Origin of the sequence: Mucilaginibacter sp. KACC 22773, assembly GCF_028736215.1 — a bacterium.
Lineage (GTDB): Bacteria > Bacteroidota > Bacteroidia > Sphingobacteriales > Sphingobacteriaceae > Mucilaginibacter.
In genome coordinates this window covers 3,402,621-3,633,306 of the sequence record NZ_CP117883.1, presented here as the reverse complement: position 1 = coordinate 3,633,306, position 230,686 = coordinate 3,402,621, and the positions used below count along the sequence as shown (strand labels likewise).

General features: G+C 43.8%; 167 protein-coding genes, 1 tRNA gene and 1 pseudogene (2 of these 169 only partly in view). 120 read left to right on the top strand and 49 right to left on the bottom strand.

From position 1 onward, the window contains the following. Positions 1-721 carry the final stretch of a glycoside hydrolase family 95 protein gene (locus PQ469_RS15070; protein ID WP_274213709.1) on the top strand. 1,553 nt of this gene lie to the left of the window's left edge, so the window shows 721 of its 2,274 coding nt (coding positions 1,554-2,274); its start codon lies off the left edge, out of view; the stop codon is at positions 719-721. Between the two features lie 302 nt (positions 722-1,023). Here the strand turns inward: PQ469_RS15070 and PQ469_RS15065 are convergent, their stop codons facing one another. Then, positions 1,024-2,025 carry a helix-turn-helix domain-containing protein gene (locus tag PQ469_RS15065; protein WP_274213708.1) on the bottom strand — a complete coding sequence of 334 codons (1,002 nt, stop codon included), beginning with the start codon at positions 2,023-2,025 and terminating at the stop codon, positions 1,024-1,026. A 219-nt stretch (positions 2,026-2,244) separates the two neighbouring features. On the opposite strand from PQ469_RS15065, the gene PQ469_RS15060 reads away from it, so the two are divergent. From PQ469_RS15060 to PQ469_RS15010, 11 genes are all read left to right on the top strand, one after another. Continuing rightward, positions 2,245-3,891: an alpha-L-fucosidase gene (locus PQ469_RS15060; RefSeq protein ID WP_274213707.1), complete on the top strand. Its 1,647-nt coding sequence runs from the start codon at positions 2,245-2,247 to the stop codon at positions 3,889-3,891. 5 nt (positions 3,892-3,896) lie between these two features. Beyond that, positions 3,897-5,852 (top strand): glycoside hydrolase family 97 protein, encoded by a 1,956-nt coding sequence (locus PQ469_RS15055; RefSeq protein WP_274213706.1) that lies wholly within the window; start codon positions 3,897-3,899, stop codon positions 5,850-5,852. Positions 5,853-5,896: 44 nt separating this feature from the next. After that, positions 5,897-7,165 (top strand): L-fucose:H+ symporter permease, encoded by a 1,269-nt coding sequence (gene fucP, locus PQ469_RS15050; RefSeq protein ID WP_274213705.1) that lies wholly within the window; start codon positions 5,897-5,899, stop codon positions 7,163-7,165. 16 nt (positions 7,166-7,181) lie between these two features. Further along, positions 7,182-8,198: an aldo/keto reductase gene (locus PQ469_RS15045; RefSeq protein WP_274213704.1), complete on the top strand. Its 1,017-nt coding sequence runs from the start codon at positions 7,182-7,184 to the stop codon at positions 8,196-8,198. A 14-nt stretch (positions 8,199-8,212) separates the two neighbouring features. Next, entirely contained in the window at positions 8,213-8,548 is a 336-nt protein-coding gene (locus PQ469_RS15040; RefSeq protein WP_274213703.1) for an L-rhamnose mutarotase, read from the top strand. 10 nt (positions 8,549-8,558) lie between these two features. After that, positions 8,559-9,572: a zinc-binding alcohol dehydrogenase family protein gene (locus PQ469_RS15035; protein ID WP_090652733.1), complete on the top strand. Its 1,014-nt coding sequence runs from the start codon at positions 8,559-8,561 to the stop codon at positions 9,570-9,572. Positions 9,573-9,876: 304 nt separating this feature from the next. Continuing rightward, positions 9,877-10,734: a universal stress protein gene (locus PQ469_RS15030; protein ID WP_274213702.1), complete on the top strand. Its 858-nt coding sequence runs from the start codon at positions 9,877-9,879 to the stop codon at positions 10,732-10,734. A 482-nt stretch (positions 10,735-11,216) separates the two neighbouring features. Beyond that, a complete protein-coding gene (gene ppsA / locus PQ469_RS15025) occupies positions 11,217-13,667 on the top strand; it encodes a phosphoenolpyruvate synthase (protein ID WP_274213701.1) in 2,451 nt (816 codons plus the stop codon). 250 nt (positions 13,668-13,917) lie between these two features. After that, positions 13,918-14,712, top strand: coding sequence for an MlaE family ABC transporter permease (locus tag PQ469_RS15020; protein WP_090652730.1), 795 nt, complete (start codon positions 13,918-13,920; stop codon positions 14,710-14,712). A gap of 5 nt (positions 14,713-14,717) precedes the next feature. Further along, entirely contained in the window at positions 14,718-15,494 is a 777-nt protein-coding gene (locus PQ469_RS15015; RefSeq protein ID WP_274213700.1) for an ABC transporter ATP-binding protein, read from the top strand. A gap of 6 nt (positions 15,495-15,500) precedes the next feature. Further along, complete coding sequence (locus tag PQ469_RS15010; RefSeq protein WP_274213699.1) at positions 15,501-16,484, top strand: MlaD family protein; 984 nt, start codon at positions 15,501-15,503, stop codon at positions 16,482-16,484. Between the two features lie 33 nt (positions 16,485-16,517). Here PQ469_RS15010 and PQ469_RS15005 read toward each other — a convergent pair whose 3' ends face one another. Beyond that, positions 16,518-17,726, bottom strand: a complete 1,209-nt coding sequence (locus PQ469_RS15005; protein ID WP_274213698.1) for a zinc-dependent alcohol dehydrogenase family protein — start codon at positions 17,724-17,726, stop codon at positions 16,518-16,520. 94 nt (positions 17,727-17,820) lie between these two features. Next, positions 17,821-18,252, bottom strand: coding sequence for an Hsp20/alpha crystallin family protein (locus PQ469_RS15000; protein ID WP_274213697.1), 432 nt, complete (start codon positions 18,250-18,252; stop codon positions 17,821-17,823). Positions 18,253-18,409: 157 nt separating this feature from the next. Between PQ469_RS15000 and PQ469_RS14995 the strand changes: the two genes are divergently transcribed. From PQ469_RS14995 to PQ469_RS14965, 7 genes are all read left to right on the top strand, one after another. Further along, on the top strand, positions 18,410-19,885 hold the full coding sequence (locus PQ469_RS14995; RefSeq protein ID WP_274213696.1) for an MBL fold metallo-hydrolase RNA specificity domain-containing protein: 1,476 nt from the start codon (positions 18,410-18,412) through the stop codon (positions 19,883-19,885). A 299-nt stretch (positions 19,886-20,184) separates the two neighbouring features. Beyond that, positions 20,185-22,734, top strand: a complete 2,550-nt coding sequence (gene mgtA / locus PQ469_RS14990) for a magnesium-translocating P-type ATPase (RefSeq protein ID WP_274213695.1) — start codon at positions 20,185-20,187, stop codon at positions 22,732-22,734. A gap of 557 nt (positions 22,735-23,291) precedes the next feature. After that, positions 23,292-24,404 (top strand): S1C family serine protease, encoded by a 1,113-nt coding sequence (locus PQ469_RS14985; protein ID WP_274213694.1) that lies wholly within the window; start codon positions 23,292-23,294, stop codon positions 24,402-24,404. A 314-nt stretch (positions 24,405-24,718) separates the two neighbouring features. Continuing rightward, positions 24,719-25,102, top strand: a complete 384-nt coding sequence (locus PQ469_RS14980) for a hypothetical protein (RefSeq protein WP_274213693.1) — start codon at positions 24,719-24,721, stop codon at positions 25,100-25,102. 301 nt (positions 25,103-25,403) lie between these two features. Beyond that, on the top strand, positions 25,404-26,489 hold the full coding sequence (locus PQ469_RS14975) for an efflux RND transporter periplasmic adaptor subunit (protein ID WP_274213692.1): 1,086 nt from the start codon (positions 25,404-25,406) through the stop codon (positions 26,487-26,489). Continuing rightward, the gene (locus PQ469_RS14970; RefSeq protein WP_274213691.1) at positions 26,490-27,749 is read left to right on the top strand and encodes an ABC transporter permease; all 1,260 of its coding nucleotides are present in this window, start codon (positions 26,490-26,492) and stop codon (positions 27,747-27,749) included. Beyond that, the gene (locus PQ469_RS14965) at positions 27,746-28,426 is read left to right on the top strand and encodes an ABC transporter ATP-binding protein (RefSeq protein WP_274213690.1); all 681 of its coding nucleotides are present in this window, start codon (positions 27,746-27,748) and stop codon (positions 28,424-28,426) included. The genes PQ469_RS14970 and PQ469_RS14965 overlap by 4 nt, the downstream gene beginning before the upstream one ends. Before the next feature lie 717 nt (positions 28,427-29,143). On the opposite strand, the gene PQ469_RS14960 is transcribed toward PQ469_RS14965, so the two are convergent. Next, on the bottom strand, positions 29,144-29,734 hold the full coding sequence (locus tag PQ469_RS14960; RefSeq protein ID WP_274213689.1) for a TetR/AcrR family transcriptional regulator: 591 nt from the start codon (positions 29,732-29,734) through the stop codon (positions 29,144-29,146). Positions 29,735-29,994: 260 nt separating this feature from the next. On the opposite strand from PQ469_RS14960, the gene PQ469_RS14955 reads away from it, so the two are divergent. From PQ469_RS14955 to PQ469_RS14910, 10 genes are all read left to right on the top strand, one after another. Next, positions 29,995-31,056 carry an efflux RND transporter periplasmic adaptor subunit gene (locus tag PQ469_RS14955; RefSeq protein WP_274213688.1) on the top strand — a complete coding sequence of 354 codons (1,062 nt, stop codon included), beginning with the start codon at positions 29,995-29,997 and terminating at the stop codon, positions 31,054-31,056. Positions 31,057-31,065: 9 nt separating this feature from the next. Continuing rightward, on the top strand, positions 31,066-34,173 hold the full coding sequence (locus PQ469_RS14950) for an efflux RND transporter permease subunit (RefSeq protein ID WP_274213687.1): 3,108 nt from the start codon (positions 31,066-31,068) through the stop codon (positions 34,171-34,173). A 10-nt stretch (positions 34,174-34,183) separates the two neighbouring features. Further along, positions 34,184-35,476, top strand: a complete 1,293-nt coding sequence (locus PQ469_RS14945) for a TolC family protein (protein ID WP_274213686.1) — start codon at positions 34,184-34,186, stop codon at positions 35,474-35,476. Positions 35,477-35,512: 36 nt separating this feature from the next. Beyond that, entirely contained in the window at positions 35,513-36,121 is a 609-nt protein-coding gene (locus tag PQ469_RS14940) for a TetR/AcrR family transcriptional regulator (RefSeq protein WP_274213685.1), read from the top strand. A 151-nt stretch (positions 36,122-36,272) separates the two neighbouring features. Then, a complete protein-coding gene (locus PQ469_RS14935; protein ID WP_274213684.1) occupies positions 36,273-36,863 on the top strand; it encodes a TetR/AcrR family transcriptional regulator in 591 nt (196 codons plus the stop codon). 214 nt (positions 36,864-37,077) lie between these two features. Further along, a complete protein-coding gene (locus PQ469_RS14930) occupies positions 37,078-38,175 on the top strand; it encodes an alkene reductase (RefSeq protein ID WP_274213683.1) in 1,098 nt (365 codons plus the stop codon). A 31-nt stretch (positions 38,176-38,206) separates the two neighbouring features. After that, positions 38,207-39,010, top strand: coding sequence for an SDR family NAD(P)-dependent oxidoreductase (locus tag PQ469_RS14925; protein WP_274213682.1), 804 nt, complete (start codon positions 38,207-38,209; stop codon positions 39,008-39,010). Between the two features lie 23 nt (positions 39,011-39,033). After that, entirely contained in the window at positions 39,034-39,801 is a 768-nt protein-coding gene (locus PQ469_RS14920) for an SDR family oxidoreductase (RefSeq protein ID WP_274213681.1), read from the top strand. Positions 39,802-39,822: 21 nt separating this feature from the next. Continuing rightward, positions 39,823-40,824, top strand: coding sequence for an NADP-dependent oxidoreductase (locus tag PQ469_RS14915; protein ID WP_274213680.1), 1,002 nt, complete (start codon positions 39,823-39,825; stop codon positions 40,822-40,824). A gap of 42 nt (positions 40,825-40,866) precedes the next feature. Then, positions 40,867-41,304: a DUF2147 domain-containing protein gene (locus PQ469_RS14910; protein ID WP_274213679.1), complete on the top strand. Its 438-nt coding sequence runs from the start codon at positions 40,867-40,869 to the stop codon at positions 41,302-41,304. 93 nt (positions 41,305-41,397) lie between these two features. On the opposite strand, the gene PQ469_RS14905 is transcribed toward PQ469_RS14910, so the two are convergent. Beyond that, the gene (locus tag PQ469_RS14905) at positions 41,398-42,168 is read right to left on the bottom strand and encodes an NUDIX hydrolase (protein ID WP_274213678.1); all 771 of its coding nucleotides are present in this window, start codon (positions 42,166-42,168) and stop codon (positions 41,398-41,400) included. A 311-nt stretch (positions 42,169-42,479) separates the two neighbouring features. Here PQ469_RS14905 and PQ469_RS14900 point away from each other — a divergent pair, with 311 nt between their 5' ends. Together PQ469_RS14900 and PQ469_RS14895 are read left to right on the top strand one after the other, a co-directional pair. Beyond that, on the top strand, positions 42,480-44,696 hold the full coding sequence (locus PQ469_RS14900; RefSeq protein ID WP_274213677.1) for a hypothetical protein: 2,217 nt from the start codon (positions 42,480-42,482) through the stop codon (positions 44,694-44,696). 239 nt (positions 44,697-44,935) lie between these two features. After that, entirely contained in the window at positions 44,936-46,456 is a 1,521-nt protein-coding gene (locus tag PQ469_RS14895) for a family 43 glycosylhydrolase (RefSeq protein ID WP_274213676.1), read from the top strand. Positions 46,457-46,625: 169 nt separating this feature from the next. Here PQ469_RS14895 and PQ469_RS14890 read toward each other — a convergent pair whose 3' ends face one another. Together PQ469_RS14890 and PQ469_RS14885 are read right to left on the bottom strand one after the other, a co-directional pair. Beyond that, on the bottom strand, positions 46,626-47,519 hold the full coding sequence (locus tag PQ469_RS14890; protein WP_274213675.1) for a helix-turn-helix domain-containing protein: 894 nt from the start codon (positions 47,517-47,519) through the stop codon (positions 46,626-46,628). Between the two features lie 57 nt (positions 47,520-47,576). Next, positions 47,577-48,395, bottom strand: a complete 819-nt coding sequence (locus tag PQ469_RS14885; protein WP_274213674.1) for an SDR family NAD(P)-dependent oxidoreductase — start codon at positions 48,393-48,395, stop codon at positions 47,577-47,579. 716 nt (positions 48,396-49,111) lie between these two features. Here PQ469_RS14885 and PQ469_RS14880 point away from each other — a divergent pair. From PQ469_RS14880 to PQ469_RS14835, 10 genes are all read left to right on the top strand, one after another. Continuing rightward, positions 49,112-49,702: an RNA polymerase sigma factor gene (locus PQ469_RS14880; RefSeq protein WP_274213673.1), complete on the top strand. Its 591-nt coding sequence runs from the start codon at positions 49,112-49,114 to the stop codon at positions 49,700-49,702. An 82-nt stretch (positions 49,703-49,784) separates the two neighbouring features. Then, positions 49,785-50,996 carry a FecR family protein gene (locus PQ469_RS14875; RefSeq protein ID WP_274213672.1) on the top strand — a complete coding sequence of 404 codons (1,212 nt, stop codon included), beginning with the start codon at positions 49,785-49,787 and terminating at the stop codon, positions 50,994-50,996. Positions 50,997-51,201: 205 nt separating this feature from the next. Next, complete coding sequence (locus PQ469_RS14870; RefSeq protein ID WP_274213671.1) at positions 51,202-54,723, top strand: SusC/RagA family TonB-linked outer membrane protein; 3,522 nt, start codon at positions 51,202-51,204, stop codon at positions 54,721-54,723. Positions 54,724-54,741: 18 nt separating this feature from the next. Next, complete coding sequence (locus PQ469_RS14865) at positions 54,742-56,112, top strand: RagB/SusD family nutrient uptake outer membrane protein (RefSeq protein WP_274213670.1); 1,371 nt, start codon at positions 54,742-54,744, stop codon at positions 56,110-56,112. Positions 56,113-56,193: 81 nt separating this feature from the next. Further along, a complete protein-coding gene (locus PQ469_RS14860) occupies positions 56,194-57,132 on the top strand; it encodes an ABC transporter ATP-binding protein (RefSeq protein WP_274213669.1) in 939 nt (312 codons plus the stop codon). Continuing rightward, positions 57,132-59,432, top strand: coding sequence for a Gldg family protein (locus tag PQ469_RS14855; protein WP_274213668.1), 2,301 nt, complete (start codon positions 57,132-57,134; stop codon positions 59,430-59,432). Before PQ469_RS14860 ends, PQ469_RS14855 begins: the two co-directional genes overlap by 1 nt. 2 nt (positions 59,433-59,434) lie before the next feature. Next, positions 59,435-60,787: a MutS-related protein gene (locus PQ469_RS14850; RefSeq protein WP_274213667.1), complete on the top strand. Its 1,353-nt coding sequence runs from the start codon at positions 59,435-59,437 to the stop codon at positions 60,785-60,787. Next, positions 60,784-62,109, top strand: a complete 1,326-nt coding sequence (locus tag PQ469_RS14845) for a MutS-related protein (RefSeq protein WP_274213666.1) — start codon at positions 60,784-60,786, stop codon at positions 62,107-62,109. The genes PQ469_RS14850 and PQ469_RS14845 overlap by 4 nt, the downstream gene beginning before the upstream one ends. Position 62,110: 1 nt before the next feature. Then, positions 62,111-63,325: an alpha/beta hydrolase gene (locus tag PQ469_RS14840; protein ID WP_274213665.1), complete on the top strand. Its 1,215-nt coding sequence runs from the start codon at positions 62,111-62,113 to the stop codon at positions 63,323-63,325. A gap of 92 nt (positions 63,326-63,417) precedes the next feature. After that, positions 63,418-66,261 (top strand): M16 family metallopeptidase, encoded by a 2,844-nt coding sequence (locus tag PQ469_RS14835; RefSeq protein ID WP_274213664.1) that lies wholly within the window; start codon positions 63,418-63,420, stop codon positions 66,259-66,261. A 796-nt stretch (positions 66,262-67,057) separates the two neighbouring features. Here the strand turns inward: PQ469_RS14835 and PQ469_RS14830 are convergent. The 8 genes from PQ469_RS14830 to PQ469_RS14795 form a co-directional block, all read right to left on the bottom strand. After that, positions 67,058-67,552, bottom strand: coding sequence for a phage integrase SAM-like domain-containing protein (locus tag PQ469_RS14830; RefSeq protein ID WP_274213663.1), 495 nt, complete (start codon positions 67,550-67,552; stop codon positions 67,058-67,060). An 81-nt stretch (positions 67,553-67,633) separates the two neighbouring features. Next, positions 67,634-67,774, bottom strand: a complete 141-nt coding sequence (locus PQ469_RS14825) for an Arm DNA-binding domain-containing protein (RefSeq protein ID WP_274213662.1) — start codon at positions 67,772-67,774, stop codon at positions 67,634-67,636. A gap of 237 nt (positions 67,775-68,011) precedes the next feature. Continuing rightward, positions 68,012-68,098, bottom strand: a tRNA-Ser gene (locus tag PQ469_RS14820). A 98-nt stretch (positions 68,099-68,196) separates the two neighbouring features. After that, positions 68,197-69,177 (bottom strand): YihY/virulence factor BrkB family protein, encoded by a 981-nt coding sequence (locus PQ469_RS14815; protein WP_274213661.1) that lies wholly within the window; start codon positions 69,175-69,177, stop codon positions 68,197-68,199. A gap of 10 nt (positions 69,178-69,187) precedes the next feature. Continuing rightward, entirely contained in the window at positions 69,188-69,595 is a 408-nt protein-coding gene (locus PQ469_RS14810; RefSeq protein WP_274213660.1) for an acyl-CoA thioesterase, read from the bottom strand. Continuing rightward, on the bottom strand, positions 69,595-70,647 hold the full coding sequence (mltG, locus tag PQ469_RS14805) for an endolytic transglycosylase MltG (protein WP_274213659.1): 1,053 nt from the start codon (positions 70,645-70,647) through the stop codon (positions 69,595-69,597). The genes PQ469_RS14810 and mltG overlap by 1 nt, the downstream gene beginning before the upstream one ends. A 185-nt stretch (positions 70,648-70,832) precedes the next feature. Further along, on the bottom strand, positions 70,833-71,141 hold the full coding sequence (locus PQ469_RS14800) for a rhodanese-like domain-containing protein (protein WP_274213658.1): 309 nt from the start codon (positions 71,139-71,141) through the stop codon (positions 70,833-70,835). Beyond that, complete coding sequence (locus tag PQ469_RS14795) at positions 71,122-71,913, bottom strand: PASTA domain-containing protein (protein ID WP_274213657.1); 792 nt, start codon at positions 71,911-71,913, stop codon at positions 71,122-71,124. Before PQ469_RS14795 ends, PQ469_RS14800 begins: the two co-directional genes overlap by 20 nt. 230 nt (positions 71,914-72,143) lie before the next feature. Here PQ469_RS14795 and PQ469_RS14790 point away from each other — a divergent pair, with 230 nt between their 5' ends. The 3 genes from PQ469_RS14790 (at position 72,144) to PQ469_RS14780 (ending at position 75,101) form a co-directional block, all read left to right on the top strand. After that, on the top strand, positions 72,144-73,121 hold the full coding sequence (locus PQ469_RS14790; RefSeq protein WP_274213656.1) for a D-alanine--D-alanine ligase: 978 nt from the start codon (positions 72,144-72,146) through the stop codon (positions 73,119-73,121). A 232-nt stretch (positions 73,122-73,353) separates the two neighbouring features. Continuing rightward, positions 73,354-73,992, top strand: coding sequence for an ABC transporter ATP-binding protein (locus PQ469_RS14785; protein ID WP_274213655.1), 639 nt, complete (start codon positions 73,354-73,356; stop codon positions 73,990-73,992). Then, positions 73,989-75,101 (top strand): hypothetical protein, encoded by a 1,113-nt coding sequence (locus tag PQ469_RS14780; protein ID WP_274213654.1) that lies wholly within the window; start codon positions 73,989-73,991, stop codon positions 75,099-75,101. Before PQ469_RS14785 ends, PQ469_RS14780 begins: the two co-directional genes overlap by 4 nt. A 367-nt stretch (positions 75,102-75,468) precedes the next feature. Here PQ469_RS14780 and prmC read toward each other — a convergent pair whose 3' ends face one another. Next, complete coding sequence (prmC, locus tag PQ469_RS14775; protein ID WP_274213653.1) at positions 75,469-76,398, bottom strand: peptide chain release factor N(5)-glutamine methyltransferase; 930 nt, start codon at positions 76,396-76,398, stop codon at positions 75,469-75,471. A 33-nt stretch (positions 76,399-76,431) separates the two neighbouring features. On the opposite strand from prmC, the gene ribD reads away from it, so the two are divergent. The 5 genes from ribD to bioB all read left to right on the top strand — a co-directional run bounded on the left by ribD (position 76,432) and on the right by bioB (position 81,733). After that, entirely contained in the window at positions 76,432-77,478 is a 1,047-nt protein-coding gene (gene ribD, locus PQ469_RS14770; protein ID WP_274213652.1) for a bifunctional diaminohydroxyphosphoribosylaminopyrimidine deaminase/5-amino-6-(5-phosphoribosylamino)uracil reductase RibD, read from the top strand. Positions 77,479-77,635: 157 nt separating this feature from the next. Then, positions 77,636-78,526, top strand: coding sequence for an EamA/RhaT family transporter (locus tag PQ469_RS14765; RefSeq protein WP_274213651.1), 891 nt, complete (start codon positions 77,636-77,638; stop codon positions 78,524-78,526). Positions 78,527-78,597: 71 nt separating this feature from the next. Further along, entirely contained in the window at positions 78,598-79,212 is a 615-nt protein-coding gene (locus PQ469_RS14760) for an IMPACT family protein (protein WP_274213650.1), read from the top strand. Positions 79,213-79,318: 106 nt separating this feature from the next. Further along, the gene (mgtE, locus tag PQ469_RS14755; protein WP_274213649.1) at positions 79,319-80,674 is read left to right on the top strand and encodes a magnesium transporter; all 1,356 of its coding nucleotides are present in this window, start codon (positions 79,319-79,321) and stop codon (positions 80,672-80,674) included. Between the two features lie 57 nt (positions 80,675-80,731). After that, complete coding sequence (gene bioB, locus PQ469_RS14750) at positions 80,732-81,733, top strand: biotin synthase BioB (RefSeq protein WP_090652680.1); 1,002 nt, start codon at positions 80,732-80,734, stop codon at positions 81,731-81,733. Positions 81,734-81,820: 87 nt separating this feature from the next. Here the strand turns inward: bioB and PQ469_RS14745 are convergent, their stop codons facing one another. From PQ469_RS14745 to PQ469_RS14730, 4 genes are all read right to left on the bottom strand, one after another. After that, positions 81,821-82,657, bottom strand: coding sequence for a KilA-N domain-containing protein (locus tag PQ469_RS14745; protein ID WP_274213648.1), 837 nt, complete (start codon positions 82,655-82,657; stop codon positions 81,821-81,823). Between the two features lie 19 nt (positions 82,658-82,676). Beyond that, complete coding sequence (locus PQ469_RS14740; RefSeq protein WP_274213647.1) at positions 82,677-83,168, bottom strand: YajQ family cyclic di-GMP-binding protein; 492 nt, start codon at positions 83,166-83,168, stop codon at positions 82,677-82,679. A gap of 431 nt (positions 83,169-83,599) precedes the next feature. Beyond that, positions 83,600-84,091 (bottom strand): hypothetical protein, encoded by a 492-nt coding sequence (locus tag PQ469_RS14735; RefSeq protein WP_274213646.1) that lies wholly within the window; start codon positions 84,089-84,091, stop codon positions 83,600-83,602. A 431-nt stretch (positions 84,092-84,522) separates the two neighbouring features. Further along, positions 84,523-84,870 carry a hypothetical protein gene (locus PQ469_RS14730; protein WP_274213645.1) on the bottom strand — a complete coding sequence of 116 codons (348 nt, stop codon included), beginning with the start codon at positions 84,868-84,870 and terminating at the stop codon, positions 84,523-84,525. 453 nt (positions 84,871-85,323) lie between these two features. Here PQ469_RS14730 and ppk1 point away from each other — a divergent pair, with 453 nt between their 5' ends. The 9 genes and pseudogenes from ppk1 to PQ469_RS14690 all read left to right on the top strand — a co-directional run bounded on the left by ppk1 (position 85,324) and on the right by PQ469_RS14690 (position 93,388). Further along, positions 85,324-87,369 carry a polyphosphate kinase 1 gene (gene ppk1, locus PQ469_RS14725; RefSeq protein ID WP_274213644.1) on the top strand — a complete coding sequence of 682 codons (2,046 nt, stop codon included), beginning with the start codon at positions 85,324-85,326 and terminating at the stop codon, positions 87,367-87,369. A 2-nt stretch (positions 87,370-87,371) separates the two neighbouring features. Then, positions 87,372-88,250, top strand: coding sequence for a Ppx/GppA phosphatase family protein (locus PQ469_RS14720; protein ID WP_274213643.1), 879 nt, complete (start codon positions 87,372-87,374; stop codon positions 88,248-88,250). A 169-nt stretch (positions 88,251-88,419) separates the two neighbouring features. Then, positions 88,420-88,983: a UbiX family flavin prenyltransferase gene (locus PQ469_RS14715; RefSeq protein ID WP_274213642.1), complete on the top strand. Its 564-nt coding sequence runs from the start codon at positions 88,420-88,422 to the stop codon at positions 88,981-88,983. Between the two features lie 174 nt (positions 88,984-89,157). Next, a pseudogene (locus PQ469_RS31400) lies at positions 89,158-89,244 on the top strand (NINE protein); the annotation flags it as partial. Between the two features lie 3 nt (positions 89,245-89,247). Next, positions 89,248-89,508, top strand: coding sequence for an SHOCT domain-containing protein (locus tag PQ469_RS14710; RefSeq protein WP_274213641.1), 261 nt, complete (start codon positions 89,248-89,250; stop codon positions 89,506-89,508). 129 nt (positions 89,509-89,637) lie between these two features. Next, a complete protein-coding gene (gene mtaB / locus PQ469_RS14705) occupies positions 89,638-90,957 on the top strand; it encodes a tRNA (N(6)-L-threonylcarbamoyladenosine(37)-C(2))-methylthiotransferase MtaB (RefSeq protein ID WP_274213640.1) in 1,320 nt (439 codons plus the stop codon). Positions 90,958-90,986: 29 nt separating this feature from the next. Further along, positions 90,987-92,153, top strand: coding sequence for a prolipoprotein diacylglyceryl transferase (locus tag PQ469_RS14700; protein ID WP_274213639.1), 1,167 nt, complete (start codon positions 90,987-90,989; stop codon positions 92,151-92,153). After that, the gene (locus tag PQ469_RS14695) at positions 92,146-92,631 is read left to right on the top strand and encodes a GtrA family protein (RefSeq protein WP_274213638.1); all 486 of its coding nucleotides are present in this window, start codon (positions 92,146-92,148) and stop codon (positions 92,629-92,631) included. The genes PQ469_RS14700 and PQ469_RS14695 overlap by 8 nt, the downstream gene beginning before the upstream one ends. After that, positions 92,597-93,388, top strand: coding sequence for an inositol monophosphatase family protein (locus PQ469_RS14690; protein ID WP_274213637.1), 792 nt, complete (start codon positions 92,597-92,599; stop codon positions 93,386-93,388). Before PQ469_RS14695 ends, PQ469_RS14690 begins: the two co-directional genes overlap by 35 nt. A gap of 223 nt (positions 93,389-93,611) precedes the next feature. Here the strand turns inward: PQ469_RS14690 and PQ469_RS14685 are convergent, their stop codons facing one another. Both PQ469_RS14685 and purB read right to left on the bottom strand, forming a co-directional pair. Then, on the bottom strand, positions 93,612-94,163 hold the full coding sequence (locus PQ469_RS14685; RefSeq protein WP_274213636.1) for a NifU family protein: 552 nt from the start codon (positions 94,161-94,163) through the stop codon (positions 93,612-93,614). A gap of 184 nt (positions 94,164-94,347) precedes the next feature. Continuing rightward, positions 94,348-95,694 carry an adenylosuccinate lyase gene (gene purB / locus PQ469_RS14680; protein ID WP_274213635.1) on the bottom strand — a complete coding sequence of 449 codons (1,347 nt, stop codon included), beginning with the start codon at positions 95,692-95,694 and terminating at the stop codon, positions 94,348-94,350. A gap of 324 nt (positions 95,695-96,018) precedes the next feature. On the opposite strand from purB, the gene PQ469_RS14675 reads away from it, so the two are divergent. From PQ469_RS14675 to PQ469_RS14655, 5 genes are all read left to right on the top strand, one after another. Beyond that, positions 96,019-96,630, top strand: a complete 612-nt coding sequence (locus tag PQ469_RS14675; protein ID WP_090652669.1) for a TetR/AcrR family transcriptional regulator — start codon at positions 96,019-96,021, stop codon at positions 96,628-96,630. Between the two features lie 87 nt (positions 96,631-96,717). Then, positions 96,718-98,067 carry a TolC family protein gene (locus PQ469_RS14670; protein WP_274213634.1) on the top strand — a complete coding sequence of 450 codons (1,350 nt, stop codon included), beginning with the start codon at positions 96,718-96,720 and terminating at the stop codon, positions 98,065-98,067. Positions 98,068-98,098: 31 nt separating this feature from the next. Then, positions 98,099-99,208, top strand: coding sequence for an efflux RND transporter periplasmic adaptor subunit (locus PQ469_RS14665; protein ID WP_274213633.1), 1,110 nt, complete (start codon positions 98,099-98,101; stop codon positions 99,206-99,208). A 26-nt stretch (positions 99,209-99,234) separates the two neighbouring features. After that, the gene (locus PQ469_RS14660) at positions 99,235-102,669 is read left to right on the top strand and encodes an efflux RND transporter permease subunit (protein ID WP_274213632.1); all 3,435 of its coding nucleotides are present in this window, start codon (positions 99,235-99,237) and stop codon (positions 102,667-102,669) included. Between the two features lie 179 nt (positions 102,670-102,848). Beyond that, positions 102,849-103,334, top strand: coding sequence for a DUF4126 family protein (locus PQ469_RS14655; RefSeq protein WP_274213631.1), 486 nt, complete (start codon positions 102,849-102,851; stop codon positions 103,332-103,334). Here PQ469_RS14655 and PQ469_RS14650 read toward each other — a convergent pair. Continuing rightward, entirely contained in the window at positions 103,331-104,449 is a 1,119-nt protein-coding gene (locus PQ469_RS14650; RefSeq protein ID WP_274213630.1) for a mechanosensitive ion channel family protein, read from the bottom strand. The two genes, PQ469_RS14655 and PQ469_RS14650, sit on opposite strands and share 4 nt — an antisense overlap. Positions 104,450-104,621: 172 nt before the next feature. On the opposite strand from PQ469_RS14650, the gene PQ469_RS14645 reads away from it, so the two are divergent. Beyond that, positions 104,622-105,242, top strand: coding sequence for a TetR/AcrR family transcriptional regulator (locus PQ469_RS14645; protein WP_090652663.1), 621 nt, complete (start codon positions 104,622-104,624; stop codon positions 105,240-105,242). Positions 105,243-105,645: 403 nt separating this feature from the next. Here the strand turns inward: PQ469_RS14645 and glgX are convergent, their stop codons facing one another. Continuing rightward, a complete protein-coding gene (gene glgX, locus PQ469_RS14640) occupies positions 105,646-107,793 on the bottom strand; it encodes a glycogen debranching protein GlgX (protein ID WP_274213629.1) in 2,148 nt (715 codons plus the stop codon). A 215-nt stretch (positions 107,794-108,008) separates the two neighbouring features. Here glgX and PQ469_RS14635 point away from each other — a divergent pair, with 215 nt between their 5' ends. Next, the gene (locus PQ469_RS14635; protein WP_090652661.1) at positions 108,009-108,374 is read left to right on the top strand and encodes a response regulator; all 366 of its coding nucleotides are present in this window, start codon (positions 108,009-108,011) and stop codon (positions 108,372-108,374) included. Between the two features lie 120 nt (positions 108,375-108,494). Here PQ469_RS14635 and PQ469_RS14630 read toward each other — a convergent pair whose 3' ends face one another. Next, a complete protein-coding gene (locus PQ469_RS14630; protein ID WP_274213628.1) occupies positions 108,495-109,103 on the bottom strand; it encodes a DUF2238 domain-containing protein in 609 nt (202 codons plus the stop codon). Positions 109,104-109,217: 114 nt separating this feature from the next. Between PQ469_RS14630 and PQ469_RS14625 the strand changes: the two genes are divergently transcribed. Beyond that, a complete protein-coding gene (locus PQ469_RS14625; protein ID WP_274213627.1) occupies positions 109,218-109,424 on the top strand; it encodes a helix-hairpin-helix domain-containing protein in 207 nt (68 codons plus the stop codon). A gap of 9 nt (positions 109,425-109,433) precedes the next feature. On the opposite strand, the gene PQ469_RS14620 is transcribed toward PQ469_RS14625, so the two are convergent. Together PQ469_RS14620 and PQ469_RS14615 are read right to left on the bottom strand one after the other, a co-directional pair. Beyond that, complete coding sequence (locus tag PQ469_RS14620) at positions 109,434-109,952, bottom strand: DUF2306 domain-containing protein (protein ID WP_274213626.1); 519 nt, start codon at positions 109,950-109,952, stop codon at positions 109,434-109,436. Between the two features lie 113 nt (positions 109,953-110,065). Continuing rightward, positions 110,066-110,779, bottom strand: coding sequence for an SGNH/GDSL hydrolase family protein (locus tag PQ469_RS14615; protein WP_274213625.1), 714 nt, complete (start codon positions 110,777-110,779; stop codon positions 110,066-110,068). Between the two features lie 193 nt (positions 110,780-110,972). Between PQ469_RS14615 and PQ469_RS14610 the strand changes: the two genes are divergently transcribed. Then, positions 110,973-111,284: a hypothetical protein gene (locus PQ469_RS14610; protein WP_274213624.1), complete on the top strand. Its 312-nt coding sequence runs from the start codon at positions 110,973-110,975 to the stop codon at positions 111,282-111,284. A 264-nt stretch (positions 111,285-111,548) separates the two neighbouring features. On the opposite strand, the gene PQ469_RS14605 is transcribed toward PQ469_RS14610, so the two are convergent. The 3 genes from PQ469_RS14605 to PQ469_RS14595 form a co-directional block, all read right to left on the bottom strand. Further along, positions 111,549-112,301 carry a glucose 1-dehydrogenase gene (locus PQ469_RS14605; protein WP_274213623.1) on the bottom strand — a complete coding sequence of 251 codons (753 nt, stop codon included), beginning with the start codon at positions 112,299-112,301 and terminating at the stop codon, positions 111,549-111,551. 66 nt (positions 112,302-112,367) lie between these two features. Beyond that, positions 112,368-113,108, bottom strand: coding sequence for an SDR family oxidoreductase (locus PQ469_RS14600; protein ID WP_274213622.1), 741 nt, complete (start codon positions 113,106-113,108; stop codon positions 112,368-112,370). 108 nt (positions 113,109-113,216) lie between these two features. Continuing rightward, positions 113,217-114,152: a helix-turn-helix domain-containing protein gene (locus tag PQ469_RS14595; RefSeq protein WP_274213621.1), complete on the bottom strand. Its 936-nt coding sequence runs from the start codon at positions 114,150-114,152 to the stop codon at positions 113,217-113,219. 169 nt (positions 114,153-114,321) lie between these two features. On the opposite strand from PQ469_RS14595, the gene PQ469_RS14590 reads away from it, so the two are divergent. The 10 genes from PQ469_RS14590 (at position 114,322) to PQ469_RS14545 (ending at position 131,742) form a co-directional block, all read left to right on the top strand. Then, positions 114,322-114,948, top strand: a complete 627-nt coding sequence (locus tag PQ469_RS14590; protein ID WP_274213620.1) for an RNA polymerase sigma factor — start codon at positions 114,322-114,324, stop codon at positions 114,946-114,948. 73 nt (positions 114,949-115,021) lie between these two features. Next, entirely contained in the window at positions 115,022-116,059 is a 1,038-nt protein-coding gene (locus PQ469_RS14585; protein ID WP_274213619.1) for a FecR family protein, read from the top strand. An 18-nt stretch (positions 116,060-116,077) separates the two neighbouring features. After that, positions 116,078-119,527: a SusC/RagA family TonB-linked outer membrane protein gene (locus PQ469_RS14580; protein ID WP_274213618.1), complete on the top strand. Its 3,450-nt coding sequence runs from the start codon at positions 116,078-116,080 to the stop codon at positions 119,525-119,527. An 18-nt stretch (positions 119,528-119,545) separates the two neighbouring features. Further along, entirely contained in the window at positions 119,546-121,075 is a 1,530-nt protein-coding gene (locus PQ469_RS14575) for a SusD/RagB family nutrient-binding outer membrane lipoprotein (protein ID WP_274213617.1), read from the top strand. A gap of 75 nt (positions 121,076-121,150) precedes the next feature. Then, on the top strand, positions 121,151-122,776 hold the full coding sequence (locus PQ469_RS14570; RefSeq protein WP_274213616.1) for an alpha-L-fucosidase: 1,626 nt from the start codon (positions 121,151-121,153) through the stop codon (positions 122,774-122,776). A gap of 111 nt (positions 122,777-122,887) precedes the next feature. Further along, entirely contained in the window at positions 122,888-124,861 is a 1,974-nt protein-coding gene (locus PQ469_RS14565; protein WP_274213615.1) for a sialate O-acetylesterase, read from the top strand. Between the two features lie 494 nt (positions 124,862-125,355). After that, complete coding sequence (locus PQ469_RS14560; protein WP_274213614.1) at positions 125,356-126,654, top strand: IS110 family RNA-guided transposase; 1,299 nt, start codon at positions 125,356-125,358, stop codon at positions 126,652-126,654. Between the two features lie 402 nt (positions 126,655-127,056). Beyond that, positions 127,057-127,446, top strand: a complete 390-nt coding sequence (locus PQ469_RS14555) for a BlaI/MecI/CopY family transcriptional regulator (RefSeq protein ID WP_147052007.1) — start codon at positions 127,057-127,059, stop codon at positions 127,444-127,446. Between the two features lie 3 nt (positions 127,447-127,449). Next, positions 127,450-129,174: a M56 family metallopeptidase gene (locus PQ469_RS14550; protein WP_274213613.1), complete on the top strand. Its 1,725-nt coding sequence runs from the start codon at positions 127,450-127,452 to the stop codon at positions 129,172-129,174. A 129-nt stretch (positions 129,175-129,303) separates the two neighbouring features. Then, on the top strand, positions 129,304-131,742 hold the full coding sequence (locus PQ469_RS14545; protein WP_274213612.1) for a TonB-dependent receptor: 2,439 nt from the start codon (positions 129,304-129,306) through the stop codon (positions 131,740-131,742). Positions 131,743-131,796: 54 nt separating this feature from the next. Here PQ469_RS14545 and PQ469_RS14540 read toward each other — a convergent pair whose 3' ends face one another. Further along, positions 131,797-132,258: a hypothetical protein gene (locus tag PQ469_RS14540; protein ID WP_274213611.1), complete on the bottom strand. Its 462-nt coding sequence runs from the start codon at positions 132,256-132,258 to the stop codon at positions 131,797-131,799. Between the two features lie 74 nt (positions 132,259-132,332). Then, positions 132,333-132,668, bottom strand: coding sequence for a hypothetical protein (locus tag PQ469_RS14535; RefSeq protein WP_274213610.1), 336 nt, complete (start codon positions 132,666-132,668; stop codon positions 132,333-132,335). A gap of 453 nt (positions 132,669-133,121) precedes the next feature. Between PQ469_RS14535 and PQ469_RS14530 the strand changes: the two genes are divergently transcribed. From PQ469_RS14530 to cls, 3 genes are all read left to right on the top strand, one after another. After that, entirely contained in the window at positions 133,122-134,183 is a 1,062-nt protein-coding gene (locus tag PQ469_RS14530) for an acyltransferase (RefSeq protein ID WP_274213609.1), read from the top strand. An 81-nt stretch (positions 134,184-134,264) separates the two neighbouring features. Further along, positions 134,265-135,308: a metal-dependent hydrolase gene (locus PQ469_RS14525; protein WP_274213608.1), complete on the top strand. Its 1,044-nt coding sequence runs from the start codon at positions 134,265-134,267 to the stop codon at positions 135,306-135,308. 2 nt (positions 135,309-135,310) lie between these two features. Next, on the top strand, positions 135,311-136,756 hold the full coding sequence (gene cls / locus PQ469_RS14520; RefSeq protein ID WP_274213607.1) for a cardiolipin synthase: 1,446 nt from the start codon (positions 135,311-135,313) through the stop codon (positions 136,754-136,756). On the opposite strand, the gene PQ469_RS14515 is transcribed toward cls, so the two are convergent. The 5 genes from PQ469_RS14515 to PQ469_RS14495 form a co-directional block, all read right to left on the bottom strand. Continuing rightward, on the bottom strand, positions 136,757-137,566 hold the full coding sequence (locus PQ469_RS14515) for a DUF4249 domain-containing protein (RefSeq protein WP_090650915.1): 810 nt from the start codon (positions 137,564-137,566) through the stop codon (positions 136,757-136,759). Next, positions 137,557-140,373, bottom strand: coding sequence for a TonB-dependent receptor (locus tag PQ469_RS14510; protein ID WP_274213606.1), 2,817 nt, complete (start codon positions 140,371-140,373; stop codon positions 137,557-137,559). The genes PQ469_RS14515 and PQ469_RS14510 overlap by 10 nt, the downstream gene beginning before the upstream one ends. Before the next feature lie 230 nt (positions 140,374-140,603). Beyond that, entirely contained in the window at positions 140,604-141,308 is a 705-nt protein-coding gene (locus tag PQ469_RS14505) for a LytR/AlgR family response regulator transcription factor (protein ID WP_225976395.1), read from the bottom strand. Continuing rightward, on the bottom strand, positions 141,305-142,336 hold the full coding sequence (locus PQ469_RS14500; RefSeq protein WP_274213605.1) for a sensor histidine kinase: 1,032 nt from the start codon (positions 142,334-142,336) through the stop codon (positions 141,305-141,307). Before PQ469_RS14500 ends, PQ469_RS14505 begins: the two co-directional genes overlap by 4 nt. Positions 142,337-143,087: 751 nt before the next feature. Then, entirely contained in the window at positions 143,088-146,651 is a 3,564-nt protein-coding gene (locus PQ469_RS14495) for a VCBS repeat-containing protein (protein WP_274213604.1), read from the bottom strand. A gap of 234 nt (positions 146,652-146,885) precedes the next feature. On the opposite strand from PQ469_RS14495, the gene PQ469_RS14490 reads away from it, so the two are divergent. Beyond that, positions 146,886-148,205, top strand: coding sequence for a vanadium-dependent haloperoxidase (locus tag PQ469_RS14490; protein ID WP_274213603.1), 1,320 nt, complete (start codon positions 146,886-146,888; stop codon positions 148,203-148,205). A 118-nt stretch (positions 148,206-148,323) separates the two neighbouring features. Here PQ469_RS14490 and PQ469_RS14485 read toward each other — a convergent pair whose 3' ends face one another. Beyond that, positions 148,324-152,322, bottom strand: a complete 3,999-nt coding sequence (locus tag PQ469_RS14485; protein ID WP_274213602.1) for a hybrid sensor histidine kinase/response regulator transcription factor — start codon at positions 152,320-152,322, stop codon at positions 148,324-148,326. Between the two features lie 194 nt (positions 152,323-152,516). On the opposite strand from PQ469_RS14485, the gene PQ469_RS14480 reads away from it, so the two are divergent. From PQ469_RS14480 to nagA, 9 genes are all read left to right on the top strand, one after another. Next, the gene (locus PQ469_RS14480; protein ID WP_177183846.1) at positions 152,517-155,714 is read left to right on the top strand and encodes a SusC/RagA family TonB-linked outer membrane protein; all 3,198 of its coding nucleotides are present in this window, start codon (positions 152,517-152,519) and stop codon (positions 155,712-155,714) included. Between the two features lie 23 nt (positions 155,715-155,737). After that, a complete protein-coding gene (locus tag PQ469_RS14475) occupies positions 155,738-157,636 on the top strand; it encodes a RagB/SusD family nutrient uptake outer membrane protein (protein WP_090650930.1) in 1,899 nt (632 codons plus the stop codon). Positions 157,637-157,655: 19 nt separating this feature from the next. Further along, positions 157,656-158,354 carry a DUF3823 domain-containing protein gene (locus PQ469_RS14470; RefSeq protein ID WP_274213601.1) on the top strand — a complete coding sequence of 233 codons (699 nt, stop codon included), beginning with the start codon at positions 157,656-157,658 and terminating at the stop codon, positions 158,352-158,354. Positions 158,355-158,571: 217 nt separating this feature from the next. Then, the gene (locus PQ469_RS14465; protein WP_274213600.1) at positions 158,572-160,413 is read left to right on the top strand and encodes a glycoside hydrolase family 2 protein; all 1,842 of its coding nucleotides are present in this window, start codon (positions 158,572-158,574) and stop codon (positions 160,411-160,413) included. A gap of 315 nt (positions 160,414-160,728) precedes the next feature. Continuing rightward, the gene (locus PQ469_RS14460) at positions 160,729-162,792 is read left to right on the top strand and encodes a beta-L-arabinofuranosidase domain-containing protein (protein ID WP_274213599.1); all 2,064 of its coding nucleotides are present in this window, start codon (positions 160,729-160,731) and stop codon (positions 162,790-162,792) included. Positions 162,793-163,035: 243 nt separating this feature from the next. Further along, a complete protein-coding gene (locus PQ469_RS14455; RefSeq protein WP_274213598.1) occupies positions 163,036-164,118 on the top strand; it encodes a sialidase family protein in 1,083 nt (360 codons plus the stop codon). 18 nt (positions 164,119-164,136) lie between these two features. After that, complete coding sequence (locus tag PQ469_RS14450) at positions 164,137-165,213, top strand: cellulase family glycosylhydrolase (protein WP_274213597.1); 1,077 nt, start codon at positions 164,137-164,139, stop codon at positions 165,211-165,213. Between the two features lie 159 nt (positions 165,214-165,372). Next, positions 165,373-167,478, top strand: a complete 2,106-nt coding sequence (locus PQ469_RS14445; RefSeq protein WP_274213596.1) for a CehA/McbA family metallohydrolase domain-containing protein — start codon at positions 165,373-165,375, stop codon at positions 167,476-167,478. 74 nt (positions 167,479-167,552) lie between these two features. Continuing rightward, positions 167,553-168,734, top strand: a complete 1,182-nt coding sequence (gene nagA, locus PQ469_RS14440) for an N-acetylglucosamine-6-phosphate deacetylase (RefSeq protein ID WP_274213595.1) — start codon at positions 167,553-167,555, stop codon at positions 168,732-168,734. Positions 168,735-169,207: 473 nt separating this feature from the next. Here nagA and PQ469_RS14435 read toward each other — a convergent pair whose 3' ends face one another. Further along, the gene (locus PQ469_RS14435; RefSeq protein WP_274213594.1) at positions 169,208-170,326 is read right to left on the bottom strand and encodes an NHL repeat-containing protein; all 1,119 of its coding nucleotides are present in this window, start codon (positions 170,324-170,326) and stop codon (positions 169,208-169,210) included. A gap of 692 nt (positions 170,327-171,018) precedes the next feature. Between PQ469_RS14435 and PQ469_RS14430 the strand changes: the two genes are divergently transcribed. Both PQ469_RS14430 and PQ469_RS14425 read left to right on the top strand, forming a co-directional pair. Then, positions 171,019-171,432, top strand: a complete 414-nt coding sequence (locus tag PQ469_RS14430) for a helix-turn-helix domain-containing protein (RefSeq protein ID WP_274213593.1) — start codon at positions 171,019-171,021, stop codon at positions 171,430-171,432. Between the two features lie 109 nt (positions 171,433-171,541). Next, the gene (locus PQ469_RS14425) at positions 171,542-172,762 is read left to right on the top strand and encodes a PAS domain-containing sensor histidine kinase (RefSeq protein WP_274213592.1); all 1,221 of its coding nucleotides are present in this window, start codon (positions 171,542-171,544) and stop codon (positions 172,760-172,762) included. A 275-nt stretch (positions 172,763-173,037) separates the two neighbouring features. Here PQ469_RS14425 and PQ469_RS14420 read toward each other — a convergent pair whose 3' ends face one another. Then, positions 173,038-174,078, bottom strand: coding sequence for a LacI family DNA-binding transcriptional regulator (locus PQ469_RS14420; RefSeq protein ID WP_274213591.1), 1,041 nt, complete (start codon positions 174,076-174,078; stop codon positions 173,038-173,040). 349 nt (positions 174,079-174,427) lie between these two features. Here PQ469_RS14420 and PQ469_RS14415 point away from each other — a divergent pair, with 349 nt between their 5' ends. The 3 genes from PQ469_RS14415 (at position 174,428) to PQ469_RS14405 (ending at position 178,044) form a co-directional block, all read left to right on the top strand. Next, complete coding sequence (locus tag PQ469_RS14415; RefSeq protein ID WP_274213590.1) at positions 174,428-176,119, top strand: sodium:solute symporter family transporter; 1,692 nt, start codon at positions 174,428-174,430, stop codon at positions 176,117-176,119. 661 nt (positions 176,120-176,780) lie between these two features. Continuing rightward, positions 176,781-177,068, top strand: a complete 288-nt coding sequence (locus PQ469_RS14410; protein WP_274210413.1) for an ISAon1 family transposase N-terminal region protein — start codon at positions 176,781-176,783, stop codon at positions 177,066-177,068. Next, positions 177,061-178,044, top strand: a complete 984-nt coding sequence (locus tag PQ469_RS14405; RefSeq protein WP_274210414.1) for an ISAon1 family transposase — start codon at positions 177,061-177,063, stop codon at positions 178,042-178,044. The genes PQ469_RS14410 and PQ469_RS14405 overlap by 8 nt, the downstream gene beginning before the upstream one ends. Before the next feature lie 157 nt (positions 178,045-178,201). Here PQ469_RS14405 and PQ469_RS14400 read toward each other — a convergent pair whose 3' ends face one another. Then, complete coding sequence (locus PQ469_RS14400; RefSeq protein WP_274213589.1) at positions 178,202-178,516, bottom strand: hypothetical protein; 315 nt, start codon at positions 178,514-178,516, stop codon at positions 178,202-178,204. 628 nt (positions 178,517-179,144) lie between these two features. On the opposite strand from PQ469_RS14400, the gene PQ469_RS14395 reads away from it, so the two are divergent. From PQ469_RS14395 to PQ469_RS14385, 3 genes are all read left to right on the top strand, one after another. Beyond that, positions 179,145-182,960, top strand: coding sequence for a PKD domain-containing protein (locus PQ469_RS14395; protein WP_274213588.1), 3,816 nt, complete (start codon positions 179,145-179,147; stop codon positions 182,958-182,960). Positions 182,961-183,024: 64 nt separating this feature from the next. Then, on the top strand, positions 183,025-186,720 hold the full coding sequence (locus PQ469_RS14390; protein WP_274213587.1) for a DUF6443 domain-containing protein: 3,696 nt from the start codon (positions 183,025-183,027) through the stop codon (positions 186,718-186,720). A gap of 16 nt (positions 186,721-186,736) precedes the next feature. Beyond that, a complete protein-coding gene (locus tag PQ469_RS14385; protein WP_274213586.1) occupies positions 186,737-187,444 on the top strand; it encodes a hypothetical protein in 708 nt (235 codons plus the stop codon). 322 nt (positions 187,445-187,766) lie between these two features. Here PQ469_RS14385 and PQ469_RS14380 read toward each other — a convergent pair whose 3' ends face one another. Further along, the gene (locus PQ469_RS14380) at positions 187,767-188,225 is read right to left on the bottom strand and encodes a YybH family protein (protein WP_274213585.1); all 459 of its coding nucleotides are present in this window, start codon (positions 188,223-188,225) and stop codon (positions 187,767-187,769) included. A gap of 78 nt (positions 188,226-188,303) precedes the next feature. Beyond that, a complete protein-coding gene (locus PQ469_RS14375; RefSeq protein WP_274213584.1) occupies positions 188,304-189,086 on the bottom strand; it encodes a helix-turn-helix domain-containing protein in 783 nt (260 codons plus the stop codon). A gap of 594 nt (positions 189,087-189,680) precedes the next feature. Between PQ469_RS14375 and PQ469_RS14370 the strand changes: the two genes are divergently transcribed. The 7 genes from PQ469_RS14370 (at position 189,681) to PQ469_RS14340 (ending at position 214,166) form a co-directional block, all read left to right on the top strand. Then, positions 189,681-192,113, top strand: coding sequence for a hypothetical protein (locus PQ469_RS14370; RefSeq protein WP_274213583.1), 2,433 nt, complete (start codon positions 189,681-189,683; stop codon positions 192,111-192,113). A 37-nt stretch (positions 192,114-192,150) separates the two neighbouring features. Further along, complete coding sequence (locus PQ469_RS14365) at positions 192,151-194,328, top strand: hypothetical protein (protein ID WP_274213582.1); 2,178 nt, start codon at positions 192,151-192,153, stop codon at positions 194,326-194,328. Beyond that, the gene (locus PQ469_RS14360; protein ID WP_274213581.1) at positions 194,328-197,621 is read left to right on the top strand and encodes a hypothetical protein; all 3,294 of its coding nucleotides are present in this window, start codon (positions 194,328-194,330) and stop codon (positions 197,619-197,621) included. Before PQ469_RS14365 ends, PQ469_RS14360 begins: the two co-directional genes overlap by 1 nt. 18 nt (positions 197,622-197,639) lie before the next feature. Further along, the gene (locus tag PQ469_RS14355; protein WP_274213580.1) at positions 197,640-198,131 is read left to right on the top strand and encodes an SMI1/KNR4 family protein; all 492 of its coding nucleotides are present in this window, start codon (positions 197,640-197,642) and stop codon (positions 198,129-198,131) included. Positions 198,132-198,295: 164 nt separating this feature from the next. Continuing rightward, positions 198,296-204,658: a hypothetical protein gene (locus tag PQ469_RS14350; protein WP_274213579.1), complete on the top strand. Its 6,363-nt coding sequence runs from the start codon at positions 198,296-198,298 to the stop codon at positions 204,656-204,658. A 53-nt stretch (positions 204,659-204,711) separates the two neighbouring features. Beyond that, entirely contained in the window at positions 204,712-209,595 is a 4,884-nt protein-coding gene (locus PQ469_RS14345) for a hypothetical protein (RefSeq protein ID WP_274213578.1), read from the top strand. Positions 209,596-209,630: 35 nt separating this feature from the next. Beyond that, positions 209,631-214,166, top strand: a complete 4,536-nt coding sequence (locus PQ469_RS14340; protein ID WP_274213577.1) for a fibronectin type III domain-containing protein — start codon at positions 209,631-209,633, stop codon at positions 214,164-214,166. A gap of 204 nt (positions 214,167-214,370) precedes the next feature. Here PQ469_RS14340 and PQ469_RS14335 read toward each other — a convergent pair whose 3' ends face one another. From PQ469_RS14335 to PQ469_RS14320, 4 genes are all read right to left on the bottom strand, one after another. After that, positions 214,371-214,628: a universal stress protein gene (locus PQ469_RS14335; RefSeq protein ID WP_274213576.1), complete on the bottom strand. Its 258-nt coding sequence runs from the start codon at positions 214,626-214,628 to the stop codon at positions 214,371-214,373. A 92-nt stretch (positions 214,629-214,720) separates the two neighbouring features. Further along, a complete protein-coding gene (locus PQ469_RS14330) occupies positions 214,721-215,053 on the bottom strand; it encodes a hypothetical protein (RefSeq protein WP_274213575.1) in 333 nt (110 codons plus the stop codon). Positions 215,054-215,063: 10 nt separating this feature from the next. Then, a complete protein-coding gene (locus tag PQ469_RS14325; RefSeq protein ID WP_274213574.1) occupies positions 215,064-216,386 on the bottom strand; it encodes a hypothetical protein in 1,323 nt (440 codons plus the stop codon). Between the two features lie 34 nt (positions 216,387-216,420). Beyond that, positions 216,421-217,020, bottom strand: coding sequence for a Crp/Fnr family transcriptional regulator (locus tag PQ469_RS14320; RefSeq protein WP_274213573.1), 600 nt, complete (start codon positions 217,018-217,020; stop codon positions 216,421-216,423). A 174-nt stretch (positions 217,021-217,194) separates the two neighbouring features. Here PQ469_RS14320 and PQ469_RS14315 point away from each other — a divergent pair, with 174 nt between their 5' ends. After that, positions 217,195-218,070 (top strand): RteC domain-containing protein, encoded by an 876-nt coding sequence (locus PQ469_RS14315; RefSeq protein ID WP_274213572.1) that lies wholly within the window; start codon positions 217,195-217,197, stop codon positions 218,068-218,070. A 6-nt stretch (positions 218,071-218,076) separates the two neighbouring features. Here PQ469_RS14315 and PQ469_RS14310 read toward each other — a convergent pair whose 3' ends face one another. Further along, complete coding sequence (locus PQ469_RS14310) at positions 218,077-218,748, bottom strand: class I SAM-dependent methyltransferase (protein ID WP_274213571.1); 672 nt, start codon at positions 218,746-218,748, stop codon at positions 218,077-218,079. A gap of 25 nt (positions 218,749-218,773) precedes the next feature. On the opposite strand from PQ469_RS14310, the gene PQ469_RS14305 reads away from it, so the two are divergent. The 14 genes from PQ469_RS14305 (at position 218,774) to PQ469_RS14240 (ending at position 229,209) form a co-directional block, all read left to right on the top strand. Continuing rightward, a complete protein-coding gene (locus tag PQ469_RS14305; RefSeq protein ID WP_274213570.1) occupies positions 218,774-219,256 on the top strand; it encodes an IclR family transcriptional regulator in 483 nt (160 codons plus the stop codon). Between the two features lie 268 nt (positions 219,257-219,524). Beyond that, complete coding sequence (locus tag PQ469_RS14300) at positions 219,525-220,034, top strand: hypothetical protein (protein WP_274213569.1); 510 nt, start codon at positions 219,525-219,527, stop codon at positions 220,032-220,034. Further along, positions 220,031-220,324 (top strand): DUF4134 domain-containing protein, encoded by a 294-nt coding sequence (locus PQ469_RS14295; RefSeq protein WP_274213568.1) that lies wholly within the window; start codon positions 220,031-220,033, stop codon positions 220,322-220,324. Before PQ469_RS14300 ends, PQ469_RS14295 begins: the two co-directional genes overlap by 4 nt. Beyond that, positions 220,321-220,629, top strand: coding sequence for a DUF4133 domain-containing protein (locus tag PQ469_RS14290; protein ID WP_274213567.1), 309 nt, complete (start codon positions 220,321-220,323; stop codon positions 220,627-220,629). The genes PQ469_RS14295 and PQ469_RS14290 overlap by 4 nt, the downstream gene beginning before the upstream one ends. Beyond that, positions 220,616-223,075, top strand: a complete 2,460-nt coding sequence (locus PQ469_RS14285) for a TraG family conjugative transposon ATPase (protein WP_274213566.1) — start codon at positions 220,616-220,618, stop codon at positions 223,073-223,075. The genes PQ469_RS14290 and PQ469_RS14285 overlap by 14 nt, the downstream gene beginning before the upstream one ends. Continuing rightward, positions 223,072-223,386: a hypothetical protein gene (locus PQ469_RS14280; protein ID WP_274213565.1), complete on the top strand. Its 315-nt coding sequence runs from the start codon at positions 223,072-223,074 to the stop codon at positions 223,384-223,386. Before PQ469_RS14285 ends, PQ469_RS14280 begins: the two co-directional genes overlap by 4 nt. Next, positions 223,383-224,051 carry a conjugal transfer protein TraI gene (locus PQ469_RS14275; RefSeq protein WP_274213564.1) on the top strand — a complete coding sequence of 223 codons (669 nt, stop codon included), beginning with the start codon at positions 223,383-223,385 and terminating at the stop codon, positions 224,049-224,051. Before PQ469_RS14280 ends, PQ469_RS14275 begins: the two co-directional genes overlap by 4 nt. Then, entirely contained in the window at positions 224,038-224,721 is a 684-nt protein-coding gene (locus PQ469_RS14270; RefSeq protein WP_274213563.1) for a hypothetical protein, read from the top strand. The genes PQ469_RS14275 and PQ469_RS14270 overlap by 14 nt, the downstream gene beginning before the upstream one ends. Continuing rightward, complete coding sequence (locus PQ469_RS14265; protein WP_274213562.1) at positions 224,708-225,352, top strand: TerB family tellurite resistance protein; 645 nt, start codon at positions 224,708-224,710, stop codon at positions 225,350-225,352. The genes PQ469_RS14270 and PQ469_RS14265 overlap by 14 nt, the downstream gene beginning before the upstream one ends. Before the next feature lie 10 nt (positions 225,353-225,362). Then, the gene (traJ, locus tag PQ469_RS14260; protein ID WP_274213561.1) at positions 225,363-226,556 is read left to right on the top strand and encodes a conjugative transposon protein TraJ; all 1,194 of its coding nucleotides are present in this window, start codon (positions 225,363-225,365) and stop codon (positions 226,554-226,556) included. A 5-nt stretch (positions 226,557-226,561) separates the two neighbouring features. Then, the gene (traK, locus tag PQ469_RS14255) at positions 226,562-227,179 is read left to right on the top strand and encodes a conjugative transposon protein TraK (RefSeq protein WP_274213560.1); all 618 of its coding nucleotides are present in this window, start codon (positions 226,562-226,564) and stop codon (positions 227,177-227,179) included. Then, positions 227,176-227,403 carry a hypothetical protein gene (locus PQ469_RS14250; RefSeq protein ID WP_274213559.1) on the top strand — a complete coding sequence of 76 codons (228 nt, stop codon included), beginning with the start codon at positions 227,176-227,178 and terminating at the stop codon, positions 227,401-227,403. The genes traK and PQ469_RS14250 overlap by 4 nt, the downstream gene beginning before the upstream one ends. Before the next feature lies 1 nt (position 227,404). Then, complete coding sequence (locus PQ469_RS14245; protein ID WP_274213558.1) at positions 227,405-228,430, top strand: conjugative transposon protein TraM; 1,026 nt, start codon at positions 227,405-227,407, stop codon at positions 228,428-228,430. Positions 228,431-228,444: 14 nt separating this feature from the next. After that, complete coding sequence (locus PQ469_RS14240) at positions 228,445-229,209, top strand: hypothetical protein (protein WP_274213557.1); 765 nt, start codon at positions 228,445-228,447, stop codon at positions 229,207-229,209. Between the two features lie 971 nt (positions 229,210-230,180). On the opposite strand, the gene PQ469_RS14235 is transcribed toward PQ469_RS14240, so the two are convergent. Next, positions 230,181-230,686, bottom strand: partial view of an alpha-L-arabinofuranosidase gene (locus PQ469_RS14235; RefSeq protein WP_274213556.1) — the end only. It continues 1,231 nt past the right edge of the window; 506 of the gene's 1,737 nt are visible here — the last part of the coding sequence; its start codon lies off the right edge, out of view; its stop codon occupies positions 230,181-230,183.

Below are 230,686 nucleotides of genomic sequence, written 5' to 3'. Positions count from 1 at the left end.
TATGCGGGAGCATTTGCTAAAACCTAAAATTGGCAAATGGGGCCAGTTACAGGAGTGGGAAACTGATCGTGATGATCCGAAAGATACACACCGTCACTCATCAAATTTGTTTGGCTTGCACCCAGGTAAACGCATAAGCACTATAAAAACGCCCGAATTGGCGCAGGCGGCCAAAGTAAGCCTATTGGCGCGTGGCGATGTATCAACAGGATGGTCAATGGCCTGGAAAATGAATTTTTGGGCACGCCTGCAGGATGGCGATCATGCTTACAAAATCCTGAGCAACTTCATAACCCTTGCAGGTGGTTCGGGTGTTGACTATAACAACGGTGGTGGTGTATACGCCAACCTGCTATGTGCGCATCCGCCATTCCAGATAGATGGTAATTTTGGTTATACAGCAGGTGTTACAGAAATGCTGCTGCAGAGCCAGACCGACGAAATTCAACTATTGCCCGCTTTGCCAAAAGCCTGGTTAAGCGGAAGTGTTCAAGGGCTTAAAGCCCGTGGCGATTTTGAGATTAAGGATATGGAGTGGAAAGATGGTAAAGTAATCAGTATTGCAATTAAGTCATTGGCAGGCGGAGTGTGTAATTTAAGATCGCCAAATAAATTGATGGTTGAAGGGATGAAAATTCCGGGAACGGTGGTTGATAACGAATTTAAATACCAGTTTGAATCCGTTGCGGGTAAAACGTATGTTTTTAAGGCAAATAATTAATAGCACATAGTTCGGGTTTCAGTATTTAATTTTTTTGTTAGCATTTGCAACTACTTATATTGGGTTTAACCTTATAATGCTGTGTAAAGTATGTGCACAATAGTTTGTCGTTGCTAAAGCTGAAACCTGAATTTGTTTTTTTTTTGCTTGAAGCCAATAAAGGCTGTAATATGAAGTATATTATAGAATCAGTTCTGATTCAAAAGTTTTAAAAGCAACCCGGGTTTCAATTTTTGAGCAAATTATGAGAAAATTATATTATGCCAAGTTATTGTAACTTTTAGTAAACAAGGCGTTAAACCTTAAAAATTGACCAAATCAATTTGCTTTTTGTAATGCCCTGGTGACATCCCTGTAATCTTTTTAAATATCTTAGAAAAGTAGAATATATTCTCAAAGCCGGTTTGCGTCGCAATTTCTGCGTAGGTCATCCCGGTTGTTACCATTAGGTATTGGGCCCGTTCAATCCTTTTCTCGTGGATGTATCTTAGAGGCCTTTCGCCAGTGTATTGTTGAAACAAACGCGAAAAGTAATCTGTATGCTGATTGGCCTTTTCTGCCAGGTAGGTTACCGATAGATCCTGGTGTAAATTTAGTTGGATATAGCTGATTGCGTTCAATATTTTAACTGGTATATGACTAATTTCCTTGTGTTTAAATATCTCCGGTGTCAAAAATCGTGACACCAATTGCAACAAAATACCATGTGTTTCAATAAATGTCGCCATGTTTTGGCGGTTATTAAGCTCTTGGTACTCTTTATAAAAAATGTTTTTTTCATATACCTTCGGATTATCGGAGCGGTTGATGCCCCTGCCCGGATTTATCTCCAGTAAACGGGTGAAATTCATAATATCAATTGCTGTTGCCTGTACTTTAAAGATTGAACGATTATTTGCGAACAGGGATATACCATCAGATGATTCCTCAAAAAACTGGATAAAAAACTGGCTGAGATGATTTTGGCAACGAAGGTTGCATAAAGTAAAACTGGGTATAATATATAGAAAACCAGGCTCAAGTTTAAGTGAAGTTGAGGGATCCGAGATTTCTCCAGTACCTGCATCAATATAGTATAGTCTGAAATAGGGGCTAATCACGTTTTTATAATTCCATTTCGGGCCAAGGGTTACATGATCTACATTTAATAATGTAAATGTGTGCTTTAGTACTCTCCTAATCATAATTATCAGTAAATAAGATACTTTTAAGTGAAATGGTTGCTTTAAAAAGGGCCTTGCTGGTCTTTTTTCTCCTGGAATCCATGTAATGTCTCTCACTTCCGCTAAAGCAATAATAAACAAAAAGTCTGTTTTGTATAAAAAAAAGTCCTATTAGGCCAACTATTTAACAATTATTTGCAGGTAGATTTGGTTTATCAATTACAAACGGCAATTGTAATAATTGCCGATAACCAATTATGATTGTGACCTAAAAGAATTTTTGACTTGTGACCCCGGGGGCAACTAACCTGTACAAACGGTTGTACCTGACTAATGTATAAAAACATCAAAATTTAATTCATGAAAAGAAGAACACTAATAAAAGGTCTGGCTACAGGGTTGTCCTCGTTATACCTGTCTAAACTTTATGCTAACAATCTATTGCCAGCCCATTCAAATCCGGGCATCGCTGCCGGCCCATTTCAGCCAACATGGGAATCACTGGCCCAATACCAGGTACCTGATTGGTTCCGCGACGCCAAATTTGGTATGTGGGCGCATTGGGGACCACAATGCCAACCAGAACACGGTGACTGGTATGCCCGTGGTATGTACCAGGAGGGCAGTGATCAGTATAAATACCATGTTCAAAAATATGGACATCCTTCAAAATTTGGTTTTAAGGATGTGATTAACGAATGGAAAGCTGAGAAATGGGACCCCAGCGAATTGGTGGGTTTATACAAAAGTGCAGGTGCCAAATACTTTATGGCATTGGCCAATCATCATGACAATTTTGACCTTTACGACAGCAAATACCAAAGTTGGAACTCTACCAAAATTGGCCCCAAAAAAGATCTGATTGGCGGCTGGGCCAGGGCTGCTAAAGAACAGGGCCTGCCTTTTGGCGTCAGTGTACATGCATCACACCCCTGGACCTGGTACGAGGTTGCCCAGCGTGCAGATAAAACCGGCCCATACGCAGGCATACCTTATGATGGTAAGCTAACCAAGGCGGATGGCGTAGACAAATGGTGGAATGGCTATGATCCGCAGGAACTATATGCACAAAATCACGCATTAAGCAAGGATAGCCTTGATGATAATAGCATGGGTAGCCACTGGGACTGGGGCAATGGTGCCAGTGTGCCCAACAAAGCTTATTGTGATAAATTTTTAAACCGCACTATTGAACTGATAGATAAATACGATCCTGAGCTGATTTATTTTGATGATACTGCTTTACCTCTTTGGCCGGTAAGTGATGCCGGCTTAAAAATTGCGGCACATATGTACAATACCAGCATAAAAAAACACGGTAAACTGCTGGCAGCACTGTTTGGCAAAGTACTGAATGAACAACAGCGTAAATGCATGATATGGGATATTGAACGCGGACAAAGCAATCAGATAGAACCGTTGCCCTGGCAAACGGATACCTGCATAGGTGGCTGGCACTATGACCGCCGCATATTTGATTATAAGGGCTATAAAAGTGCAAAAACCATAGTGCATACTCTTGTTGATATAGTAAGCAAAAATGGCAACCTGCTGTTAAATATCCCTGTACGTGGCGATGGCACCATTGACAGCGAAGAACGCGCCGTAGTTGAAAATATAGGGGCCTGGATGCAAGTTAACGGTGAAGCGATTTACGGCACACGCCCCTGGAAAGTATTTGGGGAAGGCCCGGCAATAGAATCGGCAGCGCCAATCAACGCACAGGGTTTTAACGAAGGCAAAGGGAAGCCGTTTGTGGCCGAAGATATCAGGTTTACTGTAAAAGGTAAAAGCCTTTACGCCACGATGTTTGGCTGGCCAACAGGGAATGAAGCCCTGATTAAAAAGTTAGCAACAGGTATTGAGGCGGGTAAGGTAAGCAGGGTAAGCCTGCTTGGAAACGGTACTTTGAGTTTTGAGCAAACGTCAGCCGGCCTTAAAGTAAAATTACCCGGGCAAGCTACCGGTAAAGACGCGTTTGTTTTAAAAATTGAAGGGGTTGTTTAATCCATATGATGAATCTGAAATTCTATTATCTTCTGGGTGCTGTCATTTCACTGGCAGCTCCTTCTTTCGCGCAAAGCTACAAGTTGTTATCGCCGGATAAAAAAACTGTTGTGGAGGTAAACAACAAAACCGGACTACAATACACTGTTACCAGTAACGGCCTAACCATTATCTATCCTTCATCACTTGGTTTCGAGTTGAAAGATGAACCGGCTATGGGCGCCGATATGAAGGTAACCAATCATGTGGAGCATTCTGTTAACCAAACCTGGATACCGGTAGTGAAAGCCAAACACGGGACAGTAGTCGATCATTATAATGAATTGGAGTTGTCGCTGGTAGAGAAATCCGGGCAGATGCGGAGGATGAATATTTATTTTAGGGTTTATGATAATGGTGTTGCTTTCCGTTACCAGTTATTTGGTACGGATAAAATTGGCGACCGGCAGATAGTGAGGGAACTTACCGGCTTTAACTTGCCTGCAAAGGCAAAAGCCTGGGTGGCAGATTATGGCAGCTACACCTCCTCGCAGGAAACCGAGTTTCGGCCGCGAACCCTTAATCACATCACTACAAAAACGATTGCCGGTTTGCCCTTTTTGGTTGAATTAGATGGAAGCCATTACGCTGCCATTACCGAAGCTAATATCGATAACTATCCGGGATTTTACATAGGAACGTTAAAAACAGACACCAACGCCACTGATAAAGTTGAGTTGGTTAGCAAATTATCGCCTTTGTCGGGCGAAGCGGAGGATGGGGTAAAGGCCCGTTTTACAAATAACCAATTTACACCGTGGCGGGTGGTTATGCTGGGCGATGCACCGGGAAAGCTAATCGAGTCGGAGCTGATACAAAACCTGAATCCTCCCTGCGCGCTAAAAGATGTAAGCTGGATTAAACCGGGCATGAGCGCCTGGGATAACTGGTGGAGCGGTGATGTAAAGGTAGATATGCCAACCATCAAAAAATATATTGATCTGGCATCGGCACAACACTGGCCATATATGCTTATCGACTGGCAATGGTATGGTGCGTTTAACAAGCCCGAGGCTGATATTACCAAGCCTGCATCGCAATTGAATATGCCTGAGATTTTAGCCTATGCTAAAGCAAAGAAGGTTAAGTGCTGGCTTTGGTTATACAGTTCGGATGTAAACCGGAACGACAATTTTGAAAAGGCATTTCCAATTTACGAGCGATGGGGCATTGCCGGCGTTAAAATTGATTTTATGGACCGGGACGACCAGCAAATGGTAAACTGGTACCGTCGTATTATTAAAACAGCTGCTAAATATCATTTAATGGTTGATTTCCATGGCGCTTTTAAACCGGATGGCATCATACGTACCTATCCTAACATGATTACACGGGAAGGGGTTTTAGGCGAAGAATATTCTAAGTTTTCAACCCGGATAACGGCCGGGCATAATACCACCTTACCCTTTACCCGTATGCTGGCCGGACAAATGGACTACACGCCCGGCGGATTTTTAAATGTAAAGAAGGAAGAGTTTAGACAAGGCAGCCCCACCCAGGTAATGAACAGCCGCTGTGCCGAACTGGCAAAATTTGTGATTTACGAAAGTCCGTTTACGGTTTACTGCGATGCGCCGGAGCATATTTTGGGCAAACCAGGCGCCGATTTTTTGAGCAATATACCTACCGTTTGGGATGATACCAAGGTGCTGAGCGGATATCCGGGCGAATACGTCATCATTGCCAAAAGAAGCGGAAAGAACTGGTACGTCGGCGCAATGACCAACGATGCTGAAAGGACTTTACAGTTGAAACTGGATTTTTTACCATCGGGTAAATATACATTGTCGTCCTGGGTTGATGTATTATCTTCTCCTCAAAGCTTAACCAAGTCTAATAGAGGCGTTTCAGCAAGTTCAGTTATCAATATTCATTTGGACACCGCGGGCGGATGGGTAGCGAAGATTATTGCCAACGACTAAGCATGATTTTTATCATAAAAGAAAATAAAGTATAATATCCGATCATGACAAAGAACAAAAGTCTTTTCCCCTTTATATTGATTACCAGTTTGTTTTTCTTATGGGGTTTTGCGCATAACCTTGATCCTATATTGATTCCGCACTTAAAAAAGTCATTTACCCTGACAACTGTTCAGGCCACTCTGGTAGACTCGGCTGTGTTCATAGCCTATTTTTTGATGGCTTTGCCGGCAGGCTTTATTATGAAAAAATATGGTTACAAAACAGGCATAATAACGGGGCTGCTCATTTTTGCGTTTGGTTCCTATTTGTTTATACCGGCCGCCAATACGCAACAGTACGTATTTTTCCTTGTAGCCTTGTTTATCATTGCCTGCGGATTAACTATTTTAGAAACAGCGGCCAACCCGTATGCTTCCTCATTGGGCGATCCGGCAACCTCCACGCAAAGGCTTAACTTCGCACAATCGTTTAATGGGCTTGCTACAACCCTGGCGCCTATAATTGGGGGGCGTGTTATACTTACCAAAGGTTATACACCGGCACAATTAAGCGTAATGACCGAGCAGGGTCGCAAACTGGCGCTTGCCGCCGAAGCCTCTTCCGTGAAGATGCCCTACTTTATACTGGGTAGCGTGCTGGTTATCATCGCTATCCTTTTTGCATTTACGCACCTGCCCAAAATTCAGCATCATGAGGGCCATACAGCCAGTAAAAACATTTTTCATGCCCTAAAACACCGCCATTTAGCCTGGGGTGTTGCCGCACAGTTTTTTTATGTGGGTGCACAGGTTTGTGTATTCAGTTTATTTATTCTATACGCTCCAAAAGCGGCCGGCATTACAGAAGTAAGGGCGACTTATTATTTGGGTTTATGCGGCTTTGCGTTCTTGATAGGCAGGTTTATTGGTACGTTTCTAATGCGATATTACAGTTCAGCAGTTTTGCTCGCTGCTTATGCGGGCGTCAATATCTTACTTTGCATTGTCGCCATTTTAGGTCATGGCATCTTAACGGTTTATACTGTCATTGGTATCTGCTTTTTTATGTCCATTATGTTCCCAACCATTTTTGCATTGGGCATAAAAGATTTAAAAGCTGATACAGAATTCGGCAGCAGCCTTATCATTATGTCAATCGTAGGTGGCGCCGTTTTGCCAAGGGTATTTGGTTACATCAGCGATGCGACAGGCAATATCCAATATGGCTACACAGTACCATTGATTTGTTTTATGGTTGTTGCACTTTTTGGATTTAAAGGCCATTGCGTAAAAGTAAAGCCGGAAAGTTTACCGGTTTCGGCGGTTCTTTAAAGTAACTAATTTTTATATGGAAAAGATTATATTCCCTAAAGTGATTTTCGGAACCAGCGGATTAGGAAATTTATATGTGCCGCTTTCGGATGAAGCTAAATTGGCAATCGTTGCACAGAGCATAAAATGTTCGCGGAAACCGGTTGTATTTGATTCTGCAGGTAAATATGGTGCCGGGTTGGCACTTGAATCACTGGGCAGATCTTTAAAGCAATTGAATGTCAGCCCGTCAGAGGTGTTTATAAGCAATAAGCTGGGCTGGTTACGTACTGAACTGAAAACAGCCGAACCTACATTCGAGCCCGGGGTTTGGCGTGACCTGAAACATGATGCAGTGCAAAAAATAAGCTATGAAGGCATCCTGGAATGTTATGAACAGGGCAATGAACTTCTTGGCGATTACCGTGCCGAACTGGTATCCGTACATGATCCGGATGAATACCTCGCCGCGGCGAAGAATGAGGCTGATCAAATGCAACGTTACCAGGATATACTGGAAGCTTACCGGGCTTTACATGAATTAAAACAACAAGGCAAAGTAAAAGCTATAGGTGTAGGATCAAAAGACTGGAGGATAATTAAAAGAATAACCCGTGATGTAGGGCTGGATTGGGTCATGATAGCCAATAGCATGACAATTCACAGCCATCCGGTTGAGTTAGTTGAGTTTATGCAGGAGCTTGAAAATCAGGAAATAGCGATTATAAACTCTGCGGTTTTTAACGGAGGTTTCTTAACCGGGTCGGCTTACTATAACTATCAGTTGAAAGACCCGGTAAAAGACAAAAGCTTGTATCACTGGCGGGCGCTGTTTTACCGGTTGTGCAAGGATTTTAACATTAACCCTGTTGATGCATGTATTGTTTTTGGATTAAAAGCACCGGGGGTTAAAAGCATTGCATTGAATACCACTAATGCAGATAGAGTTGCACTAAATGTTGCGATAGCTTCCCTAAAAATTCCAGGGGGATTCTGGAATGAGATGGGGGAGCGGGGATTGATTAACAAAGCATTTGCTTCCGCTTATTTATAAAGACGAGATAAACTATGAAGAGACATTGTTTAGCCCTTGACCTAAAGGATGATCCGCATTTGATAGCCGAATACGAATATTGGCACAAAGCAGAAAATGGCTGGCCCGAGGTGCGGAGAAGTATACTTGATGCTGAGATTATGGATATGCAGATTTATCGAACAGGAAATCGTTTATTTATGATCATGGAGACCAGCGAGAACTATTTTGCTGCAAAAAAAGCAGCCATGGACGCACTTAACCCTAAGGTGCAGGAATGGGAGCAACTGATGTGGAAATTTCAGCAGCCCTTGCCCTGGGCAAAAGAAGGGGAGAAGTGGGTAATGATGGATCAAATTTTTCAGCTTTAAAATAAATAATATGCAAATAATAGTTTGTGCAGAGCCTGGAAAAATGGCACTCGGGCAACGGGAAAAAACTGCTATAAAAGAAGGCTATGCCCAAATCAGGATCAGACGGATAGGTGTTTGCGGTACCGATTTACATGCTTTTGAGGGGACACAGCCATATTTCAATTACCCCCGCGTTCTGGGGCATGAGCTTTCGGGCGAGTTAGTTGAGCCGAACGGGGCACCCGGTTTTAAAAAAGGCGAGATTGTTACATTCATCCCATACTTTAACTGTGGTGTTTGTATTGCCTGCAGATCAGGAAAACCTAACTGTTGTGCTAAAATTAATGTCTGTGGCGTTCATGTAGACGGAGGAATGGCCGAATACCTTAATGTACCAATATATTCGCTGGTACATGGCGAGGGGCTAAGTTATGATGAACTGGCATTGGTAGAACCATTGGCCATAGGGGCTCACGGGATCAGGCGGGCTGGTGTAAAATCTGGCGAATATGTACTGGTGATGGGAGCCGGGCCAATAGGCCTTGGAATAATGGAGTTTGCCCGCATTGCGGGAGCAAAGGTAATCGCCATGGACCTCAATACAAAAAGACTTGAATTTTGCAGGGACAGACTGCATGTAGATCATATTGTTAACGTATCGACCGAAGATGTACCGGAGCGACTGGCTACAATAACAAACGGAGACATGCCTACAGTGGTGATAGATGCCACGGGCAGCTTAAAGGCAATTAATAACGGGTTTCAATATATGGCACATGGAGCCAGGTATGTTCTGGTTGGTTTGCAAAAAGGCGATATTAGTTTGAATCACCCGGAGTTTCACAAACGCGAGGCTACTTTAATGAGCAGTCGTAACGCTACGCGGGAAGATTTTGAACATGTTATTTCATGTATGAAAAAAGGCCTGGTGCAACCGTCTAATTACATTACCCATCGTGTACAATTTGATAAGGTACCGGATGAGTTTGAAAGCTGGCTTGATCCGGTCAATGGCGTAATTAAAGCAATGATAGAGATATAGCGGTATTAGCTGCGATTAAGGGGCGGCCTTTTTGAAAGCTGTTTGCGATTTCTGAAAAAGCTTACATTGAAATAATATTCTCCATCGCTATTGTGATTACGTGGTTAAACCGTATGATGATAAAGATTTGTTTCTGACTATCTAAAATATTCTGAAATCTACATTCTGCCCATTTCCAGAATGTGCGGTAAATCAAATTTCGAGCTGATTTGGATCATGGAATGCCGGTGTACGATTGGTCATATTTGTTATATCGCTTCGTTCAACGAGGACAAAAAAGGATTTAACATTTAATGACTTGATCATGAAAAAGATACTGGTGTTAACCGATTATACATATAATGCAAACCATGCAGCGGCGGCGGCTATTCCACTTGGTGCTAAGTTACACGCGAATATTTTATTGTTTAACACTTTCCTTAGCCATCCCGTTTTATCCGAGCTTGGCGGAATGCCTTATGATGCGGAGCAGGTGATCTGGGTAGACGAAAGCAAGGGGAAAATCACCGATCTTAAAAAGCGCCTGGAGAAACTTGTTGCGAAGGTACCAAATCGGGAGCACCGGCCCAGTGTCGATTGTCTGCGGGAAGAGGGGAGCCTGCAGTATCAGCTAAAGTTTCTGCTTGAAAGAAAGGATATCGAACTCATTATTATGGGAGCCCGCTCGGGCACAACCATAGAACATTTGTTGATTGGCAGTGACACCAGTACAGTGATCAATCAAACAAACCGGCCGGTTTTGATTATTCCCGAAAGCGCTAACCTTAAAAAGATAAAAAAAGTTACAGTTGCCTGCGACTTTGATGAAGGCGATCTGAATGCGGTACATTACCTCACCAAACTCGGCCGTCTTTTTGATTTTCAACTGGAAATTTTACATGTGTCGCTTTGGGGCGATAGCGATTCCCGTGAAATAGAAATGAAAACTAAATTTTCTAACCGGGTAAAAAGATACCGCTACCCTAAGATATCATACCACAACATTTTCGGCAAGGAATTGCCTGCTCGCCTGAATCGTTATTGTGAGGAGAACCAATCTGATTTACTTGTCCTGGTGCATGACCATCATAGTTTTTTAAGCAGGATATTTAAAGGAAGTAATGCCAATGCACAATTAACAAACCAGCAGATACCGGTAATGGTAATCCCCTCAGGTATGTAAAGCTGATAAACCGTTGCTACATCCAGGAAAGCCGCAAACAGACTTAACTCCCTGTAGATTTTTAACGGGTCAGGAGTTGCATTTTTTGAAAAGAAATTTGGTGAAAAAACCGGATTGTTTTATAAAAAATCCCAGCCTGGAAGCGGGGCTTATTACAAACAAGGGGTTACGCTTTATCCATTCTGCAGTAAACCTGTTGAATCCATGAAATCAAGAATGAGCATTTTTTCTTATCGGAAAAATGACGTTTAACTTTTTTGGATGTGTTGAAAAAATCAAACAGAGCCATCTCTGGAATAATGAATAAATGTCTTTGAAATTCCTGGTGTAAATCTTCTGCTTTGTGCAAGATCAGTTTTGGTTATGATGCCGGTCATTATTCCGGGAGAGTATTAAGCTGAAATTAGCTCCATATTAAACAAAAGGAAGTAGCTGCTAAGCAGGTAGATAAGATACTTTAAAATCAATAATGGAAAATCAATATGGAACCTTTCATCAAAAAATTCAGTGAAATCGGGCTGCTGGATATCGCCGAGGTTGGTGGTAAAAATGCTTCCATCGGAGAAATGTTTACCCATTTGGTGCCCATGGGCATACAAGTTCCGGATGGTTTTGCTGTTACCGCTGCAGCCTATCAATATTTTTTAAAAAAGAATGAACTGGAACAACCTTTGCAAAAAATACTTCAGAGTCTCGACAGGGATAATTTTACCAATCTTTCCCAGGTAGGTGCCAAAGCCAGAAAACTGATGACGGATGCACAAGTTCCCCAGGATCTCCAAATGGCCATTATTGACGCATATGATTATTTGTTTAGTTTTTCCGAACCGGCTGTAGCTGTTCGTAGCAGTGCTACTGCGGAGGATCTTCCGGATGCCAGTTTTGCTGGGCAGCATGAATCTTATTTAAATATTCAGGGACACGGGGCTGTAATTCACGCTGTACAACAATGCTTTGTATCGTTGTACACTGATCGTGCTATTAAATACCGGGAAGATAAGGGGTTTGATTACGCTAAAGTTTTTCTTTCTGTGGGTATTCAGCAAATGGTACGCTCTGACCTTGGCTGCTCGGGCGTAGGCTTCACCCTCGAACCGGAATCAGGGTTTCGCGATGTGGTGCACCTTGCCGGGGTTTGGGGGTTAGGCGAAAATATGGTGCAGGGTACGGTTATCCCGGATGAGTTTGTAGTATTTAAGCCCACCTTGAAAAAAAATAAGCAAGCGATTATACAGAAAAAATTGGGCAGTAAAAGCAAAATGCTGGTATATACCCAGGGCGGGAATGATAAGCATACAACTATCAATAAGGATACGGCCTGGGAATTGAGGGGCGAGTTTGTACTGAATGATATGGAAATTGAAAAACTGGCCCGCTGGGCCATGATCATCGAAGAACACTACCAAAAACCGATGGACTTTGAATGGGCGAAAGACGGACAGAACCATCAGCTTTACATCATCCAGGCAAGACCAGAAACCGTACACAGCCAACAAAAGAAGCTGCAGATCAAAACTTGTCGTATTTCAGAAAAGGGCGAAACGATAACAACAGGGGCTGCAGTGGGACACCATATCACCAGTGGTTTTGCACGCTTGCTAAGCTCTCCTGACGAAGCCGGCAAACTTAATGAGGGCGACATTCTCGTTACCGACACTACCAGCCCGGATTGGGATCCTATACTCAAAAAAGTAGCCGGTATTGTCACCAACAAAGGTGGCAGAACCAGTCATGCGGCCATCATTGCCAGGGAATTAGGTGCAGTTGCTATTGTAGGTACTGAAAATGGCACGGTTAAAATCAAAGACGGAGAAGAGATTACCCTGTGCTGTACAGAGGGTAAAACCGGAACCGTTTACCGTGGTAAAATGAATTGGAAAGAAACCCTTACTGATGTTAAAGCAATCCATTTGCCTGAACACCCGAAGGCACAGTTAATTGTGGGGGATCCTGATCAGGCATTTCAACTGGCTTTTTATCCTAACCATGGCGTTGGGCTTATGAGGCTGGAGTTTATCATTACCCATTCTGTTAAGGTGCACCCTATGGCGCTGGTCAATTTTGATCAGGTTATTAACGAAACAGACCGGCTGAAAATCGAGAACCTCACTCATAGGTATTTGCATAAAACCGATTATTTTATTGATCAGTTGGCGCAGGGTGTAGCCACCATTGCGGCAGCTTTTTACCCAAAAGAGGTCATCGTTAGGATGAGCGATTTTAAGAGTAATGAATATGCCGGCCTTATTGGCGGCAGGTACTTTGAACCGGAAGAAGAAAATCCTATGATAGGGTTCAGGGGGGCTTCCCGTTATACGCACGAACGTTACCGGGAAGGATTTCGTTTGGAGTGTGAGGCCATGAAAAGGGTAAGGGACGATATGGGCCTCACAAATGTTAAACTTATGGTTCCGTTCTGCCGAACAGTTGAGGAGGGTAAAAAGGTTATAGCTGAAATGCAAAAGCACGGATTAATAAAGGGGGATAACGAACTGGAGATTTTTGTTATGGCCGAAATTCCAAGTAACGTTTTGCTCGCTGAAGAATTTGCCGCTGTTTTTGATGGTTTTTCAATCGGTTCCAACGATCTGACCCAATTAACACTCGGTATTGACAGAGACTCTGCCCTGATTTCCGATTTATTTGACGAGCAGAATGCCGCCAGCAAGAAGTTGATTGTTTTGATGATTGAAAAGGCAAATAAATTGAAGCGAAAAGTAGGACTTTGCGGACAGGCACCAAGTGACTCCAAAGAGTTTACCAGGCTAATTGTTACCGCAGGTATCGACAGCATTTCGTTTAACCCGGATGCGCTCATCAATGGTATTAATAATATTAATGAAACGCTTTCGTCTCCAATCAAGTCTACAAAAACAGGCTATCCGCCGGTTGATGTTAAAAAAGCATCAAAACATGTAAAGGGTACAGCTTAACCGGAATGACTTAGATATAGTATCGTACGCCGGCGATCACTATAAAACTAATTATACTTGAGGAACGGAAAGTCTATCCTTATAGAAGGGTTTGTAATATGACGGACCACCGGTGGGTTGGGCAACTTGTTTGTTGGTACAGATATTTGCTATCCGCTTTCATGACATTGATCATTAACCTATATGATGTTCATCATTCTCCTTCGATAGTTAATACGGTACTTTTAATTAAAATTCAGACCCGTATAGCATGGATAGCTTAGATAAAGTTCATTGGGCTTTTACTGACCGATTACTGGAATTCTTTAAAGAAACCGGTCATGTAGCAAGATTTGCCGGCCATTTTTTTTCTATGGGCCTGAAACCTCGTTTTGAGGTAAAAGAACTTTTGGCACAGTGTTATTTAATTGGTTACAAGTCGCTGCCGCTGATTGGCTTGACCGGATTTATTATGGGCCTCGTATTAACTATGCAATTAAGACCTTCTCTGGTCAGTTACGGGGTCGAATCTGAGTTGCCTGTGATGGTGGGCATAGCTATTGTCCGCGAGATTGGCCCGGTGATCACCGCCCTGATATTTGCAGGTAAAATTGGCAGCAGTATTGGCGCCGAATTAGGCTCGATGAAAGTAACCGAGCAGATTGATGCCATGGAAGTAAGTGGTACTAATCCCTTTAAATATTTAGTAGCCACGCGGGTAGTAGCATCAACCTTAATGTTGCCTATACTTACCATCCTTAGTGATGCAATTTCTTTATTTGGAGCTTATATTGGTGTCAATATCCGTTCAGTCACCAGTATTCGCCTGTTTTACACCCAGGTGTTTGACAGTTTAAACTTTGGTGATCTTACTCCGGCAGTAATCAAAACATTCTTTTTTGGCTTTGCGGTAGGTATTGTAGGTTGTTATAAAGGCTATAATTCCAGTAAAGGTACGCGTGGCGTTGGCAGTTCGGCTAATACAGCCGTTGTGCTGGCTTCTGTATTGATATTCATCATTGACCTGCTGGCCGTTCAACTCACCGACGTTCTTGGACTAAATTAAATGTGATGGAAGCGCCAATCAGATCATCAATAACCGGCAAGGCAACAGGAGTACCTGAAACTGTAATTGAAATTGAACATCTCTGCAAAAGATTCGGGAAAAATGTGGTGCTTAATGATTTTAACCTAAAAGTGTACAAGACTGAAAACCTGGTGGTGCTCGGTAAGTCGGGATCAGGAAAATCTGTTTTGATCAAATGCGTCATCGGACTTTTAAAGCCCGATAGCGGCAAGATCATCGTGCTGGGAAAAAACATACCAGAATTAGATCACGAAAACCTGGATAAGATCAGGACAAAAATTGGTTTTCTTTTTCAGGGGAACGCTCTTTATGATTCGATGACTGTGAGAGAAAATCTTGAATTTTCTCTTCGAAGGCAATGGTTCAGGCTGCCACAAACTGAGGTGGACGATATGGTAAAGGAAGCGCTGGAAAATGTGGGGTTGCCGCATACTGTGGATATGATGCCGGCAGAGCTTTCCGGAGGTATGCTAAAAAGAGTGGCGCTGGCCCGTACACTGATCCTTAAACCAGAAATTATACTGTACGATGAACCAACCACTGGCCTGGACCCTGTAACCGCCAGGGAGATCGACAATCTCATTTTATCCCTGCAGAAAAAATATCATACCGCATCCATCATTATATCTCATGATATGAATTGCGTTAAAAATACAGCCGACCGGGTGGTTTTGCTGCTGGATGGAAAGTGTTATATGGAAGGCGGCTACCATGAACTTGAAGCTTCTGCGGATGAAAATATTAAACAATTTTTTGAATAACACATTATGGTAAACGAGGGAGAAAACAATACCAAATTAGGTGTATTTACATTGGCCGGATTACTGGCGCTGATATTTTCCTTTTATATGATTGGGAAAAACCACAACCTGTTTGGTGGTGGTATTGAAATAAAAGCACGTTTTTCCAATTTGAACGGATTAATAGCCGGGAACAATGTGTTGTATGCCGGAATTCAGGCCGGAACTGTTAAAGACATGCAGTTGCTTAACGATACCTTGATTGAAGTTATCTTGTTGATAGACCCCAAAGTAGGCGCATTTATACATAAAAATGCCATTGCCAGCATTGGAACGGAAGGCCTAATGGGGAATAAAGTTATTAATATTCAACCCGGAACGGGCGGGGACTTAGCGATAAACAAAGGCGATTACCTGCAAACCCGGAAAGCCGTAAATACTGATGCTATGCTACAAACCCTGGATAAGACCAATAATAATATCGCTCTTATTTCAGAAGAATTAAAAAGCACGGTGGGGCGCATTAACGAAAGCAAAATTTTTGAAGTGCTGAATGACAAAGATTTGGGCTCAGAACTTCGGTCTTCTTTAAGCAATGTTCATCAGGCCACAGCGTATGCAAGGGACATGGCTACAAACCTTGATATTATAGTAAAAGGAATCAAGAAGGGAAGGGGCGCTGCCGGACTGTTACTGACCGATACAGCGTTTGCGGGAAACTTAAATAACACAATGCAAAAGATCGGGTTGGTTAGTGACAATGCAAACCAGGCTACCATCCGGTTGAATACATTGATTGAAGGAGTTAAACAGGATCTATCGTCGAAAGATGGTTCCCTGTCCGTCTTGCTCCGTGATTCTGTGCTGGCCGGACAACTAAAACAAACGATGAAAAATATTCAGGATGGTACTGCCGGATTTAATCAGAATATGGAAGCCTTGAAACACAACTTTTTGCTGAGGGGCTATTTCAAAAACCTCGAAAAAAACAAGAAGAAAGACCAGTTTTGAAAGCGGAAATTTTTTTCGATAGAAAAAGCCCAATTAATCCATTGTCAAAACAGCCGCTCCGTTAATTTGGCCCTTTCTTAATTGTTCAATGGCTTCATTGGCTTGCGAAAGGCGAAATAAGGTTGTTTGTGTATGTACAGGGATTGCTTTCAATGCCTCGAAAAAGTCCAGACCATCCTGTCGCGTCAGGTTAGCTACTGACTTTATCGTTCTTTCACCCCAGATGAGGTCATACGAAAAAGCTGGAATCTCGCTCATGTGAATGCCGCCGCAAATGACCTGCCCGGCCTTTGCAACCTGTCCTAAAGCCATAGGAATCAACTCCCCAGCGGGCGCAAATATCATAGCCGCGTCAAGTAATTCCGGGGACGCTTCAGTGCTGTTACCGGCCCACGCGGCTCCTAATTGCCTGGCAAATTGCTGCGCAGCTTCATCGCCGGTGCGGGTAAAAGCAAAAATTCTTTTTCCCTGCGCCCGGGCAATCTGGATGATAATATGCGCCGCGGCGCCGAAACCGTAAATGCCAATATTGATTGCGGACGGGTCAATCATCCGGTACGAGCGATAGCCTATTAGCCCGGCACAGAGTAGGGGTGCAGATGAAGGGGCATTGTAATTTTTGTTGGCGAGTGGAAAACAGTAGCGTGCATCGGCTATGGCATATTCGGCAAAACCACCATCAATAGTATAACCGGTAAATAAGGCATGATCGCAAAGGTTTTCCTTACCTTGTTTGCAGTACCTGCAATGCCCGCAGGTATAACCTAACCAAGGGACCCCGACGATGGTTTTCAATGGCAAAGCATTCAGCCCATTTCCAAATCCGGCTACCTCTGCAATAATTTCATGGCCAGGTATCAGCGGAAGTTTAGGCTGGGCAAGTTCGCCGTCGATGATATGCAGGTCTGTTCTGCAGATACCACAGGCCAGGATCTTCAGCAGAACCTGGCCATCAGCCGGTTTGGGTACCGGCACCCGTTGAAGCGTAAGTGGCTGGCCTGCTTTTTCGAATACCATGGCCTGCATGAACCCGGGAGTTTCCATTTTAACGCAATTAGAGTTTATCTTAACAAACAACATTTGCCGTAGGGATGTTTTAAATTGCCGCTCAGCAACCGGGTGGATATAAACCAGTAATGGAATAGTGGTCGGGTACGGCGATGCCGGTAGCCGGATGAAATGATCATCCGGCAAACCCAGCAGAAAATCTATTTCAATTTTATGAAACTCCTGGTCGGCCAACCTGTATTTAATGTCAAGATATTGTTTGTGAGGTTAGGAACCATGATGTTATTAAGATTGAAACTTGTTTTGCTAAACATCCGAAAATTGCGGATCAGTCAATTTTTACCTCTTTTTTAGCCGTCAGGTCCTTGCCTGATTTTTTAAGATCAATGACCAATAAGCCATCTTTGTACGATGCTTTAATCTTTTCTTCCGTTACGTTTTCAGGCAGACTGAACATACGGGTGAAAGCCGTTTTTGAAAACTCCTTACGGGTGTAGTTTCCTTTTTCTTCTTTTTGCTCATTACTGGTTTCCGCGCTGATGGTTATCAAGCCATTTTCGGTTGAGATCTTAAAATCGTCCTTTTTAAAGCCGGGTGCTGCTACTTCCAGTTCAAAATTATCTTTTGTTTCCCGGATGTTAACTGCTGGTAATTGCTCGCCAGAAAAAAGGGATTTGTCGAAGAACCTGTCGGTGTTCCAAAAATCTTCCATCATTGACCTTAATGAGGGAAAGCCGTTAGTTTTTACTAAAGTTGACATAATAATTTATTTAATGTTTACCGTCCAAATTTCCCCTTATCTATGCAAATAACGATGACCCATATCAGTTCGCAACGTGATGCTCGTCAATAATTTGCTTTCATCGGTGCGCTAATTTTACCTGATAATACATATCAACTATTAAAACCAGTTAATCATGAACAACGAAAATGATGCTCTAAATAATGAGGTTGTTTCTTTACAGTCTTTTGGGGCCGCAGAAACCGTTACAGGATCAAAACACCTGTTGCAAACACCAGATTTGAACATTCTGGTAGATTGTGGCTTATTTCAGGGTATGAAGTCCCTTCGGGAGCGAAACTGGGAAATGCCGCCGGCCGAACTTTCTGCTGTCGATGTGATGATCCTTACCCATGCACATCTTGACCATTGTGGTTATATTCCCCTCTTTGTTAAAAACGGCTATCGGGGTAAAATTTATATGAGCCCACCCACCCGTGACCTGACCGAGCTGATACTGAGGGACAGCGCAAAATTACAGGAAGAGGATGCCGATAAAGCCAATAGACGTGGATATAGTAAACATCGGCCGGCCGAGCCATTGTACAACACAAAAGACGTAGAAACAGCCTTGCAGCATTTTGTAACACTGGAACCTGGACAAACTTTCGGCCTGAATGACCATATATGCTTTAGATTTTTCCCGGCGGGTCATATTTTGGGTGCTTGCTCTCTTGAAATCAATTGTTATGGGAAAACTATTGTGTTTTCCGGTGACCTTGGGCGTTATCATTCAGAATTACTCCCCCCGCCCGTTCATCCGGTTAAGGCTGATTTTGTGATAATGGAATCCACTTACGGAGATCGCCTGCACGGTGCAGATGATCCGGCGGAAGCATTTGCTTTGGCTATCAAGGATACAATTTTTCAGCGTGGTAACCTGCTGATCCCCTGTTTTGCTGTGGGGCGCGCACAGGATGTGATGCATATTTTATGGCGGCTAAAAAATGCCCAAATAATACCTCAAAGTATCCCGGTTTTTCTTGACAGCCCTATGGCAGCTTCAGCCGGTCGGTCTTTGTTGAAATATGCGGATTGGCTAACGCTTCCCCCGGGCGAAGCCGTCCGCATGTTTAGCGGGGTGACCATTAACCAGGATTACAGACTCACGGAAAAAACCATCCGCCAAAAAGGGAGTAAGATTGTGCTTGCTGCAAGTGGGATGCTCACCGGTGGCAGGGTTTTGGAGTACCTTAAACACTACCTCGTGGATGCAAGGAACACCGTCCTGATGATCGGATACCAGGCTGAAGGTACAAGGGGAAGAGCCCTGCTTAACCAGGTGCCGGAAATTAAGATACATGGACAATATTACCCGGTAAAAGCGCGGATTTTGGGGATTGGCGGTTTATCGGCACATGCCGATCAGACCGAATTACTAACCTGGATAAAAGGATTTGAACAAGCTCCAACCGAGGTTTTTCTGGTACATGGTGAGCCCTGCGCGCAAGAGGCATTTCGGGTTAAGCTAAAGGATGAACTTCGCGTTCCTGTAACTATCATGAAAGAAGGCAGACCAAAACTGTTGTTTCGGATAAATCGTAGTGAGTTAAAAGTGCTGCCCCTTTCTGAAATGGCAAAACAACCTCCTGTTAGCCCGGTTGAGGGCTGATGTGAAACAATTCTTTTGTACCACGATCATTTTAATTGACGGGGCATTAGTGCAAAATTTACAGTACAGGATATTCAACAGCAACCATTATGCAAACTATTAGCGCCCTCAATAACAATTCACTGGCAAACCTGGCGGAGCCCTATGCGCAGATGTAATCATGAACGGTAAGTATAATGACCTGATGGTTATGGGTAATCACCGTTTTTATTTTAAGGAAATTATCCGCAACTATATAGAGTATTCTCTCCCCGTTCATATTTCTACGCCATTGCTCATTTCTTCATACTAATCGATCCATGGAAAATAAAGCCGACACCAAAATGAAATTCTGGCAGTTTGATACGAAAATGGCTTATCAACAGTTATCTGCCAATCCCAAGGGCTTATCGGCTCGGGAAGCTGCTATCAGGATGCGGCAATATGGCCCCAACACAATCAGGAATAATTCAAAAACATCCCTTTTCCTATTATTTCTGACACAGTTTAAAAGCCCGGTCACACTGTTATTGATTGCAGCCGCTTTACTTTCTGCGGGTTTAGGTGATGTGACCGATACCTTAATTATTTTGGCCATTGTTCTTATTAGTGGTTTTTTAGGTTTTTGGCAGGAGAAAGGGGCGGCGGACGCTGTTAAGGAGTTATTAAAATTAGTGCAGTTGAGCTGTGATGTGCTGCGGGACGGTCAACTTAAAACCATTCCTGTGGAAGAAGTTGTCCCTGGTGATATAGTCACCTTAAACGCCGGAGATTTTATTCCAGGGGACAGTTTGCTGATAGAATCGCAGGACCTGTTTGTGGATGAAGCTGCATTTACAGGAGAAACCTTTCCGGTTGAAAAGCGTTGCGGCGCTGTTGCTGCCACCGCCCCTATGGCTAAAAGAAGTAACGCCTTGTTTATGGGATCTCACGTGATTAGCGGTAAGGCTAAAGCATTGGTCATCCAAACAGGCGTAACAACAGAATTCGGAAAAATATCCGCAGAACTAATGAGCAGAACGCCTGAAACCGATTTTGAAAAAGGGATAAGAAAATTCGGCTACATGTTAATGGAATTAACCCTGCTACTTGTTATTATCATATTCGCCGCCAACGTACTGCTTCATAAGCCTGTACTCGATTCTTTTTTATTTTCATTGGCATTGGCTGTAGGGCTTACGCCGCAATTGTTGCCAGCCATTATCAGTGTGAATTTAGCTGCCGGGGCAAGAAGAATGGCCCGACAGCAGGTAATAGTCAAACGCCTGTCTTCAATCGAGAATTTCGGAAGCATGAACATCTTATGCACCGATAAGACCGGGACTATTACAGAAGGAAAGGTAACCCTTGGAGACAGCCTCGATTACAATGGCAGGCATAGCGACAAGGTATTGCAGTATGCCTGGCTTAATGCGGTTATGCAGCAGGGTTTTCACAATCCCATTGACGAGGCAATCTGCACTGCAAATGCCGGAACGGTAAACAACTATAGCTTGCTGACGGAAATTCCGTATGATTTTATCAGAAAAAGACTGACGGTTCAGGTTGAAAATGACACCTGTAATATGGCAGTAACGAAAGGTGCTGTACAAGGTATTTTGGCCTTATGTGACCAGGTGGAGACGGACGACGGAAAACTGGCGGACATCCGGGAGATGGAAACGATACTTAATGAGCAATATGGCCGGTTAAGCGAAGCCGGTTTCAGGACGCTGGGTGTTGCCTACAAACCCGTTGACGGTACACATATTATTACAAAAGACGATGAGCGGGGCATGATCTTTTTAGGTTTTATTACGCTGTTTGATCCGCCCAAAGAGGGGATTTATGAAACAATTAGAAAGCTCGATACACTTGGAGTCAGGCTGAAAATGATTACCGGCGATAACGAGCTGATAGCGAAAAGCCTGGCGCTGCGGATTGGGATCGGGCAACCTAAAGTGCTCACGGGGGCTTCTATTCAAAGAATGAGCAATTTGGCGCTTGGCCACCATGCACCGCTAACAGATATATTTGCGGAAGTGGAGCCCAACCAGAAAGAAAGGATTATTATGGTTTTGAAGAGAGCCGGTCATGTAGTGGGCTTTATGGGAGATGGCATCAATGACGCCCCGGCGCTGCATGCTGCGGATGTAGGTATTTCTGTTAATACGGCCGTAGATGTGGCTAAAGAAGCCGCTGATATTGTATTGCTTAGCCGGGACCTGAACGTGTTGCTGGAAGGGGTACTGGAGGGGCGCAAAACGTTTGCCAATACAATGAAATACATTTTTATGGCCACCAGCGCCAATTTTGGCAATATGTTCAGTATGGCAGGCGCATCTTTGTTTTTGCCTTTTTTGCCGCTATTGCCAAAACAGGTACTGCTCACGAACCTGTTAACAGATTTTCCCGAGATGGCGATTGCGACTGATCGCGTAGACGACATCAATATCCAAACGCCGCAGCGATGGGATATGCAGTTTATACGGCGTTTCATGATCACTTTTGGCCTGTTAAGCTCGGTTTATGATTACCTGACCTTTGGTGTCTTATTACTCATCATCCATGCCAATGAAAAAACGTTTCAAACCGGTTGGTTCACCGAATCCGTGATTTCGGCGATTTTAATTGTACTGATTGTCCGCACACGCCTGCCGTTCTTTAAAAGCCTGCCCGGGAAGTATCTGGCAACAGCAACAATAGTTATCCTTGTGGTGATATTAACCTTGCCTTTAACGCCAATAGCTGCCTGGTTTGGCTTTGTTCAGTTGTCCTTCACATTTTATGGCTGGATGTTGTTGATTATCTTCTGCTATATGTTTAGCGCCGAACTCGCTAAATACTGGTTTTATAGGGGGACATTTCGTCTTTTGAAAAAAACGCTTTAACATAATATAACGGCGGACATAATTGTGATTACTATTATCCCCTATACTAACTGGTATCATGTTAGTTTTTATTAATCTATAGGTTATTTGAGCGAATATCTACATCTTTTATTTGTTACTCATCAAAAGTTAAAATTATGGAAATATACGCATCACCTAATCAAAACTGCTCTCTGTCCGATTGTTCCGCCGGGAGTTGTTTCGCACTCCTTGCATAAAATAGTATTCGCTATCGATTTCGAAAAGGAGAGTTGAAGGTTATCATCTGGCGAAGGTAAGTACCACCTATTGGGTTTTAGGACAGGTATCGCCCATCATAACGCCGGGGGCGGAAAGACCCAGATCATGGTCCCAGAAACGATATTTCAATCCAGATAACAGAATTGCAAAGCGCGTACGTTTTGTCAAATACTTAAGAGAACTCATCCGATAGAATACATCCTTGCTGTTCTTCTCTTTGTGACGTCGCCAACAAGGGTGATCTGAATCAGTTTCTACGCTGACGACCGACATTGGCTGACAGTATCCAATCATTTAGTTTTGACAAAAGCACGTTCATGAAAAAGTTTTTCCTGCTTCTGATGGGGATATTTCCCGCCGGTTTGTATGCGCAGACACCCGCGCCGATTGTTGATTTGAGTTATGCGGCCGCCAAAGCGCTGCCTGCAGTTGTACGTGTGCAGGCTTTCTTGTCTGATAGTTTATTAAGTATCCATCCAGACCTTATAAACAAAATGGGGATCAAGACTCCCCGGTCTGGCAGCGGTATACTGGCAAATGCTGCCTCGGGCGTGCTGGTTAGTACTGACGGTTATATTATGACCAACGCGCATGTGGTTGCAGGAGTGGACAGTATAACCGTTGTTTTGCCTGACCGCAGGGCTTACCATGCAGCGTTGATTGGTACAGACGATCTTGCTGACCTTGCGCTATTAAAGATTGCGGCAAACGATTTGCCGTTCCTGGAGTTAGGTGACCCGGGGCTGGTTCGGATTGGCGACCCAGTGCTGGCGGTGGGAAATCCGCTTGAACTGAGTTCTACGGTTACCGCAGGGATCCTGAGCGCCCGTTTTAGAAGCCTGGACAGTCAACCCGACGCATCTTTGGTGAATTCTTACCTGCAATCGGATGCGGCCAGTAATGAAGGCATGAGCGGAAGCGCTTTGGTAGACCGTAGTGCTAAGCTGATCGGCATCAATGCTGCTATCATTTCTCCGACCGGTGCTTTTGCGGGTTATGCATTTGCCATTCCGTCCGGGATTGTAAAAAAAGCCTGGAGAGATCTGGTTAGTTACGGCAAGGTACGTCACGCTTACCTGGATATCGCTTGTAGTGATATGGATGCGGAAAACGCCAGACGTCTGCGCACCAAAAATATAAGCGGTGTTTTAATAGACAGCGTGCAAAGGGGAGGAGCTGGGGAGCGTGCCGGATTGCGAAGAGATGATATCCTGCTCGGGATTGACAAGCAGCGGCTTAATAATACTGCCCAGCTAAGAGAACTGCTGGCACAGCGAACGCCTGGTGAACAAGCGTTAGTTGTTATAGAAAGAGATGGCGGCGAATTGCAATTGGCGGCAGTGCTCTCTCCTGGAAATGGCGGGCACACAGAGGTTCGCAGCCGCGTGCAAAAAGCATGGCCGGTGATACTGACGGTTCACAAGCATTAACTCATCATATGCAGCAGGTGACAGGAAACGTAGTATGGCCCATAAACGTTGACAAGGTGAATATCAAAATCCGGACAGTACTTTTCAAGCTCATCCTCAATTCTTCCCTTTTTCATGGCGACGGTTTTAATTGATTTTTGTGCGTAACTTATTCCACAAATTATGAAAACGGTCATTCCTGGTCGGTTTTTGTCTGATATATTTTCGCCGGATACAAACCACTGGATTTTCGATCAAACCAGGATATGACCAGCATCACTTTCCGGGCTGCTGCCGGTCATTCCGGGTTCGGGAAGTCCGCCGTATTCTTGTGTATGAAAAATCATGTTAATATCAAACATATCAAGAACCTGAATAACGACGGTTTGAGAGGTATCTCCTTTTATAAACAGGAGCTGGGTATCATGCAGGAAAGACTGCAAGAGATTGCTGCCGACAATACGGCGCGCGAAGTACAGGAAAACGTAGAACATTTTCAAAACCGGTTTCTGATTCATGGAAATTACCTGGATGAATTAAAGCATGACATCCATGGCAATGACCAGGACATCGAGGCCGAGTTGCTGCGTACGGGTACTACGGTTTCCGAAAGCGTTGCCACCGAACATACCCGGATCCATGAGCGTTATCTCAACGAGGAAAGAATGTTCAACGATCTGCGTCATGAATTTAACCGCCTGGCGGCAAAATGGATGTGAAAAATATTTAGGCAAAATTTACCGAAGTTTCATGATGGGCAAATGGATATTCGCTCATTACGAAACTTTTGGAAATTGGGTGGCCGTAGTGACCATGGCATTGAATACGTCGGATGTGATATAACCCTGCTCATTCAATTTATTGGTTTGCGAAATCCTTTGATGTATCGCACCGATTGCTGTCGTATCTCGGTTTGACGCCGGTCACATTCAAATATGAGCGATATCAGTAATCCGTTTGGGTATTTATTGTTACTTACAGTGGATTTTTAATAGCTCTTTGGACGCAAATTTACCATCAATGAAGCAGACTATTTACTATATACTTCTGTTTTTCCTAATCAGTTCATGCTCGGATCCGCAAGATCATACTAAAGCGGCGATCAGTGATATTACCGTGTCTTTATATGCTTCAGCAAACGTAAAAGCAAAAGATCAGTACACCGTGGTATCAACTGTACCGGGCATTATCGCCAAAGTTAACGTACAACCTGGCGACCTGGTTAAACAGGGCGATGTCTTGTTTATATTAGAAAATAAAGAGGCTACATTAAATGCCGAAAATGCACTCCAGCACTTAAACTTCGCATCATCAAATGATCAAAAAAATTCCGGGCAGTTGCAGGAGGCTTTGTATGCTGTACAAGCCGCTAAAGAAAAATATCAGCTCGATTCCACTTTTTATTATCGGCAGGAGAATTTGTGGAAGCAAAATATTGGCACCAGGGCAGAATTGGATCAGCGCGATTTGGCATTTCGTACCTCAAAAATAAATTATGCTTCAACGGTTAAAAGTTTGGAGCAATTGAAAAAGCAGCTAAAAAATGATTTGTACCTATCCAAAATAAATTATAACATCAGCCGAAAGCGCCAAACAGACTATTTAATTAAAAGTGAAATTGACGGAAAAATATTTGACGTAATTCAAAATAAAGGTGAGCTGATCACATCACAGACACCATTGGCTGTTTTGGGAAAACCAGATTTGTTTTACTTAGAAATGAATGTTGATGAGCATGACATCACGGGGGTAAAATTAGGTCAGCAGGTAGAAATTACTATGAATAGTTATAAAGGTCGTTTATTTCAGGGACGGGTTAGTAAAATTTATCCTATTATGGACCAGCGTTCACGAACTTTTAAGGTGGAAGCTTTGTTTTCAAATCCTCCCGGGAAGCTGTACCCCAATTTAACCGCAGAGGTGAATATTATTGTAAGGGTAGCAAAAAACGCAATTCTAATTCCCAGGAATTATTTAGATAAGAATAATAACGTATGGTTGTCGGGGCATACTAAGAAGAAAGTGGTTACCGGGGTGCAAGATGAAAAAAACATCGAGATACTACGGGGCCTGGATACCTTGCAAACAATTTATAAACCCAAATAAATGAAAACAGGTTTACTTCTGACTATTGCATTGGCATTGTTAAAAGCACGGTTAAAACAATCGGTTGTGGCTGCTGCCGGCGTTACCTTCGGCATTGCTATGTTTATAGCCCTTATTAGTTTTATGACCGGATTAAATAAAATGTTAGACAGTTTGGTTATTAACCGCACTCCGCACATCAGGCTATACAATGCAATTGCACCGTCAAAAATACAACCGGTTAATATGGCTGCCGAATTTGGGGCGTTCAGGAACTTTATTCAATCGGTAAAGCCGAAAGACGACGGAAAACAAATTTATAACGCGATGCGCATAATTAAAGCCATCCGTGCGGATGAGCGTGTTATTGATGTTGCACCTAAAATAAGTACTTCTGTTTTTTTTAACAGCGGGACTATTCAGATATCGGGTATTGTTGACGGGATAGATGCTGACCTGGAGCAGAAGCTATTTAATTTAAACGACAACGTTATCGAAGGTAATATCAGTGATCTTAGCGTTGTCAGCAACAGTATAATCATTGGAAAAGGGCTTGCAGACAAATTGATCTTGAACATAGGCGACATGGTAAGGGTTACAACTGCCGACGGTGAAATGTCGATGCTGAAAATAATAGGAGTAGTTCAGTTCGGAATAGCCGAAGTAGATGATGTGCAAAGTTTCACCTCGGTACAAACCGCTCAAAAACTGCAGGGTAAAGCAGCCGGCTACATTACCGATATACAAGTCAAATTAAAAAATATAGCATTTGCTCCAGCCGTTTCAAAAGAATACGCCAGGTTATTTGGCGTAAATGCTATTGATATACAAACAGCAAATGCCCAGTTTGAAACAGGTACCAGTGTACGGAACACCATCGCTTATAGCGTAAGCGTCGCTTTGTTAATTGTTGCCGGTTTTGGAATATATAATATTTTGAACATGCTGATCTATGAAAAAATGGATACCATCGCCATTTTAAAAGCCACCGGGTTTTCGGGAAAGGATGTTAAAGCAATTTTTATCCAATTATCAATGACACTTGGTGTTGTGGGCGGTGTTTTTGGTGTATTATTAGGTTATTGCATGTCGCTTATTATCAGTCATATTCCGTTCAAAACCACGGCTTTGCCTACCATCAAAACGTATCCTGTAAATTTTGAGCTTATATATTACGTTATTGGCGTAGGCTTTGCCCTTATTACCACTTACTTTGCCGGCTTGTTACCGGCCCGCAAAGCGGCAAAAATTGATCCTGTTGGCATAATAAGAGGAAAATGATAGAAACACCGGTTCTGCAGGCGATTGCTGTAAATAAATATTTTACAGACCCTGTTCGTTTTCGCGTTTTAAATGACGTCAGCTTTAGTATCGAAAAGGGAAGCTTTGTATCGGTTACGGGTAAATCTGGCTGTGGAAAATCAACTTTACTTTATATTCTTTCCACAATGGATACCGATTACGAGGGCGAGGTGTTGTTGGATAATGAGCCGCTGCACCAAAAAAATGCTACTGAATTGGCGAATGTCCGTAACCAAAAGATCGGATTTGTATTTCAATTTCATTACCTGATTGAAGAGTTTAATGTATTAAAAAATGTGATGTTGCCTGCTATGAAACTGGGTAAGTATGCTTATGAAGAGATAGAACAAAAGGCTATGCAGCATTTAAAAACATTAGGAATAGCAGATCAGGCGCTAAAAAAGGCCAATCAACTCAGTGGCGGACAGAAGCAACGTGTGGCCATTGCAAGGGCTCTTATCAACGATCCGTTAATTGTTATGGCTGATGAACCCACAGGAAACCTGGATAAAAAAAACACAGATATCGTTTTTGATATTTTTAAAGAAATTTGCATGACAAATAAACAAACCATCCTGGTGGTAACCCATGACCCTGACTTTGCTAACCGGGCTGATAGAATCATTCAGATGGAGGATGGGGAAATTGTGTCATAAAACAGAATGCGATAATACCTGTTTTATAAGAAAGGCACTACAATATTTTGAATAGATTATGTTTTTTTAATATTGGAAAGTAAGGCTGGATTTTGCAATGTGTTATTGCGGAGAGGGAGGGACTCAGCCTCCGGAACTCTTAACTGTACACCTAATTTTAAATCAGGCGTATTCGATCACTTTGACAGCTCTCAGTAGGTTATAAAAGCAAAAATCCCGCTTTAGCGGGACTGTTTTTATTCAGCGGAGAGCTAGGGATTTGTTTTTAACCCTAATTTTGTGCTCTTATTTGATGTCTTGAATGGTTTTCAATTTCGTACTCACCGAATCACTCACCACTTTTTTATTTATAAGTAAATAGCTGTAAATGTTATTTTCAAATATACGAAAAAGGGAAAAAACAATTCTTTTTTATTCATGGAAACGTCCGTTCGATTTCTTATGATTTAAGCTCCTCTAGCCGGAGGCAATCAATAATATATTAACTTCCGTCCTTAAATCAGTAAACTGTTTTTTAGAAACCATTAAAGTACCTAAAACCGGAGGAACGCAATAATAAATGTTAAACCCACCCCATATTCTGGATTTGATGTAAATTTCTCGAGAATTTAATGTTATCTCACATTCACCAATGATTTAATTTTAACTTCAGGATGTTTAATTGCATAATCGTCGACAGGTTTTTGGGTAAAAATCGCGCTGCTGGCAGTAACCAAATTACATTAGGCCTTTATGTATTATTTGAGCCAGCCAGGTTATTTTGCTTTCAAATTGCGGAAACCTGCCGAAAAGAATGATTTCCTGATCAAAGCTCTTGAAAACCGTTTGTAGGGTCTCTGCCAGAAACTGGCTGTCTTCCTCGTTTAGTTCAGCTATTTCCTTATTTTCCATAGCCCATTTGATCATGAGTTTCACGGCTAAAATCTCTTCTTCAGACATAATGCGGGACTGCATGATCAGCAGAGAGGGCTCCTGCCTCATGTCTTCTATAACCAACTTGTATTTTAAAACCAGTTCGCGCAGGCGTTTGATTTTTACCTCGTTAAATGATTCTAAATTAGCTGAAAAAGAACGCCGTTTGCTTATCGTGGCTTTACTTTCCTCCAGGCATTGGGAAAACATTTTGTGACATAGGGCGGCGAGCAATTCCGTTTTATTCTTAAAATAATGATAAAGCGTGCTTCGGCCTTTCTTGCATTCATTTGATATATCCTGCATAGATACCCTTACAAAGCCGTAACGCTGAAATACCGTATCGGCCGCCGCGATGATCTCTTCCCTTATGCTGTCGTTTTGATCTGCTTTCATGATTCGACAAAAATACAAATTTTGTTGGTGGCTTTTTTGTCATTAATAAGTTGCAGGATCATGCAAGATTAATAATATGACACAATTATTAAAAAATCACAAAAACAAATAATGTATAATTGTCGAAAATATTTAATCGGGGGTCAATGCGGCATATCGGGCTAAATTTTAACTTTTAAAGCCTGTGTAAGCTCTCTTTTAGATTAATAAACAGTGAAATAACAATCGACAAAAATACAAATAATGTTCAATTTAATTATATGAAAACCAAACTTACACTTGCGGGAGCAATGATAGCCGCTATCTGGATTTCCGGCTGCTCAGGCAAAAAAGAGCAAAAGAACGGCCCGGATACCTTAGCGGTAAACGTATTTAATCTAAGTGCAGATTCCCTCTCAACCAGTGACCGGATCGTTTACGATGGCACGCTTGAAGCCGAAAAGACAATTGATTTAAGCTTCCAGGTTTCAGGAACCATCCTGTCTTTCCCGGTACTAACCGGCGATTATGTAAAAAAAGGACAACTGGTAGGTGTAATAGATGAAACAGTATACCGTAACCAATATAACGCACAGCTGGCGCAGGCTAAACTTGCCGAAGAAAATTATACCCGCATCAACGATGTATTTAAAAAAGGCAGTGTTGCCGAAATAAAAATGCTGGAGGCCAAATCAAATTATGAACAGGCAACCTCTGCTGCCCGGGCAACTTACCAGAATATAGCCCACACCCATCTTTATGCACCGGCAAGCGGGTATATTGGTGAAAAAAAAGCCGAAGCAGGAGCTGTTGCTAACCCCGGGCAGCCTGTTTTGCAGCTGCTGGATACCCATTCGGTGAAAGTGCTGGTTGCAGTGCCCGAGAGTGAAATCAATCACTATAAAGCCGGAACGCCGGCTATGGTAAAAATCGATGCGTTGGGGAATCAGTCTTTGCAGGGCAAGGTATCCGAAGTTGGCGTTTTAGCGCTTAGCGGCAGTGCCAATTATAACCTTAAAATATCGCTGGCCAATAATGATTTAAAGTTAAGGCCCGGCATGCTTTGTAAAGTGGTGTTTAACAAAACCACCGGTAATGTCGCCTCATCCAATGATGTTAAAGAAGTTATTGTTCCGGTGCAATCCGTCCAGGTGGATGAAAAAGGGGCCAGCTTTCTCTATGTAATGAGCGCAGCACATAAGGCAGTGCGGAAAGCAATAACCACCGGCCAGCTTTACAGTAATGGCATCGCCATCCGTTCAGGTCTCGCCGGAAATGAGCAGGTGATCACCTCCGGGTATCAGAAGCTTGCTGATCAAACCCCTGTCATCGTCAATAAATAACAGCAGATCATGAAAAAGAAAGGTAATTTAATTGAATGGGCAATGGAATACCATGTATTTCCGCTTGCCCTGTCTGCTATATTTTTTATACTCGGTATCACAGCCCTTTTCAACATGCCGCGAAACGAATTTCCTGATTTTACCATTAGGCAGGGGTTGATCATTGGGCAATACCCTGGGGCTTCATCAAAACAGGTAGAAGAGCAACTGACTAAAAAAGTAGAAGAATACTTATTCAGCAACAACGAGGTCAACAAGAAAAAAACCTACTCCTATTCACGTGATGGCGTAATGTATGTGTTTGTTGAGGTCGCTGACAATTTAAATGCTATCCAGACCAAAGCATTCTGGAATAAAATCAAAAACGGCATGCTCATTTTGCAGAGCCAGTTACCCAAAGAGGTTAAGGGTTTTTATATCGACAGTGAGTTTGGCAACACATCAGCCATGCTGATGGCTGTTGAATCGAAAACCAGGCCGTATAAGGAGCTACTCCGTAACGTCGAAGATATCGAGGCCGAACTCAGGCAAGTGCAGGATGTCGCCAAGATCTCGCACACCGGGAACCTGAATGAGCAGATTACAGTTTATGTGGACAACAATAAGCTGCTGCAAAAAGGCGTATCTGTGAACAATATTATGCAGATACTGCAAAATGAAGGCGCAATAAATTCCACCGGTAAGGAAGAAGGTGAAGTGGTTGATCAGCCTATCCACCTCAGTACGTTCTATAAAACGGAAGCAGAACTGGCAGAACAGATCATCAGGCAGGATGCCAGCGGCAATTCGGTACGCCTGCGCGATGTGGCTACGCTGAAACGGGAATACGACGAGCCCGACAGTTATGTCACCTCAAACGGCACCAAATCAATCGTGATATCGCTGGAGATGATCACCGGTAAAAACATTGTGCAGTTTGGTAAAGAACTGGAGGAACGTATCGACAAGGTGAGCAAGCATCTGCCATCGGATATCCAGCTGGTTAAACTGGCAGATCAACCACAGGTTGTGGATGATTCGATCAGCCACTTTATGAAGGAGTTTGCTTTCGCGCTTATCGGCGTGGTATGCGTTGCCTTGCTTTTGCTGCCCTTTCGGGTTGCAGCTGTTGCAGCAGCCACCATACCTATTACCATAGCAGCAACGCTGGCCATTATGTATATGGTTGGTATAGAACTCGACACGGTAACACTCGCGGCCTTAATTGTGGTACTGGGGATTGTGGTAGATGACCCGATTGTGGTGATTGATAACCATGTGGAAAAGCTGGATCATGGCATGTCGGTTTGGGAAGCTGCAAAAAGCAGCGCGCAGGAATTGTTCCCTTCCGTATTCACAGCTACGCTGGCCATATCAGCCACTTTCGTTCCGCTGGCTTTTTTCATGACCGGCGTATCCAAAGATTTTATCAGGCTTTTCCCGGTAACTATCATGATCGCGCTCACCTTATCACTGATCATCTCCATGTTGCTGGTGCCGTTTTTCAATACCATCTTTATCAAAAAAGGTTTATTGCATGGCAAGGATGATAAAAAAAGGTCATTTCTGGACCGGCTGCAGGATTTCTTCAACAGCCATATCGGTAACTCCATGAAACACTACAAGCTGACCGTGTTTTTTGGCATCATGGCGGTGGTCGTCGGGATTGCTATTATGGGGGTGTTGCCCCAGCAGTTGTTTCCTAAAGTGGAACGTAACCAGTTCGCGATGGAAATCTATCTTCCTTCAGGGTATAACCTGTCACAAACCGACAGCGTTGTCAAAGGCATGGAGCGGATATTAAAGCAGGACAAACGCATCGTTACGTATACCAGCTTCATTGGCAGCAGTTCGCCGCGTTTTCACTCCGTATATGCCCCTAATCTTCCGGCAAAGAATTATGCACAAATATTGATTAAAACAGAATCTGAGGAGGCTACCGCCGAGGTTATTGTGGATTATCAGCACAAGTACAGTAACCTGTTTCCGTCTGCCTATGTCCGTATGAAACAATTGAATATGATCAATGCGCTTGCGCCGATTGAGGTCAGGATCAGCGGAAACGACATCTCGGCCCTGAAACAAGTTGCAGGGCAGGTTTTAGCCATTGGCAAAACCCATAAACAGGTGACCTGGGCCAGAACAGATTACAATGAAATGCAGCCAACCCTGCAGGTTGATGTAAAAACCGCAGAAGCGGCGCGGCTCGGGCTGAGCAAAGGCGATATTGCCAATGCGGTATCAATGCACTCGGAAGGTATTACCGCTACCCAGGTTTGGGAAAACACGTATCCGGTGGATGTCAAGATCAAATCTCCAAAAGCTGCCAGGAGCAGTTTGTCAGATTTGCGGGACCTCAATATCGTTTCGCCCCAAACAAAATCGGTTATACCGCTAAGGCAGGTGGCCGATGTCAACTCAGCGTGGGAAGATGGCCAAATTACACGCAGGAATAGCGTACGTACACTGACCGTCCGGATGGACGTAAGCCAGGATGCCGTAGCTAACAGTGTTTTATTAGACCTGCAACCTGCCATTGAAAAAATTAAGCTGCCGCAGGGCGTGGAGATCCGTTACGGAGGAGAATTTGAGTTACAGGGCGAAAATCAGGGGCCCATGGGCATTGCTTTAGGTGTAAGTATCATATTGATCTTCCTGATCCTGCTTTGGCACTTTAAGCATCTTAAACATGCACTTTTAAGCATAACCACGATGCCGTTAAGTATACTCGGCGCCTCATTCGGCCTGCTGGTTGCGGGATATCCGTTTGGATTTACTTCATTTCTTGGCTTGCTTGCCCTTTGCGGTATTGTGGTTCGTAACGGCATCATCCTGATAGACTTTGCCGAGGAATTGCGGAAACACGAGGGTAAATCTGTATTCGAAGCCGCAATGCTATCCGCAGAACGCCGGATGCGGCCGATTTTTTTAACCTCCTCTGCCGCAGCCGTCGGTGTAATACCGATGGTGGTCAGCAGGTCTTCGCTTTGGGGCCCGCTTGGTACCGTGATCTGCTTCGGTTTGCTGGTTTCCATGCTACTGACCCTGTTCGTATTACCAACGCTGTACTGGCTGTTCTTTCGTAAGGAGGATCAAAATAAGCCGGTAAGCACAACACCGGAACCTGTAACCGCATAAGTCCATGATCATGAAAACATTCCTATTATCAATATTCACTTTTACATGTCTGCAGGCTGGTGGCCAGCAGCATATCCTATCCTTACAGGAAAGCAAGCGGGCCGCCATTGCCTACAGTTACGCTTTAAAAAATGGTGAGCTGAGGATAAATTCAGCAAAAACAGATGTAGCCGCAGCTAAGTCTGATTATCTCCCTTCGGTTAGCGCAACAGGGCTGGGTTTATTCGGGTTCAAAGATTTCGTATCCGCGGCGCCGCCATTATTAGAAAAAGGCATCAATAACTTTTATCTGTTCGGCGTAACCGGCACAGAATCCCTTTATGCCGGCGGTAAAATTAAAACGGGTAACCAGTTAGCGGCATTGCAGCTACAGGTCAGCCAGATCAGGAAAAAACAATCAGTTGATTCTGTGATACTGCTTACCGAGCAAAAATACTGGAACCTGGTAAACATACAGGAACAGCAGAAGACCATACTGGTAAATGAAGCATTGCTTAACGCCGTACTGAAGACGCAAAAAGACATGCTGGCTTCAGGTCTGATTGCCCGGAATGATCTGCTCAAAGTAAAAGTTCAGCTTAGCCAGTTGCTGGTTAACAAAAGCAAGCTGCAGAACGGCCGCCGGGTGGCCCTGCTGGATTTTTCTATGTATACCGGTATTGCCTTTGATTCGCTCATGGTGATGCAGGACACACTTAATAAAAACAGTACCCCGGTATTACCCGCCTTGCAGCCCGACACCAACCTGGACCGTAATGCCAATTACCAGTTGTTAACCAAGCGTGTAGCAGGTGAAAAACTACAGACCCGGTTAGCAGGGGCCGACAATTTGCCAAGCCTGGCAGTCGGTTTGAGCGCATCGCAGACCGGATCGATCAACAGTGGGATCGGGAGCAACTTTGCACCGGCCAGTTTTGTTACCCTGAGTATTCCCATCTCCGGCGGTTTATGGGGCCGGGGTAAGCAAAAGATGCAGAAGCAAAGGATCAACGAGCAAATAGCTCAAAACGATTTCCGCGACGGACAAAACCAGCTGAGAGTAGGCATTATACGCTATTGGTACGATATACAGGACCAGCTTACACAAATCAGCTATGCAAAAGACAACCTGGAACAGGCTACCGAAAATCTGAAAGTTAACCAGGATAATTACAAGGCAGGGTTAGCTACCATTTCTGAGGTGCTGGATGCCCAGGCTGCTTACCAGCAGGCCTCAAGCACCGTTGCTACGGCATTTGCTGATTTTTATGTAAGGTCAGCGGTATATAATTACGTTACTGCGAAAACCGAAAATCAACCCTGACCGGCGGCTTTAAAAGTTAACAAATCAGCAGCCGAAATGGAAAAAAAGAGAAAACGTCTCATTGATACTGCTATTGAGCTTTTTATCAACCATGGTATCATCAGCGTAACGATGGATGAACTGGCGAAGACTGCCGGTATGTCGAAGAAAACCGTCTACCAATGTTTTGCCAATAAAGGAATCCTTGTGGAAGCCGTTGTTGACGAGCTGATAGGACAATCTAAAAATATCATCAGCTTAAATACCAACGCGTCAGATGACCCGGTACAGGAGTTGGTTCTTCAACAAGGGCTTTTTAAACATTTGATCGCCTTAAGGTACCTTTTTAACGACATGATGTTAAAAAGGTACCCGAGGGCTATGAAAGCGTTCCATGAATTCAAAATCAATCACCTCAAGATGGTTATTGAATCAAATTTATCTGATGGCATTGCAATGGGATTGTACCGGCAGGGTTTGGATGTACCTGGCACGGCAGGTATCTATATATCGGTAGCAGACTTTTATCTATTTAATAACACCGTAAGGACCCCGGCTGACATATTTGAAGCGCTCCAGCTATTTATAAACGGAATAATTACCAATGACGGACGTCGTCTTCTCTCGGACCATAATAAAGTAAAAGCAAACGGCTCTGTTTTATAATCTGTTGATAAACAGGCTATCAGGTTGCTTTATGTAAGTTAGCTTTCCGGATCACCATGATTGTCATCTTCATATCATAAGGAATGTAATATACTAAAAAGTCTTTTTTATTAAACTTTTTAGTATATTTTTGTATAGTAAAATCTATAACATGATTACTAAAGCCGAAAGAACAAAGCAATTTATCCTGGAAACAGCAGCTCCTATCTTTAATCAGAAAGGGATATCCGGTGCTAATATAGACGACGTGCTTGCTGCCACGAAACTGACTAAAGGATGTCTTTACGGCCATTTTGAAGGCAAGGAAGACCTGGCCCTGCAGGTTGTTGACCACATGTTGGATACTAACGGCGAAAAAATGTTGCTGACCATCAGCAGGGGTAAAACAGCGAAGGCTAAAGTATTTGCCTTTCTCGATTTTTATAAAGATCCTTTGAATACTTACCTTAAAGGCGGATGTCCTGTATTTAACATTGCCGTGGAATCTGATGATAACTTTCCGGCCATTAAAGAAAAGATAGCCGGTGTTATTCGCCATGGCCAGGAATTGTTTGTTAGTATTTTAAATCAGGGCATTGCCGGAGGTGAATTTTCTGATAAACTTGATCCTGCTGTCTATGCGTTCAAAGCGGTGTCTGCGGTTGAAGGTGCCGTTGTGATGTGCAGGGCGATGAATACAGCAAAACCGATGGCCGGTTTGCTCAGGAGCCTGAAGGCGGAGTTAGAAAGTTATGCGATATAATTTTTTTTAATATAGAATATACTAAAAAGTCTTTTTTGTAAAGTCTCAGGTTGCCTTCGCAATTAGGCATTCAATCCGGCTTCGCAGACATCACGTAGGAAGAATACAAATAATCAAAACGAAATAAAATATACTAAAAAGTATAAAATAGCGATTAAACAACGATGTGTCGGGGTTGCAAACCTGTTTCCTTGTACTATTTAAAATTAAAACAATGAATGACCAAATAATTTTCGAGCCATATAATTTAAATGGCCTTTTACTAAGCAATCGCATGGTGATGGCACCGATGACCCGCAGCCGTTCAGCTAATCCGGGTAATGTGGCTACAGAACTGACGGCACTCTATTATCAGCAGCGCGCTTCGGCCGGTCTGATCATTACCGAAGGAACCTACGTCAGCCGTGACGCTGTCGGGTACCTTAATGTTCCCGGAATCTATACAGAACAACAGGTTGAAGGCTGGAAACTGGTTACAGATGCAGTACATCGGCAGGGTGGGAAGATTTTCGCCCAATTATGGCATGTGGGACGATTATCGCACCCCGACCTGCTTGACGGCGAACTTCCGCTGGCGCCTTCAGCGTTAAATCCTCTGGCCCAGGCATTCACGCCCGAAGGTTTTAAAGATACCGTAGATGCCAGGGAGATGACACTCGGGCAAATCAAAAAGACCATTAATGATTTTAAACAGGCTGCAGCAAACGCGGTGGAAGCGGGTTTCGACGGTGTTGAACTGCATGCAGCCAATGGTTATCTGCTGCACCAGTTTTTCAATCTTTATTCCAATAAACGCCGGGATCAGTACGGCGGTGCCATCAAGAACCGCGCGCGCATATTATTCGACATCCTGGATGAACTGTATACGGTAATCGACATCAGGAAAGTAGGCGTAAGATTAAACCCTTCTCTTCACGGTATCCAGGGTATGATGCTCGACGAGGAAACCATGGCTGTGCACGATTACATCGTTGCCAAATTGAATGAATACGACCTGGCTTACCTCCACCTGACCGAGCCCTTTACCGATGTATCGGGCAATCTCTGGGCTATTGAGGAAGTTGCCAAACATTACCGCCCGCTTTATGACGGCACAATAATTATTAACCGCGGATTTAATAAGGCCACTGCAAGCCAGGTATTGAATGATGGTAATGCCGACCTGGTATCGTTCGGTGTTCCTTTTATTGCCAACCCTGATCTTGTTGAGCGATTTAAAGCAGACGCGCCGCTCAATCAGCCAGATCCATCCACCTTCTATACACCCGGAGAAAAAGGCTATACTGATTATCCGGTCATGGCCGAACAATAAATAGTTTATGAAACAATAAAAAAGCAGAAAAATGAAACCAGCAATTTTAGTTACAGGAGCCTCATCGGGCATTGGGCTGCTTGTTGCCAGCAAGCTACACGAAAATGGCTATCAGGTAATCGGCACAAGCCGGGATCCCCAAAAACACCAGGCAAGATTGCCATTTAAGTTACTGCCGTTGGATCTGAATGACGACCATTCCATAGCATCTTTTGGCAGGCAGCTGTTCAGCCAAATCAAAACTTTAGATGTGCTGATCAACAACGCGGGTTACTTGGTAAACGGCCTTGCAGAAGAAACTCCTATTGAATTAGGCAAGCAGCAGTTTGAGACCAACTTTTGGGGAACCATCAAATTAACAAACGAGTTGCTGCCGTACTTCAGAAGGCAAAAACATGGAAAAATAATTACACTTGGCTCCCTGCTGGGTTTAGTGAGCCTTCCAAATACTGCCTACTATTCGGCTTCAAAACATGCCCTTGAAGGTTATTTTAAGGCACTTCGGTTTGAGTTGAACCAGTTTAACATCAAGGTGGTTATGGTTGAGCCGATCAGTTTTAAAACCAATATCGGCGAAAGTGCAACTGTAGCGAAAGGCACAATTGCAGACTATGATCAGTTCCGGCAACGGGTTCTAGCGTATACCAAAACTGCATTTGATAAGGCACCCGAACCCACGCCCGTTATCGCTACTTTATTGCGGGCAGTGAAGGAAAAAAATCCAACATTTGGTTACCCTGTCGGAAAAGGATCATCGATGGTACTCCTGCTTCAGCATTTCGCCTATAAGTTTTTCGAGAAATCCATTCTGAAATCGATTAACGCTTCAAAATAGAATTAACATCAAAAATTAAAATCATGGAATTAAAAGGAAAAAAGGTATTGATCACAGGTGGTGCATCAGGTATCGGGCTGGAAGCAGCAAAACAATTTTTAGCCAATGGAGCCAGCGTGATCATCACCGGCAGAAACCAGGAAAAATTAGATGAAGCCAGGAAGCTGTATCCGGCAATTACGGCCATTAAAAGTGATGTATCAGACGCAGGTGACGCGCAAAAGCTTTTCAAACAGGTACAGCAACTGGGCGGTATAGATATTTTATACAATAACGCGGGGGTGCTGACTAACCCGATTAACCTCGGTACAGCAAACGGTCAGCATTTTGAAGATGCGGCGTACGAAATAAACGTCAATTACCTGGCAGTGATTCGGCTTAACAATTTGTTTATCGATATGCTGAAATCAAGGGCGGAAGGCGCGATCATCAACACCACTTCATTACTCAGTTATGTTCCGTCATTACTTGAAGCCACCTACGCCGCATCCAAAGTAGCCTTGCAGTTTTACACCAAAGCGCTCAGAAAGCACCTGCAAATTTTGGATAGCAGCGTAAAGGTTTTTGAACTTTTACCTCCGCTTGTTGCCACAGAAATGACGACTGATATGAACGGCAAAAAAATGACCACGGCAGATATGGTGAAAGGCTTTATTGCAGGCCTTCAAAACGATCAGCTTACTATCCGTATAGGCGATACCAAAACAGTGTATATATTGAACCGGCTTTTTCCGAAACTGACTTTTAATTTGGCTAATCCTAAGAAAAGTTACAAAGTAATAGCCTCGTAAAACCATTATAACCATAAAAAAATGAAAGCTTTCATTATAGATAAATATAAAAGCAAGGACGGCGGACGCATCGGGCAAATACCTGTTCCTGAACCGAAGGCGGATGAGGTATTAATAGAAGTACACGCCACCGCTATCAACCTCCTGGATTCCAAAATCAGAAGTGGCGAGTTCAAACTCATTTTGCCGTATAAAACACCGTTTGTTTTAGGCCATGACGTGGCTGGTGTTGTAACCAAAGTTGGAGCCCGTGTGCAACAATTTAAAGTTGGAGACGAGGTTTATGCACGACCGGCAGATCATCGGATTGGAACGTTTGCAGATTTCATTGCTGTTAAGGAAGCCGATGTGGCGCTTAAGCCGAAAAAACTGAGCATGGAAGAAGCCGCATCTATCCCTCTGGTGGGCCTGACGGCCTGGCAGGCACTGATCGAAAAAGGGAAATTGAAGAAAGGGCAAAAAGTATTCATCCAAGCCGGCTCAGGTGGTGTAGGCACATTTGCCATTCAACTGGCGAAATACTTGGGCGCTGCCGTAGCTACCACTACCAGTGCAGCCAACATGGAGTTAGTAAAAAGCCTCGGCGCAGATGTTGTTATTGACTATAAGAAAGATGACTTTGAGAAAGTACTACATGGTTACGATCTGGTTTTGAATAGTCAGGATGGGAAGACACTCGAAAAATCGCTGCGCGTGTTAAAACCGGGTGGAAAACTCATCTCGATCTCCGGCCCGCCTGATCCGGATTTTGCAAAAGAAACCGGAGCTCCATGGTTCGTGAAATTAATCATACGCCTTTTAAGCTTTGGAGTAAGGAAAAAAGCAAAAAGGCTTAATGTGGGCTTTTCATTCCTATTTATGAAGGCAAACGGAGATCAGTTAACAAAGATCACCTCCCTTATAAATTCCGGTACTATCATACCGGTTATAGACAAAGTTTTCCCGTTCGAATCGATCAAGGAAGCGATAAACTATGTTGAAAGTGGTCGGGCCAAAGGGAAAGTCGTTGTTAAAATTAAATAAAGTTGTTGTTTCTCTTATACAATGTCTTAAACCCACTTAATAATGAAAAAGATAGGAATATTGTTGCTGTGCTTTGTTGCAGCAACAAAGACTTTTGCACAAACTCCGGAAGCCGATAAGATTTTAGGCTTATGGTTGAGTGAAGATAAAACTGGTAAAATTGATATTTATAAAGCAAACGGCAAGTATTTCGGCAAACTGATCTGGGGCAAAACGATGTACGAACCGGATGGAACAACTTCCCGGAAAGACGTTAAAAACAAAGATGAAAAATTAAGGTCACGTAACCTCAGGGACCTGATGATGCTTTACGATTTTACATATCATGATAATGCCTGGGACGGTGGGCAGATTTATGATCCCTATAGCGGCAAAACATACAGTTGTACCTTAAAACTGAAGGAAGAAAAGCTATATATCAGGGGATATATTGGGGTATCCCTATTTGGCAGGACAAGTGTTTGGGAAAGGGTAAAGTAATATTTTGTCGACCTGTAATAATTGCCACTTTATTTTTTAATCTTTCCAATCTTTTGTGATTGAGGAATCCTACAGCGCTTTGCTATTAATCAGCTAAAAAGCTAAAACAATGCCCCTTTGTAAGCCTTCATTGTATTTTTCCTGGTCGAACTTATAAAGGTATGGAGCCCGGTGCGGGCCGATTGGCCTTGTTTCTTTCAGTTTCAAAACAATGCCTGATGCAAGTAACTTTCTTTGAAAATTTCTTTCATCAAGAGATCTCCCAAGTATCGTTTGATATAAAGCATGAATTTCGGGTAATGTAAATTTTTCAGGGAGCAACTCATAACCAATAGGATAAAACGCAATATGCATTCGAAGGGTCCGTAAAGCTTCAGAAATAACAAGCTTATGATCAAACATTAACGGGGGAAGGTCACTCACCGGCCACCACTGGCATGCTGCATCAAGAGACCATTTCTTTATTTCAACCGTCGAGAATTCTGTCAACGTATAGAAACCAACAGATACAAATCTGTCAAAAATCCAAAGGTCTTTAGGAACTTCAATTCCAGACAGTTTGCGAAGATTTTCCGGATTCTTTTCAGCGTCTGTTGCACGATCCGGGTTACCAAAACAGTGAAACTGTTGCAGGAAAAGATTTTTTAATCCGGTCCTTGATGCCGAAATGCGGGCGGCGGCCTCTTCGATGGACTCATCCCGGCCGACATAGCCACCTGTAATTGTCCATTTACTGGTCGCAATGGTCTGCTGCAATAGTACTTTCAGCTCTTTATCATGATATCCAAAAATAACATTGTCGACTTGTATATGGTGCAGGTACCTGTCCGGATGCGTGATGATTTCTATTTCAGAAAATTCCATAATGAATCAAAATATCATTTGAAAATACAAAGTTACAAACTATTCTGTTAAATAGACAGAATAAATTTTGACATACCATGGAACAATTATATCTTTATTCTGTCAAATAAACAGAATAAGGTTCTGTATCTTCAAAACCAATTAAAATGAAAAGCTAAACATGATTTTTATCATAGTCGCGGGATTATTCCTGGCGTTAAACGTAAACGCTCAATATTTTCCAATGATGAAATCATGAGGAAATGCGCCGTCAACGCAATTTGATTACTGCATATAACCTAAATTATAAAGGATCATAAATAAGTATAAATATGAAAAGTATGAAGTCCATCCAAAATACCGGGCAGTATAGTAAACTAAAGATAGGGCTGTTTATGCCGCTTGTTTTGAGTTTTGTCGCTTCTCATGCCCAAAACAATTTAACCCAGGGAAACGACGGCCTGGCTCAAAAATTTAAAACAACCGATACGTTGTTTAAGCAACCTTATGTGGATGTTGATGAATGGCGGGATAAGCCGGTAAAACATCGGTACATTCATGGTGGATTCAAGGGCACCAGTTCAAAATTTTCCTTCTATTTTCCTCAGAAGGAAAAATATCTGGGCCACTTTTTTCAATACATTACACCATTCCCGGATAGCGAGAATGGATCGCAGGGAAGATCCGGCGAAGAAGACAAAATAGGGTTTAGCCTTACCCATGGAGCTTATTTTGTTGAGACCAATGAAGGCGGCAATTTCAGCTTCAGCAATCCGTCCAAATCTGACCCATCACTGGCGGCGTATCGGGTAAATGCGGCTTCGGCCGAATTCTCACGGGTCATTGCCAGGCAGATCTATGGTGGTAAACGCCCTTACGGATACGCTTTTGGCGGCAGCGGGGGCGCATATCGCACAGTTGGAGGTTTTGAAAGCACAAGTGGTGTTTGGGACGGAGTAGTTCCTTACGTGTTGGGGTCTGACCAGGCTATCCCCAATGTATTTACCGCGCGGATGTTTGCCATGAGTGTTTTAAAGGATAAGTTTCCGCAAATTGTTGATGCACTGGAACCAGGCGGAAGCGGCGACATGTACGCCGGGTTAAATCAGGAAGAAAGAACCGCGCTCCGGGAAGCTACCAAAATGGGATTTCCCGTAAAAAGCTGGTTTGGTTACAAAACAATGGGTACGCAGGGTTTTTCAGTTTTATACCAGTATATTGTTCGTATTGATAGCAAATATTTTGAACATGACTTTTGGACCCTGCCCGGTTACCTCGGACACGACTCACCAGGGTTATTTCTAAAAGGGCGAATTCAGCAGCGCAGTGTTATCAAGGCGCTCATCAACAGCGACCAGGCGGCTACTTTAGGGCTTAAAAAACCGGTGTCTGCGGAGGATCGCGGAACGGCTGGAGCCGCGTCTAAGAATATAGGTGGCGTTCAAGATGGAATGCCGGTTGCATTTCAGTTGCAGGATAAACTTAAGGATGTTTATTTCCTCGGCGGCGATCTGATCATAAAAAGTGGAGCGGCCGCCGGAAAAGTTCTAATGATAAACAAAATAGAAGATGACAAAGTAGTGTTGGGGCCTGTCGATTCAACAGTGGTTGCCAAACTAAAAACAGGGGATTCGGTACAGGTTGATAACTCTAACTTCCTCGCCATACAAACCTATCACCGCCACCAGGTACCGGGAAAGGAATATTATGTATGGGATCAGTTTCGCAATGCCGATGGTACACCTAAATATCCGCAACGTCAGTTATTACTGGGGCCGCTGTTTACAAAAGGAGCGGCCGGTGTCATTCCCACCGGCAAATTTAAAGGTAAAATGATCCTGCTCGAATCGCTTTGGGATCGCGAGGCTTTTCCGTGGCAGGCAGATTGGTATCGCACAAAGGTCAAAGCGAACCTCGGAGATAGTTTTGACAATCATTTCAGGGTATGGTTCACAGATCGTGCTTTACACGGAGATGTATCAATTGAAGATGATCCAACAGAAACCATTAGCTATCTCGGGGTTTTACAACAAGCGCTCCTTGATCTGAGCGATTGGGTAGAAAAAGGTATTGCTCCCGCGGCCAGTACTAATTACAAAGTTGTTGATGGGCAGGTAGTAATTCCTCCAACCGCAAATGAACGAAAAGGTATACAGCCCGTAGTATTGGCGAAAGCGAATGGCAGCAAACGTGCTGTAGTTAAAATCGGCGAAACAGTTACCTTTACCGCATTTGTCGATGTGCCGGAACGTATGGGAAAGTTAGTAACTGCCGTTTGGAACTTTGATGGCTTATCGCCAGACTTTAAAAAAAAGATCAGTGATTTGCATGGATGGAATTTTGTTACTTCCGGAGTCTTTCCAGTTTCTACGAAATGGGTTGCCGTCAATAAAACGGGGTCGCGTGTTAAATTGACAACTACTTATAGATTTTCTAAACCGGGCACATATTTTCCGACATTGAGAGTGGCATCACAACGGCAAGGGAATGCGAACACTTCGTTTACCCGGATTCAAAATTTGGATCGGGTTAGGGTAGTAGTGAAGTAGTTTTACTTATTATAAATTGGCGTATTCGTCTTGCTTTAATCATGTTGATTTGAACTTTATAATGCAAAGTTGGAGCAGCATGCACACCGGGGAATAACAGAAATCAAACAGATACTTATGAAAGTAAAAAATTTCTCTTGATTTGACAGAAAGCTCGTTCAGTGTTTTTATTTTCACCCATCCCGGAGGATGATGGTTTGTAGCCTGGCACAGGCAAATAAAGAAATAGTTAAGCAAATATGAATAATATCAAAAGTATCACTTTAACCGCAGTATTTTTTTTGTCGGCTTTTTTAGCGCAGGCGCAAAAGCCAACTCAAAGCAAAACAAAGAGCGATGCTTATTTTGTCAATCCTATTTTCGCGGGTGATTACCCTGACCCAGCCATCATGCGGGAGGGTGACGATTATTACATTGTACATTCATCCTTTGAATATTATCCTGGCCTGTTAATCTGGCATTCAAAAGATCTGGTTAACTGGGCTCCGGTTACACACGCGCTGAATAAATATGTGGGTTCGGTATGGGCGCCAAACTTAGTTAAGTATAAAAACAAGTATTACATCTACTTCCCCGCAAGTAATAGCAATTTTGTGGTTACCGCCGATTCTATAAATGGTCCATGGAGTGAGCCGGTTGAACTGAAGGTAAATTTTATTGATCCCGGGCATTTTACCGATAAGGCAGGTAAACGCTATCTTTATTTCAACAATGGCGGCTATTTGCCGTTGTCAGATGATGGGTTATCTATAACCGGTGAATTAAAACCGGCTTACAGCGGCTGGAAGATCCCGCGTGAATGGTCGATAGAGTGCTTTTGTCTGGAAGGACCAACAATAGCTAAACGGGGTGATTATTATTATTTGACCGTAGCGCAAGGAGGGACAGCTGGTCCTGCAACAAGCCACATGATAATCTCCGCACGCTCTAAAACACCGTTCGGCCCATGGGAAAATTCACCTTATGATCCGATCATCCGTACAAAAGACAATTCAGAAAAATGGTGGTCCAAAGGTCACGGCAGTTTAGTGGAAGGCCCGAATGGTAAATGGTGGATGGTTTTTCATGCCTATGAGAAAGGTTATTATGGTATGGGGCGCCAAACTTTGCTTGAGCCTGTAGAATGGACAAAGGACGGGTGGTTTAAAGTACCCGGCACCATTAAAACTGATGCGCCAATACTAAAACCAAAACAAAGCAAGTTAACAAGTTCATTTACCCTAAGCGATGACTTCAGCGGCCATAGCTTAAAACCCCAGTGGCAATTTTTTGGAGAATACGACACCACAAGATTTCACCTGAATGATAACAGTTTAACAATAAAAGGCAAGGGTAAATCTGTAGCTGATTGCGCTCCTTTAACTTGTATTCCTGCAACCCACTCTTATACGGCACAGGTGGAGTTATTTATAGAGGGAAGTGCTACGGGTGGACTGACACTTTTTTACGACAACAGGTATTATTCGGGAATATTGGCTGATAAGCAAAATATTTTGGCGAACCTGAGGGGATGGCAGTTCCCAACCGAAAAAAATGCGATAAATAAACATGTGTTTCTAAAGATCAGGAACATAAAAAGTACAGTTGATATGTATTACAGTATAGACGGACGAAACTGGATTAAAATAGAAAATTCTGTCGAGGTATCCGGTTACAATCATAACGTACTGGGTGGTTTCCTCAGTTTACGAATAGGATTGTGTGCTGTAGGTGAGGGCACAGTTAAATTCAAAAATTTCGTTTATCAACCAATAAATTAACATTAATGGTGATTTATGGCGATCTCATAACAATGCCTGGTTAAGTCAGATAATTATTTAAAGTATCTGCAAATTTATTTACTGTCAAATATTTCGAGGCTATTGGCAATCGATTTTCCAACAGATGGCTTATATAAGTTCATCAACATAATAAGCCCTGGTAGGGTCGCTAATTCAGATGCCGATCTCTGAAAACGTTAGGTGGTACGCCAACCTCTTTTTTAAATAACCTGGAAAAGTAGGTAGGATTTTCAAATCCAAGCAAAAAGGATATCTCGGCAATATTCATCACTCCTTCTTTAAGTAAATTCTTTGCCTCTGTGATCAGATAGAGGTGTATAAGTTCCAGGGCGGTTTTTCCGGTTTCTTGTTTAAGCATGTCGCTTAGATAGCGGGATGAAAAATTTAATCTTTCTGCCATGAAAGTCACTGTAGGAAGGCCGGATTCCTGGGTCTTTTTTGTTTCAAAATATGAATGGAGCAGCGCATGAAACTTTGTCGCAACGGTACCCGTTATATCGGCCCGATTTGTAAATTGCCGCTTGTAAAAGCGGTGCGCGTACTTAAGCAGGGTATCCAAATGGCTAAGCAGGATAGTTTTGGTAAAGTCATCGGTATTATTCCGATATTCTTTATCCATAATATTCACCAGGTTCCAGATCATCTCTTCCTCGCTGGGCGACAAGTACAGGGCCTCATTGGTCTCATAGTCAAAATAGCCATACTTTTTAATTTGATGATGCAGCGGAGTTCCTGCCAGGAAATCTTCATGTATTAATATCAGAAAGCATTCATCCCTTAACTTGATATTTTTAAATGTGACCGGCTGGCGTGGTTTAATGAATAACAATTTGCCCCGGTCATGGTCAAATTTTGTTCTGCCATGGGTAATGTTACCCGATTCCAGCTGCTGGAAAGAAATAATGTAAAAATTTGCAGAGAATTCTATGTCGTCACCCGCACACTCGTCTTTATTTCCGAAGGAAATGCTAAATAGTGGATGCTCCGGCGCTTTAATGCCGATGGCATTGCTGAAACAGCTTATTTTATCGAAATGGTTCATGATTTATTTTAATAGGAAAAGCAGTATCCGTAAAACAGATACTGCTAATATACAATCTTAATTTCCCTGGGCAGCAACGGAAACGTCCTGCCACTCTTCCCAGGTTTTCATCCGTTGATCATAAACGTGTTTTATCCAATGGATACCCACCCTGCCCAGGATCAGTCTTAACGGAGGGTTTTCCGCATCAACCAATTTCAGTACGGCCTCAGCCGTTGCTTCGGGTACGCCCCAGTCTTCTGCCCGGTTGCCGGCAGCAAGTCCGGCCCTAACTTCATCATAAAAAGCTAACGGTTTGCTTTGCATCCCGGAGGTTGTGGCAAAATCGGTCATGAAACCGTTAGGTTCCAGTATACTGACCTTGATACCGAAGCCGCTAACTTCGGCAGCCAGGGCTTCACTAATACCTTCAACAGCGAACTTGGAAGCACTGTATAGCCCCAAAGTAGGGAAAGCGAGCAGGCCTAATGCACTTGACACCTGAATGATATGACCTGCTTTTTGCTCGCGCATAATCGGGATAACGGCTTGCGTTACCCAAAGCAAACCATAAACATTGGTTTCAAATTGTGTACGGATCTCTTGTTCTTCCAACTCTTCTATCGTACCCGAATGACCATAACCAGCGTTATTAATCAATACGTCGATGTTGCCAAAATGGTCTTTGGCTTTTGCTACAGCCTCAAAGCATGCTGCCTTGTCGGTAACATCCAGCTTCAAAGCCAGCAATGTTGAAGCGTATTTTTTTGAAAGTTCAGTTAAAGTATCCGGGTTTCTTACCGCAACCACCACCTGATCGCCACGTTTTAAAAATGCTTCTGCCCAAATACGGCCCAGGCCGCGGGACGCCCCGGTTATAAAAATTGTTTTTGCCATTGTTATTTGTTTAATATCATATAAATTCAATGACAAATCTCGGCTAATTACGAGCGGCTTTAATGATACAAAAGTTGGTAATCATAGAACGATTTTACGTATTTAAGCGAATCAAACAATTACGATTTATACAAATCTCCGTATAACTGATAACGCCCTTGTCTGCTATGGTCTGATAGGAGCGGGGCAGAATTGTTTCCGGGATGAAGATTACTTTCGCTTAGCTGAAATTTGCTTGAAAGCCAGGTTTTGACAGGATCAACAAGTGTCGCTGTCCAGGGGCTTAAGAGATTTTATCTAAACTCTTTTATAATATCCTATACGTCATAATTGCTTATTATGGACCTGTCAAAATTTATTCAACGCGTTTGAGATTATTCTTGTGAAATTGCAGTTAGGCGATTTTTTTTTTACAAAAAATCTGAAAATATTAATTTTATCTTAACTTATTGCTAAATTTACACTTAACGTCATAAATGTGTAATGGATTTCCGCTGTAAGAGCTTTTAAAAATGTCAATTTTCGATATTAATGGAAGTTTACTATCAATTGCACCCGAAAAAGGTATCGGTTATCTTTAAAGTACATAAATAATAAAGATGTTAGTTGATGTTTTGCGTTTCTTAAAATTTAACAGGGGAATTTTATCTGTTACCGCATTAAATAACTCCAGTTGGTTGAAAAATAACATAGGAAAGATTATTACGCCCCTTTAAATGTTTGTACGGTCGCTAAACAATGAGAGCCAACTACTTCGCAAAATCGCGGAAGGCGATCAGCATGCCTTCAAAATAATTTATGATTACCATCGGCGAGCGGTTTATGCAAGAGCGATTTTTTTTCTAAAATCGGAAGTGTTAGCTGAAGAAGTGCTTCAGGAAGTAATGCTGAAACTTTGGCAGAGTGCCGGGAAACTTACAGATGAAACTAATCTGGGCGCTTATTTAACCACATTAACACGTAACCGAAGCTTTCAAATACTGCGGCGAAGAGTCCTGGAAGCTAAGACAGAAATTGAACTGCGAAAAGATTGGACAGAAAGCCATAACGAAACAGAGGAAGGAATCTTGCTGGCGGATACTCAAAAAATACTCGCCGACGGCATTGCGCTGTTACCCCCGCAACAAAAAATGGTTTATGAACTTTGCCGCATTGATGGGCTTAAATATGAGCAAGCGGCTCAGAGCATGAATTTAAGTGTTGAAACGGTTAAAAGCTATATGAAACTGGCGCTTCGTTCGCTTAGATCTCACATGAAATCGCATACCGATCTTGCCGCGATTTTAATTATTCTAAAAATTATTTAATTTTTTTTCTTCTTCACTACCCCCTTATCAACTTTTCATGGATTAATATAGAAAAGGGACAATTATTCCCTGTATATTAATCATGCCGAATACAGAAGACAACAGGCTCCTTTTATTATATCAGAAATTTCAGTCTAAAACGGCATCCGTTGAAGAGTTAACGGAATTCAACAACTTCTTAGCCAGTGAGGGTGCCGAACAGCGCCTGTTTGAACTCATTGAAAAAGAATATCGGTCATCCGAAATTAAGCAATCCGAGCTCTCCGAATTTCGTGCCGGGCAAATATTTCAGCAGATAACGAGCCAGCCTCAGACTTATCGTAAGATTAGGAAACTATGGTCCCGCATTGCCGGAGTGGCTGCAATTGCGGGGTTGCTGGCTATTGCAATTTTATTCAAAGACCAGATCTTATCCGCAGACAACCAATCACAAGTTGTTTCGTCAAATCAGGATATTGCTCCAGGCAGAAGCGCTGCCACGTTAACGCTGGCTAATGGGAGGAAAATTCTGCTCTCTGCTATACCCTCCGGTGAACTGGCCAGCGAATCTGGAGCGACAATATCTAAAACCTCGGATGGAAAGATCGTTTATGAAGTTAAAGAAAATAGTACAGCCGGGCCGGGACAGCATAATTTGCTATCCACCGCAATGGGAGAGACCTATCAGGTGAAATTACCCGATGGTTCCAGCGTGTGGTTAAATGCAGCCTCATCCCTAAAATACCCTGTTTCTTTTTCATCGTTAAAAGATAGGCGGGTTGAACTTCACGGTGAAGCATATTTTGAGGTAGCAAAGGATAAGCTACATCCATTTTTAGTGGAGACAGACGGACAGGAAGTAACCGTTTTAGGGACACACTTTAACGTTAAAGCTTACACGCAAGACAAAAATATTGTTACAACACTTGCCGAGGGCAGTGTGAGAGTTGGCTATCAGGCCTCCGCCTGGAGTGATCACGGAAAAATTGTTTATAAGGATGAAGTCATTCTAAGTCCCGGGCAACAGTCGCTTTTGAAGGGGGAAACGATAAGCGTTTCAAAAGCAGACATGGAAGAGTCGCTTGCCTGGAAAGACGGCAACTTTGTTTTTAACGACGCGAAGATTGAAAAAATAATGCAGGACATCGCCCGCTGGTATAACATAGAAGTGTTTTACAAAGGACCATCTCCAACGGGTGCATTTTCCGGCAATATCTCCCGGTCTAAGAATATAAGCCAAATACTAAAAGCTTTAGAATCAACAAAATTAGTTCACTTTAAAATCGAAGGGAGGAAAGTATACGTCAGTAAATAATTACCTATCAAAAAAACCAGATTCCGGAAACCGGAACCTGGTTTAAGTTTCGTTTAGCTCTAAATTAATTAAAAACTATGTGCAGCGAACCTTCGCCCTGGAAAGTTGAGGTCTGCCGCATTAAACTAAACTCAGATAAATGTATATAAAATATACCACAAAACACGGTATACAAAATCTTGTATGCCATAAAATTTTCCTCATCATGCGATTAACCTGCTTGTTTTTGTTTGCATCGCTGATGCAAGTCGCCGCTGCCGGATTTGCACAGAAAATTTCCTTGTCAGAAAAAAACACACCTTTGGTCAAGCTGTTTGCTAATATCAAAGTGCAAACCGGGGTAGATTTTGTGGCAGACGGAGATATCCTTAAGGCAGCAAGGCCCGTGAACATCCGGGTGGTTGATATGGAGCTAAAAGATGTTCTGGAAATATTATTCAAAGATCAGCCGTTAGCCTACGAAATTCAGGATAAAATAGTGATAGTGTCCCGGAAAGAGCCGTCATTATTAGACAGAATCAGCGCAGTTTTTACTAACATAGACGTAAATGGCTTAGTCGTTAATGAACGCGGAGAGCCCATGCCAGGAGCAAGTGTATCAGTTCAAGGTGCAGGAAAGTTATATATTACCGATGCCAATGGTACATTCAAATTGCTTGATGTTTCCGGGAAAGAGACGATCATTACCAGATATATCGGCTATAAACCGGATACCACGGTACTCAAATCGAAAACGAGCATTGTTATTGCTTTAAAGCCCTTAGCGGCACAGTTATCAACGGTTACCATTGTAAATACAGGGTACCAAAACTTAAACAAAGAACGTGCGACCGGATCTTTTGGCGTGATTACAGCCAAAGAACTCGCGCAGTTCCCAACTATCAGTGTACTTGAACGTATCCAGGGAATGGTACCGGGTGTTAATGTCTCCACGAAAACAACAGCCGGCCAAAGCCGCAACGGAACCATTAACATTCGCGGTATTTCGACGATAGTTGGCCAGTACACGCAGGTGAGCGTGGAGCCTTTGCTCGTTATTGACGGATTTCCATCACAGATTTCCATTGCGCGAGGTGCATTAGACTTTCTCAATCCGGATGACATTCAACAGATCACCTTTCTTAAAGATGCGGCTGCCGCATCCATATGGGGTATCCAGGCTGCCAACGGGGTCATTGTAGTCACCACAAAAAAGGGAAAGCAAAATGCTGCCCCCACCATTAACTTCTCGACAACTTACAGTACAAGTGCAAAACCAGGCACGGAGTATGGGCCGAGACTTTCGGTTCCCGATTATATAAACCTGGAAAAAGATATGATTAATGCTAATCTGTTAACTGACCCCGTGCCATCAAGTTATCTTCCGGCCAATAACAGTCAGGCTCAAGCCATCATATTCAAGAACAAGCGGGGAGAAATCAACGAAGCCCAAATGAATACGGAGCTCGCGGCACTCGGGCAAAATGATAACAGGGGTCAGATTTCCGAGTATTTATTGCAAAAGCCTGTCACGCAACAATATAACCTGTCGCTGTCAGGCGGGGGGGTCAATAGCTCTTATTACATGTCCGGTTACTACTATACGGACGACCGGGTATACAAAAGTAACCGGAACAAAGGGTATTCCTTCAATATTGGTACAAGCTCGGGGCTCTTTAAAAATCGCATAACCATCAATACATCCTTGAATTATGCCAACACTACAGATAAAACTAATCCTACGTCGGCACAGGCCATGAGCATGTCAACCGGAGGCCTGCGTCCGTATGACATGCTAACAAATCCTGATGGCAGTACCAAATATTATGATGTTTTTATGGTTCCCGAACGGGCCAGGGAATTTGAGAAACAGGGATACCTTCCATTTCGATATTCTCCAATTGACGAGTTGAAGTACAACAACACCGTGAATACCGGAAATAATCTCGGTATTATTATAGACGTAAATGGTAAGATTACACCGTGGTTGAGTTTATCGGTTTCAGGCAACCTGGGCAGGAATTTCAATGAGCGGGAAAATTATCAGGAACCCGACAGCTATGCATCCAGAATCATGATCAATAGGGCAACGAGTGTTAACACCGCCGGGAAATTGGTTTATGGCATTCCGATGGGTGGGAAATTGGCTCTTAATAATTCATTGGTCAGAAGTTACAATGTCAGGGGGCAGCTGAACGTGAATAAAAACTGGAACGATAAGCATGAACTGAATGCGGTTCTGGGCAATGAAATCCGTGAGGTTTTTAGTAAAACCAGTGGTGAGAACCGTTATGGCTACAATAAAGAGATTAATTCATTTAGTAGTGTAAACCCAACAGTTCGGTACACGGATATCTATGGCCAGCGCCCCAATATAGGCAGTACAACCGGGCCGGTAGTGGAGAAAACCACAAGGGCGCTTTCCTACTACGCAAACGCCGCCTACACTTACGATAAAAAGTACACCATTTCAGGGAGCGCACGTTTTGACGATCTTAACCTTTTAGGCGTTGAGCGCAGAAAAAGAGCCATTCCGCTTTGGTCTGGCGGCCTCAGTTGGAATCTAAAACAAGAAAGCTTTTTGAAAGATGTCGAATGGTTAAGTACCTTATCCGGCCGCTTTACCTATGGTTTTACCGGGAACGCGCCACAAGGCTACGCGCCGGTAACCGTTATAGATTTGTCGGGCACTGACTTTTATTCGGGACTTCCCTATGCAACCATAAGCCGTCCGGCAAGGGATAACCTGGCGTGGGAGAAAACAAGAATGTTGAATTATGGCCTTGAATTTTCATTATTCAATGGCCGCATTTCCGGCACATTAGATTACTACAAGAAACACACCACAGACATATTCTACACCTTACCGATCAATGCAACCTACGGATTTAGCGAAACTTTATTCAACGCAGCAAGATTAGAAGGAAACGGTATAGATCTGGGGCTTTCTTTCGCCCTGGTAAGGTCTAAAACAGTAACCTGGAACAATACCATCAACTTGTCATACAATACCAACGTTGTTCATGACGAACGCTTTAAATTGCCTATCGGCAACGAAGATGTCACACAAGGACAAATCATCCACGATGGTTATCCAACTGATTTCCTGTTCTCCTACAAGTTTAAGGGTTTGGATGCCAAGGGTGAAACACTTATTGAAGATCCCAAAGACCCCGGTAAAATTTACACGACTGCTGACTATCCATATTATGACATTAAAGCGTATTCCGGCAGAACAGCTTCTCCCTGGTTTGGCGCCTATTTTACAAATGTCACTTATAAGCGCTTTGATCTGGGTTTACAGTTCCAGTATCAGCTTGGTGGGGTTTTTCGGAAACCATCCATCAACACACTTACTGATTTTGTAAGCAGTGCAGGGGATCTGGCAAAACGCTGGAGAAACCCCGGTGATGAGTTGACCACAACAGTTCCCGGAATTAATGCTGATTATAACCTGGGTTATTATTATGGCGCCAGTGTGGATAGGTATACCAATTCAGATTTGCTCGTAAGAAGCCGGAGCAATGTTAAGTTGCAACAAGTACGCCTGGCGTATTCGGTACCTCAGCAGGTAGTGGCCAAATTCGGAATTAAAGCTTTAAGCTTATCGGCGGTTTGCCGCAACCTGGGTATGATCTGGGCTGCGAATAAAGAGAAAATAGATCCCGACTACCTTTATAGTGAAAGTAGTACTTATCAATTGGCTCCTGTCCGGACTTATTCTTTCCAAGTTAACCTGAGTTTATAACCTCACAAAGACAAAATCATGAATATTGTAAAAATATTTTTAATAGCCATACTAACGTTTGCCTTGGTATCTTGCCGTAAGTACGTAGAAAATGTTCCGGTTCAGGGGCAAAGAGTTTTGGTCTATACACAAGATTACCGCCTACTGATCAATGGCCAAACAAGTGCTGAAATTGGCTCAGGGAATTCGGCCATTTTGGGTTGTGATGACATTGATCTAAAAGATCCTAATATTCAGGATCAAATCTCAACAGACAATTCGAACCTCGCGATGTATACCTGGGACAAGCCCTTTTATCTTGAAAAAGTTGACGATTTTGACTGGAATGGCATGTATAAAGCGATGTACACCTACAACACTGTAATATCGGGCGTTTTGAATAGTAAAGGTGGTTCGCTGGCGGAACGGAATGAAATTTATGCTGAGGCACTTGTACAGCGGGCCTTTACTTATTTTACCCTTGTAAACTCCTATGCTAAGCAGTATGATGCAGGGACGGCTGGATCTGACCTTGGCGTGCCGCTCTTACTTGAAGCAAAGTTATTCGTCCCTCTACCGAGAGCAACAGTTGCCCAGGTTTATGCTCAGGTGCTTAAAGACCTGGAAATTGCTATCCCCCTGATATCGGTTACCAAAGAAAATGCTGTAAGGCCGAGCAGGGCGGCAGCTTATGCCTTACTGGCCAAAGCACATTTAAACATGCGGAATTTTGAGGCAGCACGCCAGGCCGCAGAACAATCGCTGGCGCTTTCAGGACAGCTTTATGATTACAACCTATCAGCCGGTCCTTTGAACGCTCCATTTCCTACTCTTTTGGAAAATAAGCAAATCCTTTTGCGTAAAATACCCAGAACTACCTATTCGGCATTACAGTTAAGTGATGACTTGCTGAATTTATTAGGGACCAAAGATCTGAGGTATGTGCTGTTTACCAGGTTTGGTGACCAGTTTTATCCAAGTTTTAACGGCAGAGGTTTTTGGGCCGGAGGCGGTTCCGATCCGGCATGTGTTGGTTTAACGGTAAATGAAACGTGGCTGATCCGGGCGGAATGCCTGGCAAGGGCAGGACAACGTAATGAAGCGATAAAAATGTTGAATGACCTGCGTAAATTTAGGTTTACTCCAGACGATTATGTAGCGCTAACCGCCACGAGTGACCAACAGGCTTTGCAAATGGTCATTGATGAGCGCCGGAGGGAGTTTTTCGGAACAGGCCTGCGCTGGTTTGACCAGAAACGCTTAAATAAAGAGCCTTCACTGGCCAAAACAGTCACACGTACCTTTAAGAATGTTACTTACACGCTGGCACCTAACAGTAACGGGTATGTTTTCCCTTTTTCTTCAATCATTGTAAACCAGAATCCGGAACTAATACAGAATCCAAAATAAATCCATCTACTCATTTTCCGTATTGATATACCCTCGCCGGGTTCATCAATACGGAATTGAATTGCCTAAAAAAAGTCTGTAATGCAGAAAAGTATCGTTAAAATAGAAAATCTGTCACATAAATATAGCGCCAATTGGGCTATACGTGACATTAACATGGAGATCAACAGCTACGGGATTGTTGGGCTTTTAGGTTCGAACGGCGCGGGAAAGTCGACAACCATGAACATCCTTTGCGGATCCCTGAACCAGACCGAAGGCAACGTTTACATCGATGGTGTAAATTTTAGGGATGATCCTATGCGGGCAAAAAAAGATATAGGGTTCTTACCCCAAAACCCACCGTTATATATGGACCTTACTGTCGACGAGTACCTTTTGTATTGCGCAGGATTAAGACATATGTCGGGTAACGAGCGAAAAGACGCAGTAAAAGCAGCCAAGGAGCGTTGCGGGATTACGCACTTTAGCAACCGGCTAATAAAAAACCTCTCCGGTGGATACAGGCAACGCGTGGGGATAGCACAAGCAATTGTACACCGGCCCAAAGTACTTGTTCTGGATGAACCAACGAATGGGCTGGATCCAAACCAGATCATCGAAGTAAGGGCGTTGATCAAAGAGATAGCCAGGGACAGGGTTGTTATATTTTCTTCTCATATCCTTTCTGAAGTACAACTGCTATGCAGGGATATCATGATGATCGAGAACGGTAGAATTGTTTTTGAAGATAGCATGGATGCATTTAATAATTACATAGCACCGCATAGCATGCTCGTTCACCTGAACAATATGCCAGCGATCATGGAACTTGAAGCCATTCAAGGCGTCATGAAGGCAGATCTGCTTACCGGGAAGCTCGTTCGGCTGTTCTTTAGCGGCGACTCAGGAATCGCCGAGACCATAGTAAACGAAAGCGTTAATAAAGGCTGGCGGCTTCAGGAGATCACGCTCGAGAAGAACTCAGTCGAGGAAATATTTAAACAACTATCACAACACCAGTCCAATAAAACATCTTAATGAAAACTATTTTCAGAATTGCAAAGACAGAGTTAAAATTACTTTTTTATTCTCCGATAGCCTGGTTTCTCATTATCATCTTTTTGGTTCAATGTGGAATCGTGTATTCAAAAATGCTGGAATCCTCTGCCGAAATCCAGGAAGGCGGCTTTAAGAATACTTTCAGCATAATTGCAGGGATATTTTCTGGATCAAACGGAGTGTTTTCGACTGTAATGGGAAACTTGTATCTCTATCTTCCTTTACTTACCATGGGCCTTATCAGCCGCGAAACCAGCAGTGGTACAATCAAGCTGCTCTATTCATCACCCATTCGTGTACGCGAAATTGTATTGGGAAAGTTTGGAGCGATGGTAGCACTGAGCGTTTTACTGGTTACCATTGTAGCTTTTTTCATCACGTTAAGCTATTTTACCGTACAATCACCTGATACCGGTTTACTTTTAAGCAGCCTGCTCGGCTTGTTCCTGCTACTTTGCGCTTATTCTGCTATCGGGTTGTTTATGTCGTCCCTGACTACTTATCAGATTGTAGCAGCTGTCTGCACATTTGTAACCTTCGGTATCCTGTATAATATATCAGGTTTGTGGCGTGGGGTACCATTTTTAAGAGATGTAACTTACTTCCTTTCCGTGGCTGGTCGTACTGACTGGATGCTTGCCGGGCTGATCACCAGTAATGGTATCGTGTACTTCCTGGCTATTGTGTTTCTTTTTCTGGGACTAACGATCTATAAGTTGAAGTCTGGCATGGAATCAACATCTCCGCTGGTAAAAGTTACCCGTTATGGCTTTATTTTCATTTGTACGCTGGCTATAGGCTGCGTCAGTGCGATACCCCAACTCATTGTGTATTTCGATGTCACGGGAAATAAAACCAACACCATTAGCCCGGAGACCCAAAAGATCATCAGGGAACTTGGTGACGAGCCGCTGGAAGTGACCGGTTATGCTAATTTGTTTGGCGGTTTTATGGAGGACGGAAATCCCGAATCCTACCAGAAAAACATCAACTCGTGGGCGCCTTACGTTCGTTTTAAACACAACATTATCCTAAAAAGTGTCATGTATTACGATACGCTGGGTCTGGGTGGCGAAATTAGGAGAAGAAATCCCGGAAAATCCTTAGCGCAGATTGCCGAAAAGGCAGCCAAAAACGGTGACATGAGCCTTGATCAGTTTAAGCGGCCTGAAGAGATCAGAAAAATTATAGACCTTTCACAGGAGCCCAATTATTACATCATGCAACTCAAATATAAGGGACGAAAAACCTTTTTGCGCGTGTTTCCTGATAACGAGCACTGGCCTTCTGAAACGGAGGTATCGGCTGCATTAAAAAGGCTTCTGCAAGCTAAAATACCCAAAATTCTTTTTGCAACAGGAAACCTGGAACGTAATATTAATAAGATCGGCGACCGTGATTATCGTGCGTTGACAAACTTGAAGAGTTTCAGAAATTCGCTGTTAAATCAGGGCTTTGACGTGGACACCGTTTCATTAGAGACCGGTGTTATTCCTTCCGGTATTTCCGCTCTCGTATTGGCAGATCCAAAGATCTTACTTGGTCCCTCGGCAACAACTAAGCTACAAAAATATATAGATGCCGGTGGTAACCTGTTAATCTCCGGCGAACCCGGAAAGCAAACTGTTTTGAATCCTTTGCTGAAACAATTTGGTGTGCAACTGATGAATGGTGCTATCGTACAACAAAGTAAGGATCTGCAGCCCGACCTGGCCGCACCCTTCCTGACCAGCATAGCAGGAAACCTTTTCCCGCCGCTAAAGCAAATACATCATGATAGCATAGTTGTCTCCATGCCGACAGCGGCGGCACTTTCTATCGAAGGCTCAACAACATACGATATTAAACCACTGCTGATAACCGATGCCAGAAAAAGCTGGTTAAAAAAAGACAAATTTTTAAGTGACTCTGCAACCGTCAAGTTTGAGCCGGAGAAAGGCGACCTGAAAAAGCCATTTCCGCTCGCCGCAAGTATTACAAGAAATTTAAACGGTAAAGAACAGCGCATCATCGTTTCCGGAGATGCCGATTTTATGTCGAATACTGAATTGAATCGCTTTAATATGAGGACCGCAAATTTTGCCTTTAATACGGGCGTTTTTAGCTGGCTGAGTTATGGGCAGTTTCCGATCAGCAGTTTCCGGCCCATGGCAAAGGATACCTTGGTACTGGTTACAAAAGACCAGGTTAAAAATTTAAGAGTTGTGCTGATCTGGGTGCTTCCGGGCATCTTACTGGCCATTGGGAGTATAATATTAATCAGGAGAAAAAGAAAATAACGATGTCATTCCTTATCGATCAGCAGACCATTAACGACCTGAATATTTTCGGCAAACAGGGGGCCGATTCCATTTATCAGATTTTCAATAGAACCACTACGCGTGGCGGAGCGGCGATCCTGGAAGAGATGTTCCGCTCCCCGCTTTCCAATTATGCCCAAATTACTGAGAGAAGTGAAACTATTCAATATTTCGCTAAAGCAGGATTAAAGTTCCCTTTTCCTGCCCATCAGTTTGATACGGTGGAATCCTATTTGCGGAATGTTGATCATCGGACCAAGCTTTCAGCACAGGACGATTCGGTTGTCAGAAAGCTTAGCAACATGGTTATGCCGGACGGCGATACCTCTTCCATGCATAATGGGGTTACGGTCTTATTAGTGCTCATGAAGGATCTAACTCAGTTTCTGACCGGCTTAGAACCGCACGCGTTGAATTCTTACAGCTCGGAGGGGACTGAGATCTTGAGTCTCCTGAATAATCCTGCATTTTCACATGGGTTAGCAACAAAGTCAGGAAAAAAACTTTCAGCTGCGGAATTCGCAGAATTAGATGAGTTTTTCAGGTTTCGCTTCCGAGACATGGTCATCAAATTACTGACCTATATCTATAAATTGGACGTGTATATCACTGTTGCAAAAGTCGCTGCAGATCAGGGATTTGTTTTCCCCAAAGCTATGCCCGAAGATCGGAATGAAGTAAGGCTTGAAGGCGTTTACCATCCCCAACTGGAAAAGGCCGTGCCCAATTCCATAAGTATTACGGCAGACAGTAACGTTATTTTTCTGACCGGTGCAAACATGGCGGGCAAATCAACCTTTATGAAGTCGCTGAGTATTGCCCTTTATATGGCGCATATGGGTTTCCCGGTTGCAGCAAAACAGATGCAATTTTCCGTTCTGGACGGAATGTTTACGACCATCAATTTGCCGGATAACCTGGGCATGGGTGCCAGTCACTTTTATGTTGAAGTCTTAAGAATTAAAAAAATAGCATTAGAGCTTAAGCAGGGGAAGAACTTGTTTGTACTATTTGATGAAATGTTCAGGGGCACGAATGTTAAGGATGCCTGCGAAGCAACCATTGCTTTTACAGAAGCCTTTGCAGGTAAGCGGAACAGTCAATTTGTGATTTCCACACATATCATCGAGGCAGGAGAAGTGCTTAAAAAGAAATGCGGCAATATCAACTTTGTGTATTTGCCGACACTTATGGATGGGAACCAACCGGTATATACCTATTCGTTAAAACAGGGGTTAACCGCAGATCGCCATGGTATGGTGATTGTTAACAATGAAGGTATCCTGGAAATCTTAAAATCCGGCCTGGAGCGGATGTCTAATCGAGGATTATGAGCTTTAAAATCGACAAACAAACTCAAGAAGATTTGAACTTACTGGGTAAATACACACCAGGTTCTGTTTTTAATCTATTCAATAAAGTGCAAACCAGTGGCGGAGAGCGGCTGCTGCAGCAAATGTTTCAACAACCACTTACTGATCCGCAAGCGATCAATAAACGATGCGGTTTATTTAGCTACTTCGGACAGAAAAAATTGTTATTCCCGTTTAGCAAGCAGGATTTCCAGGAAGTAGAAAATTATTTCCGCATAGGTACAAGCAGCAATTATCCGGGCGCCCTATTGCATGTCGTTTCCACGAGGGTTCAAAACTATCTCCTAAAGGATGAACGCTATGAGAAATTACAAAACGGCCTTTCGGTAACGATTAAAATGTTGAATGATTTGTGCAGGTTTCTGGACTTGTTAAATGATAGTGAAACGACGCCCTTTGACCATGAAAAAAGCGTACTCTTAGATATCCTTGCCCATCCCCGCCTCAGGAATTTATTGGAACAAATAAAATCGGCAAAGTTTTCCATCGTGCAACTGGCGGCTTATGATTATCTGATCAAAAAAACGCTGCAGGCAGATATGGAAACCCTGCTGGAAAATATTTACAAGTTGGATGTTTACATCGCCGTAAGCGCAGTTGGCAGAGATCGTGGATTTACTTATGCGGAAGCGGTGCCTAAAGCAAAGCATCTGGTCAAAATCAGCGAAGTATGGCATCCGGCGTTAGTTAATGGGGTTGCCAATCCTATAAACTTTGACGAAGGCAGTAATATGCTATTTCTGACCGGAGCCAATATGGCTGGTAAATCTACAATCATGAAAGCGTTCGGCATTGCAGTTTACCTGGCCCATATGGGTTTTCCCGTTGCTGCGAAATACATGCAGTTTTCAGTTCGCGATGGTATTTATTCCTCCATCAATGTCTCCGACAACCTGAATATGGGGTATAGTCATTTTTATGCAGAAGTATTGCGCGTAAAAAAGGCGGCGGAGGAGGTAGCTACCGGAAATAGCTTCGTCGTCTTATTTGACGAATTGTTTAAAGGCACCAATGTAAAGGATGCGTATGACGCTACGCTGGCCGTTACAGCCGCTTTTGCGCAATATCACCAGTCCTTTTTTATCATATCTACACATATTATCGAGGTAGGCGAAGCCTTGCAGAAAACCTCCGAAAATGTACAGTTCGCTTTTTTACCAACGGTTATGCACGGTAACGTACCAAAATATACTTATAAGCTGGAAACGGGCATAACCACTGACCGTCAGGGTATGCTCATTATTGAAAATGAAGGAATACTGGCCTTATTAACTGAAAAATAACATGAAAAACTATATAACTGAAACTTTTCCTCCAGGAAAAAGGCTTTTCTTTTCTCATTGGGTAAAGCTGGTTCCGCTGGTTTGTATCCTGTTCATTTTAGCTACCCCTTCCTTTGCCCAAAAAGGGTTAAGCCGTGTGGAAGCAGAAAAGCTTGCAAGAAAAGAATGGACGATAGAAAAAAATAAGTTGCGTCCGGCAGCGGAGAAGGTCTGGTCTGAAGGAGTTATCCATTTTGGGAAATATAACATGGCTATTGCATATCGGGCATTCGGCGACAAACCTGCCGACGGGCGTAGCCTTTATATCTCGCTTCATGGGGGCGGAAATGCTCCTCCGAAGGTCAACGATCAACAGTGGGAAAACCAGCGGACGCTTTATCCGATAAAAGAAGGATTTTGTATTGTGCCAAGAGCACCTACTAATACCTGGAATTTATGGCACGAAGACCATATCGACAATTTGCTGGATTCATTAATCCGCTACGCTGTCATCCTGGAAGATGTCAATCCAAATAAAGTCTACATCCTGGGCTACTCTGCGGGCGGTGACGGGGTATTTCAACTGGCCCCGCGTATGGCCGACCGTTTTGCTGCTGCTTCCATGATGGCCGGCCACCCCGGAGACGCCAATGCCCTTAATCTTCGAAACCTGCCCTTTGCGATATACATGGGAGGCAAAGACACCGCTTATAGCCGCAATACCCTGGCCATCGCTTTTAACCAAAGATTAGACAGCCTGCAGCGGCTCGACCCTAAGGGATTTATCCACGATTTTCATTTATATCCAGATAAGGCGCACTGGATGGACCGGCGGGATACAATTGCGATCCCCTGGATGGCCTCTTTTACCAGAAACCCGCTTCCCCAAAAAGTATCCTGGGTACAAGATAACCGGCTTCAGCATCGCTTTTACTGGTTGTCTGCGCCTGTCGAAACACTTCGCGAAGGCGCGGCAGCCGAACTAAGCATAAAAGGAAATCAGATAAAAGTAACAAAGAACACCTTTAAAGTATTGAATATTAATCTTAATGATAAAATGATGGATCTTGATCAAAAGATTACTGTTTTACAAAATGGGCGTACCCTATTCCGGGGCAAGGTCAGGCGAAATTTAAAGACCATCAAGCGGACGATTCAAGAATATCAAGATGGTCAAATGATCTTTTCCGTGAAACTGGTTTTAACGGGAGATCAAGTGACTGTGAAAAATGCCTGAGTCCATTTACAACGATGAACGGATCGCCGAGTCGTGGCGAGTCATCAGCCTGCAAATCGATAAATGTTAAATCAAACGAAAAGAAAAATTTAATGAAAAAAATATTTTTGACCGGAGCGGCCACCATGGTTTTGTTAGCTTGTATCGTAAGCCAAAATACGATGGCCCAAACAATACGAAAGTTTCGAAAAACCAATATGGTTGCCGAACTTCCCTTAGATCCTGCAGTTCGTATGGGGAAACTGGCCAATGGCTTTACTTATTACATCCGTCATAACGAAGAACCCAAGAATAGGGTAGTATTCTATTTGGCCAACAAAGCCGGGTCTGTTCTTGAGCGCAACGAACAGCAAGGCCTGGCGCATTTTCTCGAACATATGAACTTTAATGGCACCAAGCATTTTCCAAAAAGTGATCTTGTTAACTATCTTCAAAAAACAGGTGTACGTTTTGGTGCCGATCTGAATGCTTATACATCATTTGACGAAACAGTGTACCAGCTGCCCCTGCCATCTGATGACCCGGAGATCCTGACTCAAGGTATACAGATTATGCGGGATTGGGCACAGGAGGCCACGCTTGATCCGGACGAGATCAATAAAGAAAGGGGAGTGGTTTTGGAAGAGAAACGTTTGGGTAAAGGAGCCCAGGACAGGATGCAGCGTCAATATTGGCCGGTTATGCTTAATCATTCCCGGTACGCAACCCGCATGCCGATCGGGACAGACTCGGTACTTACAGGGTTTAAGCCCGAAACCATCAGGTCGTTTTACAGGGACTGGTATCGGCCCGATCTACAGGCGCTGATTGTAGTAGGCGATATTGACGTGAACGAGATGGAAAAGAGCATCCTGAAAAAGTTCAACGACCTGAAAAACCCAAAAATCGAAAGAACAAGAGTCCGATATAGCATTCCACTTACCGGTAAAAATCAGTTTTTAACGGTAACTGATAAAGAAATGACATCGACAGTGTTGCAGATCATCATTAAACATCCGGGCCTTGCGCTGAAAACGGCGGGTGACTTTCGCCAATCCGTAATCAGGGAACTCTTTAACTTTATGATGAATGAGCGTATTACTGAGTTACAGCGCCAGGCTAATCCGCCATTTATAAGCGGTGGCATGGGGATAGGTGAGCTTTTAGGAGGGATCGACCAGTTTTCGGTTTTTGTAAATGCGAACCCGGGTCAATTGGAAAAAGGGCTTAAAGCTATTTGGAGGGAAACCGACCGGGTAAAAAAATTAGGTTTTACGCAAACAGAGCTGGACCGGGCTAAGCAAAATTACCTGAGTAAAATGGAAGCCGGCGTCAAGGAAAGTAAAAAGACAAACTCAGATAGTTACGTTAATGAATACCTTCAATATTTCTTAAAAGGAACTGCATCCCCGGGTATACAATTTGAATATACGCTGCTCAAAAAATCTTTACCGGGAATAAATTTAAGCGACCTAAATAATCTGACCCGGGCGCAAATTAAAACATACGATAGGGATATATTAATAATGGCTCCGGATAAGGATAAAGCCATTCTGCCTGATGAAAAAACGGTGCTGACCTGGATGGGCCAGGTTGAGCAGGAAAAGCAATTGCAGTACAAAAATATTGTGAATGAACAACCTTTACTTACAAGTAAACCAAAGAGCGGCCGTATCGTCAGCGTGTCTACCGATAGTTTATTAAACGTTACCACTATTCATTTTGCAAATCATGTCAAAGTCATTCTTAAACCAACCGATTTCAAAGACAATCAGATTCTGTTCAGTGGTTCTACTCCCGGGGGATCCTCCTTGTATAGCGACAACGATTATGAATCAGCTTCTAACGCGGCCGGTATAATTTCATCTTTCGGCGCAGGTAATTATAATCCCATCCAATTGAATAACTATTTGTCGGGCAAACAATTTGGGGTACATATGCAAATGTCAGAACGCACGACGGGCGTTAACGGATCTGCAGTTCCCGCTGAATTAGAAAACGCACTGGAGCTATTGTATGCCTACTATACACAACCAAGAAAGGATAAAGACCTATTTGTCGGATTGATTACCAAGTCGAAAGCAAGCCTCGAAAACCGGGCTAATTCACCGATGAATGTTTTTCAGGATACGGTTTATGCAGTATTAGGCAACCACAATATCCGCAGAAGCGGCCCAAGTATCTCAAAAATAGATCAGATAAGCCTGGATAGGGCTTTCGATATATATAAGGAGCGCTTTGGAAATGCCTCCGGCAGTACATTTACTTTTGTCGGCAATTTTGATGTAAAGGCCATACAACCTTTGCTGTTAAAATATATCGGCGGTTTACCTGCATTGGACTCTGTAATTCCTGCTAAGGATTTAGACATCAATATTCCGGAAGGAAACTACGAAAAGAAGGTTTTCAAAGGCACGGAAGATAAAGCAACCGTGTTATTGGTCTGGTCCGGCAAATTCAAATACAGCCAGTCGAACCGGTATACCATGGACGCCCTTAAGGAAGTGCTTACCATACGTTTGCTGGAACGATTACGGGAAGAAGAAAGCGGCGTATATACACCGAGCGCATCTGTAAATGTTACCAAATTACCACAGGAACGCTTCTCCCTGATTGTGAATTTCGGCTGTGCACCGTCAAATGTGGACAAATTAATTGCCTCTACACTTGATGAGGTAGCGAAACTGATAAAATCCGGGCCGGAACCAGTGAACGTCAATAAATGGCGTGCCGAAGTCCTGCGATCGCAGGAAACTGAAGTGAAAACCAATGAATGGTGGCTTGGCTATATATCCGGCCAGATACAAAATGAAGAGCACCTGGAGGATGCCCGCATTTACACAGGATTAATAAACGCCGTAAAACCAACGGATGTTAAAGATCTTGCCGTTAAGTACTTAAATGGTGAGAATTTTATCAAGTTCATCCTGCTGCCCGAAAGCAGCAAGATTCAATAAGCATCAAAATAATCCGCTCGTCGTTCTTTATCGTTTCCTCATATCGTTAAATGAGATCAGTTAAATTAAGTGTCTTTTTTGAGCAATAAAGACAAGCCGCTGCTAATAGCTGCAAATACCAAGTTTGGACCTGATGCTGGATGTGTGCAGCCATTATTGTACTCTTTGCGTACCTGGGGCTATAAGCCTTTGCATCAGGATCCAATCTTTGGAGGGCACCGGCCATGAGCCCGAAGTGATGCCGTATTTTGTGACTGACCTGCTACTTTGTATATTTTAATATATCAATTATCCGGGTATCAAATGGGATAATTGTGTAAAAAGGCTTTTTATTTAAAACTTGTTGAAAGATCTCGTATATCAAAACAAACCTCCAAAAGGGATTAGAACATTATATAAATGTCATAATTTTCTGAATAATAGGTAGTTATTTAATCTGAGAAAGAGACGTGATTGAGAAATATCTTAGTCAAAAACCAAGTAAACCCCTAACAGTTAAATTGTTAGGGGTTTAAACTTATTGTAGTAGCCCAAAGGAGAATCGAATCCTTTCGATAATTAATATTTCCTATGAAATCTGATAGACCAAATTATAATATATTGTTTATTAAAAACGTATAATAACCTTATGATATCGGGTACCTATTTCAAGTTTCGCGGCCGCTTTGAGTTAAATCCTCACCCGTATGATATCGGCTGGCCGATATTTACAGACAGAGTTTTCGGTTTAAATTTTTTTGTCAATAAGATTTATAAGATCAAAAAAGAAGAGTACGCTACGTTTTACAATTACCAGTTAAATCATTACCTTGAGTGCCATCCGCTGCAACTCTTGATTATTCAAAAACACTCTATCTACTACTTTTACTTTCGCTTTGTAATTCACAAAAGGATCACTGTTTAACCAACCGTTTGCAATACAGATACGCACGATCTTTTTAAAGTTTTTAAGGTATTTAACAGCTGAATTATTTGCACATCTTCTTATAGAGCGAAGGTAGAAATCATAACTTACTATAAAATCATGATCAATATCCCGGATGTCAATATCGGCGGTATTATACTTCCATTTGATAAATTCGGAAGTATGTTTTAAAGAGGTTTGATAACGCTCTAATGTCCCTTTTGCGAAATCGGCACCGACCAAAGAAGCCACCTGTGCATTGTGATCCTTAAATACATCAAGGATCATCCTAACGGATTCCGCTTTACCGGTGAGTTTACTTTTTAGCCGTTCGGCTGTAATGACTGCTTTTTGCTCCGTAAGGCTTTGATGGGCGTCATACACCATAGCTTGTAACTGGTCAAGATAAGCATTAAAGGTTCTGGAAGCTTCCTTGGTTCCTTTTAACCGTCCTGCCTTGCTATTCCATTACAAAGGATCGCAGCTTCGTGCCGTGGTAGTTTCAGACCGTTTACCGGCAACGGTAATACGAAGATAGATCGGCACAGGGCCGTCTGTGTAGTTTTTTGGTTTCTTCAAATAGAAGAGTAAGCTGAAATTAGTTTTCATGTTAAATAACATTAAAAGTGAAACAAAACTAAGCTTGCAGCTGATCATAATCAAGATGTTTAAATATTGAACATCTTGATAGTCAAATAGATATGACTAATTCGGTGAGTTTGGGTTTCTCAAAATTCACTCACCATATCACGCACTAATTATATGCGAATTGAGCGTTTGATATAAAAACAAAAGCCCGCAATCATATGATTTGCAGGCTTTTAAATAATTTGATATCAAAATCAGCGGAGAGCTAGGGATTCGAACCCCAGGAACCTTTCACAGTTCAACAGTTTTCAAGACTGCCGCAATCGACCACTCTGCCAGCTCTCCGGGGACAAAAGTACAAATCCGGAGCGGATTGACAAGTATCGAAATGATTTTTTTTCAATTTCTTAACTTTTGTGGCTAAGTTTTTGATAGACAGATAATTAATTTTTAAAATGGTCGGATTTTTTCTGCCTGAAGCTGTTGAAACGTGGTTTTACCACCCTTAAACTGCGTTTTGAAAGCTCAACCGACGCGTTTAATTCAAACCCGATAAGCAAAATCAGCGAGTTTATGTACATCCAAAGCATCACTACAATCAGAGTTCCGATTGATCCGTATACTTTGTTATATGATGAGAAATTGTTGATATAATAGGAAAAACCAAGAGAAGTAAGCACTGCCAGCGCGGTAGCCAGTACCGAGCCCGGATTTACAAAGTTCCAACGTTTTGTATGGGCAGGGCCGTATCTGTACAACCAGGCTATGCTGATAAAAATAATAATAATAATCATGATCCACCGGAACAACATGATAGGGTAGATCCAGAAATGACTTTCTTTATTAACGTGCAGCTGAATCCAGTGAATAACGGCCTGGCCGGCAATCATAATGGCTATCGAAATAAAAAGTGCCATACTAATAGCTATGGTAATGCCCGTAGCAACCAGCCGCCGTTTGAGCCAGCTTCGCCGGTCGGTAATTAGCGATGCTTTGTTGAAGGCCTTCATCAGGTTAATTACGCCATTGGTGGCAAAGTACATGGTTGATAAAAAACCAAACGAAAGCAACTTGATATTTTGGTTCTTGATAATGTCAATAAGTGTCTCCCTGAAGGCTAAATAAGCGTTTGTGGGCATAACTGATGCCAAAACGGTTAATAATGTCCCCTGGAAGTGTTTTATGGGTATATAAGGGATCAGCGTAAACAAAAAGATTGTGGCAGGGAATACGGCCAGCATAAAACTATAGGCCAGCGCGTATGCGCGGTTAGTTAATGAGGTTTTAGTGATCTCCTTGATAAAAAAATCAATCACAGTATACAACGGCAGCGGACGAAAACCTGGCAAAATGATATATTTTGTCCACTCTATAATATACCGGTAAAAACTAAAACGCAGCAAAAAGTGGTGAAGCCATCTCATCTAACCAAATTTACTCAAAAAAAGGGAATAATTTATCTATAAAATCCTGAGGAGGCAAGCAGGGACGGTTTGTTTTCATATTGATGAAAACCAGTAAGGTTTCGCCGGTATTAATCAACTCGCCTTTTTCGTTGGTTAGTTCATAACGAAAATGAATACGGATGCCGGGCATTTTATCCATAATCACTTTTACACTTATTTCTTCATCGTACAAAGCGGGCTTCAGGTACTTGCATTTAAGCTCCAGCACCGGCATCATAATGCCCGACTGTTCCATGCCGCTATAGGTTAATCCAAGGCTGCGCAGCATTTCTACGCGGCCAACTTCATAAAACTCGGCATAATTACCGTAGTACATATAGCCCATCTGGTCGGTTTCGCCGTACCGCACCCGTATTTTGGTGGTATGCTCAAACATTACCTTTTAATGTTGCGTTCGTTAAGCGCTTTTTGAAAAGCATGGGCATTCACTAAATGGTCGGCAACGTTGTTTGCAAAGGCGTGATATCCCGAAAAATCGGCTTTGGCGCACATGTATATGTAATCGTTGTTTTGATGATCAAGCACGGCGTTTACAGCATTTACAGATGGCATCATGATAGGGCCGGGGGGCAGGCCTGTATGCAGGTAAGTATTGTATGGCGAGTTGTAGGACAGGTACCTGTTTAAAACCCGTTTGATGGTAAAATCGTTCAAGGCGAAAATTACGGTAGGGTCGGCCTCCAATTTCATGCCCTTTTTAAGGCGGTTAAGATATAAACCGGCAATAACAGGCATCTCGTCGTCATGTAAAGCCTCGGCATCAACTATCGACGCTAACACAGATACCTCCTGTTGGGAAAGGTTAAGTGCAGCAGCCTTCTGCTTACGCTCCGGTGTCCAGAATTTTTCGTAGTTGGCATACATCTTTTTAAAGAATTTATCGGGCGATGTGTTCCAGTACATTTGGTAGGAGTTGGGCATAAACATGATGTACACATTATCGGTAGTAAAACCATATTTGGCCACATATGCCGATGAATCAAGCAAGTTGATGATGGATGCCGAATCTGGCTCGATTTTTTTGGAAACAAAACCGGCAAATTGCTCCTTCTGCCGTAAACCATGAAACTCCAGTTGTACAGGCTCCTGTGTGCCGGATGCCAGCATATTAATGAGCTTGCGGTTGCTCATACCTTCGTGCAGGTGATACCTGCCCGGCTTAACCCGGTGTGTATAGTTCATATTTACAGCCGCCCAGTTAAAGGTAACGGTATCTTTAACCATACCTTCATTTTGTACTGTTTTTATTACGTCGGCATAGGTTGCGCCGGTATGTATGTATAAATACTCCTGTTTGGCAGTTACATTGGGGCCAAAATACTTATAGTAATAGTTTACACCAACACCTGCCAGTATGATGACAATCACAATTACAAATGCGATAATGAATTTTTTTAATGGTCCTGATTTTGACTTTTTCTCAGTCATGATAAATTAGCTATAAATGGTAATTATTTAGTTTTTATCGCACTAATTGCACTAATGTTGTCTAATTAAATGAATTAGAAAATTAAGGTGATAATTAATTTGATTTTTATGAGGCAGATGACAACCCGTTAGCTCTGTGTTTTTTCATTAATTTAATTCGTGCAATTCGCTTTAATTAGTTCCAATTAGTGTCTGATTTTTTGAATGGCAATCAATCCGCCTGTTAAGTTTTTAACATTGTGATAACCGTTTTGCAGTAATAGTGTTTGAGCGGTTTCGCTGCGTAAGCCAACCTTGCAGATAACGATTAATTCATCGGTTTTGTTGTAACCCAGGTTATTTAGCTTGTCAGCAAGGGTACTTAGCGGGACATTAACCCCGCCTATATTAAAGGTTTGATATTCAATAGCCTCGCGTACATCTATCAAATGGAGTTGTTCGCCCCGGGTTATCCTGGCAAGCAGTTCGGCTGCATTAATTTGTTGGGGCTGCATTTGTTTTTGCACCTTGTGAAACAGTAATATTCATGCGTGTACCTATGCTGGTTTTACTCAGCGAGTCGGTTCTCATGGGGTATTGCGCGGTTACAACTACATTGGTGGAGTCGGTTATGGAACCCTGGTATGTTATTGTACCCATTGTTAATCCGGCGCCTTTAATGGCAAAACGTGCCGCGTCAAGGTCAAGATTAATCAGTTCTGGTATAGCTACCTCGCTTGCTCCTGCGCCATCACCTAAAACAAGGTCCACTTTTGATCCTTTAGGCAGTTTGGCCCCCGTTTTAATAACAACCCCTCCAAAACGTACTTCGAGTATGCGGTCGCGGGCAATATCCGAACGGTATGTGGTATCGCCAATTTTTAAGCCATAGTTAGATAGGGTAGCGGTAGCTTCGCGGTAGCTGGCCTGTTCCAGATCGGGCAGGGCCACGGGGGGCGCCTGTAATGTAACCATGGTTAAATAAATTACGCGGCCTTCTTTCACATTAGTTCCGGCATCGGGATCCTGTTCAACAATGGTGCCGGGCTCAACATCCTCAACATAAACCGAATCTATTTTATAGCCAAAGCCCTGCTCTTTTAATAATGCCATAGCGCGATCAATTTTCTCGCCTTTCAGCTTTGGTACAGGTATCCCGGATCCATGATTAGTATAATATCCCAGGCTGTAAAAGGCAATTAAAACAACTACAACTACTGTAACAATTGCACCTAAAAGGTTATAACGGAAAGATTTTGTTTTTAAATAAAGACCAAATTTGCTCATTGGTATGCGTAGGGATAATTACAGTCAAATAAGTATCAAACATAGTGATAATTTCGGATTTGATAGTCGGAAAGTCAGAAAAGTCCGAAAGTCGGGAAGCCGGAGTTTGTTGCAACGATGCGCATTTTAGTCGTTGACAAAGACTAATTAAATTACAGACGCATCATATAATTATTAAATTTGAGCCTTACTTCCGGACTTTACCGACTTCCGGACTTTCTGACTCAAATATGAAGAATATAGCCCTTTTGGCCGGTGGTTTTACCGGTGAGTATGAAGTATCTGTAAACAGCGCCAAAAATATTGCCGCCAGCCTTGATGCCTCAAAATATAAAGTTTATACCATTTATGTAAACCGCGATAGGTGGATTCATGAAGCCGCCCATGGTGTTGTTGATGTTGATAAAAACGATTTCAGCATTGCGCTGGATGGCGAAAAAATCAAATTCGATTTTGCTTTTATCACCATACACGGCACTCCCGGCGAAGACGGCAAAATACAAGGGTACCTGGATATGCTGGGCATACCTTATAACACCTGTGATGCCACTACGTCGGCTATTACCATGAACAAGGCGTATACTAAAACTATAGTAAATGGGATACATGGCCTGCATACCGCCCATTCTATGCGCCTGTTTGAAAAGGATATGCATGATGTGGCTATTATAGCGGCTACGCTTAAATTTCCGTTGTTCATCAAACCCAATAATGGTGGCAGCAGCGTGGGCATGAGCAAGGTTTATAATGTTGCCGGCTTGCCCGATGCTTTAAGAAAGGCCTTCCATGAAGATGAACAGATCCTGGTAGAGGAATTTATAAAAGGCCGGGAGTTTAGCATTGGTATAGCCCGGCTGAATGGTAAAATCACCGTGCTGCCTGCAACAGAGATATTAACCACCAAAGATTTTTTTGATTACGAAGCCAAATACACATCTGGTGTAACCAAAGAGGTAACCCCGGCTGATTTGCCGGCCGCACAGGTTGAACTGATAGCCGATATTGTAACCGAAGTTTATATCCGCCTCAATTGCAAAGGCATGGTACGGGTTGATTTTATTTTGCTGGAAGGCAGTAACGATTTTTATTTTATTGAGATTAATACAACGCCAGGCCAATCTGCTAATAGCCTTATACCGCAACAGGTTAGGGCTGCGGGTATGGATCTGGGCGAATTTTACGGTACATTGATAGAAGGAGCGATATAGGAATTTAAGATCTGTCAGAATTAACCCCTTGTTTTCGGTACCATATATAACCAGCAAACTGTGTGTACCGGTACGGGATGACACACCCTGGCACGGGCTGAAACATCCTGAAACACCCTGGTACGGGGTGAAACACCCTGAAACACCCTGGTACAGGGTGGTACACTTTGACTGATTACAAAATTGAAGTATCTCCGTGTAACATTGCATTTCTTTTACTATCAAACCAACAATGCTGCAATTCATAAAATTTAAAAAACTCTACGGTGGTTTCCCGGCCCTTAAAATAGACGAACTTACCATCAGTCCGGGAGTTTACTGGATAAAGGGAGTTAACGGTTCGGGTAAAAGTACGCTGCTAAAGTCCATCGCCGGTATTTTATCTTTTGATGGTGATATTTTGTTGGATAACGCTATCAGCATAAAAAAACAACCTGTGGCTTACCGCAAACTGGTAAACTTTGCCGAAGCTGAACCCGTGTTCCCCGAATTTTTGACTGGTAAGGAGATGATTGCCCTTTTTGCGCAGGCAAAGGACGCCCCGGAAGGGCAGGAGCAACATTATATAAATACCATGCAGATGCAAAGCTACGTTGGTCGGCCTTTGGGGACTTACTCCAGCGGGATGCTTAAAAAATTGTCGCTGGTGTTGGCGTTCCTGGGCAATCCTAAATTGATCCTGTTAGATGAGCCGCTTATTACCATTGATACCGCATCTTTAAAAATCTTAAACAGTTGGATTGCCGAGCGGCATCTTCAGCAAGGTACCAGCTTCCTGCTTTCATCGCACCAAACGCTTGAGCTTGAGGAGTTGCCTGCAGCGGGCGAACTACTGGTTGAAGGGCAAACCTTAAAGTCGATAACACTGTGAAACGGCCGCTAACCAATGTACTGGTAAAAGTATTTGCATTTGGTTTTTACCAGGTGCACGCGCCTGTTTTGCTTTTTGTATTTTTTATATTGGTTGGTTGTGTGCCAGGCAATATGCTCATCAGCTACCATGAATCGTTAATGGTGGCCATGTGCAGCAGCCCTGTAATGTTGGCGGTAGTTATCGGCGGCTGGCTGTTATACGTTTTTAAAAGCTGGCACTATGTATCGGTGCAATTACTGGCGCCCGAAAAGCAGTTTTTATTTTACAGCAGCAATGCGCTAAGCCGCAAGCATCAATTAAAAAGCTGGGGCTATACACAAGCCATTATTTTAAGCCCGGTTATCATTTACGCTGTAATGGCTGTTTGCGTAGGTGTAGTGCATCATTACTATCTGCTGCCTGCCGCGATGGTTTTGTTTTTAGTGGCCATGGTTTGGTGGAGCGCACTAATATATACACGGATATTAAACCGGCTGGTTGACGGCAGCAGCCAATCCTTTTTGTTAAAGCTGAGCAACAAATGGCGCAAGCCATACTTTAGCCTGTACATCTATCATGTTTTTGATAAGCTTAAAGTGCAATACTTTGTTACCAAAGCATTGTCGTGGTTAATTATAACCGGTGTTTTTTATTTATTTGCCGATGTGAAGAATGATTTACGGTTGGCCGGGATAGCCATCCTGGCTGTAATAACTGCCCATGTGGTTTTGATATTTGAGGCGCATAGGTTTGAAGAAACGCGTTTAAGGTTTTCGCGTAACCTGCCCTATAGCAGGTTCAGGCTGTTCCTGAATTTTGCGGGTGTTTACTTTTTTATCCTAATACCCGAAAGTGTTTGGCTGTTTAGCCGTTTTAGCCCTTTAATGGCTGTGGAATTATTACTGGCAGGGTTAAGTATAGCCATGCTTTTCCACTGCCTGCTTTACTGGTTTGGCTTAAATATGGATAAATATATTCAATGGATACTGGCCTTATTTATTGTACTGTTTTGGGTAATTATGTTTCACCTGCTTTGGGTGTTGATACCGCTTAACCTGGGTGTGGCTTACCTGTTTTTTTATTTTAATTACTATAACTACCAAGGGATGGTAGTTAAGAATAAGTAAGGTTTGGAAGAAACACTATATCATTCAACCAAGGATCAAAAAAATAGATATTTATCTTAAAAGCTGGCTAAAAACGAGATTCATTTATTGCCGTTGACTTTAGTCAACGGTAAAAGAAGGTATCATTGCTGGCTTTAGCCAAATTATTCAGTGGAGTTTGGCTAAAGCCATTCGCCTTTTAGTCATTATCCCGTTGACTAAAGTCAACGGCAATGATTTTTATTTGATACATAAATAATCTAAATCAAATTTAAACAGGTTCTCAAAATACCTTCAACGTTTAATGCTGTAATTAAAGTCTCCCCATCCGGAGGAGATTATTAGCATCTAATTTGATTTTTGAAGGAGCCAATGAGGGCTTCGCCGTTTAGAGGGGGCTCCTGCAACCAATCATCCTGTCGCGGCCACTCATGTCTTGTCGCAACTCAATATCGGTAAAGTGCTTATCGCGTAATAATGCAACGGTTTCATTACCTAAACTCTCATTAATCTCAAAAAATAAATATCCCCCGGCGGTTAAGTTACCCGAAGCAAAATCTGCAATAGCCCTGTAAAACAACAGCGGATCATCCTGGGGTACAAACAACGCAGTATGGGGCTCAAAATCGGTTACGTTGGTGTGCATTTGTTTTTTGTCGTCCAGCGTTACATAAGGCGGGTTACTGACGATGATTTGGTGGGCGGTGAGTAGTGGTGAGTGGTGAGTGGTTGCTGCGTCTAAAATATCAGCCTGGATAAATTGCACTTGAACATCATTTAAGTCAGCATTTTCTTTTGCGGTCTGCAACGCACCTTCGGATATATCAATTGCCGAGACCTGTGCCTGTGGTAAATTCTTTTTTAAACTGATAGCGATACACCCGCTCCCCGTGCCAATGTCCAATATACTCCCTGCAAACTGCCTATTGTCAATCGCCGACTGCCCACTGCCAACTGCCCACTGAGAACTGCCCACTGCCAACCGCCCGCTGCAAACTGCCAATACCCACTCTACCAGTTCTTCTGTTTCGGGGCGGGGGATAAGTACGCTGGGATTTACTTTAAACGGTAGTCCATAAAACTCGGTAACGCCTAAAATATATTGAATGGGCTTGCCGGTTATCAGTTCGGCAGCAATATTCTTTAGCTTTTGGGCTTGTTCCTCATTTAGCTCCCGTTCCGGAAATGCTTTAACAGATGCTTTTGTCAGGTTGGTTACCTGGCTGATAGTTAATAAAGTAAGCGACTCTACCTCGTTAGCGTCATATACTTTGTTCAGCTGTTTGTAATCTTCAAAAACATCCTTTATGGTAATCATGCAACAAAGTAACATAAAAGCTACTTTTGCAGCATGGTTCAACATGAAATTTTTATGCAGCGTTGTCTTGAACTTGCCCAGCTTGGTGCCGGGCAGGTGAGCCCGAACCCGATGGTAGGCGCGGTAGTTGTTCATGAAGGCAAAATAATAGGCGAGGGCTATCACCAGAGATATGGCCAGGCCCATGCCGAAGTGAACGCAATTGCGCAGGTAACGGCTAAATTTGATAACGCGGCCCAACTGTTAAAGCAATCAACCATATATGTTTCATTAGAGCCCTGTGCACATTATGGTAAAACACCACCCTGTGCCGATTTGATTATTGAACATCAAATTCCCCTGGTAATTGTTGGCACCCGCGACCCTTTTGCCCAGGTTGATGGTAAAGGAATTGAAAAACTTAAAGCTGCCGGTATTGAAGTGATAACAGGCGTGCTGGAACAAGAATGCCAGTGGCTTAACCGCCGGTTTTTTACCAAAGTACAAAAGCACCGGCCATACATTATATTGAAATGGGCGCAAACCAACGATGGTTTTTTTGCGCCTGGTGATGGGAGCCAGTTTTGGATAACGGGCACCCAGGCGCGCAAGCTGGTACATAAATGGCGCAGCGAGGAGGATGCTATTTTGGTTGGGAAAAATACCGTTGCCATTGATAACCCGCAATTAAACGTAAGGTACTGGGAAGGAAAATCGCCAAAACGGGTGGTGATAGATAGGAGGCTGGAACTTAGTAAAGAGGCCAATGTATTTGATCAATCTATTGAAACACTGATTTTTAATGAAATAGAATTTAATTCCGACGGAAAAAACAAGTATATTGCATTAGAGGATTTTGACCGCTATGTGCCTCAATACATTTTGTACCAATTATATTTACAAGACATTCAATCGGTGATCATTGAAGGAGGTGCGCATACCCTGCAGGTGTTTATTGATGCCGGGCTTTGGGATGAGGCCCGCATTTTTACCGGCAAAACTGTTTTATCAAAAGGCATAAAATCACCACAAATAACAGGTATACTTGCCGCCGAATCATTCATTGAAGAAGACCGTTTACAAACGTTATACAACCAATAAGAATTAAAAATAAGAGTCAAGAATCAAGACAGAAGAAAATAGGGGTTGGCAAATACTCCCGATGATAAGCGTCAAGCCTTATCAGATGATGGAAAATCAAAATGGTTTTTTTCTTAATTCTTGACTCTTTATTCTTGACTCTTCTACACCACCAATTATGCTATTTGTTTTTTTAAGTATTTGTTGTAGTGTTATTGTGTCGGTTATGCTTAAGCTGGCCAAAAGGTACCACATTGACGTTTACCAGGCGGTAACCTGGAATTATTCGATGGCCATCATGCTTACCTGGCTTTTTTACAGGCCATCGCTTGCAGGCCTGCAAAATACACCTGTATTTAATTACCTGGCGCTTGGAGTTTTATTTCCCGCTGTGTTTTTGGCTATGGCTGCATCGGTGCGCAGGGCTGGTATTGTACGTACAGATGTTGCGCAGCGTTTATCGCTGTTTATTCCCATTATATCGGCCTTTTTGATATTTGGCGAGGCTTCAAATACAATAAAGATCATTGGTATCGCCCTGGCGTTTATTGCCATATTTTGTACAATTCCATGGCAAAAAACAACGGGCAGGCCTAATCATAAAAATACAGAAAAGGGTTCTTGGATATATCTGCTTATTGTTTTCCTGGGGTTCGGAATTATAGATGTATTGCTGAAGCAGATCACTAAAGTTAACAGCGTGCCTTTTACTACAGCCATTTTTATTGTCTTTATTCTTGCGTTTACGTTGTCGTTTATCGGCTTGTTATACCAGGTGTTCACAAAAAAAATGCGTTTCTCATGGCCGCATATACTCATTGGCTGGGTATTGGGTTTGTTTAATTTTGGTAATATTCTTTTTTATCTGAAGGCGCACAAAGCCCTGGCAAATAACCCGTCATCGGTGTTTTCGTCAATGAATATTGGGGTTATTGTTGTAGGAGCCCTGGTAGGTATGCTTGTATTTAGAGAGAAATTAAGCACACTTAACAAAATAGGACTATTGGTAGCTATATTGGCTATTGTTATTATTTATTTCCCGCAAACATTAGGCTTTTTGCATTTGTAATTTAATGTTGTACTCATGAATGGCTTTTCAATGCTTTCCGCTTTAAGCCTTCAGCTTTTAGCTCCTAAATAATGCTTTTTGACGATACCTATCAAACCATCGAAAAACCGACCGAAAGTATATTCCGTGATAGGGGCAGCAAGTTCCTGGGGTTTGCTTATCCCATCAGCTCCGATAATGATATTAAAGTCATTGTAGCCAAATTAAAAGCCGAACACCCCAAAGCCAACCACCATTGCTGGGCCATGCGCCTGGGGACCGATAGGTCTGTTTACCGGGTGAATGACGACGGCGAACCATCGGGCACCGCCGGCCGGCCAATATTAAATATCCTGCTGTCAAAAGATGTTACCAATATCCTGGTGGTTGTAGTGCGTTATTTTGGCGGTACGCTGCTTGGGGTACCAGGGTTAATAAACGCCTACAAGGTAGCTACAGAAGAAGCCCTGAAGCTGGCCATCATCATCCAAAAAACGGTGAATGATATTTACACCATTAAGTTTGATTACCTGCAGATGAATGACGTGATGCGGATTATCAAAGAAGAGAATCTTCCGGTGCTTGAACAGCAGTTTGATAACGATTGTAGTATGCAGCTATCTATTCGCAAAATGCAAGTGGAGCAGGTTTTGGGAAAATTAGGAAAGGTGGCCGGGTTAAAGGCGAAGTATGATTATAGTTTGTAGTTTTTTAAACGTCAAGGGGTGACAGACCAACACACCTCGAAAATAGCCCCGATTTAACCTCATTTTAATGTCGTAATTGCGGCATAAATGTTTATTTTCGTCGGATATGCAATCTTTTGACTTAGATAAAACCGATCTCCTCCGCATCAAAACGGCTCTTGAGGCCGATGATGCTGAATTAGAGAAAGTTCTGAAGGAATATCACGCCTCGGAGATTGCTTTATTGTTTGAACAGCTTGAGCAGGAGGATAAGGAAAGGATCATCAATATCCTGCCGACTGACGTTGCATCTGAAGTTTTATCCGAAATGGATGAGGAGCACAGCCCCGGCGAGCTGCTCCTGAACCTCCACCCTGAAAAAAGAAGCGAGATAGTTGAAGAGCTGGATTATGACGATGCAACCGACATCATATCCCAGCTTGATGAAGATGAGCAGCAGGAAATATTAGAAGATATTGATGCCGATGATGCCAGCAGCATCCGCGCGCTTTTGAACTATGCCGAAGATACTGCCGGCGGTTTGATGAACTCCGAACTCATCAAAGTAAACATCAGGCTGGATAAAAAAGAGGCACTGGACGAGATCATTCGCCAATCGGAAGAGATGGAGGAGTTTTATACCATTTACGTGGTTGACGATGCCGACACCTTGCAAGGCATCCTCTCGATAAAAGATGTTATAAAAGCCCATGCGGATGCCAAAGTGAGCGACCTGGTAAAACGCGACCCTGTATATGTAAGGGCCGAGCTTGACCAGGAAGAGGTTGCCCGCCTAATATCGCAATACAATTTAACAACCATCCCGGTTGTTGATGACCATATGAAGCTGCTTGGCCGGGTTACCGTTGATGATATCATCGACGTAATGGAGCAGGAAAATACCGAAGATATATTAAAGATTTCGGGTGTATCTGAAGACGAGGAATTGAGCGGTAACTGGAAAGATGCCGTAAAAAGTCGTTTGCCATGGCTGGTTATTAACCTGGCCACTGCTTACCTGGCCGCATCGGTGATCAGGCATTTTGACGATACCGTTTCCCAGGTGAAAGGCATAGCCGCTTACATGACCATTATAGCAGGTATGGGCGGTAATGCAGCCACGCAGGCCCTTGCGGTAACAGTCAGGCGTATATCGTTAAGTAACCTTACCGATAGCCAGGCATATAATACAGTATTAAAAGAATTTTTAGTAGGCATGCTTAACGGGGCCGCCAACGGACTGGTTGTTTTTTGCATCGCCCTGTTTTATGATGCCAACCCCATGCTTGGTCTCGTTTTGTTTTTAGCCATGACAGGAAATCTCATCATCGCGGGTATTACCGGGGCATCTATACCGTTGGTATTAAAAAGGGTGGGGATAGATCCGGCGGTGGCTTCGTCTATTATTATTACCACCTTTACCGATTGCGCCGGGTTTTTATTGCCCTTGTACCTGGCTACCAGGCTTTTGTTGAAGCATTAAGCGTTACTGGCGTTTTATACGATATTATTATAAATTTGAACCATCAAAATTTGAGATATGACTGAAGTAAGATACGACTGGACAAAAGAAGAAATAGCCGAAATATACCATACCCCATTACTCGACCTGGTTTACCGCGCGGCAACCGTACACCGCGAAAATAAAGATTACGCCGAAGTACAGATCAGCTCGCTGATTTCTATTAAAACCGGCGGCTGTTCTGAGGATTGCGCTTACTGCCCACAGGCTGCCCGTTATAATACCGGTGTAGATGTACATGCCATGATGCCTAAAGATGAGGTTATTGCTGCTGCCGAAAAAGCAAAAGCCGGTGGCGCATCGCGTTTATGCATGGGTGCCGCCTGGCGCGAAGTGCGCGATAACCGCGATTTTGATAAAGTGATTGACATGGTAAAGGCTGTTAATAGCCTTGATATGGAGGTATGCTGTACACTGGGTATGCTTACCGAGAGCCAGGCGCAACGATTGGCAGATGCCGGCTTGTATGCTTATAACCATAATTTAGATACATCTGAAGAAGATTATAAGCGTATTATCACCACCCGCACTTATGACGACAGGTTAAATACCCTTAAAAACGTACGTAAAGCGAAAATTACAGTTTGCAGCGGTGGCATAGTTGGTTTAGGCGAAACCGTTGAAGACAGGATCTCGATGCTGAAAACATTGTCAAACCTGCCCAAGCACCCCGAATCGGTACCTATCAATGCTTTGGTGCCCATAGCTGGTACACCACTGGCCGATCAGCCCCGCGTACCTATCTGGGATATGGTAAGGATGATTGCTACCGCTCGTATAATTATGCCACGTTCGGTAGTGCGGTTATCTGCCGGCCGTACCGAAATGAGTACTGTTGAGCAGGCTTTTTGCTTTATGGCAGGCGCCAGTTCTATTTTTGCAGGTGAAAAGCTTTTAACCACACCAAACCCATCATTTGATACCGATATGGCCATGTTTGAACTGCTTGGCCTTACACCGCGCAAAGCCTTCAAAAACGGCCGCCCAAATGAAGTTAAAGAAATGGAAGCAGCGGGGTAGTTGCTTGCCGTTTTAAACAAGAAAGGCGCAATTAATGCGCCTTTCTTGTTTTTAGAGAAATAAGAAGTTTACTATCTGAAAGAGTATTTATTTTTCGTCATCCAGTTTTTTTAAATTCGAATTACCTGTTAATGATCTCAATTGTTGAATTGCAATTTGATTTAATTTTTTTAGTCTTTCGCCTTGCGTTAAATTCATCGTTATAAATTCAGAGTTCATGCTTTCCATATTGGCCAATATCAATAGCTGCTCGATAGAACTGTGATCTCTAATATTGCCTTCTGAATTTTTATTTTTATCCCGCCATTGTTTAGCCGTTAATCCAAATAATGCTACATTTAATATATCCGCCTCATTGGCGTAAATATGTTGTATTTGCTCTTTTGTTATATCGGGAGGGATTATATTTTCCTTTATAGCATCTGTATGGATACGGTAGTTTACTTTGGCAAGCGTGCGATTTAAGTTCCAGTTTAATGATAGCCTATTATTTTCATCATTTTTTAGACGCTGAAATTCTTTGATCAGGTAAAGTTTAAATTCCGGGCTAAGCCATGAACCAAATTCAAATGCAAGATCACGATGTGCATATGTTCCGCCTCCATACCTGCCTGCCTTTGATTGGATGCCTATTGCTGAGGTTGCGTCTATCCATTTTTTGGGCGTCAGCCTGAAGCTATTAAGGCCTGCTTCTTTTTTAAAGGTGTCGAATTCGACACCTTTAAAATGGGGATTGTGAATTTGTTCCCATATCCCAAGAAATTCCACAGTGTTACGGTTGCGCATCCAATTATATATCAAATCATCGCCACCGAACTTATTAGCCATATCAGTGAGTGATATGTAGTCGTCCTCTTTCAAAGAAACAACAGTTATTTCTGTTCCCTGAACGTTAATGGTTGACTTCTTACCTTTTGTCGACATGGATATGATTTTATTTCCCTTAATCCCTCATATTAATAAATTGTAACGGCTGGCCAAAGTTTTCGGTACGACATAGGCTGATCACCGCTTGCAGGTCGTCAATTTTTTTGCCTTGTACGCGCACCTGGTCGTCCATGATAGAGGCTTGCACCTTAAGGCCGCTGTCTTTTATCTTTTTAACCAGTTTTTTGGATGTTTCTTTGTCGATACCTTCTTTAACCTTTATCTCCTTGCGGATCATGTTGCCCGACGCATATTGCTCTTTACCAAAATCAAGCGCGCTTGAATCCAGGTGTTGTTTCACCATGCGGCCGATGATGGAATCCTGGATGGCTTTAAGACGCATCTCGTTTTCGGTAATAATGGTTATTTCATTGGTTTTTTTATCCAGGTCGATAGTGCTTTTTGAATCGTTAAAATCGTACCGGTTAAGTATTTCTTTTTTAGCGGTATTGATGGCGTTATCAAGCGTTTGTCCATCTATTTTGCTTACTATATCAAATGTTGGCATGTTGTAATTTTAAAAGTGGCTTAAAAATCGTAAAAATCTGGTTTTGAAAGGTTAATGAAGTTTTCTTATTTGCTCTATGTAGAGCTTTATGTTCAAAATACAGACATATTTGTTGTTTTATCGTATAATGTTTTACAATTGTTTCACAATATGTAGAAGTTATTTTTTGTAGAACTCATCATATTTCGAAGGAAATAAAACGTAGCTCCTATCACTTTGTTTTAAAATGAAAATATTTCTCTAAAGTTTCATCCTATAGATCGAGTAGTTTTGATTCATCATCTAAAGGTATTAAAATTAGATCTATCAATCTCGGCATTTTGTTCTAAGGATTTTAAATGATGCGTTTGCTTTTTGCTAAATAATTACCAACAAAGATTATACTATCTTTTTGTTATCATGGAATAGATATAAGATTACGAGTAAAGATTTCATTCGTTTGAATATAATTTAGGATATGTGCCTTCACTTAAAAATGATGTTACCAAGAATTGATCTCTTATCTTCTTATTATTAACAGACTTGGCGAACTTTATATAAAACTCAGCCATTGTTCCTGGAACCGGTTCAGTCCAATCCCAAATTGCAGGATCAGAATTTACAACTTTAAAATTTCTATATAAAACCATATTAGATGTTTGATACTGCCCACTCACTGTATCAACTTTAATTTTCTGGACGTTTTTTTCAATAATTGATTTTTTGTTTTTAGTTGTTTTAGTATAATACATTATCCAAAAGCTAACGGTATGTGATTCGCCATAACGGGTGTCAACATCTTGTTTGATGTCATCTCTTATGGTATCAATGAATAAGTAGGTGTGATTGTAAGTTTTTGATATAAAAAGCCAGCGATTGTTTTGTGCGTTGCAATAATGAGCGCTTGACAATAGGAATAACAGGGCGGCTAAGTTTTTTTTCACTGTCATAATTATAAAAGTATGGCATAACTGCTGTTTCTTTTAGCTGCTCAGGGTTATTACCGCCTCAATGCATAAATATAAAGCTTCGCAATGGCAGCGTACTACATGGGTATGCTGCGTTGTTACGTGAGGTCGAGATCCGAGCAGCAATATTAGGTAGTACAATTTTATTATCTTGATATCAGTTAATTACTGTAATCAAAATAAGTAAGTAGATTATACACTGCAAACCTTTATAAATAATTCAAATCAAACAGAGATGAAATTACCCGGTAATATTCAACAAAGGTAAGGTTTTGGGTCAGACAGACAATCCATAGAAAAATTATTACCATGCCTCTAAGATTCTATAGATAAAAACATTTCTGTTTTTAATTAGGTACGGGGATGAGCAGTTTGACGCTAAAACACAATCGACTTTGGTTGACATTTTACGTTGCCTTCACCTTTTGACCTTTCGATCCCCCAAAAACAGGATTTCCCCAAGATGTGGCAGATAGAACAGATCCGTCTTCTTCATAAAAAATCTGCGGTAGGTACTGCCAGTCCTCATTCCAGGGATAATCTTTTTTAAAAATCTTTAAAAAGTAATCGTAATCTGTTATAACAGTAACATCTACTACTTGATCATCCTCATCAACTTTATTATCTACATAAACTAAAAAAGTCTTATCAAGCAATAAATAGTGATATGAGTAATAGGCTTCGAACTCCGTGAGGTAATCATCAAAAAATGATTGTATTCCAGAGCTCGACAGCCTAATTATATGACGTTCCATAATGTATCGTTGTTTAGTTCCTAATTTACGCTCTGGTAACCGAAAACTGAAATTAATTATTGAGGTCGGAGGGAAATCTTGTAAGAAAATAGCTGTAAAAGATAGCTTAGTTTAACTACCAATAACTCTTTATTACAATACACTAAGTATTAAATTTGGAAGGTTTTGTTTTACAAATGTTTTACAGCTATTTAAAATTTATTTTATAATAATCTGATTGTCAATATTTTGTACAGATATGAAGTGAAATTATCAAATGTTGGCATAAGTAAAAGAGTTTATAATGTTTACAAAACTAATGTATTGTAAACATTTACACAGCTCCATTATCAATTTGTTTACACGGCACACTAAATAATAATCATTAAAAACAGGTTTTATGTAGATGAGTTAATATTAAATTAACAAATAAATAAGCAGTTTTGTACACGTGGCCTAAGGGGCACAAATTTTATGGATAAACAACCACCATTAATTAACAGGGAAATAAGCTGGTTATATTTTAACGACAGGGTTTTGCAGGAAGCTGCCGATCCAACTGTGCCCTTAATTGAGCGGGTGCGCTTTTTGGCTATATTTTCATCAAACCTTGATGAGTTTTATAGGGTGAGGGTGGCTACGATGACACGGCTTGCCGCTTTAAACGAAAAATCGAAAGAAATATTAGGCTATAATCCTAAAAAGCTCCTTAACCAAATCAAGAATATAGTTGTAAGGCAGGAGCGTAAGTTTAATAACCTGTATGAAAACATTATTGTTAAACAGCTTGCTGAAGAAAAGATATTTATCCTGAATGACAAACAGCTTAACGTAAGCCGCGGGGCGTTCGTTAAAAATTATTTCAGGGAAAAACTGCTGGCCACTTTGGTGCCCATTATGCTTGATGATAGCCTGCCGCTACCTGAACTACGCGACCGGGCTATTTACTTTTTTGTAAAGCTTACCAAAAATAAAAAAACGCGTTATGCGCTGATTGAGTTTCCGGACAGTTTGTCAAGATTTGTTGTGTTGCCCGAAACCAACAATCTGAAATTTATTATACTGCTGGATGATATTATAAGGTACAGCCTGGAAGATATATTTTTCATTTTTGAGCACGACAGCATCGAAGCATATTCCCTACAGCTTACCCGCGATGCCGAACTTGACCTGGATAAGGAAGTGAGCGGCAAATTCATAGATGCATTATCAAAAAGCCTTCAAAAACGCAAAAAGGGTACACCAATGCGTTTGCTTTACGATACCGAGATGCCCATGGATATGCTAAAATACCTGGTAACTAAAATGGGGCTGCACGGCGAAAGCCTTATCCCTGGCAACAGGTATCATAACTTCAAGAATTTTATTTCATTCCCAAATGTAGGCAGCCCCGACCTGGAATTTGTTAAATATCCGGCTTTGCCCGTAGAAGATCTTTCGTTTGGTAAAAGCTTGCTGGGCCTTATCGCAAAAAAGGACTATATGGTGAGTACCCCATATCAATCTTATGACTACATTATCCATTTTTTGCGTGAGGCGGCTATCGATCCAAAAGTTAAAGAGATAAGCATTGCAGTTTACCGGTTGGCCGAAAATTCAAGAATTGTACACGCTCTGGTAAATGCGGCCAAAAACGGTAAAAAGGTAAACTGTTTGGTTGAATTGCGGGCAAGGTTTGATGAGCAGAATAACATATTTTGGAGCAACAGGCTTGAAGAGGAGGGCGTAAATGTACTTTACGGTATAGCAGGCTATAAAGTACACTCGAAGATATGCCTGGTTAGCCGCCTGGAAAAACAAAAGATTGTGCATTATGCCTGTTTATCAACCGGGAACTTTAACGAAAAGACGGCCAGGATATATGCTGATCATACACTGTTTACGGTAAACAAAAAAATAACCGACGATTTGGATGTTGTATTTAAAGCGCTCAAGAGGAACACCTTGCCAAAGGGACTGAAGACTTTGATTGTATCGCCCATTGATTCCAGGCCGGCTATTTACAAACTGATAGATACCGAGATAAAAAATGCGAAGGCGGGCAAAAAGACCTACATGATACTAAAAATGAACAGCCTTGCCGATGAAGGGCTTATCAATAAACTTTACCAGGCAAGTAACGCGGGTGTTAAAATAAAAATGATCATTAGGGGTATGTGTTGCCTTGTGCCGGGAGTTAAGGGATTCAGTGAGAATATTGAAGTGATAAGTATCGTGGATAAGTACCTGGAGCATGCCCGCGTACACATTTATTGTAACGGGGGAGACGAATTGATTTACCTTACTTCGGCAGATTTTATGAGCCGCAATATTGATACCCGGGTTGAAGTTGGTTTCCCGATTTTAGACGAGCGTTTAAAAAAGGAAGTTAAAGACATTATTAATATTCAATTGCAGGATAATACCAAGGCGCGCGAAATAAATAGTGCCAACAGCAATAAATACCACAAAACCAACGCGGCCGAATCGCACCGGGCGCAAATTGAGATATACAATTACCTGAAAACTAAAAACAAATAAAGTTGAGATACGCAGCTATAGATATTGGTTCAAATGCAGTAAGACTGCTGATTGCCGATATTATTGAAAATCACGGTTCCTTTTCGTTCAAAAAAAATACGTTGATCCGGGTGCCTTTACGCCTGGGCGATGACGCTTTTATCCAACACAGTATTTCGGATAAAAAAGCTGCCGATCTGGTAAAATCAATGAGCGCTTTTCGCAATTTAATGGATGTTTATAAGGTAACAGATTACCTGGCCTATGCCACATCGGCCATGCGTGAAGCTACAAACGGCGAGGATGTTGTTAAACTGATTAAGGAACAAGCAAATATCGACCTGGAGATTATCCATGGTTCCAAAGAAGCCAAGGTGATTTACGCCAGCCATGCCGAGCAAACCATTGATAAAAGCAAAAGTTATTTATACATTGATGTTGGCGGCGGTAGTACCGAGCTTTCTTTGTTTTCGGCAGGTGAGTTAATGGCTTCCAAATCGTTCAATATTGGCACTATCCGTATTCTGGACAACCAGGATACCGAAGAAACCTGGGATGAAATGAAGGAGTTTATCCGCGAACATACACGTGGATATAAACAGCTGCTGGGCATTGGTACAGGTGGCAACATTAATAAACTGCACCGTTTAGCCGAAGAAGGAGACGAGACCCCGATGGCTTTTGCCAAGCTAAAATCACTGTATACTTACCTTAATTCGTTTTCGCTTAAAGATCGCATTAATGTGCTTGGTTTAAACCAGGATAGGGCTGATGTTATTATTCCGGCCTGCGAAATTTATTTGACGGTTATGAAAAATGCGGGGATAAAACAAATATACGTACCCCGTGTAGGCATGGTTGACGGTATAATTCAAACCTTAATAGATACGAATTTATCTTAACAAAAAGATAACGTAAAAATATTTTTACAAATTTGCTTTATAATATAAAAACTGTTAGTACATTTGTAGTGCCCTCTCAAGGGCATGTTTTTCATAGGTAGATGTAGGGTCGGGTACTTGTATTCGACCCTTTTTTGTGCCCGTATTTTTGGATTGTTGGAGAGATATAATGAAGAAGAAGATTGTAGTTGCCATCACCGGCGCCAGCGGCGCTATTTATGCCCACCTGTTATTAAAAAAGTTAAACCAGCTAAAAGATCAAATTGCCGAAGTTGCCGTTGTGATGTCGGATAACGCGAAAGATGTTTGGCGCTTTGAGTTGGGAAACGACGATTACAGCAAGCAAAACTATAAGTTTTATGCCAAAAATGATTTTATGGCGCCCTTTGCCTCGGGTTCGGCAAAGTTTGATACCATGGTAATTGTGCCGTGTTCTATGGGTACCCTGGGGCGCATAGCAGGAGGAATATCTGACGATTTGATAAGCCGCGCTGCTGATGTAATATTGAAGGAACGCCGCAAACTTATCCTTGTTGCACGTGATACACCTTTTAACCTTATCCATATTCGTAATATGGCTACCGTTACCGAGGCCGGGGGAATTATTTGCCCCGCCATACCATCATACTACAGCAAACCACAAACTATCGAGGAACTGGCGATGACGGTAGTGAACCGGGTTATTGACCTCATAGGCTTGCAGAACGAAAGCTATGAGTGGAAGGGGATATAATTATTGCTTAAGGTTTATCGGTTGTTGTTAAATAGCCTCATTATTAATGATTTAATATTGATTCCATAGCCCGGGCAGTGTGTATGCCCAACCAAATTATGCCGGATGTTTTGTACACATTAAGAAAATTATTACCTTGGTTAAGCCAAAATTAAACTCAGGTTCACCCGAATAATGAAATCTAAGTCGACTGCGTACATTTTATGTTTTTTTTTAGGTGTGTTGGGTGCGCACAAGTTTTATCTCAATAAAACAGGCGTTGGTATGCTTTATTTTTGCACACTTGGCCTGGCTGGCATCGGGTGGATTCTTGATCTTTTTACCCTGGGCAGCCAGGTTGATGCCTGTAATGCATTGGTTAAACGGAACCGGGGTGCAAAGAAAGTAGTAAATACGTCCGGCTATAGTAGTGCTGCAACGCAACGGAGTCTGTCCGAACAATTACACGAACTTCATATGCTTAAAGAAAAAGGTATACTGAGCGAAGAAGAATACGCCCGGCTAAAGAGCAAAGTATTGGCATAAGTTGTTTTTAATCACATTTTTATTAGTGCATGCTATCGGAAGGATTGGCTACAAATAATTAACTCCAAAGTAAAATCACTAATTCAGTAGTTCAGTAATTCACTAATTGCTTATCTTTGCAGCTTTACAATGAATAAGAAAGTCGCTTTTTATACACTTGGCTGTAAGCTTAATTACTCCGAAACCTCGTCGATAGGCCGGATGTTTACCCAGGCCGGTTACGATACGGTTGAGTTTTCAAACACGCCCGATGTTTTTGTGATCAATACCTGCTCGGTAACCGAAAACGCCGATAAAAAGTGTAAAAAGATAGTGAAGGAAGCACTCAAAATTTCTCCGGATGCTTACGTAACCATAGTTGGCTGCTATGCCCAGCTAAAGCCACATGAAATTGCCGAAATACCCGGTGTTGACATGGTGCTTGGTGCTGCCGAAAAATTCCAGATTATTGATCATATTACCGACCTTACCAAAAAGCCCAAAGCAGTTGTATACAACCAACCGGTAAGGGAGGCCAACCAGTTTGTACCGGCCTATTCATTTGGCGACCGTACCCGTACTTTCCTGAAAGTTCAGGACGGTTGCGATTACTCCTGTACCTTTTGTACCATCCCACTGGCCCGCGGTGCCAGCAGGAGCGACACCATTGCCAACGTAATTGAACAGGCCAAACAGATAAGTGCTTCGGGGGTAAAAGAAATAGTACTCACCGGTGTTAATTTGGGTGATTTCGGAATCCGCAACGGGCAACGGGAGGATAAGTTTTTTGACCTGGTTAAAGCCCTCGACGAGGTGGAGGGGATAGACCGAATCCGTATTTCCTCTATCGAACCCAACCTGCTTACTGACGAGATCATTGCTTTTGTGGCTACTTCAAAACGGTTTGTTCCTCATTTTCACATCCCGCTTCAATCTGGCTCCGACAAGATACTCGGCCTCATGCGTCGTCGCTACAAACGCGACCTGTATGTAAATCGTGTGGCCAAAATAAAAGAACTGATGCCCGATTGCTGCATTGGGGTTGATGTTATTGTAGGGTTCCCCAGCGAAACACGTGAAGATTTTATTGATACCTATAATTTTTTAAACGATCTGAACGTTTCATACCTGCACGTATTTACTTACTCCGAAAGGGAAAATACGCTGGCGGCCGAAATGAAAGGCGCAGTACCTGGTTCAACCCGGGCGGATAGAAGTAAAATGCTGCACATATTGTCCGATAAGAAACGCCGGGCTTTTTACGAAACCCAGTTGGGTAAAACCGATGAGGTTTTATTTGAAGGTGACATAAAAGATGGCTTTATGCACGGCTTTACCCGCAATTATGTAAATGTAAAGGCCAAATACGACCCTATATTGGTAAACGAATTGAAAAAGGTTTACTTAACAAATATTTCACCGGATGGTGATGTCGAAATAACAGAAGGCGAAGAAATATTAGTTCATTAAAACGCTATCTTCGCTTCAAAATACAACCTATGTTTCCAACCATAACATCGCTTCTGCAATATATTTTCGGTTTTAACTTTCCGTTACCTATACAAACATTTGGTTTTTTTGTGGCTATAGCTTTTATGGCAGCATACTGGGCCTTTGTTCAGGAATTTAAACGGAAGGAGAAACTGGGGATTCTTCATTCATCAAAAAGAACAGTACTGGTTGGGCGACCTGCTTCGGCAGCCGAATTGGCTGGTAACGCTGTATTTGGTTTTATTTTAGGTTATAAATTAATCGATTCGGCATTAAATTATCACGCACTTTTAGATGATACACAGGGTTTCCTGCTATCCTTAAGAGGGAATTGGATAGGTGGCATTATAGGTGCAGCAGCTTTTGCTTACTGGGCTTATTACGAAAGCGAAAAGCAAAAATTAGCCAAGCCCGAAAACAGGGAAGTAACCTTACACCCGTATGAAATGATGGGCAGCATTTTGTTGTGGGCTGCTATATTCGGTTTTGCCGGCGCTAAATTATTTAATGCCCTTGAAAACTGGGGCGATTTTATGAAAGACCCGGTTGGCATGCTAATAGGTTTTAGCGGCCTTACTTTTTATGGTGGCCTCATCTGCGGCGGTGCAGCAGTGTTATATATAGCCAATAAAAACGGAGTTAAGCCTTTAGATATGCTGGATATTGGTGGCCCGGGTATGATGCTGGCTTATGCATTAGGCCGTGTTGGCTGCCAAATGTCGGGCGATGGCGATTGGGGGGTGGTAAACCTTGCGCCGAAACCGGGCTGGCTGAGTTGGGCGCCTGATTGGGTATGGTCTTTTAAATTCCCTCACAATGTTAATGACGAGGGCGTTCCCCTGGCAAATTGCATAGGTAAATTTTGTCATGAACTGCAATACCCCGTATACCCAACATCGTTATATGAATGTATCATCTGCCTGATACTATTTGCGTTCCTGTGGAGTATCCGCAAACAGATAAAAAATTCAGGTGTGCTTTTTGGTATTTATATGATATTGGCCGGTGTTGAACGGTTTTTTATCGAACTGATACGCGTAAATACAAAATACCATGTGGCTGGTATCAGCTTTACCCAGGCCGAAATGATTTCGCTGATCATGGTTATCGGCGGCGCGTTGTTAATAGTAAACGGTTTAAAAAATAAAAACACAGCTACTTTACAGCATGGCTAATGAAAAACAGGCTCACAAGCTGTTAAATAACCAGGTATTCAGGTTTGTACTTTCGGCCGGTGCCGGTTTTTTAGTTGATATCTCTGCCTTTTATCTTTTTTATCACAACCTGTTAGCCAGGCGCACTTACCTCATAGGTTCATACACTTTCCGTAATTCCACTTTATCGTTAGCCATTTCGTTTTTGCTTGGGGTGATAGTCAATTTTGCTATTACCCGCGCTCTTGTTTTCAACGAATCAAAATTATCAGCTTATAAGCAGTTTTTTCGCTTTATATCTGTTGCCTGTGTTGGTTTTTTCGCCAACCTTGGGCTAATAAAGATATTGATCCAGGCTTTTGGTATTTATCCTCCTGTGGCACGCATAGGCGCTGCTTTAAGCTTGTTTTTTGCAAGCTTTTTTATTCATAAGGTATTTTCATTCAGCTTATCATTACGTAAACATGCAACTCCAAAACATAACGCAACAGGTAATTGAAATAGCCAAACAGGCAGGCGATTTTATCAGGCAGGAACGCAAATCATTCAGCCCTGACAAAATTGAATACAAAGGGCTCAATGATATGGTTTCATACGTTGACCAAACAGCCGAACGGATTATTGTTGAAGGCTTAAAAAAAGTACTACCCGAGTCTGGTTTCATCACCGAAGAAAAAACCACTACTATTGTGGGCGACCGGTATAACTGGATTATCGACCCTTTGGATGGTACTACTAATTTTATTCACGGCCTGCCGGCTTATTCCGTAAGTATAGCATTAAAAGAATATGATGAACTGGTAGCGGGCGTTGTGTACGAAATAAATCAGGACGAATGTTTTTACGCATGGAAAGATGCTCCGGCTTATCTGAATGGCCGAGAAATCCATGTAAGCAAAAATACTACGGTAAGTACAAGTCTTATCGCTACAGGTTTCCCTTATTATGATTTTACCAAGCAGGCCCAATACATAGAACTATTTACCGAATTGATGAAAAGCAGCCACGGCCTGCGTCGCATTGGTTCGGCAGCTGTCGACCTGGTTTACACCGCCTGCGGCCGTTTTGACGCCTTTTACGAATACAACCTGAACGCCTGGGATGTAGCCGCCGGAATAGTAATTGTAAAACAGGCAGGTGGCGATATTGTAAACTTTAAAGGGGGAAGTGAAGTACTGGATACAAGGGAATTGTTGGCCAGCAATGGTATAATAACAGGGGAGATGCTAACGGCGATACAGAAATATTTCAGGTAATACAGACGAATATCGCGAATTGAATTTCATACACACGAATTTTCCTAATTGAATCGAATTTCACGGATTTAAAGGATAATTTAAAAAAATCAGATCAAATTGCTACAAATGCAATGGCACCAATTTATTCGAACACTGATTTGTGTAATTCGAATAAATTGATGCCATTTCTGTCCTAATTCAATTCGCGAAATTCGATTCAATTAGTGAGGTTCGTGTGTAATTATAGTGCTTCAGATACCACTTCGGTAACTTCAGGAACCATGCGTTTAAGCAGGTTTTCGATGCCTGCTTTAAGCGTTATGGTTGATGACGGGCAACCGCTGCATGAGCCGCGAAGCTCGACAGTTACCACACCTTCGTTAAATGAACGGTAGGAGATAGCGCCGCCATCCTGCTCGACAGCCGGGCGAACATAGTCATGCAATATCTGCTGAATTTTAACTTCAGTTTCAGATCCTTCGAAGTTTGTTTCTTCAGACTGCTCTTCTAATTGGACCTTCAATTCCGATTCAACCGCACCCTTTACAAACTCTTTCATGATAGGTTCAACGTCGGCCCAGTCGCTTTCATCGGTTTTAGTGATGGTAACGAAGTTGCTGGCGAAGAAAACACCATTTACAAACGAAAATTTATATAGTTCCTTAGCGAAAGGTGATTTATCGGCGCTTTCTTTAGTAGCGAAATCGACACTGCCATTAATCAGCAACTTGTTCACAATGAACTTCATTGTTGCCGGGTTTGGCGTTGATTCGGTATATACGTTGATATTCATCGAAATTCTATTTAGATTAATTAAACAAATTTAATCACCTTTTTGATTTAAATACAATACTAAAATTGTTATGACGGGCAGATGATAGATGTGCAGATATGCAGATTTCAGATGTGCAGATGATTTGAATGGGTAGCATTATAAAAATCACTCATCTGCACATCTGTAATTTGAAATCTGCACATCAAATTCCCGTATAATTTAATGGCGTAATTTGTTTCAATTCATTTTTTACACTATCACTTACTTGCAAGGTATCAACAAACTCTGCAATAGTTTGAGCGTTTATTTGCTGATTGGTGCGGGTAAGGTCTTTTAATGCCTCGTATGGGTTAGGGTAGCTCTCGCGCCTTAAAATAGTTTGGATAGCCTCAGCAACTACAGGCCAGTTGGCTTCCAGGTCGGCGATGATGGCGTCCTGGTTAAGTAATAGTTTGTTTAAACCTTTGATGGTAGATTTTATGGCAATTAAAGTATGAGCTACCGGTACGCCTATATTGCGTAATACGGTCGAGTCTGTTAAATCGCGCTGTAATCTCGAAACAGGCAGTTTGGCGGCCAGGTGCTCAAACAAAGCATTGGCGATGCCTAAGTTACCCTCCGAGTTCTCAAAATCAATAGGATTAACTTTATGTGGCATGGCCGATGAGCCTACTTCGCCCGCTTTTATTTTTTGCTTAAAGTAATTCATGGATATGTAAGTCCACATATCGCGATCAAGATCAATCAGGATATTATTGATGCGTTTTAAAGCATCGCATTGAGCAGCAAAATTATCGTAATGCTCAATCTGGGTAGTAAACTGCGAGCGGCTCAGCCCTAATACATCATTCACAAAATGATTTCCAAAAGCTTTCCAATCCTTAGCAGGGTAAGCAATATGATGTGCATTGAAATTGCCTGTAGCACCCCCAAATTTGGCCGAGTATTTTACCGATTTCAAAATCTCCAGCTGGCCTTCAAGCCGTTCTACAAAAACCTCAACCTCTTTACCAAGCCTTGTTGGCGAGGCCGGTTGCCCGTGTGTGTGCGCCAATAATGGAATATCTTTCCAATCGGCGGCATATCCTTTTAATGTATCAATTAGCTGGCTGATAGCAGGGTAGTAGGCGTTGTTTATAGCAAGTTTAAACGTGTAAGGGATAGCTGTATTGTTGATATCCTGCGATGTCAAACCAAAGTGAATAAACTCCTTAAACGCATCCAATCCGCCTAATTTATCAAACTCATTTTTAATAAAATACTCTACAGCTTTTACATCGTGATTGGTTGTTTTCTCAATCTCTTTGATGCTTTGGGCATCGGCTTCAGTAAAGTTTTTATAGATATCGCGTAACTTTTCTATCAGATTGACATCAAAACCTTGTAACTGAGGCAACGGATATTCAACCAATGCTATAAAATATTCAATCTCGACAAATACACGGTATTTGATCAGGGCGTATTCAGAAAAATAATCAGCAAGTTCGGCGGTGGTGTTTCGGTAACGGCCATCAATTGGCGAAATTGCAGAAAGCGGAGACAAGTTCATTGAAATATAATTTTTTGCAAAGATAAGCATTTAGATGTGCAGATGATGTTAGATGTGCAGATGTGCAAATTTCAGATGTGCAAATGATAATAACTATGCGGTTACGCTAACTTAATATTGAAGGAGATTGATATGCAATTTATCGTGACATGTCCAATTTCGCTATTGCCGATCGTTATAATAAAAAAAGCAAATTGTTGCGCTTTCATCTGCATATCTGCACATCTGAAATTGGCACATCTGCAATGTTTGTCGTTAAAAAGTCATTTCAGTTGGAAACTTTGAAATCAAAAAATGTTTCCTTAGTTTTGACCCGGAAAGTCAATGAGTCAAATAGAAAGAATAATTGAAGGTGGCGAAGAGCTGTTTTTAAAGGCAGGCATCAAGAGCGTAACCATGGACGATATAGCCAGGCACCTGGGTATGTCGAAAAAAACCATATACCAGTTTTTTAAGGACAAAAACGAATTGGTAACAGCAATGGTTAAAAAGAAGCTGAAAGAGGATGAGGAGCAAATGATCGAGTTCATTAGTAAATCTGCTAATGTGATAGAGGAAATGATGAACATGACCAAATGCTCAGAGGATATGTTTTCGCGTATCAACCCGATAGTAATTCATGATATGCAAAAGTACCACCCTGATGCATGGAAGGTTTTTCAGCAGTTCAAAAATGAGGTTTTGATTAGCACCCTGGAAGAATTATTAACAAAAGGTATTAAACAAGGTTACATAAGGCCCGAAATTGACGTAAGGATAGTTGCGCGCATGAGGGTAAACACGGTGGAACTTGGATTTAACACCACGATATTCCCGATAGCGGAGTTTAATACATGGAAGGTACAGGTCCAGTTTTTAGAACATTTTAACTATGGCATTTGCACCCTTAAAGGGTACAAGCTTTTAAATCAGTACAGGAACATACAAGAAGATTAATTTAATACTGCTGACATAAGGCTGTCAAAATCGGCCCGGATATTTGGGGCACAATAGAAAAAAAATCACCAAACAACTATATATACAATGAAATATTTACTTTTTACGGCCACATTTTTGGGAGCCATAGCCCTTAAAAGCTATGCCCAGGAAACGCCACCTAATAATCAAACTTTTAATTTCAGCGTGCAGGACTGTGTTAATTATGCTTATGAGCACCAGAATACCGTAGTTAATGCCGGTCTTGATGTTAAAAGTGCCGAATATAAAATTAAGGAAACAACAGGCACAGGCTTGCCACAGATAAATGGTAGCGCATCGTTTACTGATTACCTTAAGGTTCCAACAAGTTTATTGCCAGGCGAGTTTTTTGGAGCGCCAGGTACATTTATCCCGGTGAAATTCGGTGTAAAGTACAATTCAAACCTGGGGTTGAGTTTAACACAAAAAATATTCGACGGCAGTTATTTTGTAGGTTTAAAAGCATCAAAAACTTATAAGGAATTATCTGAAAGGAGCCTTACCCGCACCAAAATTGAAACAAACGTTAGTGTAACAAAAGCTTACTATCAGGTTTTGGTGAGCGATGAGCAGATAAAACTTTATGATGCAAACATTGCGCAGTTAAAACAACAGTTAGATCAAACCGTAGCCCAAAATAAGCAGGGCTTTGTTGAAAAGATTGATGTTGACCGTATTACTGTTCAATACAATAATTTGGTTACTACGCGCGAAAATGTGATCAGATCGCTTGCTTTAAACTACCAGATGTTAAAATTTCAGATGGGAATGCCCATAGATTATAACCTGACATTAAAGGATAAGCTGGTTGATATTAAAATGGATAACAGCGTTGCAGAATTAGGCCAGGATACCGCTTTTTACCACAATCGCATTGAATATGCTTTACAGGAAACTGATAAAAAGGTAAACGAGTTATTGTTAGCCAACAAAAAAGCGGCCTATTTGCCAACTTTAAATTTTAACGGCAATTACGCGGCATCATACCAGGATAATAGTTTTGGTAACTTGTATAAAAACTCTTTCCCATCAAGCTACATCGGTTTATCGTTAAACGTCCCCATTTTTAGCAGCGGTCAGCGCAGCAACCAGGTAAAACAAGCCAAAATTTCATTGATGCAATCGCAAAATAACCTGGTAAATCTTAAAAATACCATAAATCTTGATGCTAAGGTTGCAGGTGTGAGTTACCTGAATGGTTTACAATCCCTCAATAACCAAAAAGCCAACCAGGAGCTTGCACGCGAAGTATTAAGGGTATCAAAAATCAAATATCAGCAGGGCGTTGGCTCAAGCATTGAGGTAACACAAGCGCAAACCAGTCTTGAGGATGCCGATAACAAGTATATCCAGGGATTGTACGACGCCCTGGTAAGTAAGGTTGATCTTGATAAAGCATACGGACGAATTCAATAAACACAAACTAAACTCAATATAAAATAACGATATGAAAAAGATATTCTACATACCGGCGGCGTTACTTCTTTTGGCTGCTGCCTGCACCGAAAAACCAAAAGACAAGAAAGCCGAATTGGCCGACTTGCAAAAACAGCAACAGGATATTAATGCCAAAATAACCAAACTGCAAGCAGAAGTTGGTACAACAGATAGCGGCAAAACAACTGATGTAGCAGCGGTAGTGCTAAAGGCCGGTACATTTACCAACTATGTACAAATACAAGGTAAAATTGACGCGCAGGATAACGTTACCGCGTTTCCGCAGGCAAACGGTATCATTACGGCTTTGTATGTTAAAGTGGGCGATCATGTAAATAAAGGTCAGGTACTTGCGCAGTTGGATAATAGCGTAGCACAACAAAATATAGCGCAATCTGAGGCCCAGGTAAGCCTAAATCAAACCTTATATGAAAGACAGAAAAACTTATGGGATCAAAAAATTGGTACCGAAGTACAGTATCTACAGGCGCAAACAACATTGCAAGCCAGCAAAAGAGCTTTAGCAAGTTTAAAACAACAAGCTGGTTTATCACGTATTGTTTCGCCAATTAGTGGTACTGTCGACCAAATGGACCTTAAGATAGGACAGGGCTTAACAGCAGGCCAAACAGGTATCCGCGTTGTAAACGCCGATGTATTGAAGGTTAAAGCTGATGTACCTGAATCATATTCGGGTAGTGTAAATACAGGCAACGCAGTTAAAATATTAGTGCCGGATGCTAACGATTCCTTAGTAACTAAGGTGACATTTGCTGCTAAAGTTATAGATCCTACATCAAGAAGCTTTGGTGTTGAAATTAAGTTACCTGTGCGTAAAACCTTACGCCCTAACATGACCGCCATCATACAAATTGCTAATTATGTTAAGGAAAATACTATAACTGTACCTGTAAAAGCCATCCAGAAATCGGAAGAAGGCGATTACGTGTTGTTGAACCAGAATGGTATTGCAAAACGTGTAAATGTAAAATCGGGCGGCACATATGGCGGCCAAACTGAAATATTATCGGGATTAAAGGCAGGTGATCAGTTGATTACTGAAGGTGCAACTGAAGTGGAAGACGGCGACAAAGTCAAAGTTTTACAGAGTGCTAATTAATTTTATTAACAATTGATCTGTTTATTATGAAAGATCTGAACAAAGAATTCGCGCCCTCCAGTTGGGCCATCGATAATAAAACGGCTATATACGTGCTCATATTTTTGATCACGATATTAGGTCTTGTTAGTTATAATAATCTGCCAAAAGAAAACTTTCCTGATATCGCGCAGTCCAAAGTGTTTGTTACCACAACATTTATTGGCCAATCACCGCAAAATATCGAGAATCTGGTAACCAGGCAGATAGAGAAAAAATTAAAGTCGTTAAAAGGATTAAAAAAAGTAACGTCAAATTCCCTGCAAAACGTATCGGTTATTACTGCGGAGTTTAATGCCAATATTGACATTAAAGATGCCAAGATCGACGTAAAGGACGCAGTTGACAAGGCCAAACAGGATTTGCCTCAAAACGACGCGAACTACAAAGAGCCCGTTATATCAGATATCAACGTAGCCGATTTGCCGATTTTATATATCAATATATCAGGCGATTATGACCTGAAGAAGTTGAAGGAATATGCCGACCTGTTGAAAGATGAAATAGAGAGTTACAAAGAGATCTCGAAGGTTGACGAAGTAGGTGCGCTTACGCCCGAAATTCAGATCAACGTAGATTTGAATAAGATGACTGCCGCGCAGATCAGCTTTGATGATATCATCAACGGGGTTGGCCAGGAAAACGTGCTGGCATCTGCTGGTACCATTAAAACAGATGGTGTTAGACGCAGCATTGATATTAAACAGGATTTTAAAAATGCCGACCAGGTTGCCGCCATGGTTATCCGTAACCCTAAGGGACAGGCGGTTTACCTGCGTGATATAGCTGAGGTTAAAGACTCATTTTTAGAGCAGGAAAGTTATGCCCGCTTAAAAACACCTGAGAGCACAAAGTTTAAAAACGTAATTACCCTTAACGTAAGCAAAAGAGCTGGCGAAAACCTGATCCAGGCATCGGATAAAATAAATCAATTGATTAAGGATAAACAAAAAACTGTTTTCCCTAAAGGATTGAATATCACAGTAACAGGCGATCAGTCAGACAAAACCCGTACTACGCTTAGCGATTTGATCAACACCATTGTTATCGGTTTTATGTTGGTAACCGTTATCCTGATGTTTTTTATGGGTACAACCAACGCCATATTTGTAGCGTTATCAGTTCCGCTATCATGTTTTATAGCATTCCTGATCATGCCGGCTATTGGCTTTACACTAAACATGATCGTATTGTTCTCGTTCCTGTTGGCATTGGGTATAGTAGTGGATGATGCTATTGTGGTTATTGAAAATACACACCGTATTTTTGATAATGGTAAAGTACCTATTAAACAAGCCGCTAAGATGGCTGCGGGTGAAGTGTTTCTGCCGGTATTTTCTGGTACTATGACCACACTGGCACCATTTGTTCCATTGGCTTTCTGGAATAGCTTAATCGGTCACTTCATGTTCTTTTTACCAATTACGCTTATCATTACCTTGTTGGCATCGTTGGTAGTGGCTTATATCATGAACCCAGTTTTCGCGGTTGATTTTATGAAGCCACATGTAAGCGGCGAACACGATAACCCTAAGTTTGATAAAAAAACAACACGTGCCGTATTGGTGATGGGCGTATTGGCTGCGTTAAGCTACCTGATGTTCTTTATGGGCAAATGGACTATGGGTATGGGGAACTTACTGGCCCTATGTATCATTTTATATTTGCTTAACCACTTTGTATTGTTGAGGGTTATTGACAGATTTCAAAACAATGCATGGCCAAAATTCCAGAAATGGTATGCTAAATGGCTGGAGCGCGCCGTAAAACGCCCGGGCACTGTGTTGGGTGGTACTTTTGTTTTGTTTATTTTGGCATTGGTCATTAACCACTTTTTAGGTAAAACACCCGAGTTTTTCCCATCCGGCGATCCAAATTTCGCTTATGTATATGTAACCATGCCTATCGGTACTGACCAGGCAACTACCAACGAAGTAACAAAAACAATTGAAAAGCGTGTGGCTGCCGCTGTTGAACCGGATAAAGATATTGTATCATCTGTAATATCAAATGTTACCAAAGGGGTAAGTGATCCTACAGATGAAGATCAGGGCGATTATCAGAATAAAGGTAAAGTGACGGTAGCTTTTGTGGAATTTGGTAAACGTGAAGGAAAAGACACTAAGGCTATCCTTAAACGGATTCGTGGAGCAGTAGGTAGTGTACCTGGAGCAAAAATTTCTGTTGCGCAGGAAAATAGCGGTCCTCCGGTTCAAAAGGACATAGCCATTGAAATTGTTGGTGACAATATCGATACACTTGTTGCTACCGGTAACAGGCTAAAAAGTTACCTAACCAAGCAAAATATTGCGGGTATTGAAAACCTTGTTGCCGACGTGCAAAGCGATAAACCGGAAATCGTTTTCGATATTGACCGTGAGCGTGCCAACCGTGAGGGTATCAACAGTTCTCAAATTACTAAATCATTGGTAACGGCCGTATTAGGCTGGAAAGCGGGCGACTTTAGGAATACTAAGGAAGATGACTACCAGATTAAGGTAAGAGCGCTTGAAAACCAGCGCGGTAATATTGATGAATTGAAAAACCTAAAAATTACCTACCGCGATTTGGCTACAGGTGGTGCCATCAGGCAGGTTCCTATCTCGGCTTTTACCGATGTAAGGTATTCAAACACCTATAGTAACATCAAACGTAAACAACAACGCAGGGTGTTAACCTTAGGTTCCAACGTCATTAAGCCTTATAACCCTAATGATGTGAATGCCCAGATCTTAAAAGCAATCGCTAACTTTAAAAAACCGGAAACGGTTACCATTCGCCAGGGTGGTGGTCAGGAAGATCAGATGGAGGCGGTTGTTTTCCTTGGTGGAGCTTTAGCCACATCATTTTGTTTGATATTTATTATCCTGATGATTCAGTTTAACTCAATAGGTAAAACACTAATCATCATCAGCGAAATCTTCTTCAGTATCATAGGGGTATTATTGGGGGTAAGTATTTTTGGCATGACTATGGCTATCGTTATGACTGGTGTGGGCATTATAGCGCTTGCCGGTGTTGTTGTCCGAAACGGAATCTTGCTGGTAGAGTTTACGGATATGTTGATTGATCAGGGCGCAAGCGTACACGATGCCGTAGTTGAAGCGGGGCATACCCGTATGACACCGGTATTGTTAACCGCCACCGCTGCCATATTAGGTTTAATACCATTGGCTGTAGGCTTCAATATCGACTTTGTTGAGATGTTTAGCCACTTTGCACCACACATTCACTTTGGTGGCGATAACGTAGCCTTCTGGGGGCCATTAGCCTGGACAATGATCTTCGGCCTTGGTTTTGCTACCATCATCACCCTGATCCTGGTGCCATGTATGTACCTTATACGTTACAACCTGAAAGCACGGCTTTTTGGTAAAAAGGAAGAAAAACATGTACCGGTTTTAGAAGCAGAAGAAGTTTAACTTTTTAAACTACAAAGAATAATGGCCGCCCTGAATTTATCGGGGCGGCTTTTTTGTTGTGGAATAATTTTGACTGTGCTGGTTGCCTTTTATAATTCCGGTATTTAATTATTGATTTATATGTTTTATACAGAACATAATAAGCACTGCTTGGTTTAAATGGTATAATAAGCACTAATATGGAACTCAAAATAACACATCCTTTTTGGCAGGTTATGGGGTTGGGCGCTTTGGCCGGTATGCGGTCAACATCGGCACCGGTTATTGCCAGTCATATATTAAGCCATCATCAAACCAAACGACTTGATCATTCCCCGTTAAAATTTATGCAATCCAGGAATGTCGCGTTGGCACTGAAAATATTAGCCGTAGGCGAGATCATCGGCGATAAACTGCCCTCGGCAAAAGACCGGATTAAACCGGTTTCGGTTGTGTTCAGGATGATGTCTGGAGCGCTTGCCGGCGCAAGTATATATAAAGCAACAGGGGGCAACCCGGCTGCCGGCGCTTTAATTGGCGGCGCGGCGGCTTTTGCATCAACATTTGGCAGTTTTTGGTTACGTAAAGATGCTGTAAAAGCCAGCAATGTAACCGACCCGTTTGTTGGCGCTATTGAAGATGCCCTGGTAATTGGCAGTGGTATTGAATTTTCAAATGCAGCTTAAGCTTCGGCTTTGGGCTGCAAATATTTTTCAAGGTTACTAACCTCGTTCCTGATTCTTGGTAAGCTGCCAGGGTAGTTTTGCTGTATAAAGCCTACCAGGTTTTCGCGGACGTAGCAGCGCAGGTCAAACGCTTCTGATGAGTTGCGGGCACTCATGAGTACCCGTACCTCGATGTTGTTTTCTTTGGTATCCGTTACCTGTACCACCTGCACTTTTTTATCCCACAGCGGGCTTAAATTAATCAGCCGCTCAAACTCCGCACGGATAGCATCCAGCGGAATGGTATAATCCACATACAAAAACACGGTACCCAAAATTTCGGATGATGTCCGTGTCCAGTTTTGAAAGGGCTTGGTGATAAAGTAATTGATGGGGAGTATCAATCTTCGTTTGTCCCAGATGTTTAGTACTACATAGGTTAAGGTAATCTCTTCCACGCGCCCCCATTCGCCTTCAACAACCAGCACATCATCAATACGGATAGGCTGGGTAAACGCTATCTGGAAACCGGCCAGCAGGTTACCCAATGAGGTTTGCGCCGCAAAGCCCACAATAATACCGCCTATACCAACACCAGTTAGTAAACCTGTACCAATTTTGCGCATGCTGTCAAAACTAAGCAGGATGATGGCGATGGTTACAAACACAATAAGTACCACCAAAAATTTACGGATAAACTGAATTTGCGTACGCACCTTACGTTCAACCAGGTTATCGGCTTTATTAAGGTCGTAAGTGTGGTAAATATAATCTTCAAGTACGCTTATGGAGCGTACCAGGATGCCCGCGAATGATATGGTAAGGCAAATCTCAATTGTTTTATCAAGCGGACTAAGGTAGGCTTTATCCATCCGCATTAGCGGGATAAACAGGTTGAACAGGAACAAAGGAATAAAGTAGGTTATGGCCTTACCCAGGTTTACGATGACAGATCTGAAGAAAGAATAATCCGTAGCTTCTTTTTTTGCATAAACTTTAAATAATCGTGTAACTGCAACCTTTATGAGCAAACCTATCAGGATAGCTGTTACCATTATAATAAGGTTCCATAGGATGGCGGGGATTTGTTTAGAAAATTCAAGCAGATCAGGGGGCAGTCTGTTAACAATATTCATGCTTAATAATGTTAGTTAATTACTATCATAAATACTACGAATGTAAAATTGTTTTAACAACACGTAATGAAAGGGGACTTGGTACAGTTATGTATAGATTTTTTGATAGATTTGTTTAAAAAGTCAGGAATTTAGTTTTTATGCTGACTGGGATTTAATAATTGATACGGCAATGGCTACAACCCACGACCATCAGGATATAAAAAGGGAAAAGATATTAGAGGCATCGTACGAGCGTTTTTTACATTATGGTTATTCAAAAACCACGATGAATGAAATAGCCGGCGATCTTTCAATGTCAAAAGCACTGCTATATTATTACTTTCCGGATAAAAGCCAGCTATATATGGCCGTAATGCGAAAACTGGCTGTAGACTACCTGAAAAAACTGGAAGAAAAGGCTGATACATTCGGCAGCCTTAAAGAAGCTTTTGTGTTTCAGATAAACACCCATCACGATTTTATAGTAAGTAATTATAACTTTTTTGATTTTTTTAGGCTTAACGAGCAAAATTTGCCCGATACCATCTGGGAAATTGTTGAACAGGTGCACAAAGCCGAGCTTGCACTATTGGGCAACGCCGTTAAAAGCGAAATAGAAAAGGGCTGCATAAGCCCGATAGAAAAACCAGAGGAATTGGTAGACCTTTTATTGGATGCCATGCATGGCATCAGGGTAGGGGCCGTATCTCAAAAGAAAACCAGTTTCCCCCGCAAGGAGCACCTTGAAGAAATCAGGACCAAGAAGCTTTTGCTTACCGATATATTTATTAAGGGTTTGATGTATTGCTAACACTATAGGTTAAGTACCGATTGGTATAATACCGGTTAGTATATATGTCAGTATCCCGTAAAAATGAATCCGTTGCTCCACACAATCTGTATATTATAGATACCTTTGTTTAAACATTCAATTAATAGGCTTTGTAAAAGCATCTATCTATTAATTGTTTATAACTTCCTATTTAATAAGAGGTGATTGTTTTAGAGTGATTTAGCCGGATGAAGATTTATTTTTCATCCGGCTTTTTGCCTCTTACCCTCCGGCGTTCTGTACACTGTTAAATGATTTGCATTAAAGGGCTAAAAATGACTAACATCAATATTGTGTTTTTTAGTAAAACTTAGTTAGCATTTCACATTCACCCCTTTTTGTTTTAAAACCCTTTGTTGTTAAATTAATGCATCATATTCTGTCAGTTATGTTTTGTTTCGCCATTATGGATCAATTGATGCTGAAGCAGTACAACCGACCGCCCTTCAACCTGTATCGTTTCTTCTGCTTTAAATACTCCCTTTACTTTCTCGTTTGCTTTTTTATCTGTGTCAATCAAAAGCTCCCAGCTGGCCGCATATTCGGCAGTTGGCAGTTTGTAGTTTAATGGTTCACTATGGGCGTTAAAGATAATGTAAAAGCTATCGTCTATTATCTTATTACCTTCAGCGTTAACGCTATGTAACCCTAATCCGTTCAAAAAAACAGCAACTGATTTTGCAAAATCATGGTTCCAGTTATCTTCGCTCATTTCCGATCCACCCGGTAAAAACCAGGCGATATCGGCTACACCGCTTTTTTTTTCTACTTCGCCCTTAAACCAGTTCTTGCGTGAAAATGCCGCATGTTCTTTTCGCAATTTAATCAGCCTGCTCGTAAAGCCCATCAGATCTTTATCCATTGTGTCCCAGTTGATCCAGGATAATTCGTTGTCCTGGCAATAAGTATTGTTGTTGCCATTTTGGGTGCGGCTCATCTCATCGCCGGCAACAAGCATCGGTACTCCTTGCGATAGGAACAGGGTTGTCAGGAAATTTCGTTTTTGTTTTTCGCGCAATTCATTAATGGCTTCATCGTTAGTTGGGCCTTCAACACCGCAGTTCCAGGAGCGGTTGTGGCTTTCGCCATCGTTGTTATCTTCTCCGTTGGCTTCGTTATGTTTTTCGTTGTAGGTTACCAGGTCGTTCAGGGTAAAGCCATCATGGGCGGTTACAAAGTTGATGCTGGCTGTTGGCCTGCGGTATGATTTGTAAAGATCGGAACTGCCGGTAATCCTGTCGCCAAACTCGGCCAATGAGCTTTCGGTACCGCTCCAGAAATCACGGATGCTGTCGCGATATTTGCCGTTCCATTCGGCCCATCCCGGCGGAAACTTGCCTACCTGGTAGCCGCCTTCGCCAATATCCCACGGTTCGGCAATCAATTTTACCTGCGATATACAGGGGTCCTGGTGAATAATATCAAAAAAAGCGCTTAGCCGGTTTACCTCGTGCAGTTCGCGCGCCAGCGTAGCGGCGAGGTCAAACCTGAAACCGTCAACGTGCATTTCCAATATCCAGTAACGCAGGCTATCCATCATCAGGCGTAATACGTTGGGCAAATTGGCGTTTAGCGTGTTCCCTGTGCCTGTATAATCCATATAATACCGGTTATCCTCGGTCAGGCGATAGTAACAACAATTATCAATGCCGCGGAACGATAGGGTAGGCCCCATCTCGCTGCCTTCGCCGGTATGGTTATACACTACGTCAAGTATCACTTCAATGCCTGCCTTATGCAGCTCTTTTACCATGGTTTTAAATTCGGTTACCTGCTCGCCGAGCACACCGCTTGATGAGTAACGGGCATCGGGCGCAAAAAAGCCGATGGTATTATAGCCCCAATAGTTGGTTAAGCCTTTTTCAACCAGGTGCCTGTCATTTAAAAAATGATGGATAGGCATCAGTTCGATAGCGGTTATGCCAAGCGCTTTTAAATATTTGATAGTTACCGGATGACCGATGGCGGCATAAGTGCCCCTTATCTCTTTCGGAATATCGGGATGCATATTGGTGAAACCTTTAACGTGGGCTTCATATATCACCGAGTTAAAGTACTCGATACAAGGAGCAGCATCGCCCTCCCAATCAAAATTATGATCAACAACCACCGATTTGGGTACAAAGGCCGCGTTATCGGTTTCACTAAAACTCAAATCTTTTTCATCGCTGCCTATTTGGTAGCCAAAAAGGGAATCGTCCCAGTTAATGGTACCCGATATGGCTTTAGCGTAAGGATCAAGCAAAAGCTTGTTGGGGTTAAACCGATGGCCGTTCTCGGGATCATAGGGGCCGCTTACACGGTAACCGTAAAGCTGACCGGGTTTTAAACCGGGAATATAGATATGCCAGATGAGTTCGGAATATTCGGTAACCGGGATCCTTTCTGTTTCTACTTCATCTTCGGGGCTGTGAAACAAACAAAGGTCAACGCCGGTAGCGTTCTCGGAGTATAGTGTAAAGTTTACGCCCTTACCATCCCATGTTGCGCCAAGTGGGAATGATTTACCAGGGTATGTTGTTATTTTCATAGGGGATGAGGTACTTATCAAAAACTTAAATTATCAGCTATTTAAGGAAAAAGCGTTGGATTTGTTTGATCGTTATTTTTTTTTATTACTTGGTAACTGATAACCACATTGTAAAAAAATGAACACATTGGTTGCTTTGGGTTTAAAATTGTTAATTTATAATTGATGGTTGTAAATTAACTTATGTAGCTTTGTATATCTATTATAATAAACCTATGAGTAAAAAAATATTTGTTGTTGAAGACGATGCAGATCTGTCTGACGCGATACAGATGATCCTGCATGATGAGGGCTACCGTACCGTTGCTTCGTTGGATAAAAACTCAATAAAAGGGGTTATATTACACATGCCAGATATGGTGTTGGTTGATTATAAGCTTAAAGATGGCTTTGGGAGCGAACTTTGCGTTGCTATCAAAAAACATCCGTTAACCTATCATATACCTGTAATATTGATTTCCGGTTATCCTGATTTGGCCGATATTGCTAAGGCATGCGGTGCCGACGCCTGGTTGAGTAAACCATTTGAACTGGCCGATCTTACCCGCCTGGTTGACCATTATTTGAAACGCGCAGCTTAGCTAATAGTTAATTATTTTTTTTGTTTTGTAAACCGGAAAATGTTAAGCGGCCTGTATCTGGTGGCCCCGTTGATGGCAGTTATCGGCAAATTGTAAATATTAAATAAACTGTATCTGACGTTATTTCGCCGGCCCTAAATCCCTTATTTGCCTATCCTGTAACTTTGCAAAAAATATAACCATGCAGGTTGCGCCTATCATGGCGAACAACATATCTGATTGCGTATCCCAGATATCGCCCTGGGTGCCTAAAAATGAATCGCCGGATGAGCCTGAAGCCACGGATACAAACCACTCTAAAAACTCATATAACACACTGATAGTGGTACAAACGCAAACCGTCAGTACGGCCAGCCAGCAGCGTTTTTGGATAATATTTTTCCTGATGAATAATTCGCGGGTTATCAGGGCAGGTACAAAGCCCTGGGTAAAATGGCCAACTTTATCGTAGTTATTACGTGCCTGGTGAAAAAACTCTTTTACCCAATCAAACAACGGCACCAGCGCATATGTATAATGGCCTCCTATAAATAATACATAACAATGTGCCAGTATCATAATGTAAGTAAAATAACTGAACCTGAATTTGTTGAATGTTAAAACCAGGGCAATGAAACCTAAAATTGCCGGAAAAACTTCTAATATCCAGGTGAAATAGTCATGCGCGTATATGCCCGAGCCTATTAAGCCGGCAAAAAACAGGAACACTAACAGGTAGTATTTTTTCATGTTACAATATGAGTATTAATTTCGGATAGTCGCAACCTGCCCGATAATTTGTCGCGCCGGTACCGCATGATAAAGGGATATAGGTGTTAAATTTGAATCATAAACCTGGTGAAGATGAAAGACAATAACAACGACAATCCATTGCATAAACTTTCGAACCCGGCACGGCGCGCCTTAGCCAACGCCGGAATAACGGATATAAACCAGTTATCTGCGTGGCACGAAGCTGATTTTATGAAACTACATGGTACAGGCAAAAAAGGCCTTCAAATACTTAAAGCATTAATGGCCGAAAGGAATATTGCGTTTAGGCAAGCGTAAATTGCGCTATCAGCTTAAGTTAACATCGGGCGTTCCGGCTGCTTTTCGTTTCGATCGGATCTTCAATAGCTGATACAAAACGCCGATTACAAATGCGGCAACAAGCGCCATCAAGCCCATTTTAGCTACAGGATCATTAGGATCTGCGGCCAGCGGATGACTGATGGGTAACCTGGTTAAGGTTTCGATAGTTGCCGGTATCATGGAAAAAAATAGGGTGAGCGACATGATGAAAACCTGTACGTATTCGGCCGATTTCCCCAAAAAGCTAATTGATTTGGCGTAAATGCCTAAAGGTAAAACTGCTAAAACGATAACAGCCAGGGCATGGCCCGCAGTAAAGTGCCCGGTTTTCATGATGGGCAAAGCTGTAAGGCAACCGATGATTGTGAAAATGATATACAATTTACCCGGACCGCTTTTAGGATCGATTTTTCCCTGGCGAAACAAGGCATAAAGGGCAACAAGTACGGCGAGAATACTGATAGCAGTGTGGAAAATTCCGAGTGGAGATAGGTGATTAGGCATGATGTGATGTTTTAAGGGTAAGCTGCAATGTATTTAAAACAACCGGTTGTACTACCGGTTGTTCTAAGCTACATAAAACCGTTTATATTTGCAAGCCGCTATAAAACAAGTGTTTATTTTAATGCTTTGGCTATAGCTTCTTCGGTAACCTTTGCCATAATTTTATAACCTGCTGCATTGGGATGTACACCATCGGTTGTTAATTCGGCTTTTTGCCCATTGCGCTCATCAGCCAGTGGCGAAAAGTAGTCGAGCAAGGTAAAGTTATTAGCTTCGGCATACGCCTTAATTTCGTTATTTAAGCTGATGATCTTATCGGCCGGCTTAAGGCCTTTACGCCATGGATAATCAAATACCGGGAGGTATTGACAAAGGATTACTTTGATACCATGCAGCTTAGCTAATTCGGCCATCGAACGTACATTATCCATGATAGTTTGGTTACTCACATGCCCGGTATTGGCGGCAATATCGTTGCTGCCGGCCAGTATAATAACCGCTTTGGCTTTCAAATCAATTACATCCTGCCTGAAACGGATTAACAACTGCGGCGAAATCTGTCCGGAAATACCGCGGTCGAGATATGGACGGCCGGCAAAGAATTCGGGTACCCTGGCTTTCCAGAACTCAAATATCGAACTGCCTAAAAACACCACGCGCTTTTCGCCGGGCTTAGGTTCGCCTATCTGCTGGTTTTCTTTTTTATAGTGCGATAGGGCAGCCCAATCATCTTTAAAATCTTCTTTTGCCGTATCGGGTATGCTTTGCTGGCCATACAGATTTACAGCAAAACACAAGGATAAAGCCAGGAAAAAAGTGCGTTTCATAATTGGTTTTTTTGGTTCAAACAAAAATAGCAGAATTCTCCGCCCTACAATTTTGCAGGCGGTATTTAGGGCGGATTAGTTAAATATCGTCAAATTCTTCCCAGTTATTTTTCTTATTAATTTATTTAGATTAATTTATAGTTATGAAACCTTTATGTTTTTTTCTTGTTATCATTTTATATCTATTAACTATATGAAAACTTTTAACGAACATGAATCTGTGATCTATACCGATCCTGACGGCAATAAGATTGATACATTTGTGATATATGATACCGACAAAACTACCGGTCTTACACACATCAATCATATGAACTTGAGGGTGCCAACTGATAGTTTGCAACTACGCCCTGCGTCCATTGCCAAATGGAATTTACCAATGCAGGATGCTTTCAGCTTCCAGATATTTAAAAAACTTAAGGGTAAATACCAGGAACCTGCTATTCCAATTGTAAAGCGTACATTAACTGCCGAGCCTGGCTATAAGCTGGCGAACGCTTCTTAAATAATTAAAACAAAATATCATTCAATAAAAAACTCCGCCCTCTGATTACGAGGGCACTGAAAAAGTGGCTATTTATTAAAAGGGGCTGTTTTCGATATTGAAAACAGCCCCTTTTTCTTTGGCGGTGGTGGAGGGTGTTTTCGTATGGACGATTCTCAAGGCGTCCATTTTACTTATCTAAATCCTCTTTTAAGTCTTAAGACCTTTTTCAGTGCCCTCCTGATTACCAGGCGGAGTTTTTTTACGATATGGGCGGCGGCTTTATTAATTTGTTGCGCCGCCATTTACCAGCAGGTGCTGTCCATTAACAAATGACGACAGATCGCTTGCAAAAAATTCGGCAGCGTTGGCCACATCTTCAACTTCGGCCAGGCGGCCCATCGGGCAGCTATCAAGCAATTGTTTCCTTAATTCAGGATAACTACCGGCTTCGGCAAATATCCCTGAATGATCAACCGCAAAAGGGATAATAGAGTTTACAGTAATTCCTTTATGACCTATCTCTTTTGATAATATATCAACCAGGTAACGTGGCGTTGTTTTGCTGCCGCCATAAACAGCCATCCCTGGCACCGGAAATGATGTTGTGCTGGATGCTATGTAAATGATACGGCCGTTATCCTCTACATTTTTGGCTGCCTGTTGCATTGTAAAGTAAGTTCCTTTAGTGTTAATGGAAAATACCCTGTCAAACTGTTCTTCGGTAAAATCAACTACCGGAGTTTCTACAAGCTCGATACCTGCGTTGGCCACTACAATATCTATTTTACCGAATGCCTTTTTAGCTTCGGCAAACAATCTTTCAATATCAGCCACTTTGCTTACATCGGCTTGTACAGCTATAACCTTTGCGCCCATGGCGGCTATATTACTAACCACTTCTTCTGCCGATGCCTTATCCCGCGAATAATTGATTACAATATCGGCCCCTAACGCCGCGTAGCGCTCAGCTATCGCCTTACCTAATCCACGTGCCGATCCTGTTATTAATGCTACCTTATTATTTAATGAGTTCATGATTTCTATGTTTTGCTATTTGATATTTTTGTCTTTAATTCTCGATTCTAACCTCTTAACTCTGCTTTAAGCCATCGCGCCATTTGCGCCAATGTTTTGCGCACTTATCCATTTGGCGTCGTCGCTGGCCAGGAATACTACTATTTTGGCAATATCTTCAGGCTCGCCGATACGGTTAAAGGCCGAGAGTGATGCCAGCCGGTCAATTACTTCCTGTGGTTTGCCCTTGGTAAACAATTCGGTATTGGTAGGGCCCGGAGATACGGAGTTTACATTGATGCCCCTTGCGCCAACCTCTTTGCTAAATACACGGGTTAGTTGCTCAACTGCTGCTTTGGTGGCAACATAAGTACCATAAGTTGGCATCATTACCCGGGTAGTAGTTGACGAGAAATTTATAATGCTGCCGTTATCGGCCAGCTTGGTTGCTGCCTGGCGCATAGTATTAAACGTGCCGCGTACATTGATGTCAAACTGGCGGGTAAAATCCTCGTCGGTAGTATCTTTCAGGAGTTTGGTTATCATGATGCCGGCGTTGTTTACCAATACGTCAATTTTGCCATAGTGTGCAATGGCGGCATCAAACATGGCGGCTACTTCATCGGCTTTGCTTACATCGGCTTGCAGGGCTATAGCATCGCCACCGGCTGCTTTAATGGAGTTTACGGTTTGTGCGGCTGCTTCAAATCCGCCGGCGTAATTAATAATTACTTTTGCACCGGCTTGTGCCAGTTTGTGGGCTACTGCTGCACCAATGCCTCTTGAGGCCCCGGTTACTAAAATTACTTTTCCTGCTAATGTGTTCATGGTTTCCTTTGTTGTTTTATGTTGATGTCTTGTTTGTTTCGACATAACAAAGGTGAGGTTTGAGGGTACCTCAAATGATACACATATTAAAGCATTACATATAAATATCTAAGATGTAGCGGCTATGTGCTGTTTCCTGAATAAGACTGGCGACAGACCCGTATGTTTTTTAAAGTAATTGCTAAAATGGGTCGACTCGGAAAAGCCCAACCTGTAGGCAATCTCCTTAATAGCTATAGTTGAGTTTTGCAGCAATGCCCTGGCTTCCGATATGGTTTTTTCCGTTATCCAGGTGCCAATGGGCTTACCGGTTTTTATTTTGATAACGTTGCTCAGGTAATTAGGGTGCAGGCTTTGGGCATCGGCATAATCCTGTACCCGGTATGCTTTTTCAATTAAGCCATTACCCAGGTCGCGGTAATGTTTTTCCAGCATTCGTTTAAACTCTTTTACAATTTGCGAACTGCGGTTGCCTTCATAAATGGGGTTATAGTCCTTCCAAAAGTATTCCTTTATCTTTAACAACAATACCACAAACAGGTTCCCGATGATACGGTTACGATAAGCACTGTGATTTTGATATTCCTTATTTATCAGCAGGTACAGCTGCTCAAACTCCGAAAATGCATCTGATGACAGAACGCGGGGCTGAACCGTTTCGGCAAGCAGGAACGGAAACTCTTCAAAAATATCCTTGTGAACATTCTCTTTCAGGAATGATTCGCTAAGCGTAATCAGGTATATTTCTTCTATCTTATGCCAGTTATATGATTTATAATGCCCCGGATTTGTAAAATATATAGTTCCGGGTACAGTATCAAACACCAGTTCATCGGTTGTATACCTGCCATATCCGTTTTTTACAAATACAAACGAGAAAAAGTTAGGCCTGAAAATGAGCGATTGATAGGGGAGGATAGTATGCACATCCTTCAGGTTATGAATAGCAAAATCGGTTTTTTCATCAATACCATCCGCAGGCAATCCAAAATGGATGTATTGCTCTTTAAGATTGTTAAAAATTAGTTTTTCCTCGTCTTTCATAGTCAGCTACCTGCATCTAAGTTAATGTAATCGATTTATCTAACAGTCTGTGTTTTTGCAGCTAAATTTTTTGCTAAACATAATTTAAAGTTTATGTAAAATGATTGTTATAATTTATTACATTGTACTTAAATTCATTTTTTAAAAAGTAGGCGGTTTTAACTTTATTATGTCTGAAAGTATTGTAGGTGTTTATGGCGACAATGTTGCAACGTGGCTTGCCTTTAAAGAGGGCAGTTGGGACGCCTATACCCAGCTTTACAATGATTATTTTAAAGTACTCAATAATTATGGGTACAAATTTACCCGCGATGTAAACATTATTGAGGATGCTATTCATGACTTGTTTATTAAACTTTGGACAAACCGGGCAGGCCTCGGCAATCCGGTGTCGGTAAAAAACTATTTATATAAATCGCTTCGCGGTATTATTTTTCGCAAAATGCAGGGGCAATCGCGTTTTGTGGATTTGGAATCAGAAACCGATTACAATTTTTCTTTCGAGATCTCATTTGATCACCAGATTATTGCCAATGAAGAGGAACGCGAGCTTCAGCATAAAATAAAAACGGTAGTAAAAACTTTGCCGGCCAGGCAGCAGGAAATCATCTACCTGCGTTTTTACGAAGGCCTGGGCTATGAGGAGATATCCGATATTATGGAAATCAACATCAACTCTACTTATAAGCTGCTTTACAAAGCGTTCAACAACTTGCAGGGCGCGCTAAAAACTTCAAAACTGGTCATTGTAATTGGCCTTTATGGCTGTTTAGGTACCCATATTCACTCAAATTAAATTTATTTTTATTTAGGAGGGATAATTCCCATATGCTCATGTATATAAGGTTAAAATCAGAAACTTATATAGCATGGAGATTGCAAAATACGGCACTTATACCCTACAGGATTTTTTAGATGATGACGCTTTTCTTCAGTTCGTTATCAACCCCACTAAAAATGATATCAACTTTTGGCAATCGGTTACAGCTATGTACCCTGCTCAAAAAGAAATTATTGACGAAGCTACCCAAATTATATTGGCTTACCGTAAGCAGGATGTTTTCACAAACGAAGCAAACCAACAAAAAGTTTGGAACCGTATTGAAGGTACATTACACGGTAAAAGGACAGTAAAACAAAAAGTATTCCGCTTAAACACCTTCTTGCGTGTAGCCGCGATGATCTTATTGGTATCATCAGTTGGAATAGCGTTCTGGATGCTGAAATACAATTCAAAGAATGAAGTAGTTACCGCTTTTGGCGAATTGCGTACCGTTACCCTGCCCGATAATTCGATAGTGATACTTAACGGTAACTCCAAATTATCATATGCCAATAACTGGGACAAAAAGGCGAGGGAAGTTTGGATCAGCGGTGAAGGTTTTTTCAGTGTAAAACATATTAATAAAGATCCCCGCCATATAAAAGCTACCGAAAGATTTATTGTGCATTGCAACGATGTTAATATCGAAGTGTTAGGCACCTCCTTTAACGTACGTAACAGACATAATAAAACCAATGTAGGCCTGGTAAGTGGTAAAATTATGCTCGAATATCTCGACCAGGCATCGCATAACAACCGGTTGCTGGTGATGAAACCGGGCGATTATGTGGAATACGCACACCGGAAGGTGGTAACCCAAAAGAAGCTTGCTGTGCCCGAGAAATTAACACAGTGGACAAACCACCAATTACTTTTTAACAATGCTACGTTATCACAAATCGGCGAGGTCATGACCGACGATTATGGATATCACATTGATTATACCGACCCGGCTATTGCCAATCTGAAAATTGAAGGAGAGATAAGTGTATCAAACGTTGACGAACTTTTGGAAACTATCTCCACTACATTATCGGTAAAGGTCACCCAAACAGACAAAAACATCACAATCACAAAAAATTAACCCCTAAACAACTCATTTATGCGAAAATTTGACTTTTCAACTTTTTTAAAATGTTGCTGTTTCTTGTTGGTGTTGCTCGGCCAGTCGGTTTACGGCTACGCTCAGCTGGCGCTTACCAGCAATAACAGGTTTCATACAAAAGCCCCTGGCTATGCCATGCAGCAGGTTGCCGAAAACAAAGTGCTGTTAAAGGACGCGCTTGAAAATATCAAAAAGCAATTCAATGTACAAATTGCTTACCAGGAAGGGTTGCTGGATAATAAATTTATACCGGTAAGCTTATTTAACAACGCCAAGCAGTTTAACCTTGATGAAAACCTGAAACAGTTACTGGCAGCTTTTCAGCTGGAATACCGAAAAATCAATGATAGCCAGATCTCTATCTACTCGATAAGAGAAACTACCGTTAATACCGCGCCGGTAGTTGCCGCTGTGTTAATAGGTAAAGTGGTTGACGAAAAAGACGGCCTGCCTGTTATTGGTGCATCGGTATATTTAAAGGCCGATCCTAAAATCGGGACTTCAACTGATGTAATGGGTAATTTTAAACTGGTGGTTCCCGATAAATTCACCGGGAAACCATTAACCTTATTGATTGCTTATATTGGTTATAATAAAGAGGAAGTTACCGTAACGGATTTAACATCGCCTGTTCAAATAAAATTGAAACAGAATAACAGCACGCTTAACGAGGTTGTGGTAACCGCACTTGGTATCAGTAAGCAAAGAAAATCATTGGGTTACTCTGTTACCGAAGTTAAAGGAGCCGAGTTTACCCAGGCCCGCGAAAATAACGTTGCCAATGCGCTTACTGGTAAAGTAGCGGGTGTAAATGCTGCAGGTTTATCAACAGGACCGGGCGGTTCAAGCCGTATAGTTATACGTGGTAATGGTGGCCTTGCCGGCGATAACCAACCCCTTTACGTAGTAAACGGTATGCCTATTGATAATAGCGTACCCGGCGGTGCACCAACCGTAAACGGTATTACCAATAACGTTGACCGCGGCGATGGTATAGCCGCTTTAAACCCTGACGACATCGAGTCCATCAGCGTATTAAAGGGAGGTACTGCGGCGGCTTTGTATGGTTCACGGGCAGCAAACGGTGTTATATTAATTACCACCAAAAAAGGAAGGGTTCAAAAAGGAGTAGGAGTTGAATATAATTCAACGGCCACTTATGATAACGTTGCAGTTTTTCCAGATTATCAATATGAATATGGCCAGGGTGATGGCGGCGTAAAACCAACAACGTTGGCCACTGCCCAGGGCACCGGCAGGCGTTCGTGGGGTGCAAAAATTGACGGTTCGACAGATTATGTTGCTGTTGATGGTAAAACACATCCTTATACTGCTCAAAAAGATAACCTTAAAAATTATTATCAAACCGGGAGTACTTACACCAATAGCCTTGCATTCCTGGGCGGCAATGAGGCCATCACATATCGTTTCTCGGCTGCCGACCTGAATAGCAAAGGTATTTTGCCGGGTACAACTTATGATCGTAAAACCTTTAACCTGGCTTTAACCAGTAAGTTAACCAATAAAATATCCATAGAAGCATTGGCGCAGTATAATATCGAAACTGGTCATAATCGCACCGGGGCCGGTGATGCATTGGGAAACCCTAACTGGACTCCGCTTGAGGTTGCAAATACCGTTGATATACGCTGGCTTAAACCAGGCTACGATGCCAACGGTAATGAGCAGGTGTGGAATGATGCCGCCATCGCTTCAAATGGTTACTTCGTGATTAATAAATTTAAAGAAGATGACGTTAAAGATCGTTTTATAGGTCAGGGGTCAGTATCGTACACACCGATAACGAACCTGATTTTCAAAGCCACCTTAAGTCGCGACTTTTTTAATTACAATTATTCAAACATACTACCAACAGGTACATTGTACGTTCCCAATGGGCAATATCAGTCGATAAAGTCAGATGTGTCTGAAACCAACGAACTGGTGACCGTATCATACAAAACAAAAATTGTAAGCGATTTTAATGGCTCGGTATTAGGCGGTGTAAACAGTCGTAAAAACATAACAAATCAACAAACCGTAAATGGTTCGCAGTTTGTTATTCCTTATTTTTACAGCTCAACCAACCTTGCCACAACGTCAACTACTCCTTATAATGCCAAAATAGTTACTAACTCGGTGTTTGGTTCGGCCGATTTTGATTACAAAAGCCTTGTATTCTTATCATTCACCGGCCGAAAGGATTGGTTTTCTACATTAAGCTCTAAAAATAACAGCATTTTTTATCCAAGTGTGGGTGGTAGCTTTATATTGTCAGATGCTGTTAAACTACCTCAGTTTTTTACCCTGGCCAAGCTGAGGGCCTCATGGGCGCAGGTAGGCGGTGGTGCTCCTGATCCTTATGTAATTAATCTTACTTATAGCAATGTTCCAAGTGCCGGGCAGCCATTACAAAATGTTACCAGTAATAACATTACCAATAGTGCGCTTAAACCTTACACCTCTACGACTACCGAAGCGGGTCTTGAATTGCAGATGCTGCAGAATCGCTTAGGCATTGATGTTACCTTATATGATCGTAAAACCACAAATGATATTGTAAATACGGCTATCTCATCAACTTCGGGTTATAATAATGTAATCCTGAATGTTGGCGAAGTGCGTAACAAGGGTATCGAGGTTGCTTTAAACGGTTCGCCTGTAAAATCAAAAGAATTTAGCTGGAACGTTAACTATAATGTTGCATATAACGACAATAACGTAGTAAAACTTGCCCCTGGCCTGTCGACAATTCAAATGGCGACATCTGTAAATGGTTATGCGTTGTTAAATAATACAGAGGGAATGTCATTTGGTACTTTATATGGAACACATATGGTTAAAAACAGCAGCGGACAAGTGGTATTCAATGCAACTACAGGTTTGCCTGTTCAATCAGCATATGAACCACTCGGCAAAAGCGTTGCTCCGCTTACCATGGGTTTAACTAACGAATTCAGGTACAAACGTTTTTCATTAAACTTCCTGCTTGATGGTAAGTTTGGTAATAAGGTGTTCTCATTAATGGAGGTGTACGCTACCCGTTTAGGTTTAATGAAATCAACGCTGCCTGGCCGTGAAAATGGTTTAGTGCTAAATGGTGTAGATCAAACCGGGGCTGCTTATACGCGCACCGTACCGGTAAGTGGCTTACGTACATATTATGACAACTATAAAATTTATTCAGACCTGTTTACCCATGACGGAAGCTTTGTAAAACTTCGCCAGGTTATTTTGTCATATAATTTACCCGGTCTCGATCTTAAAAAGATTCATATTCAGTCGGCAAGTATTTCATTGGTGTCGCGTAACCTGTGGACGCTTTACAAAAAGACAAAGAATTTTGATCCCGAAGAGAGCTTCACCAACAGTAACACGCAGGGTTTTGAATCCATTGGTTTGCCGCGTACCCGCTCACTTGGTGTAAACCTGGCCATTAAATTCTAATATCTAAAGTTGATTAAGATGAAAAGACACATATCAAAATATACTTCGTGTTTGCTGTTAATGCTTGGCATTATGGCAACACAATCATGTACTAAAAACTTCGATACGCTAAACGTAAACCCCAACGCGTCTTCAAAAGCTGTTCCTCAATATATATTTACCAAAGCTGAGTATGATGGTACGGCCCGCATGCTTGATTTATTACTGGGAACCATGCAATATACTACCAGCTTTAATGATGTTGCAGGTTTTGGCAGTAAATACGTTTTAGCTCAAAGCCAGCAGTCGTTTGCGGCGTTCGCCAATGCTTATCCTAACGAGATCAACGAATTGGTGGAGGTTATAAAGGCAGCAGGCACCGATGCATCGCAGGTTAACCTGGTTGCCGAGGCACGCATCTGGCGGGTATATTGTTTTAGCAGGCTTACCGATTTGTATGGAGATATTCCATACTCACAGGCCGGCCAGGGTTATAACAGCTCTATTTATAAACCCGCATATGATGCGCAGAAAGATATATATGCAGATATGCTGAAAGAACTTGACCAGGCTGCTACATCGCTTGACGCCAGTAAAGCAACTTTTGGCGCTGCCGATCTGATTTACGGGGGAAGCACTGATAAATGGAAAAAATTCGCCTACTCATTAATGTTAAGATGCGCTATGCGCATGACCAAGGTTGATTTAACTTCGGCGCAGTCATGGGCAACAAAAGCTATAGCCGGCGGTGTGATATTAAACGATGCCGACATTGCCAAAGTGTCGTATGTTGGGTCGGGCCAGGATATCAATAAAAATCCGTTGGCAAATGATCTTTGGAACAATGATTACATTGCTCAAAACGGAACAACCAATACCGAAGGCGGCAAATATCAGGAACCATTTATCACTTACCTGAAAGCCAATAAAGACCCGCGTTTAGGTGTTGTGTCTATAGTTTATAACGCAGGCGTTGCCGATACAACTTCATCAATACAAAAAGGCATGTCGGCTTCATTAAATGCCAAGCCGGCCGATTTTGTAACTTACTCTGAACCTAACCCTAAAACTATCCTGCTTTTAAACTCTCCCCGTTTGGTATTTACTGCTGCCGAAAGCTATTTTCTGCTTGCAGAGGCTGCCTCAAGAGGATGGTATAGCGCGACTACTGCATCGTCATTGTACGAGAGCGGCATCGCGGCATCTATGCGCCAGTGGGCTATTATTGGCGGCAGTGCGGGCGCAATAAGCGATGCCCAGATTAATACCTATATCAATTACCATAAGTTTAATTCGGCAGGTACGCTTGACCAAAAAATGGCGCAGATTTATACCCAGTTTTGGATCGGTATTTTCCCGGATGCGCAGGAGGTATTTGCTACCTACAGGCGTACGGGATATCCGGCTTTGGTGCCTAATAATTATGTAGGTAATGCCACAGGCGGCAAAATATTCCGGAGGATGTTGTACCCTATATCCGAGCAAAATCTTAATGCCGCATCCTATGCTGCTGCAATAGCGCGGCAGGGTGCCGATGAGTTTCTGACAAGGATGTGGTGGGATAAATAATGCATTCGTGTTAATAAATTGATAGATTTGGTTTAAGGAAGGGTTTGGCTGCCCTTCCTTTTTTTATTTTTAATAATGATGAGAAGATATTTTTGTTTGTTAGTGCTGGTGATATGTTGCAATGGAGCCATTGCACAAAACGACCTGGTGAAAGATGACAACGCGAGTAACTATAACCTGAACAAGCCCGAACGGGAACTTTGGCTAAAAAATACGGGTTTGGGCCTGTTTATCCATTTTAGTATGGATGGGCAGTTGGGTGTAGTTATCAGCCACTCACTGGTAGGCGCAAGCGATGATTACGTGAACCGCTATTTTACCGAATTGCCGAAAACTTTTGATCCATCAAAATTCGACCCGCACCAAATAGCTGTTTTGGCCAAACTTGCCGGCATGAAGTATATTGTTATTACCACCAAGCACCACTCTGGCTTTTGTATGTGGGATACTAAAACTACCGGTTTTAATATTACCAACACACCCTATAAAAAAGACCTGTTAAAAGAATTTGTTGATGCCACACGTGAAGTAGGCCTGCAGGTGGGTTTTTATTTTTCGCCTGAGGATTTTAATTTTTTGCGTGATCACCATATCGCGATAAGCCGTACGGATGTTAAAATGGATGTTGCTACCCGCAAAGCCTACGACGATTATACACGGCAACAGTGCGAGGAGCTAATGACCAAATACGGCAAAATAGATGTGCTTTTTATTGATGGCGACCCCAAAGAAATTGTAAAGCAGACCTGCTGGAAATTACAACCCGATTTGCTGATCACCCGCGGGGCTATTAAAACACCCGAGCAGATTATGCCGGGGGCAATGATCAACGAACCATGGTTATCATGCATTACCATGGGTACCGCGTGGGGCTATCAGCCAACCAATGAGCGTTATAAATCGGGCAGCCAGCTGATTGGTTTATTGATAGAAGCCAGAGCGAAAGGCGGTTCGCTGTTACTGAACGTTGGCCCTAAACCTAACGGCGAACTACCTATAGAACAGGAAGAACGGTTGCGCGAAATGTCGGCATGGTATTTTATCAACCGCGAATGTATTGACGATGTACGGAGTTGGGTTGTAAGCAAAGAGAGAAATATTTGGTTTACCCAAAAAGGCGGGCATACACTTTATGCCATAGTAACCGATGCCGCCGACTGGAAGGAAGGTGCGCGTAAAACGTTCCTGATCCGTTCGGCAATTAGTATGCCCGACACCAAAATAAGCGTTTTGGGGCAAAATAGCCAGGTAATTGAATATAAAAAAGATGACGTAAGCTGCAAATATACCCAAACTACCAAAGGCTTAGAAGTCTCTGTAGTGAAAGCGCAGCGTATTTATGACGATCATCGCTGGCCAAACCCCGTTGTTATTAAGTTAGATAATGTAAACCCCGCGTTTAAAGAAGCCGTTATTGTTGAAACCGGTGCTTCAGCTTTATCAAAGGGAGGAGTGATATTAAAAGGACGAATAACAAACTACAAAACTACAACAGTAAAACTGGCCCGTTTTGATTACAGGCCTTATAGTGGCCAGGTAGAAACACTTTACGCCGGCAAATGGACAGCCAGCGTCTGGGTACCTGTTAAACCCGATGGTAGCTTTGAACTTACCTTGCCTTTAAAAGGCAGTTATGAATATAAGGCCGTAGCACAACAGGAAAATGTAGAAGTGGAAGGCGAGAACAAGCTACTGAGATAAAAAGCACCCGGTTTGATGTTTTACAAATAAACGCTAACGATTTGTAAATAATTTGAATTAAGGTGCTACTTTTATCGGCAGGGAAAATTAATCGTCCTGCAAAAGCAAGTTATGTTTAAATCGTTATTATTAACCGCCATTTCATTCGTGTTGGCTGTGCAGCTAAGCCACGCCAAGATAACATTACCATCTGTTTTTAGCGACAATATGGTTTTGCAGCAAAAAACCAAAGCTGCTATATGGGGAAAGACTGAACCGGGAAAAAAAGTCGTTATTTCAACATCATGGTCCGGTAAAAAATATGCCACCGGCGCGGATGCCGATGGCAACTGGAAAATAAAGGTTGCAACCCCATCCTATGGCGGGCCATTTACCATTTCTATATCAGATGGGGAGGTGCTGGAACTGAAGAACGTAATGATAGGCGAAGTTTGGCTATGTTCGGGCCAGTCGAACATGGAGATGCCGGTAGCGGGCTGGGGAAAGATAAACGATTATGAAAAGGAAATGGCGGCAGCCAGCTATCCCAATATCCGCCTGTTACAGGTTGAGCGTGTAACCAGCAACATCCCGCTGGCCGATGCTAAGGTAACCAAAGGCGGCTGGGTACCCTGCACACCCGAAAACGTAGCCGAATTCTCGTCGGCAGCCTATTTTTTTGCAAGGGAGATTTATCAAAAAACCGGTATGCCCATCGGCCTCATTCATACCTCCTGGGGCGGTACCATTGCCGAGGCCTGGACAAGTGGAACAGCATTAAGAGCAATGCCTGAGTTTGTTGAGCCGGTAACTACGGTTGAAACAGAAAATAAAGAAGAAGCCCAAAAAACCTACCTGGATAAAACGCAGCAATGGCAAAACCTTATTGCCCAAAAAGATTCGGGATACAGCGATGGCAAGCCGGTTTGGCTTGCGCCTGACCTGGACGTTTCAAAATGGCATGATATGGTTTTACCGGCTACGCTGGAGAAAACATTGCCCAATTTTGATGGCGTTATCTGGTTACATAAAAAAATTATTATTCCTGATGATTGGGCCGGCAAGCCTGTTAAATTAAGCTTAGGTGCGGTGGATGATGCCGATGTTACCTGGTTCAATGGCGAAAAAGCAGGCGAAACCGCCGTTTATAATACGCCAAGGATGTATACCATACCCGGTAACCTGGTTAAGGCCGGCGAAAATATTATAACTATCAGGGTGTATGATGCTACAGGCAATGGAGGCCTTTACAGTGATGCCAAATTACTTTACCTTGCCAACGATAACGGACAGCAAATCCCCCTGAATAGTGCATGGCAATACCATATAGGGCTCAACCTTAAGACCATGCCGCCTTTTCCAATGGATCCTAAAAGGCCAAACAGGCCTTCGGTATTGTTTAACGCAATGATTAACCCATTTATTCAATATGCTATTAAAGGGGTTATCTGGTATCAGGGAGAAGCAAATACGGGCAGGGCATATCAATACCGCCAGTTATTTCCCACCATGATCAACGATTGGCGTGCCAGGTGGGGCGAGGGTAATTTCCCTTTTTATTTTGTGCAGCTGGCCAATTACTACATTACCGATCCGCAGCCTTCAGCATCTGGTTGGGCCGAATTAAGGGAAGCACAACTTAAAGCACTCTCGCTGCCCAACACCGGCATGGCGGTTGCCATTGATTTGGGCGGTTATGATATCCACCCCAAAAATAAACAGGAAGTTGGGCGCAGGCTGGCCTTAAATGCCCTTGGCAAAAATTATGGCGAAAAGATTGATTATTCGGGTCCTATATTTCAGAAATATGCCGTCGACAATAATAAAATAACCATTTCATTTAAATATAACAATGGCCTTAAAACAGCCGACGGCCAACCACTAAAAGGGTTTGCCATTGCCGGCGCTGACCAAAAATTTTATTGGGCCGATGCTGTAATTGTTGGCGATAAAGTTGTAGTGAGCAGTACACAGGTAAGTAACCCGGTAGCCGTTAGATATGCCTGGGGAATTAACCCGGTATGTAATTTGTACAACGCTGCAGGTCTGCCTGCGTCGCCGTTCCGCACGGATGAATGGCCGGGTGTTACCTTAAATAAGAAGTAGTTTAGGAGCAGGGCTACCCATATAAAGTGGGTTAACATAACTTAACACATTTTAAGTACTTTATAGTATAAGCATTTGACAGTCATTAGCTTATACTTTTTTCATGGTTAACACTAAACTGATGTTTTACACAACTTAAGCGTACCCAAATGTTTGTACCTGTTGCCAGCCAAAACAAGTTCGGAAATGACCTGGATTTTTTAACTGGGATTGGTAAATAGATCCCTCGTACCTACCCATGGCATGTTATAAATAACCCCTTTGTCATTCTGAGTGTTAAAATTTCGCGAAATTCTGAAGGTGAAATGACATACTTTTGTTAACGCTGTGCAGTGTGGCCGGTCGAGTTATAGTGCTTCGTGCCTGTGTCTGAGTATGGTTCCGAAGATAGAGTCTGAAGGTATGGTACGATCCTGTTTACAGTGATTTGTCCGATGGGTAGCCTGTTTTTCCTTATACTCCTTCGGGCACAGCTTATTTAAAACAAGCTTGATATGGAAAAAATGCGTACACATGCAGCCGGTATAGATATTGGCTCCCGTCATGTTTTCGTTGGCCTGGAAAGCGGCCCTGTCCGTAGCTTTGAAACCTTTACCGGCGATCTGGTAGCACTTAGTAAATATTTACTGGAGAACCGGGTAACTACAGTGGCGATGGAAGCTACAGGTGTTTACTGGTATGTACTTCATGATATCCTGTCAGATGCAGGGTTAGATGTGTGGCTGGTCGACGGCCGCCAAACCAAACAGTTGCCTGGAAGAAAGACAGATGTGAAAGACTGCCAGTGGATCCAGCAGTTACATAGTTATGGTTTACTGAACCGTTGCTACGTTTCTGAGGGGCTGCTCAAGGAGCTACGTAGTTACCAGCGATTACGTGAAGACCACCTCCGGAGTGCCTCGATGCATATTCAGCATATGCAAAAGGCCCTGATCGAAATGAATATCCGTTTACCGGAAGTATTAAGTCAGATACATGGGGCCAGTGGAAAAGCCCTTATAACAGCAATCCTTTCCGGTGAAAGAGACCGTTATAAGCTGCTTGCTCTCTGCCACAAAAAAATCAAAGATAAAAAGAGCGAAGAAGTATTAAAGGCTTTGGAGGGCCATTACACGCCACATGGGCTTTTTGCCCTGGAGCAGGCTTATAAGGCATATCTTTTTTATCAAGGCCAGATCTTGGAGTGTGACCGGAAAATAGATAGCACCTTGCAACAGATTAATAAAGACAAACAACTACCGCCCGGTACAAATACCGGAAATAGAAAACCGATCAGGCACAATAAGCCCCAGGTTAAAGACCTTGGCGGGCATTTGCTGAAAATATTTGGTGGCCGGGATGCCACCAGGCTTCCCGGCTTTACAGATTATAACTGGTTACAGTTATATACAGAAATTGGAGCCGATTTAAGCCAGTGGTCGACGGAAAAACGGTTTGCCAATTGGCTTGGGGTATCTCCCGGTCAGAACCGTTCGGGCAAGAAAAACAAAAGTAAAAGCAAAGGAAAACCTACCGCCGGCCAGATATTCAAGGAAATGGCGTGCGGCTTGCTAAACAGCAAATACATTGGATGGGGAGCATTCGCCAGACGGTTAAGAGGAAGAAAAGGTCCGGCGATAGCCATCAAAGCAACTGCCAGAAAATTGGCTATTCAATATTGGCGTTTAATGGTTAAAGGGAGCGATTTTGTAGAAAAAGGCATAGAGGCATATGATAACATGCTTAAAGAGCAGAAGCAAAGGAATTTACAAAAGCTCGCTATCGAATTTAATGTGGACTTAGTACCTATATAATTCGATATGTCATGGGTAGGCACGAAGCATCTATTCGCAAACTTATTGGCGGTTATGCATGGCGTACAATAGATCCTTCGCTATCGCTCAGGATGACAGAAAATGAAACTTGTCATGGGTAACGGAGTGAAAAATCTGTTAATCGACATGCATCGCCGACGGACAAGTTCGCGAATAGATCCTTCACTACGGGATGACAATCCTCTTATTGTGTGTTATTTCCCGTTCAGAATTTTGCAAAATTTTATCATTCAGGATGACAGGAAAATTGGATAGGTCACGGGGAGCCTGTCAAAGGATAGCGGGCAAAGGCCTCATATTTACACATCTTTTTCAAAAGGTACGAAAAAATTATTACCTAAAATTTGTTTCGTACGAAAATGTTCCTACCTTTGAATTGTTATGAGTGAAACACAACAAAACAAGCAACTGGAACCTACAAAATCTGAACTGGAAATATTGCAGGTTTTATGGGAAAAAGGCCCATCGACAGTTCGTGCGGTTAATGATGAGTTGCTGAAGCAAAAAGAGGTAAATTATACAACCACGCTAAAGCTGATGCAGATTATGGCCGATAAAGGTATCCTTAACCGGGACGAAAGCCAGATGAAGCACATTTACAGCGTGGCCGAAGAGGAGCAAAAAACCAAGTCGCATTTGCTGGATAAGTTTGTTGATTCGATGTACAAAGGATCGGCAAGTAAACTGGTGATGCAGTTGCTGGGCAACAAAAAAACAAGCGACCAGGAATTACAGGAGATCAAAGAAATTTTAAGAAAACTGGAGGAATAAACCATGACTTACCTGAATGAATTACTGCCCCAGGGCTTCACCACAGCTTTAAGCTACACACTGCTGCACTCGTTGTGGCAGGGCGTTATACTTGCTGTAATCACCAGCCTTATATTGGTGTTTACCCGCGGGCAAACAGCAGCAAAACGCTACACGTTAATGGTAGGCGCGCTGGTGTTGTTTGCTTTAACGGCCATAGGTACATTCATTTGGGAAATTAACCAAACAACGGCAGGTACAATATCACCAGCCACCAACTACATCTCGCATAATCAAACGCCGCAGACGGCTGTTTTAGGTGTAGCCGGGTTTACGCCAGGTTCAGCAATTGATAAAGGGATAAACTATGTGAATACCCATGCCCAACTGATAGCATTAATATGGTTTTTGGTGGTTTTTGCGCGCGGTCTTCAGTTATTGGCAGGGCTACAGAGCCTGCATCACTTGCGGCGTAGGTCTGTTTTTACTGTTGATGAATATTGGCAACAATGCGTTGCCTTGTTGTCGCAAAAACTGGGGATAAAGCAGATGATAGGTATTGCCGAATCCGGCATAGCTAAAGTGCCTATGGTGATAGGCCACTTGAAACCATTGATCCTCATTCCCGTTGGTTTGTTAACTGCCTTGTCGCCTGCCGAAGTAGAAGCTATCCTGGTACATGAGCTGGCCCATATCCGCCGGCGGGATTATTTGATAAACCTGTTACAAAGCTTCATCGAGATCATTTTCTTTTTTAACCCGGCCGTGCTATGGCTGTCGGCCCTGATCCGTACCGAGCGGGAAAACTGCTGCGATGACATAGCTGTACTGGAAACAAGCAGCAAGGTAAACTACATCAGGGCCCTGGTAAGCTGCCAGGAGTTCCAGCTGTCGGCACCGGCCTACGCCATGGCTTTCTCCGGCAAGCGCGATCAGTTGATTAACCGGGTTAAACGTATGGCGTCGGGTAATAACCACAGCCTTAATATTCGCGAACGCTCTGTTTTGGCCGTGTTATTATTAAGCGCCGGTTTGCTCACCATGGCTTTCAGCAATGTCAAAAGGATTGATAAAATGCTGCTTAATACAGGTAAAACAGTATCGCATGCGGTTGTTTCTGTTAAAAAAGAGTTGTTTCATGCTGATGATACATCATCTCATCATGCTGATTTAAAACCAGGTGACGTAAACAAAGAAGCAAAAATAACTCATGCAGCATCTTTAAAGGCAACTGCCCCGATTTCGGCAGATACGCCTGCTAAAGCAAAACCATTGGATACCCTAAAAAGTAAATTAGGCAGATTGCATGGTGGTCTTGGAACGCTAAGCAAACTTGATGAACAAAAGGAATTGGCAAAAGCCGATTCCGTTAACCAAAGCAGAACGCAAAATACAAAACCAACCGCGCCTGCACAAAACGCTTATAGTTATGGCAGCAAGCCCTATAATAAACAAGACTATAAGTCAGTGTACAAAGCCGACTATAAACCTTACCATGCGCCAACCGAACCAAGTATAGGCGAGGTGGTGACTGCCGAATTGAAAAAGGACGGGCTTATTGATGCTGATGCTCCTAAGGTTTCCTTTAAACTTAGCCAAAGTGAAATGATCATCAACGGTGTAAAACAGCCAGATGATGTTTTTCAGAAATACAAGAAAAAGTATGTGCCCGTTACCGGCAAAAACCAATGGACCTTGTATAATAATTACGATACCGATACCAAAGCAACCACCACCGATAAGCCCTAAATTATTCTGACTGAATGAATTTTAACCCGCCCTCAACAGGTGAACGGGAATTGCCATGCCCAAAATTTGAAAAATATTTAAGATTAAATAACAGATCAACCTAAAAGAAACCTCCTAATACCCATCAATATGAAATTAAAAATTGCAGCTATTTTAGCCGCCTGGCTTTCTATTGCCTCAACTTTGGTAAGTGCCCAAAATTTGATAACGATAACAGGTAAAATTAAAAGCACCGACGCCAAATCGCTGGATGGTGCTACAGTTTACCTATATAAGTTTACGGATTCAGCACTGGTAAAAACAGGTGTGGCAGACGCTATGGGGATTTATATCTTGAAAAATGTAAAAGCCGGACAGTATAAGATGGCCGTTAGCATGATAGGGTATCAAAACTATAAAAGCGCACCTTTTACGTTTGAAAAAGATATGGTGCTGCCGGATATTATTTTGCAGCTTGCCGGTAAAGAATTGAAAGAGGTAGCCGTTGTAGCCCCAAAGCAATTGGTTGAGCACAAAATTGACAGGACGGTAGTAAACGTAGATGCCATGATTGGTAATGGCGGCAACACGGCTATGGATGTGCTTGATAAATCGCCGGGCGTAATCGTCGATCAGAATGGGGGGATCAGCCTTAACGGCAGCGGCAGCGTTAAAATTTATATCGACGATAAGCCTACCTACTTATCGGGGACAGATCTGCAAAACTACCTGCGCTCATTACCTGCATCAACTATCGACCAGGTTGAACTAATGACCAACCCGCCGGCTAAATACGATGCCGCCGGGAATGGCGGAGTAATCAACATCCGCATAAAAAGGAATAAAGCGAAAGGCTTTAACGGTGGCCTTAACATGAATTATACCCAAGGTAAATATGGCAAAACCATCAACAGTTTTAATTTTAATTTCAGGGACAACAAAATTAATGTATTCGGCAACCTGGCTTATAGCACCTCTAATTCGTTTAACGACCTGGTTATTAACAGGTACTTTTTAAACGATGATGGCAACCCTGCTTCCAATTTTTTGCAACACTCATTTATCCGCAGGCAAACAAAAAACCTGAACCTGAGGCTTGGGGCCGATTATTACGTATCTGATAAAACTACAATCGGCATAAATATATTTGGCTTATTAAATCCCGGCGATATCAATACCCGTAATACCAGTAAATTACTTGATGCCGCCAACGTGTTGGATTCGACTATTGTAGCCGATAATAAGGAGCATATTAACTTTAAGAACGGCAATGTAAACCTTAATTACCGCCATCAGTATAACAAAAAAGGGCATGAGCTTACGGTCGACCTTGATTATTTGAACTACGATAACAGCACAAAGCAATCGTTTTTAAATACCGGCTATTTACCGGATGGAACAGTGATAAGCAACGACCTGCTCACAGGTAACCTACCCGAAAATATCCACATCTACTCGGCCAAAACAGATTATACACATCCTTTAAATAATGGCGTTAAACTGGAGGCCGGGCTTAAAATCAGTAATACCCAAACTGATAATATTGCCGACTACTTTTATACCGTTAACAATGTAACCAACCCCGATTATGGTAAAACCAATCACTTTATTTACAAGGAACAAATAAACGCCGCCTATATTAATACAAGTAAAGATTGGAAGCGATTTTCGGCGCAGGCCGGGTTAAGGTTTGAAAATACCGCATCAAACGGGCACCAGTTGGGCAATGTGCAAAAATCCGATTCAACGTTTAAGCGAAATTATAATGGACTGTTTCCAACTGTTTACCTGCAATATAAACTGGATACAGCAGGCAGCCAAAGCATCAGCCTGAATTATGGACGACGGATTGACAGACCATATTACGAGGATTTAAACCCATTTTTGTCGCCCCTGGATAAGTTTACTTATTATACCGGTAATCCGTTTCTTAAGCCGTCATATACCAACAACATTGAGTTGGCCTATAACTGGAAAAACGTTACAGTAACCCTAAACTATAGCAATACGCAGGACGATGTGAACGAAACTATCGAGATTGTAAATGGTATTTATTATAGTCGGCCAGGCAACTTAGGCAGTATAACGGTAAAGGGTATCGCAGCCGACGCAGGTTTCGACCTTGCCAAATGGCTTAATTTTCACATATATTCAAGGGTTTCCAATATTCACTCCGTAAGCGAGTTTTATACCGGTACGTTAAACACACAGGGAACATACTTTTTTGTAAGGCCGGTATTCAAGTTTAAACTACCGCATGATTGGACAACCCAATTGGATGGTGGTTATCAAAGCAAAATAACCAACGCCCAGTTTGTAACTGTGAGCAGGGGGCGTGTTAATGCGTCGGTATCTAAAAAGTTTTCGCCGTCCTTTACCGTCAGCCTGGTGGCCAATGATATTTTTTATACATTCAATGGCGGCGGCGTTATCAATAACCTGGCAAATACCCGCGCCAACTGGACAAACCTTTCCGACAGTCGCAACTTGGCACTATCGTTAAGTTATCGTTTTGGTAAAACCATTGCCGGTTTGCGTAAGCATGATGCAAACGGTGCCGAAAGTGAGCAAAACAGGGTGAAAAACTGATTAAAGAATTAAACCCCGGCTAATTCGCCGGGGCTTAATTCTTTAATCGATAAGTTACTTTTGAAACTGGCTGTTCAGTAAAGCCTCCCAGTCTTTTGCCTGGGTTTCCAGTTGCTTCAGCTTTAATTCATTGTCAATAAATTGCTGGTAAAATGGTATGCTGCAAAGCTGCCGGTTCGCCTGGTCGGCAATTTGCAAAACGATTGATTTTACTGCGGTGCCATTCATGCTTTTTAAAACATAGCAGCGGGTAGCGTTGTTCAGGTCGTTTACGGTCACGGTTTCCTGCGATCCAAAAAGCAACGCTTTGCCCGATTGTGCCCAGCCTATGATCTTATTACCGATAAACTCCGACCGGCTTAAACTGAGGTGATGTTCATTTGCAATTGCCTGCAGGCGCTGGTTTAGCGCCGCGAATCTTTTTTGTTTTGACCGGCGGGTTATGATCACTACCGGGATAATAAATACAGCTAATAGGGTGCCCGCAACCAGGGCATTTTCCGTTATATGGTTCATGCTTGATAATTAAAATTGAATAAATACGCGCTGTAATAAACGCGAAGAATTAAAAAACTTAGATCAGCATGGGTTTACCAGAAACCATGAAACGGGAAAAGGATGAGCCGGTAAAACCGGGATGGTGGCACATTTGAAGCCTTGCTAATGTTGAACCTTGCAAGTGTGTAAGCTGCACTCAGATCAACAGCGGTAAAGAAAGCTGCCGGATGCACCGTAACCTGTAATGCAGGCGCATTAATTTCGGTATTCGTCTCGGCAATTAATTGGTCATGGTGGGTGTTTTGTTTAACACTCGCTTTATTGCTGTCATGTTTGCCGGTATAAGCGCGTACCTGTCCGGATCCGCTTATGTGTAAAGCGAAGAACAAAGTAACTACCAATAACGATTTCATCAACCTGGACAGCATAGGGCAAAGATAATGTTTTAAGAAAGATGAAGTAGGAAATCGCGGTTAAACTTATTACTTCATACAACAGCTTTCAATGTTGAGATAGGTAGCCCCTATGGGGCATAAGAGAATTTTAGACATATTGCTACAAACGGGTAGCCTTTACGAGGCAAGCGCCTTGTCTCGTCCTCAAAAAGGTTACAGTTTTTTAATAATCCTGCTATTTATTTACATACAGGTTGTTAGTAATTGTGCCTCGTAGAGGCTACCTGTTTGTAGGATAAATGTCCAATGTGTTTTTTGCCCCGTAGGGGTTACCTTCTTTCTACATCAAGTTTTTAAAAGTGACTTGTCCCCAGGACGAAACACATATGTGATAATGGTAACCAATCAAAACTATAAAAATCTAAATTTGGTCATCTATTAACGAAACGCTTCCTGCAAAATCAAAATATTGTATAAGTTTAGCCAATGAAATTTAGCGAAGCGGTTGTAAACAATAAAGATCACAACATTGAATGGATAAATAATTTGCGGCTGATCAGCATGTTTGCCGTTATTGTGTTACATACCGCCTCGCCCTTGCTTTTTGGCTATAAAAGTGTGCCTTTAAATGATTGGCTCACCGGCGATGTTTACAACGCGCTTGTGCGCTTTGCTGTGCCGGTTTTTGTGATGATAACCGGGGCATTGTTGTTACATCGCGAATATGGGTTGAGAGATTTTTTGAAAAAGCGTATCGGCAGGCTTATTCTTCCTTTCTTGTTCTGGAGCCTGGTTTATGTTGCCTACCGGCTGTATAACGAGGAGTTTACGTTTACCGGTCATTTGTGGCCCGATGTAAAATTTGTTTTAAATCAACTCAAATCAGGAGCGTATTATCATTTATGGTATGTGTACCTGTTAATAGGGCTGTACCTGTTTATTCCTGTCTTAGGCAAGTTTGTACAGCATGCTACCGAAAAGGAAATATTGTATTTTCTGGTGATTTGGTTTTTAGCGATGTTGTTGGCCACGCCATATTTAAGCATTTTTAATAGCGCTGTAGATATTCATAATTTTACAGGCTATATTGGCTACCTTGTATTAGGGCATTACCTTACTTACAAGCGATTCAACTTGCGGGCATTGCCGTATATTGCCGCCCTTGTGTTCGTCGCCCTGGTGGCTGTAATAAGCTGGGGTACCTACTACTTGCAGGTAAAAGATCATGAGCTTAAAACCTTTTTTTATGAGCCGGTTGGGCCTTTTGTTGTTATGTTGGCCACGTGTGCTTTTTTGATAGCCAAATACACCAAATTGAAACTTAATAAAACCGTGAAACGCGTTTGCGATAATGCGGGTAAATATACCCTTGGTATTTACCTGAGCCATGCCCTGGTATTAAGTATCTTTGATTTAAACGATATTAATTTTACCATTTTTAACCCTGTGTTGAGCATTCCGTTAATAGCTTTTGTTTGCTTTTTACTGTCGTGGCTGTTGGTATATGGCATGAGTAAGGTGCCTGTAATTAAACATTTGGTTGGATAGCGTTAATCAATTACAATAATTAACAAAACGCAAACAATATCTGCGTAAAACCATTATCAAAACAAAACATAAAACCGGCCAATGGATTCAGTTACCCATATTACTTTAGGAGCCTGCATTGGCGAACTTGTATTGGGTAAAAAATTGGGCAAACAGGCACTGTTATGGGGGGCTGTAGCTCAAAGCCTGCCCGATATTGATAGTGCCGGGGCTTTGTTTCTTCCGCCTGAACAGGCGCTTTTGGCTCATCGTGGTATAACCCATTCCTTAGTCTTCGCGGTAGTTGTTGGCCTGGCCTTAGCTTTTTTGGCCCAGCGGATACATCATAAGGTTTACCTCCCGTTTATTATGCTTGCGCTGTTTTTTTGTCTGCAATTAATGCTGCACGATTTGTTGGATACCTGTAATGCCTACGGTACCGGCCTGCTGGAACCGTTTAGCCATCAGCGGTTTTCGGTTAACCTGCTTTATGTGGCCGACCCTTTATTTACCATAGGTTTGCTTGTAGCCTTCGTAGTTTTGGTATTAAAAAACATCAATTATCAAGGCCGTACGAAATGGGCTTTTGCTGCGATGATGCTCTCCGGTTTATATTTATGCTTAGCCGGTTTTAGTAAATTGTACATAAGCGGCAGGGTACAGGCAACATTGGAAAAAGATCAGGTTCAACCAGGCTATTTAATTACACCAGCACCCTTTACCAGCATGCTTTGGTATATTGTAGCGCCCATAAACAATGGCTATAACACGGCCTACAGTTCGGTATTTGATGGTAACGATAACGCATTGAATTACCAGTTCCATGCTAAAGATGAAGGGTTATTAAGCAACATTCAAAATAAAGAATTAATAAATAGCCTCATCTCATTTTCAAACGGGTACTATACTATAACAAAGGCCGGAAACAACACCAATATCAATGTGTTGCGGTTTGGGCAGATACAAGGCTGGGCAGTGGCCGATGCACCTTTCGCGTTTAGTTACCCGCTGGTTGCCGGTAAAAACCAGGCCATGTTGCTGCAGAAAGGCCGCCTGAGTGGCTGGGACGGTCATTCGCTTAAAATTTATATAAAGCGGATACTGGGCAAACCAGTTATTGAGAATAAACCTAATCACAAAATTTAAAAATGAACTGGTATTTACCCGCAATTGGCATTTATCTTATTCTGGTTATTTTCGTTTGCTTTCGTATTTTGTATGACATCCGGTCGGCAACTAAAACTTTCGCGTATTTGCTTATTACCATTCTTGTGCCGGTAGTTGGTATGGCTATTTATTTTGCTGTGGGCGCCAATTACCGGAAAAATAAATTGTACTCCAAAAAAATTGTGAGCGATAGTAAATTACGTGCCGAGATTCGCGAAAAGATTGTACAGGAATCGGAGAAGACATGGAATACTGGTGACGACGATTTAAAAGGCCGTAAAAAGCTTGCCCATATGCTGCTAAATGATAATAGCCCCTTAACCAGCAATAACGATGTAAAACTGTATATCAACGGCGAAGAAAAATTCCCCGATGTAATAACCGCCTTAAAAAATGCCAAACACCATATCCACATGGAATATTATATTTATGAGGATGGCGACATTGGTAACCAGATAAAAGATATCCTAATTAAAAAAGCAGCCGAAGGGGTAAGGGTCCGTTTTATTTATGACGATTTCGGAAGCCGCTCTATACGCCACACCCTGGTGCCCGAATTAATAGCCGGCGGTGTGGAGGCTTACCCTTTTTATAAGATCCTGTTTATCGCACTCTCCAACCGGACAAATTACCGCAATCATCGGAAGATTATAGTGATTGACGGCTGCACTGGCTTTGTAGGTGGCATTAACGTAAGCGACAGGTACATCAATAACAACGGCAAAAAGCAAGTATATTGGCGCGATACGCACGTCCGTATCAATGGCCCCGGGGTATATTACCTGCAATACCTTTTTATATGCGACTGGAATTTTAGCGCGGGTAAAAAGCTGAAGCTGGAGAAGGATTTTTTCTGTTCAACAGAAAGCGCTAAAGGCGAAGCCATTGTACAAATTGCTGCCAGCGGGCCCGACTCGGATATTCCTACCATCATGTTCTCCTTAATCCAGGCCATTGGCATGGCCGAAGAAGAGTTGCTGATAACGTCGCCATATTTTATCCCCGGCGAAAGTGTTTTGGATGCAATTAATGTGTCTGCCCGTAGTGGGGTTAAAATTAAGCTGCTCGTACCTGGCAAGTCAGATTCAGCGTTGGTTAACGCCGCGTCGAGGTCATATTACCGCGAAATGCTCGACGCAGGCGTTGAGGTATATTTATACAAAAAAGGATTTGTACACGCCAAAACCCTGGTAGCCGATGGGCAACTGGCCATTGTTGGCACTGCCAATATGGATCAACGAAGTTTTGAACTGAATTTTGAGGTTAACAGCATAATATATGATGATAAAATAGCAGGCCAGTTAAGAGACGTTTTTTACACAGATATTAAAGATGCCGTTAAAATCAACCCTAAAACCTGGGCCAAACGTACCCTGTTTAAACAACTGCCCGAAAAGCTCATCAGGCTTTTATCGCCGTTGTTGTAGCTATTGCGTTGTCACCCTTAAACTCAAGGTATCTGTTTGCATCGCCGTAAAAATGCCCAGGCCGTTGGTAACGTTGGTGGGCTCGTTGAGCAAAGCCTGTGAATCGCGGGTGATATTGGTTGTCAGTATATTGATGTATTCCTGGTTTACCCGCATTAATATCACTTTATAATGGCCGTAATAGTTAAATGACGATTGTACCAGGTTGTAATAAGATGCGCGCTCCGCGTTAATCTGGAAGCTGGGCTTATTATCACTGCGGATGTAAGATATATAATAGGGGTCGTTATCAAGGTTTTTGAACACCAACAGGTGGTACAGCGAATCGGGGTTGCTCCACTTAATAGTGGCTCTTGCCACATCGGCATATAAGGGGTTGATAGTGCTCGGAACATGAAATATACTATCCGACAGGGTAAAATCTGCAGGTTTGCCCGGCATAATAGTAGTAGCGCTGACTGCTACACCGGCATAGGTAAACTGCATGGTATACGTTTTACCCGTGGTGATAAACGATTGATCGGCATAGGTATACGTGCCGCTTGCGCTTTCGGTTAGCTTGACGCTTTTGCTGCCATCAGATACGCTGATGCTTAAACCTGTAAGTGCCGCGCCGTAAGTTGTAGTATCGGTAAGGGCCTTTTGCTGGTAAACTTTGATACTTAATACCCGGCCGGGGATAAGGTATGATTCTACCACCGGTTTATTGGTAGCCAGTATATCCGACTGATTTTTTTTACACGATGCCAGCAGTATTAAACTGCCTATTAAGCTCAATGCGATATAGCGTGTATATGTTTTTATTTCCATCTTAAGCTGAGTGTTAGGTTGGGGGTAAAGCCCAGGTAATTTACATTGGTGGTTATCACCTGGTTGTTTTGCACCTGGTACTCTTTATACCAGGTATTGGTATGGTTGTAAACGTTGAAGAACGACAGGCCTATCGAACCTACTTTGTGACCATCAATCTTCAGCAGATCATATGATACCGACATATCCAAACGGTGGTATGCAGGCAGGCGTTCGCCGTTTTTGTCGCTGATGTTCAGGTAAGTTTTACTGTTGCCATCGGCTGTTTGAATGGTGTAAGTTGATAGGGGGGCAGTATACGGCCTGCCGGTACTGAACAGGAATGTTGCTGCAAAGTTAAACCTGTTGTAATGGTACATATTGATGGATTTAAACTCATGCCTTACATCCTGGTTGGCGTCGTAATAATAATCGCCGAAGGCGGCAAATTTATTCTGGGCTTTGGCAAGTGTATAACTTACCCAGCCGGTGTAGTTGCCCAGTTTTTTTTGTATCAGCAGTTCAACACCGGCATCACGACCGGTACCTGTATAAAAATCTTCAGTAACAGTTTGTGTTTGCGGCGCGGCCATCCGGAAGCCACCGCCGCCTGTTTGGGTTTGTTTCACCGTGTATTGCGTAAGCCCGGTTAAAGTTTTGTAATAGCTTTCTACACTAATCAAAAACTCATCATTTTCATAGCTAAGGCCGCCTATATAATGCCTGGCCATACCAACCGGGATATTGCTACCGTTGGATAACACCCAAAAGTTACGATCACCGGCCAATATATCCTGGCGGATAACTTGATTTTCAAATTGGTAAAACTGCCCGGTAGCACCCTTTACTGTGAAATGATCATTTAAATTATAACTGGCCGATAGGCGAGGTTCAAAATATGGTTTACCAGTTGGGCCGTAATAGCTGGCCCGTAAGCCCGGCTGGATATGAAAATTATTATTTGGATCGATAGAAAGCTCGGCATAAACACCTTCCAGCATGGCGTTGTTATGTTGGTTAATCAGTTTGCCGGTATCGTTTTGGGTGTATTCGTAATCAATTTTTTTATAGTTAACAAAGCCTCCAAAAAGCAGCTTGTAGGTTTCGCCGGCTTGCCATTCCCATTCAGATTTATAGCCAACATCTTTAAGGTGATTGGTTTCTACGGTGTTATTGCTAAAGGTGTGGGCAATACCATTGCTATCCAGCAATGAGCCGCCCGAACTGGCGCGTTCCCGGTTGTTGAAATACGAGGAGTAGGTAATGTAATTGTTGGAGTACAGTTTTTTACCCCACTGCCTGAACCATTTTACACTGCTGCCCAAGTTGCCGTATTTGGTGTAATCGGTAATACCAATTCCGCTGCCCGATCCTGAAAGGCCCGGAGGCAAGCCAAGGGTACGGCTGTTATCGGTTTTATCGGTTCCAGAGTAATAGCTTACCGAAAGTTTATCCTTATCGCTGATGGTATATGTGTATTTGGCGTTGGCATCGTAAAAATACGAGGCTGGGGTTACCTGGTTGGCAAAGCCGCCACCACCACGGCCGCCAAAACCGCCGCCGCCAAAACCACCGCCCTGCGATGTTGTTGTCTGGTTAAACTGGTTAAATATCTTGTTATAAAAAGGCCCCTGGTATGACCGCCTGATGGAAAGCAACAGTGTTTCATTTTTGGAAAGCGGTGTCTCCAGGAAGCCGCTCGCGCTCAATAAGCTCAGGTCGACACCCATATTGGTTTCGTTTTTATTGCCTTCTTTGCCGTTAATTTCGGTAACGCTTGATAGCCTGCCGCCGTATTTGGATGTAAAGCCGCCTTTATAAAGCTGCACATCCTTAACTGCACTGGCGTTGAAGGCGCTAAAAAAGCCGTATAAGTGATCAACCTGGTAAACTGTAAAGCCATCCAGCAAAACCAGGTTTTGATCGGGCGTACCGCCGCGCACATAGGCCCCGGATGATGATTCGTTTGTGCCGCTCACGCCCGGCATCAGCTGGAAGGCACGCAGAATATCCTTGTCGCCCATGGTTGGCAGCTTATCTAAATTTGCCGGCGAAAGCTGGAGCACGCCCACCTGCCTGCTATCAGTGTTCATAACTCCGCTTTTTTTGCCGGTAATATTAACTTCATTTAAGGTGTTTAGCGATGTGTACAGCCCGCAAATAAGCGTATTGTTGATTTTATCGCTGCTAAGCCTGAAATAGTCTGTTTGGTAGCCCGAATAGGATACCTCGACAACACAGGTATCTGAGGGTACCCGTAAAAAAGTAAAGTAACCATCAGAATTACTCATTGCCGTGAGGTCGGAGTTCCGGATCTTCACCGAAGCAGATGGAAGTGATTCGCCGGTTAGCTGATCGATCACCCGCCCGTTTATGCTGAACATAAAATGCTTGGGGGCTATCTTTGGCGCTATGTCCGGGTCGTCATCATCGGTCTTTTTACGTTTTATTTTGGCATTTGCAGCCTGCAACGAAAGTTGGTTTAGTTTTTTCAACCGGGCCAGGTCGTCGGTGTTTTTGAGGATGTAAATAGTGCCGGTAGATTCAATCCAGTACTTCAAATCGTGTTCCTGGCAAACCTGTTTGATAATGTTTTTTAAAGGCTCTTCAAAAAAATGCTCAACCACATCCATACCTTCAAGTTGGTTTTTATCATACACAATACGGATTCGGTAGGTGGTTGATATGGTATCAAGCATTTGATCAAGCGTGCACAAAAAAAAGTGGTTGACGATAATGTCTTTCAGCTTTTTTTGTGTTTGCTGTGCCTGTGTGGCCGAATGGCCTAAAGCTACGATGGTAAATAACAATAAGGAAAATCTCTTCATCAGGGGTACATTTTCTTTGCAACGAAATTGCACCCTATTTTCATCCACTTAAAATAAATGCGACATCAGGAGAGCTTGTGTAGATAAATGGGGGGAATGTGTAGTGGGTTTTAGTTCATGGGTAATGGATCATTGTTCATGGCAGCAGCTATAACATGCTACATACCTTGATCTATGAAATGAAGATGTTTTTTTGCACCACGAACAATGATCCATGAACTATGAACCAATCACACCTTCCCAATCATTTTATTAATCACCTCCCTGTAGCTGTCGCTTAGGGGCACTTCGGTGTTGATGAGTTTGATGCGGGCTCTGCGAAGCTGGGATACGTGCTGCAGGTTTACTACGAATGATTTATGCACACGGAAAAACTGTTCGGCCGGCAATTGCAGTTCCACAGCTTTAAGGCTGATGCGGGACAAAACCGGTTTTTGCTGATTGGTGAAATGTACTTTTACATAGTCTTTTAGCCCCTCAATATATTCCACCTGGTCGAAACTTATTTTGATGAGGTTATAATCGGCATGCAAAAAGAAATAATTTTTTACCACAGGCTGGGGTACATAACTCCGGCGAAGTTCAAACAGGTCGATAGCTTTGTGGCAGGCTTTTAAAAACCTATCCAGCGGTACCGGTTTTACCAGGTAATCAATTACATCCAGTTCAAAACCTTCCAGTGCAAATTTTTCATAAGCCGTTACAAATATTACCATGGGGCGCTGGGTAAGGCTTTTAATAAGCTGTAAACCATTGATGCCGGGCATATAGATATCGCAAAATATCAGGTCGATCTGCTCCTTCTGCATGGCCAGGATAGCCTCGCCGGCATTGCGGCAGCGTGCGGCTATTTGTATACTATGTACGTGTTTCAGGTTATCTTCCAGCAGGTCAAGGGCCAGCGGTTCGTCGTCAATAATCAGGCATCTCATCATTTAAGTTCAATTTGCAGCATCACAATGTAGGTTTGCTCGTTTTTATTGATGTATAAGTTGTGTTTACCGGGGTAAAGCAGTTCCAGTCGTCGTTTTACGTTGGCTAAACCGATTCCGCTATCATTATCCTTTTGCTTTTCGGCCGCGTTATACACGTTTTGTACCGTAAACCGCAGTGTTTCTTCATCGGCAAAAAGCGTAACCGCAATATCGGGCCTGGCAATATCGCCGGTACCATGTTTAAAGGCATTCTCCACAAAAGGGATCAGCAGCATGGGCTCGATGGTTTTATCAGGCGCTTTTATATCCGATTTAAAGTAAATTTTTACCTGGTCGCCAAAGCGTAGCTGTTGGAGGTTGATATAGCTGCGCAGGTAATCTTCTTTTTTTTGCACCGTTACCATTTCGGCATCGGTAACATACAGCATGTAACGCAATAATTGGGATAACTGTATCAGCGTAGGTTCAACTGCCGCAGGATTTATCCTGGATAACGCCACAGCACTATTGATGACATTAAATATAAAGTGCGGACTGATCTGCGAACGCAGAAAAGCCAGTTCGGACAGGAGCGAGGCATTGGTGATATCCTTCTTTTTATTCATCGCCCTAAACTGATCTGCAAGGTAATGGTAGGCAAAACTTCCGGCAGTTATAGATAGTAACGGAAATAGCACAAATGAAGGCCCATGTGGTGCATGGCCTTCCATATCTTTGATATTAGGTAATGGGAAATACGGCCTGGCGTACAACAACACCACATTAAATACTGCCACGGAAGCCAGCAAAGCCAAAAAATAAAACCAGATATTCTTTTTTAACACCCTGGGGATGAGTAAAAAAGCGTTCAGGTAAAATTCGGAGGCAAGCACCAGATTGAAAACAATAATGCGCCCGGGCGAGAAAAAGTGTTGAGGCATGCCCCGCATGTCTGGCCGCGAGATAATAGGGGTATAAATAATAAGCGCCCAAAACAGCAGGTGAATACACACCTCGATAATAAGCGCCGGCTTTATGCGGTTAAACATGCGGGCTAAGGTAAACGCATTTCCTCATCGTTGTAAATACAATAGACGAGCGGCTTAAATGTGCCGACGAAAGGGGCTTTAGTTGGCAGGGAGCAGTTAGCAGTGGGCAGTTCTCAGTTTGCAGTGGGCGGTTTGCAGTTTTCAGTAGGCAGTTAGCAATTCTCGGTTGAGAGTTCTGAGTAGGCTCTGGGCGGTAGTACTCGGTTAGCAGTTTTGGTTGGCAGTTCGAGGTCGGTGGTATTCGTTGGGCAATCTCGGTTTGCATTGTTATATATTGGTGCTACCTAATACAAATTGCAACCTGGAACCAACCGCAACTGCAATCTGTCCCACCCAATGCAAACCCTCAAGCCGCGACTAAAACTGCCTACTGAAAACCGCCAACTGGGGACTGCAAACTGCCCACCGTGTCATTATTACACAATAGTAGTAGAGTAATTTCCACAAACTCACACGCAACTTTAAATTAAGTGCTGTTTTAAACGTTTTAACCCACATTTAATAATTGGCATTGCAATTGAATATAACTTAATATCCTTCTCAAAGGATTGTTTTTCATAGGTAGATGTAAAGGCCGATAAAACTGCGAGAGTTTTTCGGCCTTATTTGTTTACCGCTGGCAAATTCTGCTCCCTTTAACCCCCTTGGGTGACCTGATTACTTCAAACGTTTTGTATAATCGGGTTCGCACGCCGTTTTGATTAGGCTATTGCTTGCCGGATATTAATAGGTTTGCTGTTTTAAATTACCTTTAGTCATTCATCATCCTTTTTTTGCCGCTATAACTGGTTATCGTAATCCTCGCCACATCGGCGCCGACCTGCAAATTACGCGATGACTGTGACAGGTAGGTTGAGCCATAGTAAAACTCCACCCTTTTCTTGCCGCCGTTTTTATAGATGATATCTGCATAAAAATCATCGGCTTTTAGTTTGATGTACTTTTTAGGTTGAATGCCTATGCCGGTTTGCCTGTAAACCTTTAGGCTATCCTGGTTTTGTGTGGCAACTAAAACATCACCTCCTTTAGCAGATTGTACGGTGGCCAATCCCTTGGCATCGCCGTTAATAAACAGGCCGCTTTTAGCTACAGATAGGGGAGCGAAGCCGCCTTTGCCATTACCTTTCAAGTACAAGCCCATAAAGGCATCATGCCGCCCGGTAAACGGCTCCATGCCAAAATCATTACCCGCCATTACCAGATCCAGGTTGCCGTCCTGGTCAATGTCTTTAGCAACCATACCGTATACGGGTGCCATTTGTGCGGCTAATGGCATAGGGCTTATTGCAAACTTGCCGTTTCCTTTATTGGCAATAAAACTGGTGTTCATATCACTGGCTTTCATGATCACTGCGTTTTCTTTGTCTTTGTCGCTCCATAAATCGTCCATAGTAGCTTTGCCGAAGCCCTTGTAGCTTGGGTATTTTTTACGGATAGATATCAGCTGGCTTATCAAATCGTCGCGGGTGTGCATCGGGAAGGGCTTTTGCAAACCGTCCTCGGCCTTCATGTAGCAAAATATCATAGCATCAAATGATCCGTTGCCATCAAGGTCTTTACCCATAATGGTCATTGGTTGTTCAAAAGTTGCTTTGTAATTTGAGTTTTGCCCCAGGTTGCCGGCTACATAATCCACCTGACCATCGTTATTAAAATCACCGGCAACAATGCTGTTCCACCAGCCAACGTGGTTGTCAATTCCCGTTTTTATTTTGGTAAAACCATTACCGGTATTTTTGTAAAAGGTTACCGGCATCCATTCGCCCACAACAACCAGGTCAACAAGCCCGTCGTTATCAAAATCAGACCATAGCGCATCGGTAATCATCCCGCCGCGTGCCAGTTCAGGACAAAGCTGTGCGGTTACGTCGGTAAATTTGCCGCCATCGTTTCTGAAAATATGGCTCACCGGCGATGATGGGTAAGCGCCCGAAACAGATCGTCCACCCACAAACAAGTCAAGGTCGCCATCGTGGTCAAAATCGGCGGCCCGTACGCACGAGCCATTATCGTACTCAACCGGCACTGCGCCAAAGCTTTTGGTAAACTGGCCCTTGCCATTGTTGATATATAGCCGGTCCTGCGCGGTAGTATGGTCTTTCGGGAACTCGTAGCTGCCGCTAACCACATATAAATCAAGGAAACCGTCGCCATTGGCATCAAACAACAGCGCGCCCATATCTTCTTCCTCCTTGAAACTATCGTTTAAAAAACGATTATTGTCCATGGTAAACTTACCGTCGGCACCCTGCATAAAAAACACGCCTTTATTGCCTGCAGCCCCGCCAACATAAAAATCGTCGTAGCCGTTGTTATCTACATCACCTACAGCTATAGATGGCCCATACTGGCTTAGTTTATGCGGTAGGGTTGGTTGGATGTTATAATCAATGGCATCTTTTTCCTGGTGCACATATTTGATACCCAATTGGTTTGCTGCTGATTGGAATACCGGTGCACTCTCCAAATGAAGCTGGGGGCTGTAACTGCCTGAACCGTTTTTGTATTGCAGGGTGATAGTTTGATTTGCCTTGATGTTTTTTACCAATTCGGTTTTGCCATCTGCCCAGCGGATGCGCAACGAATCAATTTCATTAGCAGTGCCGATACCGAAATGTGCTTTGGCATCATCGGTGCTCATATAGCCGCGGCAGGGTTGCTGGTCGTAAAATTGCTGTTTGCCCTGGTAGTAAATACGCATGGTTGCACCAATGCCGCCAAGGTTTTTACTATCTCCCGTTAGCTTAACGGTGAGGTAATGGTGCGTTTTATCTACCTGTGTTTTGCTGTTTAGTGTGTTTTCGTAAATGAAGGCATCGTCATCAATATTGTTGATTACCAGGTCAAGGTCGCCATCGTTATCAAGGTCGGCATAAACGCCGCCGGTTGAAAAAGTTGGTTTAACAATACCCCAGTTTTTCGACTGGTCGGCAAACATATAGCCGCCCTGGTTTTTAAAAGCATAGCTGGCCGTTTTAACAACCGGGAACGAGTCGGCTGCGGCCAACGTGCGGTTTTCCTTTACCGTGCGACCCTGGTCGTTACTGTACAAGGCATGGTCCAGGTCGGTTACGTCTCGGGGGTAGCCGTTGGTAATCACCATATCGCGGTAACCGTCATTATCAAAATCGGCCACTAACGGTGTCCAGCTCCAATCGGTTTGATAAATGCCGGCCATGTAGGCTATATCGCTAAACTGGGTGTGCCCCAGCGGCGTTTGTCCCTGGTTTAATTGCAATACGTTACGGATATACTGATGCTCGTAATTGAATTTTTTGTTATTGATGTAGGTAATGTAGTTATCGCCCATCAGCATGGTTTTTTTGCGCACATTTTCTTCGGGCAGCATCTCTAACGACACCAGGTCGGGCAGGCCGTCGTTGTTGATGTCTACCATATCCGAGCCCATTACCGACCAGCCGGTATGTTTAAAATAGTCGCCCGCGCGATTGGTAAACGTCCCGTTTTTATTGTTGATGTATAGCACATCGTTTGATATAAAGTCATTGCCTACATAAATATCAGGCCAGCCGTCGTTGTTAATATCTGTTACCGATACCGAGTTGCCAAAGCCCTCAATTAAAATGCCTGCCTCTTTAGTAACATTGCTAAATGTGCCGTTACCGTTGTTGTGGTAAAGGCGGTCGTTATTTTCAGCGCTGCCATCGGTCAGTTTAGGACGATAAGCTACAGGGGTGGTTTTGCCTAAAAAGTTTGTCAGCAGGTACATATCCAGGTCGCCATCATGGTCGTAATCAAAAAATATCGCTTGCGTGCTGTAGCCATCATCGTCCAGTCGGTAGGCCTTTGCTTCGTCTTTAAAAGTGGGTATACCATCTTTATTATTGCCCTGGTTAATGTACAGCATGTTACGGCGCTGTTCGGGATTTGATTTAAACGACGCACAAACGTAAATATCCATTTTGCCATCGTTATTAATATCAACAACGGATACCCCCGCGCTCCATTTGCCTTCGCCATCAACGCCGGCAGCATTGGTTATATCGGTAAATTTCAAGTCGCCTTTGTTAAGGAATAGCTTATTGGCCACCATGTTGCCTGCGAAGTATACGTCGGGCAGGCCATCGTTATTAAAATCGCCTATGCCCACGCCGGCACCGTTGTACAAGTAAGGATGGTTAAGAATGTTTATACTATCGCTTGGGCTCAGTGTGTTTTTAAAATCGATGCCGGTTTGTGATGCGTCTAATAGTTTAAAAAGGGTAGGACCGCCCTGTTTGCGCGAGCAGCCGGCTGCAAAAAAAAACAATAGTATAAGCGCGGGTTTAAACTTAATGAGTAAAGGTTTTATCATGTAATTACAGTAAAAATTTAATAATGGTTTATGCTTTGGTTAAGCTTTAACTTATTGAACGCTATACAGTAAGCGCACGTAAAGAAAATGGATTTTGATATAACAGATTCTGCAAATCATCTCAATATTTCGTCAAATTGTATCGCTCAATATATGTTTATGGATTTCCTGTTAGCTTTGATGGATAGCCTATCGGGGCCAATTAACCTTTATTAATTTTATCGGAACCCATGTATGAATAAACTTTACTTTACTGTTTTTGCCGTTACCTTGTTATTTGGCTGTAGTAAAAATAGCGGGTGGAAAAAATCAGCCGAAAACCCCAATTACATCCATCGATCTGTACGCGAGGTTAGCGAGGTAATGCTGCATGATATTTATTCGCCGCCGGTGGCAAGCCGTATTTACGCTTATATTACCATTGCAGGGTACGAGGCCGCGCGTAACGGCGATACAAAATATCTGTCGCTTGCTGGCCAGGTAAAAGGTTTGGATTCAATCCCCGAACCGGAAGCCGGCAAAACATATTGCTACAATTTAGCTGCCGCGCATGCCATTTTAACGGTTGGGAAAATACTGGTCATGTCTGAAGGCCGGATAGAGGCTTTCCACAGCGGGTTGATGGATGAATTTAAAAATACCGGCATGCCCGATGAAGTATACCAAAACTCGATAGCTTATGGAAAGTTGATTGCCGACCGGATTATTAAATGGGCGGGCAAGGATAATTATAAGCATACCCGTTCGTTATCAAAATACGATGTGCAAACAGACGATGCCACCTGGAAGCCGACACCACCGGCCTATATGAAAGGGGTGGAGCCGCACTGGAACGAAATACGTCCATTTTTACTGGATTCGGCACAACAGTTTAAGCCTGCAAAAGCGGTGGATTTTTCGAAGGAACCCACCAGTTATTTCTATAAACTGGCTGTTGCTGTAAGGGAGGCCGGCCAGCATTTAACACCCGAGCAAAGCACCATAGCCACATATTGGGACGATAACCCGTTTAAAGTTAATACCAATGGTCATACCATGTTTGCTACCAAAAAAATATCGCCAGGAGGCCATTGGATCAACATTGCCGGGTTGGTTTGCCGCCAGGCAAAAGTCGACTACGTCCGTTCGGCTGAAACCTATTCCTGCCTGGCTGTTGTAATTGCCGATAGCTTTATTAATTGCTGGGACGAAAAATACAAAAGCAAAGTTATTCGCCCCGAAACCTATATTAACCAATACATTGATCAAAACTGGATGCCTTTGCTGCAAACCCCACCATTCCCCGAGTATACCAGCGGGCATAGCGTAGTTTCAAATGCATCGGCAGTTATGCTTGGCAAGTTGTTTGGCGATAATTTTGCTTTTACCGACTCCACCGAGGTGGAGTTTAGCATCCCGGCGCGGAAGTTCGAATCATTTAAAGCGGCCGCCGATGAGGCAGCTATCAGCCGGTTTTACGGCGGTATTCATTATATGCCATCCATTGTAAATGGCATTGACGAAGGGAGACGTATCGGAAACTTCGCGATCAACAAGCTAAAGACACATGAGTAGTATCAAGTACTTAGTATCAAGTATCAAGACAGCTGCCTTTTTTAGTACAAATGGCAAGTATCAACGTAGCCGCAAATACAGTGGTAAAGCTGCAAGTCAAAAATCTTGATACTTGATACTAACTACTTGATACTGTCTTAACCTTCTGATTCTTTTTATTTTGTTGATACTCGGTAGGGGTGGTACCAAATTGTTTCAAAAAGTTACGGCCCAGGTGCGATTGTGAGCTGTAACCTACCATATTGGCAACTTCATAAACCTTATAATCGCCATCTTCAAGCAGTTTTGCAGCTGCCTTAAGGCGGGTTATATTAATCAGTTCGTTAATGGTTAAGTTTGATATTGCTTTAATTTTACGGTACAACGTAGGCTTACTCATATTCATCAGGCTGGCAATATGCTCCACATCAAGGTCGGGATTTTGAATGTTGTGGTTAATTACCGCGTTAAGCTTATCCAAAAAGCTTTCGTCCGGTTTGGAGTAGGCCATAGTTTTAATATTTGCCAGCGGCGAACTTGCAAAATGGTCTTTGATTTTATTGCGGTTGATAAGCAGATTGGCTATTTGCACCTGTAAATGCTCGGGCGAAAACGGTTTTTCGATATAGGCATCTGCACCTACTTCCAGGCCTTCTATTTTGCTTTGCAGGGTGTTTTTAGCCGTGAGTAATATAATAGGGATATGGCTGTAATCAAATGTGGTTTTAATGCGCTTGCATAACTCAAAGCCATCAATTCCCGGCATCATTACATCGCTGATAATAAGCTGGATGTTTTCAATTTCTATCATATCCAGCGCTTCCTGGCCGTTTAATGCTTTTATTACAGCATATTTATCGCTCAGGTCGTCCGAAATAAAATCAAGTATCTCGGGATTGTCATCCACCAAAAGTATAATCGGTTTCATAAAATCAAAGTTTTCTTCTTTAATAGAATCGGTTAGTTCATAATCGTCGGGAGTGTTGTGCAGGTCAAATTCCTTCTCCTGGTGAATAGGCAAGGTTAAGTTAAAAATATTGAAATCGTTAATAGATTTATTCAGCACCAATAATCCTTTGTGCAATTCGGCAAGGGAACGCGACAGGGAGAGGCCTATCCCTGTGCCAATTTGTTTTTCTGATTCCTTCATCCTGAAGAAGGGCTCAAAAATCTTTTCACGCATTTCGTAAGGCACAATGTAACCGTTGTTTCTTATTTCAATGGTAAATGTATTATCGCCGGGTTCGGGCTTCAGCAGTTCCACCTCTATAGCGTTTTCGCCATATTTAATAGCGTTATTGATCAGGTTACTTATTATTTTGGTAAATGCTTCAATATCAACATAGGCATACAAGGTTTTATCTACACATATTAGGGTGTAACGTTGCCCTTTTTGCTCGGTTAGGGGCTTAAACCTTAAAAATATATCGGCCAGCAAATCGGCTATGTTTGTTTTTACAAAACTCAGGCTAAAACCATTGGTTTCTGTTTTCCTGAAATCAAGCAACTGGTTTGTCAGATCGAGTAGCCTGTTGGTGTTTTTCTCCATGATCTTCAGGTTATTCTGAATCTCGGGTACGTGCTCAGATCTTTTGATCACCTTTTCCATTGGCCCTTTTATAAGGGTTAGCGGAGTACGTATTTCATGTGCTACATTGGTAAAAAACTCAATTTTGGCATTATATATCTGTTTTTCCTTGTCGCTCTCCAGTATCTCTATCAATCGTTTATTGCGCTGTTTGTTGCGGTTGTGGTACTGCCTTAACAGATAATAGCCAGTTAAAATAACCAGCATTGTATACAGTGCATAGGCCCAGGAACTTGCCCAAAAAGGCGGCGCAATGTTTATTTCAAGGGCTGTTTCTTTAGTGCTCCAAACGCCGTTATTGTTTGCAGCTTTTATTATAAAGGTATAATGGCCGGGCCGCAACTGTGTAAAGTATACTTTGCGGTTTCGTTTTAAATCTGTCCAACCTTTGTCCAGCCCTTTCATGGTGTATTTATACTGGGTCATCTCGGGCGACGGGTAGCTTAAGGCGGCAAAATCAATGCTAAATGACGATTGGTTATAATTTAAATTAATTTTTTTTGTGTAGATGATGGATTGCCGGAGTAACGAATCGGCCCCATTTACCACTATCTCCTGGTTGTGTACCTGGAAACCGGTTATAAATACCGGGGCAACATAGTTGTTTAAGGCAAAAGCCGACGGATTAAAGCTTATCATCCCTTTAACGCAGCCAAAATACATGGTGCCATCAGTATCTTTAAATGCCGAATTGTAGTTAAACTGATCGCTTAATAAACCGTTAGCCCTGGTATAAACCTTAATGCTGTTGGTAATAATGTTAAAGCTTACCAGGCCGCGGGAGGTGCTGATCCATAGGTTTTTATGATTGTCTTCCAGCATCCTGAATACATAGTTGCTTGGTAAACCATTATCAAGATCATAAAACTTAAAGGTTTTTTTATCCGGATCATATCTCCATAAACCAAGCCCATCGGTGGCAAACCATAAAATATGGTTACTATCCTCAAATACACCGTTAACTGTTGATCCGTTAATAGCTTTTTTCACAGGGTATGCATCGCGGATGTGCGTACTGGTATTGGTGCCGGGGTCATAAGTATAAATACCATCCCTAACAGTACCTATCCAAAGTTTGCCCGAATGGTCTTCAATAATATCATAAATAAAATCACCTCCCGGTATTTTATCAATTAATGTAAAATCGGCCTTTTTACGGTTATAAATATAAAGACCCCTGGTAGCCCCCACGTATATGGTACCCTTCCTTGTTTTACGAAAACAAATTATGAAGTTGCTTTTGAGGTTGCTGTGTTTACCAACCAGGTAAACTTTTACCACCTTACCGCTGGGAATATCCATAACATCAACCCCGCGCTCAAAGGTGCCTATAAGCAAATTTTTGCCATCGGCTACCAGGCCGTGGATATTGGTATTGGTTATGTCGGTTTTGCCGCCCGGCAGGTAGTGCGTCCAGGTGCGTTTATCGGCGCTTAATTTATTCAGGCCGTTATCTTCGGTTCCCATCCATAGGTTGCCGTAATCGTCTTTGCAAATTTCGCGTACCACGTTCCCTTTAAGCGAGTTTTTTTCATCGCCGGGGTAATATTTGTTGAAAGTTGAATATTGTTTTGGATAATAATTTATCCCGCCAAAATAGGTGCCTGCCCAAATACCGCCCTCCACATCCCGGCATAGGGTGTACACGGCATTATCCGATATACTGTACGGGTCGTTATACTTTTTCCTTAAATTGGTAAAAGAGTTGTTAAGCACATCGTAAATAAATATTCCCGATTCGGTAGCCAGCCAAAACTGGTTATCGGCATATTTTGCAAAATCCCTTACATAAATGCCGGTTTTGTTTTTATTATTTGTCAGTACATCGGAATAAGTTCCGGTAACGCAGTCAAATATTTTAAAACCCTGACTGGTTGTACCTATAAATATTTTATTGTTGCCTGCATTAAAAATTTTTTCAGTGAAGTAAGAGGGAGCCCAATTGGAGTGGTTAACTATGCTGTAGCTTTTAAAGGTATTGCGAACGGTGTCCAGCCGTTCAATAGTGCCGCTATTGGATGATACCCACATATAGCCGTTATTTTGCACTATACCCGAGGCTTCAAAATTTTGCAGTTTACCAAAGTCGGTTGTTTTGCCGGTTTGCGTATTATACCTGATCAGGGACGATCCTGCGATGTACCAGCAATTATTATAATGGTCAAATTCGATAGCTCTGACACCATTGGTATTTGATGGATTTACGCGGATAAAACTTTCTGTTTTGCTATCAAATTTATCAATCCCCTCATCGGTGCCCACCCATAAATTGCCGTTGTTGTCAAGCCTGAGGGCATGTACCATGTTGCTGCAAATGCTGCGTGGATTTTTAGGATTATGCCCGAAAACCCGGAATGTGTAACCGTCAAAACGGTTTAAACCATCGCGCGTGCCAAACCATAAAAATCCCTGTTTATCCTGCAGGCTGCAGTAAACGGTATTGTTTGACAAGCCCTGCTCAACCTGGTAATGCCTGAAATAATAAGGCTGTGCATTACATATAGTAAGCGGGAATATGAACAGTAAATATAATAAATATGCAGGTTTCAAAATCGATCTCTTGAACAAATATAGCCATTCTGAACAAGGGTTTTCGTCTGAATAAAAATTGATACTTTTTGACTAATTATTGAGATGATTTGGTTAATAAGGAGCCCCCCTAAATCTTTTTCTTTACATCGTGATTTTAGATATGTCAACATTACATTTTTAAAATCGACAATTAACCAATAACAAATCAATTTATGAGAAAATTTTTACTACTCAGGCATGGGGGGCCCTCCCGCGTGCAATGGCCGCCCAGTAAATGGGGCCAAAAAGTAACATTAGTTGTATTCTCTATCATGAGCTGCCTGCTTTTTTCGCTTGGTGCATCTGCACAGGTGAAGGTGACGGGAACGGTAACTGATACCACGGGCGAAGCACTAACAGGCGTTGCCGTACGTATTAAAGGCGCCCAGGGTGGATCAACAACTGATGTAAAGGGACAGTTTAGCTTAACTGTACCTACTGCCAACAGCGTGTTGGTATTAAGCTATATTGGCTTCGCCACAATGGAATTTCCGTTAAACGGGCAAACAAGTATCAGAGTGCGGCTAAAAGCAACTAACTCATCACTGCAAGAAGTTGTAGTAACAGGTTACGGTTCACAAAAAAAGGAATCCATTACGGGCGCTATCTCCAGCGTAACCAGTAAAGATCTTGATCGCGTGCATGCCGGTTCAACGGTGAGCACGGGTTTGGCAGGTAAAATTCCAGGTGTAACTTTCAGAATGTCTGAAGGCAGGCCGGGAGCAAGCGCCAGCATACAAATCCGTAACATGGGTTCGCCTTTGTATGTAATTGACGGTATCCAACAAGATGAAGGCCAGTTTAACAACCTTGCGCCAAACGATGTGGAAAGCATTACTGTATTGAAAGACGGCTCGGCAGCTATTTACGGTGTACGCGCGGCAAACGGTGTTGTGGTGGTAACCACTAAAAAAGGTAGCGGCGATGCGCGCATTAATATTGATGCCTATACCGGTTACCAAAACTGGTACAGGTTCCCGAATGTATTAACCAACTCGTACGATTACATGCGTTATCGTGCAGATGCTGAGGTGAACACCAACGGCTCAACCAGCATTACACAAGCCGAACTTGACAAATACAAGGCAGGTACCGAAAAAGGCTACCAAAGCTTTAACTGGCGCGATTATGTGTTGAAAGCGAATAACAACGCCCCTCAAAACTCTGTTAACGCCAACTTTACCGGTGGCACCGATAGGGTTAATTACTACGTTTCAGCAACCAACTTATTCCAAAATTCACAATTAGGCAAAGAGTATAAGTTTAACCGCTCAAATATCCAATCAAATGTTTCGGTTAAAGTTGCGGCTGGTTTAAAAGTTAGCCTGAATATCAATGGCCGTATAGAAACCCGCGAAAATCCGGGTGTACCTGGTGGCGATGATTACTTCCTGGCAAGGTTTGCGGTATTAAGGAATACACCTTTGGAGCGCCCTTACGCTAACGATAACCCTGCTTATTTGAATGATATTGGCCATACCGAATCAAATTACGCGTTCCTGAACGACAAACTTTCGGGTTTATACCACAGCGACTGGCGCGTATTGCAAACCAACTTTGGTGCCGAATATCAAATTCCCGGCATTAAGGGTTTAACAGTTAAAGGTTTGTATTCATACTACATAGCCGATTATTTGCTGAACAACCAGGAGTATACCTATAATGCTTACACCTACAGGCCAGCTACCGACACTTACGATGTAACAGGCGGCAGTACCAACCCATGGAGAGAGCGTGAGCAACGTAAGGAGTTTGCAAAAACCTACCAATGGCAAATAAACTATAACAATACCTTCGGCAAGCATACCGTGGGCGCTACGTTTGTATCTGAGCGTATCGAACTTCAGCACTTGCGCAACTGGATCCACGCATCGCCGGTTTCAAATAACCTGCCGCTTATTTATTTCCCAACTGCCGATACTTACCAGGATAGTGATGATAAAGAAGCTCGTATCGGTTATATCGGTCGTATCAACTATAACTACGACAATAAATATTATTTAGAAGCATCTGCAAGACGTGATGCATCGTACCTTTTTGCGCCTGATAAACGTGTGGGGTATTTCCCGGGTGTATCTGTTGGATGGAGGATTACTCAGGAAGGCTTTATGAAAAGCTTGCTTGGCGATCACAGTGTGCTGAATGATTTGAAAATCAGGGGATCATACGGTGTGTTAGGAGACGATAGGAACCTGATTTCGCCTTACTCATATTTACCTGGTTACAACTACAATTCGGGTACTGCTATTATAGATGGCAATGCGGTGGTTACATCAAGGGATAAGGGTATAGTAACAACCAATATTTCATGGTTAAAAAGTAAGATAACCGACGTTGGTGCCGACTTTAGCTTCCTGAACAGCTCCCTTACCGGTACTGTAGATTATTTTTACAGAAAACGTACCGGTTTACTGGGTACCAAAAATGATGTGATTTTGCCAATTGAAGTTGGTTACGGGTTACCGCAGGAAAACACCAGCAGCGATTCGCAACAGGGAGCGGAAATTTCCCTTAACTATAACGGAACCATTGGTAAAGCGACATTTAATGTTGGCGGTAATTTTTCATACAGCCGTCAAAAAAATCTTACCTCGTACAACCCGTTGTTTTATAACTCATGGGATCAATACCGTAACTCAACCGAAAACAGGTATTCACACATCGACTGGGGCTACCAGGTTATCGGCCAGTTTACATCAATTGACCAGATTAACAACTACAAAATCAACAACGATGGAAAGGGCAACCGTAGCCTGTTACCGGGCGATTTAATGTATAAGGATCAAAACGGTGACGGTAAAATTGACCAGTACGACGAAAGGCCTATTGGTTATGGGTATGGCACACAGCCTAATATAAACTTTGGTTTCACTCTTGGTGCAGCTTACAAAGGTTTTGATTTCCACGCCGATTTTTCGGGCGGTGCAGGCTATACCTGGTTCCAGAACTGGGAAACGAGGTGGGCGTTCCAAAACAACGGTAACTTAAATACCATTTTTGAAGACAGGTACCACCGTGCCGATCCATTTGATATTAACAGCCAGTGGATTCCCGGAAAATACCCCGCCAACAGGATTAATCCGGGTTTTGGCTATAGCAGCTACTCACTTAACGGGCAAAATAATTCATCGTTTTGGTTGCATAGCGTAAGGTACCTAAGGGCAAGGACACTTGAATTGGGTTACTCGTTACCAACCAATTTGTTAACAAAGGTAAAGATCAGGAAGGCAAGATTTTATGTTAATGCATACAACATGTTTTCGTTTGATAACCTGAAGCAATATGCGGTTGATCCGGAGGTAACGGATGATAACGGGCTTCAGTTCCCTCAAAGTAAGGTCCTTAACTTCGGTGTTAATTTAACCTTTTAATTAATCCCTTAAGTTTAAATTCAATGAAAAAAATAACTATAATAACTACGTTTGCGGCCCTGTTAATTACGGGATCATGCAAAAAAGATAGCGAATTTTTGAATGTGCCGCCCAAGCAGATAGTAACGGCAGATGTGGCATTTTCAGATCCCAACCTGGTGCTATCTATCCTGGGCGATTTATATAATCGTGTGGTTGATTTCTCGGGCCTTGATAACGGATGGGCTTCGTTTGCTGACTTTAGCGAATCGTTCCCATCAGAAAACGGCAGTTCGTACTTTGTACAACGTACCGGCTGGGGTTACGGTGAGTGGGGAACCTGGGACTATACATACGTTCGCGATTTAAACCTGTTTATTGACCGTGCAACAGCGGCAACTAAACTAACCGCCGATCAAAAAAATCAATTCATCGCCGAAGGCAGATTTTTACGTGCCCAGTACTATTTTGAACTGGTAAAACGCATGGGTGGCGTGCCATTAATTACCAAACCGCTCGATTACGATTTCTCTGGCAATGTAATACCTTTACAGGTAGCCCGCGCCAAAGAATCAGAAGTTTATGATTTCATCATCAGCGAGGCCGAAGCTATAAAAGGTTTATTGCCTGCAAAAGTAGAAGAGAAATCAAGGGCAACCCCTGGTGCTATTTTAGCCATGGAAGCAAGGGCTGCACTATATGCAGCTTCTATTGCCAAATATGGCGCTACTACTCCACAGGTTTCATTGCCAGGCGGCGAAGTCGGTATACCTGCAAGCATGGCTACCGGTTATTACACTAAAGCTCTTGCGGCTGCTAAGGCTATCATCAGCGGCAGTGCAGGTAATTACAGCTTATACAAGCAATTGCCAGACCTGAGCGATAACTTCGCTAATATTTTTCTTGACAAAACAAGTACAGAATCAATCTGGGTTGAGGACTTTAAGGCCAACGGTGGTAAAACCCATGGTTTTACCACAAATGATCAGCCTTATTCAATATCTGACGAAGGTTTGGATGCAGGCCGGTTAGATCCGTCGTTAAACCTGGTTGAAGCGTACGAAAAACTGGATAATACCTATGCGCCAATCGCAACCAAAGACGGCTCTGGTAACCCTATTTACTACGATAATCAGCTGGATGCTTTTGCTGGCAGGGATGCAAGGTTAGCAGGCACAGTATTATTGCCAAACGGTTTATTTAAAGGTAAACGTACTGATGTTTGGGCTGGTTACCAGCTGGCTGATGGCAGCATACTTACCAGCGGCGATGCTGTACAACTTAAGCCGCTTCCGGGTACAACTACGCCGGTACAGGTAGTAGGTAAGGATGGGCCTGTTAACGGTTTGGAATTCAGAACGCAAACCGGTTTCTATGTTCGTAAATATCTTGATCCAACAATTGGTTCCGGTCGTCGTGGTCGTGGTAGCGATGTTAACTTTATTCGTTACCGTTATGCTGAGGTGTTGCTTAACGGTGCCGAAGCTGCTGCCGAGTTAGGCGACTATACAACAGCATCAACCTATATTAACCAGGTACGCGCAAGGGCTGGCCTTAATACACCACTGGTGTTAACAGCCGCTAACTATTTTGATCGCATTGTACACGAGCGTAGGGTAGAGCTGGCCTTTGAAGGACATACCTTGTTTGATATGAAACGCTGGAGATTGGCAACCGTAGTATGGGATGGTAATCAAATGACCGTTACCGACCTGGTTACCAATATTGGCCAGGCGGCTAAACGCAACACACAACCATTTGGGTTATGGCCATATAAATATTACAACCCCGGCAATGCCAATAATGGTAAATGGCTGTTTAAAGAAGTTAAACCAAGTTCTGTAACAGGTGCAAACAGGTTCCAGTTAGGTAATTATTATTCACAAATTGGTGATAACGTATTATCGGCTAATCCTAAAATTGTTAAACAACCAAATCAATAGTATTTATTAAACTACGATCATGAAAATAAAATTTCATCATATCATCATAGCACTCTTGCTTACAGCTACGGGTTGTAAAAAAGATAATTATGCTGCGCCATCCGCAACATTTAACGGGAGGTTAACCTATAAAGGCGACCCTGTGAATGTGGAGTATAACCAGGTGCCTTTCAACTTGTATCAGTCCGGTTTTGGAAAATTAGCGCCAATAGTAGGCACGTTTGACCAGGAAGGCAATTATTCAACTTTGCTTTTCAACGGTAACTATAAATTCACAATTCCTGCAAATCAGGGCCCGTTCATGTGGAAAGAGTTATCTGCCGGCAAGCGCGATACCATAGCGGTTACTATAAGTGGCAATAAAACCATGGATATTGAGGTAATGCCATATTATATGGTGCGCAATGCCAAAATAACCGCCGCAAGTAAAACAGTTACGGCTACTTTTAATATCGAAAAAGTAATAACCGACGCCAATGCAAAAGGCATTGACAGGGTGAACCTGTATATCAACAAAACCCAGTTTGTATCGGGCGGCGACCAGGTAGCTTCAACACAGCTTAACGGATCGGATATTACCAGCTTGAGTAACATCAGCATGAGTGTTGGTATCCCTTCGCTGTCACCAACACAAAATTATGTATTTGCCAGGGTTGGTATTAAAATAAGCGGAGTTGAGGATATGATATTCTCGCCTTTAGTGAAAGTGTCCTTCTAAGTTAATAATTGGTTCGGGGTCGTACTGTGCGGTGCGGCCCCTTTTTTCAATGTGTTAACTTTTAGTATCAGGTACCTAATGTGACGTATCGAAACTTTTAATATTATGCTTATGCAACAGTATTGATACCAGCAGTAATTGTGTGATGCCATACATTTGCCAAAGCCCTGATACTTACTACTAACTACTTGATGCTTTTTATCTCTTAATATAACTAATGAAAAAACTAAATTTATGCCTTGCGGTTTTTACTGCGGCCTGTTTATCGGCTAATGCGCAGCAAAGTAGCTGGCACCTTATCAAAACAAAAATAACAACACCCTGGGCCGACAAGGTTGACCCAAATGCGCCGTTGCCCGGGTATCCCCGCCCGCAGCTGGTAAGGGGTAATTGGCAAAATCTGAATGGATTGTGGGATTACGCCATAGTGCAAAAAGGTATCGCAGGCCCTGCCAGGTATGAAGGTAAGATATTGGTGCCTTTCGCCGTCGAGTCTGCCCTGTCAGGCGTTGGCAAAACGGTGGGGAAGGACAGCATGTTATGGTATAAAACTACCATCACCCTCAATAAAACATTAAAAGGCAAAGATGTATTGCTACACTTTGGCGCTGTTGACTGGCGTACCGAAGTTTTTGTAAACGGCGTTAGCGCCGGTAAGCACGAAGGCGGTTTCGACCCCTTTACATTCAATATCACCCCTTATTTAAAAGGCGGTGCAAAACAAGAAATTAAAGTGAGCGTGTGGGACCCAACAAATGACGGCCCGCAACCACGTGGTAAACAGGTTAAAAGTCCCGAAGGGATCTGGTATACGCCTGTAACCGGTATATGGCAAACAGTTTGGCTGGAAGGCGTTGCCAAAACGCATATCGAAGCCACCAAACAAACCCCCGATATTGATAATCACACGCTAACGGTTTCGGCCGAAGTAACCGATGGCCAGCCCGGCGACCTATTGAAAATAACTGCCTGGGATGGTAAAACCAAAGTAGACGAAAAAACAGTTGATGCAGGCGCTGACGCTGTATTGAATATAAAGGACGAAAAATTATGGTCGACAACAGATCCTTTCCTGTACGATTTGCAGGTGGCTGTTATCCGCAAAGGCAAGCCGGTTGATGAAGTGAAAAGCTACTTTGCCATGCGCAAAATTTCTCTTGGTGCCGATGCTAATGGCGTGCAACGTATGTTGCTAAACAACAAGTTTGTATTTGAATACGGCCCGCTTGACCAGGGCTGGTGGCCCGATGGCTTGTACACCCCGCCAACTTACGAGGCCATGAGCTACGATATTGACCAATTAAAAGCAATGGGTTTTAACATGATCCGTAAGCACATTAAGGTTGAGCCCGCCCGCTATTATAACTATTGCGATAAAACAGGCATGCTGCTTTGGCAGGATATGCCAAGCGGCGATTTGGGTAACCACTGGGAAAACCGCCCCGGCGTGTTAGACGGCCAAACCGATCAGCAGCGTACGCCCGAATCTGAAGGTTACTACCGCAAGGAGTGGAACGCCATCATCAACTCATTATACAACTACCCCTGCATTGTGGTATGGACACCTTTTAACGAGGCCTGGGGACAATTTAAAACGGTTGAAATTACAGAATGGACAATGAAAAAAGACCCGTCGCGGCTGGTGAACAGTGCAAGCGGTGGTAACTTTTACGATACCGGAAATATTGTTGATTTACATAACTACCCGCACCCCGCAATGCCGCGCCCTGAGATTTTTGGTAAAACCAAAGCAGTGGTACTGGGTGAGTTTGGCGGCCTTGGCTGGCCTGTTGACGGGCATACCTGGCAAGCCAACAAAAATTGGGGCTATCAGAACTTTAAAAATGGCGACGACCTGCTAAAACGTTATATCACCTTTACCGATAGATTGCAGGAACTTATAAAACTTGGCCTTTCGGCTGCAGTATATACGCAAACAACCGACGTAGAAGGAGAGGTTAACGGTTTTATGACTTATGATCGTAAAGTGATTAAAATGCCTGTAGAATTGTTACACAAAGAAAACGTGAAACTTTACGATCCGGCGTTGGCGAAATAAATGATAGGAACGATTTAGCGGCGACTAAAGTCCGCTCAACAGAGAGGACTTTAGTCGCAAAGTCTCTTTTTAGAGTTAATATAAAAAGAAGTTGTCATTTCGATAGAGCGAGCGTAGTAATGTGTAGGGAGCGAAAGAGAAATCTTATACGCCCTGCATTCCGCGAAGCATGTGCAGAGCAAGTCGCATAGGATTTCTCCTCGTACCTCGTTCGAAATGACATCGTTTATTATTGTTCAAGCGATATTTACATAGAGTAGCAGCCTTTTGAGAGAACTGAAGAAGGCCAAATAGTTGCAAATAATATATTTCACAATGAATAATATGAATAGAGTAGGCAAAGTGATCTGCTTGACTGTTTTAGCAATATGCGGCAGTATTTACACAGCAGCGGCGCAAGCAGTAAAGGCATCGGTAATAACAAAGGTTAATAACCAGCAGGTGAACGCCAATTACATTAATAACCGGGCGCCGTTGCAGCACGAATATTTTACCAAACTGCCGGTAGGCAGCATAAACGCAGGTGGCTGGCTAAAAAAAGCGTTGGAATTGCAGCGCGATGGCCTTACCGGTAACCTGGGCGAAATAAGCGTTTGGCTATCAAAAACCAATAATGCCTGGCTAAATAAAGAAGGTAAAGGCGAATATGGTTGGGAAGAATTACCTTACTGGCTAAAAGGCTACGCCAATATTGGCTATATGCTGGGCGATCAAAAGATTATTAAAGAAGCCAAATTCTGGATTGACGCGGTATTAAATAACCAGCGCGATAACGGCGATTTTGGCCCGGCCCGTACCAATAAAGGTAACCGCGACCTGTGGACAAACATGCCTATGCTTTGGTGCCTGCAATCTTATTACGAATACTCGAAAGACCCAAGGGTAATACCGTTCATGACTAAATACTTTAAGTATGAACTATCCGTACCCGACAACGAGTTTTTAGAGGACTATTGGGAAAACAGCCGCGGCGGGGATAACATGTTGAGCGTTTACTGGCTTTACAATCGTACGGGCGATAAATTCCTGTTGGATTTGGCTGCAAAACTGGATAAAAATACCGCCAATTGGCGCCAGGCCAATAACCTGCCCAACTGGCATAATGTAAACGTAGCCCAATGCTTTCGCGAACCGGCAACTTTTTACCTGCAGAGCCATGATCCAAAGGATCTGGCCGCTACTTATAACGATTTCAGCCTTATCCGTAAAATATATGGCCAGGTACCCGGCGGCATGTTTGGCGCCGATGAAAATGCCCGCAAAGGTTATGACGACCCGCGCCAGGCCGTAGAAACCTGTGGCATGGTTGAGCAAATGACATCAGATCAAATGCTGTTAGGATCAACCGGCGATACCTTTTGGGCATCCAACTGCGAAGATGTGGCGTTCAACACATTTTCGGCAGCCTTTATGCCCGATTACCGATCTTTAAGGTATTTAACTGCACCAAACATGGTGCTTAGCGATGGCAAAAACCACAGCCCCGGCATTGCCAATGAAGGTCCGTTTTTAATGATGAATCCTTTTAGCAGCCGCTGCTGCCAGCACAACCACGCGGCAGGTTGGGTATACTATGCCGAAAACAGCTGGATGGCTACCCCCGATAATGGCATAGCAGCACAGCTGTATACCCAAGGGCAGGTATCGGCAAAAGTTGGCAAAGGCGTAAATGTAAATATTGTGGAAACCACTAAATATCCTTTTGAAGACGAGGTGAGCTTTACGGTAAATGCGTCAAAAACTATTGCTTTTCCGCTTTACCTGCGCATCCCTGAGTGGTGTAAAGCTGCATCGGTAAAGGTAAACGGCATCCCGGTAAAATTGAGCTCAACCACCGGCGACTATATCAAATTAGCTAAAACCTGGAAAAACGGCGATAAAATAACCCTGCATCTACCTATGCAACTAAAAGTACGCCAGTGGGAGCAAAATAAGAATAGCGTGAGCGTAAAATACGGTCCGCTAACTTATTCGCTCAAAATTGATGAACAATACACCAAGGAGGATAGCCGTACCACAACCCAGGGCGATTCGCACTGGCAGCCTACGGCCGATCCGCAAAAATGGCCATCGTTTGAAATTCACGCCGCATCTGATTGGAATTATGGTTTGGTAATTGACCAGGAACATCCCGAGAAATCAATTGAAATTATTCACCGTGCATGGCCAAAAGATAATAATCCATTTACAAATGCTAACGCCCCCATTGAGTTAAAAACCAAAGGTAAACAAATTCCCGGCTGGGCAATTGATCAGTATGGCCTTTGTGGTGTGCTGCCTCAAAGCCCGGTTAAAACCAGCCAGCCAACAGTTAATTTAACATTGGTGCCCATGGGCGGGGCAAGGCTAAGGATCTCATCGTTTCCGGTAGCAGAATAGGCGTTTATTAAAGCGATGTAGTACTTACTGTTGCGATTTTTAAAATATGACAATTATTAATTTGTTGATTATTAGGCAATTGATATTTTTATCTGTTTCACCTGTTGCGAACGCAACAGTTTTTTAGTCCAATAAAAAAATAGGTTTTAATATACCTGACTATAAATAATAATGAGGCGAAAATACTGTTGGCTAATCTTTTTTTTCATCCCGCAATTGTCATGCGGGCAGGAAAAAACGCCTGTGAAAGTAAGTGATCAGGTAGATATCGCGTGGGATCAGTCGACGCTAAAACAGGTATCTGCACGTGGTGGCAACTATGCCCGTGCCATACAACTCAGTAATGGTCATCTGCTTTGTGTTTATGAAGGCGACGGCGGGATACAAAGTACCGTAAGTACCAACCTTGGCGAAACCTGGCTTGCCCCGGTAAAAGTGGCTTCATCGGTTCCGGGTGTTAATATGGCCGTTCCTGATATTTTGGAACTGAAAGACCACTCGCTGCTGGTATCCTATAATCCCCGGCCGCACAAAGTAAATGGCGTGGCAGATACTACTAAACACTTCGCCATCATCACCAAAAAAAGCTATGATGAAGGTAAAACCTGGACAGATGAGCGTTTGATATACCAGGCCGGCTACCGGTTTGAGGATGGTTGCTGGGAGCCGTCGCAATTGCAGTTGCCATCCGGCGAAATTCAGTTGTTTTATTCAGACGAGGGCATCTTTACGCAATCGAATGAGCAAAATATTTCGCTTTTCAGATCGTACGATGGTGGCCTCAGCTGGACAAAGAAACCCGAGATTGTAACATTCACACCCTGCCACCGCGACGGGATGCCTGTACCTGTTTTGTTAAAGGGGACAGGTGAGATAGTGTTTTCCATTGAAGATAATAGCGGCGGCCAGTTTAAACCCTCCATCATTCGCAACAGCATTGCGCAAAACTGGCAAAAAACCGTCGGCCCTGGCGATGCGGAACGTACTTACGCACTTACACCCGGGTTGCCCCAGGCGGTTTATGCCGGCGCACCTTATCTGCGGCAGTTGCACAGCGGGCAAACTATTCTATCGTACCAAAGCACGCAAAACCGGGATAATAACGGCGATTTGGCCTGTATGCAGGTGGCTGTTGGTGATGATAATGCTAAAAACTTTAAAAATGTAAGCACGCCATTTACCGTACCTTTAAACAAGCATGGCTTGTGGAATTCGCTGTGTGTGCTTAATGATGATACCATTATCGCCTTAACATCAACTGATGCTTATGGCAGCAACGCTATCTGGATGATAAAAGGACATTTGACCAATAAAAAATTGAATTAAACTATTAAACACTTATACATGCAAACTAAACTAAAAGTCTTGGCCATCGCTTTAATAATGCCATTGAGCATGAAGCTATCGGCCCAGCAAAAAGCAACAGCAGCCGTTTGGAGCCCGCAAAAAGCCAGCGCCTGGTACGCCAAAAACCAATGGCTTGTAGGCAGCGATTTTATAACCAGCAACGCCATTAACCAATTGGAAATGTGGCAGGCCGATACCTTCGACCCGAAGACTATTGATAAAGAACTGGGCTATGCGCAAGGTATTGGCATGAATGTAATGCGGGTGTTTTTGCATCACCTGGCCTGGCAGCAAGATCCGGCCGGCTTTAAAAAACGGGTGGACGAATACCTGGCCATATCCAGCAAACACGGCATTAAAACCATGTTTGTATTTTTTGACGATTGCTGGAACAAGGTGCCAAAAACAGGTAAACAACCCGAGCCAAAACCTGGCATCCACAATTCAGGCTGGGCGCAGGACCCCGGCCAGCCGGCGTCTGAAGAGATGGCCAATTCGCCGGTGTTGGAAAAATATGTGAAGGACGTATTAAACACTTTTAAGGCAGACAAGCGCATATTGCTTTGGGATTTATATAACGAGCCGGGTAACTCAGGTAAAGGGAATAAAAGTTTACCACTGCTTAAAAACGTATTTAAATGGGCCCGCCAGGTAAACCCAAGCCAGCCGGTAAGCGCAGGCGTGTGGTCATGGGGATTAGAGGATTTAAACAAGTTCCAGGTAGCTAACTCGGATGTAACTACTTATCACGATTATTCGCCGGTTGATGATCACCTAAAAACTGTTCAATTCCTGAAAATGATTGGCCGCCCTCTAATCTGCACCGAATATATGGCCCGCCCGCGTAACAGCACATTTGCAACCGTATTGCCTATGCTGAAAAAAGAAAACGTAGGCGCCATAAACTGGGGCTTTGTAACCGGCAAAACCAATACCATTTATGCCTGGGATACCCCGATGCCCGATGGCGCCGAACCAAAACTGTGGTTCCATGATATTTTTCACAAAGATGGCACGCCATATAAAACTGAAGAAACAGAACTGATTAAAAGCCTGACAGGACGGGGAAAATAGATTTCAGATGTGCAGATGTCAGATTTTAGATGTGCAGATTAGGAGGTACCCATGACATGTTTGAAAATCCCAAACTTACGAAGTTTTAAAAACTTCGTAAGTTTTTGTCGATTTGCCATTTTTTCGCCAATAGCCCCTGCATTTGTTAAATAAATAGCGATGAGGGTTAAAAAGACCAGTTACTTAATTGCCGCGTGCCTTGCTTTAATGGGCTTGTTGCTTGTTGATGATGTCGCATCAGCGCAGATCATCAGGCAAAAAAAGTTTAAAACCAGCCCGGGAGTATTCGTAAGCCCAACCGGCACCCGATTTACCATAACCTGGCCCACGGGCCAGGGCAACAACGGCCGGCTGGTATTGAATCTGAAAAATGACGAACCATTATTCAACAGCATCGGATTAAGTAAAGACGGCGTATACCAAACCATTATCCAAAACGTCGATCCGCAGTTCATTATCTCCGAAGGCAAGCGCGACCTGGTGTCCCAAAACGGATGGAATATATTTTTTGATAAGGTTCCCCTAAAACCGCATCAATCCTATAAAGTTGACTTTCATAAAAGGGATATCAACGTAAATAGCTCGGGTTCACGAACTGTAATTACAATAACTGGGGCAGAAGCCCCCAATTTTAAGGGCGACCTGCAGATAACACTCTATAACGGGCAGCCCCTGTTCAACATAGCAGCGGTTGTATCAACACAAAAAGATTCGACGGCTATACTGTATGATGCCGGTTTAGTAGGGAAGGAGCGGCCTGTAAAAAACGTCAGCTACAGCGATGTTTACGAAAAACTGCAAACAGCAGTTATTAATCAGCCTGATACCGCTAAAAACATAGCCGTAAAGTATCGTGCAATCATCGGCACAAATGATAAAGGGAGCATTGCGGTTTTCCCGGCGCCGCACCAATACTTTTACCCATTAGATGAAGCTTTTAACCTCAAATTTGTGTGGTACGGCAACAATTACCGCCAAATGCTCGACGGCTTTGGCATTGGTATACGGCAGGAATTAAATGGTGATAAACGTTATGTACCCTGGTTTAACGCACCGCCGGGGACAAAACAGCGGCTTAACTTTTTTTGCCTGTTAGGTAGTAATGGCGCACCGGCGTTGATAGCTCATGTGAGGCAATTTACACATAATGACAGCTATAAACCCTTGCCGGGCTACAAAACCATGGCCAGCCATTTTCATAATGAGTTTATTATGAGTGTGGTGCTTAAAGGTAAGCCTGTACCCGACAGCCCCGGCTTTGTAAAAGTGTTTAAACGGCTTGGCGTAAATATGGTGCACCTGGCCGAATTTCACTATACTGCCCACCCTAAGGGTCCCGGCGAACAACGCTTACAGGAATTGAAAACTTTGTTTGAGCAATGCGCCCGCTTATCCTCATCAAATTTTTTGTTGTTGCCAGGCGAAGAGCCGAATGAGTTTTTTGGAGGCCACTGGCTGGAGTTTTTCCCAAAACCGGTTTACTGGATTATGGACAGGAAACAGGGTACGCCGTTCGAAACTACCGATGCCGAACATGGCAAGGTTTACCATATTGGTGATAAAAACGATATGCAGAGGCTGCTGCAAGCCGAAAATGGCCTGGCCTGGACTGCACATGCCCGTACCAAAGGATCAACAGGGTTTCCGGATGCATATAAAAAGGAGGATTTTTTTCTGTCGGATAGGTTTTTAGGTGGTGCCTGGAAGGCGATGCCAGCCGATTTGTCGCAACCCAGGTTGGGGAAACGGGTGCTGGATTTGATGGACGATATGAATAACTGGGGCCTGCATAAAAAAGTGCTCTCGGAAGCAGACTTGTTCAGCATCGAACCGGAAAATGAAATGTATGCCCACATGAATATCAATTACCTGAAACTGGATAAACAACCGGAATATAAACAAGGCTGGCAAACTGTTTTGGATGTGTTGCAGCAGGGGAAATTCTTTTCAACCACCGGCGAAGTATTGATTGAAGATTTTAAAATAAATGGCCGGTCGTCCGGCGAAACTGTTGCCTTGCCTGCCAATGGGCAATGCCATATCTCGTTTAAAACCAGCTGGACATTCCCGCTTAATTTTGCCGAAATCATATCTGGCGATGGTAAGCAGGTTTATCGCAAACGTGTTAACCTTGATGCAACCGAAGCATTTGACAGCAGGTTATTTACCTTAACAGAAAACCTTAAAGGCCGCAAATGGGCACGTTTAGAGATATGGGACGCTGCTGTTGACGGTGCTTTTACGCAAACCATCTGGCTTAAATAAAGTGCCTCGTTACTTTTTTTATGCTGAGACTTAAAGTTTCACCAAATCAGCTTAACTTGTAGGCCTATCAGCAAATGAACAAGCAAGTAAAGATCACAAACGGCCGTATCATCACCCCCAAGGGCATCATTAATGGCACTATACTCATCAACCAAACAAAGATAGCGGCTATATCTGAGCGAGATATCGACGCTCCTGATGCCCTGGTAATCGACGCCCATGGTAATTATGTTTCGCCGGGCTTTATTGATATCCATGTGCATGGCGGTGGGGGCCACGATTTTATGGACGGTAACGAGGAAGCTTTCCTGGAAATAGCCCGTACGCATGCCCGCTATGGCACCACAGCCATGGTACCCACAACCCTCACCGCCGAAAAGGCCGATCTGCTCAAAACGCTTGATTTGTATGCCACAGCCGATGCTAAAAATACAATGGGTGCGCAATTTTTAGGTATGCACCTGGAAGGCCCATACTTTGCCATGAACCAGCGCGGTGCGCAGGACCCACGCTATATCCGCAATCCCGACGAGGAGGAGTATAAAGAGATTATTGCTTACTCCAAGGCAATCAAACGCTGGAGCGCCGCACCGGAACTGCCCGGCGCAATTCAGTTTGCCAAATACCTGCAGGCCAACGGCATTATGCCCGCTTTGGCGCATACGGATGCTATTTACGAGGAAGTTGCCTTAGCTTTTGAAAACGGTTACAAGTTGGCAACGCATTTATATTCTGGCATGTCGGGTGTAACCAGGCGCAATGCCTACCGTTACGCCGGAGTTATTGAAGCCGCTTTTTTGATTGATGCTATGGATGTGGAGGTTATTGCCGATGGTATTCATTTGCCTGCGCCCTTGTTAAAACTGGTTTACAAAATTAAAGGGCCGGACAGGATAGCGCTCATCACCGATGCCATGCGGGCGGCGGGTATGCCCGAAGGTGATAGCGTACTGGGTAATAAGGATACCGGTTTAAAAGTTATTGTAGAAGACGGCGTTGCCAAACTACCCGACCGCAGCTCATTTGCCGGCAGTGTGGCCACCTGCGACAGGCTGGTACGTACGATGATGACAATGGCCGACGTGCCACTGCCCGAAGCCGTAAAAATGATGACCAAAAACCCGGCAATGATTATGGGGGTAGATGACCGCAAAGGCGCTTTAGTTGAAGGCCTTGATGCCGACATTGCCATATTTGATGAGCAGGTAAATATTCAGGCAACAATCGTGAACGGAAAGCTGGTGTATGGTGGGTAGGTTTGAGTTGTGAGTGGCAGAATTTTTTTGCAACAGGCAGGGCACGGCGCTACGGCAGGCTTCCGCATTACATCACACGCTAAGCGCCGGGTTTAATTTTGCAACCAGCCTTACTTCCGTACACAGGTAAGTATTCGTTCCTCATATTCGCTTGTTTTCCAGCCGCCCGTGAAGTAACCAAAACACAGCAGTCACAAAGGTAGCGACATAGGAAAAGGGTTAAGAATATTATAAATAAACGGCGGCGACAGCCACGGCTCCTGACTATTTTGCTGTACCGGGCTTTAAACGGTAAAGACTATACTCTTGAAAAAATAAAGCAGCAAAACCGGGCTTTTGGTGCGGACTCAAATAGTGTTGACAAACCAGGGGGCTGCATACATCGCAAAGGCTCTGGGATGCACGTTGAACGCCTCTTTCTTTCAATCATCAGTAAGTTTACTTTTCTGGTTTATGAAATCAGCGTCTCATGATCACCTGATCACTATTTTTCGTATCATGTTGTTTTGCCAATCCGCTACATAAATATATCCGAAAATATCTACCGCCACGTCTGTTGGCCGATTGAATGATGCAGAGGCAGCTGGCCCATTTGCGAAGCCCTCAACGCCGTTACCCGCAACAGTTGTCACGTCACCCTGTGCGGTCACCTTTCGTATTTTATTGCTACCATTATCAGCTACGTACAAATTTCCTGAAGCATCTAAGCACATGCCCCCGGGGTAATAAAACGAAGCTTTAGCACCCTTGCCATCGTTTGAACCTCGTTCAGTAGAGCCTGCAAGAGTTGTAACTACCCCGTGTGGGGTTATTTTGCGAATCTGATTAGTAATTTCCTCTGCTACATATACATTACCTTTTGTATCCACTGTCAAGCCATTCGGGCTGTCAAATGAAGCTTTAGCACCCTTGCCATTTGCTGTTCCCTGAACTCCACTCCCTGCAAAGGTACTTACCATGCCATCCGGGCTTATTTTTCGGATTTTGAAATTAAGGAAATCTGCCACATAAACATTACCTGAAACATCTAAGGCTACATCTGTTGCTCCCCAAAATGAGGCTGCAGCACCCTTTCCATCGGCGGAACCGGCCGCTCCGCTGCCGGCAAAGGTTGTCACCAGGCCTGACGGGCTGACCTTACGTATCCTGGTACCATCTGCTACGTATAAATAACCGGAAACGTCCACCGCCAGGCCAGATGGATAAGAAAATTCAGCCTTAGCGCCCTGCCCATCGGCAAACCCCGGAAAACCACTGCCCGCGAGCGTCGTCACGACGGCCAATGGGGTTATCTTACGTATTGTACAATTTATCTGATCTATCATATAAAAGTTACCGGAAGCATCTAACGCCAAACTTCTTGGCTTATTAAATGAAGCTGTCGTGCCTGTGCCATCAGCCGAGCCCTGTTGTAAACTGCCCACAAATGTGCTTACTGTTACTGTGGTCGGTTTAATATTGAACGGAGCCTGTATTCTGCTGTCGGCAAGGGGGCTTAGCGATACACTGGTAGGAGCATTAAGTTCTTTAACACAGGATGCGTTGCCCAACAGTAGAGCAAATGTTAAAATGAAAGTTGTTCGAGTTCTCATGGTGTGGTGAGTTAAATAAAAAAGATAACTTATTTAAATACAAACCTAAATGCGCACCGGAAAGATCCAAATGACGGTCGGCACCACATCTCATGATCCTCATTACTATTAGGAGTACTATGGCAGAATATTCAAACTAACCAGCGCTATTTTGATATCTCAATAATATAAAGCTATTCATAACTGGCTAACCCACATATGGCTTGATGTTTATTTGGTGAAATAGCATTTTTGTTGCTTAGGCGTGAATAGGGATGTTCATAAGCTTTTCCAATCGGGGCATAAATAACTCACATGCAATGCTGCGGCCAACACTTCCTTAATGATAAACCCCGCGTTAAGATATCTTAATGTTAATTAAATATCAAGGCATATCGCCTAGTACATCAACGAAGCTTGCTTGCCGAGAAACCGATGTTTTGTTTTTAACTTTAAGTTTAATTAGTTCATTTTGTGGCTTTTTATGGTTGTTACTTGGGCTTTAAAAGGTCGTTTTGTTGTTCTAATTCTTTTATTTTTAAATCGCCCGGTTAAGGGCTGCCGGGATATTAACAAACTGAGGACACCTAAATTATTACTAACCAAAAAACTTAAAATTGTATTTGCCCCCGATGCAATCGTTTTCAGGCTAAACAAATTTACTTTGATATACAAAATTCTCACACTGTAAACTTTAACCTAAGTACTATAAAATGATCAGGGCTAAAGACTACTTCGTAAATGACTATTTTAATAATGGGAGTACAATTGGCGAAGATTCGCATTACGGACATGCTGTTGAACGTTTTGAAAGGAAAGACCATATGGGTATTAGTGAAATTGCCCGCAAGCTAAATGTTAGCCGGCGTACACTGTACGATTGGTTTGAAACGAAAAGATTTAGCTTAGATATTACTTGCCAGATAGGTTTTGTGATAGATCACGATTTTTCAAACGATTTTCCTGATGCATTTGCCAGGCGGACCAATTCTTTAAATGCAGATAACGGTTTTGAACGCCTGCTGGGTAAGGGGCAACCGCGCGATGCCACTTATTATTGGATGGATAAGTATATTACCCTGCCCGAAAAATTTAATGAGGTATTGAGCCAGGCGGGGAGAAATTGAAGATAAATTAAAGATAAATTAAGTTTGTTATTTTAAGGCCGTTGAGCAATATGAGCAAATCCAGGGCAAAAAAAATGAAGAGTTTCCTTTACTACGCAAAAAGGCAGAAGTGAATTTAATACAGCGGACAGGAAAATCAAACTCTAACGAATTGGAGCATGAACTAAGCGTGCATGAGATAGAGCTGCAAATGCAAAATGCGGAATTACTTGAAATACAGGAAAAACTCAACACTGCTCTTTTAGAATATTCGGAACTGTTTGAACTTTCGCCGGTTGGCTATTTTATTTTGGATAAGAATGGCATTATCGAAAAAGTAAATGTGCGGGCATCTATTCAATTGGGAATTGATAAAGAGCAGCTTATTAACAAACCATTTTCTACGTTTCTCCATACAGAACGCGATCAGGACAATTTCTACCGGCACATGAACATTGCCGTTGAAGAAGGGACATTGGGACGTATGGAATGTGAAATTAAAAAAAAGGATGGCGCTGTTTTTTTTGCGTTTATAAAGTCAAAGGTAATAAAGGACGAAAAACTCCGGTTCAAACATTTACTCTCTATGGTAACCGACATAACTAAACTAAAAGAACATGAACACCAGATTGAAATACAGTTGGCCAAAACTGAGGAACTTAGCATTATGAAATCCCGTTTTATTGGCATGGCTTCACATGAATTTCGGACGCCTTTGACTTCAATGTTGTCGAGTACGACGCTGATTGGACAATATGCGAAATTGGGAGAGACGGGGAAGATGGAAAGGTATTTGACACGTATCAAGTCGTCCATTAAAAACCTGGTAGTTATACTTGATGAATTTCTGTCTATTGAAAAACTGGAAAGCGAGAATGTGGAAATTCAAAGGGCAAATTTCGATCTTCCCGGGCTTTGCGAGGATATGATGGAGGAAGTGTCTGCAACAAAGAAAAAAGGCCAGCAAATTCACCACAGCCATACCGGAAACAACGAAATTAAAGAAGACCGAAAAATTATACAACATATATTGCTAAACCTGCTCTCGAATGCCTGCAAATATTCAGCGGAGGAAAAGGAAATAAAGCTGCTGACCACTGTAACGGATTATGATATTACGATAACCGTGGAAGACCAGGGCATTGGCATACCGGAAGCCGAACAAGCTAACATATTTGCAAGATTTTTCAGGGCTGGTAACACAGGAAACATCCAGGGTACAGGTTTGGGACTCAATATTGTAAAAAGATATGTTGAGCTATTGGATGGAAACATCGAATTTGTCTGCAAACAGAATGAAGGAACAACCTTCAGAATTCAACTTCCATTAAAGCAAAGCTTACCTGTCTGACTGAAAAATATCAAAGAAAATAAAATGATTGCTGCGCTGGCAAACGATGATATCCAAGCCGTACTTTGATTTAAGTTATAATCAGAAAAATTAAGTGATGATCTGCCGCGATAGGGATGGGCGTGGATACCGGCCCGTGTGTAACGCCTTGAAGGCGTATGAACAGACAGCCCGGGCCGCAGGCATCGCCCAATTCGGAAGATAAGTTTATTCAATTCAAGTCGTATAGCTTAATTTTGATTCGATCTTCCCAATCTGAAAAATTCAATAATTCACTAATTCAACAACTCAATAATTGAAGATTCCCTGATCACCAGCGTTGAGGGTAAAACTATCTCTTTATTGTTTTCAACAGCTTTGCCGGCCAAATGATCAAATAATAATTGTGCGGCCTTTTTGCCCATATCAAATGCGGGCTGCAAAATGGTTGTGAGTGGCGGGTTTAGGATGGGGGCGGTTATCTGGTTGGTAAAGCAAACCACTTTAACATCCCGTGGGATATTTAGCTTTAATTCATTGCAGGCCAGGTAGGTTGATGTAGCCAGGTGTTCTACCGTTGCGATAATGCCATCCGGCTTTTGAAGTGTAAGGTGTTCTTTTATTACTTCAACATTTTCGTTGTTATATTTATTTGAACAGGTAACCATGCCCGATTCCTTTGGCTGGATGCCCCGTTCGGCCAGCGCCTTTTTATAGCCTTGTTCCCTGGCCGATAGGATGGAGGGGTAACCTTTGATGGTAACGAGCGAGATGTTTTTACAACCTGCATCCAGCAAATGATTAGTGGCTGTGTATGCACTGTTCAGGTCGTCGGTAGTAATTTTTACCGAATTTAGGTCATCAAAAACCCGGTCGAAAAACACAATGGGCACGCCTGCCTGCTGCAGGGTTTTAATGTGGTCGGTATCTTCGGTATTACTGGCTACTGACATAATTACCCCATCAACCCGGCCGCTGGCAAGTTCGCCAAACATGTAGGCTTCGCGCTCGTAACTGTCATGGGTAAGGTAAATCAGTGTATGGTATTTTTTTATGGCTACTATGCTTTCAATACCGTTGATGGCCTGGCTAAAAAAGCTGTCGGCAATTTCGGGGATAATAATGGCAATAGTGTTGCTGGCTTTTTTACGGAGACTACTGGCATAGGGGTTGGGCACGTAATTGAGCTTACGGGCAGCTTCAATTACTTTCAGCTTTGTTTCGGGGCCGATGTCATGACTATCCCTAAGGGCTTTTGATACGGTGGCGATAGATACATTGAGCACTTTGGCCAGTGTCTTCATATCTACTTTGTCGCTTTTGGGGGTATCGGCCATAATGGTTAAATGCAAATTATCTGATATAATAAGGGTGCTAATTTAGTTAAACGTTTAAGCAAATAAATAATATGATTTTGCTAAATGTATAGTAGTAATTAAGCATGTTTGGATTTTATAGCCATAAGGAACTGTTTACCAATTACATTTCCTTTAATAAAATTATAAACTTATGAGCAAGTTAAAAGAAACACCTTGTCGGGATGTATTAGTAGCTATTGTGGTATTAAATAGTTTACTACAGCTGTATCATTGACATTTGATAAACGTAAACCATTGTCAGTCCATTTTATTTTATAGATTTGAGAATTGAACCGGGTATAACCTAATTCCCATTGCAAAAACAAACATGCTGAAGTATATTTCCATAGGCGATCTGATCGTATTTTTTACTTATTTCGTTTTGGTTTCCGTTTATGGTTACCTGGTTTATCGCCGTAAAAAAGCAGAAACTAATTCCAGTTCGCACAGCTTTTTCCTGGCCGAAGGGTCACTTACCTGGTGGGCTATAGGGGCATCCATTATCGCGTCCAATATCTCGGCCGAGCAATTTATAGGCATGAGCGGCGATGGTTTTTTTGCAGGCATTGCCGTAGCCGTTTACGAATGGCTGGGCGCAGCCACGCTGATTATTGTAGCGGTATTTTTTATGCCGGTATATATCAAAAATAAAATTTACACCATGCCGCAGTTCCTGAAAGACAGGTATAACAGCGGAGTGGCGCTGGTGATGTCTATATTTTGGCTGGCGTTGTACATATTTATCAACCTTACAGCCATTCTATACCTTGGTGCACTGGCTATTAACGGCCTGCTTGGCGGCGGGTATTTGCACGAGATTATGATTGGCTTGGCTATATTTGGAGTAATCATCGCCCTTGGTGGCATGCAGGTGGTTGGTTATACCGATGTGGTACAGGTTGCGGTGCTCATTATTGGCGGGCTTGCCATTACGTATTTATCGCTAACTATTGTAAGCGACAAATTTGGTTTCGGTCAAAACGCGCTTACCGGTTTAAAACTCATCCTGAAAGATTCGCCCGATCATTTCCACCTCATCTTTAAAAAGCCTGCTCATGGCGCGTCTGTTGAAACGATAAGTAAATACTTAATTCTGCCAGGCTTTGCCATGTACGCGGGTGGGCAATGGATAAGCAACCTAAACTATTGGGGCTGTAACCAATATATAACGCAACGTGCACTGGGAGCCAATTTGCATACAGCCCGTACGGGTATCCTGTTTGCCAGTTTGCTTAAAATCCTGATGCCGGTTATTGTAATGCTGCCGGGCATTGTAGCTTTTGTATTGTACAAACACGGCGATTTGCCAATGCTTGTTGGCGGCAAAAAGGACGGCGCTTACTCGGCTATATTATCCTTTTTGCCTTCGGGTTTAAAGGGCTTATCACTGGCTGTATTAACGGCGGCAATTGTGGCCTCTATTGCAGGTAAAGTAAACAGTATATCTACCATTTTTACGCTGGATGTTTATAAAAACTATATGAGCATCAAAGCTACCGAGCGTAATATGGTTTGGGTAGGCAGGATAGCGATTGTGTGCAGCCTTGTAATTGCCGTAGCCTTTACCTGGAATGATATGTTGGGTATCAGTGGCGAAGGCGGTTATACCTTTGTTCAAAAATACAGTAGCTTCGTGAGCCCGGGCGTGTTAGCAACATTCCTATTGGGTATGTTTTGGAAACGCACCACCGGCGAGGCTGCCATCATAGGCATCCTAACTGGCTTTGCGGCTTCGGTATTTTTCAACCAGTTTGCGGTTAAGGTATTCGGGTCCGAAACCTGGTTGTACTCGGCGTTTATAAACCCAGCCGGTGTTTACGAAATTCCCTTTTTCATATGCCTTGGCTGGTCGTTCCTGACAACTTTTGGGGTGATGGTTTTAGTAAGCTTATTTGGACCCGCGGTTAGTGCAAAATCTATCGAAGTTGATAAAGGTATGTTTAAATTGAAGTCGTCATCGATAGCGCTTATTGCGGTAATATTGTTGTTTCTGTCGGCTATTTACGTGCGGTTCTGGTAGTTAATAGGTATATAAGAGGGGCGCGAAAGACTGTATGTTATGATGAGATATTTATGAATTGGTGTGTGAAAAATCCAACATGACAGATTTTTATAGGCAAACCCGGCTGAGCATCGGGTGAACTTGACGAACTGGAAAGGCGAAGTACAGCAACTGGAACATTATAAGAAACCTGAGTTAAAGAATGAGAATAAAAAAGATCAAAAGCAAGCGCAGACCAAGAGGATGCGCCGGAAAAAAAGCAACGAAAAGGGCCTAAGATGAAATTATAAATAGCCGGTACCCGGCTGCGTTTTGCGCAACTGGCTAAGCGTCTGTATCCGGGGCGTTAAAACCCGCATCGTTGATTAAGGGCGGGCAGCATCGCTTGATCTGCCAAATATTGTAACTATGTAATTTTTTATGGGTATCAAGCAAACCATAGCGAATAACGCGAAGCAACCTATCACGCATCAGCTGTTGAAGTCCTGGCTGAAAGCGTATAAGCGGCCCAATGATAAGATCAACTCATTAAAATGGATCAAGCAAAATAATTGTGGGGGAGTAAAAAAAGTATTTGTTTTGGGGATAGGAATAACAAATACGAATACCCTTGACAGCAGCATACGAAACCCTTGTCCGTTTAATCTTACCTGAAGGTCTTTTAGAATATTTTGAACTTATGGATGTTCGCTCATCTGAGAGCGGGCAATTGAACATTTACCTGGAAGAAAAGAACCTTGCTCCATCAGGTTATGAGAAGCCACAACTGGAATCCAGGGGCTTCTTACCGGAAACGGCCATACAGGATTTTCCTATTCGTGGCCATAAAGTAGCGCTTTGTATCAAAAGACGCAGATGGGAAGTAAAAGCAAGTGGTGAGATCATTACAAGAGACTGGGATTTAGTAAGGAAGGGAGCGCGGATGACTACAGAATTCGGCACTTTTTTAAAAGGTATATTTGGATAATCATCCTATTAGCAGCCATTTGTTAGGCAAGTTATATGAGGTGGACGGCAAGCAGCTCGGTCAGCAATATAAAGATCACCTGAGTGATTTTCACAGCTGGGGTCAGAAATGGCATGCAGAGGAGTGGATGCTGTTTGCAGATAATATAGGCCCTTACCTGAGTATAGATGAAACCGCCTTAAGCAACGGAGAACTGTATACCATTGTTACCAATAAAGAAGCCAAAGGTGGTAAAAAGGCTATCGTAGCGATGATAAAAGGCACACAGGCCGAACAGATTATGGCTGTACTGGAGCGAGTACCTGTCCGTAAAAGGAATAAAGTTAAGGAAGTGACGATGGATATGGCTGCTAACATGATCAAGGCTATCCGCAGGTGCTTTTCTAATGCTGTGCGTGTTGTTGACCGGTTCCATGTACAAAAGCTGGCCTATGATGCTGCACAGGAAGCAAGGATCAAATATCGCTGGGAAGCATTAGAGCAAGAGAACAAAGCAATAGAGGACGCTAAAAAAAACAAGCAAAGCTATCAGCCTGAAGTATTTAGCAACGGGGATACTTTAAAACAATTACTGGCCAGAAGCAGGTATCTGCTATTTAAACACCCATCTAAGTGGACTGTATCACAGAAAGAAAGAGCTGATCTGTTGTTTCCAAGGTATCCCTTGCTGCTCAAAGCCTACAACCTGTCAGTCCGGCTGGGGCAGATTTTCACTATCTGTAAAGACAAGCAGCAGGCGTTTAAAAGACTGGCAATCTGGTATAATGATGTAGAAGATGCAGGAATTGAATCTTTTAAAACCGTTGCAAGATCTGTCAAATCGCATTATGAATCTATCCTAAACTTCTTCGATAACAGAAGTACCAACGCCTCGGCAGAATCTTTCAATGCTAAGCTCAAAGCTTTTAGAGCATCTTTAAGAGGTGTAAGAGATACTTCTTTCTTCTTATTCAGACTTGCTAAAATATATGCCTGACTTTTTTATCCCCCAACTTTTCGGATTGATCCGAAAGCATTGGCTCAAGGCAACCCTTGACACCGTTTATTTTACTTCCTCCTGTACAAAAAAAGTTACAAATAAAATGTACCAAATTAACAGATGACATCATCTTTTAACCTTTTAAATTTTAATCCTATTGTTTTTGAATAATAGTTGTCATAATTTTTGGTTTTGAACCTGTCCCTGGACAATGGCAATGCCGGAAAATTGATTCATGAGCCGGAAGCAGCTGGATGCCTTTATGCCAGGCTCTCATCTGATGAGGATAGGTTTTCCAGCGTTTCAAAATTTGATTTTTGTATGGTCTGAAAAGGATATTGCCGGGCAAAGCAAACGGCTCTGCCAGCCCGGCACCGGGAACCATAAGAATATGTTTGCCGGCTGCCTCTGGAATAGGAGCCCAATCTTTTCCATTAGATGAATGGTCTACAGAACGGCGGTCGTGCAATGGCCCAATCCGATAGCTTCCCGAGCATTAACACGAAAAATTTTTTCTTTTGCCAAGGTTAAAAGTTATGGCATCTGTAACCGCGTTATCGCCTGTTGCATAGTATGTACTTTCACTATTATCAACCATATCGGCAGGTTTCTGTATTCCGCCGCACGGATGTTGCGATACAGGAAAAATTGACGCTAAGTCTACAGATGGTAACACGGATATAACTGCAGTCCCAAAATGTCAGGCGGTGAAAAAAGCGAAAAACAACAGTGGGCTTCGAAACGAGGCCATTTGTTCCCACAACTGAAAACGCCAGGCCGCTCGAACTGAAAGAAAATATGTCGTTTTGTAAACCGATTGCACAATATGATTTGGAAGGGAACCTCATCAACCGCCGCCAGTATGAAGTTTTCATGAAGAGGATAAATAATTTTATTATGCCGATATTATTTTTTAATAGATTTATAACAATGATAATAAATAAACATTGAAGCATAAAAATGAAGAAGCTACGCGATAATTAGTATTCAAAAAATTGTTTTATTCCGAGTGCCCAAAACCACGGAATGATTTTATTGTACACACAAATATATACACGACCTAATACCTTTAAATCCTTATGTTAAGAACTTCTTGTTTGATAATAACATGCTTATTTACCTTTAATGGTGCCGCCTTCTCACAGAGTAAAAACATTTTAAACGTTAACCCTTATACCGGGACAGCAACTGCTAACATACCAATTTATACTGTGGCCAGTGGTGATGTAAGCATACCAGTCTATCTTACTTATAATACGGTTGGTGTAAAAATTAAAGATGGAGAAAATAATGCAGGTATGAGTTGGCAATTGGTTGCGGGGGGACAAATTACAAGAACCTTACGCGGCTTACCCGACGATTGCAAGAAAGACCTGGCGGGCAATGCGCGCTTAGGTTGGCTATACAATACTGACGGCACAAAAATAAATAGCTTTTCGATTGCTAACGACAATACCAAAACGTGTTCACTCGAAACGCAGGATATAACTTATATCAATACTAATTTTGGTGATTTATCAGATACTGAACCGGATCTTTTTAATGTCAGTGCCCCAGGTTTGTCTTGCCAGTTTGTTTTTGATAGCAATCACAATATCAAGACAATCCCTTACAAGGATGTAAAAATAACATACACAACCGATGCTAATGGTTTGATTAATACTATTAGTGTGCTAGATAACAAGGGCATAACCTATCTTTTTTCTGTCACTGAAACAGTTACCAGGCAAACTAATAGCACCTATACGGTTAATTTTTTCAAAACAGCTTATAATCAGTATAAGAATGGCATAAATTACAATCTGAAGTGGTCATTAACCAGTATGTCGGACGTAAACGGTAATCAGGTTACGTTAAATTACACTGCACCGAGTCAATCTTCGGTAACATCAACCCCAGTGAGCTTGAATTTAGGAGCAGCGAACAGCACAACTACAAGGGCCTTTCAATATTCTATTACGGAGTCACATACCAACACCGGGTTGGTTTCAGAAATTCTTGATGCCGGTTATAATACACTTTCATTTACTTATGCCAATAATACGAATGGCAACAATTATAACATTTCAAATATTCAAGGATTTGGCCGAAATATAAATTTTCGTTATACATATTTTGTCGGCAGCGGTAATATAGTGATAAGGAATTTCCTGGCCTCAGTTTCTGAATCTTCTTGCGACTATCCTATGGGATACAAGTTTGGGTATTATGGAAATCAAACTACAATTTTGCCCGACACCAGCACCAAACAGGTAGATTATTGGGGCTATTATAGCAATAGTCAGGCGAATACCACGCTGTTGCCATCTGTGAATATTAACCCCTCAAATAGCTCTTATCCAAGATATCAGAACTCCGCCTCGGGAACAGTTGGAAGCGATTATTCCATATCCCTTACGGGAGCAGCCCGGGCTGCAGACCCGGCAAACGTTATGGCCGGAACTTTAAATTCGATTACATATTCTGGCGGTGGTACTACTTCGATAGTTTATGAGTCGAATGATTATCTGGATGCACCATCAAACACGGTTGTAAAAGGCGGAGGTATAAGGATTAAACAAATTACTGATTATGATGGGCTTAGTACTGCAAATAACATTGTTAAAAATTACAGCTATACAGATCCGGCGACGAATATATCGACAGGCAGGCCTTTGACTTTGCCCTTATATTCGTTTGCAATACCCTATACAGGCACAGGCACAAATGCCGTTTTGTGGAATTATTCAACAGCGAGGTCTGAGACCGATTTATCCGCAGAAGACGAATCGATTGTTTATAACAAAGTCAAGATGAGTCAAACAGGATTAGGCAGCACGCTGTACGAATACTTGTCACCTGTCAATTATTGGACGATAAGCGCAAGCCCTGACTGGACATCAACAATAAATGATATAGCACGAACAAATTGCGCCAATGCTGATTTTACCAAAAATGATATTTATTCATACCCATTTGCTCCCAATACGAATTACGATTTTGAGCGGGGCCGTCTAAGTAAAGTAACAGAATTTAATGACGGCGGACAGGAAGTTGCCGAAACAGCATACAGCTATATTCGAACGGCATCGCCGACAATTATTACAGCATTGAGATTCGATAATAATCTCTCAAGTGTAGCTTATGCGAAGTATAATATTTATACATCATGTGACGAACTAATCGCCTCAACGACAAAAAAAGTTTTTGATTCAAACACACAGGCACAAAGTCAGGCTTCAACCACCACTTATGCATATTCAAGCACGCAACATAAATTAGTTACTCAAATAAGTTCGACCAATAGCGACGGAAGTATAAATACGCAAAACATCAGCTATATTAAAGACTATACAATTCCCGGCACAACAGATGCGAATCTTTTAGCCATAAAAAACCTTCAGGCACTTAATATAAATGTCCCTGTCGAAAAGATATTTAATGTACAACGCAATGGCGTAGTAAAAACCATTGGTGCAGAACTGATAAAGTTTAATAGTTTTATTCCGTCTACAGCTACGTTATATCTGCCAAACCAAAAGCTTTCATTTGTTGCAGTAGATGGCGTTACAAATTTTGCATCATTGGCCGTGAGTTCCGGTACCACTGTATACGATTCGCGGTATACACCCACTCAAAATTACGTTTGGTATGACGCCGCAGGGAATTTAACCAGTGTTAACGATAATAATAAGCATTTCAAAACCGTAATAACCAACCGTTTTTCGAACCAGCCAACATTAATGGCCGACCATGTTAATTATAATGAGATGGCTTATAATGACTTTGAAAATTCGACAAATGGAAATATTTTCAGTGTTACCGGAGCGGCCACCATCACATCGAGCCGAACCGGCCTATATGCCCTGGGCTTACAATCTAGCGGCTCATTAAGTAGTACCATCATCCGTAATCAACAGACAAAAAACTATGTGTTTTCTTGTTGGTTAAACTCCGCGAGTACAGGAACTATAACCTTAGCGATAACAAGTGGTGGAACGACGGTCAATTACCCGATGACTTTTATTAACTCATCCGGGGCATGGGTCTATCGTGAGATGAGGATACCGACAGGAAGCTTAGCCGCAAGTTTTTCTGTTAGCTTTTCAAGCAATGCGGCTATAAGCATTGATGATGTTTTATTTTATCCGGAAATCGCACAGGTAACTACGTATGCCTACGATAATGTCACGCATTTCAAGACCGCAGAAACGAATACTGATGGCGTTTCTAACTATTATAAATACGACCAATATGGACGGCTACTTTTTAAATATGATCAGGACAAACAAATTGTTCAAAGCAAGTCTTATATACGGAAAAGCGACTTATCGACAGTAATAGTCCAGCCTTCATTTTCAGTTACCGGCGGCCTGTATCAACCTGATCCATTCATATTTACCAATAACACAACAATTAATGGTTGTTTCGTGGTTGACGATTTGATTTATTCATGGGATTTTGGTGATGGAACAACGGCAACAGGCACCAATGCCATCCATACTTTTTCGGCAGCCGGCACTTATACCGTTACCCTGACAGCTTCATCCGTAAGGTATGGTCAGTTTACCTCGACTTACAACGTCTCGGTTGCAACGGGATCCACGCCTGTTAAAATAGTGTATTCCAATAATTCCAACGGCGGATCAATAACAAACATCAGCTTTTACAAAGGTTCATATCTTATTTATTCATTCAGCACTGCCACATTATCGGCAGGAACAGCAAAGGTTGTTCCGGACTTATACACAATAAAAGTTTCAACATCTGGCACATCCAGCACCCTTAAAAGTTTTACTTATCAGCTTGGCTCTGCTTTTACATGCTATCCAAATTCTGCAACAAATCCCATTTTTACGTTTACAGGTGATATGCGAAACACAACGGCATCAACAGTTGCTTTTGTAATAGACTTTGCGACCTGCGGCTTGTAAGGCGATTTGTAGAAGACTTCTTAATTAAAATTATTAAACCATCAACCAACCTAATCCAAAGTCCATGATTGTTTTAAAAATTCGGCTGATTCTCACAAGGGTTATTTTTTTGTTTGCCATATCTTTTTCTATTGTAACAACAGGTTACGCTCAGGCCGTTACCGATTATAAAGCATACGAGGAAAATACTACCGTGCGGGTCGGAAATGTCACCACTGGTGATCAGGTTTTAGCACTTACTAACGGGCAAAAGTCAACAACGCGCACGTATTTGGATGGCCTTGGCCGTACTATTCAAGCCGTTAACATTCAAGCCAGCCCCGTTGGAAAGGACCTGATACAGCCAGCGGCTTATGACGCGACGGGAAATCAACCTTATGAATATCTTCCCTATCCCGGTACCGATGGCACAGGAAGCTTTAGGGCCGCGTCAAATGCGGATTTGCTGACGTTTTATTCCAACGGAACAGGTACAAAGACCGCATCTGATGGTTCCCCTTTTAGTCAGCGCGTATTTGAATCCAGTCCCCTACACCGATTGTTAAAAGAAGGAGCTGTTGGGGACGGGTTCCAACCGACCCAGCATTATACCTCCGCTAATTACCGGCCAAATACTTCTGCCGATAATGTAATACTTTGGGGAGTTGACGGTAGTTATAATAACAACTATTCGGCAAATACGCTATCAGTGAGTGATCTTACAGATGCTGACGGAGCCGAAACGCTTCTTTTTAAGGATATCAACGGGCACACCGTGTTGAAACGGCAGCTAGCCAATCAAACCGTAAACGGGATAACTGAAACCTATTTTGATACCTACTACATTTACAATAATGCAGGACTAATCAGTTATATCGTGCCCCCTAAAGCTGTAGCAATTATGCTTTATACAACGCATAGCTATTTGCTTTCACAAGCAGGTGTTAATAAACTCATTTTTACTTTTGTTTATGATGGAATGGGGCGATTGGTTGAAAAAACTGTCCCTGGGTCAGCAGTATTATACATGGTTTATGATCCGCTCAATCGGCCTGTTCTAATGCAAGACGGAAACTTGCGTAAAACAAATCAGTGGAATTACATCAAATATGATGCGGACGGCAGGGCAGCCAGCCAGGGGATTTATACTGATGCAACCAATACTTCGCGGGTATTAATGCAACAATATGTATCTGGTTTAACTGGCTATGGTACAACGTGGTTTGAAAGCCGCAGCGGTACTGCAATCAATAGCGGTTATTATACTAACAATGTATTTCCTACTGCTAATATCAGCCCGCTGGCGTATGCTTATTTTGATGATTATGACTTAAATCAAGATGCTTCTTATGTTGCTGATTTCAATTACGCAATTCAGGGCCTGACCGGTGAGGCCGCGCAGACAACATACACAAAAGGACTGCCTACGATTATCTGCAAAAGGTCTGTTGGGAGTGGTTTGAGCAATATTTGGCTCACAAGCGTGATTTTTTATGATAAACATGGCAATGTAATACAGGTGCAAAGCAACAACCAGCTTAATTATACCAGTATCACGGCTTTAACCGATTCTAAAACTTATGTGCCGGATTTTACAGGTAAAACAATACAGTCGAAAGTTATAAAAGTAACAGCGGCCGGAACAGCAGGCACCAATACGATATTGACGACCTTTACTTATGATCCCGATAATACCCGTGTCGCTGCTATAGATCAAAAATATAATGCTCAGGCTGTAATTCATATAGCTACTTATGCGTATAATGAGCTAGGCCAACTGGTAAAGAAGAGCCTGGGCCCGAATCCCAATCCGCTACAATCGGTGGACTACAGGTATAATATCAGGGGCCAATTGTTAAGTATTAATAACAGCACACTTACCAATGACAGCGGAACAATCAATTCCAACGGCGAAACTAATGATCTGTTCGGCATGAATTTGCTGTATGATAAGGTAGATGCTAATGTTGGTAATACGGCGTCTTATTCTGGCCGTATCACCGGAATTAAATGGATGGCAAAAAACAATAGTAACGTAAATACAAATGAGCGAAGCTATAAATATACTTATGATCCGCTAAATAGGTTAACCCAATCCGTATATGCGGAACGGTTGTCAGGAAATACAGGTACTTTCAGCTTAAATGCAGATGGTTTTGACGAATCGGGAATTACCTATGATGAAAACGGTAATCTAATCACGTTAAAACGGAATTCATCCACTATCGGCGGGAGTTCCAATAATCAGGTAGACAACCTAACCTATACCTATAGCGCTGCCAACCCCAACCAGTTGCAAAGTGTTACTGACGGATCGGGGGCCAATTACACAGGTTATGGTTTTAGGAACTTAACCGGGAGTACAACAGGCTACGGATATGATATTAGCGGAAATGGCAATTTAACGAATGATTATTATAAAGGGTTGTCGATTGCTTATAACGTTTTAAACCGGACTGATAAGATTACAGTTACTACATCTGCTAACCGCTACATTTATTATACATATGACGCGGTTGGAAAGTTACTCCGGAAACAGCAATATGATAATGGAACGTTAGGGACTACGACAGATTACATAGATGGCTATGTTTATGTAAACAATACACTTTCTTATTTTTCCATGCCTGAAGGGCGGGTAGTTTACGTGAGCGCTACACAGCTAAAACCTGAATACATTATTAGTGACCAGCAAGGCAATGCCAGGTTCGGCTTTCAGGATAATGGGAGTGATGCCATTCAAATAGTACAAGAAAATAGTTATTATGCATTTGGGTTAAATATGGCTGTCAGTACAGTTACAATTCCAACTGTTCCTAATCGGCGCCTGTACAACGGGGGGAGCGAATGGCAAAATGACTATGCGAATTTGCCGGACTACTACCAAACGGGCTACCGCAATTACGATGCTGCACTATCCCGATTTGTAGCTGTTGATCCTAACGCTGAAACAGCCGAAAGCCTTACAAGCTACCAGTATGCGGGAAATAACCCTGTGATGAATAATGACCCTATGGGCAATACGATAAATCAAAATCCCAACGGCCCGTTTATAGTACCTCAACCGCCTCTTCCAGATCCAGACGGACCATCCAATGATCCAAGTTCGTTAAGCGATGATGACCTGTTGGCGGCAGCTCAGGCAGGGGATCCGGCAGCTTTGGAAGCTTATGGAAAGCGGTTTGGTACAACAATTTATCAGGCAGGCAATAGCGTAAGTATCTACAGCCAGCTTGGGTCCTATCACGGATATGATATAAATTTTGCAGCAAACGGAAGCTTCATCAATGCTACCTATGTTGAGGGTAATCAGGGAGCCATTTCAGCAACTCAAAACGGAAATGCCATAGGCGAAGTTAGCCTGCTTACACTATTGTATTTAAATAACATGCTTGATCAAGCTGAACAGGGAGGTGAAATACCTGAGGGATACTCACACGCTTTTGATGCGACCGCCTTGGCTACGGATTTCCATGGGATCACAACAACGCCAATTACAACCTTTATAAAAGATGCCGGCGAAAGTTTTGTTAAATACAATAGAATTGTTGGTGGAGTTGGAGCCGTTGCTAGTTTAGCTACCGTTGGCGTTCATTTGTATAATCACCAGGCAACCTGGAAAGATGGGGTCTCAGGTACACTTGGAGTAGCCAATTTGGTGCTGATAGCAATTCCTGGAATCGGAGAAGCGGCAATTGGACTGGAATTGGGAGTGGCTGCGATAACCTTAGGATGGGATGCCTGGAATGCTTATGAAGAAGCCCATAGTAAAGAGAAATAATTTTTTATATTAGCTCATGAAATTAGATAAAAGAAATATCACTTCAACAATCTCGTATGTTAAAATTTTCGCATTGTTACTGTTTATATATATGTTGTTCGGAGGCTATCTCTCTATTTCACTGGCATCTAAATTTCAGTCTCCACTGTTAGCAGTACTTGGATTCTTTGTTTTTATCGTTGCCCCGCTTGTTTTCAATAAGCCTTTGAGATTAAAGTTTTTAAAGCAAATTAAATTTACGTTCGATGATGAATTTGTTTTATTGGAAATCTTCAACTACAAAACAGAAATGCTTGAAAAACAGCATCATTTTAAATACGAAGATATACAATCCTGCGTTTTAAGCTCCACATCTAAAAAAACTTCGACATTAAAATTGTTTTTTCAGGATTCAACGAAGTTTCAATGCACTTTTGTTAATGAAGAAAAAATAAAAGAAGATACATCGGAAATGGACAGCAATGTAAGCCTTGCTGTTTTTAAGGAAATATATTCCTTCAATAAACAGATTTTGTTAAATCCGCCCTTTTATGCGTCTAAAGGAGGAATTACAGCGTTAATCATTCTAACCGGGTTATTTATAGCCGCTATCGTGATGAATATTATATATTATTCAAAATTTTTACCATTTACCTTAATTATGGGGGCATCATTATATTTGCAAATTATCCTTAGAAGAAAACGAGATATCGAATTATTTGAAAAACTAAAAAAGGAATTATAATAAACAAGAGCCTGTTTAAAATGGATGAATAAAAATGTTATGTTGAAAAGGGGCTGTAAAATAAACTGTGTCAGCCCCTTTTTTAATAAATTATTCGGTTACCTCTTGGATTTGATTTATAAAACATCAAATCGTAGACAATTAAGTATAGAGGATAATGGTTCGAGTCCCGTCCGCCGCACTGATATTGGGAAGAGTTAGCCGAAAACGAATTATTATAATTACATCATCACTAAATTAATTATTGCCTGACGCGCCGCTTGCACCGCGCAAAGTGCCCTGTAGCGTGTTACCCATTTTTATGCAGTGACCCAGGCTACAGTTATTTATGATTACTATTGAAAGCATCCCTGAAAATTTTCCATCCGCTTTTGGTCAGTTTCCACAATTTTAAATACTTGCCCTCATCAATAGTTTTGCCGTCCCTGCCAAATACCCGCCAATTTCCTTCTTCTGTCAGGAACTCGGCGCCGTTTCCATATACATTTATGGTTTGGAAATGAACACCTTTTACTTTTCCTGCTTTGAAGGTATCATCAAAATCTTTTACCAGTGCTTTTTTACCGGCTATCGGAGACATGTTCGGGGCGAACAAAGCCGCATCTTCCGTATATAAATTGACAATAGATTTGTCGGCTCTTGTAAATAGCGCAACATAAAGCTTGTTGTTTTTTTCAATAGATTTCCTGGCGGGATTGCCGGATGCCTGGGCGGCGCAATAATTACAGGCAATAGTATAAGTTAACCCGATTACTGCTGCTAACATGTGTTTTGTTTTCATGGACCTTGGTTGATTAATGGAATAATGACCCAAAGTTATCCGGATACAAGGAGGGTAAATTGTAAAAATCGGAACACTTTAATTCGGAAGCGCGGCGGACAGATCGGTAGAACTTTCAGGAGAAAACCTCGAAGGTGCCGAGCCGGTAAAAAACTTAAAGTCTTTGATAAAATGGGATTGATCGAAATACCCGCATTCGTGTGCAATGGTAGTCAGCGGGATCTCTTTTTCAACGACCATATGCAGGCTTTTTTGAAACCGGGCTATCTTGCTGAAAAGATGAGGACTTAGGCCGGAATACTTCAAAAACACCTTTTGAAGATAACGTGATGAAACGCCATACCGCGAGGCAATAGCGTTGATATTTTCAAAAAAATCATCCTCGGTTAATTCGCGCATGATACTATTGACCAGCGCTGCTTTGCCGAGTTTCCTTTCCGAAAGCGAAAGCCTGGACAGTAAAAACTCTTCCACCAATGCTATACGCCGGTCCAGGCGGCCGGTTTCCATCAGTTTTGCATGCAGCAGCAGCGCGGCCTTGCCGCCGATTTCCGCAAAATCGATGAGCTGATTATTAAATGCTGCTATGCGCTCCTCAAAAAAGAACGCAGCCGTATGGGGGAAAAACCGGATGCCTAACATCTCGTGCCTGCCGCCGGCAGCAAAAGTAAAAGGCAGAATGGTTTGTCCCCATAACTGGATGCCGGGTTGTTTGACCAGCCCGCCGTCCCTGATCTGCTGAAAGCCAAATGTCCCCAAATTGAACATGATTTCCACATGCCCGCTTGCAAACACCTTGTCCTGTGTGAACCCAGCAATATCAGATCCGCACACAAAATAACACTGTATGTAATGCTTCAAAATGCCTTGAGGACGAAATTCTGCATACCGCATCGGTCGTTTGTCGTTTTCTTACCCTAAGTTACGTTTACTTGGTGATATTTTAGGCACCCCATTTAATGTGGATAAGTTTTTTGAACGTTTTAATTTGACTTTGCTAATAATATTAGTATTTTTGTTTTGTCTGAAAAAGAAATTGCAAGGCGAAGCAAGCGGTGCTGCCGAATCAGCACATAAAAATTAAAATACGGTGAAAACACCTATTGTTATTTAAAATAATATGCTATAGCTTTAGAAAATTATTTTTGAGAAATGGAATATTTAACTATAAAGTAAAATCCGGGAGCCTGTAATTGAAGCGGTTTAAAGCCGGAATTGACGGCCCCGGAGATTAATTAGAAAGAAAATTTATTTTTTTAAGCTAACTGCGTACATAAGGAAAAAAAGTCAGATTCGCGAACATAGGCGAATAGTTCCCGGGGGTGAATGCTGATTTAACATAAAAGAAATAGTAAAATAATAATAAGCAATAAAAATAAAACCTAACTTTATTATAATAAATAAGCTTTGAAACGGTTCTTATAACAAAAGAAGTCTACCACTAATACCTGCATAATGTCTAATATTGTTTGCCTAAACGGGCCTGGATTCTCGTTGACCGGGGATTCCTATTTTCCGTCCGTTGCCGTAATTTTTTCGCTCCTTTTTGATACGCCGGCGGATCAGGCTGCTGTCCTGGCCTATGAATGGTACCTGGACGGAGCGCTGGTTGCCGACCAGCGGACAGCGCAGTTCGCGGGCTCACTGAATTGTGGCGGCTACTCCATCGGGGCAAGGGTATTGGGGACGACCGGCTGGTCGGGAATCAAAACCCTGGAATTCAGTACCTGTAAAGTTCCGCTGGACAGCATTATCGCGGGGCCGGCTTCCATTAAAGAAGGGCAATCTGCCACTTACCTGGTATTACTTAACTTCTCTGATGGCTCTGTACTGGATAAAACCGATGGATATGTTTTTACGGCGGACTATGGTGCATTTGACGGCAATAAATTCACGGTTCCTTTAAACAGCATGACGCACGATTCCAGGAATGCAACGATAAGTGCCGCTCAGGCCGGCACGCCAACGCTGAGCAAACTTGTCAATGTGGTTGATACCACACCTGGTATCCTGGAATCATTGATGATCAGCGGGCCAGATAGTGTAAGTGAGGGGGGCAGCGCGGTGTATATCGTAATCGCTTCCTATTCAGATGGGACAACAGTGGATTTCACCGGAGATTACGTGTTCGAATGTCCCGACGGCAGCTTTTTGGGTAACAGCTTTATCGCCGCGAAAAACAGCATTGCCGGTGATACCCGGCAATCAACGATCACCGCTTTCAAAAACGGGGTCAGCCAGCTGACGAAGCAGATCACCATCACCGATGTCTCCCCGGTGCCCGGCGTACTTGTCGTTGATATCTTCGATATCGGCAATATGGATGTGATCGGCCGGATCTCCAGCCCGGCGGTTGCGCAGGGTTCGCTCAATGCCTACACGGGAAAAAATTTTGTTTTAGCGGAGGCCGCCCCGCAAAACGCTTACATCCTGGCATCTGACCTGATCACCCAGGCCGGGAACCGGTTGAGCTGGCGCTTCGAATACAATATACCCAAATTGCTGGCCGAATACCCCAGTCAGCCGGACTTTGAATTTGAGCTCATGGGCAGGGCATCGGCCGCCGGCCAGATCTCGGGCGCTTACGCCTTAAAGAGTCCGGACACGGTAATGGCCATGCAGGGGCAGAGCGGCAGCTATATTCCCACGGTTACCGGGGGCAGCTCTCTCGGGATTGTGTCCTATAACAGCATAGCCGGGCCGGGCGCGACGGGCAGTCATCTACAGGATGACCTGCTATCTATCCTTAAGTTAACGTACCATGTGGCCACCAATATGATTACCGCGGCGACACCGGTATTGCAATCAACGGTCGTTACCGGACCGGATACGGTTAACGAAGGGGGCAGCGCGGCTTACAGTGTAATGGCATCGTACGATAACGGGCTTAAACTCAACCTGACGGCGCAATATGGCTTTACGAGCTCGGATGGAACGTTTTCCGGTGCGACGCTTTCCATTCCGTCTGACGATACAGCCGGGAATTCGCGCACAGCAACGATTACCGCTGCGAAAAACGGGTCGGACTCTCTTTCCAAACAGATCAATATCGTTGATAAATCGACCTATGTATCTATAGTGATATCCGGGCCGGCGATTGTGAAGGAAGGTAGCAGCAATACCTATACAGTGATCGGCAGCTACTCCAACGGCGCACACGATGACATTACAAGCAGTTATACCTTCACGAGTACAGAGGGCGTATTCGCCGGGGCGACTTTGACGATCGCAGGTAATAATACACCGGGAGATGACCGTAATGCCACAATTACTGCGACTAAAGCCGGCTCAGATCCATTGGTCAGGCAGATCAGCATTGTCGACAACAGTACGATCATCCTCCCGGAATTCGATTTTATGGTGGTGAGATATAGTTGGGTACTGGCGGGCGGTGATGACCTGGATATCATGGTCGGTTTCGAAGGTAATAGTACGAATATCGATGGCCAGTATATCGGCTGGGCTAATAATAATGCCAATAATAACCGGACAATCCCCATAGGTACGGTTCCGGAACAGGATGCCAAATTATGGTGGGCCTTTGACAATACCAGCACTGATGGAGTCGAGGGGGTGTTAATCGGGATCAAGAGCTTTATAAATACTTACCCGAACGCTCCTAATATTATCCAGGTAGGCTTATATGCTGTATGGTATGGCTATGCCACTTCGGGGGACTTTAAGCTGGAACTGGCTACCTATAAAGGTGGTACCATGGTGAAAAACGGGACCAATATTGTCAATATGAACGGCTCCGGGGTATCTTCAGATTCAAAAAATCTGAATACCAAGATCTCGAATCACAACTCCAACGTGGCCACATCCTATAAGTTGGGCTTATTGAAATACAATAAGAGCCTACAGGCGGCGACGATCCAGTTTTTATAGGCTTCCTAACCATTAACCAAAGTAATTACAACAAAATATGGCCGATCAGCAAAATAATTTTATTTCCAAATTTGTGCCGAAATCGCATTTTTTTACAGACCCGGCGACGATCAGCCAGACGGCGGAGCAGGCATTCGGCCCGGCTTCTGAATCGGAATTCCGCATCACCAGCAGCTTTAATATCTCCCTGGGCGATAATAAGGTTTACGCGATCTGCCGCGGTGTTGTCCTCGTGCAACCCCAGGCAGGAAGCACCGATAAGGTGAATGTGATCATGCGCCCCTACACGCAACCCATCCAGGGTTTCAATATCAAGTATTTTATATACCGGGGACTCAGCCTTATCGATTTTTTTACCGGTAACCTGGTCAAAGCGGCCGATGGTACGACCTCTGATTTCATCAACAACATCAACGCCAGCTTCCTGGCTTTTCATTCCGGTACGGATCCCGGAGGTGCCGTGCCCGATTTCCTGGCGTCTTACATCGGTTTCGACCCGGCGCATCAAACCCCGGAAATGCTGTTAAGCGATTTGTTTTTCAAACAATCGGAATACGTAGACAACGGCGGTACGAGTGAGGAATCCGGTCTTACAGCTTTTGAGTTGCCCAATGTAGCCATGGGCTCCTCACTGGGAACATTTGCGGCCGGAGAATGCGGCATCGACGTTGTTTTAAATTATGGCGACTATAAATTGCCTGTTCCCAACGACGAATTTGTTTTTGACATGGCCTATGCCCGTGCGCCGAAAGCCTCGATAATGACCTCGGTTACGAACAGTGACGTTCAGAACAAGGTTATTAAAGAGCAGATCTTCCAGTTCCTTGATGTCGCCGCCTACTTTGGCTTTCACGCTATTGATACCGGTACTGTTATTATGAACGTCAGCGGTGCCAAAGTGAACAAAAAAGGGACCGATATTTATGACCTGATGGTGAGTAAGTTCTTTACCAAAAACAGATTATATATATACATCCAGAGTGACCGGACAAGGTCTTATAATTTCTACGGAAATTACGCCATTAGCGACACCAACAGCAACTCGCTTAAAATAGGAATAACTGTAGATAGCCTTGCAGAAAGAACTTATGGGACGAATGGCTGGCCTTTGATCATTGATGAATCTTCGCAAACTCATAGTGAAACTGACAATACACTTTATTTACAGTTTGTCACCGATAATAACGTAAATACCATGTTGTATGGTCAGGTGGCGGAGATATCAAATGCCCAGAGTAATAATTTTTGTGGGCCGGACAGCTTGCGGGTGGAAATTAGCGGGGGGACGCTGACCAATACTTATACAAATGGTATTTCAATTATAAATTCATCGGTCGCGGTGGCTGACGCTAAATTAAATATTTCAACTTTTAACATCTTTTTATATCAAGGTGTAGTCTATACTTATGTTGCTAGCCCTGATGCAAGTCAAACAGGCACCACCCAGAATAAACTGGAGTCCCCAGACTTTTTTGATGATGTGTTCGGTTTAATTAAAGCTGATTCTTTGTTTAAAAACGGAGGACTCAATGATTATTCAGCGATGTCATCGGCAAGGATAAACCTTATCAATCATTATGTCGATAAAAGTCAGCTAGGTATTAGCGCAGTCCAGACAACAATAGTAAGCGACACATTGGACACAGGTCTGGATTTATCTCCTTCTTTGCAGCGGGTTACTTATGTGACAGAAGCTGTTGATATTTTGAATTCTGCAATTTCGGTGACGAATGCATTGACCAATAATACCAACTCCAGCGCATCGGCGTCCGAGGCTGCGTCGGAGGATAAATCATATCATCTGCCGGAACCATATTACTATACACTTACTTATTTTACAGACAGTGGACAAGTTGTAAATGGTGTAGCACTAAAGACCAAGGACGATACAATCCCTAATAAAATTATTCTGGGAATTACCCAAAATGAAAATACCTTGATAAAAGGCCTCATCACTGATGAAATGTCTAATTCCAGGCTGTTTTTATTAGATCTTTTTCAAACAAATTTAACCTCTCCCGAAAATATTATTTTTCAAAAATACCAACTGGCACTTGTTGCAGAGCAGTCCGGTCACTTGAGGATATACATGCCTTCGGAGGATATTTTTATTTATTCATTAGACCGAAATTATCATTTTTCAATAGGCTACAGCCAATATATGCCAAGCCCCAATTATACAACCGAATACTTTATTGTTAATCCTGCATTGTAATGAAAAACGCAATTTTAAAAACTGATGGTACGGCCGTTAATATCGATGGATTTTCTGAGCCGATCGTTTTTGATACCGATGGTTTTTTGGTTCGTTTTTTTGACGCCGCTACATATCGATATCATCAAACCGCCGACTTCAGAGATGAACATAAGGCTCGCGGAGGGTTGGAGGGCTATTATCTTGAACAAGCATTCCTGAAATATATTCAATATTCGCCGATAGACAACGTAAGCATCGAACTTATTTTAACTAAATATAAATACGATTTTTCTAAAATCAGAGCAAATATAGGGGACACGATTACGATAAGCCGTATTGACTATGGGGCACCATACGAATATTATTATCGTGAAAAAAAGTATACATTTAGCCTCGCCGCTGGACCAGACAACAAACGGGTAAAAAATTATAAGAAGGCTGTCTACGAAGATGTAAAGGTTGTCGACTATGAAATCGATGTACCGGCTGGTTTAGCCGGAGAAACTTACGAGAATGACCAGAACCATTCGTTTTACGGTGGATACTTTTTTTGGAAAAATTTTGGTAGCATCGTCAACGGGTGGACAATCAACGACACTGAGAAAAGAAGATTTAAAAAGATCACCACTGCAATAGCCCTGAAGATTAATTATATCATAAGGGAGATCCTTCCTTTAATTGTCGATGCAAATTCCATGAGCGTTATTGATTCGATGGCAAATGATCCTTCTTATAACTTAAATGACCTTACGGACGTTCAGAAGGCCGTATTTATATTAAAGAGAAGTTGGGGCCATTACTACCACCCGGAAAGCTCATTGATTCAGCAAAATAGCTTTGACGCTGTTTTTTCTTCCCCCGCTAATTATACGGAGTATTGGACTTATTATACGGGTCTGGCTAATTTTTACGACGTATGTTACGCGTTGCAGGATGATTTGATGGACCAGGATGAAAGTGAGAAGTTGAATTATTTGATAAGATTTCTCCCGGCTATAAGCATATCAGTCTTTCCGTTTGTTGTTTTAAAATACTTACTGGAAGTAATGTGCAATTATAAAGCACTGGGGTATAAAGACGAAGATTTTATCATCAAGCTGGCAGCGGGCATAACCGTCGCTGATTCCGATGCTTTTTTGGATTTTTTATTGGAAAAACAGGACGGAATCACGACTCGCTTCGAAACTTTATATAAATTACTGGAAGATAATATACTGAGTAGGATGTTGATCCCCAGCTGGCTTATAGAAGAACAAACCTACAGGAAATGTTTTGTTTATGCGGTTTATAGATCCTGGCTGACATCTAAATATAATTTGACCTACCTGCCAACTGGAGCGGTTCCAATTCTGCGGAGTCTGAACCCTATGGCATATTTTATTCAGAATATCAGTCAGTTTAATAGAAATAATGTTCTCACTTTTACAAGTAAGGATTCCACAGACGGGACTACCCCTGTTCATACTGACATAAAATTCTCTTCCACTTTTGATGGCGCAGGTTTGAAAATTAATAAGATAACAGAAACAACCGAATATTTTGAGAGTGAAGGTGTGGCATCGTCTTACACTACGTCGACTCCCGTGTTTTTTGGACGTTTTCATCTTTACCAGGTAATTAGCCTTACTGGTTTTCAGGCAAACCTGGAGTTCTCTATTCCTCAGAAATCAACTATCCCTGCTTTTTTGTTTCATTATGTCCAGGAGTATGATGAGCTTGCTGCATTCGATGCAAAGGTAGCCCTTGGAATAAATATAGCTGTGGAATTGGCGCTGTTCTTTGTTTCAGGTGGATTTGGATTATTGGAGGACCTAAGTTATTTGAGGTATTTTACAAAAGTAGGTCAGGCTTTGGAAGGGGCATTACCAGCAGAAGAAGCTGTTGAAGTATGGCGTGGTTTAGAGGCTGGAAGCCAGGTTGTAAGTTTATCAGCTGCAACGCTAACCCATTTTCAGACTTATTTGCTTTACGACGAACATGATGTAAAGAAACGCGCGATGTTGGAGAAAATACAAAAGGTTTTTTTGAGCATCCTCTTTTTATCAGCAACAGTAGCCGGAGTTACAGGTGCGCAAGCGGTTAAGAGTGCCACTGAAGCTTTGGATTTGCTTCCTTCCGTACCCGCCAACACCCTAACTGACGAGATGGAAGCCTTGTTAAGGCGAATTAAAGGTGATGGGCCCGTGACCACTGCCCAGTTTGGCAACGACCTAAACCATTTGGATTTGCAAGGTGCTACAAATTATATTTTAGCTAAGTATATCCCCTTATCAGACAAGCAACAACTGGCCTTTTGGGAAGCTTTCAAAAGCACGAGTGAAGAAGCCTGGAGAGTGCTTAACCAAGGTGAGGGATTTGCTATTCAAAATTGGCTGTCGTTATTTAATAATGGGATCGATGAAGCTAAAATTATTGATTTTATAACAAACCAGGCATTGGTTGATGCGATATTGCGTTTTTACGATTCAGATAACCTCAAAGATATTTTACAGGTTGTATCATATGATACGAGAGTACAATTTCTGAAGGAATATGGGAGCGTCATTCAATTGGACGATGTAGTTTTTGAACGGATCGCCGAATATCCAAACGGGATCCAGTTGCTTTTCGATGTTTTGAAACCGGCAAGAACCGGAAAAGATATTTATACAAGTGCCAATGCGCTCGAAATATTACGATCCTCGCTGGAAGATGCTGCCGTCGGTACTCTAGTACAAAGAAATAAGTTAGGTATCTGGGATTATGTAACCAAGAATTTTATCAAATTGGTTAAAATCGAAGGTCTTGCGAAAGATGAAGTGATCGAGTTAAGTGAATTGTATGTGGACAGTTTGCCTTTGGCCGGAGATGCTCAAATAGAATTTAAATTATCTAACAGGCTGTTCGTTACCCAGGATATTTATCAGGATGGCCTGTCGATTCAATTAAATATTAAAGAAAATTTTTTTTCAGGTGATGCAGAACGCGAAAATCTGATTTTTAATTCAAGCATTTCGATTAAAAACGACTTCATTGAAACCGACTTTGAAGATTTTGAAATATTCGGAAGAAAAGCGATAGATAACTCCAGTACTCCACGGCCAAGAATAAACGACACAGAATTGAAGTTTGCTCTTAATTTTTTAAAAAAACATTATAACAGGGGCAACAGATTCGATATCACATTTACATCTGTGATTGCACCCTGCACAAGTTGTCAGCGCTATCTGCAAGCCTTAGTGCTACAGGCTAAATTAGACGGAAAAATTTTGAATATTAAATTTATTGCTCATCCGGATGTTAATAGCATCAAGGATATAACAAGATTATAAATCGACAAAAAATCTATTATGGATATCAAATATTTAACACTATTAAATAACAATCGTTCCGTTACAAATCAAGGATCTGGTTTTGTTAAAACATTAGGGCCAATAACTGAAGCGGAAATTCTCAGTTTAGAAGCTAAATATAACAACGGGCATACCTTTCCGGCTGCTCTCCGGGAACTACTCTTTCTTGCAGGCAACTATTGTTATGTATTGGATTACGGTTTAAGTGATACCCAGGAAGAGTTGCAACAGTATGCCAGGAGAAACCTTACTGCGTTCGGTCGTACATTTAGTATAGAACGTCCTTTTTATGTTATTGACGTGTACGGTGGGTCCGACCAGTTCGTGTTCGTGTATCTCGATCAGGGACAAGATCCCATGACCTATCAAGCGGTGTTGTATAAACAGCCGGCGAGCGAAGGTTTCTGGATCCGTGAATTAGACATTAATTTATCTAAGTATATCGAGTCGGGAATAAAAAAGATATTAAGTGGAATAAATCCATTCTGATTAAAATCTTATTCCAAATGGATTTCTGGCAGACTAATGCCTTGCGCTGTATCTTATAATAAAATGTATCATTATCCAGGTGGTTAATTGCGTGTCGAATCAGACTGCATTGCGCAGATCAAATTCACACGAATTCGCGACCTGTCCTTAAAATAAAATGAATTATGCCGGATCTGAAACCCATTGTCAACAATAGATATTATCCAAGACTCTCTGAAATAATGTCAGTCGATGACCTTCCTGAATTTTTACATTTTGCGGAAAGTGGACTAGACGGGCTGTTGGATAGTATTCACTATAAAAATTTGCAATATTCTAAAAGCCACCGTGGGGATACAGCGTTTTACAGCCTGGATGTTATTACGAAAAACTTGGGACTCAATCTTCCTTTCGGGTTAAGGCTGGTGCTTAATCCCGAAGACGAAGGGGATAGTTTAATTTCCTCATTCCCCGTATCCATTCAATATGAATGGCAAATTCTGGCTTTTCTAAAATCTTTTAACCTGCAAAATTTTTCTTTCAGTCCAGAGGGGCTTTATGAGTTGGGATTGCAGATTTTTCGGGTATCGCCGGAACAGGTGATTGCAAATGTTTTGAATTTATTCATAAAAAAATCAAATACATCGGTTTCTAATTTTCAACAACTTGTAAACGATATTAATACCATCTATCCTTCTGCGGGATTAAGCCTTCCGGCTGGTCAGGAACCCACCGTTCAATCCGTAGCAACTTCGATCAGTCAGAATCCAAATCTACCGCAAAGCATCTCTGAAGTAATGTTTGCTGTTTATATTTTTGATGGGAACCTGGATGAGACAAAAAGAAAATTGCAGCAGTTTTATAAGTTGATTGTGCCTAATGGGATAGAGGATTATATTAAGAAATTAATTACTCCTAAAGTTAAGGCAAGCCTTACCCTTTCTGCCGGCATTGAGTTTCCTTTAAATGTATTACAACCTGTTAATCTCGACGGGACGGTTATTCCCAACAAAAAAACGATCTTCAAATTTGCCGAAGCTTCGTTCTACTTTGATACAGAGGCCGGGATCGGCTCACAGTTAGAACTGGCCGGTTCACTTATTCCTGAATATTCCCAGATTGGGAATACGGGCCTGATCATTGGTTTCACCAATGCCAAACTTGACCTGAGCCGTACAACGAATATCCCGGAAGCAGATGCCGCCGGGTACCCGGTTGATTTTGTAGGATTGTATGTTCAGGAGGCCTTTATTGAATTCACCAAATTTGGGAATGATGATACCTCGAAGACCAGTGCCTCACTTCGCGCTGACAATCTGCTGATCGGGACCGGGGGAGTATCCGGGAAGATTACGCTTGAATCGAACGGTGTGCTTTATCGTAAGTTTGACAACTTTTCTGTCGAACTGGATAAGTTTTCCATGACCTTCCGGCAGGGGGCCATTGTGGATACCGAGATCAGCGGCAAGCTGAAACTTAATAAGTTCGGGAAAGCCGGGAACCCGGCCGAGATCGGTATCCAGGTAAGCATTGCTGATAATGGTGATTTCAGTATCACCGCTTTGCCGTCACCCGACCTGATTACCTTGTCCATTCCGGAGGTATTTGACTTTCATGTGCACAGCCTGGCCATCGGCAAAAAAGCCAGGGGGTATTACCTTGACGTTGCCGGGCAATTGGATTTTACAGCCAACGTACCATTACTGGGGGAGGTGCTGCCGACGGGGATTGATATCAAGAAACTCTTGATCTGGAGCGATGGAGGAATTGAATTTGAAGGCGGCGGCCTCGTTATCCCGAAATCCTTCCGCTTAAGCGTAGGACCGGTTAAACTGGAAGTCAGTAACCTCACGCTGGGCGCCCATAATGCACCCTATAAGGAACACGACAGGAACTACCAGTTTTTCGGTTTTGATGGCATGATCAATGCCGGGAGCGCGGGTTTCAAGGCTAGCGGGAACGGGATCAAATATTATTATACGACAGATGACGGACCCGGACTGGAATTCCACCAATACCTGAGCATCGACGGCATCGCGATCGACCTGACGATCCCCGGCACCGCGACCAAGGACAGCGCGGCGTTTATCCTTAAGGGATTCCTGGGAATGCACAACCCGAACATACCGGGTTCCGACGCCTCTACCGAATACACCGGTGCCGTGACCGTAACCATGCCGAAATTTAAGATCGGCGGCAGCGCCGGCATGAAACTTCAGCCCAGTGTCCCGGCCTTCCTGGTCGACCTGGGACTGGAACTGTCCATCCCGATCCCGCTTGCATCTACGGGGCTTGGAATCTACGGGTTCCGGGGCCTGTTCGGTAAACACTACCTGCCGGCAAAAGAGGCCGCGAATACGCATCCTCCCTTAACGGAAGACAGCGACTGGTGGGAATACTATAAAGCGCCAAGCATCATCACCGGGCATGAAGGGATTGAGGTCGATAAATTCGCTTCCCGTTCCGGGTATTCGATCGGGGCAGGGGTTTCTTTCGCGACCGCTTTCGACTCCGGGCTGATCTTTTCCAGCAAGCTTTTTGTCGTCCTGGGTTTATCCGACTGTTTCCTTATCCAGGGACAGGCGGCCATCCTGAGCTCCCGGATCGGGCTGAACGATCCCAATGATCCGCCTTTCAGCGCCTTTATCGCCATCGACGGAAAATCCTTCCAGGCGAAGTTCTCCGTGGATTATGACGTGCCCTCCGGCGGCAGCTATAACGGCGACATCCTGGGCATCCACGGCTACCTGGAAATGGCCTTCTATTTTAATGATTCCTCCAGGTGGTATATCAACGCCGGGCGCGACCTGCCGGAAAGCCAGCGGATCCAGGCTAAGATCTTATCGCTGTTCCAGGGCTATGCTTACCTGATGCTGTCCTCCAGCGGTATCAAAGCGGGAGCGGGGGCCAAGTTCGATTTCAGCCGGAAATTTGGTCCGGCGTCGTTTGGTATCGGGGCTTACCTTGACCTGAGCGGTTTCTTAAGTTTCAAACCCATCCAGGTTGGCGGCAGGATCGACTTTGGCGGCTACGCTTACCTGAAGGTATTCTGCGTAAAACTGGGCCTGTCGGTCAGCGTTTACCTGGCCGTGGAGGCGCCGCATCCGTTTAATATTACGGGCGGCCTGGAGGTGAAAGTCCATATCATCTTCAAAACGATCAAAGTGAAGGTGGATATCAGCTGGCACTTCAACAAAGACAAGAACCCGCTGCTCGCGCCGATACCGGTGCTGCAGCTGCCCGACACAGCGAAGGGCTACCTGCCTGCGGTAGCGACCAGTATATTGTCCAACGAGACATTTACGGTCAATTATGTGACGATAGAAAATTCTCCGGTTATCCCGGCCCCCGGCGACAGCAGCTGGTTTTATGACTATAAGATTGCTGACCAGGCGAATATCGTGACCGTTCCCATGGATAGCTTTATCGATATTAACCTGTTAAAACCCGTGATCCCGCAGGACAACCTGCTGGACCTGTCGAACGTTCCGAAAATTCCCGACCGTGCTGCTTTATTGCCATTGGGGGGCGCACTGAACCAGCTGCCGGACGGCTATATAGAATGGTTGCCGCCGCAGAAAGGAGTCGATGACCAGGTGAAACACCAGTTTGAGCTGAGCAATGTCGAGATCTTTGCGTGGTCGGGTGCCGACCTGACCAGCGGGCAGTGGATGCCATATAATATTTATGAGGCGGTTACCGCTATCGTCGAATCCAACACCGGACCTGATCCCGTAGATCTTGCGGCTTTAAAACCGGGCTACTGGCAATACCAGGAGCCGAATAAATACAACAAGATCCGCCTGTTATCGCAGAATATGTTCAGTTACCTTTCAGGCACGGACACGGCCACTTCCGACCTGGACGGGCATAGCTTTCCCAGGAAGGCGATCTTTTGCTACGACGACATCATCGGTGACCAGGTGGTCAGCTGGAAGGATGAAATTACCGGTACCGTCTTCGGACCCGGTGAGCCCTTTTACCAGCAGGGGCTTACCTTTACCCTTTTTAACCTGAACGGAAGCGTAGCCGACAATAGTTATTTGCCCGGCAGGGGCCTGCGGTCAAAGGGTAAATGGGGGACGCTGCAGATCAGGTTCCCGCAGCCGGTTTCGCAGGTTAAACTGGATCTGGGCGCCAACCAGAACGCCTTGAGTATCGATTTCAACAAACGAACTTACACCCGCTGGATCTTCGGACTGGTATTGCCGAATGACGTCACGCAACAAAACTTCCGGGTGTCACGGGACCAGCAGGGGGCAAGTGTATCGTACGACGATGTTGACAAACCCATTGACAGCATCCGCATCAGCCTGAACCAGGCTGCCCCGATGGATTATACGGGGGACCTCGTGGCCGGCGGGTATTTCAGGCTGCCCGACCAGTTCCTTACCGGGACGGATCCCGGGAATAGCCACGATACCGAAGCCGGGAAATCGCTGATGTTCCTGACGCTTTATAACCGGAGTTTTACCGCGGGGGAGGTACTTGCCAAAGATTATGCTCCCCAAACCGGAATGGCCGGACAGTGGCCGATGGACTCACCGGCGGATAAAACCGGCAACCGGGACGGCATTGTCAACGGTATCCTGGAAACCGTTCCAGGTTTCTACGGGACCGCTGAGAGCGGTATCGAAGCCCTGAAAAACATTTATGCTTTTCAGGATAAGTTCGATGCGCTGATCATTCCGTTCGCACCGGTACTCCAAGTAGAGAATGGCAGCTTCGCTTTTGAAGTAACGGCGGTGTTCGGCCCTTTCACTGTAGGTATAAGTACTTTACTGTATAAGGTGCAGGAAGATGCGGAAACCGGTTTCAAAAAAGGTTTCGCGCTGCACCTCGTGCAGAACACACCTGGTACACCCGCCGCAGTCTATACGGACCTCGCCGCTGTTCCGCAATATTCAGTCTGGCTGACCTGCTACCATGAACTGGAAGCCTGGGGTATCGAGGTGAAAGGTCAATACACCGTAAATTGCCTGAGTTCGGGCCTGGAGGCGGTGCAGTACAAAAATATCTTCGTCTCGGTTAACCGGGAGACCGCTAAACTGGATGTTTACCTCGACAAAATAGCGGCGGCAAGCGTGGATATCCCGGCTGAGCTGGCCGTATTCTCTGACCTGGATACTTCCACAGATCTGAACCAGATCACCTATAAAACCCATAGCCTTCACAGAAGATACGTAGATAACCCGATCACCGGGGAACATGTGATCAGGGAAGTACAGATACTGAGCGATGGTCTTAACAGGCTGGTACAGCCGGTATGGCGGCCGAATACCACTTTTGCTGTCAGGATTAAGACCAGAGACCGGGTGAACGGGAATATCCCCGCCGGTAGTGAAAAGACGCATATCTTCGGTTTTAAAACGGTCGGGCCTGTCGGCTTTTTCCATAAGACCAGCCCGCAGTACAAATTGCTTAAAGACGCCGACAGGCAGGAGGAATTCAAGCTGGCAAACCTGAAAGCTTATATCGATTATGAGCGTTCTTTTCCGGATGCCCAAAGTCGTTATAACCTCAGCAAGCCGGTGTTTTGTCATGACCCGCAGGTCAAGTTATTCTTTACCCAGCCCTATATCAATGCGATGTTCGCCAACTGGGAGGTTTACCAGGGCATGCCTAAAGTGGAGATCGAGCTGAAACTTTACCTGATCGACCCGGCAGGCCATGCTTTGAGCCCGAACCTGGTCTCTGCGCCGGTGCAGGAAACGCCGATTACCCTGGAGAATTATAAGATCCTGCCCGAAGATCAGCAGGTATTATACCTGCTCAATGCGATCGCAGAGCTGGAATCCTGTCACCGGATGCCGTCACCCGTCACCCGGAGGTTGCAACAGGAGCAGTACAAGTTTGATGATCTTCAGCCGGGCCAGTTGTATAACGCCCTGTTCAAAGCGTCTCTTAATGCCGTAGAATCCGAAGTACACAAATTTGCTTTCATCACCTCGCGGTTCCATACTTTCCAGGAACAGGCAGGAAGTTTTATTCTGGACGCGGCGGCGACTCCCCCGGCTTATGCCTGCTATTCGTTGGGGCTGATCTTCTCGGATGCCGAGATCGAACAACGCCTGAAAAAACTGATCAACGATGACGCCACGGACGATCCTGATGACGTGTTGCGCTATGCCACGAAATTTGACCGGCTGATCTTCGGCGGTTTGGATATCAAAACCTGGGAGCCGGTGGAACACTCGGTGATCACCGTGTTTGTCAATACCAACCCGGCGAATGGCGTACGCCGTATCCTTGGTATCCTGGTCAGGAATCCCGAACCTTTTAACGATCCGCGCCTGCCGCCGGAGCTCTTGCAGGACAGTATCGGGCTGGAACTGACAACAGGAGGGACGGTTACCGCCGCTTCCGGATTTATCTACGTGCATGCCGGTGATACCTCCGCCGTGTTCATCACCAACGCCGGTATGGACATCGCTGCCGGTGAAATGAAACTATCCTTCCGGCAAAAAATATTCAACGGTTCGGACTACTCGACACTGCACGAGGACTACGAGGGACCGTCGGTCAGCCTGGCGCCTTTTATCGCCTGACAGGCCGGGTAGGGGTTAACATAAATTAAAAACAGAAACGAAATAACGATACGATGCCAGAAGCAACCAATTCTTACGCATTCTCCGCAGATTACAGTGCGATGGCCACCTGCCTTGCTGCCATCAGTCAACAGCAAAACGCTGGCGCGTTCGCAGGAGACCCTGTTTTACCGGGGCTGATCAATGTCTTTGATAAAGACCTTGTAGTCAAACTTTACCACCGTGCGCTAAGGGTACTTGGAATCATTGATGGTACGCCGGCAGAAGGACCGGTTTATCAAAACGGAGATTTTGACCCGCTGGATTTCAGCAGCGCCGACTTTTCCACCGGTACCGCGCAGTCGGGTACCGGTGATTTCAGCGCCCGCTTCCGGCTGATCCTGTTATGGTTCAGCTATTTCAACGGCCACCTGCAACTGATCAGTACGGCAGACAAGGAAGGACTCGACGCAGCGCTGATCCCTGTCCTCGACGCGTTCGACGGCCTGCAGGCCCGTCTTGATCAGGCCGGACTTAACCCCTGCACGGCAGCCGGCGGGACGGATATTTACCATAACAATTCCCCGTCATTGTTTTTACAGACTTCCGGCGCGGACGGCACCGGCGGTATCGCTGCGGGCATACATTTGCGCTGGAGCCTGGCGGGAGAGCTGGGTGAAAACCATTTCCCGCGGGGCAACTACAGTGCTGCGGGCGGTACCGGTTATAATAAACCGGACGATTATGTGACCGTTGAACGTACGGGCTATGATGCGCCGAACCCAATCGTGCTCGATCTGGAGAACGCGCGCCCGGTGGTCAATTTTTTTCTCCGCCAGTGGACATACGTCGTCAATCATACGGTTAACGGCACTTTAGTCAGCGACCGGATCAGGATGACTTTTGCCGATGGCCGGCAATATGAGGAGATCGCCATAGCGCTTAATCCGCTGATCAGCACCTTTGAATTCCTGAAGCGGTATGAAGGCCTGCTCCGGGTAGAGGTTGTACATAAAAATGTCTTTTCAGTCGGTTATGATTTCAGGAACAGCGGCACCGCGGAAGCGGTACTAAAGATCCAGGGCCATTGTGTAACCGATACCACGAATACCGAAAACGCACCTGTCGTCATAAGGGCTACGGTGACTGCCCCGGCAGGACAGCTGGTTACGGATAATATCTACGGGGAAAACATTTACGCGCTGGAGATCCGGAAAACCGGGAGCGGCTATTTGCAAAGTCTTTCTTTTGAAACCTATGCCGACTTCCTGAACAGCAAAACACCTGCGGACTGGACCCCGGTCGGCGGAAACTTCGCTCTTGATCTCACCGATCAGGTGGTTTTCGACCGGCTGGAAACCGTCGCTTATCCCATTGATAACCTTTGGCCCCAATATACAGGAGGCTCTAAAGTACGGGTAGCGAACTACCATGATAAATGGCTGACCTCCCGCACCGACGATCCATCTATCAAAGCAGCGGTTACCCGGTACCTCGAATTGAGCGAAACCGATCCGCGTGCCGTGGATACGCTCCGGCAGGAGGGGGCGGATCCCGGTAGTCCCGGGCTGGAGATCAGCTACCTCGATATCTTACATCTCCTGTCGCTGGATTACCATATCGCCCGGATGCTCGGCCTGGGGTTTATCGATACGCCGGGTGGGAATAACCAGACCCAATACGTTTACCGGATCAGTTATGTTGCTGCGTCAACCATGCTGCATTGCATCAGCCTGCCGACCTCCAAAGCGGATCAGCGTAAACCGGAGCGGCCGGCTATGCGTGAACTGAACTATGCCTTCCCGGCAAACGAGCAGCAAAACCCGATGGTCGACGCGCAGGGCTATGCCAGATATGATGATGCCAGGGTCGTCAATATCGGGAGGCAGCCTTATCCTGATGAAACCGAAGGTTATGACTTTTTCGCGGATATGGAAAGCGTGGTTAACGTCAACCCTTTTACCAGCCCCCGGCCGGTGCTTTACGGGGTAGAATACCGCCCGGACAACCGCCCCGATTATGTCAAACCAGAGATTACGAACCAGAAAGCCAGCGGGCAGGCCTATAACGCTTACAATGCGAATTACCCGAACGGCGTGCTGGAAACCGTACCGGTCCCGGATAACCAGCTCAGTCTTTATATTCATTTTGAAAAGCAGGAGGGGATCCACCATTATGCGATCTATGGCATCGACTTACTGGCCCGCGGTTCAGAAACCAGCGCCGAGGCCGCGACGGACGCCACCGTTTTCCCCGCCAGGAACCGCCTGGCCCCGCCGGGCGACTTTAATGTCCAGTATATCCAGCGGGAAGACACGCTGCTATTTACTACCGCGCTGGAACAGCGCTGGCTGGACTGGCGTTCGGACCGTTTCCCGGGCGGAGACATCAACTTTACCCGGGTAACGTTTAACTGGCTCGATTTGACCAATATTTCCTACCTGCAGGATACGGCCGACCTGGCAGCCGCCATGCAGACGCGGCCGGATAAGATCGGCGCTTTCTTCCGGACTACCTTGCCAATGGAGGTGACCGGGACCATTTATAATATTATCCCGGTGAGCGGCAGTGAAAGCCAGCTGAAGCTTTTTACGCGGTCTTACGAGATGATCGACGGGAAGGTTGTTGCGCCCGATATCGCGGTGGCAGACATCCCCAGGTTTACGGGCAGCCTGCTGAGTACAAAAGAAGGACAGTTCGCGATCGTGGCGATGACCATCGGTTCCAATGGGCCGGTCATCACCATCGAGATGTCGGGAAACCTGGAAACAGTCGAAGATGCGGCGGAACCAACGCTTTATGCCGCCAAGAAAATGTATCAGGGGCCCGTGATCAACAGCCGATTCTCGATCATTGAGAACATGACGGCAACAGCCAACTGGAGTCCTGTCAGCGAGACGATCTCCCTGGTAAATCCCGGCAGCCCGGCATTATCGGTTATTGAAAGATCCACAGATGATGAGGGTAACGTGACCACTTATATGGTCGGTGGCATTACTGCCGGTGCCATCATCACCCCGGTTGCCGGTGAAGCAGGTGCGCCTGCTTTACCCGGGTACTACCTGATCAGCTTCAGTAACGGCACCGTGCTGAACCCTCATCCACAGGTTAACCTGCCTTATGATCCGGACCACCCGGATGCGAATAATCCCGCAACCTTACAGCCGCCGCACGTGGAGTGGAACAAAGGCCTGGTCAGGGTACCACTCGCAGCTAATCCAGGTGAAAAGAAAATGCTGCAGGTCTTCAACATCAGCCAGTTCAATCCTTTAGTGATCTACGCTTATGATTCCGCTTACCAGGATTATCCCGTCAAAATATCTGCCTCGGCGACGGACCTGGTCAGCGGCGTGAACTTTCACCCGGGCTACAAGGCTTACCTGTTCCCGGAACCATCACCGGCGTATTCGTATAACCGGGACGCCCTGATGCCGGGGCCGGATGAGGACAGCAGGAAAATCACCTTCGGGCTCCAGACCATCAATTCCAGGCCAGGCCATAACTTTCAGTCAGCGGTATCGGTACCGACGGTATTGCTGACCCAAAAGCTCGTCGCGCCGGAACAATTGAACGCCCCACTCATCCAGAGCTACAAGGTCAGGCCTGACCTCACCGGCAGGGCAGCGCTGACTTTCGACAATAAAATTGAGCCGGATAATGACGGATCATTACGCAAACCTTTTGGTTTCATGTTCTACCGGACCAACGAAGAAGAAGTGTTGTACGCGCTTTATAAGCCGGAAACCGTACAGCAAATCATGACGGTCATTGCCGCCTTTACGACCGATAACTACCATAACCAGCGTTTTTCAGAACTGGTCAATGTGGTCCTGGACAATGACGGCCATTTTTATGTTTACGATGCGGTTCCGGATCCTTACGGTTTTCCCGACCCGGATAAACCAGGCCTAACTGCCCCCGGGGACACTTTGGGTGAGCGCTACGCCAAATACCTGGACGCCGTTCGGTCCACACTATTACCTTTAACCGAAAACCCGGTGATCAATGCCTATATTAAAACAGGCTACCAAACGGAAAACAAACTGCCGGTGACCCGCACCATCGATGGCAAATTGCTTGACCCGGCCGATCCTGCGTTCGATGCCTTCCCGATGGTCAGGAAATATGCCGGCGATGGCAATACCTATTTTATCCGCTTTACCGATTACACGCTGAGCGAATCATCCCGGAAAATGCATTTTTATACGACGGCAGAAGTAACCAACCAGCTGATCCCGGGAAGGCTCAGCTATAAAGCCGGCCCGGTTACCGTGCTGCATACGATGCCGGCGCCGCCGCCTGTGATCCGCTCGGTGGCGATCAGTACCGTTCCTGCTGAATCAGGCAGCCCGGTCAGCGTGCTCTTCCGCCTGTCGCGGTTCTCCCCGGCTGATGAGATCAGCAAAATCCGGATATTCCGGACGCTGGACAAAGGCAAAACCGTCTCCACGGCCTTTATGGATGCCTACATGGATGTCCCCCTTACCGGGGATATGCCTGCTGCCCCGGAAGCCGGCGACACGTTTGCAGGAGTTGCGAAAGTCCCTTTAGGAGAAACCCTGTATTATCGTCTCGCCGCGGTACGGACGATCATCAACGAAAAGGAACAGGCCGAGGATGTTTTTTCACTCCCCTCGGCTGTGCTCACCGTGAACCTGATCGATGTAACTAACCCGATAGCGCCGGATATCACCTATGTTGCCGGCGCGAACGGCCTGACCTGGCCGGCCGTGACCAATAAAGGCACTTATTACCTCTACCGGCAGAATACCAGGGGTAACTGGGAGAAAATATATACCAGCAAACCAGATCCCGGTACCCATACCGTGGTCTACCCGCTCCCGGAACCGTTACAGCTAACCGATGAAGACGGCAACCGTATTTACTACCGCTTTAAGGTTAAAGTGGAAAACGCTTCGGGGTTACTGAACCTGACCGATAAAGAATTAAACATATAGACAGTAAAAAAATTAACCAATAAAATCCAAAGACCATGGCCAATACAGATTATATATCGGATGCCCTTATTGAAAGTTTCATCAAAGCCAATGATATGGCCAATGCCAATCCCGATAAAACCCAGGGTAAGGGTTTGCGCACGCTGATCAAACTGATGCGGGACCGGCTGGAAAACGGCCCGGTTGGTGACGGCTTTAATACGCTGCAGCCGGACATTGCCGGTATCGTGCGCGTCAACGGGGGAATCGAACAGGTTACCGCGGGAAGAGACCTGATCCTGGATGTCCAGGAACGTACCGCCGGAAAATCCGGTATCCTGTTTATCATCCAGGACAGTACGGGTTTACACAATGTCACCCTGGCGCCCAATAATAAAGGGCTGGTCACGCCGGTGGCCACACCACCGGGGACGGTTACCCGCCTGGTCTGGGAGAACCTGCTCAGCTTTACGTCCTGGACGGCGGAGATCGTCGTGGCGCCGGATGAAATTTTTCCCCCGGACGCGATCACTGACCTGGAAGTAAACTTCGTGGACAGCACCATCGTCCAGATCCGCTGGACGGCACCGACAGGTATCCATGGCAAAAATGTACTGGCAGACAACTACACCGTGTACATCAGCAATGCGCCGGTAACGGATATTGTTAACCTGAAATACCTGCCCGTTTACCAGAATACGCTGGTGCCCAAAAGGCCCGGTAGTATCGAAACACTCAACCTGACCAACCTGAGTCCAAAAGCGAATTATTACGTCGTGGTCGTGGCGAACAAGACCACTTACGGTAAGACCTATACCGGCGCGGCGTCACCCGTCATCAGTTTTATCACCCTCCCGCTGATTGGCGCCAATGAAACCGACGTGCTCATTCCCATGACCAAAGAGCAGGTTACGGCTTATACGACCGCCTATAATACAGATGAGCAAACGGGTACCACGCTGGACCACACCCTGCTCGTTGATTACCGCAATATCACCTTCACCAATGGCATCCCGTCAGGGGCTGGGGGCCTCGGGATGAGCATGAAGCATACAGATGCCTTTAAAGGATATTATAACCAGCTGCAGGCTGTTTATTTTGATCTCGGCGGCGTGTTCACGGTCAACAAGGTCTGGGCGATTCTGACCGAAGGCGGTAACGATATGATCGTGGAGGTCAGCCAGGACGGGACGAACTGGCTTGCCGGCGCCCGTTTAACTTCGGCGCCAAAAAACGTGTTCGTGGCCTTTACCATCGCCCACCCGGAACATATCCGGTTCTTTCGATTGTATATGGACTCCGGTGGCGGCTCCAGCGCCAATTTCGGCGCTTCAGTAGTCCTGGCAACCGGCAAATCCGAAACCGCGACATCACCGGCGGGCGCTAAATATAAACGGGCCACCGCCGACCTTACGCTCCGGGAGCGGATCGGTACCAATGTGCTGAGTATACAGGACCCTGCCCGGACAGCGAAACTCTCCACGCTTACCCGGATTTACCTGAATCATGTCTTTTTCCTGCCAAACGATGCCGCCCATGGCGTGCCGTCGTCCGGAATCACCGGGCTGACCACGGATAATATCGGTTATTATTATTCCGGAATTACCCATATCAATCCTGACGGGTCGGCGGCCGATTTCGACCTGTTATTGCAGAATTTTAAGAGCGCCGGGGTTGAACCCCTGGTCGCACTGGTCAGCGGGCCGATATTCCTGGCCCCCGCGGGAACCCCGGTTGATGCGGCAAAAGTCAGGAAACCGCTCGACCCGGGTAAAAGCAATGTGCTGCTGGCAGAGACCACCAACCCGCTGAACTATAAATTCCTCGCTCAGTTCTATGGCCAGATCGCCGCCAGATGGGGCAACGGCCCGGTTAAACCAGACAGTTATTATAAGGTAGGGCCAGGGCAGGTGATCAAAAAGTCGCTTGGATTGGTGCGGTATTATGAAATCGGGATCAACGAGTGCGACAGTGCGAGCACGAGCGACAGCAAGTACACCAACCCGGAAGAACTGGCCTGTATCCTGTCGGCCTGCTGGGATGGTCATAAAGGTTTGCTTGGTGCTGGCTTCGGAATTAAAGAAGCCGATCCGACTGCGCAGATCTCCATGGCCGGCCTGACCGGTAACCAGATCGGTTATATCAAAGCCATGTTCCGCTGGTGGGATGTGAACAGGGGGCCGGGCGACTACCCGATTAAGGCGATCCAGCAGCACGTATACAATACGTCCGCCGGGGGACAGGGTGTTTATGGCTTATACGACCAGTTCTCTTATCCGCCGGAAATGGGTTATTTCATGGGCTACGTGAAGGACTATATTCAGTGGCGCAACAGCACACCGAACCTTAACGGGATCGAATTCTGGATCGGCGAATATGGCTACGATGAACATTATGGCAGCGCTTTCTCACCGAAAAGTAACGACCTGGCGACCCGCGGGCTTTTGAAGGGGCTGTATATCATCAGGGCCTTCCTGATTTCAGACTGGTTACAAATTGACAGGTTTATCCAGTACGCTTACTTTGGTTATGCCAAACTCAGCGCCTTTCCGACTAATACGCAGGAGATCTACAGTAACTTCGCCACAGCAGGTTACCTGGACGGTAACGGCGGTACCTATAACGATCCTCCGCTTACTGCGTATTGGTACGCTGTCGCGTTCCGGTCAGCTATGGCTGGTTATAAGTTTTCCCATGCCTGTATCCTGCAGGGCGTGGCACAGACGACGGACATTGTTATCAATAACAATGATCCTGATCTTTATTGTTTTGCCTATAAGCCGGTGGACAATACCCAAAAGTCCATCCTGGTGGCCTGGCTGGGCAGCCAGTATGAACGCAGCATGAATGCCGATGTGTTCGTGGAGTTCGGGGATGTCAATGTTAACCTGCTGGGATTCCAGGGAATTCACCTGAGCCATTCGGAAAGCGGGATCCCGTCCACGGTAGCCAGCGCGATCTCCGGGGATATCCGGAAGATCAACGTGGCCATCAGCACGACGCCGGTACTGGTTTACACCAACCGGTTAGGAACGCCTACGCTGATCGATCCCTCAGGTATCGTGATCCAGGCCGCTTCCAGCACACAGCTGATCCTGTCCTGGAAGGACGCCAATATCGGCCTGAATAAAACGAAGATCTTCCGCAGCCAGCAGCAGGACAGCAACTTTGTGCTGGTCTGGAATGACTATATCGATACCGGGAAATACACGGATGCCAACCTGCAGGAGTATACGACCTACTATTACCGGATCCAGTTTGAGCTTAACGGTATTACGTCCAACCTATCCGCCGCCTATGGGGAACAAACCCTGAAGGTCATCGCTGTTCCGGCTGATTTCGCGGTCAACGCCAAAACACCAACCACGGTTTCGCTGGGCTGGTCTTACAGCGTTGCGGATACGGCCTATATCCAGGGCTTCGAATTATGGCGCAGCCTGTCGGCTGCCGGAATTTACAGTAAGATCGCCACCCTGGGTGCTGCGGATACGAATTACCAGGACATCGGCCTTTCTGCCAACACGACCTACTACTATAAGTTAAGGGCCTATAAAGGACTTGACCTGGGCGGGTTCACCCTGGTGACCAGTGCCACAACCGACCCGGTAACTGCGGCGCCTCCTGTACTAACCAGCGTGGAGACCAATTATGCAGGCGACCGCCTGACATTGCGCTTCAACCTGCCCATGGCCGATCCGGCGGGGCAGGAGACGGAGTTTACGATTGTCGAAGTTGCCGGCGGCGTTAACCACCTGATCAACGGCAGTAAAATGACACTTGACGCGCAGGATAATACCATTATCCGGATGCTGCTGAGCGCTGCGGTCAGCAATCCGGCCAATGTCGTTAAAATGAGTTACGACGGCGTAAACGGTACAATTCGTTCGGTATACAATGTCAAGGCCGCAGGTTTCACCGACAAGCCGGTTACCAACCGGTTGCAGGATGCTTCCCTGCTGATCCGCAAAATGCAGATCAACCTGTCCGTGACCACTGCACCAAGCGGGATCAGCGCGTGGACTGATGTCGATATGACGCCCAGGCTTGGGAACACCAGCAATACCGTCGTTGCTGTCCGGGATATCAATAATGTCGATACCGGTTATAATTTTACATTTATCGAGCATTATCCGGAAAGCCATTTACAGAATATTGTTAATATCAGCGGCAACCTCACGGGTAACCTAAGTGCCAGCGATCCGATTAACTCCCTGTTCCCGGTCAGCGTGCGGGCAGTGAATGCTGAACTCGGCAGTAACGGCGCCAAATCGCTGATCTTTGCTTTACTGAAAGTTGATCCGACGAGGATCTTTAATGTCACCACGACGGGCTGGGAATACCAGAGCGCTGCCGGGGAAATCCTGCAGATCAGTTCTGAACAGGGACAAGCGGCAACTTTTCAACCCTCGAAAAATATTTCACAATATGCCAGGATTACCAACCTGGAACCGGGTTTGTATGTTTTGCCTGCCAGTTCGGGTACCATTGCGGATGGTTATGACGCGACGAAGATCAAATTTACCTGTAAACTGCTCACCAGTTCCAAAGCATCGGTATGCGGGTTTATCATCGAAGAGTGTGTCAATAATTAAAACTGAAGTGCGGGATGCGACAAGTTTTCGTCCGCGCAGTAAAAAGGTGCCGCAGGTTTATTGCGGCACCTTTGATTGTGCGCCCGGCATGTGCGCAAGTCCTAAACTCATCTTGAGCCGAAACTTTAAAAATGTCAACAACACGGGTAAGCCTAAGGGTTTGCCTGCCAAAGCTTTTGGCTGCTGCGATAACCTAAATATCCATTATCGGTTGTAATTTAAAGGGAATACCAGCAATGGTATTTGCTGATGGGTAAGTTCTTTTTTTGTTGTACTGTCGGTAAAAAGACTTTTAATAAAAGAACACTGGTGATGGGTCATGGCCAGCATGTCGGCGCCCGCTTGTTTGCTGATCCGGTTCAAACTGCTCACCACGTCTTTTCCCCTGAGTTCCTGGTAAGAAATACCCGGGCTTTGCAACATGGCCAGCTGTGTGGTAAAGGCAGTTTGTTTCGCTACCATCGCCTGGTCTTTTTCCCCGTTTACATTAACATGTACTACGCTTCACCAGGCGTCTATGTCAACGAGTTTGATGCCCTTTCTAATTCTTTGATTTAATCCGGTTTAATTTTATCCGGGCTTTTATAGGGTAGCCCGAATCTTTCACTGTGAAAGATCATTTCCCGCCATTCCCAGAACCGCCAGGGTTTGATGGTGAAAGTTCTATAGATCAGGTTACTTCCTTGTTCTTTTTCTGGATGCTGGCAAAGAAACCGGCCAAATTGGCGCTGGCATCCCCAGAAGGAATTTCCTTTCCCAGGTTCTTCACTATAGGTAAACGTATTATCTTCATTGCTGTAGGTGTAGCTCTCCTGTAAAAAGAAACTGAATAGGGGCAGGTTGCTGATAACGATCAGTATGACGATGATTAAAATGTATTTTTTCATGGTTAGTGTTTTATTGGCAGGCGCCTTTACTGTTAGGTGTTATGCCTTTGTTTGTATTGACGTTTGACTGGCCCTTTAGTTTTTCAATGCTGTCACCCAGGCCGGCGGGTGCCATAACAGCAGCCGCTCCGGGCGGCGTGGCGGGACCGACGGTGCTGTAGGGGTCGGGGAGGGTGATGTTCCCGGTTTTGCAGGCGGTGTAAACAAAATTAGTACAATTGAAAGTGGTGAGGTCATAGGTAGGCGGCGGGTTGGCGATGTAGTTGCTGATCTTTTGAAAATCGGCGGCGCTGACATTATAGCTGATGCTGACATTATACTGGAGGTCACCCCCGTTGTTAACGACCTTGGATGGCGCGTGCATTTTGTCAAGGCCTGTCGCATCGGGATAAAAGCCGACCACTTGTGTGATGGTTTGGCTGCCGTTGTTTTTGGTGAGTCCGATGGCTACATGCCCGACGCTGTTCGGACCGATGTTAAAGGTGGTGCCCGGCCAGGGCTCCTGTACGTAAAGCGTTATTTTCATCGTGGCGCCCTGGTCTGGGATATCCTGGAAACATTTCATGAAATCTTTAGGTTTGATTCCCGGCTTGGTTTCCCCGGGCAGGTTCGATACGGCAGGTGCTGCAGGTGCATTGCCGGCTCCGCCGCCACCGCCGCCGTGTTCCACGATAGCGCCATCACCCGACCCGGCAGGGCTATAGCCGGAGCTGCCGCCGACGAAACCATCACCGCCGCCGGCATTATAAATTGGGTCGCAGATCTGTTCGGCGTAAACGACCAGTTCGCCGTCAGCGTTGATGTAATTATCATCGTACCAGACACAGTTAACCGGTGCGCTGTTTGTTTGCAGCCGGGTAGTATCTTTGCCTGCAGCCTTAATGGACCCGATCTGTTTCCCGTTTTGGTAGGTGAGGCCGCCCAGCAGGGCGCGGCTCCGGTCGAAGATAAAGATGCGGCCGGTAAAATCTTTGCCGGTCACCTGCTGCGCCCGCTGCAAATAAAAGGCGTCGGGAATGATCTCCAGGACCTGCTCCGTGATTACGCCTTTGCTGTTTTTAAAAAACAGGAGCCTGCGGTAGCCGAGCTGGAGCTTCCCGAAGGTTGGCCGGCCATTGGCGCCGACGAGCCAGTATTCCCCTGTTTTAGCCTGGTGATGACTGGCCTGGTCCCAGTCCACGGTGATGCCCGGTTCGGGCCGGTACCAGTTTTTCACTGCTTCCAGCGGGAACAGGTCGTTCTGCCCGCCGGCGGTTTTGCTGACCCTGCTTTCCTTCTTGCAGGAGAAAACGACCAGTATTAGGACAAAGGCCAGGATTGTTTTGCTATTCATAAGCGTCGTTTTTATCGTGTTTTTTTGATCCTGATCAATTTCCCCGGCCTGCCCGGATGCGGCTGAGTGTCTCGGGCGTGATACCGAGGAAAGACGCGATCTGGCCGAGCGAGGCCTGCTGGGTAATTTGGGGATGTTGTTTCAACAGCAATTGGTACCGGTCCGCGGGCTTCCTGGTGCGGAGCAGGATGCCTCTTTCTTCGGACAGGATGTAATACTTTTCGGTGAACAGCCGGCCGTGGTAATTGTATTCCGGGAACTCGGCGTAGATCGTTTGCAGCTCATTCCAGGTCATGGACAACAACACCGAAGATTCAAGTAATTCGATATTTTCCGCTGCCGGCTGCTGGGTATAGAAACTGTAAACCGAGATCATCAGGTCCCCGGGACCCATAAACCAGGTGGTATGCTCACGGCCGTCGGCATCCAGGTAGAAGGCCCTGGCGGAACCTTTACAGATGAAAAAAATATGGCGCGCAATCTCGCCCTCGCTCAGCAGCCGGTGCTTTTTAGGATAGGTCCCGGAGACTATAAAATCCTCGAATCGCCGGCGCAGGGCGCCTGAGAGCGGGGAAATAAAGGTCAGGATCCGGAAAAGCATTTCCAGGTCCGAAAGCTCGTTTAAAGGTTCCATACGATTTTGATTGAAATCAAACCGCCAGAACTTTATAGAAATTAGCTTTGGGTTAACAGATAATAATTAAAGATTAAACTACTTGATCGAAAAAATATTGCGTTGTACTTTAAAAAGTTTTCGATAATACCTACATAAGCTAAATAATATCTTCTTACCCTAGTTGCAATACTTATGGAAACAACCAACGGACACGTTAAACTGGACCAATTGCCGGCAGGACGCTACACCCGGCGGCTGCTGGCCGCGCTGAACAGGGAACTGCCTGTTAATGAAAGACAGGCGGGGCCGGATACCGGTATACGGGCGGTGTGCGCCTGCCGGAAGGCGCTGGACAAATTAAGAAAGGCCATGTCGGATCTGGTATTCAGCGATACAGCGGCAGAAATCGCCTTCTTTAAGGAAGTAAAACCGCTGTTGTACAGCAAATTCATTTATTACGTGCAATTGTACAACTACCGCATCAAAATGCCGCCGGGAGGGGAGGCCGCCCGGCGCAGCTACATCGGTGAAAAGCTCCGGGGTATCCACCGTTTTTTTGAAGATAACCTGTATTTCTACCAGTACTTCCGGGCCGGGTCCGATTACCTGGACGAACGTTACTATACCCGGGCCGGGGCGGCGTCACCGGTCGACCTGCAGGATTTTGCCATCAGCGACCAGTTCTCGACGAGTCATGATTATAAGCTGTCCAAGATCATCGCCAATGAAATGTTCCAGGATTTCCTGGAAAACGAACTGCTGCGGCTGGACACGGGCGTTGCTTTTCAGGCAGGGCAAAAGCTGTTCCCTTTTGCGCACCCGGCCTGGACGGCCAGCCAGACCGATCTCGTCGAACTGGTCTACGCCCTGAAATCTTCCGGCGCCGTCAACCACGGGCAAATCGAGATCAATGAGCTGATCGCGGTCTTTGCATTCGTCTTCCAGGCCGAGGTCCATGAAACCTATCATAAGCTGCTGGATATCAGCCGCAGGAAAAAGGATATGTTTGTATTCCTGACACGCCTGAAGAACAGCTTTGCAAATTTTTTAAACGATAAACTGGCCTGAAGGATTTTACCGGTACAGGTATACGGTAAAATCCTCGTCGCTGTAATCCAGCCGCAGCCGGACCTCAGCACCAAGCGTCCGGCAATAGGCACAGATATCGTCGGGGTTATAGGCCGCGAGGAGCCCGTTTGGGATAACGCGGCGAAGCAGGTTAAAACCGAAGCCTTTACGGGAGACGGCATATAAACGGGAAATGGCGCCATATATAAAATCGGGGTCTTCCTGGTAGTAATTGAGCGCACCGCTGAGCAGTACATAATCCGCAGGCGGGAGTGCGTCCCTGGTGAAATCCCCCTCCAGGAACGTAGCCGCGGGTAGCAAACCGTACCTTTTGCCGGCTTCGGCAAGAAACTCGGGTATCTGTTCGATCCCGGTATAAGTGATAGCCGGATACCGGTTTAACAGGTAGCCGAGCAGGTCGCCATGACCGCAGCCCGCGTCCAGTATGCTGCAATGATCCAGGCCGGCCATTTCGGACAGTACCCTGAACCGGATGAGCTGGTTTTCCCTGTTCGTCCAGCCAAGTGCGGCCGGGCCTGTATTGCCATGGTATGCGATCATGCTGCGGTGGTAATCAAATATGGCGGAATGGTCAGTCATGCCGCAATTTACGAACGCAGCCCGGGTTGACCAAAATATTTTAAGCTGATCAGCCGGTACACCGGCTGCTGCAGGCATCGCCTGATTTTATTAAATTTGCAGCATGACCGACCTGAACGAATATGAATGCGCGATGCTCGACACACTGCTCGAGGCCTTCGGTATTCCCGACAGCCTGACGCGGCTGCAGCTGCTCGAGCTGTTCGGCCAGGACGAAGCGGCCGCCTACGCGATGGTGCAGGCACTGCAGCGGGAAGGCCTGGTCGCGCAATCCGGTAAACACGGGGATTACGAACTGCCGGAAAAGCTCATCCTTAAACCCAAAGGCGAAAAGTTCCTGAAGGAAGGCGGCTTTACCAAACGCTACCAACAGGAACAGCAAAAAACGCTGGAAGTGGGAGGGATGCTGGCCAAACTACAACAGGAGAACATGCGGCTGCAAAACGAAAAACTGGCCAACCTGGCCGAGAGCGACCGGCTCCGGGACATGGTACATGGCTTACAGTACCGGCAATACCTCTGGCTGGCGCTGATCCTGCTGGCACTGGTAGCGGGATTTTTTATCGGCATCGCGTATAAGAGCTGATCATTATTACTATTTGTTATACCCGCGTTCTGTGCTTGAATTAAATGATATAATGTTTTTATAATCAATATGGTATCGATGTTTTATTTGAGGTATTGTTTAGGTAATATTTTTCCTTTTCCGGAATTTCAGTCTATTCCGGTCCATACTGATTCCTATTTCCGGGAATAAAACACCACCTGTGCAGGCGTTGTCAGATAAGCAACAGCGAACGACCCACTTTTGTATTGCCAGCCGGCATGGTGCCGCCGGGTTAAAATGAAAGTTTATGTTGAACGCGATATCCTGGCAGCAATATCTCACTGCCATCTTACTCCTGAGCATGGCCTGGTACGCCTATGTCGCCCTGCGCTATTACCGCAAAGAACTTGCCGCCTGGTTAAAGATCAGGCCAGCCATTCAAACCGCCGTGCCGCCGGTGGCCAATAAACTGAATGTTGTCATGGGCGCGGCTAAGCCTGACGCCGATACCGGCCTTTACCCCGCAGAGGAACTGGTCTTTGCGGCTCCGGAGCCCGACGATATCAGTGACCAAACGTTGCCCAAAGGCCCCGCCGATGACCTGCTTGAAGAAGCCAAAGTGCTCGTGGACGCCTACAGTGAAAACGACAACAAAACAGAGTTCCTTTCCCTCTTTAAACTATTACTTGATAAATACGAAGTCTTTGCCGACGAGATCAGCCTGCCTGCTGTCATCAATTCGCTCCAGGCTTTCGCGGGCAGTAAACTTCCCTTTAAAATCCAGGCCAATGAATGGCCCTTAACATTTGCATCATGAAAAAGACAACAGCAATCATCGCGCTGCTATTGATAGCGACAGCAGCTATGGCCCAGGATGGCAACGCCGGTATTAACGAGGCCACCAGCCAGGTTAAAAGTTATTTCTCCACCGGCACTAACCTGATGTACGCTATTGGAGCCATTGTCGGCTTGGTCGGCGCGATAAAGGTTTACAAAAAGTGGAATGACGGGGAACACGATACCGGCAAGGTCGCCTCCAGTTGGTTTGGGAGCTGTATTTTTTTGGTCGTAGTCGCTACCGTTCTCAAATCATTTTTTGGCGTATGAATTACCAGATCAACAAGGGCATTAACCGTCCGATCGAGTTCAAGGGGCTCAAGGCGCAATACATCGGCTATTTAGGCGGAGGCCTGGTGGCGCTGCTCGTTTTGTTCGCTATTCTTTATCTGACCGGTATGGCCATTTACCTGTGTATCCTCATCATAGCAGGCTTAGGCAGCATTCTATTTTACAAAGTATTCGATCTGAGCCATCAATTCGGTGAACACGGGCTGATGAAGAGAAATGCCCGCCGGTACGTGCCCGATTATTTAAGATTCAAAACCAGGAGGCTGTTTTATGAAAAACGCTGAACAAGTATTCCCGATCTACAAGGTCGAACACGATACCTTGTTATCCATGCAGGGTGAGTTAAGTGTCGCTTACGAAATGCGCCTGCCCGAATTGTTTACGCTGTCGAATGATGAATATATGGCTTTTCACCAGACCTGGGTAAAAGCGATCAAACTCCTGCCCAGGAACAGCGTTTTTCATAAGCAGGATTGGTTCGTGGAAACCGCTTACCAGGCCACATTCGACGACAAAACCTTTCTGAGCCATGCCAGCGAACGCTTTTTTAACGAACGCCCCTACCTCGCACACCATTGCCATATCATCCTCACTAAAAGGCCCGAGAACTACAAACCCGTCAGCAGTGCCGCCAGCAGTTTGCTGCGCAAACGCCTGACCCCGGCCCAAAGTACCGACGCGGAATTATTCCGCGATTTCCTGGATAGCGCGGGCCAGTTCAAACGGGTGATGGAAGACAGCGGCCTGGTGACCATGCGCCGTTTGGGCGATAACGATCTGGCCGGTACACTGGTCACGCCCGGCATTTTAGAACAATATTGTTTCCTGCTCAGTCCCGATGACGAACCGGAGTTGAAAGACATTCATCTGAAAGACGAATTACGGATCGGCGATAACCGCTGCCAGCTTTATACATTGGCCGAAGCCGAAAACCTGCCTGCCTTATGCGGGCCGCGCATTACTTACGACCAATACAGTACCGATAAAACCAAGTTCAGTACCGGCTTTGCCACCCCGGTCGGTGCCCTGCTGAACTGCAACCATATTTACAACCAGTATCTATTTATTGAAGACAGTGCCAAAACCCTTAAAAAACTGGAAGCCAAAAAGCTGCGCCTGCAATCGCTCTCGGCCTACTCCCGCGAAAACGCAATCGGCCGTGATGCCACCCAGGAGTTCTTGAACGAAGCGATCAGCCAGCAACGGCTTCCGGTTAAGGCACATTTCAACATCCTGGCCTGGACGGCCGATAAAGCACAGTTGAAAGACGTCAAAAACAAAGTCAGCTCGGCGCTGGCCCAACTGGACGCGCAGCCCAAACAGGAAACGGATGGCGCCCCGCAGATCTGGTGGGCGGGCCTGCCCGGCAACGCGGGCAACTTCCCGATGAACGACACTTTCGATACGTTCGCCGAGCAGGCCGCCTGCTTTTTCAACCTGGAAACCAACTACCGAAGCAGCCTTTCACCCTGCGGTATCCGGCTCGGCGACCGGTTGAGCGGCAACCCGCTGCATGTCGACCTGAGTGATGAGCCGATGAAAAACGGTATCACAACTAATCGTAACAAGTTCATTTTAGGGCCGTCCGGCAGCGGAAAATCTTTTTTTACCAACCATTTGCTGCGCAGCTATTATGAGCAGGACGCGCATATCGTGTTGGTCGATGTCGGCCATAGCTATGAAGGCCTTTGTGAATTTGTGGACGGCTATTATTTCACCTATAGTGAAGACAGCCCCATCAGTTTCAATCCTTTTTACGTGGGTGAAGGCGACCTGCTGGATACCGAAAAACGGGAAAGCATCAAAGCCATGATCCTGGCGCTCTGGAAAAAAGAAGACGAAGGCGTGCAGCGTTCCGAATATATCGCGATCTCCGATGCGCTGTTCCATTACTACCAGTCTGACCCCGAGTTCGCCTGCTTCAATTCTTTCTACGAGTTTTTGCAAGGGCCTTTTTACCAGACCATGAAGGCAAGTAAAGTGAAAGATGAACATTTCGACATCGACAATTTATTGTTCGTATTGCGGCCCTATTATAAAGGCGGTGAATATGATTACCTGCTCAATGCGACAGAAAACCTCGATCTGCTGCACCGCCGCTTTATCGTATTTGAACTGGACAATATCAAAGACCACCCGATCCTGTTCCCGGTGGTGACACTCATCATCATGGAAACCTTCGTGAGTAAAATGCGCAAACTATCCAAGGAAACGCGTAAAATGATCCTGATCGAGGAAGCCTGGAAAGCCATCGCACGCGAAGGCATGGCCGAATACATTAAGTATTTGTTCAAAACGGTAAGGAAGTATTTCGGCGAAGCGCTGGTGGTTACCCAGGACATTGAAGATATCATCAGTTCGCCTGTCGTCAAACAGGCCATTATCAATAACAGCGATTGCAAGATATTACTGGATCAGTGCAAGTACCAAAATGACTTTCCAAAAATCCAGCAACTACTGGGTATCACCGATAAAGAAACCGCGCTCATTATGAGTATGAACCGGGCCAATGATGAACGCTATAAATACAAGGAAGTATTTATCAGTTTGAACGGCCAGCTTTCGAGGGTTTATCGTACGGAAGTAAGCCGGGAAGAATACTGGACCTATACCACGGAATCAGCTGAAAAAGCCAAAGTCAAAGCTTACAAAAAGAAATACGGCGATATCCGCAAAGCCATTGCGGTTATCGTTCAGGAAGAACAACAAACTAAAAATAACGCCGCATGAAAAAGTTATTGATCGGATGCATTGGATTGCTGTCAGCCGCATTATTTGCGGGCTGCGAACGTGAAAGCCACGACGGGACTTATGTTGCCAGTTGGAAGAATGAATTCTCCTTGGCGGATGATACCATCATTATCAAAAAAGATATCGTTACAAAGCGCACTGGTTATCGTAAGATCAGAAATGGTCAATTGAAACCGAAAGAGTGGAGTGTAGAACGATGGATTTTCAACGACCCTAATAGCCCAATTATCGAATTGGGAGATCGCCAGATCGCCATCGGATCAACTATCTATAAGCAGATTAACAAATGAAAAAATTAATTATCATCATCATAGTGATGCTGACCTGCTATAGTAGCAGGTCAGATGCTCAGATACCGATTGCTGAAGCTGTCAAGCTTGTGGTAAAAAAAGTAATCAAAGCCATCGACCTGAAGGTACAACGCATGCAAAATAATACCATCTGGCTACAGAATGCGCAAAAAGCATTGGAGAACGAACTGTCCAGGTTCAGGTTGAACGAGATCTCCGATTGGTCCGAAAAGCAGCGTTCACTCTATGATGAATACTACCGGGAACTATGGCAAATCAAATCCACCATTGCTTATTACCAGCGCATTAAGGACCTTACACTACAACAAGTGGCCCTGGTTGGAGAATATCAGCGGGCCTGGAAGCTTTTTCAATCGGATAAACATTTCCGTATCGAAGAGATCAATGAAATGCAGCGGGTTTACCTGGGCCTTTTGGATGCCTCCGCCAAGAACCTCGACCAGATCATGCTGGTCGTCAACCCCGGTAAAACCCAGATGACCGACCAGCAGCGGCTGGAAGCCATCAACCAGGCCGGTGACCGGCTGGACGAAAATTACAGCGACCTGAAACAATATAATAACCAGAATATGATCCTCAGCCTGCACCGGAGTAAGGATTTAAACGAAGTACAAACCATCAAAAACTATTATGGCATCCGTTGAACAGATTTTGAAACAGGCAACCCGCCTCCCCCCAAAAGCGAAGACACTGATCGCTTTTATTTTGGTATTGGCGGCAATGAGCCATTGCGCCCGGGCCCAAACTTTCGCAGAGTGGTTCAGCCAGAAGAAAACGCAAAAAAAATATTTGCTGCAGCAGATCGCTGCCTTGCAAATGTATAGCGGCTACCTGCAAAAAGGCTACCATATCGCTAAAGGCGGTCTGGGTTCCATCGGTAACTATATCGGCAATGAATATGGCTTACACAGCAGCTATTATGCTCACCTGAAAACTGTCAGCGTTCCGGTCAGCGATAACCCACAGGTAAAGGATATCCTTCGCTGGCAACAGGATATTTTAGCGCAAACATCGGCCATCAAAAGTCAGCAGGGCCTTACCGTTAACGAAAGGAGCTACCTCGGCAGCGTTTGTGCCGCTTTATTAAATGACTGTGATACCCGTTTAAACGACCTGCAAACGGTGCTGGCGGATCAAAAAACTGAAATGAGCGATGAGGAACGCATCCGGCAGATCGCACGCCTGCACGCTGCCATGGAGGATAATTACCGTTTTGCAGCTGCCTGTAGCAGCCAGATTAAAGTCTATGTGCTGCAAAAGCAGCAGGGTAAAAATGAAGTAATCACTTTAAATCGTTTGTATGAAAAGGATTAACACACTCAGGCGCTGTGGCGCCGTATTGATTTTGATGCTGATTTTTTGCATCAAGGCCAACGCCCAAAGCGATGAATTACAGCAATTACTACTGAATATCGAAAAACTGACCCAATTCAAAGCGATCCTGTCGGATATGAAAAAAGGCTACCAGATCTACCAGCAAGGCTACGGTACCATTTCCAATTTATCGAAAGGCAATTTTGACCTGCATAACATTTACCTGACGGGTCTAATGGCGGTCAATCCCGCAGTGCGCAATAACCCCAGGGTCGGCCAGATCATGAGCCAGCAAAACGATCTGCTCAGCGAGTATCAGCGTTATGCCAGTTTGTTCCGGCTAAGCGGAACATTCAGCAACAGTGAACTTACTTATATCAATAATGTGTTCAGCCAGTTGGTGAGGCAAAGCGATGCCAATATCGATGACTTGTCCAGTGTCACAACCGCTGGAAAACTGCGCATGTCTGATGATGACCGCCTGCGGGCGATTGACCGCATTTATAACAGCAGTTCCGACCAGTTACAGTTCCTGCGTTTCTTTAACCGGCAGGCAGTGATGCTGAGTTTGCAGCGGAGCAAGGACCTGAATGATACGCGAACGCTTAAGCGGCTTTACAAGATAAACTAAAACGAATTTTATGAAAAAGAAGCTTTTATTAAGCGCCGTACTGGCGCTGACGGGGATCTTCATTCCTCTATTTTCCAGGGCGGACGGGCTGGCAGATGATATTCACGGATTGCAAAGCGTGCTGGATAACGTCTATACCGAAATGCTCCCGATGTGCAGCCAGTTGATCGGCGTGGCCCGTGGTATTGCCGGGTTCGGTGCACTCTGGTATATCGCCGCACGTGTGTGGCGGCATTTGGCCAGTGCCGAACCGGTTGACTTTTACCCCTTAATGCGCCCCTTTGCTTTAGGTATGGCCATCCTGCTATTCCCGACCGTGATCGCAGTGATCAACGGTGTCATGAACCCGGTGGTAACCGCCACAGGCGGTATGGTCAAGAATTCAGATGCGGCTATCGCCCAATTGCTGGCGCAGAAAGAAGCTGCTATTGAAAAAACAGATGCCTGGCAGGTATACGTCGGTGAAAGCGGTGAAGGCGACAGAGATAAATGGTATAAATACACCCATCCAAATGATAAAGAAGGCAATAATGATAAACTCTTAAAGAGCCTTGGCAATGATGTCAAATTCGCCATGGATAAAGCCAGCTATAACTTCCGCAACAGCGTCAAGCAATGGATGTCTGAGCTATTGCAGGTGATCTATGAAGCAGCCGCGCTTTGTATCAACACCATCCGGACCTTTTATCTGGTCGTATTGGCCATTCTCGGCCCATTGGTATTCGGTCTTTCCGTCTTTGACGGCTTCCAGCATACGCTGACGACCTGGCTTGCGAAATATCTGAATGTGTTTTTATGGCTACCCGTCGCCAATATTTTCGGCAGTATCATCGGGAAAGTACAGGAAAATATGCTGAAACTGGATATTCAGCAAGTACAAAGCGCGGGTGATACTTTTTTTAGTTCGACCGATACGGCCTACCTCATTTTTCTTTTGATCGGCATAGTCGGCTATTTTACGGTACCTGCCGTTGCGGGCTATATTATCAATCCCGGTGGCGGTAACGGTTTACTAAATAAAGTCACCAACCTGACATCGATCAGCCTGAGTTCGGTGAAATCTGCTACCTCTGCCACCGGTGAAAGAATGGCCGAAGGCGCTAAAAACATCATCAATACACCAGGGTACATCGCCGACGGCTACCGCTCGGCCGGCTCCAACGATGTGCAGGCAGAAAAATTAAATGGCAACCCTAAAAAATAATCATCATGTTCACACACCTCAGAAATATCGAAACCGCTTTCCAGCAGAATAAACGCATCGTCGCCCTGGTGATATTAACCAGCGCCCTGATATCCGTCAACGCCATCTATTTCGCCTTTGCCGCTTACCAGAAAGCGTCAGCGCATATCTATGTACTGGCCAACGGTAAGGCGCTGGAAGCCATCGCCGCAGACCGGAAAGACAATATACCCGTCGAAGCCCGCGACCACATCAGGATGTTCCATCATTATTTTTTCACACTTGATCCCGATGAAAAAGTTATCGAAAGCAATATCAGCAAGGCCTTATACCTCGCTGATGAAAGCGCACGTAACCAGTATAATGGACTGAAGGAGAAAAGCTATTACAATAACCTCATTTCCGGAAACATCAGCCAGTCCATAGCGGTCGACAGTATCCAGTTGAACATGAACAGTTATCCGTATGCTTTCAAATGCTTCGCAACTGAAAAGCTGATCCGCGCCACATCCACCATCAATAAACTACTGGTTACGCAGGGTTACCTGCGTAATGTCAGCCGTTCGGATAATAATCCACACGGATTCCTGATCGAACATTGGGAAACCATCGCTAACCGTGACACCACCATCAATAACCCATGATACGCCGCTACATCTACCGGCTCAATGACTGGTTCAACACCCGTGGAGACTGGACACAAGTTACGCTGTACTTCGGTTTTTGCCTGGTATTCCTGTGCCTGCTGGCGCTGAGCATCCGCTACAGCCATTTCGATGCGCAAATTAAACCGATTCCGGTACCGCAACATATCGGCCAGCCATCCGGGCCGCAGTTAAAAGATTCATTAACCCTTAAAAAACACTGATATGGAAAAGCAACGAAAATTCCTTCTGGTATTGCCGCTATTGGTGATCCCTTTCCTGACCATGGCCTTCTGGGCTTTGGGCGGCGGCAAAGCCGGCAGCCGGCCCCTGGTCAACAACAAAGGCCTCGACACCGACCTGCCCGAAGCGCAATTTAAAGCGCAGGATAAAACCGATAAAATGGCGGTTTACCAGGCTGCCCAGCATGATTCGACGCAAGACGGCGTAAGCCCGGCCTTTTTAAAGTCGATGGGCCTGGATAAAGCAACCCCACAAAAGACCGATTCCGCAGCCACGCCGGACGATCAGGCGAAAAAGATACAGGCGAAACTGGCACAATTGAATAAACAATTAAGCCAGCCGCAGCAAGAACACCAGCAAACGGCCAGCTACGAAGAACCGGAGCCGCAGCAAGTAAAGCAGCTTAAAAAAATGATGCGGAACATGAATGGCGGCAGCAACGCGCCCGATCCCGAAATGCAGCAATTGAATAAAATGCTGGACAAGATACAGGCCATACAAAACCCCGCCACGGTAAAACAAAAAGCAGCAATAACAGAACCGGCCAAACCCTTCCGGGCGATACCTGCTGTTATCGATGGCAAACAAAAGGTAATGGATGGCGGCGCTGTCAAACTGAAACTGACGGACACCGTAACCCTGAAAAACCAGTTCTTATCCAAAGGACAGGAAATCTTCGGCGTTTGCGAGGTCACTAACCAGCGTTTACTGCTGACCATTCAAAACATCCGGCTGGATAAGCAGATCATCCCGGTCAACCTTACGGTATTCAGCCTGGACGGTATGCCCGGTATACCGGCACCGGAAGCTGAACTTGGCGGCGCGGCAGGCAATGGCGCTGATAACGCGATCCAAAGCATGCAGTTCCTGACCATGGACCAAAGCCTCGGCGCGCAAGCGGCTGCCGGAGGCATCAACGCGGCCAAAGGCTTATTCAGCAAAAAGATAAAAAAGATCAAAGTCAGGCTAACAGACGAATACCCTGTCCTTTTAAAAATCAATCGTTAATTAAATCAAGTACTATGAACACAGAAAATTTAAGCTACCTGCAAAAGCAATTGCTGAACCTGGGGTTTGGTGAGAAGCTCAATGACGAACTGGAGAAAAATATCAAATCCGGCAAGAAGGAATTTACCCTCGATAAGACACAGGAGTATAACAAGCAAAGCGTGGACTACACCCTCCACTACAAAGCCGGCGACCAGAATGATATGTATTTCTTCAATAGATACGATGCTTCACTCAGGGATAAAGAAATGCAGCAAACCTTTTATATCAATAAAGGCAGCGGCATTACCGCTAAAGAAGCTTATAACTTAATAGAAGGACGGGCGGTTCACAAGCAGTTAGAGAACCTTGAAGGGGAAAAATACAATGCCTGGATCATCATTGACAAGGAAAACAAAACCGAAAACGGTAATTACAAACTACGGCCATTTACTGATGGCTGGAACTACAAGCCTGAACGGGCCGTTGACAAATTGGACATCGTCGGCATTAATGAGGACGGAGCCCGTGAAAAGCTGATGAAGTCATTGGAGAAAGGCAATCGTCACCAGGTTACCGCGATGAAGGATGGCAAGGAAGTCAAATTATTTATAGAGGCCAATCCCGCCGAACATCGCATTAACCTGACAAACTGGAAAGGCGAAGCGCAGCAGCTAGAGCATTATAAAAAGCCGGAATTGAAGGCAGATCATAAAAAAGACCAAAAACAAGCGCAGAACCAGGAGAATGAGCGTGCAAAACAGCAGTCCAGTAAACGGGGCCCAAAAATGAGTGTATAAATTGTAGATTTGCAATACTAATGACTGGCGATCGCCGGTCAATTGTGATAAGGTTTAGGTTGAAGGTCGCCGGCGGCGAGCGCGAGGGCACTGAAAAAGTGGCTATTTATCAAAAGAGGTTGTTTTCAAAATTGAAAACAACCTCTTTTTCGTTGGCGTATTCGGGTAGGTTGGTAGAGAGTGATTTCGTACAGACGATTCTCAGCGCCTCCATTTTATCTGTAAAAGTACCCTTTTGATTTTAAAGGACTTTTTCAGTGCCCTCGGCGAGCGCTTCGGGGACTTTTATGAGAAACCTGATACAGCTTAAACTATGCTTTGGTGAAAATTTTCCACTAGTAGTCTTTCCATTTCTATCACATTCAAATTTGAATGTAAAAAAGGAGGGAGGCAGGTCAAAATAACTGCTCTCAAGTTTATACCTTCAATTATACCCTGTTGCGTAATAATTAATGTGCGGGCAAAGCGATGTCGTTTAAGAAAAATCAGATATATGCTTAGGTGGTCATTCTCGTAAAGTCAGTCCTGCAGTACGTTTTAAAATGTAAGGGTATTGCTTTAATCGTATCCCGAATAATTTAAAGAAAAGCGTTTTAAGCTATTATTGAATCTCTTCCGGGGCTTCTAAATACCTGGAAGGTATAGTGTTGCATTCTGCTTCAAACATCTTTACAAAATACTTCTGGCTTTTGAAAGCCTACTTTATAGCAGATTTGCGAGATCGTTAAATTCCCAGTTTCAAGAAGTTGAACAGCGCACTACAATCTCGTTGATCTAACCAATTCATTAGGGCTTTTGCCTGTCATCGACAGTTTTTTTTGTATGGGGTATACCTGCTTACAAAAACGTCGTTACTTAGCTCCTCAACATTCCGCCTGAATCAGGTGGTCAATATCAGCGGAATATACACGTCATTGTTTCCGCTGAAAACCGCCCTGTCGCCGGTTGAACGGTTACAACCTCTTACCATATTATTTTTTATCGCAAACTAAGAACACCACACCTCTTGCGGGTACATTAACCGTTATTCCGCCGCTGGTTCCTGATGAGTTTGCAGCAAGCGTAGCATAACCAGCCGGACCACCAACATCGCCGGCCGGGCCGTTGTTGTTAACAGTAACTTTGCCGGAGTATGATCCATTATCTGTACCACCTTTTAAGCTATAGTAGTAGTAACTTGAACCGGTATAGTAATTTTTGAAATTGATACTAACTATCTGGTCGGTGCCACTTTTATTCACCAGTGTAACACCGGCTTCGCCCGATGTGAATGAAGATGCATAACTAACAATATCGGTACTGCCCGTAACTGTTGAACTGATCATCCTGTCGCCAAAGTATTTTTGAAAATAATACAGGTAGTAGAATGCAGGCCGCGGGGTAAAGTTTGCAGTGCCATCCTGTTTGAAAGTAAATAAACCATGATCGTTACCATCGCTGCCTCCATTAGCCAAATCCCAGCGGCAGGCCATGCTTA

Coding starts and splice junctions, on each gene's coding strand:
- PQ469_RS15060 (WP_274213707.1), top strand. CDS start 2,245: ATGAAAAGAAGAACACTAATAAAAGGTCTGGCTACAGGGTTGTCCTCG.
- PQ469_RS15055 (WP_274213706.1), top strand. CDS start 3,897: ATGATGAATCTGAAATTCTATTATCTTCTGGGTGCTGTCATTTCACTG.
- fucP (WP_274213705.1), top strand. CDS start 5,897: ATGACAAAGAACAAAAGTCTTTTCCCCTTTATATTGATTACCAGTTTG.
- PQ469_RS15045 (WP_274213704.1), top strand. CDS start 7,182: ATGGAAAAGATTATATTCCCTAAAGTGATTTTCGGAACCAGCGGATTA.
- PQ469_RS15040 (WP_274213703.1), top strand. CDS start 8,213: ATGAAGAGACATTGTTTAGCCCTTGACCTAAAGGATGATCCGCATTTG.
- PQ469_RS15035 (WP_090652733.1), top strand. CDS start 8,559: ATGCAAATAATAGTTTGTGCAGAGCCTGGAAAAATGGCACTCGGGCAA.
- PQ469_RS15030 (WP_274213702.1), top strand. CDS start 9,877: ATGAAAAAGATACTGGTGTTAACCGATTATACATATAATGCAAACCAT.
- ppsA (WP_274213701.1), top strand. CDS start 11,217: ATGGAACCTTTCATCAAAAAATTCAGTGAAATCGGGCTGCTGGATATC.
- PQ469_RS15020 (WP_090652730.1), top strand. CDS start 13,918: ATGGATAGCTTAGATAAAGTTCATTGGGCTTTTACTGACCGATTACTG.
- PQ469_RS15015 (WP_274213700.1), top strand. CDS start 14,718: ATGGAAGCGCCAATCAGATCATCAATAACCGGCAAGGCAACAGGAGTA.
- PQ469_RS15010 (WP_274213699.1), top strand. CDS start 15,501: ATGGTAAACGAGGGAGAAAACAATACCAAATTAGGTGTATTTACATTG.
- PQ469_RS15000 (WP_274213697.1), bottom strand. CDS start 18,252: ATGTCAACTTTAGTAAAAACTAACGGCTTTCCCTCATTAAGGTCAATG.
- PQ469_RS14995 (WP_274213696.1), top strand. CDS start 18,410: ATGAACAACGAAAATGATGCTCTAAATAATGAGGTTGTTTCTTTACAG.
- mgtA (WP_274213695.1), top strand. CDS start 20,185: ATGGAAAATAAAGCCGACACCAAAATGAAATTCTGGCAGTTTGATACG.
- PQ469_RS14985 (WP_274213694.1), top strand. CDS start 23,292: ATGAAAAAGTTTTTCCTGCTTCTGATGGGGATATTTCCCGCCGGTTTG.
- PQ469_RS14980 (WP_274213693.1), top strand. CDS start 24,719: ATGAAAAATCATGTTAATATCAAACATATCAAGAACCTGAATAACGAC.
- PQ469_RS14975 (WP_274213692.1), top strand. CDS start 25,404: ATGAAGCAGACTATTTACTATATACTTCTGTTTTTCCTAATCAGTTCA.
- PQ469_RS14970 (WP_274213691.1), top strand. CDS start 26,490: ATGAAAACAGGTTTACTTCTGACTATTGCATTGGCATTGTTAAAAGCA.
- PQ469_RS14965 (WP_274213690.1), top strand. CDS start 27,746: ATGATAGAAACACCGGTTCTGCAGGCGATTGCTGTAAATAAATATTTT.
- PQ469_RS14960 (WP_274213689.1), bottom strand. CDS start 29,734: ATGAAAGCAGATCAAAACGACAGCATAAGGGAAGAGATCATCGCGGCG.
- PQ469_RS14955 (WP_274213688.1), top strand. CDS start 29,995: ATGAAAACCAAACTTACACTTGCGGGAGCAATGATAGCCGCTATCTGG.
- PQ469_RS14950 (WP_274213687.1), top strand. CDS start 31,066: ATGAAAAAGAAAGGTAATTTAATTGAATGGGCAATGGAATACCATGTA.
- PQ469_RS14945 (WP_274213686.1), top strand. CDS start 34,184: ATGAAAACATTCCTATTATCAATATTCACTTTTACATGTCTGCAGGCT.
- PQ469_RS14940 (WP_274213685.1), top strand. CDS start 35,513: ATGGAAAAAAAGAGAAAACGTCTCATTGATACTGCTATTGAGCTTTTT.
- PQ469_RS14935 (WP_274213684.1), top strand. CDS start 36,273: ATGATTACTAAAGCCGAAAGAACAAAGCAATTTATCCTGGAAACAGCA.
- PQ469_RS14930 (WP_274213683.1), top strand. CDS start 37,078: ATGAATGACCAAATAATTTTCGAGCCATATAATTTAAATGGCCTTTTA.
- PQ469_RS14925 (WP_274213682.1), top strand. CDS start 38,207: ATGAAACCAGCAATTTTAGTTACAGGAGCCTCATCGGGCATTGGGCTG.
- PQ469_RS14920 (WP_274213681.1), top strand. CDS start 39,034: ATGGAATTAAAAGGAAAAAAGGTATTGATCACAGGTGGTGCATCAGGT.
- PQ469_RS14915 (WP_274213680.1), top strand. CDS start 39,823: ATGAAAGCTTTCATTATAGATAAATATAAAAGCAAGGACGGCGGACGC.
- PQ469_RS14910 (WP_274213679.1), top strand. CDS start 40,867: ATGAAAAAGATAGGAATATTGTTGCTGTGCTTTGTTGCAGCAACAAAG.
- PQ469_RS14905 (WP_274213678.1), bottom strand. CDS start 42,168: ATGGAATTTTCTGAAATAGAAATCATCACGCATCCGGACAGGTACCTG.
- PQ469_RS14900 (WP_274213677.1), top strand. CDS start 42,480: ATGAAAAGTATGAAGTCCATCCAAAATACCGGGCAGTATAGTAAACTA.
- PQ469_RS14895 (WP_274213676.1), top strand. CDS start 44,936: ATGAATAATATCAAAAGTATCACTTTAACCGCAGTATTTTTTTTGTCG.
- PQ469_RS14890 (WP_274213675.1), bottom strand. CDS start 47,519: ATGAACCATTTCGATAAAATAAGCTGTTTCAGCAATGCCATCGGCATT.
- PQ469_RS14885 (WP_274213674.1), bottom strand. CDS start 48,395: ATGGCAAAAACAATTTTTATAACCGGGGCGTCCCGCGGCCTGGGCCGT.
- PQ469_RS14880 (WP_274213673.1), top strand. CDS start 49,112: ATGTTTGTACGGTCGCTAAACAATGAGAGCCAACTACTTCGCAAAATC.
- PQ469_RS14875 (WP_274213672.1), top strand. CDS start 49,785: ATGCCGAATACAGAAGACAACAGGCTCCTTTTATTATATCAGAAATTT.
- PQ469_RS14870 (WP_274213671.1), top strand. CDS start 51,202: ATGCGATTAACCTGCTTGTTTTTGTTTGCATCGCTGATGCAAGTCGCC.
- PQ469_RS14865 (WP_274213670.1), top strand. CDS start 54,742: ATGAATATTGTAAAAATATTTTTAATAGCCATACTAACGTTTGCCTTG.
- PQ469_RS14860 (WP_274213669.1), top strand. CDS start 56,194: ATGCAGAAAAGTATCGTTAAAATAGAAAATCTGTCACATAAATATAGC.
- PQ469_RS14855 (WP_274213668.1), top strand. CDS start 57,132: ATGAAAACTATTTTCAGAATTGCAAAGACAGAGTTAAAATTACTTTTT.
- PQ469_RS14850 (WP_274213667.1), top strand. CDS start 59,435: ATGTCATTCCTTATCGATCAGCAGACCATTAACGACCTGAATATTTTC.
- PQ469_RS14845 (WP_274213666.1), top strand. CDS start 60,784: ATGAGCTTTAAAATCGACAAACAAACTCAAGAAGATTTGAACTTACTG.
- PQ469_RS14840 (WP_274213665.1), top strand. CDS start 62,111: ATGAAAAACTATATAACTGAAACTTTTCCTCCAGGAAAAAGGCTTTTC.
- PQ469_RS14835 (WP_274213664.1), top strand. CDS start 63,418: ATGAAAAAAATATTTTTGACCGGAGCGGCCACCATGGTTTTGTTAGCT.
- PQ469_RS14830 (WP_274213663.1), bottom strand. CDS start 67,552: ATGGTGTATGACGCCCATCAAAGCCTTACGGAGCAAAAAGCAGTCATT.
- PQ469_RS14825 (WP_274213662.1), bottom strand. CDS start 67,774: ATGAAAACTAATTTCAGCTTACTCTTCTATTTGAAGAAACCAAAAAAC.
- PQ469_RS14815 (WP_274213661.1), bottom strand. CDS start 69,177: ATGAGATGGCTTCACCACTTTTTGCTGCGTTTTAGTTTTTACCGGTAT.
- PQ469_RS14810 (WP_274213660.1), bottom strand. CDS start 69,595: ATGTTTGAGCATACCACCAAAATACGGGTGCGGTACGGCGAAACCGAC.
- mltG (WP_274213659.1), bottom strand. CDS start 70,647: ATGACTGAGAAAAAGTCAAAATCAGGACCATTAAAAAAATTCATTATC.
- PQ469_RS14800 (WP_274213658.1), bottom strand. CDS start 71,141: ATGCAGCCCCAACAAATTAATGCAGCCGAACTGCTTGCCAGGATAACC.
- PQ469_RS14795 (WP_274213657.1), bottom strand. CDS start 71,913: ATGAGCAAATTTGGTCTTTATTTAAAAACAAAATCTTTCCGTTATAAC.
- PQ469_RS14790 (WP_274213656.1), top strand. CDS start 72,144: ATGAAGAATATAGCCCTTTTGGCCGGTGGTTTTACCGGTGAGTATGAA.
- PQ469_RS14785 (WP_274213655.1), top strand. CDS start 73,354: ATGCTGCAATTCATAAAATTTAAAAAACTCTACGGTGGTTTCCCGGCC.
- prmC (WP_274213653.1), bottom strand. CDS start 76,398: ATGATTACCATAAAGGATGTTTTTGAAGATTACAAACAGCTGAACAAA.
- ribD (WP_274213652.1), top strand. CDS start 76,432: ATGGTTCAACATGAAATTTTTATGCAGCGTTGTCTTGAACTTGCCCAG.
- PQ469_RS14765 (WP_274213651.1), top strand. CDS start 77,636: ATGCTATTTGTTTTTTTAAGTATTTGTTGTAGTGTTATTGTGTCGGTT.
- PQ469_RS14760 (WP_274213650.1), top strand. CDS start 78,598: ATGCTTTTTGACGATACCTATCAAACCATCGAAAAACCGACCGAAAGT.
- mgtE (WP_274213649.1), top strand. CDS start 79,319: ATGCAATCTTTTGACTTAGATAAAACCGATCTCCTCCGCATCAAAACG.
- bioB (WP_090652680.1), top strand. CDS start 80,732: ATGACTGAAGTAAGATACGACTGGACAAAAGAAGAAATAGCCGAAATA.
- PQ469_RS14745 (WP_274213648.1), bottom strand. CDS start 82,657: ATGTCGACAAAAGGTAAGAAGTCAACCATTAACGTTCAGGGAACAGAA.
- PQ469_RS14740 (WP_274213647.1), bottom strand. CDS start 83,168: ATGCCAACATTTGATATAGTAAGCAAAATAGATGGACAAACGCTTGAT.
- PQ469_RS14730 (WP_274213645.1), bottom strand. CDS start 84,870: ATGGAACGTCATATAATTAGGCTGTCGAGCTCTGGAATACAATCATTT.
- ppk1 (WP_274213644.1), top strand. CDS start 85,324: ATGGATAAACAACCACCATTAATTAACAGGGAAATAAGCTGGTTATAT.
- PQ469_RS14715 (WP_274213642.1), top strand. CDS start 88,420: ATGAAGAAGAAGATTGTAGTTGCCATCACCGGCGCCAGCGGCGCTATT.
- PQ469_RS14710 (WP_274213641.1), top strand. CDS start 89,248: ATGCTTTATTTTTGCACACTTGGCCTGGCTGGCATCGGGTGGATTCTT.
- mtaB (WP_274213640.1), top strand. CDS start 89,638: ATGAATAAGAAAGTCGCTTTTTATACACTTGGCTGTAAGCTTAATTAC.
- PQ469_RS14700 (WP_274213639.1), top strand. CDS start 90,987: ATGTTTCCAACCATAACATCGCTTCTGCAATATATTTTCGGTTTTAAC.
- PQ469_RS14695 (WP_274213638.1), top strand. CDS start 92,146: ATGGCTAATGAAAAACAGGCTCACAAGCTGTTAAATAACCAGGTATTC.
- PQ469_RS14690 (WP_274213637.1), top strand. CDS start 92,597: ATGCAACTCCAAAACATAACGCAACAGGTAATTGAAATAGCCAAACAG.
- PQ469_RS14685 (WP_274213636.1), bottom strand. CDS start 94,163: ATGAATATCAACGTATATACCGAATCAACGCCAAACCCGGCAACAATG.
- purB (WP_274213635.1), bottom strand. CDS start 95,694: ATGAACTTGTCTCCGCTTTCTGCAATTTCGCCAATTGATGGCCGTTAC.
- PQ469_RS14675 (WP_090652669.1), top strand. CDS start 96,019: ATGAGTCAAATAGAAAGAATAATTGAAGGTGGCGAAGAGCTGTTTTTA.
- PQ469_RS14670 (WP_274213634.1), top strand. CDS start 96,718: ATGAAATATTTACTTTTTACGGCCACATTTTTGGGAGCCATAGCCCTT.
- PQ469_RS14665 (WP_274213633.1), top strand. CDS start 98,099: ATGAAAAAGATATTCTACATACCGGCGGCGTTACTTCTTTTGGCTGCT.
- PQ469_RS14660 (WP_274213632.1), top strand. CDS start 99,235: ATGAAAGATCTGAACAAAGAATTCGCGCCCTCCAGTTGGGCCATCGAT.
- PQ469_RS14655 (WP_274213631.1), top strand. CDS start 102,849: ATGGAACTCAAAATAACACATCCTTTTTGGCAGGTTATGGGGTTGGGC.
- PQ469_RS14650 (WP_274213630.1), bottom strand. CDS start 104,449: ATGAATATTGTTAACAGACTGCCCCCTGATCTGCTTGAATTTTCTAAA.
- PQ469_RS14645 (WP_090652663.1), top strand. CDS start 104,622: ATGGCTACAACCCACGACCATCAGGATATAAAAAGGGAAAAGATATTA.
- glgX (WP_274213629.1), bottom strand. CDS start 107,793: ATGAAAATAACAACATACCCTGGTAAATCATTCCCACTTGGCGCAACA.
- PQ469_RS14635 (WP_090652661.1), top strand. CDS start 108,009: ATGAGTAAAAAAATATTTGTTGTTGAAGACGATGCAGATCTGTCTGAC.
- PQ469_RS14630 (WP_274213628.1), bottom strand. CDS start 109,103: ATGAAAAAATACTACCTGTTAGTGTTCCTGTTTTTTGCCGGCTTAATA.
- PQ469_RS14625 (WP_274213627.1), top strand. CDS start 109,218: ATGAAAGACAATAACAACGACAATCCATTGCATAAACTTTCGAACCCG.
- PQ469_RS14620 (WP_274213626.1), bottom strand. CDS start 109,952: ATGCCTAATCACCTATCTCCACTCGGAATTTTCCACACTGCTATCAGT.
- PQ469_RS14615 (WP_274213625.1), bottom strand. CDS start 110,779: ATGAAACGCACTTTTTTCCTGGCTTTATCCTTGTGTTTTGCTGTAAAT.
- PQ469_RS14610 (WP_274213624.1), top strand. CDS start 110,973: ATGAAAACTTTTAACGAACATGAATCTGTGATCTATACCGATCCTGAC.
- PQ469_RS14605 (WP_274213623.1), bottom strand. CDS start 112,301: ATGAACTCATTAAATAATAAGGTAGCATTAATAACAGGATCGGCACGT.
- PQ469_RS14600 (WP_274213622.1), bottom strand. CDS start 113,108: ATGAACACATTAGCAGGAAAAGTAATTTTAGTAACCGGGGCCTCAAGA.
- PQ469_RS14595 (WP_274213621.1), bottom strand. CDS start 114,152: ATGAAAGACGAGGAAAAACTAATTTTTAACAATCTTAAAGAGCAATAC.
- PQ469_RS14590 (WP_274213620.1), top strand. CDS start 114,322: ATGTCTGAAAGTATTGTAGGTGTTTATGGCGACAATGTTGCAACGTGG.
- PQ469_RS14585 (WP_274213619.1), top strand. CDS start 115,022: ATGGAGATTGCAAAATACGGCACTTATACCCTACAGGATTTTTTAGAT.
- PQ469_RS14580 (WP_274213618.1), top strand. CDS start 116,078: ATGCGAAAATTTGACTTTTCAACTTTTTTAAAATGTTGCTGTTTCTTG.
- PQ469_RS14575 (WP_274213617.1), top strand. CDS start 119,546: ATGAAAAGACACATATCAAAATATACTTCGTGTTTGCTGTTAATGCTT.
- PQ469_RS14570 (WP_274213616.1), top strand. CDS start 121,151: ATGATGAGAAGATATTTTTGTTTGTTAGTGCTGGTGATATGTTGCAAT.
- PQ469_RS14565 (WP_274213615.1), top strand. CDS start 122,888: ATGTTTAAATCGTTATTATTAACCGCCATTTCATTCGTGTTGGCTGTG.
- PQ469_RS14560 (WP_274213614.1), top strand. CDS start 125,356: ATGGAAAAAATGCGTACACATGCAGCCGGTATAGATATTGGCTCCCGT.
- PQ469_RS14555 (WP_147052007.1), top strand. CDS start 127,057: ATGAGTGAAACACAACAAAACAAGCAACTGGAACCTACAAAATCTGAA.
- PQ469_RS14550 (WP_274213613.1), top strand. CDS start 127,450: ATGACTTACCTGAATGAATTACTGCCCCAGGGCTTCACCACAGCTTTA.
- PQ469_RS14545 (WP_274213612.1), top strand. CDS start 129,304: ATGAAATTAAAAATTGCAGCTATTTTAGCCGCCTGGCTTTCTATTGCC.
- PQ469_RS14540 (WP_274213611.1), bottom strand. CDS start 132,258: ATGAACCATATAACGGAAAATGCCCTGGTTGCGGGCACCCTATTAGCT.
- PQ469_RS14535 (WP_274213610.1), bottom strand. CDS start 132,668: ATGCTGTCCAGGTTGATGAAATCGTTATTGGTAGTTACTTTGTTCTTC.
- PQ469_RS14530 (WP_274213609.1), top strand. CDS start 133,122: ATGAAATTTAGCGAAGCGGTTGTAAACAATAAAGATCACAACATTGAA.
- PQ469_RS14525 (WP_274213608.1), top strand. CDS start 134,265: ATGGATTCAGTTACCCATATTACTTTAGGAGCCTGCATTGGCGAACTT.
- cls (WP_274213607.1), top strand. CDS start 135,311: ATGAACTGGTATTTACCCGCAATTGGCATTTATCTTATTCTGGTTATT.
- PQ469_RS14515 (WP_090650915.1), bottom strand. CDS start 137,566: ATGGAAATAAAAACATATACACGCTATATCGCATTGAGCTTAATAGGC.
- PQ469_RS14510 (WP_274213606.1), bottom strand. CDS start 140,373: ATGAAGAGATTTTCCTTATTGTTATTTACCATCGTAGCTTTAGGCCAT.
- PQ469_RS14505 (WP_225976395.1), bottom strand. CDS start 141,308: ATGATGAGATGCCTGATTATTGACGACGAACCGCTGGCCCTTGACCTG.
- PQ469_RS14500 (WP_274213605.1), bottom strand. CDS start 142,336: ATGTTTAACCGCATAAAGCCGGCGCTTATTATCGAGGTGTGTATTCAC.
- PQ469_RS14495 (WP_274213604.1), bottom strand. CDS start 146,651: ATGATAAAACCTTTACTCATTAAGTTTAAACCCGCGCTTATACTATTG.
- PQ469_RS14490 (WP_274213603.1), top strand. CDS start 146,886: ATGAATAAACTTTACTTTACTGTTTTTGCCGTTACCTTGTTATTTGGC.
- PQ469_RS14480 (WP_177183846.1), top strand. CDS start 152,517: ATGAGAAAATTTTTACTACTCAGGCATGGGGGGCCCTCCCGCGTGCAA.
- PQ469_RS14475 (WP_090650930.1), top strand. CDS start 155,738: ATGAAAAAAATAACTATAATAACTACGTTTGCGGCCCTGTTAATTACG.
- PQ469_RS14470 (WP_274213601.1), top strand. CDS start 157,656: ATGAAAATAAAATTTCATCATATCATCATAGCACTCTTGCTTACAGCT.
- PQ469_RS14465 (WP_274213600.1), top strand. CDS start 158,572: ATGAAAAAACTAAATTTATGCCTTGCGGTTTTTACTGCGGCCTGTTTA.
- PQ469_RS14460 (WP_274213599.1), top strand. CDS start 160,729: ATGAATAATATGAATAGAGTAGGCAAAGTGATCTGCTTGACTGTTTTA.
- PQ469_RS14450 (WP_274213597.1), top strand. CDS start 164,137: ATGCAAACTAAACTAAAAGTCTTGGCCATCGCTTTAATAATGCCATTG.
- PQ469_RS14445 (WP_274213596.1), top strand. CDS start 165,373: ATGAGGGTTAAAAAGACCAGTTACTTAATTGCCGCGTGCCTTGCTTTA.
- nagA (WP_274213595.1), top strand. CDS start 167,553: ATGAACAAGCAAGTAAAGATCACAAACGGCCGTATCATCACCCCCAAG.
- PQ469_RS14435 (WP_274213594.1), bottom strand. CDS start 170,326: ATGAGAACTCGAACAACTTTCATTTTAACATTTGCTCTACTGTTGGGC.
- PQ469_RS14430 (WP_274213593.1), top strand. CDS start 171,019: ATGATCAGGGCTAAAGACTACTTCGTAAATGACTATTTTAATAATGGG.
- PQ469_RS14420 (WP_274213591.1), bottom strand. CDS start 174,078: ATGGCCGATACCCCCAAAAGCGACAAAGTAGATATGAAGACACTGGCC.
- PQ469_RS14415 (WP_274213590.1), top strand. CDS start 174,428: ATGCTGAAGTATATTTCCATAGGCGATCTGATCGTATTTTTTACTTAT.
- PQ469_RS14410 (WP_274210413.1), top strand. CDS start 176,781: ATGGATGTTCGCTCATCTGAGAGCGGGCAATTGAACATTTACCTGGAA.
- PQ469_RS14390 (WP_274213587.1), top strand. CDS start 183,025: ATGATTGTTTTAAAAATTCGGCTGATTCTCACAAGGGTTATTTTTTTG.
- PQ469_RS14385 (WP_274213586.1), top strand. CDS start 186,737: ATGAAATTAGATAAAAGAAATATCACTTCAACAATCTCGTATGTTAAA.
- PQ469_RS14380 (WP_274213585.1), bottom strand. CDS start 188,225: ATGAAAACAAAACACATGTTAGCAGCAGTAATCGGGTTAACTTATACT.
- PQ469_RS14370 (WP_274213583.1), top strand. CDS start 189,681: ATGTCTAATATTGTTTGCCTAAACGGGCCTGGATTCTCGTTGACCGGG.
- PQ469_RS14365 (WP_274213582.1), top strand. CDS start 192,151: ATGGCCGATCAGCAAAATAATTTTATTTCCAAATTTGTGCCGAAATCG.
- PQ469_RS14360 (WP_274213581.1), top strand. CDS start 194,328: ATGAAAAACGCAATTTTAAAAACTGATGGTACGGCCGTTAATATCGAT.
- PQ469_RS14355 (WP_274213580.1), top strand. CDS start 197,640: ATGGATATCAAATATTTAACACTATTAAATAACAATCGTTCCGTTACA.
- PQ469_RS14350 (WP_274213579.1), top strand. CDS start 198,296: ATGCCGGATCTGAAACCCATTGTCAACAATAGATATTATCCAAGACTC.
- PQ469_RS14345 (WP_274213578.1), top strand. CDS start 204,712: ATGCCAGAAGCAACCAATTCTTACGCATTCTCCGCAGATTACAGTGCG.
- PQ469_RS14340 (WP_274213577.1), top strand. CDS start 209,631: ATGGCCAATACAGATTATATATCGGATGCCCTTATTGAAAGTTTCATC.
- PQ469_RS14335 (WP_274213576.1), bottom strand. CDS start 214,628: ATGGTAGCGAAACAAACTGCCTTTACCACACAGCTGGCCATGTTGCAA.
- PQ469_RS14330 (WP_274213575.1), bottom strand. CDS start 215,053: ATGAAAAAATACATTTTAATCATCGTCATACTGATCGTTATCAGCAAC.
- PQ469_RS14325 (WP_274213574.1), bottom strand. CDS start 216,386: ATGAATAGCAAAACAATCCTGGCCTTTGTCCTAATACTGGTCGTTTTC.
- PQ469_RS14320 (WP_274213573.1), bottom strand. CDS start 217,020: ATGGAACCTTTAAACGAGCTTTCGGACCTGGAAATGCTTTTCCGGATC.
- PQ469_RS14315 (WP_274213572.1), top strand. CDS start 217,195: ATGGAAACAACCAACGGACACGTTAAACTGGACCAATTGCCGGCAGGA.
- PQ469_RS14310 (WP_274213571.1), bottom strand. CDS start 218,748: ATGCCTGCAGCAGCCGGTGTACCGGCTGATCAGCTTAAAATATTTTGG.
- PQ469_RS14305 (WP_274213570.1), top strand. CDS start 218,774: ATGACCGACCTGAACGAATATGAATGCGCGATGCTCGACACACTGCTC.
- PQ469_RS14300 (WP_274213569.1), top strand. CDS start 219,525: ATGTTGAACGCGATATCCTGGCAGCAATATCTCACTGCCATCTTACTC.
- PQ469_RS14295 (WP_274213568.1), top strand. CDS start 220,031: ATGAAAAAGACAACAGCAATCATCGCGCTGCTATTGATAGCGACAGCA.
- PQ469_RS14290 (WP_274213567.1), top strand. CDS start 220,321: ATGAATTACCAGATCAACAAGGGCATTAACCGTCCGATCGAGTTCAAG.
- PQ469_RS14285 (WP_274213566.1), top strand. CDS start 220,616: ATGAAAAACGCTGAACAAGTATTCCCGATCTACAAGGTCGAACACGAT.
- PQ469_RS14280 (WP_274213565.1), top strand. CDS start 223,072: ATGAAAAAGTTATTGATCGGATGCATTGGATTGCTGTCAGCCGCATTA.
- PQ469_RS14275 (WP_274213564.1), top strand. CDS start 223,383: ATGAAAAAATTAATTATCATCATCATAGTGATGCTGACCTGCTATAGT.
- PQ469_RS14270 (WP_274213563.1), top strand. CDS start 224,038: ATGGCATCCGTTGAACAGATTTTGAAACAGGCAACCCGCCTCCCCCCA.
- PQ469_RS14265 (WP_274213562.1), top strand. CDS start 224,708: ATGAAAAGGATTAACACACTCAGGCGCTGTGGCGCCGTATTGATTTTG.
- traJ (WP_274213561.1), top strand. CDS start 225,363: ATGAAAAAGAAGCTTTTATTAAGCGCCGTACTGGCGCTGACGGGGATC.
- traK (WP_274213560.1), top strand. CDS start 226,562: ATGTTCACACACCTCAGAAATATCGAAACCGCTTTCCAGCAGAATAAA.
- PQ469_RS14250 (WP_274213559.1), top strand. CDS start 227,176: ATGATACGCCGCTACATCTACCGGCTCAATGACTGGTTCAACACCCGT.
- PQ469_RS14245 (WP_274213558.1), top strand. CDS start 227,405: ATGGAAAAGCAACGAAAATTCCTTCTGGTATTGCCGCTATTGGTGATC.
- PQ469_RS14240 (WP_274213557.1), top strand. CDS start 228,445: ATGAACACAGAAAATTTAAGCTACCTGCAAAAGCAATTGCTGAACCTG.